This is a genomic window from Paraburkholderia sp. BR13444, assembly GCF_040948755.1.
Lineage (GTDB): Bacteria > Pseudomonadota > Gammaproteobacteria > Burkholderiales > Burkholderiaceae > Paraburkholderia > Paraburkholderia youngii.
The window spans coordinates 283,365-514,050 of sequence record NZ_JBFPKM010000004.1; the positions used below are offsets into that span (position 1 = coordinate 283,365).

General features: G+C 63.4%; 196 protein-coding genes and 6 pseudogenes (2 of these 202 only partly in view). 103 read left to right on the forward strand and 99 right to left on the reverse strand.

Annotated elements, in window-relative coordinates; genetic code table 11:
* The 3 genes from AB3X95_RS13935 to AB3X95_RS13945 form a co-directional block, all read right to left on the reverse strand.
* On the reverse strand, window positions 1-572 hold the beginning of the coding sequence (locus AB3X95_RS13935) for a hypothetical protein (RefSeq protein ID WP_368621611.1). It extends 1,741 nt beyond the left edge of the window; the window shows 572 of its 2,313 coding nt (coding positions 1-572); its start codon is at window positions 570-572; its stop codon lies off the left edge, out of view.
* Window positions 573-835: 263 nt separating this feature from the next.
* The gene (pdeM, locus tag AB3X95_RS13940; RefSeq protein WP_368621612.1) at window positions 836-1,498 is read right to left on the reverse strand and encodes a ligase-associated DNA damage response endonuclease PdeM; all 663 of its coding nucleotides are present in this window, start codon (window positions 1,496-1,498) and stop codon (window positions 836-838) included.
* The gene (locus tag AB3X95_RS13945; protein WP_368621613.1) at window positions 1,495-4,137 is read right to left on the reverse strand and encodes a ligase-associated DNA damage response DEXH box helicase; all 2,643 of its coding nucleotides are present in this window, start codon (window positions 4,135-4,137) and stop codon (window positions 1,495-1,497) included. The genes pdeM and AB3X95_RS13945 overlap by 4 nt, the downstream gene beginning before the upstream one ends.
* A gap of 200 nt (window positions 4,138-4,337) precedes the next feature.
* Between AB3X95_RS13945 and AB3X95_RS13950 the strand changes: the two genes are divergently transcribed.
* The 3 genes from AB3X95_RS13950 to AB3X95_RS13960 all read left to right on the forward strand — a co-directional run bounded on the left by AB3X95_RS13950 (window position 4,338) and on the right by AB3X95_RS13960 (window position 6,664).
* Complete coding sequence (locus AB3X95_RS13950) at window positions 4,338-4,739, forward strand: FKBP-type peptidyl-prolyl cis-trans isomerase (protein ID WP_013092241.1); 402 nt, start codon at window positions 4,338-4,340, stop codon at window positions 4,737-4,739.
* A 103-nt stretch (window positions 4,740-4,842) separates the two neighbouring features.
* Complete coding sequence (locus tag AB3X95_RS13955; RefSeq protein WP_368621614.1) at window positions 4,843-5,304, forward strand: DUF488 family protein; 462 nt, start codon at window positions 4,843-4,845, stop codon at window positions 5,302-5,304.
* A gap of 286 nt (window positions 5,305-5,590) precedes the next feature.
* Window positions 5,591-6,664 carry a DUF6765 family protein gene (locus tag AB3X95_RS13960; RefSeq protein ID WP_176120147.1) on the forward strand — a complete coding sequence of 358 codons (1,074 nt, stop codon included), beginning with the start codon at window positions 5,591-5,593 and terminating at the stop codon, window positions 6,662-6,664.
* Between the two features lie 21 nt (window positions 6,665-6,685).
* On the opposite strand, the gene AB3X95_RS13965 is transcribed toward AB3X95_RS13960, so the two are convergent.
* Window positions 6,686-6,937 carry a hypothetical protein gene (locus AB3X95_RS13965; protein ID WP_176120148.1) on the reverse strand — a complete coding sequence of 84 codons (252 nt, stop codon included), beginning with the start codon at window positions 6,935-6,937 and terminating at the stop codon, window positions 6,686-6,688.
* Window positions 6,938-7,302: 365 nt separating this feature from the next.
* On the opposite strand from AB3X95_RS13965, the gene AB3X95_RS13970 reads away from it, so the two are divergent.
* From AB3X95_RS13970 to cls, 4 genes are all read left to right on the forward strand, one after another.
* Window positions 7,303-7,641 carry a hypothetical protein gene (locus AB3X95_RS13970; protein ID WP_176120149.1) on the forward strand — a complete coding sequence of 113 codons (339 nt, stop codon included), beginning with the start codon at window positions 7,303-7,305 and terminating at the stop codon, window positions 7,639-7,641.
* A gap of 208 nt (window positions 7,642-7,849) precedes the next feature.
* On the forward strand, window positions 7,850-8,701 hold the full coding sequence (locus AB3X95_RS13975; RefSeq protein WP_368621615.1) for an H-NS histone family protein: 852 nt from the start codon (window positions 7,850-7,852) through the stop codon (window positions 8,699-8,701).
* A 22-nt stretch (window positions 8,702-8,723) separates the two neighbouring features.
* Window positions 8,724-9,230 carry a hypothetical protein gene (locus AB3X95_RS13980; RefSeq protein WP_368621616.1) on the forward strand — a complete coding sequence of 169 codons (507 nt, stop codon included), beginning with the start codon at window positions 8,724-8,726 and terminating at the stop codon, window positions 9,228-9,230.
* Between the two features lie 151 nt (window positions 9,231-9,381).
* Window positions 9,382-10,656: a cardiolipin synthase gene (gene cls / locus AB3X95_RS13985; protein ID WP_184225145.1), complete on the forward strand. Its 1,275-nt coding sequence runs from the start codon at window positions 9,382-9,384 to the stop codon at window positions 10,654-10,656.
* A gap of 34 nt (window positions 10,657-10,690) precedes the next feature.
* Here cls and AB3X95_RS13990 read toward each other — a convergent pair whose 3' ends face one another.
* From AB3X95_RS13990 to AB3X95_RS14020, 7 genes are all read right to left on the reverse strand, one after another.
* Window positions 10,691-11,581, reverse strand: coding sequence for a hypothetical protein (locus tag AB3X95_RS13990; RefSeq protein WP_368621617.1), 891 nt, complete (start codon window positions 11,579-11,581; stop codon window positions 10,691-10,693).
* A 56-nt stretch (window positions 11,582-11,637) separates the two neighbouring features.
* Complete coding sequence (locus tag AB3X95_RS13995; RefSeq protein ID WP_368621618.1) at window positions 11,638-12,432, reverse strand: MetQ/NlpA family lipoprotein; 795 nt, start codon at window positions 12,430-12,432, stop codon at window positions 11,638-11,640.
* Window positions 12,429-13,520, reverse strand: coding sequence for a formylglycine-generating enzyme family protein (locus AB3X95_RS14000; protein ID WP_176366010.1), 1,092 nt, complete (start codon window positions 13,518-13,520; stop codon window positions 12,429-12,431). The genes AB3X95_RS13995 and AB3X95_RS14000 overlap by 4 nt, the downstream gene beginning before the upstream one ends.
* 7 nt (window positions 13,521-13,527) lie before the next feature.
* Window positions 13,528-15,498: an arylsulfatase gene (locus tag AB3X95_RS14005; RefSeq protein WP_368621619.1), complete on the reverse strand. Its 1,971-nt coding sequence runs from the start codon at window positions 15,496-15,498 to the stop codon at window positions 13,528-13,530.
* A 143-nt stretch (window positions 15,499-15,641) separates the two neighbouring features.
* On the reverse strand, window positions 15,642-16,184 hold the full coding sequence (locus AB3X95_RS14010) for a hypothetical protein (protein WP_368621620.1): 543 nt from the start codon (window positions 16,182-16,184) through the stop codon (window positions 15,642-15,644).
* A 51-nt stretch (window positions 16,185-16,235) separates the two neighbouring features.
* A complete protein-coding gene (locus AB3X95_RS14015; RefSeq protein ID WP_176120158.1) occupies window positions 16,236-16,889 on the reverse strand; it encodes a response regulator transcription factor in 654 nt (217 codons plus the stop codon).
* Window positions 16,886-18,301 (reverse strand): cache domain-containing protein, encoded by a 1,416-nt coding sequence (locus AB3X95_RS14020; protein WP_368621621.1) that lies wholly within the window; start codon window positions 18,299-18,301, stop codon window positions 16,886-16,888. The genes AB3X95_RS14015 and AB3X95_RS14020 overlap by 4 nt, the downstream gene beginning before the upstream one ends.
* Before the next feature lie 205 nt (window positions 18,302-18,506).
* Here AB3X95_RS14020 and AB3X95_RS14025 point away from each other — a divergent pair, with 205 nt between their 5' ends.
* Complete coding sequence (locus AB3X95_RS14025; RefSeq protein ID WP_018434172.1) at window positions 18,507-18,704, forward strand: DUF3311 domain-containing protein; 198 nt, start codon at window positions 18,507-18,509, stop codon at window positions 18,702-18,704.
* Window positions 18,701-20,182 carry a monocarboxylate uptake permease MctP gene (gene mctP / locus AB3X95_RS14030; protein ID WP_176366006.1) on the forward strand — a complete coding sequence of 494 codons (1,482 nt, stop codon included), beginning with the start codon at window positions 18,701-18,703 and terminating at the stop codon, window positions 20,180-20,182. The genes AB3X95_RS14025 and mctP overlap by 4 nt, the downstream gene beginning before the upstream one ends.
* A 90-nt stretch (window positions 20,183-20,272) precedes the next feature.
* On the opposite strand, the gene AB3X95_RS14035 is transcribed toward mctP, so the two are convergent.
* From AB3X95_RS14035 to AB3X95_RS14050, 4 genes are all read right to left on the reverse strand, one after another.
* On the reverse strand, window positions 20,273-20,956 hold the full coding sequence (locus AB3X95_RS14035; RefSeq protein WP_368621622.1) for a Fe2+-dependent dioxygenase: 684 nt from the start codon (window positions 20,954-20,956) through the stop codon (window positions 20,273-20,275).
* The gene (locus AB3X95_RS14040) at window positions 20,953-21,789 is read right to left on the reverse strand and encodes a tetratricopeptide repeat protein (protein WP_368621623.1); all 837 of its coding nucleotides are present in this window, start codon (window positions 21,787-21,789) and stop codon (window positions 20,953-20,955) included. Before AB3X95_RS14040 ends, AB3X95_RS14035 begins: the two co-directional genes overlap by 4 nt.
* Window positions 21,789-24,035, reverse strand: a complete 2,247-nt coding sequence (locus AB3X95_RS14045; RefSeq protein WP_368621624.1) for a TonB-dependent receptor — start codon at window positions 24,033-24,035, stop codon at window positions 21,789-21,791. The genes AB3X95_RS14040 and AB3X95_RS14045 overlap by 1 nt, the downstream gene beginning before the upstream one ends.
* Before the next feature lie 432 nt (window positions 24,036-24,467).
* Entirely contained in the window at window positions 24,468-25,700 is a 1,233-nt protein-coding gene (locus AB3X95_RS14050; RefSeq protein WP_368621625.1) for an NAD(P)/FAD-dependent oxidoreductase, read from the reverse strand.
* Between the two features lie 252 nt (window positions 25,701-25,952).
* On the opposite strand from AB3X95_RS14050, the gene AB3X95_RS14055 reads away from it, so the two are divergent.
* From AB3X95_RS14055 to AB3X95_RS14070, 4 genes are read left to right on the forward strand one after another with little or no spacing between them, the layout of a single operon-like run.
* Entirely contained in the window at window positions 25,953-26,717 is a 765-nt protein-coding gene (locus AB3X95_RS14055; protein WP_368621626.1) for a DUF3348 domain-containing protein, read from the forward strand.
* 10 nt (window positions 26,718-26,727) lie between these two features.
* Entirely contained in the window at window positions 26,728-29,346 is a 2,619-nt protein-coding gene (locus AB3X95_RS14060; protein WP_368621627.1) for a DUF802 domain-containing protein, read from the forward strand.
* Window positions 29,343-29,996: an OmpA family protein gene (locus AB3X95_RS14065; protein ID WP_176106590.1), complete on the forward strand. Its 654-nt coding sequence runs from the start codon at window positions 29,343-29,345 to the stop codon at window positions 29,994-29,996. Before AB3X95_RS14060 ends, AB3X95_RS14065 begins: the two co-directional genes overlap by 4 nt.
* Window positions 29,989-30,621, forward strand: coding sequence for a DUF2894 domain-containing protein (locus AB3X95_RS14070; RefSeq protein WP_184225134.1), 633 nt, complete (start codon window positions 29,989-29,991; stop codon window positions 30,619-30,621). The genes AB3X95_RS14065 and AB3X95_RS14070 overlap by 8 nt, the downstream gene beginning before the upstream one ends.
* A 58-nt stretch (window positions 30,622-30,679) precedes the next feature.
* Here the strand turns inward: AB3X95_RS14070 and AB3X95_RS14075 are convergent, their stop codons facing one another.
* Window positions 30,680-31,432: a TerC family protein gene (locus AB3X95_RS14075; protein WP_184225133.1), complete on the reverse strand. Its 753-nt coding sequence runs from the start codon at window positions 31,430-31,432 to the stop codon at window positions 30,680-30,682.
* A 121-nt stretch (window positions 31,433-31,553) separates the two neighbouring features.
* Between AB3X95_RS14075 and AB3X95_RS14080 the strand changes: the two genes are divergently transcribed.
* Window positions 31,554-32,435: a LysR family transcriptional regulator gene (locus AB3X95_RS14080; protein WP_184225132.1), complete on the forward strand. Its 882-nt coding sequence runs from the start codon at window positions 31,554-31,556 to the stop codon at window positions 32,433-32,435.
* Window positions 32,436-32,869: 434 nt separating this feature from the next.
* Window positions 32,870-33,544: an HAD family hydrolase gene (locus AB3X95_RS14085; protein ID WP_176106585.1), complete on the forward strand. Its 675-nt coding sequence runs from the start codon at window positions 32,870-32,872 to the stop codon at window positions 33,542-33,544.
* Window positions 33,545-33,556: 12 nt separating this feature from the next.
* On the opposite strand, the gene AB3X95_RS14090 is transcribed toward AB3X95_RS14085, so the two are convergent.
* Window positions 33,557-34,420: a hypothetical protein gene (locus tag AB3X95_RS14090; RefSeq protein ID WP_260331957.1), complete on the reverse strand. Its 864-nt coding sequence runs from the start codon at window positions 34,418-34,420 to the stop codon at window positions 33,557-33,559.
* A 619-nt stretch (window positions 34,421-35,039) separates the two neighbouring features.
* On the opposite strand from AB3X95_RS14090, the gene AB3X95_RS14095 reads away from it, so the two are divergent.
* On the forward strand, window positions 35,040-36,002 hold the full coding sequence (locus AB3X95_RS14095; RefSeq protein ID WP_176365993.1) for a response regulator: 963 nt from the start codon (window positions 35,040-35,042) through the stop codon (window positions 36,000-36,002).
* A gap of 43 nt (window positions 36,003-36,045) precedes the next feature.
* On the opposite strand, the gene AB3X95_RS14100 is transcribed toward AB3X95_RS14095, so the two are convergent.
* Window positions 36,046-37,038, reverse strand: coding sequence for an alpha/beta hydrolase (locus AB3X95_RS14100; RefSeq protein ID WP_368621628.1), 993 nt, complete (start codon window positions 37,036-37,038; stop codon window positions 36,046-36,048).
* The gene (locus AB3X95_RS14105; protein ID WP_368621629.1) at window positions 37,031-37,567 is read right to left on the reverse strand and encodes a thioesterase family protein; all 537 of its coding nucleotides are present in this window, start codon (window positions 37,565-37,567) and stop codon (window positions 37,031-37,033) included. Before AB3X95_RS14105 ends, AB3X95_RS14100 begins: the two co-directional genes overlap by 8 nt.
* Window positions 37,568-37,803: 236 nt before the next feature.
* Here AB3X95_RS14105 and AB3X95_RS14110 point away from each other — a divergent pair, with 236 nt between their 5' ends.
* On the forward strand, window positions 37,804-38,115 hold the full coding sequence (locus AB3X95_RS14110) for a hypothetical protein (RefSeq protein ID WP_176365990.1): 312 nt from the start codon (window positions 37,804-37,806) through the stop codon (window positions 38,113-38,115).
* 30 nt (window positions 38,116-38,145) lie between these two features.
* Here the strand turns inward: AB3X95_RS14110 and AB3X95_RS14115 are convergent.
* The 11 genes and pseudogenes from AB3X95_RS14115 to AB3X95_RS14165 form a co-directional block, all read right to left on the reverse strand.
* Window positions 38,146-38,262: pseudogene (locus AB3X95_RS14115) on the reverse strand (EamA family transporter); the annotation flags it as partial.
* Between the two features lie 111 nt (window positions 38,263-38,373).
* Window positions 38,374-39,954 carry a TolC family protein gene (locus tag AB3X95_RS14120; protein ID WP_368621630.1) on the reverse strand — a complete coding sequence of 527 codons (1,581 nt, stop codon included), beginning with the start codon at window positions 39,952-39,954 and terminating at the stop codon, window positions 38,374-38,376.
* A gap of 7 nt (window positions 39,955-39,961) precedes the next feature.
* Entirely contained in the window at window positions 39,962-41,971 is a 2,010-nt protein-coding gene (locus AB3X95_RS14125; protein ID WP_368621818.1) for an FUSC family protein, read from the reverse strand.
* A gap of 1 nt (window position 41,972) precedes the next feature.
* Window positions 41,973-43,022 (reverse strand): multidrug transporter subunit MdtN, encoded by a 1,050-nt coding sequence (mdtN, locus tag AB3X95_RS14130; protein WP_368621631.1) that lies wholly within the window; start codon window positions 43,020-43,022, stop codon window positions 41,973-41,975.
* Complete coding sequence (locus AB3X95_RS14135) at window positions 43,019-43,297, reverse strand: hypothetical protein (protein ID WP_368621819.1); 279 nt, start codon at window positions 43,295-43,297, stop codon at window positions 43,019-43,021. The genes mdtN and AB3X95_RS14135 overlap by 4 nt, the downstream gene beginning before the upstream one ends.
* Before the next feature lie 337 nt (window positions 43,298-43,634).
* The gene (gene phnE / locus AB3X95_RS14140) at window positions 43,635-44,474 is read right to left on the reverse strand and encodes a phosphonate ABC transporter, permease protein PhnE (protein ID WP_176120177.1); all 840 of its coding nucleotides are present in this window, start codon (window positions 44,472-44,474) and stop codon (window positions 43,635-43,637) included.
* The gene (phnD, locus tag AB3X95_RS14145) at window positions 44,471-45,448 is read right to left on the reverse strand and encodes a phosphonate ABC transporter substrate-binding protein (protein WP_368621632.1); all 978 of its coding nucleotides are present in this window, start codon (window positions 45,446-45,448) and stop codon (window positions 44,471-44,473) included. Before phnD ends, phnE begins: the two co-directional genes overlap by 4 nt.
* Before the next feature lie 59 nt (window positions 45,449-45,507).
* The gene (gene phnC / locus AB3X95_RS14150) at window positions 45,508-46,416 is read right to left on the reverse strand and encodes a phosphonate ABC transporter ATP-binding protein (protein ID WP_368621633.1); all 909 of its coding nucleotides are present in this window, start codon (window positions 46,414-46,416) and stop codon (window positions 45,508-45,510) included.
* 544 nt (window positions 46,417-46,960) lie between these two features.
* A complete protein-coding gene (locus AB3X95_RS14155; protein ID WP_176106573.1) occupies window positions 46,961-47,395 on the reverse strand; it encodes a hypothetical protein in 435 nt (144 codons plus the stop codon).
* The gene (locus tag AB3X95_RS14160; RefSeq protein WP_176106572.1) at window positions 47,385-47,969 is read right to left on the reverse strand and encodes a lysozyme; all 585 of its coding nucleotides are present in this window, start codon (window positions 47,967-47,969) and stop codon (window positions 47,385-47,387) included. Before AB3X95_RS14160 ends, AB3X95_RS14155 begins: the two co-directional genes overlap by 11 nt.
* Entirely contained in the window at window positions 47,962-48,432 is a 471-nt protein-coding gene (locus tag AB3X95_RS14165) for a hypothetical protein (protein ID WP_176120180.1), read from the reverse strand. Before AB3X95_RS14165 ends, AB3X95_RS14160 begins: the two co-directional genes overlap by 8 nt.
* Window positions 48,433-49,091: 659 nt before the next feature.
* On the opposite strand from AB3X95_RS14165, the gene AB3X95_RS14170 reads away from it, so the two are divergent.
* Complete coding sequence (locus tag AB3X95_RS14170) at window positions 49,092-49,805, forward strand: hypothetical protein (RefSeq protein ID WP_176365985.1); 714 nt, start codon at window positions 49,092-49,094, stop codon at window positions 49,803-49,805.
* Between the two features lie 59 nt (window positions 49,806-49,864).
* Here AB3X95_RS14170 and AB3X95_RS14175 read toward each other — a convergent pair.
* Window positions 49,865-50,038 (reverse strand): annotated as a pseudogene (locus AB3X95_RS14175) (integrase core domain-containing protein); the annotation flags it as partial.
* 313 nt (window positions 50,039-50,351) lie between these two features.
* Here AB3X95_RS14175 and AB3X95_RS14180 point away from each other — a divergent pair.
* From AB3X95_RS14180 to AB3X95_RS14195, 4 genes are all read left to right on the forward strand, one after another.
* Complete coding sequence (locus tag AB3X95_RS14180) at window positions 50,352-51,389, forward strand: M14 family zinc carboxypeptidase (RefSeq protein WP_176106569.1); 1,038 nt, start codon at window positions 50,352-50,354, stop codon at window positions 51,387-51,389.
* On the forward strand, window positions 51,386-52,234 hold the full coding sequence (locus tag AB3X95_RS14185; RefSeq protein ID WP_184225124.1) for an alpha/beta fold hydrolase: 849 nt from the start codon (window positions 51,386-51,388) through the stop codon (window positions 52,232-52,234). The genes AB3X95_RS14180 and AB3X95_RS14185 overlap by 4 nt, the downstream gene beginning before the upstream one ends.
* Before the next feature lie 198 nt (window positions 52,235-52,432).
* On the forward strand, window positions 52,433-57,271 hold the full coding sequence (locus AB3X95_RS14190; RefSeq protein ID WP_184225123.1) for an NAD-glutamate dehydrogenase: 4,839 nt from the start codon (window positions 52,433-52,435) through the stop codon (window positions 57,269-57,271).
* 171 nt (window positions 57,272-57,442) lie between these two features.
* The gene (locus tag AB3X95_RS14195) at window positions 57,443-58,348 is read left to right on the forward strand and encodes a cation diffusion facilitator family transporter (protein ID WP_176120184.1); all 906 of its coding nucleotides are present in this window, start codon (window positions 57,443-57,445) and stop codon (window positions 58,346-58,348) included.
* An 82-nt stretch (window positions 58,349-58,430) separates the two neighbouring features.
* Here the strand turns inward: AB3X95_RS14195 and AB3X95_RS14200 are convergent, their stop codons facing one another.
* Window positions 58,431-59,411, reverse strand: coding sequence for an aldo/keto reductase (locus AB3X95_RS14200; RefSeq protein WP_184225122.1), 981 nt, complete (start codon window positions 59,409-59,411; stop codon window positions 58,431-58,433).
* A 483-nt stretch (window positions 59,412-59,894) separates the two neighbouring features.
* On the opposite strand from AB3X95_RS14200, the gene AB3X95_RS14205 reads away from it, so the two are divergent.
* From AB3X95_RS14205 to AB3X95_RS14255, 11 genes and pseudogenes are all read left to right on the forward strand, one after another.
* Entirely contained in the window at window positions 59,895-60,128 is a 234-nt protein-coding gene (locus tag AB3X95_RS14205) for a polymorphic toxin type 22 domain-containing protein (protein ID WP_368621634.1), read from the forward strand.
* A 188-nt stretch (window positions 60,129-60,316) separates the two neighbouring features.
* Window positions 60,317-60,526: a hypothetical protein gene (locus AB3X95_RS14210; protein WP_368621635.1), complete on the forward strand. Its 210-nt coding sequence runs from the start codon at window positions 60,317-60,319 to the stop codon at window positions 60,524-60,526.
* 251 nt (window positions 60,527-60,777) lie between these two features.
* Entirely contained in the window at window positions 60,778-61,554 is a 777-nt protein-coding gene (locus tag AB3X95_RS14215) for a class I SAM-dependent methyltransferase (protein ID WP_368621636.1), read from the forward strand.
* A pseudogene (locus tag AB3X95_RS14220) lies at window positions 61,551-62,499 on the forward strand (POTRA domain-containing protein). Before AB3X95_RS14215 ends, AB3X95_RS14220 begins: the two are co-directional and overlap by 4 nt.
* Window positions 62,500-62,521: 22 nt before the next feature.
* Complete coding sequence (locus AB3X95_RS14225; protein WP_368621637.1) at window positions 62,522-64,231, forward strand: O-antigen ligase family protein; 1,710 nt, start codon at window positions 62,522-62,524, stop codon at window positions 64,229-64,231.
* Between the two features lie 747 nt (window positions 64,232-64,978).
* Window positions 64,979-73,714: a hemagglutinin repeat-containing protein gene (locus AB3X95_RS14230; RefSeq protein WP_368621638.1), complete on the forward strand. Its 8,736-nt coding sequence runs from the start codon at window positions 64,979-64,981 to the stop codon at window positions 73,712-73,714.
* Window positions 73,704-74,336 (forward strand): hypothetical protein, encoded by a 633-nt coding sequence (locus AB3X95_RS14235; protein ID WP_368621639.1) that lies wholly within the window; start codon window positions 73,704-73,706, stop codon window positions 74,334-74,336. Before AB3X95_RS14230 ends, AB3X95_RS14235 begins: the two co-directional genes overlap by 11 nt.
* Before the next feature lie 417 nt (window positions 74,337-74,753).
* Window positions 74,754-76,502 (forward strand): ShlB/FhaC/HecB family hemolysin secretion/activation protein, encoded by a 1,749-nt coding sequence (locus AB3X95_RS14240; RefSeq protein WP_368621640.1) that lies wholly within the window; start codon window positions 74,754-74,756, stop codon window positions 76,500-76,502.
* A 58-nt stretch (window positions 76,503-76,560) separates the two neighbouring features.
* The gene (locus AB3X95_RS14245) at window positions 76,561-77,241 is read left to right on the forward strand and encodes a CsgG/HfaB family protein (protein ID WP_368621820.1); all 681 of its coding nucleotides are present in this window, start codon (window positions 76,561-76,563) and stop codon (window positions 77,239-77,241) included.
* A gap of 86 nt (window positions 77,242-77,327) precedes the next feature.
* A complete protein-coding gene (locus AB3X95_RS14250; protein WP_184225464.1) occupies window positions 77,328-77,681 on the forward strand; it encodes a DUF4810 domain-containing protein in 354 nt (117 codons plus the stop codon).
* Window positions 77,682-77,691: 10 nt separating this feature from the next.
* Window positions 77,692-78,357, forward strand: coding sequence for a DUF799 domain-containing protein (locus AB3X95_RS14255; protein ID WP_368621641.1), 666 nt, complete (start codon window positions 77,692-77,694; stop codon window positions 78,355-78,357).
* Between the two features lie 269 nt (window positions 78,358-78,626).
* Here the strand turns inward: AB3X95_RS14255 and AB3X95_RS14260 are convergent, their stop codons facing one another.
* Both AB3X95_RS14260 and AB3X95_RS14265 read right to left on the reverse strand, forming a co-directional pair.
* Window positions 78,627-78,932: a DUF4148 domain-containing protein gene (locus tag AB3X95_RS14260; RefSeq protein ID WP_176120193.1), complete on the reverse strand. Its 306-nt coding sequence runs from the start codon at window positions 78,930-78,932 to the stop codon at window positions 78,627-78,629.
* A gap of 210 nt (window positions 78,933-79,142) precedes the next feature.
* Window positions 79,143-80,147, reverse strand: coding sequence for a LysR family transcriptional regulator (locus tag AB3X95_RS14265; RefSeq protein WP_176365981.1), 1,005 nt, complete (start codon window positions 80,145-80,147; stop codon window positions 79,143-79,145).
* A gap of 176 nt (window positions 80,148-80,323) precedes the next feature.
* On the opposite strand from AB3X95_RS14265, the gene AB3X95_RS14270 reads away from it, so the two are divergent.
* The 6 genes from AB3X95_RS14270 (at window position 80,324) to AB3X95_RS14295 (ending at window position 90,097) form a co-directional block, all read left to right on the forward strand.
* Complete coding sequence (locus AB3X95_RS14270) at window positions 80,324-81,190, forward strand: alpha/beta hydrolase (RefSeq protein ID WP_184225118.1); 867 nt, start codon at window positions 80,324-80,326, stop codon at window positions 81,188-81,190.
* 34 nt (window positions 81,191-81,224) lie between these two features.
* A complete protein-coding gene (locus AB3X95_RS14275; protein WP_368621642.1) occupies window positions 81,225-82,448 on the forward strand; it encodes an efflux RND transporter periplasmic adaptor subunit in 1,224 nt (407 codons plus the stop codon).
* Window positions 82,449-82,491: 43 nt separating this feature from the next.
* Window positions 82,492-85,677: an efflux RND transporter permease subunit gene (locus AB3X95_RS14280; RefSeq protein ID WP_368621643.1), complete on the forward strand. Its 3,186-nt coding sequence runs from the start codon at window positions 82,492-82,494 to the stop codon at window positions 85,675-85,677.
* Window positions 85,678-85,690: 13 nt separating this feature from the next.
* Entirely contained in the window at window positions 85,691-87,325 is a 1,635-nt protein-coding gene (locus tag AB3X95_RS14285) for an efflux transporter outer membrane subunit (RefSeq protein WP_368621644.1), read from the forward strand.
* Between the two features lie 206 nt (window positions 87,326-87,531).
* Complete coding sequence (locus AB3X95_RS14290; protein WP_368621821.1) at window positions 87,532-88,710, forward strand: acyl-CoA dehydrogenase family protein; 1,179 nt, start codon at window positions 87,532-87,534, stop codon at window positions 88,708-88,710.
* Between the two features lie 58 nt (window positions 88,711-88,768).
* On the forward strand, window positions 88,769-90,097 hold the full coding sequence (locus tag AB3X95_RS14295) for an Nramp family divalent metal transporter (protein ID WP_368621645.1): 1,329 nt from the start codon (window positions 88,769-88,771) through the stop codon (window positions 90,095-90,097).
* A gap of 153 nt (window positions 90,098-90,250) precedes the next feature.
* Here AB3X95_RS14295 and flhC read toward each other — a convergent pair whose 3' ends face one another.
* The 6 genes from flhC to AB3X95_RS14325 all read right to left on the reverse strand — a co-directional run bounded on the left by flhC (window position 90,251) and on the right by AB3X95_RS14325 (window position 94,189).
* A complete protein-coding gene (flhC, locus tag AB3X95_RS14300) occupies window positions 90,251-90,820 on the reverse strand; it encodes a flagellar transcriptional regulator FlhC (protein WP_176106550.1) in 570 nt (189 codons plus the stop codon).
* Between the two features lie 14 nt (window positions 90,821-90,834).
* Window positions 90,835-91,155, reverse strand: coding sequence for a flagellar transcriptional regulator FlhD (gene flhD / locus AB3X95_RS14305; protein ID WP_018434215.1), 321 nt, complete (start codon window positions 91,153-91,155; stop codon window positions 90,835-90,837).
* Window positions 91,156-91,899: 744 nt separating this feature from the next.
* On the reverse strand, window positions 91,900-92,436 hold the full coding sequence (locus AB3X95_RS14310) for a GNAT family N-acetyltransferase (protein WP_368621646.1): 537 nt from the start codon (window positions 92,434-92,436) through the stop codon (window positions 91,900-91,902).
* 43 nt (window positions 92,437-92,479) lie between these two features.
* On the reverse strand, window positions 92,480-93,328 hold the full coding sequence (locus AB3X95_RS14315) for a helix-turn-helix domain-containing protein (protein WP_176120201.1): 849 nt from the start codon (window positions 93,326-93,328) through the stop codon (window positions 92,480-92,482).
* A gap of 172 nt (window positions 93,329-93,500) precedes the next feature.
* Complete coding sequence (locus AB3X95_RS14320) at window positions 93,501-93,803, reverse strand: addiction module antidote protein (protein WP_176120202.1); 303 nt, start codon at window positions 93,801-93,803, stop codon at window positions 93,501-93,503.
* On the reverse strand, window positions 93,800-94,189 hold the full coding sequence (locus AB3X95_RS14325) for a type II toxin-antitoxin system RelE/ParE family toxin (protein WP_368621647.1): 390 nt from the start codon (window positions 94,187-94,189) through the stop codon (window positions 93,800-93,802). Before AB3X95_RS14325 ends, AB3X95_RS14320 begins: the two co-directional genes overlap by 4 nt.
* 258 nt (window positions 94,190-94,447) lie before the next feature.
* Between AB3X95_RS14325 and AB3X95_RS14330 the strand changes: the two genes are divergently transcribed.
* The 6 genes from AB3X95_RS14330 to AB3X95_RS14355 all read left to right on the forward strand — a co-directional run bounded on the left by AB3X95_RS14330 (window position 94,448) and on the right by AB3X95_RS14355 (window position 96,930).
* Window positions 94,448-94,816, forward strand: a complete 369-nt coding sequence (locus tag AB3X95_RS14330) for a nuclear transport factor 2 family protein (RefSeq protein ID WP_368621648.1) — start codon at window positions 94,448-94,450, stop codon at window positions 94,814-94,816.
* 22 nt (window positions 94,817-94,838) lie between these two features.
* Complete coding sequence (locus AB3X95_RS14335) at window positions 94,839-95,120, forward strand: hypothetical protein (RefSeq protein ID WP_176120204.1); 282 nt, start codon at window positions 94,839-94,841, stop codon at window positions 95,118-95,120.
* A 62-nt stretch (window positions 95,121-95,182) separates the two neighbouring features.
* Window positions 95,183-95,653 carry an RbsD/FucU domain-containing protein gene (locus tag AB3X95_RS14340; protein WP_176106544.1) on the forward strand — a complete coding sequence of 157 codons (471 nt, stop codon included), beginning with the start codon at window positions 95,183-95,185 and terminating at the stop codon, window positions 95,651-95,653.
* Complete coding sequence (locus AB3X95_RS14345) at window positions 95,650-96,057, forward strand: VOC family protein (RefSeq protein ID WP_368621649.1); 408 nt, start codon at window positions 95,650-95,652, stop codon at window positions 96,055-96,057. Before AB3X95_RS14340 ends, AB3X95_RS14345 begins: the two co-directional genes overlap by 4 nt.
* Window positions 96,058-96,160: 103 nt before the next feature.
* A complete protein-coding gene (locus tag AB3X95_RS14350; RefSeq protein ID WP_176120206.1) occupies window positions 96,161-96,595 on the forward strand; it encodes a DoxX family protein in 435 nt (144 codons plus the stop codon).
* Window positions 96,596-96,657: 62 nt separating this feature from the next.
* A complete protein-coding gene (locus AB3X95_RS14355) occupies window positions 96,658-96,930 on the forward strand; it encodes a hypothetical protein (protein WP_176120431.1) in 273 nt (90 codons plus the stop codon).
* 22 nt (window positions 96,931-96,952) lie between these two features.
* Here the strand turns inward: AB3X95_RS14355 and AB3X95_RS14360 are convergent, their stop codons facing one another.
* Entirely contained in the window at window positions 96,953-98,413 is a 1,461-nt protein-coding gene (locus AB3X95_RS14360) for an MFS transporter (protein ID WP_184225110.1), read from the reverse strand.
* A 160-nt stretch (window positions 98,414-98,573) separates the two neighbouring features.
* Window positions 98,574-99,875: an MFS transporter gene (locus tag AB3X95_RS14365; protein WP_368621650.1), complete on the reverse strand. Its 1,302-nt coding sequence runs from the start codon at window positions 99,873-99,875 to the stop codon at window positions 98,574-98,576.
* A 292-nt stretch (window positions 99,876-100,167) separates the two neighbouring features.
* On the opposite strand from AB3X95_RS14365, the gene AB3X95_RS14370 reads away from it, so the two are divergent.
* From AB3X95_RS14370 to AB3X95_RS14400, 7 genes are all read left to right on the forward strand, one after another.
* Window positions 100,168-100,875: a response regulator transcription factor gene (locus tag AB3X95_RS14370; protein WP_368621651.1), complete on the forward strand. Its 708-nt coding sequence runs from the start codon at window positions 100,168-100,170 to the stop codon at window positions 100,873-100,875.
* A 225-nt stretch (window positions 100,876-101,100) separates the two neighbouring features.
* On the forward strand, window positions 101,101-102,057 hold the full coding sequence (locus AB3X95_RS14375; protein WP_368621652.1) for a 4-hydroxyproline epimerase: 957 nt from the start codon (window positions 101,101-101,103) through the stop codon (window positions 102,055-102,057).
* Entirely contained in the window at window positions 102,054-103,205 is a 1,152-nt protein-coding gene (locus AB3X95_RS14380) for an NAD(P)/FAD-dependent oxidoreductase (protein WP_368621653.1), read from the forward strand. Before AB3X95_RS14375 ends, AB3X95_RS14380 begins: the two co-directional genes overlap by 4 nt.
* Window positions 103,198-103,473, forward strand: a complete 276-nt coding sequence (locus AB3X95_RS14385) for a (2Fe-2S)-binding protein (RefSeq protein ID WP_368621654.1) — start codon at window positions 103,198-103,200, stop codon at window positions 103,471-103,473. Before AB3X95_RS14380 ends, AB3X95_RS14385 begins: the two co-directional genes overlap by 8 nt.
* A complete protein-coding gene (locus tag AB3X95_RS14390; RefSeq protein ID WP_368621655.1) occupies window positions 103,470-104,762 on the forward strand; it encodes an FAD-dependent oxidoreductase in 1,293 nt (430 codons plus the stop codon). The genes AB3X95_RS14385 and AB3X95_RS14390 overlap by 4 nt, the downstream gene beginning before the upstream one ends.
* Before the next feature lie 159 nt (window positions 104,763-104,921).
* Window positions 104,922-105,689, forward strand: a complete 768-nt coding sequence (locus AB3X95_RS14395; RefSeq protein WP_176120213.1) for an AraC family transcriptional regulator — start codon at window positions 104,922-104,924, stop codon at window positions 105,687-105,689.
* A 17-nt stretch (window positions 105,690-105,706) separates the two neighbouring features.
* Entirely contained in the window at window positions 105,707-106,036 is a 330-nt protein-coding gene (locus tag AB3X95_RS14400) for a hypothetical protein (protein ID WP_176120214.1), read from the forward strand.
* Window positions 106,037-106,108: 72 nt separating this feature from the next.
* Here AB3X95_RS14400 and AB3X95_RS14405 read toward each other — a convergent pair whose 3' ends face one another.
* From AB3X95_RS14405 to AB3X95_RS14415, 3 genes are all read right to left on the reverse strand, one after another.
* Complete coding sequence (locus AB3X95_RS14405; protein ID WP_176106533.1) at window positions 106,109-106,363, reverse strand: hypothetical protein; 255 nt, start codon at window positions 106,361-106,363, stop codon at window positions 106,109-106,111.
* A gap of 153 nt (window positions 106,364-106,516) precedes the next feature.
* On the reverse strand, window positions 106,517-106,849 hold the full coding sequence (locus tag AB3X95_RS14410; protein ID WP_176106532.1) for a hypothetical protein: 333 nt from the start codon (window positions 106,847-106,849) through the stop codon (window positions 106,517-106,519).
* Window positions 106,850-107,052: 203 nt separating this feature from the next.
* Complete coding sequence (locus AB3X95_RS14415; RefSeq protein ID WP_176120216.1) at window positions 107,053-108,945, reverse strand: bifunctional sugar phosphate isomerase/epimerase/4-hydroxyphenylpyruvate dioxygenase family protein; 1,893 nt, start codon at window positions 108,943-108,945, stop codon at window positions 107,053-107,055.
* Window positions 108,946-109,264: 319 nt separating this feature from the next.
* Here AB3X95_RS14415 and aroQ point away from each other — a divergent pair, with 319 nt between their 5' ends.
* Genes aroQ through AB3X95_RS14430 form a run of 3 tightly spaced genes read left to right on the forward strand, consistent with a single transcriptional unit; the run spans window position 109,265 to window position 112,085 of the window.
* On the forward strand, window positions 109,265-109,720 hold the full coding sequence (gene aroQ, locus AB3X95_RS14420; RefSeq protein ID WP_176106530.1) for a type II 3-dehydroquinate dehydratase: 456 nt from the start codon (window positions 109,265-109,267) through the stop codon (window positions 109,718-109,720).
* A complete protein-coding gene (locus tag AB3X95_RS14425) occupies window positions 109,717-110,667 on the forward strand; it encodes a shikimate dehydrogenase (protein WP_368621656.1) in 951 nt (316 codons plus the stop codon). Before aroQ ends, AB3X95_RS14425 begins: the two co-directional genes overlap by 4 nt.
* A 50-nt stretch (window positions 110,668-110,717) precedes the next feature.
* On the forward strand, window positions 110,718-112,085 hold the full coding sequence (locus tag AB3X95_RS14430; protein WP_176120218.1) for an MFS transporter: 1,368 nt from the start codon (window positions 110,718-110,720) through the stop codon (window positions 112,083-112,085).
* 112 nt (window positions 112,086-112,197) lie between these two features.
* On the opposite strand, the gene AB3X95_RS14435 is transcribed toward AB3X95_RS14430, so the two are convergent.
* The 3 genes from AB3X95_RS14435 to AB3X95_RS14445 all read right to left on the reverse strand — a co-directional run bounded on the left by AB3X95_RS14435 (window position 112,198) and on the right by AB3X95_RS14445 (window position 115,388).
* Window positions 112,198-112,953, reverse strand: coding sequence for a TetR/AcrR family transcriptional regulator (locus AB3X95_RS14435; protein WP_176120219.1), 756 nt, complete (start codon window positions 112,951-112,953; stop codon window positions 112,198-112,200).
* Between the two features lie 105 nt (window positions 112,954-113,058).
* Window positions 113,059-114,348, reverse strand: coding sequence for an NAD(P)/FAD-dependent oxidoreductase (locus AB3X95_RS14440; RefSeq protein ID WP_368621657.1), 1,290 nt, complete (start codon window positions 114,346-114,348; stop codon window positions 113,059-113,061).
* A gap of 107 nt (window positions 114,349-114,455) precedes the next feature.
* Window positions 114,456-115,388 carry a dihydrodipicolinate synthase family protein gene (locus AB3X95_RS14445; protein WP_176120221.1) on the reverse strand — a complete coding sequence of 311 codons (933 nt, stop codon included), beginning with the start codon at window positions 115,386-115,388 and terminating at the stop codon, window positions 114,456-114,458.
* A gap of 159 nt (window positions 115,389-115,547) precedes the next feature.
* Here AB3X95_RS14445 and AB3X95_RS14450 point away from each other — a divergent pair, with 159 nt between their 5' ends.
* Entirely contained in the window at window positions 115,548-116,501 is a 954-nt protein-coding gene (locus tag AB3X95_RS14450; RefSeq protein ID WP_184225102.1) for a LysR family transcriptional regulator, read from the forward strand.
* 308 nt (window positions 116,502-116,809) lie between these two features.
* Complete coding sequence (locus AB3X95_RS14455; protein WP_368621658.1) at window positions 116,810-119,914, forward strand: transglycosylase domain-containing protein; 3,105 nt, start codon at window positions 116,810-116,812, stop codon at window positions 119,912-119,914.
* 5 nt (window positions 119,915-119,919) lie between these two features.
* Here AB3X95_RS14455 and AB3X95_RS14460 read toward each other — a convergent pair whose 3' ends face one another.
* The 5 genes from AB3X95_RS14460 to AB3X95_RS14480 form a co-directional block, all read right to left on the reverse strand.
* Window positions 119,920-121,164 (reverse strand): ROK family transcriptional regulator, encoded by a 1,245-nt coding sequence (locus tag AB3X95_RS14460; RefSeq protein WP_368621659.1) that lies wholly within the window; start codon window positions 121,162-121,164, stop codon window positions 119,920-119,922.
* A 42-nt stretch (window positions 121,165-121,206) separates the two neighbouring features.
* A complete protein-coding gene (locus AB3X95_RS14465; RefSeq protein ID WP_217709874.1) occupies window positions 121,207-122,010 on the reverse strand; it encodes an ATP-binding cassette domain-containing protein in 804 nt (267 codons plus the stop codon).
* A gap of 20 nt (window positions 122,011-122,030) precedes the next feature.
* Window positions 122,031-123,020 carry an ABC transporter permease gene (locus AB3X95_RS14470; RefSeq protein ID WP_176106521.1) on the reverse strand — a complete coding sequence of 330 codons (990 nt, stop codon included), beginning with the start codon at window positions 123,018-123,020 and terminating at the stop codon, window positions 122,031-122,033.
* A gap of 99 nt (window positions 123,021-123,119) precedes the next feature.
* Window positions 123,120-124,121: a sugar ABC transporter substrate-binding protein gene (locus AB3X95_RS14475; protein WP_176365958.1), complete on the reverse strand. Its 1,002-nt coding sequence runs from the start codon at window positions 124,119-124,121 to the stop codon at window positions 123,120-123,122.
* A gap of 125 nt (window positions 124,122-124,246) precedes the next feature.
* Complete coding sequence (locus tag AB3X95_RS14480; RefSeq protein ID WP_368621660.1) at window positions 124,247-124,462, reverse strand: hypothetical protein; 216 nt, start codon at window positions 124,460-124,462, stop codon at window positions 124,247-124,249.
* A 108-nt stretch (window positions 124,463-124,570) separates the two neighbouring features.
* On the opposite strand from AB3X95_RS14480, the gene AB3X95_RS14485 reads away from it, so the two are divergent.
* Window positions 124,571-125,779, forward strand: coding sequence for an MFS transporter (locus tag AB3X95_RS14485; RefSeq protein WP_176365957.1), 1,209 nt, complete (start codon window positions 124,571-124,573; stop codon window positions 125,777-125,779).
* Between the two features lie 61 nt (window positions 125,780-125,840).
* On the opposite strand, the gene AB3X95_RS14490 is transcribed toward AB3X95_RS14485, so the two are convergent.
* Window positions 125,841-126,884 (reverse strand): LacI family DNA-binding transcriptional regulator, encoded by a 1,044-nt coding sequence (locus AB3X95_RS14490; protein WP_368621661.1) that lies wholly within the window; start codon window positions 126,882-126,884, stop codon window positions 125,841-125,843.
* 194 nt (window positions 126,885-127,078) lie between these two features.
* Here AB3X95_RS14490 and AB3X95_RS14495 point away from each other — a divergent pair, with 194 nt between their 5' ends.
* The 11 genes from AB3X95_RS14495 to AB3X95_RS14545 all read left to right on the forward strand — a co-directional run bounded on the left by AB3X95_RS14495 (window position 127,079) and on the right by AB3X95_RS14545 (window position 137,086).
* Window positions 127,079-128,230, forward strand: a complete 1,152-nt coding sequence (locus AB3X95_RS14495) for an ABC transporter ATP-binding protein (protein ID WP_368621662.1) — start codon at window positions 127,079-127,081, stop codon at window positions 128,228-128,230.
* Window positions 128,231-128,250: 20 nt separating this feature from the next.
* Complete coding sequence (locus AB3X95_RS14500) at window positions 128,251-130,227, forward strand: beta-galactosidase (protein ID WP_368621663.1); 1,977 nt, start codon at window positions 128,251-128,253, stop codon at window positions 130,225-130,227.
* Between the two features lie 88 nt (window positions 130,228-130,315).
* Window positions 130,316-131,569, forward strand: a complete 1,254-nt coding sequence (locus AB3X95_RS14505; protein WP_176120231.1) for an ABC transporter substrate-binding protein — start codon at window positions 130,316-130,318, stop codon at window positions 131,567-131,569.
* A gap of 67 nt (window positions 131,570-131,636) precedes the next feature.
* Window positions 131,637-132,611 carry a carbohydrate ABC transporter permease gene (locus AB3X95_RS14510; protein ID WP_176120232.1) on the forward strand — a complete coding sequence of 325 codons (975 nt, stop codon included), beginning with the start codon at window positions 131,637-131,639 and terminating at the stop codon, window positions 132,609-132,611.
* A 10-nt stretch (window positions 132,612-132,621) separates the two neighbouring features.
* Window positions 132,622-133,473 carry a carbohydrate ABC transporter permease gene (locus tag AB3X95_RS14515; RefSeq protein ID WP_176120233.1) on the forward strand — a complete coding sequence of 284 codons (852 nt, stop codon included), beginning with the start codon at window positions 132,622-132,624 and terminating at the stop codon, window positions 133,471-133,473.
* Between the two features lie 383 nt (window positions 133,474-133,856).
* Window positions 133,857-134,189 (forward strand): DUF2322 family protein, encoded by a 333-nt coding sequence (locus tag AB3X95_RS14520; protein WP_368621664.1) that lies wholly within the window; start codon window positions 133,857-133,859, stop codon window positions 134,187-134,189.
* A gap of 246 nt (window positions 134,190-134,435) precedes the next feature.
* The gene (locus AB3X95_RS14525; RefSeq protein ID WP_176120235.1) at window positions 134,436-134,726 is read left to right on the forward strand and encodes a hypothetical protein; all 291 of its coding nucleotides are present in this window, start codon (window positions 134,436-134,438) and stop codon (window positions 134,724-134,726) included.
* 59 nt (window positions 134,727-134,785) lie between these two features.
* Window positions 134,786-134,929: a hypothetical protein gene (locus AB3X95_RS14530; protein WP_176120236.1), complete on the forward strand. Its 144-nt coding sequence runs from the start codon at window positions 134,786-134,788 to the stop codon at window positions 134,927-134,929.
* A 97-nt stretch (window positions 134,930-135,026) separates the two neighbouring features.
* Window positions 135,027-135,254 (forward strand): hypothetical protein, encoded by a 228-nt coding sequence (locus tag AB3X95_RS14535; protein WP_176106509.1) that lies wholly within the window; start codon window positions 135,027-135,029, stop codon window positions 135,252-135,254.
* A 42-nt stretch (window positions 135,255-135,296) separates the two neighbouring features.
* Window positions 135,297-135,554, forward strand: a complete 258-nt coding sequence (locus tag AB3X95_RS14540; RefSeq protein WP_254905737.1) for a hypothetical protein — start codon at window positions 135,297-135,299, stop codon at window positions 135,552-135,554.
* A gap of 665 nt (window positions 135,555-136,219) precedes the next feature.
* Entirely contained in the window at window positions 136,220-137,086 is an 867-nt protein-coding gene (locus AB3X95_RS14545; protein ID WP_368621665.1) for a sterol desaturase family protein, read from the forward strand.
* Between the two features lie 6 nt (window positions 137,087-137,092).
* On the opposite strand, the gene AB3X95_RS14550 is transcribed toward AB3X95_RS14545, so the two are convergent.
* The 8 genes and pseudogenes from AB3X95_RS14550 to AB3X95_RS14585 all read right to left on the reverse strand — a co-directional run bounded on the left by AB3X95_RS14550 (window position 137,093) and on the right by AB3X95_RS14585 (window position 145,414).
* Complete coding sequence (locus tag AB3X95_RS14550) at window positions 137,093-138,238, reverse strand: MFS transporter (RefSeq protein ID WP_368621666.1); 1,146 nt, start codon at window positions 138,236-138,238, stop codon at window positions 137,093-137,095.
* Window positions 138,235-139,029, reverse strand: coding sequence for a DeoR/GlpR family DNA-binding transcription regulator (locus tag AB3X95_RS14555; protein ID WP_368621667.1), 795 nt, complete (start codon window positions 139,027-139,029; stop codon window positions 138,235-138,237). The genes AB3X95_RS14550 and AB3X95_RS14555 overlap by 4 nt, the downstream gene beginning before the upstream one ends.
* A 101-nt stretch (window positions 139,030-139,130) precedes the next feature.
* Window positions 139,131-140,636, reverse strand: coding sequence for a PepSY-associated TM helix domain-containing protein (locus AB3X95_RS14560; RefSeq protein ID WP_368621668.1), 1,506 nt, complete (start codon window positions 140,634-140,636; stop codon window positions 139,131-139,133).
* A gap of 35 nt (window positions 140,637-140,671) precedes the next feature.
* Window positions 140,672-141,562: pseudogene (locus AB3X95_RS14565) on the reverse strand (TonB-dependent receptor); the annotation flags it as partial.
* Between the two features lie 220 nt (window positions 141,563-141,782).
* Window positions 141,783-142,193, reverse strand: a complete 411-nt coding sequence (locus tag AB3X95_RS14570) for a DUF2946 domain-containing protein (RefSeq protein ID WP_368621669.1) — start codon at window positions 142,191-142,193, stop codon at window positions 141,783-141,785.
* Window positions 142,194-142,375: 182 nt separating this feature from the next.
* A complete protein-coding gene (locus AB3X95_RS14575) occupies window positions 142,376-142,972 on the reverse strand; it encodes a molybdopterin-dependent oxidoreductase (protein WP_176106505.1) in 597 nt (198 codons plus the stop codon).
* Window positions 142,973-143,408: 436 nt separating this feature from the next.
* Complete coding sequence (locus tag AB3X95_RS14580) at window positions 143,409-144,716, reverse strand: LysR family transcriptional regulator (RefSeq protein WP_176120243.1); 1,308 nt, start codon at window positions 144,714-144,716, stop codon at window positions 143,409-143,411.
* A complete protein-coding gene (locus AB3X95_RS14585; RefSeq protein ID WP_368621670.1) occupies window positions 144,713-145,414 on the reverse strand; it encodes a GntR family transcriptional regulator in 702 nt (233 codons plus the stop codon). The genes AB3X95_RS14580 and AB3X95_RS14585 overlap by 4 nt, the downstream gene beginning before the upstream one ends.
* Window positions 145,415-145,805: 391 nt before the next feature.
* On the opposite strand from AB3X95_RS14585, the gene AB3X95_RS14590 reads away from it, so the two are divergent.
* The 4 genes from AB3X95_RS14590 to AB3X95_RS14605 all read left to right on the forward strand — a co-directional run bounded on the left by AB3X95_RS14590 (window position 145,806) and on the right by AB3X95_RS14605 (window position 148,770).
* On the forward strand, window positions 145,806-146,648 hold the full coding sequence (locus tag AB3X95_RS14590) for a gallate dioxygenase (RefSeq protein WP_176106501.1): 843 nt from the start codon (window positions 145,806-145,808) through the stop codon (window positions 146,646-146,648).
* Entirely contained in the window at window positions 146,648-147,007 is a 360-nt protein-coding gene (locus AB3X95_RS14595) for a protocatechuate 3,4-dioxygenase (RefSeq protein ID WP_368621671.1), read from the forward strand. The genes AB3X95_RS14590 and AB3X95_RS14595 overlap by 1 nt, the downstream gene beginning before the upstream one ends.
* Window positions 147,008-147,102: 95 nt before the next feature.
* Window positions 147,103-147,645, forward strand: a complete 543-nt coding sequence (locus AB3X95_RS14600) for a hypothetical protein (RefSeq protein WP_368621672.1) — start codon at window positions 147,103-147,105, stop codon at window positions 147,643-147,645.
* 132 nt (window positions 147,646-147,777) lie between these two features.
* On the forward strand, window positions 147,778-148,770 hold the full coding sequence (locus AB3X95_RS14605; RefSeq protein ID WP_368621673.1) for a GNAT family N-acetyltransferase: 993 nt from the start codon (window positions 147,778-147,780) through the stop codon (window positions 148,768-148,770).
* A 30-nt stretch (window positions 148,771-148,800) separates the two neighbouring features.
* Here AB3X95_RS14605 and AB3X95_RS14610 read toward each other — a convergent pair whose 3' ends face one another.
* From AB3X95_RS14610 to AB3X95_RS14625, 4 genes are all read right to left on the reverse strand, one after another.
* Entirely contained in the window at window positions 148,801-149,436 is a 636-nt protein-coding gene (locus tag AB3X95_RS14610; protein ID WP_368621674.1) for a membrane integrity-associated transporter subunit PqiC, read from the reverse strand.
* Window positions 149,433-150,728 (reverse strand): MlaD family protein, encoded by a 1,296-nt coding sequence (locus AB3X95_RS14615; protein WP_176106496.1) that lies wholly within the window; start codon window positions 150,726-150,728, stop codon window positions 149,433-149,435. Before AB3X95_RS14615 ends, AB3X95_RS14610 begins: the two co-directional genes overlap by 4 nt.
* Window positions 150,725-151,930: a paraquat-inducible protein A gene (locus tag AB3X95_RS14620; RefSeq protein ID WP_176120250.1), complete on the reverse strand. Its 1,206-nt coding sequence runs from the start codon at window positions 151,928-151,930 to the stop codon at window positions 150,725-150,727. Before AB3X95_RS14620 ends, AB3X95_RS14615 begins: the two co-directional genes overlap by 4 nt.
* Before the next feature lie 175 nt (window positions 151,931-152,105).
* On the reverse strand, window positions 152,106-153,227 hold the full coding sequence (locus AB3X95_RS14625; RefSeq protein WP_368621675.1) for an L-dopachrome tautomerase-related protein: 1,122 nt from the start codon (window positions 153,225-153,227) through the stop codon (window positions 152,106-152,108).
* 521 nt (window positions 153,228-153,748) lie between these two features.
* On the opposite strand from AB3X95_RS14625, the gene AB3X95_RS14630 reads away from it, so the two are divergent.
* The gene (locus tag AB3X95_RS14630) at window positions 153,749-154,531 is read left to right on the forward strand and encodes a hypothetical protein (RefSeq protein ID WP_368621676.1); all 783 of its coding nucleotides are present in this window, start codon (window positions 153,749-153,751) and stop codon (window positions 154,529-154,531) included.
* Between the two features lie 101 nt (window positions 154,532-154,632).
* Here AB3X95_RS14630 and AB3X95_RS14635 read toward each other — a convergent pair whose 3' ends face one another.
* Together AB3X95_RS14635 and AB3X95_RS14640 are read right to left on the reverse strand one after the other, a co-directional pair.
* On the reverse strand, window positions 154,633-155,019 hold the full coding sequence (locus tag AB3X95_RS14635) for a BON domain-containing protein (protein ID WP_176120253.1): 387 nt from the start codon (window positions 155,017-155,019) through the stop codon (window positions 154,633-154,635).
* A gap of 41 nt (window positions 155,020-155,060) precedes the next feature.
* Entirely contained in the window at window positions 155,061-155,636 is a 576-nt protein-coding gene (locus tag AB3X95_RS14640) for a cysteine hydrolase family protein (RefSeq protein WP_368621677.1), read from the reverse strand.
* Window positions 155,637-155,832: 196 nt separating this feature from the next.
* On the opposite strand from AB3X95_RS14640, the gene AB3X95_RS14645 reads away from it, so the two are divergent.
* Window positions 155,833-156,153: a pyrimidine/purine nucleoside phosphorylase gene (locus AB3X95_RS14645; RefSeq protein ID WP_008917257.1), complete on the forward strand. Its 321-nt coding sequence runs from the start codon at window positions 155,833-155,835 to the stop codon at window positions 156,151-156,153.
* A gap of 52 nt (window positions 156,154-156,205) precedes the next feature.
* Here the strand turns inward: AB3X95_RS14645 and AB3X95_RS14650 are convergent, their stop codons facing one another.
* Window positions 156,206-156,688 carry a CPBP family glutamic-type intramembrane protease gene (locus AB3X95_RS14650; protein ID WP_255214983.1) on the reverse strand — a complete coding sequence of 161 codons (483 nt, stop codon included), beginning with the start codon at window positions 156,686-156,688 and terminating at the stop codon, window positions 156,206-156,208.
* 29 nt (window positions 156,689-156,717) lie between these two features.
* On the reverse strand, window positions 156,718-157,365 hold the full coding sequence (locus AB3X95_RS14655; protein WP_368621678.1) for a DsbA family oxidoreductase: 648 nt from the start codon (window positions 157,363-157,365) through the stop codon (window positions 156,718-156,720).
* A gap of 213 nt (window positions 157,366-157,578) precedes the next feature.
* On the opposite strand from AB3X95_RS14655, the gene AB3X95_RS14660 reads away from it, so the two are divergent.
* The 4 genes from AB3X95_RS14660 to AB3X95_RS14675 all read left to right on the forward strand — a co-directional run bounded on the left by AB3X95_RS14660 (window position 157,579) and on the right by AB3X95_RS14675 (window position 163,027).
* Window positions 157,579-158,307, forward strand: a complete 729-nt coding sequence (locus tag AB3X95_RS14660) for a 2OG-Fe(II) oxygenase (RefSeq protein ID WP_368621679.1) — start codon at window positions 157,579-157,581, stop codon at window positions 158,305-158,307.
* A 104-nt stretch (window positions 158,308-158,411) separates the two neighbouring features.
* A complete protein-coding gene (locus tag AB3X95_RS14665; protein ID WP_368621680.1) occupies window positions 158,412-159,314 on the forward strand; it encodes a LysR family transcriptional regulator in 903 nt (300 codons plus the stop codon).
* 132 nt (window positions 159,315-159,446) lie between these two features.
* On the forward strand, window positions 159,447-161,402 hold the full coding sequence (locus AB3X95_RS14670) for an aconitase family protein (protein WP_368621681.1): 1,956 nt from the start codon (window positions 159,447-159,449) through the stop codon (window positions 161,400-161,402).
* Between the two features lie 134 nt (window positions 161,403-161,536).
* On the forward strand, window positions 161,537-163,027 hold the full coding sequence (locus AB3X95_RS14675; RefSeq protein ID WP_368621682.1) for an MFS transporter: 1,491 nt from the start codon (window positions 161,537-161,539) through the stop codon (window positions 163,025-163,027).
* A 102-nt stretch (window positions 163,028-163,129) separates the two neighbouring features.
* Here AB3X95_RS14675 and AB3X95_RS14680 read toward each other — a convergent pair whose 3' ends face one another.
* Window positions 163,130-163,444 (reverse strand): plastocyanin/azurin family copper-binding protein, encoded by a 315-nt coding sequence (locus AB3X95_RS14680; protein ID WP_368621683.1) that lies wholly within the window; start codon window positions 163,442-163,444, stop codon window positions 163,130-163,132.
* A gap of 447 nt (window positions 163,445-163,891) precedes the next feature.
* On the opposite strand from AB3X95_RS14680, the gene AB3X95_RS14685 reads away from it, so the two are divergent.
* Window positions 163,892-166,228, forward strand: a complete 2,337-nt coding sequence (locus AB3X95_RS14685) for a heavy metal translocating P-type ATPase (protein ID WP_368621684.1) — start codon at window positions 163,892-163,894, stop codon at window positions 166,226-166,228.
* Between the two features lie 248 nt (window positions 166,229-166,476).
* On the opposite strand, the gene AB3X95_RS14690 is transcribed toward AB3X95_RS14685, so the two are convergent.
* The 4 genes from AB3X95_RS14690 to AB3X95_RS14705 form a co-directional block, all read right to left on the reverse strand.
* The gene (locus AB3X95_RS14690) at window positions 166,477-166,848 is read right to left on the reverse strand and encodes a BON domain-containing protein (RefSeq protein ID WP_176120261.1); all 372 of its coding nucleotides are present in this window, start codon (window positions 166,846-166,848) and stop codon (window positions 166,477-166,479) included.
* Window positions 166,849-167,255: 407 nt separating this feature from the next.
* Complete coding sequence (locus tag AB3X95_RS14695; RefSeq protein ID WP_368621685.1) at window positions 167,256-169,625, reverse strand: DNA polymerase II; 2,370 nt, start codon at window positions 169,623-169,625, stop codon at window positions 167,256-167,258.
* A gap of 153 nt (window positions 169,626-169,778) precedes the next feature.
* Complete coding sequence (locus tag AB3X95_RS14700; protein WP_176120263.1) at window positions 169,779-170,789, reverse strand: DUF2891 domain-containing protein; 1,011 nt, start codon at window positions 170,787-170,789, stop codon at window positions 169,779-169,781.
* A gap of 163 nt (window positions 170,790-170,952) precedes the next feature.
* Window positions 170,953-171,870 carry a LysR family transcriptional regulator gene (locus AB3X95_RS14705; protein ID WP_176120264.1) on the reverse strand — a complete coding sequence of 306 codons (918 nt, stop codon included), beginning with the start codon at window positions 171,868-171,870 and terminating at the stop codon, window positions 170,953-170,955.
* Between the two features lie 104 nt (window positions 171,871-171,974).
* On the opposite strand from AB3X95_RS14705, the gene mdlC reads away from it, so the two are divergent.
* From mdlC to AB3X95_RS14720, 3 genes are read left to right on the forward strand one after another with little or no spacing between them, the layout of a single operon-like run.
* The gene (gene mdlC / locus AB3X95_RS14710; protein WP_368621686.1) at window positions 171,975-173,618 is read left to right on the forward strand and encodes a benzoylformate decarboxylase; all 1,644 of its coding nucleotides are present in this window, start codon (window positions 171,975-171,977) and stop codon (window positions 173,616-173,618) included.
* 37 nt (window positions 173,619-173,655) lie between these two features.
* Window positions 173,656-175,107 carry an aldehyde dehydrogenase gene (locus AB3X95_RS14715; protein WP_368621687.1) on the forward strand — a complete coding sequence of 484 codons (1,452 nt, stop codon included), beginning with the start codon at window positions 173,656-173,658 and terminating at the stop codon, window positions 175,105-175,107.
* A 58-nt stretch (window positions 175,108-175,165) separates the two neighbouring features.
* Window positions 175,166-176,590: an MFS transporter gene (locus AB3X95_RS14720; RefSeq protein WP_368621688.1), complete on the forward strand. Its 1,425-nt coding sequence runs from the start codon at window positions 175,166-175,168 to the stop codon at window positions 176,588-176,590.
* A 47-nt stretch (window positions 176,591-176,637) separates the two neighbouring features.
* On the opposite strand, the gene AB3X95_RS14725 is transcribed toward AB3X95_RS14720, so the two are convergent.
* The 8 genes and pseudogenes from AB3X95_RS14725 to AB3X95_RS14760 all read right to left on the reverse strand — a co-directional run bounded on the left by AB3X95_RS14725 (window position 176,638) and on the right by AB3X95_RS14760 (window position 183,790).
* Window positions 176,638-177,369, reverse strand: coding sequence for a DUF2278 family protein (locus tag AB3X95_RS14725; protein WP_368621689.1), 732 nt, complete (start codon window positions 177,367-177,369; stop codon window positions 176,638-176,640).
* Window positions 177,370-177,480: 111 nt separating this feature from the next.
* A complete protein-coding gene (locus AB3X95_RS14730) occupies window positions 177,481-178,215 on the reverse strand; it encodes an alpha/beta fold hydrolase (protein ID WP_368621690.1) in 735 nt (244 codons plus the stop codon).
* A gap of 80 nt (window positions 178,216-178,295) precedes the next feature.
* Complete coding sequence (locus AB3X95_RS14735) at window positions 178,296-179,753, reverse strand: aspartate aminotransferase family protein (protein WP_368621691.1); 1,458 nt, start codon at window positions 179,751-179,753, stop codon at window positions 178,296-178,298.
* A 49-nt stretch (window positions 179,754-179,802) separates the two neighbouring features.
* A complete protein-coding gene (locus AB3X95_RS14740; protein WP_176106475.1) occupies window positions 179,803-181,137 on the reverse strand; it encodes a glutamine synthetase family protein in 1,335 nt (444 codons plus the stop codon).
* An 83-nt stretch (window positions 181,138-181,220) separates the two neighbouring features.
* A pseudogene (locus AB3X95_RS14745) lies at window positions 181,221-181,346 on the reverse strand (gamma-glutamyl-gamma-aminobutyrate hydrolase family protein); the annotation flags it as partial.
* Between the two features lie 267 nt (window positions 181,347-181,613).
* Window positions 181,614-181,835 carry a hypothetical protein gene (locus tag AB3X95_RS14750; RefSeq protein WP_233853204.1) on the reverse strand — a complete coding sequence of 74 codons (222 nt, stop codon included), beginning with the start codon at window positions 181,833-181,835 and terminating at the stop codon, window positions 181,614-181,616.
* 247 nt (window positions 181,836-182,082) lie between these two features.
* Window positions 182,083-183,102 (reverse strand): rhodanese-like domain-containing protein, encoded by a 1,020-nt coding sequence (locus tag AB3X95_RS14755; RefSeq protein WP_176365922.1) that lies wholly within the window; start codon window positions 183,100-183,102, stop codon window positions 182,083-182,085.
* Between the two features lie 271 nt (window positions 183,103-183,373).
* The gene (locus AB3X95_RS14760; RefSeq protein ID WP_176365921.1) at window positions 183,374-183,790 is read right to left on the reverse strand and encodes a cupin domain-containing protein; all 417 of its coding nucleotides are present in this window, start codon (window positions 183,788-183,790) and stop codon (window positions 183,374-183,376) included.
* 164 nt (window positions 183,791-183,954) lie between these two features.
* Here AB3X95_RS14760 and AB3X95_RS14765 point away from each other — a divergent pair, with 164 nt between their 5' ends.
* Window positions 183,955-184,560: a peroxidase-related enzyme gene (locus tag AB3X95_RS14765; RefSeq protein ID WP_368621692.1), complete on the forward strand. Its 606-nt coding sequence runs from the start codon at window positions 183,955-183,957 to the stop codon at window positions 184,558-184,560.
* A gap of 42 nt (window positions 184,561-184,602) precedes the next feature.
* Here the strand turns inward: AB3X95_RS14765 and AB3X95_RS14770 are convergent, their stop codons facing one another.
* Both AB3X95_RS14770 and AB3X95_RS14775 read right to left on the reverse strand, forming a co-directional pair.
* Window positions 184,603-185,883, reverse strand: coding sequence for an MFS transporter (locus AB3X95_RS14770; protein WP_368621693.1), 1,281 nt, complete (start codon window positions 185,881-185,883; stop codon window positions 184,603-184,605).
* A gap of 82 nt (window positions 185,884-185,965) precedes the next feature.
* A complete protein-coding gene (locus tag AB3X95_RS14775) occupies window positions 185,966-186,913 on the reverse strand; it encodes a LysR substrate-binding domain-containing protein (protein WP_368621694.1) in 948 nt (315 codons plus the stop codon).
* Between the two features lie 288 nt (window positions 186,914-187,201).
* Here AB3X95_RS14775 and AB3X95_RS14780 point away from each other — a divergent pair, with 288 nt between their 5' ends.
* Window positions 187,202-187,915 carry a DUF899 domain-containing protein gene (locus tag AB3X95_RS14780; RefSeq protein WP_368621695.1) on the forward strand — a complete coding sequence of 238 codons (714 nt, stop codon included), beginning with the start codon at window positions 187,202-187,204 and terminating at the stop codon, window positions 187,913-187,915.
* A gap of 27 nt (window positions 187,916-187,942) precedes the next feature.
* Here the strand turns inward: AB3X95_RS14780 and AB3X95_RS14785 are convergent, their stop codons facing one another.
* Complete coding sequence (locus AB3X95_RS14785; RefSeq protein WP_176120278.1) at window positions 187,943-189,916, reverse strand: bifunctional diguanylate cyclase/phosphodiesterase; 1,974 nt, start codon at window positions 189,914-189,916, stop codon at window positions 187,943-187,945.
* A gap of 215 nt (window positions 189,917-190,131) precedes the next feature.
* Window positions 190,132-190,485, reverse strand: coding sequence for a hypothetical protein (locus AB3X95_RS14790; protein ID WP_368621822.1), 354 nt, complete (start codon window positions 190,483-190,485; stop codon window positions 190,132-190,134).
* A 392-nt stretch (window positions 190,486-190,877) separates the two neighbouring features.
* On the opposite strand from AB3X95_RS14790, the gene AB3X95_RS14795 reads away from it, so the two are divergent.
* Window positions 190,878-191,156 carry an HU family DNA-binding protein gene (locus AB3X95_RS14795; RefSeq protein ID WP_167039836.1) on the forward strand — a complete coding sequence of 93 codons (279 nt, stop codon included), beginning with the start codon at window positions 190,878-190,880 and terminating at the stop codon, window positions 191,154-191,156.
* A 246-nt stretch (window positions 191,157-191,402) separates the two neighbouring features.
* Here AB3X95_RS14795 and AB3X95_RS14800 read toward each other — a convergent pair whose 3' ends face one another.
* The 3 genes from AB3X95_RS14800 to AB3X95_RS14810 all read right to left on the reverse strand — a co-directional run bounded on the left by AB3X95_RS14800 (window position 191,403) and on the right by AB3X95_RS14810 (window position 194,455).
* Window positions 191,403-192,521, reverse strand: a complete 1,119-nt coding sequence (locus AB3X95_RS14800; RefSeq protein WP_368621696.1) for a 3-deoxy-7-phosphoheptulonate synthase — start codon at window positions 192,519-192,521, stop codon at window positions 191,403-191,405.
* 239 nt (window positions 192,522-192,760) lie between these two features.
* The gene (locus AB3X95_RS14805) at window positions 192,761-193,684 is read right to left on the reverse strand and encodes a DUF72 domain-containing protein (protein ID WP_368621697.1); all 924 of its coding nucleotides are present in this window, start codon (window positions 193,682-193,684) and stop codon (window positions 192,761-192,763) included.
* Window positions 193,685-193,723: 39 nt separating this feature from the next.
* On the reverse strand, window positions 193,724-194,455 hold the full coding sequence (locus AB3X95_RS14810; RefSeq protein WP_368621698.1) for a TetR/AcrR family transcriptional regulator: 732 nt from the start codon (window positions 194,453-194,455) through the stop codon (window positions 193,724-193,726).
* Window positions 194,456-194,703: 248 nt separating this feature from the next.
* Here AB3X95_RS14810 and AB3X95_RS14815 point away from each other — a divergent pair, with 248 nt between their 5' ends.
* The 4 genes from AB3X95_RS14815 to AB3X95_RS14830 are packed head-to-tail and all read left to right on the forward strand — an operon-like array spanning window position 194,704 to window position 200,502.
* Window positions 194,704-195,885, forward strand: a complete 1,182-nt coding sequence (locus tag AB3X95_RS14815) for an isovaleryl-CoA dehydrogenase (RefSeq protein ID WP_176379419.1) — start codon at window positions 194,704-194,706, stop codon at window positions 195,883-195,885.
* Between the two features lie 34 nt (window positions 195,886-195,919).
* Complete coding sequence (locus AB3X95_RS14820; protein ID WP_368621699.1) at window positions 195,920-197,527, forward strand: carboxyl transferase domain-containing protein; 1,608 nt, start codon at window positions 195,920-195,922, stop codon at window positions 197,525-197,527.
* 49 nt (window positions 197,528-197,576) lie between these two features.
* Window positions 197,577-198,365, forward strand: coding sequence for an enoyl-CoA hydratase/isomerase family protein (locus AB3X95_RS14825; RefSeq protein WP_368621700.1), 789 nt, complete (start codon window positions 197,577-197,579; stop codon window positions 198,363-198,365).
* 52 nt (window positions 198,366-198,417) lie between these two features.
* Entirely contained in the window at window positions 198,418-200,502 is a 2,085-nt protein-coding gene (locus AB3X95_RS14830) for a biotin carboxylase N-terminal domain-containing protein (RefSeq protein ID WP_368621701.1), read from the forward strand.
* Between the two features lie 32 nt (window positions 200,503-200,534).
* Here AB3X95_RS14830 and AB3X95_RS14835 read toward each other — a convergent pair whose 3' ends face one another.
* From AB3X95_RS14835 to tssK, 9 genes are all read right to left on the reverse strand, one after another.
* Window positions 200,535-201,326: a phosphate/phosphite/phosphonate ABC transporter substrate-binding protein gene (locus tag AB3X95_RS14835; RefSeq protein WP_368621702.1), complete on the reverse strand. Its 792-nt coding sequence runs from the start codon at window positions 201,324-201,326 to the stop codon at window positions 200,535-200,537.
* Window positions 201,327-201,346: 20 nt separating this feature from the next.
* Window positions 201,347-201,625, reverse strand: a complete 279-nt coding sequence (locus tag AB3X95_RS14840) for a DUF1488 family protein (protein WP_176365910.1) — start codon at window positions 201,623-201,625, stop codon at window positions 201,347-201,349.
* 413 nt (window positions 201,626-202,038) lie between these two features.
* A complete protein-coding gene (locus AB3X95_RS14845) occupies window positions 202,039-203,331 on the reverse strand; it encodes a sodium:proton antiporter (protein WP_176365909.1) in 1,293 nt (430 codons plus the stop codon).
* 888 nt (window positions 203,332-204,219) lie between these two features.
* Window positions 204,220-204,645 (reverse strand): type VI secretion system baseplate subunit TssE, encoded by a 426-nt coding sequence (gene tssE, locus AB3X95_RS14850; protein WP_176120435.1) that lies wholly within the window; start codon window positions 204,643-204,645, stop codon window positions 204,220-204,222.
* Window positions 204,646-204,659: 14 nt separating this feature from the next.
* Window positions 204,660-207,383 (reverse strand): type VI secretion system ATPase TssH, encoded by a 2,724-nt coding sequence (gene tssH / locus AB3X95_RS14855; RefSeq protein ID WP_368621703.1) that lies wholly within the window; start codon window positions 207,381-207,383, stop codon window positions 204,660-204,662.
* A gap of 125 nt (window positions 207,384-207,508) precedes the next feature.
* The gene (locus AB3X95_RS14860; RefSeq protein ID WP_176120289.1) at window positions 207,509-207,994 is read right to left on the reverse strand and encodes an Hcp family type VI secretion system effector; all 486 of its coding nucleotides are present in this window, start codon (window positions 207,992-207,994) and stop codon (window positions 207,509-207,511) included.
* 102 nt (window positions 207,995-208,096) lie between these two features.
* Window positions 208,097-209,851, reverse strand: a complete 1,755-nt coding sequence (locus AB3X95_RS14865) for an OmpA family protein (protein WP_368621704.1) — start codon at window positions 209,849-209,851, stop codon at window positions 208,097-208,099.
* The gene (locus AB3X95_RS14870; RefSeq protein WP_368621705.1) at window positions 209,848-210,579 is read right to left on the reverse strand and encodes a DotU family type IV/VI secretion system protein; all 732 of its coding nucleotides are present in this window, start codon (window positions 210,577-210,579) and stop codon (window positions 209,848-209,850) included. Before AB3X95_RS14870 ends, AB3X95_RS14865 begins: the two co-directional genes overlap by 4 nt.
* The gene (gene tssK / locus AB3X95_RS14875; RefSeq protein ID WP_368621706.1) at window positions 210,579-211,928 is read right to left on the reverse strand and encodes a type VI secretion system baseplate subunit TssK; all 1,350 of its coding nucleotides are present in this window, start codon (window positions 211,926-211,928) and stop codon (window positions 210,579-210,581) included. Before tssK ends, AB3X95_RS14870 begins: the two co-directional genes overlap by 1 nt.
* A gap of 499 nt (window positions 211,929-212,427) precedes the next feature.
* Between tssK and tssB the strand changes: the two genes are divergently transcribed.
* From tssB to tssG, 13 genes and pseudogenes are all read left to right on the forward strand, one after another.
* A complete protein-coding gene (tssB, locus tag AB3X95_RS14880; protein ID WP_176120293.1) occupies window positions 212,428-212,940 on the forward strand; it encodes a type VI secretion system contractile sheath small subunit in 513 nt (170 codons plus the stop codon).
* Window positions 212,941-213,013: 73 nt separating this feature from the next.
* Window positions 213,014-214,571: pseudogene (gene tssC, locus AB3X95_RS14885) on the forward strand (type VI secretion system contractile sheath large subunit).
* A 101-nt stretch (window positions 214,572-214,672) separates the two neighbouring features.
* The gene (locus AB3X95_RS14890; RefSeq protein WP_368621707.1) at window positions 214,673-217,009 is read left to right on the forward strand and encodes a type VI secretion system Vgr family protein; all 2,337 of its coding nucleotides are present in this window, start codon (window positions 214,673-214,675) and stop codon (window positions 217,007-217,009) included.
* Window positions 217,010-217,017: 8 nt separating this feature from the next.
* Window positions 217,018-219,564 carry a glycoside hydrolase family 19 protein gene (locus AB3X95_RS14895; RefSeq protein WP_368621708.1) on the forward strand — a complete coding sequence of 849 codons (2,547 nt, stop codon included), beginning with the start codon at window positions 217,018-217,020 and terminating at the stop codon, window positions 219,562-219,564.
* Window positions 219,565-219,617: 53 nt separating this feature from the next.
* Window positions 219,618-220,064, forward strand: a complete 447-nt coding sequence (locus AB3X95_RS14900) for a hypothetical protein (RefSeq protein WP_368621709.1) — start codon at window positions 219,618-219,620, stop codon at window positions 220,062-220,064.
* Between the two features lie 641 nt (window positions 220,065-220,705).
* On the forward strand, window positions 220,706-221,017 hold the full coding sequence (locus tag AB3X95_RS14905; RefSeq protein ID WP_368621710.1) for a hypothetical protein: 312 nt from the start codon (window positions 220,706-220,708) through the stop codon (window positions 221,015-221,017).
* Window positions 221,014-221,295: a hypothetical protein gene (locus AB3X95_RS14910; RefSeq protein ID WP_368621711.1), complete on the forward strand. Its 282-nt coding sequence runs from the start codon at window positions 221,014-221,016 to the stop codon at window positions 221,293-221,295. Before AB3X95_RS14905 ends, AB3X95_RS14910 begins: the two co-directional genes overlap by 4 nt.
* A 94-nt stretch (window positions 221,296-221,389) precedes the next feature.
* The gene (locus AB3X95_RS14915; protein WP_368621712.1) at window positions 221,390-221,647 is read left to right on the forward strand and encodes a PAAR domain-containing protein; all 258 of its coding nucleotides are present in this window, start codon (window positions 221,390-221,392) and stop codon (window positions 221,645-221,647) included.
* Between the two features lie 274 nt (window positions 221,648-221,921).
* Window positions 221,922-222,893: a hypothetical protein gene (locus AB3X95_RS14920; protein WP_368621713.1), complete on the forward strand. Its 972-nt coding sequence runs from the start codon at window positions 221,922-221,924 to the stop codon at window positions 222,891-222,893.
* A complete protein-coding gene (locus AB3X95_RS14925; protein WP_368621714.1) occupies window positions 222,890-226,474 on the forward strand; it encodes an ImcF-related family protein in 3,585 nt (1,194 codons plus the stop codon). Before AB3X95_RS14920 ends, AB3X95_RS14925 begins: the two co-directional genes overlap by 4 nt.
* Window positions 226,475-228,061: a type VI secretion system protein TssA gene (tssA, locus tag AB3X95_RS14930; RefSeq protein ID WP_368621715.1), complete on the forward strand. Its 1,587-nt coding sequence runs from the start codon at window positions 226,475-226,477 to the stop codon at window positions 228,059-228,061. It abuts the gene before it with no gap.
* Window positions 228,062-228,075: 14 nt separating this feature from the next.
* On the forward strand, window positions 228,076-229,890 hold the full coding sequence (gene tssF / locus AB3X95_RS14935; RefSeq protein ID WP_368621716.1) for a type VI secretion system baseplate subunit TssF: 1,815 nt from the start codon (window positions 228,076-228,078) through the stop codon (window positions 229,888-229,890).
* Window positions 229,887-230,686, forward strand: the 5' portion of a protein-coding gene (gene tssG / locus AB3X95_RS14940) for a type VI secretion system baseplate subunit TssG (protein WP_368621717.1). It continues 334 nt past the right edge of the window; only the first 800 of its 1,134 coding nucleotides appear in the window; it begins with the start codon at window positions 229,887-229,889; its stop codon lies beyond the right edge, outside the window. The genes tssF and tssG overlap by 4 nt, the downstream gene beginning before the upstream one ends.

Genomic DNA, 230,686 nt, shown 5'->3' on the forward strand with positions numbered 1-230,686 from the left:
AGAGCGGCGGCGGTTCCGGACACGGCGGCCATGGCGGTGAAAGCGGTGGCGGCCAAGGCGGCGGCGGTTCCGGACCCGGTGGCCATGGTGGTGAAGGCGGTGGCGGCCAAGGCGGCGGCGGTTCCGGACACGGTGGCCATGGTGGTGAAGGCAGTGGCGGCCAGGGCAACGGCGGCTCGGGCAACGGTGGTCATGGCGGTGAAGGCGGTGGCCAGGGCAACGGCGGTTCTGGACACGGCGGCCATGGTGGTGACGGCGGCGGCCAAGGTAACGGCGGCTCGGGCAACGGTGGCCATGGCGGTGAAGGCGGTGGCGGCCAGGGCAACGGAGGCTCCGGACACGGTGGTCATGGCGGCGAAGGCGGCGGCCAGGGCGGAAATGGCGGCAACGGTGGCGGCCAAGGCAGCGGTGGTTCCGGCAACGGAGGTCACGGTGGCCATGGCGGTAACGGCGGCGGCCAGGGCAACAGTGGCAACGGCGGCGACGGCGGCAACGGCGGCGGCCAAGGCAACGGTGGCAACGGTGGCGGCTTCGGCAACGGCGGCTTCGGCAACGGTGGCCACGGAGGCCATGGCGGCTACGGCGGCGGTGGCTCCGGCAGTGGCGGCCACGGCGGCAGCAACCATTAAGCAGTGGCAAGGGTCCCGCGAACCTTGCGGGGCTCCCTCCAGGAAGGGAGGCCGGCGCCGCCCGGCCTCCAAACCGAAACCGCGCTCGAGCACCGCGGGGAATTTGCAGCGAAAAAGCCAGCAAAAAACCACGCTAGCGAATCAGCAAACCAACCCGCAAACAAAAACGCAATCAGGCAACAAAGTGGACGGCCCCCGCCGTCCGCTCAACACCTCAACTCGATCACCCTCTCCTGCACGACCAGAAAAACCCTCTCCCCCAAAACGCGCCCCGTCTCACGCGCCCCTCCAGTAAAACTCCCGAACGCCGGCAGCACCCCCCGATCGATCCCGAAGCGAAAGCACGGCACGCGCACTGAATCGAACCCCGTCGCAATCCGATAGACCGGATGCACATGCCCCGCGAGCACATACGCGTGATCGACCGCATGCGGGTGATGACACAGCGCCCACGCCCCGAAATGCCACGGCTCGCGCACAGACTCGACATCCAACGAAGGCGGCAACGCACCGGCATGCCGATCGTGATTGCCTTCGACTAGCACCACGCGCATCGACGCATGCCGCGCGCGCCACACATGCAACGCATCGAGCGTGAGCGTCGACAGCGACTCGCGCGCATGCAGCAGATCGCCAAGAAACACCAGCGTCGCCGGCTGGAACTCGGTGATCAGCCGATCGATCCGCAGCAGATTCTCCGCGGTCGAACCAGTCGGCACCGGAATGCCACGCGCGCGAAACACCGCATCCTTGCCGAAATGCGCATCGGCGATAAAAAGCGCGCGGAGCACCGGATCGAAACACGCGCGCAAACTCGATAGCACGAGAGGCCGTCCGCCGACGTCGATCGCAAGCGAGGTCGCCGTCATCGTTGCGCCGCCCTTTCGAGTTCGGCCAGCATTCGCTCGACGCGATCGGCGAGCTTCTCGGTGCTGACTTTTTCGCGCAGGCGTCCGACGATCAACGGAAACGCGAACGGCGTCGGCTTGCTGGGCCGCGTGAGCACGACGCGGCTCGCGTTCATTCGTTCGAGCGCAATACGGATGCGCTGCACGTCGAGTTCGTGTAGCAGTACTTCGGTATCGGCCTGGCCCAACAGCAGATTGCCGCGATCGTGCTGACGAAAGATCTCGTAGAAAAGCCCGCTCGAGGCCTGTAATTGCCGCGCGCTTTTCTGCTGTCCAGGATGCGCCTGAAACACGAGGCCCGACACCCGCGCAATCTCACGAAAACGTCGCAAAGAGAGTTCGGACGAATTGAGGCTTGCAAGAATGTCGTGATCGAGTTCGTCAGGTGAAAGCAGGTCATTGCGCAAGTGCGCGTCCCAATCGAACGCCTGCGCGCACAGCAATTCGAAACCGTAGTCGTTCATCGAAATGGAAAACGTGCCGGGCTCGTCGCGCGCGACCCGCCACGCGAGCAGAGCGCCAAGCCCGATATGCGCGGTGCGCCCGGCGAACGGATAGCAGAAGAAGTGGTAACCCTCGCGCGATTTCAGCAGCTCGACGACCAGCACGCCCGGCTCGGGCAATGCCGACCACTTCTGCTGCAATTCGAGCAGCGGCCGTACCGCGCGCATTTCCGGCTCGTCGTAGATGCCGTCGGCGGCGCGCGCGAGCATCGTCAGTGTCGCGTCGGCGAGCTCGGACGATAGCGGCATGCGGCTGCCGGCCCATTGCGGCATTGCCCCACGCGATGAGCTCGCACGCCGCACCCACGCCGTCATATCCTGCACGCGGATCAATTCCAGTGCGCGGCCGCCGAACGTGAATACATCGCCGGGTCTGAGCCGTGAGATGAACGATTCCTCGATTGCGCCAATGCGACCGCCCGATAGATACGCCACGTTCAACGTCCCGTTCGCGACGATCGTGCCGATGTTGTTGCGATGCCGGCGCGCGAGATCGTCGCGCGGCACGCGGTACAGACCGTCGCTATCGCGCGCGACGCGATGGTAGTCGGGATACGCGCGCAGCGTCGCGCCGCCGCCTTCGACGAAACCCAGAGCCCAGTCGAACTCCTGCTGCGTCAGATCGCGATATGCATAGGTATGCAGAAGTTCATCGTACAACTCGCGCGCGTCGAAACCGCCGCCGATCGCGACGGTGACGAGATGTTGCACCAGCACGTCGAACGGCTTTTGCGGCGTATCGCGGCTTTCGATCTGCCGTTTATCGACGGCTTCACGCGCGGCCGCCGCTTCGATCAATTCGAGCGCATGCGTCGGCACGATCGTCACCCGCGACGGCAAACCGGGTGCGTGTCCCGAGCGGCCCGCGCGCTGCATCAAACGCGCGACGCCTTTTGGCGAGCCGATCTGGAACACGCGCTCCACCGGCAGAAAATCGACGCCGAGATCGAGACTCGACGTACACACCACGGCCTTTAGCAAGCCGTCCTTCAATCCGCGTTCGACCCACTCGCGTACCTGCTGATCGAGCGAGCCGTGATGCAGCGCGATCACGCCGGCCCATTCGGGGCGCGCGTCGAGCAGCGCCTGATACCACACCTCGCATTGCGAGCGCGTGTTCGTGAATACGAGCGACGTGCGCGCTTCGTCGATCGCGCGCGCGACCGCATCGACCTGACGCATGCCCATGTGACCGCCCCACGGAAAGCGCTCGATCGTGTTGGGAATAATCGTGTCGACGATCAGTGCCTTCGGCAGCGCGCCGTGCACACTGACGCGCGGCGTCGCGACCGGCGCGAGCAGTACCTCGGTCGCGAACGACAGATTGCCCAGCGTCGCCGACAGCCCCCACACCTGCAAGCCGGGCCGCCAATGCGTGAGACGCGCGAGCGCGAGTTGCGTCTGTGTGCCGCGTTTGTTGCCGAGCAGTTCGTGCCATTCATCGACGATCACGAGCCGCACCTGAGACAGTACTTCGCGCGCATCGGCGCGCGTCAGGATCAGCGTCAGACTCTCGGGCGTCGTGACGAGCGCGGACGGCATGCGCCGGTTCTGGCGCTCGCGTTCGGCGGCCGACGTATCGCCGGTGCGCAGACCGACGCTCCAGGGTACCGCGAGTTCGGCCGCGGAGCTTTGCAACGCGCGCGCGGTATCGGCCGCGAGCGCGCGCATTGGTGTAATCCAGAGCACCGTCAGCGGTTCGGGGTGCTTGCGCGGCGTCGACGCCGCACTCGCGAACGCGGCGAGCGCGCCGAACCACACGGCCCAGGTTTTGCCGGCCCCGGTGCTTGCGTGCAGTACGCCGCTCGCGCCAGCGGCGATGTTGCGCCAAACCTCGCGCTGAAAATCGAACGGCTGCCAACGGCGCGCGGCGAACCATGCGTCGAGTTTGTCCGCGAACGGGCGACGCGCGTCGTCGGGTGAATACGAGGGGAACGGCAGCGGCTCGAAAGCGGATTCGCGCGCATCGAGCCGCGCCTGTTGGGCACGGCTGCGCGGAATCCGGCGCGGCCTTGGCGCGCGAACGCGCTCGTCGGCCGGCGCTGGCGCGGCGGTCGGGTCGTCAGCGGGGTTGTCGGAAGGGGCCGGCTCGGTCATCGGAAGCGCTCTCAACGGGTGCGGCGGATTCGCGTGCCGGCGACTCGCGCCGGATGTTCATGTGGACCGCGGGCTCGCGCGGCGGTTCAGCGAAGTTCGTGACAGGCGCGCAACGACCCGCGGCATCCGGCAGTATTTGGGAGCCTCGGCCGACACCCGATCCGTTACAATCAAACGGACTACCCCACTGGAGATTTGCTTTGAAATCACTCGTTGCTTTGCTGGCCGCAGCCGTGCTGTCCTCGACCGCGATGGCTGCCGCGCCGACCACGGAGAAGCTGCCGTCCGGCGTCATCGTCGAACATCTGACGCAAGGCACGGGCCCGCAGCCGTCCGCGACCGACGTGGTAAAAGTCAACTACCGCGGCACGCTGCCCAACGGCACCGAATTCGATAGCTCGGCCAAGCATGGCGGCCCGGCCACGTTCCCGCTCAATCGCGTGATTCCGTGCTGGACGCAAGGCGTGCAGAAGATGAAAGTCGGCGGCAAGGCGCGACTCACTTGCCCGGCGGCGACCGCATATGGCGATCGTGGGGTCGGCCCGATTCCGCCGAATACCGATCTGACCTTCGAAGTCGAACTGGTCGACATCGTCAAGTAAAGCGCGCGAGCGGCGCTAAAGATGCACTGCCACCGAGCCTCGCTGCGCCAATCGCAGCGAGGCTTTTTTATGGGCGCCGAATGGCCCGCCAAAGGGATTCACGATGAAACGTGACAAAGGTACCGTACAGGTGGCGAGCATTGGTTTTACCGGCAAGAGCGCCCAGAAGTTCTTCGGTTTGTTGAAAGAGGCCCAAGTGCGCACGGTGCTCGACATTCGCCTCAACAACACGTCGCAGCTGGCGGGTTTTGCGAAAAGGCAGGATCTGCCTTTCTTTCTCGAGCAGTTGTGCAATGCGGCGTACGTGGAAATTCCGGAGTTGGCTCCCGAGCCGGAACTGCTCAAGCGCTACCAGGGCAAGCAGTTGAGCTGGGAGAACTTTCGCGAGGAATATCTCGACCTCATCGCGCGCCGCCGTGTGGAAAGCAATCTGGATATCGCGCTATTTGAATCGGGCTGTCTGCTTTGCAGTGAACATTTACCACATCATTGTCACCGGATGTTCGCGCTCGAGTATCTGAACCAGCACTGGAACAATCGTCTTTCCGTTACACATCTGACCTGACCTGACCTGACCGGCGCCGGTCGGGCCGGGTTACGCTTTCCGTCTCGTTGCCCGGCGGCTTGCTGTGCCGGCGGGTTGCATCTCGCTGGCGCCGCCGGCGTTTTCCTTCAGTAGCCCGAATAGTAGCGTGGCGCGAAACGTGGAAGAACACGCCCAATACGCATGTTATTTCAAGGCGAGTGCTGCTCGCTCGTCTACTATCTACTCACGCGCAGCTCCCTGTATTCGTCTCGCCCTATCGCCGGCCACAGACCGGCCGTGACTATGCGCGCCAGGAGCGCCTGCCATGAACATCGACTTCCATTACGGCGTGGTCTACATTGCCGCGCGCGTCGGCGGCATGACGGCCGGCGATGCGCAAACCGTCGCGCATGCCTGCCAATACGTCGACGACGCAACGACGAGCGGAATACTGCGGTTCAAAGGCGGCGAGACATTCGAGCGATTCGCGACCGCGCACAAGTTATTCGATTACGCCAATACCGAGAACGACCAGAATCGGCTCGTGTGGGCGCCGTTCCATTTTCTGCCGGCTGGGGTGGGTGACAGTCTCGAGGAAAAGGCGGTTTGCCGGCCCGACAGTGAAGTCGCGCGCGAAGTCGTGCGGCGCGCGATCCGGCAGCGCGATTCGGAGACCGCGTTGCACCGGCTCGGCGTGACGCTCCATACGTATGTCGATACCTGGGCGCACCAGGGATTCGCGGGCATCGAAAGTCCGTGGAATCGCGTGCATCTTCTCGAAGCGCAGGATTGCACGCGCAAAGGCTGGCTCGCGAGCCTGGAACTGGCGGTTGCGCATCTGATCGATCGCGTCGAGACGGACGTTCTGACCATCGCGTTGCCGGTCGGCCACGGCGCCGCGTTGCATTATCCCGACCAGCCGTGGGCACGCTGGCATTACATCGACGGCTGCAATCACTTCATCTCACGACACAATTTGCCGGATTTCGTGCAAGCGGCGGACATGAGTTGTCGTGTCGTGCGAGCTTATCTGGCCGGACGCGAAGATTTCGAAAACCAGCCCGGCATGCCGGACGACGTCAAAGACGCACTGACCCGACTGCTCGATACGAACCGCGAACCCGACGACAACCTGCGTCTGAGAACCGTTTGCGAATGGGTGAATGCCGGCCGTATTCCGGGTTTGAAAGAACCCGTGCCCGGCTATATCGCGAAAGGACACGGTTCGTGGAAGTACCAGGCCACCGGTTTGTTGTGCGATGACGACACCGGGGACAGACCGGAGTGGACGACCGCCTTCGAGAAGAGCGACTACCGCCTCTTTCACGACGCGGTCAAACAGCATCGTTTCGTGACCACCCAGGAGATCTTGCCCGCGCGCGGATTACGCATTGCCTGAGTGAATGGAGCGGGGCGCCAGTTACTGCATTTTGGCTTGCTGATGTGGTGCGGCCTGAGCCGCCGCCTGCTGTTCTTCGGCGTGCTTTTTGGCCACATGCCGTCCGACGATACAGCCGCCGACCGCGCCGACCACCGCATGATGTCCCGCATAATGTCCGGCGACGCCGCCCACTACCGCTCCTTTCAGGCAACCGGCCGCGTTCGCGGTGCTTGCCATTACCAACGAGACTGCCAGTGCCCCGAGGGCGGTCCGAATAAAGTCAGCTTTCATTGTAAGTACCTTCGTGTTTGAGTGGATCGAAGTTAGGGTGGCCCGGCGTCTTTTTCAATAGCCGCCGCGAGCATGGGCACGGATACGAAGTGTAAATGGACCTGCGCAGAGCAGGAGCAACAAGTGCTGCAAGATCGGTAACGGCAAGTTACCGGAACCGGGGGCTTTGCAGGCATCGTCACTGATGTTTCGCACACGTTTGAATCGGTTCGCTATAGCGGTTCACCAAAAAAAAGACCGTTTTCAAATAAAAAGTGGGCTACTCTCCTTTGAATATCCAAATGCCGGGCTATAGTAGAAGCGACTAAAGCCAGAAAGCATGACGGCGCGCTTTTGCCGTCGATGCCGACGACGGGGAAACTCAAATGACGCCCTCGAATGCAGCGATCTATCAGACCAGGACTTGCACACCAGAGTCGTTGCGTACGCTCGCGAGCTTTCTCGAATTAGCGCTCGACGAGGGAAAAAGCGTGGTCGTCATGCGGATCGGCAAGCAGGCGCGCAGCGTTTATGTCGGAAATCCATCTGGTGCATTGGAGGATTTAACGGATTCCGGTGTCGTCGATGCTTTCCAGGCAGATGAAATGCTGCTACTGACCCGCGTGGGCCTGAACCGGATAACGGCGGACGGTCAACACTACCGCTTTATACGGAGTGTGAGGTACATTGCCGATCGCCAGGTCGTCGTTTTTACACCTATCTGAGCGGTGGAACCGAAACGAAAAAGAAGAATCACGAGGGAAGGAAAAGGAAGAAAGCTTCGATGACCCGCTAGAAAACCTGAAAGCTTTGTTATTTGAAAGCTGCATCGGCGCTGGTATCGATGTATTGAAGCTCAGGATAGGTCAATAGACTGCCTTTCTTCCGTCATTCATGGCATAGTTCGACGATTACCACATAAGGAGCAATCAAATGCCTTCGTTAGAGCAAATCCAAGCAAAGCTTAAGAAGCTCCAGGCGCAAGCTGACGTTCTCATTGCCAGAAAAGCACAGGCCGCGGTCGATCAGATTCGCGAGTTGATGCTCAAGCACGGTCTGACGACTGCCGATATCGAAGCACAGGCAAAGGCACGACGCTCCGCGCGAGGTCTGAATGGCAATACGGGTACGGGCCGGGGAAGACCTGCTGGCGTGAGCAAAGCCGCCAGGTCGGCAACGCCGGCGAAGTACCGCGACCCTAAAACCGGCGCGACCTGGACGGGTCACGGCCGCGCGCCTGGCTGGATCGCCGGCGCGAAGGACCGCACGGTGTTCCTGATCGACGCTGCGAGCGCAAGCCAAGCCGCGGCTACTCCCGCCGCGAAGCGCGGCAAAGGTCAGCCAAAAGGCGCCCAGCCGCCGAAGTACCTGGATCCGAAAACCGGCGCGACGTGGAGCGGACGCGGCCCGGCGCCGGCATGGCTTGCTTCCGTTAAGGATCGCAGCAAATTCCTGATCGATGGCGCGAGCGCGGCTGCCGCTCCGAAAGCGGCGAAAACGGCGGCAAAGAGCGGCCAGGCGAAAGCGACCGCAAGCGCGGTAGGCAAGAAGACCACGGCGAAAAAAGCAGTGGCGAAAAAAGCCACGCGCAAGACGGCCGTGAAAAAGACCGCAGCCAGAAAGGCAACCCCGGCAAGCCGGAAAGCCGCGGTGAAGAAAACCGCTGGCCGCCAAAGCGCTGTGAAGATGGCAAGAAAAGCACCGGCCCGCAAGGCTGCCGCAAAGAGCACGGCCGCGCCCGTCGCGGCGGCTCCGCAAACGCCCGAAACGCAAGCAGGCGCGTAATAGCCGCGGAGTCGTGAAGTAGATGGTTAGCACGTTCGATGCATCCCGGCAGGAAGATCAGGTCTTCCTGCTGGACTCCGTTCCTCATCCGGCAGCCGATGCCGCCGAACCATTCATCGTCGCCAGCGATCGCCGTGTAATCCTCACTTATCCGATCGCGGAGTCGGACTTTGAACGGTTCGGGCCATTCGATCCCGACGACGATCCTTTTTGCGCGGTATTGTTCGCCGACGCCGTATTTCATCGTCTCGGGCCACCGGGCGATGACGCTCTCGCCATTCATCCGCTCGCGGCGCATGGTCTCACTGGCTACGCGGTGCATGAAATCTTCAATTCGTCGTTGTGCGCGGAGATTGCCGCCGTGACGACTGACCCGATCGCCATTGCTGCCGAGTCACCGGCGCGGCGGCATTTCGTCATTACGTTTCAGGCATCGACGTTCGAATGCGTGGCTTCGGACTATACGGTCATCGGCGTATTCGGCGCGGGCGAAATAGCCAGTCGCGAGGCATTTGCTTTGGTCAGATAACGCGTTGGAACCGGAAAGCAAGGCGCGGTCCCGATGCGGGCACGCGCCGTGCATGACCTGAGGCTCGTGAGAGCCGGACCGGAGTCCGGCTCTTTCCCGTCGGACGAGGGATGCGCATGCCGTGTCCCGCCGCCTGCCATCGAGGCCATGCATGCTGACCATTGCTATTACCGCGTTCGTCACGCTGGTGATCGTTCTCGTGATCGCCAATCTGTCGAGCGGCGAGAAGAAAATAGAACATAAGATCGAGCGGCTCTATAAGAGCGAAGATCCGCAATTCCTCCGCTCGATGGGTCTATTGCTCGGTCCGCCCGTGGTGCCGGGTAATCGCTTCGAGATGCTGCTCAACGGCGACCAGATCTTTCCGTCGATGCTCGAAGGCATTCGGTCGGCGCGCGAAACCATCACATTTGAAACGTTCATTTACTGGTCTGGCGAGATCGGCGAGCAGATTGCGCGTGCGCTTGCCGATAAGGCGCGTGAAGGCATCGCCGTGCATGTCCTGCTCGACTGGGTCGGTTGTTCGAAAATGGATCGGCGCTATCTGCAACTGCTGCGCGAGGCCGGCGCCGAAGTGGTCAAGTTTCACAAACCGCATTGGACCGGACTCGGTCGCATGAACGATCGTACGCACCGGAAACTATTGGTGATCGACGGCCGGATCGGTTTTACGGGCGGGGTCGGTATTGCACCGGAGTGGACCGGCCATGCGCAGGACGAAAAGCATTGGCGCGATACGCATTTCCGCTTGACCGGTCCGGCGGTCGCCCATATGCAGGCCGTCTTCATGGATAACTGGATCAAGGCGACCGGCAACGTCTTGCACGGTCCCAGGTATTTCCCACACATCGACGCCGAGCCGAAAGGAGAGGGCGAGGGTTTTGCGCATATGTTCAGCAGTTCGCCGTCGGGCGGCAGCGACGACATGCAGCTGATGTATCTGATGGCCATCACTGCCGCGACGCGCAGTTTGCAGCTTGCGAGCGCGTACTTCGTGCCCGACAAGCTCACCATCAACGCGATCGTCGAAGCGGCGAAACGCGGCGTCAAAGTACAGATCGTCACGCCGGGCAAACGCATCGATACGCACACGGTGCGCGAAGCGTCGCGGGCATGCTGGGGCGATCTATTGAAAGCGGGCGTCGAGATCTACGAGTACCAGCCGACCATGTTCCATTGCAAGTTGCTGGTGGTCGACGAGTACCTGGTGTCGGTCGGCTCGACGAACTTCGATAACCGCTCGTTCAAGCTGAACGACGAAGCAAACCTGAATATCTACGACCGCGCTTTCGCCAGACAGCAGACCGCCGCGTTCAACGACGATATCGCGAAGTCGAAGCGCATCACACTCGAAGCATGGACGCGACGTTCGTTTACCGAGAAGGTCGTCGAAAAGTTCGTACGGCTGCTGGACACGCAGCTTTGAATAACTGAATAGAAAGTGTCGACGCGCCGACGGATCAGTGAACGGCGCCGCTCAGATACGCTTCGATGTCGGGGCGCAAAGCCTGCGTGCCATTGTGTTGCTCGATGGCGGCCGCATCGACGAGGCGCGCTTTCGCATGTCGATACGCATTGGCAAAGCCGCGCAGTTGCTGCGTGACCGGACGATCGTCGAGCCGGCGTCGTGTGAGCGCTTGCACGATGCTGCGTTCGATCAACGCCAACTGGCTGTCGATGTAGTCGATGCACAGTTCGCGGCAGCGCGACGATGCCGCCGCGACGCTTAGCAGTGCCGGCACGAGCGAGATCGTCAGAAAACCGCCCGCGGGGATGCGTGCGAGCGCGGCGGGTGAATCGAACAGGTCGGAGCGCAACGCTTCGAATACGGCTTGCGTCCAGATTGCGCGCTCCTGTTCTAACGCGCGACGCCGCCGCGCGAGCGCATCTTTAGCGTGCGGATCGGCAATGCGGCCTTCGTCGACCAGCAACGCCGCATCGTCGCGTTTGCCTTCCTGTATGCAGGCGCTGCCGACATAGATGGCGCTGGAGCCGCGTTCGGTCAGCACCAGATGTTGCAGGCTGTCCGGCACGAGCGGGTCGAGCGGCACCACTTCGCAGGTCAGCGGCTTGCCTTTCAGATGAATCGCGCAACGTCCGTCGTCCGCGAGAGCAGGGCAGCGCGCGAGCGACGGATAGTCGAAGCCCTGCGCGACGATGCTGAAGGTATCGCCCGCGCGATACAGCAGCGTATCGGCGAGCACTTCGAACGCCGCGCAGTCGGCTTCGTCGAGCACGGCTTCATGCCGGCCGACATGCAGCCGTTGGCCGGGCCGCCTGCGCGCCACGCGTCCAATCGCGATGCAGCCGATAAACCGGTCGGGATGGCGAAACAACTCCGCCAGCGTCATCGACGGTGGACTGTTGCAGCATCGACCGCACGCGGAGCAGGAAAACGAAAACGTATTCACCACGGCCGACGCACCGAGTCCTGATAACGCGTGAGGATGAAATGCGCGACGTCGTTCGAATGATAGGCGGCGACCAGTTGCGCGACCCATGGGTGCTGGCGATCGCTGTCGCGCACGGTCAGTACGTTCGCATACGGCGAGCGCGCGTCTTCGAGACTGAGGCCGTCGCGAGCGGGGCGAAGACCCGAGCGCGCCGCTGTGTCGCTGTCGATCACGGCGAACGCGACGCTGTCCAACGAGTCGTACAGGCGCGCGCGCGGCACCTGGCGAATCTTCAGATGGAGGCGGTTGCTCGTGAGGTCGGCGAGCGTCGCGTGCAGGCCCGCGCTGTCGCGGAACGTCAGCAGCGTTTCGTTTTGCAGAAGGATCAGCGCGCGTGCGGTGCCGGCGGGATCGTCGGGAATCGCGATCGTCGCGCCGCGCTGCAATTGCACGAGATTCGTCAGCTTGCGCGAGTAGAGCGCGACCGGAAACGTGACGGTCGTGGCCACGCTCGTCAGTGCGTAGCCATGCTGTTTGCGCTGCGCGTCGAGCGCGGGTTCGTCTTCGAAGCTCGCGACGTCGATCTGTTTCGCGACGAGCGCCGCGTCGATCCGCGACGGCTGATCGAACACCACGATGTCGAGCGCCAGGCCCTCGGTCGCCGCGACGCGGCGCACTTCGTTCATGATCTCCGCTTGCGCGCCCGAACTCACCCCGACTTTGATGGTCTGCGCGGCGGCGTGCGCGGGTTCGGGCAGCCAGGCAGTCAACACCGCGAACGCAAGCGCGGCAATCGCATATCGCTTCATGACCGATCCCTCGACACCGTGCGAAAGCCGATATGCGAAGCCGGCAAATCGGCTTCCTGCTGCTCGCGCGACGCCGCGCGATACCTGACGCAATAGTCGCGCGAGCACAGGAACGAGCCGCCCTTGATGACCATCGGCGTATCGTGTCGGCGACTGAGCGGCGCCACGGCCGCGGTATCGCCGTTCGTATGCGATTGGTGCGGACCGCTGTACACGTCCTTGGTCCATTCCCACGCATTGCCGATCATGTCGTAAAGCATGAAGTCGTTCGCCGCATAGCAGCCGACCGGTGACAGGCCGGCATGACCATCCTCGCTGGTGTTGAGCACCGGAAACACGCCTTGCCAGTAGTTTGCGCTCGGCTTGCCGTGCGCGTCGCGCGGCGCGGTGTCGAGATCCGCGCCTTCATGGCCGGCTTTGCCCGCGTATTCCCATTCGGCTTCGGTCGGCAGATCGCGGCCGAGCCAGTGTGCGTAGGCGAGCGCATCGGCCTGCGTGACCATCGTCACCGGTTGATTCATGAGGCCGTCGAGATTGCTGCCGGGGCCGCTCGGATGATTCCACGCGGCCCCTTTGACCCAACTCCACCACGCGAGATCGCGCGCGTTCATTTCCTCGCGTGTCGGCGTGTGAAAAACGACCGCACCGCCCTGGCGCTCCGCATCGCTGACGTAGCCGGTCGCGCGCACGAACGCGGCGAACTGCGCATTCGTGACGTCGGTCTGGTCGATCCAGAAGCCGGCAACGTGCGTCTTGCCGTTGCCGGCCGGGCGCTCGTCTTCGTAACCGAGCTTGCTGCCGAACACGAAGTCGCCACCATGCAGATGCACCATGCCGGCTTGCGGGTCGTCGCGCCAGCGCGCAGGCAGGCCAGAGTATCGCTCGCATTGCTGCTCGGAGCCGAGCGCGGCGAGCGGGCGCGAGCGGTTGAGGCTGTCGAATCCGCTGGACGGGCCGCCGCCGAATACCGCCGCGCTCGCCACACCGATGGACGGCGCGGCAAACGCGGCGGCGAATGCGGCCGCCGCGATCGCGGCGTATGCGCCATACAGCGCCACGCCGCCTTTGAGCTTGAATGAAAACGCCATCGTGGGCTCAGTAGTAGCCGCGCGGACGCAACGGCTCGACGCCGCCGACGCTAGTCATATAGTCGTTCCACTGCTGCACGAGACCATCGATGATCGACGGGTTCTGCGCGGACACGTCCTGCGTTTCGCCGCGATCGGCGCTCATGTCGTACAGCTGCCAGTGACCGTCGACGGGGCCGAGCGGCGGTTCGGTCCACAGAGCTTTCCAGCGGCCGTCGGCGCTGCGCAGATAACCGCGGCCGTAGGCCTCGTCGCCGAACGACGCGCTATGCACGGGCGCCGTGCTCTGATCCTCGAGCTGCGGCAGCAGCGATTTTCCGATGATCGGATACACATAGCGGTTGTTGTAGACCACCTTGCCCTTGTTCTGATCGACGCCGGTCAGCGTATTGATCAGCGCGGGCGCGGGCGTGGTCGGCGGCGCGATCTGCGCGACCGCGAGGAACGTCGCTGTGTTGTCCGTCACGTGAGTGAATTCGCGCAGCGTCGGCTTTTGCGAAGTCTGGCCCGGCAGATGCACGATCAACGGTGTCGACACGCCGCCTTCACCCGAATAACCCTTGGTCAGGCGGAACGGCGTCGCGCTGACTTCGGCCCAACGCAAGCCGTATTGCAGACGTTGCGCGTTCTGCTTGCCGTTGTCGGTGCCGAGTTGCGAGTAGGTCGGATCGGCCGCGTTCGCGGTGTCGGTGGCGGTCGGGTCCGCGCCGGAATCGATCGGCCAACCCTCCGCGCCGTTATCCGACTGGAACACGATGAACGTGTTGTCGTATTCGCCGATGTCCTTCAGATGCTGGATCAAGAGGCCGATGTTGTGATCGAGGTTCTCGACCATGCCCGCGTAGATTTCCATGTACCGTGCCTGCGCTTTCTTCTCGGCCGGCGACAGGCTGTCCCACTTCTTGTTCACATAGCCGGGGCCGTAGTCGGTGTAGCCCTGCACGGCGCTGTGCACGGCGCTCACGTATTTCGCGTTCGTGGTGCCGTTGTTGGCGGTGGCCGGGCTCGCGGCCAGCGTCTCCGATGCGCCGCCGTACGGCACGAAGTCCTGCGGAATGATGCCGAGCGCTTTCTGCCGGGCGATCCGTGCATCGCGGATCGCGTCATAACCGGCATCGTATTTGCCGACATAGTTGTGCAGATAAGGATCGGGCACCTGCAGCGGCCAGTGTGGTGACGTATAGGCCGCGTACGCGAAGAACGGCTTGCCGTCGCCCTTGTTCGAATCGATATAGGAGATCAGCCGCTGCGTGTAGAAGTCGGTCGAGTAGAACACGGCTGGGCTGCCGCCCGCGCCGCCCGGTTGCCCAGGCTGGCCCGGCTGCACGTACTTGCCGTCTTCGGTGTAGTTCTTCGAGCCGGCCAGTTCGTGCGCGAAGTGATTGGACGCGGCGCCGCCGAGCAGCGCGTAGCTGTGCTCGAAGCCCCATTGGTCCGGCGTCTGCCCGCTGCCCGTCGCGCTGCCGACGATGCCCGAGCCGATGTGCCACTTGCCGGCCATGTACGTGTGATAGCCGCCGTCCTTCAGCAACTGCGCAACCGATAGCGCGCGATCGTTCAGATAGCCTTCGTATCCCGGCAGTCCTTTGCGCTCGTCGGTCGGCACGCCCATCGTGCCCTCGCCGACCAGATGGTGATCGGTGCCCGAGATCAGCATCGAACGCGTGATCGCGCAGACGGTGCCCGTGTGGTGATTCGTCAGGATGCGGCCGCTTTGCACCAGCGCATCGAGATTGGGTGTGTTGATTTCGCCGCCGAACGCGTGAATGTCGGAGTAGCCGAGGTCATCGGCCATGATGTACAGGATGTTCGGCCGCTTCTGCGTGGACGCAGGCGCGGCATTCGACGCGGCGGACGCGGCCGGCAGGTTGTCTTCGCCGCACGAGGCGAGCGTGACGAGGCTCGCGACAGCGGCGCCGATCACGCCGAGACGCAATGAAGTGCGATAGCTGGTACGGCGAAATCGAGGAGTTGTCATTGTTATTGCGGACCGTAGGGTAGGGCCGCTGATGTTAGCAATGACGTTACAAAGGCCAAACGAACGATTTCTGCGTTGCTATCGACGTTTGCCGATATAGCAGACGACAGATGCCAGAGGCGAAAAAATCGCCAGTTGCCGAGTTAATTGCCCGGATTGAGCACGGGCTTATCCGGGTCCGCCTGCGTGCGGTACGGCAACTGAGTGGCGTGAGGATCGGTGATCGTATTGTCGATTACGCGCTCGACGTCCGCCGTTTTGGCCAGTTCGTTCAGGAAGGTCTTTTTGTCGAAGCCCGGCGCGACGCAACCTTCGACGTAGATGAAGCGGCGTTGCAGCGTCAGCCATAGCGTCGATTGCTCGCGCCAGTGCGTCGCGACGTTCAGATTCGCGAGACGCCGTTGCACGCTGTCCGCGATTTCCGCGTCGTACAGATACGCGTTCGGCAAACGGCAACGGCCTTCGATCCAGCAGCTATTGCCGCGTTCGATCCGGTAATGGCTATCGTCGAGCCATTCCTTTTCGGTTTCGAACGGGCCGAGCGGCGTGGGGCAATCGGCGACAGCTTTGGAGATCTGCAGAAATGGATCGTGGCCGCGATTGACGCGCGCCGGTTCGCCATAAACGCGAGCCGCGGCCACGCAAAGCATCAGGCTGGCGAGACTCAGTTCGAACGCGCGTTTCATGCTGTGGTCGCTCCAGGTGTGGGCCGGCTCATTATCGCGCGCCAGCGAACCTCAACGCTTGTTGCGCCGATTCTCGACCGCGAACTTGATCAACTCCGCCTGCCCTTCGATATCGAGCTTGCGCTTCAGATTCAGCCGGTGCGTCTCCACGGTTCGCACCGACAGATCGTTGCGCTGCGCGATCTGCTTGCTCGACAGTCCCTCGGCAAGCGCATCGAGAATATCGCGCTCGCGCGGCGTCAAACGTTCGACTGGCGATTGCGTCGCCGACGCCTGGATCAGTCGGGCGCTAATCTCCGCGCTGAAGAACGTCTTGCCGTCGAGTACCGCGCCAATTGCCTGAATGATCTCGAGCGCCGGCGAATCCTTCAGCACATAGCCGCTCGCGCCCGCGCGCACCGCCTGGGTCACGTATTCGAGGTTGTCGTGCATCGACAGCATCAGCACGCGAATCGCCGGAAAGCGCTCGTGAAACAGGCCTGCCAACGCAATGCCGTTCATGCCGCTTTTCATGCCGACATCCATCAGCGCCAGATGCGGCGCCTGTCGTTCGGCCAGCGCGAGCGCTTCCTGCGCGTCGCCCGCTTCGCCGACCACTTCGAAGTGGCGCACTGCTTCGAGCCGTGCGCGCAGACCGTCGCGCACGAGCGGATGATCGTCGACGAGCAGCAGACGCGCGATGGAAGGAGAGGTCGTGTCGTTCATGACGAGAATTCCTGCAGGGGCGGCATCGTGGCGTGCGTCGTTGGCAGCGGCACGCGCGCGGTAACGACGGTGTGTCCCGGCTGCGAGTTCAGCGACAGCGTGCCGCCGAGCGCTTCGAGCCGTTCGCGCATGTTGCGCAGACCGACGCCTTCGAGTCCGCCGACGAATGCGTCGGCCACGTCGAAGCCGCGGCCGTTGTCGGAGATCGTCAGCGTGACCGTATCGCGCGACACTTCGAGCGCAAGCGCGGCGCTCGACGCCTGCGCGTGCCGCACGATGTTCGTCAGCGCTTCCTGAGCGATACGAAACAGCACGGTGTTGACCGTATCGGGCAGCGTGGCCGCATGCGTGTGCGCGATCTGCGTGAAGCCGATCGCGATGCCTGACTCGTCGCCGAGTTCGCGCGTCAGTTGTTCGAGCGCGGCGGCGACGCCGAGATCGTCGAGCATCGACGGACGCAGCGCATGAGAAATGCGCCGGACTTCGCGCAGCGTATCGCCGAGCCGCGTGAGTCCGGTGGACAACGCGGCCTCGGCGGCGGGCACGCGCGCGTCGCCGCGTTCGAGCCGCGCGAGTGCCGATTCGAGCAGCAGCTTCACGGACACCATCATCTGGCTGATGCCGTCGTGCAGTTCGCGCGACAGGCGTGCACGCTCGTTTTCCTGCGACTCGACGACCTGCTGCGCGAGCCGCTTCAGCTTCGCGTCGGCGCTGCGATATTCGGTCACGTTCAGCACGAGGGCGCACAACGCAATGACCGCGAGGCCGGCCACGGCGATCGCGTCGATCCACTTCATCGTGCGATCGATATTGGCCGCGGCCTCCTCGTCGATATGCGCGAGCGCCGTGTCGACGTCGTCGAGATAGATGCCGGTGCCGAGCATCCAGCCCCAGCGTTCGAGCGGCACCACGTAGCCGAGTTTCGACTCCTCTTTGCCGGTCGACGGCCGGTGCCACAGATAGCGCACGTAGCCGCCGCCGCGCGCGGCCGCGGCGAGTAGCTGCTGGATCGTCGGCGCGCCGTGGCTATCGCGCAACGACCACAGATCCCGGCCCACCAGATCCGGCTCGCGCGGATGCATCAGCGTGCGGCCGTGCAGGTCGTACACGAAGAAGTAGCCGTCCTCGCCGAAATTCATCTTCTCGAGCACCGCGAGCGCGCGCGTGCGCAGCAGCGCGTCGTCGCGCGCGTCGGCGCCGCCGGCTTCGTAGAGCGGCGCGATCGCGGTGGTCGCGAGCTCGACATAGTGCTTGAGCTCGACCTCCTTGCTGGCCATGTAGGCGGACTGGGTAGTCGCGTGCTGCCGCTCGGCGAGCGCCGTCGCTTCGCGGCGCACGCCGGTCTCGATGCTCGCGATCGCCGCCAGAAAGGGCACGATCGCAAGCAGCACAATCTTTGCTTTGAGTTTCATCGTTGAAAAAAGCCGGTCAACGGGCTACGTATTATTACGTAGACGGCTTACGTAGTTGCGCGCTTGTAAGGAAAGGCGCGAAGGCGAATACTACATGCCCGTCGCATCCTGCGCTGCGCCAGACCTGGCAGGCGAGTGTGCGGCGTTCCCGATTTCCCCGCACGAGCCATCGCGCGTGCTGTCGATAATACTCAAGGAGACGTTCGTGGAGACCTCCCCGCCGGCCGGCCGTTCATGGCTCTGGCTCATTTTGCTGATCCCTTATATCGCGCTGCTGTGGCTGCCGTTCTATAACGACACGCATCCGTCGCTCGCGGGCTTTCCGTTCTTCTACTGGTATCAGTTTCTGTGGGTGCCGTTGACCTCGCTGCTGATTTACATCGTGTATCGAGGTCTCAAATGAGCGATCTGAATCCTGTGAACCCGGTTGCGATGACGGTATTCATCGCATTCTTCGTGCTCGTCACGGTGATCGGCTTTTTCGCGGCGCGCTGGAAGCGTGGCGATCTGACGCAGTTGCACGAGTGGGGCCTCGGCGGCCGGCAGTTCGGCACGATCATTTCGTGGTTCCTCGTCGGCGGCGATTTCTACACCGCTTATACGGTGATCGCAGTGCCCGCGCTCGTTTTTTCGGTGGGCGCGTACGGCTTCTTCGCATTGCCGTACACGATCATCGTTTATCCGTTCGTGTTCGCGGTGATGCCGAAGCTGTGGAGGGTTGCGCACGCGAAGAACCACATCACCGCGGCCGACTACGTGCACGGCGAATACGGCGGCAAGTGGTTCCCGGCAGCCATCGCGCTGACCGGCATCGTCGCGACGATGCCGTATATCGCGCTGCAACTGGTCGGCATGCAGGTCGTGATCAAGGGTCTCGGCGTCAGCGGCGAATTGCCGTTGATCGTCGCGTTCGTGATCCTCGCGCTCTATACGTATGCGAGCGGCCTGCGCGCGCCGGCGATGATCGCGTTCGTCAAGGACATCATGATCTATATCGTCGTGATCGCGGCGATATGGCTGATCCCGGTGAAGCTCGGCGGCTATGGGCACGTGTTCGAACTGGCCGATGCGCACTTCCAGGCGAAGGGCGGCGCGACCGGCATTCTGCTGAAGCCGAACCAGTACACCGCGTTCGCATCGCTCGCACTCGGCTCGGCGCTCGCCGCGTTCATGTATCCGCATACGATGACGGCGGTGCTGTCGTCGTCGTCGGCAAAGACGGTTCGCAAGAACGCAATCTTCCTGCCGGCCTACACGGTGCTGCTCGGCCTGATCGCGCTGCTCGGCTATATGGCGATCGCCGCGGGCGTGAACGTGAAGTCGGCGAGCGACGTGGTACCGGCGCTGTTCGGTACGCTGTTCCCGTCGTGGTTCGTCGGCTTCGCGGCCGCCGCGATTGCGATCAGCGCGCTGGTGCCGGCCGCGATCATGTCGATCGGCGCGGCGAATCTGTTCACGCGTAATCTGTGGCGTCCGCTGGTGTCGCCGAACCTCTCGCCTCAAGCGGAAGCGGCCAACGCGAAGATCGTCTCGCTGGTCGTCAAGTTCGGCGCGCTGCTGTTCATCGTGTTCCTGCCGACGCAGTACGCGATCGATCTGCAACTGCTCGGCGGTGTGTGGATTCTGCAGATTTTCCCGGCCATCGTGTTCACGCTGTACACGCGCCGTCTGAACACGCCTGGTCTGTTCCTCGGCTGGCTGGTAGGTATCCTGCTCGGCACCGGCCTCGCGATTTCGCAAGGGCTCAAGCCGGTGTACGGCCTGCATTTCGGCCACGAGAACTATCCGCTGTATATCGGCCTGATCGCGCTGGTCGCGAACATCGTCGTGAGCTTCGTGGTGTCGGCAGTGTCGCCGCGTCGGGCTGCCGTGACGGCCTGATCGACGTTTGTCCGGCTCGATGAAAAACGCCGCGGGGCAGTTGGCCCGCGGCGTTTTTTATTGCATCGACGGCCGGTGACCTGGCGCCGATCAGGCGTCGGCCCAGCGACGTAGCAGATTGTGATAGATGCCCGTGAGGCTCACGACGGTCGCGTCGTTCGAGCCTCGTTCAGCCGCGAGCGTCTGCACGTCGTTGTCGAGCTGGAACAGTGTCGCGCGCTGGCCGTCGTCGCGCACCATGCTCTGAATCCAGAAGAATGACGCGACGCGCACGCCGCGCGTGACCGGGCTCACGTGATGCAGGCTCGAAGCGGGGTAGAGCACCATGTCGCCGGCCGGCAGTTTCGCGCGATGCACGCCGTAGGTGTCCTCGACGCAAAGCTCGCCGCCGTCGTAGGTGTCCGGTTCGGCGAGGAACAGCGTAGCCGACAGGTCGCTGCGAATGCGGAAGTCAGTGCCGCGCAACTGGCGGATCGCATTGTCGACGTGCGTGCCGAAGCCGTCGCCCCCGGTATAACGATTGAAGAGTGGCGGAAAGACTTTCAGCGGCAGCGCGGCGGAAAAGAAGCGCGCGTTGCGGCCGAGCGCGTCCTGAATCGCATCGCCGATCGCACGCGCGGCGGGTGAGCCTTCGGGCAACTGCTGGTTGCGCTTGGCTTGCGCCGATTGCTGGCCTGAAGTCGCATTACCGTCGATCCATTGCGCCGCGTCGAGCATTTCGCGGCATTGCGCGACCTGCTGTTTGCCGAGTACGGCGGGTAAATGCAGCATCATGTGCGCGGCTCCTGCGTCAGGTTTGGCGTAGCGCTGATTTGCGTGTTCATGTTGAGACTCGCATTCGCATTGGCATTCGCATTGGCGTTTGCGCCAAGGCTGCGTTCGAGTGCGCGAAACGCACTAACGGGAGAAGCGGCCAGCCATGCGCGCATCTTCGCGACGAAAGCGCCGGTCGCAGTGTGCGGCACACGTTGCAACCATTGCAATGCTTCGGCGATTTCGCCACGCTCGGCGAGCAGCCGCGCGTAATTGAACTGCCCGCGAAAATCGCCGCCTTGCGCGGCGCGTCGATAGTAGTCCAGCGCGATATCCGCATCGGCATCGACGCTCCAGCCGTCCTCGTAAAAGCTGCCGACGAAGTTCAACGACTTCGCATGCCCGAGTTCGGCAGCACGCAAGAGCCACTGCAATGCCTGCGCGCGATCGCATTCGATGCCATGACCGAGCGCCAACGCCGACGCATAGTTGTACATGCCCCAGTCGAGCCCGGCTTGTGCCGCGAGCCGATACCAGTACACGGCGACCGGCGCGCAGGCGGCCGTGCCCCAGCCATGTTCGTAGCAGCGGCCCAACATGTTCATCGCCATCGGATGATCGCGCCGGGCCGCGTGCCGGAACCAGACGAACGCTTCGTCGACGTCGCGCTCGACGCCGTGACCGTCGAGCAGGTACTGCCCGTACACGGCCTGCGCGTCGACGATGCCGTTGCGCGCGGCCGCCGCGACCCACGCGGCGGCACGCTCGGGCGGCCCCGCGAGGATCGAGGCGAGTTCATCGCGCGACACGCTCGCGAGCGCCCGCACCGAGACCTCGTTCGTCGCGCGCGGCATCAGTAGTGCGCGTTGAGCGTCAGGAACGCGGAGCGTCCCGGCGCGATCGACGCATAGTGCGAGGCGTACGCCTGGTCGTAATACGTGCGGTTGAAGATGTTCTGCACGTTCAGTTGCAGATCGACGTGCTTGTTCACGCGATACGTTGCCATGCCGTCGAAGCGCCAGTACGAGGGCACCGCCCGCAGATTCGCGGTATCGCCATACACCTGCGACATATAGAACGCGCCTCCGCCGATCGTGAACTTCGGCAGCACGTCGTAGTTGGTCCACAGGCTGATGCTGTTCTTCGGCGTGTTCGGGAACTGATGACCGTTATCCGACGTGGTCTTGCCGTTGTTGCGCAGCTCGCTCTTCAGATACGTGTAGCCGCCGAACACCTGCCACTTGTTGGTCAGTTGGCCCGCCACGCCGAACTCGAACCCCTGCACGCGCTTGTTGCCGACCATCGCGTAGGTGTTGTCCGGCAGCGTGACGCGCGCATTGGTCGTGTCGATCTGGAACAGCGCGCCGGTCAGCGACAGCTTGTTGTCGAGCACGTTCCACTTGCTGCCCACTTCGACGCTGCGGTTCTTTTCCGGCGACAACAGCGCCGCGTTCGGACCGACGCCGCGGGATGGAATCAGCGACTGCGTTTCGCTGCCCTGGCCGAGCAGCGCGCCAGCCGGCGTCGACGACGTCGAGATCGACGCATAGATGCTGCCGTTCGAGGCCGGCTTGAACACGAGGCCGAACTGGTAGTTGAACAGCGTGTCGTCGCGCGACACACGCGTCGCGCCGTTGGCGACGGTATTGCGCAGTTCGGTCGAGTAATCGTCGACGCGCAGGCCGACGTTGGCCTGCCAGCGCCTGGTCAACTCGATCGTATCGAACGCGTAGATCGATTTGGTGGTGGTGCGTTGCTGGCTCGGGTCGTTGGTTTGCCTGATCGATCCGGCCCACGGATCGTTCGGATTCGGCGTCCAAAGACTCGTGCAGTTATAGCCCGACGCCGCGCCAATGCCTTGGGTTGCGCAGATCGCGCCGGTCGCGGCCGCCACCGTGTACGAATCGTTGACGCTGGTTTCGCGCGACAACTCGATACCGGTCGTGAAGCTGTGCTTCAGGAAGCCCGTCTTGAACTCGCCGAACAGTTCGGTCTGGTTCGCGAGGCTGTACACGTTGCTCGCGCGTGTATTCGCGCGGCGCCACACCTTGCCGTTGACGACGTTGCCCTGGCTGTCGTCGGGCTGGGTCCAGATGTAGTCCTGGGTCGACTTCGTGTAGCGCGTCGTGTTGCGGATCGTCAGGTCGCCGTTGATGTCGTGTTCGATGCGCACGGTGCCGATATCCGAACTCATCTTGCGGAAGTCGCGGTCGATCAGGCCGTAAAAGTTGTGGCGGTCCACCGGCGCCGGGAAGATCGTGCTGACGTTCGCCGGCTTGTTGGTTGTCGTGTAGAAGTACGGGATGCCGCTGTCGGGCAGATCGTCGGTGGTGAGGTGATAGTAGCTTGCAGTCACGCGGGTCGGCGTGCCGAGACCGTACGTGAACGACGGCGCGATGCCCCAGCGCTCGTTGTTGACCGCATCGCGGCCGGCCACGTCGATGTTGTGGCTCATCACGTTCAGGCGGAACGCCGCGTGGTCGGCCATCTGCCAGTTGCCGTCGGCGGTGAAGCGGCGATAGCGGTCGGTGCCGAGGCCGACGCTGCCGTCGGCGGTCGTGCCCAGATGCGGCGTCTTCGTGATCAGGTTGATGCTGCCACCCGCGCCGCCGCGGCCGCCGAACGCGCCGTCCGAACCCTTCGTCACTTCGATGCTTTCGATGTTGAACACTTCGCGCGTGGTTGCGCCGATATCGCGCATGCCGTCTACGAACGTGCTGCCCTGCGCGTCGTAGCCGCGAATGAACGGCCGGTCGCCGAGCGGGTTGCCGCCTTCGCCGGCGCCGAACGTGATGCCGGGCACGGTGCGCAGCGCTTCAGTTAGCGTCGATGCGCCGGTGCTTCGAATCAGCTCCTCGGGAATCACCGTGACCGACTTCGGCGTATCGACGAGCGGTGCAGTGAATTTGACCGACGCGGAGCGATCGGTCTTGAAGCCATCGTCCGACTGGCCTTGCACGGAAATCGGCGCGAGCTGGGCCTCGCGCTCGGGGGGCGCGGCGGCCGTGGTGCCCTGTGCGAGGGCGGGGCCGGCGGCCAGTACGCCGCATAGTGTCGTGCTGATTTTGCCGAGCTTCGGATCGTCGGACCGCAACTTCATGTTTATCCCCGTCGAGTTCGGGAAGCCGGGGCCGGTGCTAGTTTCCTTACCCGGGCATTCCATGTTTATTACAAAGTGATTTCGTGGCGGATTGTATTCAACTGCCACGTAATTGAGAAGCGTTCTCAATAGAAATTTTGGCGGGAGCTGCCTGGGAAGATGTGCGGCGAATGGGAGTTGAGAGTGAGATCGGTGAGAATTGCTGTATGAAGGCGGGTGTTTGGCGGCTATACCGCGCATAGCCTATCTGTGGGAGGGATGGCACGAAGGGCGTGGCGAGGAGCGGTTTTGAGAATCGTTGTCCTCGCCCTGGTTGCGGAAGAGGGCAAAAACCGGTCGTTCAAGAGGCCCATTGCGGGCACTCTTGTCCGTCGTTTCTTTCATGCAAGTGACAAAATCAGGCGCTCGATCGAGCCGCCTTGGACCATCCGGCTAAAACCGCTCGACGCGAAACGGCCGCGGATCGACCAGCGTCTGCTCGCCGGTCATCATCTCGGCGATCAGCCGCCCCGTCACCGGTCCGAGCGTCAGACCATGATGCGCATGGCCAAACGCGAACCACAGCCCCTGATGTTTCGTCGCGGGCCCGATGATCGGCATCATGTCCGGCGTGCACGGGCGCCGTCCCATCCACGGTTCCGGGTCCAGACGTTCGCCGAGCGGAAACAGCGTGCGCGCGATGGGTTCGGCCGCATCGAGCTGCACCGGCGTCTTGACCGCTTCGGGGCGCGCGATTTCGACGCCCGTCGTCAATCGGATGCCGCGCGCCATCGGTGCGAGCACATAGCCGTGGTCGACGTCGAGAATCGGATGGTTGAGGTGCGCGGTCCGACGCGCTGCGTAGTGCATGTGATAGCCACGCTTGACCGCGAGCGGCAGCCGATACCCGAGCCGCGTGCTCGCGCGATCCGACCACGGCCCGAGCGCGATCACCGCCGCTGCGGCCGAGATCGGCCCGTCCCGCGTATCGACCTGCCAGCCTTCGCGCAGCGTATCGGCATCGCCGATGAAGAACCGGCCGCCGAGCGCTTCGAAGTACCGCGCGTACGCGGTGACGAGCGCGTTCGGATCGCTGACCGAATCGGATTGCGGATAGCGCAGCCCGCCTTGCAGGCGCTTGTCGAGATCGGGTTCGAGCTGTTGCAGGCGCGGGGCGTCGAGCGTTTCGAACTCGACGCCGTATTCGCGATGCCACCGTTCGGCAAGCGTGATTTCGGCATCGCGCGCGGCGGTGTGGCGAAACACCTTGATCCAGCCGATGGGCCGCAGCAGCGAGCTCGCACCGGCGTCCGCGGCGAGCGCGCGATGTTCGCTGACGCAATGCTCGATCAACGTCGCGTACGACTTCGCGATTTCCGCGTGCTTCGCCGGATGTGAGTTGCGCCAGTAGCGCCATAGAAACGGTGCAACCTGGAGCATTGCGTCGGCGTGATAGCGCACGTCAGGCGACTGGTTGCGCGCGTAGCGCAGCAGCGTGCCGAGCCCGCGCGGAAACGCGTACGGATAGACGCCTTCGCGCTGGATCAGCCCGGCGTTGCCGAACGACGTCTCGTTGCCCGGCTGCTTGCGGTCGATCAGTGCAACCGCGCGCCCGCGCTTCTGCAGATGCACGGCGACGCATACCCCGACAATGCCGGCGCCGAGCACCACGGTATCGAATTTCATGCTGCCTGTCCGCCTTGCGTGTGTTCTGTGTGTTGTCGACGCTCCGCAGTGTTCAGTGCGAGGCGATGCGCCAGCTTTCATCTTATACAGGGATAGGCTCGCTTCGCTATTGGCAAAAAACCGCGCTCGAGAAAACGCGCGAATGCCAGGTTCGATCGGGCAAAACCGGGTCTTTCGACGCACGATCGAGTAAGCGACTTCGGACTCGTTGGCCCCAGCGTGTAAACTGCTGACTTTTTTGCGTCCGGTGGTATGTTGCAAGCCCCTCAGCGCAGCGCCCTCAGCGGGCCCGCGCTCGTTCGCTTACTGGCCCGTCTCGCCGAGGCCGACGTCGCCGAATCGCGCCAATCGCTGGCGGATCGGCTGAGCCAGTGGCTCGGCTGGACCGACGCTATCGCGTTGTCATCGGCGCTCGACGGCAAGCCGCCGGCCGTCGCTGGTGGCGCGCGCGCGTTCGGTCGCGCGGAAGAGGAAGAGTGCACGCGTGTGCGCCGCTCGCTGGTGAGCGCAATCGCCAGCGATAGCGTGCTCGCGGGCTCACGGCGGCGTGGCTCGTCGTCTTTGTCTGCCCGGATGTCTGCACCGCGCGTGGCCGTCGACACGCAGACCGACTACGCGGTCTTCAGGCAGCGCTATCTCGCGCTTCAGCAGTCGATGGAAACTGCGATCGGCACGTTACGCGGGCGGCTGCGCGCGCTGCTGGCGACGCAAGCGCCGGCGCTTGCGCGGCTCGCGGTCGTCGATGCGGTGATGGAGCGTGCGCTCGGCGAGCGCGAGCGGACTTTGCTCGGCGCGGTGCCCGGCCTGCTCGGCGGGCACTTCGAGCGCTTGAAAGAGGGGGAGGCCCGGAGGGTCGCGGAGGCGGAAGCGACCGACGCCAGCAACGCTGCCGCGCCGCTCGCGTCCGACGCATGGCTCGACGCCTTCCGCAAGGACATGCAAAGCGTTTTGCTGGCCGAGCTGGACGTTCGTTTTCAACCGGTCGAAGGGCTGCTCGCGGCTCTTCGCGCCTGCTAACTGGGACCCCATGTCCAGATATCGTATCGATCTCGTTGTATTTCTCGCGGGGCTCGCCGCGGCGTGCTGGATCGCCGTCGGTTACGCCGTCTCCAATGCGCTCGCGTTCGCCGTCACGCTGCTGATCGGCGTGTTCTATGTGCTGGGCGCGCTCGAATTGCGCCGCTATAGTCAGGCGACCACTACGCTGACGGGCGCGCTTGCTGCGCTGTCCGGACCACCGCCGAGCCTTGCCGCGTTTCTCGAACCCGTCCATCCGAGTCTGCGCAATAGCGTGCGGCTGCGCGTCGAAGGCGAGCGCGTCGCGTTGCCGGGACCCGCGTTGACGCCGTATCTGGTCGGCCTGCTGGTGTTGCTCGGCATGCTCGGCACGCTGCTCGGCATGGTGATGACGCTGCGCGGCACCGGCCTCGCGCTGGAGAGCGCAAGCGACCTGCAGGCGATCCGCGCATCGCTGGCCGCGCCGGTCAAGGGGCTGAGCTTCGCGTTCGGCACCTCGATCGCGGGTGTCGCGACCTCGGCGATGCTCGGGCTGCTGTCGGCGCTATGCCGCCGCGAGCGGCTCGAAGCGGCGCAACAGCTCGACGTGAAGATCGCGACGACTTTGCGCGTGTACTCGCTGAGCCATCAGCGCGACGAAAGCTTCCGACTGCTGCAACGGCAGGCCGAAGCGACGCCGTTGCTGGTCGAACGTCTGCAGACGATGATGAGCGCGCTCGAACAGCAAAGCGCCGCGTCGAACGAGCGGCAGATCGCGAGCCTCGACGCCTTTTACGGCCGCACCGAAGCCGCTTATCTGCGTCTGGCCGGTGTGATCGAGCAGTCGCTGAAAGACAGCGTGGCCGGCAGCGCGCAGGCTGCGGGCCGGGCCCTGCAGCCGGTCGTCGAAGCGACGATGGCCGGTCTTTCGCGCGAAACCGCCGCGTTGCACGACGCGGTGACCCAGGCCGTGCAGCGCCAGCTCGACGGCATGTCGAGCGGTTTCGCGGCGACCAGCGCGAACCTCGCCGAGATTTGCAGCAGCGCGCTCGCCGGGCATCGGCAGGCGAGCGACGAGTTGGCCGCACAACAGCGCGCTTCGGTCGAACGCGTTGCCAAAGCGTTCGAACAACGCTCGGCCGCGTTGCTCGACGGCGTGTCCGCGCGGCTCGAAGCGACGGCCAGCGGCATCTCGCAGGCGTGGGGTGACGCGTTGGCAAAGCAGCAAAGCGCGGGCGAAAAGCTCGCCGCCAACAACGAGCAGGCGTTGGCGCGCGCCGCCGCGACGTTCGAACAGCATGCCGCGGCGTTGCTGAGTGCCGTCGGTAGCTCGCATACGAACTTGCAGACGGAACTGACCGCGCGCGACGAGCAGCGTTTGAGCGCATGGGCGGAGGCGCTCGACGCCATGGGCGCGAAGCTCGGCGAACAATGGCGGCAGACGGGTGCGCAGGCCGCCAGCCATCAGCAGCAAATCTGCGACGCGCTTGCACAGACGGCGCGCGAAATCTCTGCGCAGACGCAAACGCACGCCAGCGCGACGATCGCCGAAATCGATCGACTGGTGCAAGCAGCGGCTGAAGCACCGAAGGCGGCAGCAAATCTGCAAGCCGAACTTGCCGCGCGCGACGAACAGCGCTTCGCCGCGTGGACCGAAGCGCTCGGTGCGATGACGGCGAAACTCAACGAGCAATGGCAGCAAACGGGTTCGCAAGCTGCCAGCCATCAGCAGCAAATCTGCGACGCACTCGCGCAAACCGCACGCGATATCTCCGCGCAGACGCAAACGCATGCGAGCGCGACGATCGCCGAAATCGATCGACTGGTGCAGGCCGCGGCCGAAGCACCGAAGGCCGCAGCAAATCTGCAAGCCGAACTCGCCGCGCGCGACGAACAGCGCTTCGCCGCATGGACCGAAGCGCTCGGTGCGATGACCGCAAAGCTCAGCGAACAATGGCAGCAGACGGGTTCGCAAACGGCGACCCGTCAGCAGCAGATCTGCGACGCACTCGCGCAAACCGCGCGCGAAATCTCCGCGCAGACGCAAACCCACACCAGCGCGACGATCGCCGAGATCGAACGCCTCGTGCAGGCGGCATCGGAAGCGCCGAAGGCCGCCGCCGAAGTCGTCGCGGAGCTGCGCCAGAAGCTCTCCGACAGCATGGTCCGCGACACCGCGATGCTGGAAGAGCGCAGCCGTCTGCTCGCCACGCTGGAAACGCTGCTGGACGCGGTCAACCACGCGTCGACCGAACAGCGCAGCGCCGTCGATGCCTTGGTCTCGACGTCGGCGGATCTGCTCGAACGCGTCGGCAATCGCTTCACCGAGCACCTCGAGCACGAAACCGGCAAGCTCGGCACGGTCGCCGCGCAGGTCACCGGCAGCGCGGCCGAAGTCGCGAGTCTCGGCGAAGCGTTCGGCGCGGCCGTCGGAATGTTCGGCGAAGCGAACGACAAGCTCGTCGCGCATCTCGAACGCATCGAAGCGGCGCTCGACAAATCGCTTGCCCGTAGCGACGAACAGCTCGCCTACTACGTCGCACAGGCGCGCGATGTGGTCGATCTCAGCGTGATGTCGCAGAAGCAGATCGTCGAAGACCTGCAGTTGCTGGCCGCGCAGCGCGCGACCGCCGGAGCCGACGCGGTATGAGCGAGGACATCGACGGCGGCGTGGAAACGGCCGCGCCGGTCTGGGCTTCGTTCGGCGATCTGATGTCGGTGCTGGTCGGCGCGTTCGTGCTGATTCTGGTGAGCGTGATCGGCATGCAGCTCGTGCTATCGAACAAGCTCGAGCAGGAGGTCAAGCAGCGCCAGGCCGAAACGCAGCGGCGCAAGACGCTCGAGCAGGCGCTCGCGGGACCGCTCGCGGCGGGGCGCGTGACGCTCGTCAATGGCCGCATCGGCATTAGCGGCAACGTGCTGTTCGCGCTGAACTCCGCGCAGCTGCAGCCCGAGGGCCGCGCGCTGCTGAAGAGCCTCGCCGGTCCGCTGTCCGCGTATCTGCGCGCGAGCGATCAGATCCTGATGGTCAGCGGCTTCACCGACGATCAACGCCTGCGCGAAGGCAATCGACGCTTCGCCGATAACTGGGAGCTGTCGGCACAACGCGCGTTGACGGTCACGCGCACGCTGATCGACGAGGGCGTGCCGGCGTCGTCGGTGTTTGCGGCGGCGTTCGGCGCCGAGCAGCCGGTCAGTTCGAATGCCGACGAATCCGGCCGCGCGAAAAACCGCCGCGTCGAAATCGCGCCGGTGCCGCGGCCGTCGAGCGCGGCGACGGCGGAGAAGTCCGGTGCCTGACGACGCAATCGACGCGGCTCGCGCGACGCTCGATGCATGGCGCGCGAGCGGTGCGGATCGGCTCGATCCGCTGCGCTTTCATCTGCTCGACGCGCTTGCGCGGCGCGCGGCGCGGCACAGCGGCGAGACGCGACGTGTGATCGGGCAACGGTTGGCAGCGTTACTGGCCGAATATACGGCCGAGGTCGAGCGTGCGGCCGCGGCCGGGAGCGCGTTGCAAGCCACTCCGGTTGAAGCCGACGCGGCCAGCGACGCCACGCTCGCGGCGCTGATCGAACGGCTTGCCCGCCACCACGCGCGGGCCGACGCTCCGCACGCCGCCGCCTATCCCGAACTCCCCGCGCTCGACTACTTCCGCGAAGTCTGGTCGAAAGTCCGCACCGAAAAGCAGTTGCGCCAGTCGCTCGCGCAGGTACCCGGCAACGCGGGGCCGCTCAATTCGAGCAGCCTCGTGCATCGTGCGCTGTCGTTGATGCGCGAGCTGTCGCCGGGGTATCTGAAGCAGTTTCTGTCGTATGTCGATACGCTGTCGTGGCTCGAGCAGATGAACGGCGGCGCACCGGTCGAGAAGGAAGCGCCGCGCGCCGCGACGACCGCCAAGGGCGCTCGCAGGAAGGCGCGCTAACGCGCCAACGGCGGCTGGAAGCTGCTTGCGCCAAGCCGCCGGGCATTTCATCACGGCATTACTCCTCGTTGCTTGCCAGCCGTTTCGTCTTCGCGCGCCGCGCGAGCATGTTCATCCCCTCGACGAACGCGGAGAACGCCATCGCCGCGTAGATATAGGCCTTTGGCACGTGCGAGCCGAAACCATCGGCGATCAGCGTCATGCCGATCACGAGCAGGAAGCTCAGCGCCAGCATCACGATGGTCGGATTGCGATCGATGAAACGCGCGAGCGGCTGCGCCGCGAACAGCATCACCATGATCGATACGATCACCGCGACGAACATGATCGGCAGGTGCTCGGTCATGCCGACCGCGGTGATGATGCTGTCGACCGAAAACACGATGTCGAGCAGGATGATCTGACCGATCGCGGCGGCCACGGTCAGCTGTACGGTCGAGTTCGATTTCGCGGTGACTTCGTCATCGGGGGTCATGTGCTGACGGATTTCGGTGGTCGCTTTCCACACGAGAAACAGGCCGCCAGCGACGAGGATCAGATCGCGCCACGAAAAACCATGATCGAACAGCGTGAACGCGACCGCGGTCAGCTTCGCGATCCAAGCGACGGTGCTGAGCAGAATCAGCCGCATCACCAGCGCGAGCAGCAGCCCGGTGCGCTGTGTGCGTGCGCGTTGCGCTTCCGGCAAGCGGTTGCTGAGGATCGAAATGAAGATCAGGTTATCGATGCCGAGCACGATTTCCATCACGATCAGCGTAATCAGTGCGGCCCAGGCGGCGGGATCGGCAACGAGTGCAAACAGGGAGTCCATGAGGTGGGGCCAAGCGAGTGCGCCGCGAGCGGCGGAACCGCCATCATCGGCCTGTTCACGGTTCGAATGAACCAGTGCTAATCTGAACGATATTTCGGTTTTTTCGAAGTATCGGATCACCATGTTCAACTATCGTCACCTGTACTACTTCTGGATCGTCGTGAAGGAGGGCGGCTTCGCGCGAGCGGCCGCCCGCCTCGACATGGCCGTGCAGACGATCAGCGCGCAGGTTCGCGAACTCGAGAAAGCGCTCGGGCGCCAGCTATTGAAGCCCGCCGGGCGCGGCGTCGCGATGACGGAAACCGGTGAGCAGGCGTTCAACCGCGCGGAGCAGATATTTCAGCTGGGCGAGGCGTTGCTCGACGACATGCGCGAGACGAGCGGTGCGGAGTCGGTGCGGCTCGCGGTCGGTTTGTCGGATGGGATTTCGAAGCTCGCAGCGCATGCGTTGCTCGCGCCGGTGCTAGCCACGCCGTCGCTAAGGCTGCTGTGTCACGAGGGGGAGCCCGCGCAATTGTTGTCGGAGCTCGCGCTGCATCGGCTCGATCTGGTGCTCGCCTGTCAGCCGGCGCCGCACGGCGCGGACCTGCGCGTGCTGAGCCAGCGCGTCGCGGGCTCGCCGGTCGACTGGTACGGGCCCGCGCAGATCGTGCGCAAGCCGGCGCGCGACGGCTTTCCGCACTGTCTCGCGGACCTGCCCGTGCTGCTGCCGACCCGCCACGGCGCACTGCGCGCGCGGCTCGACCGCTGGTTCGAGGCGGAGGGAATCAGGCCGCGCGTCGTCGGCGAATTCGAGGACAGCGCGTTGATGGCGGTGTTCGCGGCGCGCGGGCTCGGCGTGTTTCCACTGGCGGAGCTCGGCGCCGACGATCTGACGTTATTGCGGGGCTTGCGCTGGCTCGGCCGCGCGGACGGCGTAATCGAGGAGATTCACGCGATCCGCTCGCGACGCGGCCAGCATCATGCGCTCGCGTCGCAGGTGATCGCGGCGGCGCAGTCGTGAGGGCATCTCACCGTCGCGGCGCGCCATGCGCCACGCGCGCGGCGCGCGCATCAGAACGCGTGGCGCATGCTCACCGTGACCGCGACCTGTGAATTCGTTGACCTCGTAGTTGTCGAGGCGCAGCGAGCCGCTGAGCGAGCCGGTGGCGTCGCCGGCTGCGCCGAGATAGCCGCCGGTGCCGAACGCGTCCAGCGGAGAAATAAAGCGGGGATTTTTCGAAAAACGGTGACGGCGCAAACAACGAAGGGGCGAAGCTTACCGTGTTCGGGTGTGCGCCGGGCGAGGGCACGGCGAAATCGGGGGAAATACGCGCGAATCCGTGGTAATTCGCGCAAATCAGTTAGTGCCGGAACGTGCTGAAAGGCGGCGGGCAGCCCTGGCCGCTTCATCGACACATGGCATAGTGACTGAACCCATCATCACCGGAGGCCGGCATGCGTATCCAGACATCCTTTCTTTTCGACCTCGACGGCACGCTCGTCGACAGCGTCTATCAGCACGTGCTGGCGTGGAAAGAGGCGCTCGACAGCGAGGGTATCCCGCTGTCCGTCTGGCGTATCCATCGCAAGATCGGCATGAGCGGTGGGCTGTTCACCGACCAGTTGCTGCGTGAGACCCACGGCGAGATCAGCGTCGAACGCGCCGAACGCCTGCGGCATGCGCATGCGGCCGCCTATCAGCGGATGCGCGCGCAGGTCTGCCCGCTGCCGGGCGCGCGCGAATTGCTCGCCGCGCTGACGCAAGCCGGCACGCCGTGGGCCGTCGCGACGAGCGGGCGGATGGAAACCGCGTCGCTGAATCTGGCGGCGCTCGGCGTCGATCCGGCCAAGGCGGTCGTCGTCACGCGCGACGACGTCAAATACGCGAAGCCCGATCCCGACCTGTTCCTCGCCGCGGCCGAGCGGCTCGGCGTCCCGATCGAGCACACGGTCGTGGTGGGCGACAGCATCTGGGACATGCTCGCCGCGCGCCGCTGCCGCTCGCTAGGCGTCGGCGTACTGTCGGGTGGCTACGGCACCGAGGAACTGGAGCGCGCTGGCGCGCTGCGCGTCTACGACGATCCGGCCGATCTGCTCGCGCATCTCGACGAGGTGGCGTCGCGGCCGTGAGCCCGGCGTCGCTCAGGGTTTGTTGAGGATCGGCGGCTCAGCCGGGGGCTGAGTGGGCCCCTGAGTGGGCCCCTGAGTGGGTCCCACTTTCGACGATTCGCGCACAAGCTTATCGGTCATCGCCGACGCGACCGGATTCGTGCTGCCGCGGCCGACACCCGGGCCAGGTCCGGGGCCATTGTCAGACGGCATCGGCACGGTGACGCCAGACGGCATCGGCAGCGACGGGTCGGGTTTCGACGATTCCTTGACCAGCTGATCCGTCAGCATCGCGGCGACGGGGTTGGCGCCGTTCGGGTGCGTGTCGTCGCGCCGGCGGCCTTGGGTCGTCTGGTCGATGCGCGGCCCGTACTGTGGCCTCGATTGGGCTCTTTGCTGTGCGTACGACTGCGGTTTCGAGCGCTCGCGCGCGACCGCGGCCGGATTGCCCGCAGCCGGCGCTGCGTTGTCGATGCGGCCGCTGGCGGTCTGGCCGGCATCGGGCGTGACGCTCGGCGCGGGGGCGGCCGCTGTTGCGGGGAGGGACTGGGCGGGAGCGAGTGCCGGAGCTTGCGCCTGAGCTGGAGGCGGTGCCGGGGCGAGTGCCTGAGTCTGGGCCGGAGCGGGTGGTGCCGGAGCAGCCGACTCCGCCCGCGGGGCCGCCGACTGCGGCGCGATCGGGGCGTTGTTCGCGAGGTCCGCTGGCGGGCTCACCGGTTGCGCCGGCCTCATGCTGCCGCCAATGGCACGCGTCGTATCCGTCTGCGGTTGCGATTCCACCGTGCCGGTGACGCTGCGAGTCACCGAGCCGGTCACGGCCGGCACCTGATCGTCCCTGGGGTACAGCAGATAACCGGCGACGCCCGCATCGATCACGAGCAGCCCAACTATCATCATCTTCCCGGTATTCGTCATATCTAAGCAACAACCATTAAGCAACTGCGATTGACTGATGATAAACGACCATTTCGCCATCGACGCTTCTCGTCGGCATATTGCGACGCGTCATGATGTAGATGTCTGATCGGACCTGGCACCGGAACGGTGCACGCCTGCCGCGATAGGCTTGGCCGACGCGAGCGAAGCGGGCATTTTTTCCGTGTTCCGCGGTTTTCTTTTCGATCGATCAGTCGCGCCGCATTTGCGCGATAGGCGCCTGCAGGAAAGCGATTTAAGTTGTGCCGCCAATGCCCGGAGCCTGTACTATACGAACCATTGCAGACGACCGGCTGCCATAGTTCGATTATCCGGCGTGTAAATGTGACTTGCAGCGACTGGCTCGCAGTGCACATGCCGGCAGGCCCGCCAGACTGAGCCATCCGAGATGCACGAACAGCGTCGATAGCGGCGACGGCAGGCGGTGACCGGAAGTAGCGACAAGAACCCATTGATCATGCGGACCCGCGGGCGAGACATTGCCCGGCATACCTTGGGCAGTCGCTTTGTGAAACGCCACATCGACCAGCCGACCGGTTGGTCTGGCGCGTTCGCGGCGGCGTGGGAAACACGTGAAGATATGAACAACTTTATTCGACCTCCCGTTTTTTATCCGTCCACGGTGGTTTTCGTCGACGACAACGACAGCTACCTCGACGCGCTTCGCCGGTTTTTTCCGGGCACCTACACGAACCTGTTTTTCACGCGGCCGCAAGCGGCCCTCAACTATATCCGCCAGCACGCGCGCGAGAATTCGCTCGAATTCGCAGCGGCGTCGGCGTGTCTGAGCGAGCCGGGTGTCGAGCGCTTCGTCGAGACCTCGGCTGAACGCGACATCGTCGCGCGGCCGTCGCGCTTCGAGGAAGTGGCGGCGGTCGTCGTCGACTACGACATGCCGGGCATCGGCGGCGTCGAATTCCTGTCGTCGATCTCGCATCTGCGTTGCGCGAAGGTGTTGCTCACCGGCGTCGCCGATGAAACCGTGGCGGTGAAAGCCTTCAACGCCGGCATCGTCGATCTGTACTTGCGCAAGACCGATGCGGATTCGGCCAATCGCCTCACCCATTTCCTGAAGGACGCAAAGAGCCGCCATTGCGGGGAGTCGGGCTGGCTCGCGCTCGGTGAAAACGGCATGACCTACTGCGATCCGCGCACCCGCAAGGTGATCGACGAAGTGGTGGCCGCGCAGGGCATCGTCGAGTATTACTGGCGGCCCGAGCAGAACGTGATCCTGATGTTCGACGCCGCGGGCAACCCGAGCGTATTCGTCGCGTGGGCCGAGAACGACTGGATCTCGCAGGGCGAAATCGTCGCCGACGAGGGTGGCCCGTCCGACCTGCTGCGCCAGCTCGCCACCCGCGAGGTGATGCCGCTGTTCTGGCCGGACCTCGCGTATCGTTCCGGCATGAAGTTCCGGTCGCTGACGCCGCAAAGCATTCCCGGCTGGGACGACGCGTTCTTCGGCTGGACCCGCATCGAGCCGGGCGAGGTCGGCCTCGATCTGGTCACGTTCGCGCAGTGGCGCGCTGAGCGCAATCGCTGACCCGCGCGGTAGCGCACTGGGCGCGGCGGTCAGTGTCGCCGCGCTAATGGCCCGCGTGTTCGCGGAGAAAATCGCATACAGCCCTGTGCATGGCCTGCACGCCTGGGCTCGTTTCGAGCGCGCGCCAGCATCCATGCACGAGCCCCGTGCCGATCAGCAGCCGGGCATCTCCACCAGCCTCGCGAATCCGCTCGACGAACACGCGCGCGTCGTCGCGTAGCGGGTCGTGCTCGGCGCCGATGGCCAGCGTCGGCGGCAGTCCGTCGAAGCGGCTTGCGGCGAGCGGAATCGTCCATGCGGGGCCGGGCGTGCGGTCGCCTTTCTCTTCGTCTCTTCCTCCGCTGTTTCCCCCGCTTGTCCCCCAGTACGCGTTGCGAAACTTATGCACGTCCGCGAGCGTCAGCATCGGCGCATTGGCCTCGGTGTCGCGCGCGGGTAGTTGCGGCTCGGTGCCGAGCATCGGATAAACCAGCGCGATGCCGCGCACCCCGCTCACGCCGTTATCGCGCAAGCGCAGCGCGACGCTTGCCGCGAGCGTGCCGCCGGCGCTATCGCCGGCGAGTTGCAATCCGGCGTGGTCAGGCAGATCGAATGGCAGGCGGTTGTTCAACGCGGCACGCGTGATCTCGAGGCAGTCGTCGTGCGCGGCCGGCGCGCGATGCTCAGGCGCGAGCCGGTAGCCGACCGCGATCACGTCGAGGCCGGTGTCCGCGGCGAGGCGCGCGGTCATCATCTGATGACTGTTCAGCGAGCCGAGCACGAATCCGCCGCCATGAAAATACAGCACCGTGCCGCGGATCGTGCCGTGTTCGCTTGCCTTCGCTCGATACCGGTAGAGCCGAAGCGGGATCGCATGGCCCGCGTCGGTGCGAAAGCTTGCGTCCTGCGTAGTGAGTTCGCTGGGCAGCGGCGGCGTCAGCGTGGCAGCGTAACGGTCGTACAGTTCGCGCTGCTCGCGCGTCGTCATCGCCGCGTGATGCGACGGATAGAGCGCACTGGCTCGTTCGATAAACGCGGCGATTTCCGGCTCAAGCATGGTCACTCCGTTCGGGTGGCGTTTCCCGTTGCGTTGCGCAGGGCAATGCGATCACACGTCCCGCGAAACGCGCCGGCGGCAATGCCGCATGAGATTGCGCGAGTTCGTGAACGCGCGCTTTGACGTCCGGATCGAAAGCGGCGCCGCGCGGTCCGCTGGTATCGACGTGCAGCAGCATCTGCTCGCCAGCGGCGACGGGGCCGGTGCGTTGGCTTTGCGTCGCGTCCAGCGCAAACATTTCGAAGTACACATGCAGACGTTTCGCGTCGTAGCCGAGCACGCGCATGTCGACACGCACCGGCGTGCCACGTTTGATTTCATGCAGATAGTTGACATGCGCTTCGAGCGTGTAGATCGATCGATGCCGTTCTTTGCGCACCGCATCGGGCAGGCCGATCAGATCGATCAGTTCGTCGGTCGCGAGACTGAAGATCAGCAGGTAGAACGCGTCGCGCATGTGGCCGTTGTAATCGACCCATTCGGCGCGCACGCTGTCGCGGTAAGACGGCAGGGCTACCGGATGCGACATGAGCGTCTATCTCCTCGATCGAATGCGATGGCTGTGGCGCGTCGTTTGGCGTTATCAGTGTAGTTCATCGCGTTGACGCCGCGCCGGAACGTGGTGACTTCGAATTGTGGTCGCTATGGCAACAGTGAATTCATGGTTCAGGGCTTACTGCGCGGCCTGACCGGCTCCTAAACTGGCTTTGCTGCCGCGCGAGCTCCGCGGCAATCGGATGAAGCCATCTCTGGAGGTTGGAAATCATGAAGTCCATCAGGTCGCTGATCGAAGCAGGGGTTATCGCCGCTCTGATTGCCGCGCCAATCGCGGCGTTTGCGCAGTCGAATCAGGCCAATCAGCCGCTCTCGCGCGCGCAGGTGCACGATCCGTCCAACGCGAATCCGATGGACTATCCGGCCAATATCCAGGCGGACGAAGCAAAGGTCGCGGGGCAAAACCAGGCTGCGCAGAACAGTGGCTACGGTGCGCCGTCGAATGGTTCGTCGCAGCGCGGCGGCCGGACCGATTTCGCTCCGACTTCTTATTCCGTGCCGGTGGTGAATTACACGCGTTGACTACACATCGTGAAATGCCCGAATTCGCGACGGCATCGCCATCATGCCGAGCAGCCAGACGCGGTATTCGGACACCTGCAAGAACGCGTTCCAGGTTGCGTGAAGCAGTGCGGAGAACAGCACCAGCAGGACGACAAAGGGTTCCATCCACAGCGGGATCGACGAAGAGGGCAAGGAAAGACCGCAGGGCGGTCGGAAGCCCGTGATTATTCCAGCAGATGCACGGCGGCAGGAAGGGGACGACGCAGCAGCGCGGCGTCAGTTGACAGGCGCGTCCAGCGGCGAGTCCGGGCCCGCACCGGCCGGAGCATCGATCGAACCCGTCGCGAGCGCAAGCGCCGCCGCCGCCGACAGCGCGCCGCTATAGCTGTCCGCGTAGGCATTCTTCGCGGCCAGCAACTGGTTCTGCGCGAGCAGCGCATCGGTGATCGAACCTACGCCGTGGCGATAGGCGTCGAACGCGGCGTCGTAGGTCGTTTGCGCGGCGGCGAGCAGTTCCTTCGCGGCGGTGTGCGCGCTCAGGCTCGTTTGCAGCGCGTTCTGCGCGCCGACGATCTGCCGCACTGCCTCTTCGCGACTGTGCGCGAGACGGGTCGATGCGCTGTCGGCGTCGTTGCGTGCCTGTGCGAGCACGGCCGAGCGGAAGCCACCGTCATACAGCGGAATCGACACGCCGACCACCACGGTGCCGCCATAACGATTGCCGCTCAGATTGACGGTCGGCAATTGCTGGCCGATCCCTGGCACCGCCGAAATCGACGAACTGTTCGTGTTGTACGCCGCCGACGCCGACAGGAACACTTTCGGCTTGAAGTCGGACTCGGCCGCCTTGATCTTCGCAAGGTTCGCGCGTTCCGCCGCGTAGGCGCTCAGCACGTCCGGACGCCGCGCGATCGCCGTGGCCACGATCCGGTCGATCGGCTCGCTCATCGCCGGCGATAGTGTGTGGGTAGGCATGTCGGCGATCGCGGGTTTGGCGAGTGGAGAGATGCCCATCGCGGAGATTAATGCGAGGTAACCGTTGCTTTCGGCCCCCTCGGCTTGCACGAGGCCGAGTTTTGCCTGCGCGAAGTTCTGACGAGCCTGGGCCACTTCGATCACGGTGCCCACCCCACGCTGATAGCGCGATTGCGCGGCGGACAGAATCGCGTCGGCGTTCGCGACACTTTGCTTTGCGGTGCCGAGGCGAGCGCGGGCGCTCTGGTACGCGTAGAACGCGACGCTGACGTCGTAGATCACCTGCTGATGGATTGCGGTGAAGCCGATGTTGGCGACCACCGACGCCTGCGATGCGGCCTCGACGCGTGCGGCCCGCCCGCCGAAATCGAACAGCAGCCACTCCAGCGACAGCACCGAGGTCACGCCGTGCGTCTCGCCGCTGATCGACGCTTGACCGAGCTGTGACGTGTCCGAACTTTTGCCGCCCGTGTAGTGAGCCATCGCCGCGACCGACAATTGCGGCAGATGAGCACTCTTCGCGATGCCGGCCGCGAGCGCCACGTTGCGCGCATCGTTCCACGCGATGCGGGTCAACGGATTGGCCGACTCCGCGATGTCGATCAACTCGGGCAGTTCGTACGCGTGCGTGGGATCGAGCGCGGGTGGCGGCGGCACGGCGGCGAGCGCCGGATTGGCGGGCAGCTGATAGCGGGGCGTGGTCGACGCCGACGGCGCACCCGGCGCGTGTGCGCCCGGCACGATGGCGCCGGCTGCATCGGTCTGTGGCTGCCACGGCGTCGCGGAGCTGTCGGGCGCCATGTCGAGCGATGAAGTCGCGCACCCGCTCAAGCCTGCCGCGACGAATATCGCCAGCGCGATGGGCGGGTTGAGTCGACGCATGATTCGACTACTCCTTTGCCGCGTCGGCGGACGCCGCGAGTTCGAATTCGTCAAGGCGTGCGTCGCCGAGACTTTGCAGCGCGGCGCTTGGCGGGTCGGTGACGTCAGGCGCCGGCCGATGCGTCGTGGTCGTTGCATCGACGCGGGTCGTTTGCCCATGCGCGACGGCCGCGAGCCGTTGCAGCCAGCCTTCGATCGTCGGGGCGGCGTGCCGCCGTTCGACGAGCAGCAGCATCGGCGCTTCGAGCGCGGCGAGGCCGGCCAATTCGCGGTGGTGCGCGGTGAGCCACTGTGGTCCGGGCCGCACCCACGACGGCTCGTAATGCATCAGCGCAACATCCTCGCGCAGCGCGCGGCCGCGGGCCAGCGCAGCCGCCACGTCGGCGCGTCGCGTGCCGGCGTACCCGGGCGAGGCAAGGCGTGCCCATTGCTCGCGCAGTGCGGCCAGCGCCTGTTCGACGCGCGCGGCGATGCTGACCGGCCACACCCGTGTGAACACCAGATAGACGACCACGTTGCCGATCAGGATGCCGATCGTGCGATCCCGCGCGATCGTCAGATCGAAGGCGGGCTCCGCGCCCTGGATCACGCAGAGGAAGAATGCGAACGCGATCTGAAAGCCCGCATACGCAATGCGCGGCGAGCCGAACGCAACCCACGCCGACAAGCCTGCGCCGATGGCCACGACCGCCATCAACTGGCCGATCGAGGTCAGCGCGGGCATCAGGAACACGATCGCTGCGGTGCCCGCGAGCGCGCCGGCGATACAGCCGGCGATGCGCAGCGCCAGTTTCTCGACGGTCTCGGCGGTGCTGCCGAGCGACACGACGTAGACAGTGATGAAGCAGGTGTGGATGCCGGGCCAGTCGAGCTGCGAGTACAGCAGATAGCAGAACATCGCCGCGACGGTGGTCTTCAGCGCGTAGCGGACGTGGTCGAGATTCGTGAAAGCGTCGGCGGCGAAGAAGCCGGCGTGCGGCGCGGGCGGCGCCGGTTGCGAGGGCGCGTCGTGCGCGGCTTCGGATTCGACAGTGGGCTCGGCAAACCGCGTGATCGTGTCGTGCAGCGTGTCGGCTACCGCACGTGCGAGCGGAGTGAGCGGCGCCGACGAGGGCAACGTCAGTTCGATGTCGACCGGGTAGCCGCCAGCGTCGAGCATGCGCGCCATCTCCTCCAGCGTAGTCGCGATCGGTTCGAGGAACGAAGCCGGCAGGCGCGCCGACGCTTCGCCGCACGCGAGGTCGACCGCGGCTAGCAGCATGACGCTCGACACCGCGGCACGTTGGAGCGCAACGACATCGGCTCGCAGCGACGTTCCTTCCAGAGCGGACATCTTCAGCCACGAGCCGATCTCCGCGTTGCCCTTGCGCAGCACCGCGCCGAGCGCATCGCGCGTGGCGGCGGGCTCGCGCAGGCCACGCGCGGCGAGGCGCAGACGTTCGGCCAGTTCGCGCGACGCGAGCCGACGCGGCGACGGCGCGCACACGAGACTGACCGCGACCGACATACCGGCCGGAATCGCGACGAACAGCCACGCATACAGCAGCGCGCGAGTCGCCAGTTCGCCGACCGGTACGCGGCCCAGTTGGTCGAGCGCAAAGCCGACGATCATCGCGACGATGGCGCCCACCGGCCGTAGCTTGCTTGCCGACGTGACGAACAGCAGACTCGCCGACAGCAAGGCCATGGCCGCGACGCGCAACGGCGGATAGTCGACCACGACGATGGCCACGGCCAGCACGAGGCCGATTACGATGCTGACGAGCACCAGAAGCGCCACGCCGGTCACGAAGCTGGTGGTACGGTCGGGCCGGATCATGAAGAACACGATGTAGGCCGACAGTGCCGCTTCGGGCGTGCCGTACGCGCTCGTGACCCATACCGTCAGTGCGCAGATCAGCGCGACGCGTGCCGCGGTCGCGGCGCGTCCGGGAAAAGGCGCAAGGAGTTTCAACAGGTCGGCGACACCGGGCCGCAGCGGACGCTCGACGTAACCGGCGGCGGCCGCGCTGTCCATGTCAACGGCACGCCGCGCCATGCCTCACCTCGACGATCGCACTCGCGCCGACGCGCACCAGTCGCTCGGCCGGTTCGTCGAGAAGCACGCGCACCGGGAAGCGCTGCGCGACCCGCACCCAGTTCACCGACGACTGCACCAGCGGCAGCGAGCGCGGCAGGTTGAGCCGATCCGTATCGGAGACCCCTGCGCTGATGCCGACGACCTTGCCGTGAATCGGCTGGCTGCGGTCGATCATCGAATACACGGTCGCGCAATCGCCAGGCGCGATCCGTGAGAGTGCGCCTTCGCGAAAGTTCGCGACAGCGAACCATTCGTCCGCGTGGACGAGGGTGAAGATCGACTGATTCGGTGCGACCGTTTCACCGGCCAGCACGAAAAGGCCGGTGACGTAGCCGTTGTGCGGCGCGCGCACCACGGTTTCATCGAGATTGTGCTGGGCGAGCGCGAGCGCGGCTTCGCGCGCGTGCACGGCGGCGATCGCATCGGCATCGTCGCCGATCGTCTGGGCGCTCGCCTGCTTCTGCTCGCGCGCCTGACTGAGCGACAGCCCGGCTTCGTGCTGCGCAACCTGCGCCTGATCGAGTTGCTGGGTCGGTACATAGCCTTTCGCCGCCAGCGGCGTGAGGCGCTCCACGTTGCGCGTCGCGAGCGCGTAGGTGTGCGCCGCCTTGCTGGCCTGATCGCCGGCGACCGCCGCGTTGGCGCGCTCGCCCGTGATCGTCCTGCGACGAGTTTCGAGCGCTGCGCGCGCGAGCTCGAGATCGGCCCGCGCCTGCGCGACGATGAGGCGGTACGGCACGGGATCGATTTCGAACAGCAGGTCGCCTTGTGCGACCCGCTGGTTTTCCTGCACCGCAAGCCTGACGATGCGTCCGCCGACCGGCGTCGCGATATGCACGACGTCGGCGTCGATCGTCGCGTCGTCGGTGGAGGGGAAGCGCGTCGTGCGGTCGTAGGCGAAATACGCGGCCGCGAGGCCGATCAGGATGATCGCGCCCGCGATCAGGCGGCCTTTGAGCGGAGCCCTCGATGTGCCGGCCATTTTCATAGCAGGTGTCCTGTGCCCGAAAGCCAGACGAGCACCGCGACCGTGAGTCCGATCGCGAGGCAGACGGAAAGCTGAAGCGGGACGATCGATGCCCAGCCGGTCGCAACGAACAGGCGATGGGCGAGCAGCGCGGCGAGCAGGCCTATTACGCCGCCGAGCAGCCAGATAGGGAAGTACGCGCCGAAGATCTCGAACGATGGCGCGCCGCGCAGCACGCACCCGGCCAGCAACAGGCTCGGGGCGGCGATGACCGCCAGACGCAGGGTGCCGCGCATAGCTACGTTTGTCATACGTTCCAAGGCCGAGCAGGGCATCGCCGCAGCGACACGATCGTCGCGCGTTGCGAGAATCGGAATATCTGAAGAGGACTTTACCAGTAGCCGACGGTCGATTGGATAGTCCTAAGTACTTTCTCGCCTCCATAAATACACCAGGAGCCCGGCGCGGAAAAGGCGACAAGGCGTTGCTGGCCGGCGGAAGACTTTCCAGGGGAGTGTGCTGTCGGCAAGTCGAAGGCAAATGTGAACCGGGGAGACAATGAAAAACGGGCAAAGCGCCGTACGCTTTGCCCGTTGTCTTTCAGAACTGAAGCGCGGTGCGCTCCAACGATGTTCAGATCACCCGCTCACGCAACCACGCCGAGCCGAGGTCGATCACCGTCACGACGACGATCACCATGATCATCACGGCGGCCGTCTGCGCATAGTTGAACGAGCGGATCGCCTCGTACAGCACGACCCCGATGCCGCCCGCGCCGACCATGCCGACCACCATCGCCGAGCGCACGTTCGACTCGAAACGATACAGCGCGTACGAGATCCACAGCGGCAGCACTTGCGGCAGCACCGCGTAGACGATTTCGTCGAGACGCGTCGCACCGGTGGCGCGCACGCCTTCGGCCGGGCGCGGATCGATGGCCTCGACCGCTTCGGCGAACAGCTTGGCGAGCACGCCCGTCGTATGCACCCATAGCGCGAGCACGCCGGCGAACGGCCCGAGGCCGACCGCGACGATGAACAGCATCGCGAAGACCATTTCATTGATCGCGCGGCACGCGTCCATCAGGCGGCGCACCGGTTGCAGTAGCCATTGCGGCGCGAGATTGTGGGAGGACATCAGTCCAAAAGGCACCGCGCAGACGAGCGAAAGCGCGGTACCCCAGATCGCGACCGCCAGCGTCACGTACATCTCGTGCAAGTAGGTGCGCCAGTCGGTGAAGTCGGGCGGAAAGAAGTCCGCCGCGAACGCGCCCATGTTGGCGGAGTCGCTGAGCAGATCGAGCGGACGCATGTCGGCGCCGTGCCACGCGCCGCCGAGCACTACAAGCACCGCGATCCAACCGAGCAACGACCACCAGCTGCGCTTGCCGGCACGATCTTTCGATTGCGCCGCCTGAGCGGCGGCCGCTTCGCTCGCGCGCGCCGGCGACACGATCAGATCGGTCGTGTTCATTGCTTCTGCTGTGCGGCGCCGAGCGCGCTCAGCTTCGCGTCGAGCGCGGCCAATTGCGTCTTGCGCTCGCTATCGGACAGATGCGTATCGTTCTCGATCTTCTGCTTCTGCTGGAACAGCACGATCTGGCGGATCGGCAGCAGTTGCTGATCCGACGATGCCGAGAAGCCGCTGTAACCGGTGATGGCGGCCATCACTGCTTTTTCGTGCGGATCGGTCTTCGCGTAGTTCAGGAAGAATGTGCGCAGCTTGTCCTTCGTCGCTTGAGGCAGATCCTTGCGCCACACGAGCGGGTCCGACGGAATCAGCGGCGAGGTCCACAGCACACGCACCTGCGCGTACTTGTCCGGATGCTGTTGCTTGAGCGTGTCCATCATCTCGCTGTTGTTGGTCGCGATGTCGATCTTGTTGTTGACGACCGCCAGAAGATTCGCCTCATGGCTCGACGGCAGCACGCTCTTGAACGACGTATTGACCGGTGCGTTGTGCTTCGCGAACAGGTAGTAGCCCGGCACCAGAGTACCCGAGGTCGAGTTCGGATCGCCGAAGCCGAGCGTCACGCTCTTGGTGTCCTTGAACACGTCGTCGAGCGTCTTGAAGCGGCTGTTCACATTGGTGATCAGCAGCGAGTAGTAGCCACTTTGGCCGTCCGCGTGCTCGACTTTCGCAAATACTTCGCCATTCGAACGATCGACGGCTTCGATCGCCGACGCATTGCCGAAATAGCCGACCTGCACCTTGTTGAAGCGCATGCCTTCGATGATGCCCGCGTAATCGGTCGCGAAGAATGCCTTCACGTCCAGGCCGGTCTGTTTCCTCATGTCATCGATCAGCGGTTCCCAGCGTTGCTTGAGCACCGCCGACGAATCGGTCGAGATGATGCCGAGGTTGATGTCCTCGGCGTGGGCCGTGGCGACACAGGTGAAAGCGGCAGCGCCGGCCGCGAGCGTGATCAGGGAGCGCAGGAGTTTCATCGGTTGAGGTCCGGTTGAGTGGATGGAGAGAATCAAAAGGTCGCGACGGCGTGCGCGATTTAGTTCGACGGCGCGGCGTTCAGCGCGAACGCGTAGCGCGCGGCGGCGGGGCCGGTGTCCGGCCGCGCGGGGGTGCCGGGGGCGTCGGGGGTGTCGCGAGTGTCGTCGGCGTCGTGCGTCGCGTCGTCGAACAGTTCGCGCGCATCGTCGCCGTAGAGTTTCTTTAGCAGCGCCGGCGTCAGCGCATTGGATGGGCCGTCGTAGACCACCTTGCCGCGACGCAGTGCGACCGTGCGCGGGCAGTACTGCATCGCGATGTCGACCTGGTGCAGCGACACCAGCACCGTGATCCGATGCTCGACGTTCAGCGCTTGCAGCATGTCCATCACGCGACGCGACGACTCGGGATCGAGCGACGCGATCGGCTCGTCGGCGAGCACGATTTGCGCGCGCTGCACGAGCGCCCGCGCGAGCGCGGCCCGTTGCTGCTGACCACCCGACAGGTTCGCGGCCCGCTCGCGCGCATGCTCGCCGATGCCGACCTCGTGCAGCGCGGCCAGCGACAACGCGCGCTCCGCCCGCGGGAAGCGGCCGGAGAGACGCCGCCACCACGGCAGGCGTGCGAGCGCGCCGATCAGCACGTTGGTTTCGACCGACAGCCGGTTCACCAGATTGAACTGCTGGAACACGAAGCCGATGTCGCGGCGAATGCTGCGCACTTCACGCACGATGCGGCCGTTCTGCTGGATCGGCCGGCCGAGAATCTCGATCTGCGACGGCTGCGCGTCCGACGCGGTAAAGCCCGCGATATGCCGCAGCAACGTCGATTTTCCCGAGCCCGACGCGCCGATCAGCGCGACCATTTCACCGGGCGCGACGCGCAGATCGATTTCGTCGAGCGCTTTACGGCCGTTGCCGAACGTTTTGCTCAAACGTTCGATTCGAATAGCTTCCCGGATCGCTTCCATCTGTATTCCCTCGATGCATCCGGACACTGCCGGCATGTGTGGGGCTCATTCTAGAAAGCGACTGTGACGGTTGAGTGAAGGCATCGCAACGTCTAGACGACTATATCTTCCTGTGTCGAATTTTCCCGCGGTGTCATGTGTCGTCGGGATGGCAGAACGAAGTCAGCTTGAAGTCAATGATTTGAACGGAGAGTGACATACGGATGACATGATTTGCGATTCTCGCTGACGCTACGAAAGGCGTGAACGCGAAACTGGCGGCGATGGATGCTTCGTGGACGCAACACTAACCAGTTTCGATCCCTGTCGATAAAGGCGGCGCAATGCCGCCTTTTTTTCGCCCTGCGCCAGCAGGAATATGCAATAGAAATCGAGATACCCGACACAGTCGTTAATAGTTGTATCGAGTTCATCGGCGACATGGCCTATGCGAAGTGGCGGTGCCGGTTCGTCGCGTGACACGGCGCGCGATCTGCCACGACGCACCGCCCAAATGAAAGCCCCGCCGAAGCGGGGGCATGGTTGACGTGCGTCTATATGATCTTCAATCCGTTTTGATCGAATCGAGGTCGCGCAGGAACTCGTTTTGCTGCTTCCGAATTGAATAGTGGCAACGGGCCGCCATCACATCATATAGTTCTATGTGATTTCTTTTTGCTCTTTCCTTTGCTGACGGATATTCAATTTTAATCGCAAGATCGCAAGCTTTCACAGCGTCATCTTGCACTCGCATATAACGGATCAACTCGATCTTGTTCGTTCTGGAAACGCCGTGCGCGACTAAAATTGCATTAGAAACCTTCTTGTTATCAGCCTCCAGGCTCCTGGCATGATCTTCGTAACAATCGAAGTCTCCGAATCCACCACCGCCTAGATATTGTAGACAGTTCGAATCATCTATAGCTTCGTCGGCATATATTGAATGAAAGCCGCCCAAAGCCACTACTAATACAAAACATTTGATAAGTCTATATGACAATGCCTTTCCCGTGCTGTGCATCATAATTCCCTGTTTCAAAAAGTCGTGCCTCAAGTGCGCGCCTCCATTCAATTCCTCGCGCGCGATACGCGCGAATATAGGCCGGTAATTTACCGTATTCTGCGGTGTTGACCTTGTCAACCAGCTCTGCAATTCCATGTCCCGGTCCGGCGTTAAAAGCCATGCTTACTAGTGCATCATATTCATACTGGAGCAACGGAACCCGTATCCGGCGATTAATGGCAGACTCACATTCTTCAAAATTTGTTTTTGCGAGTTGTCGCGCACGCTCCACTGAAATCACATCGCCAACGTGCAGATGATCTGAGGGAAGAACCTTATGCCCGAATCCAACTGTAGGATATCCCTTGCTATCAACATAGACTTTAAGGATCATCCCATCAACAACGGGCAAGCCCTTATAAGTTCCGTTCAAAACGCCACTTTCACACACGGCCATAAACGCCAATCCATCATTCGAAAGACGCCAGGGTTTGCCGTGCCTACTGCAATGCACGTCAACACACGAATTCGGGTCTGTATTTGTTAGTACTGTTGCAAGCGCATCAGGCATTGCGCCCCCTGTGACCGATGTAAATGTCGATGGATTGCGCGCCGCGTGTCCTGTACCGGGCTGTACGCCCCGCGTGATCGGTAACGCCGTGCGTCAGTTCGCCCGATGGCAAACGGACCGTATAAAGGGTGTCGGGTAGCGCGCGCCCGTTGTGGTCTTTTAGCGTGAACTGTTCATCGAACGGGCCCGCAGATCGATTGCGACAGCGGCATTCGTCGTCTTGCCCTAAAGCCCGCGTCATGTCGTAACCAGTTGGGAGAGCCCTGATCGCATTAATCGAAATCCACTCTCCGGTTTTCTTGTTCGTCGTCATTGCGTGAGGCAAATCAGTAAATCCTTTGTATATCTTGAATGTAATACGACAACCAAGACATTCCCGGCCATCTGATCCCTCGAACATATCCGAAAAGCCAGCCTTCATTTCTTCAATGATCTCCTTTGCGGAGCGCATTCTTTCGTACATTGGACATCCATAGGTTAATTGTCGATCTCAGACCATCAGACTTCGACCATGCGTAACAATGGCACCAGTGTCCCACGCGCTATGGTTCAGGTTGAAGCACACCCGCGAATAAACCATCCAAGATGCTTAGCCGTCAACCGCCTTAAATCGGGATAAGGGCGTTTTGACAACTATTTACGACTGTGTCCGGTATCTCGATTTCTATTGCATATTCCTGCTGGCGCAGGATGAAAGAACGGCGACATTGAGTCGCCCTATCGTCATGGATCGAACCCGGTCAGTGCTTCGTTGAGGAAGGATTCGTAACGGCCACTCTGTCCAAAACGGGCTTATCCCGATTTAAAGCGGTTGACCGTGGTCCGTTTCGATGATTAATTCGCGAGGCGGCTCGACTTCAAGACCAGATACGCGAGCCGTCCCAAGGTGCTAGACGGGTTCAAATGGGGCTCCCCATCTGACAACATTTTCTGCGTGCCAGAGAAGCGGCGCGAAGTCATCAAGTATTGGAGAGTCCGTAATAAGAAGACTGGGCAAATCGTCGACGGCGGCGAACGCGGCCGCTACGATTCGGTATGGGTTTCGACGGCCGCTCACGGTGGCACCGTATTTTGGCGGCACAACCCAGATTACCTGAACGCTAACGGAGCAAAGGCATACCGATGAAATCCACCGTGATGCTGATGGCGGCTCTGGCCGCCATGTCGAGCAATGCACACGCGGTCCGATCTTACGACAGTTACGATGCGCTCTATTCCGCCCAGCCAGGCGTGGTGTTCGGTGCCCCGCTCAAGCAACCTGCCGGGCCTCTCCACCTTTATTCAGATCTCGGGGGGCAGGGTAGTTACACGGAACTGAGAACCACTCTGGACGGAAAGCCTGTGCGAATCGAGGTTGCAGAGAATCGCATAACGGTCAATGGCAAAAGCTATCGCTTTGCGCGCGCGACGACGTTTCCGGATGAGTATGCAATAGACATTTATCCGGGCAACGCTCAGGTGTTCTTGGCGGGAGGGACGAGCAATCGTCCTCCGCTTCTGTGTATGGAAGGGTACGGCAGTGGTTCAGGCGAAGCCGACCGGCACCAGCAGATATTCCTTTTGGTGAACCCTCTAGCTCGCAAGCCGACATTGTTGCATCTGCCAAGTCTGCTTTCGTCATGTCTGGCTGTAGTGGCGACGAAGGACGGCAAGCTTGCCTTTCCGAAGAACAGTTACCTGTTCGATGATGCACAAGAATCCCGCGTTGGGTTGTTAGTGACGTACTACGCGTTTGAGAATCAGCGCTTTGTCCCGGTCCCGGCTCTAAGCCAACTTCGGCTCAGATTTGCGCAGCCAGAGATACCGTTTCAATTTTCGGTCCAAGACAAGAACTAAGCGACCGACCATCTCCCCTCGCGCCGGCTTACTTACAGAGCCGGTATCGGGTTGCCGATCGCCAGAGATTCGAACCAGTGCAGGTTCAGGCATTCATCCCGGGATGGGCCGTTGAACGTTTGGATGAAGCTGTTATCCGTCGGTTTGGCTGGACGGCTGAAGTCGATCTGTACCTTGTAGTGGTACGCCCACATGTCCAGCAGACGACCAGAGAACTCGCTGCCGTTGTCGGCGCTTTCCGGGAAGTCCAGTCAATTCCATGCTTCCGAGCCTGGCTAACTGTGCGTTCGTCCAACGAGTTTCGTTTCCCGGCACGCCCGAATCGATGTTTACGAATTTACGCGGTGCGTCAGCTGCGTCAAGCGTTTGCATCTGCTTATCTCCTTGTCTCTAATCGCGGCACGGCCCACGCATCGACGCGGCGCTGCACCTCGATCCTACGCAACTGCCGATCGGCTGGACGCTCCCGCCTACTGACACACAGCCAGGCTATAGTGCGTCTTTTCCGGCCGCCCTTAAAAATCCTGACACCCCGGTCACGCCGTCATGCCGACACCTTTGAGCTTCCTTCCGGACAGTTTTGCCGAATATGAAGATCTCAAGTCAATCCTCGACCAGGGCAGGGCGAGCTTCGAAATCCGCGCGATCTGCGAGACCGAGGTACGCAGCCGGCGCTTTTCCATCTACACCGCGAGCATCGGTTCATCCGATCCGCTCGCGCCGGCCATTGGCTTTTTCGGCGGCATTCACGGGCTCGAGCGAATCGGCTCGCAACTCGTGCTCGACTATATGCGCTCGCTGCTCGCGCGGCTCGAATGGGACGAACTGCTGGTGCGTGAATTGCAGTCCATCCGGCTGATCTTTTTACCGATCGCGAATCCCGGCGGCATGTGGGCTGCGACGCGCGCCAATCCGCGCGGTGTCGACCTGATGCGCAACGCTCCGCAAGACGCCGACGCGCGCGTGCCTCTGCTTGCGGGCGGCCAACGCGTCGGCGCGTGGCTACCGTGGTATCGCGGCCGCGCGGGCGAGCCGATGGAGGTCGAGGCGGCCGCACTGCTGCACGTGGTCGAAACGCAACTCGCCGCGCGGCCGCTGAGCATCGCGCTCGATTGCCATTCCGGCTACGGCTGGAGCGACAGCATCTGGTTTCCGTACGCGCGAACCCGTCAGCAGATGCCGCATCTTCCCGAAATGTACATGCTGAAGAGCATGTTCGAACACGCGCATCCGCATCACGGCTACACGTTCGAGCCGCAAAGCCATCAGTATCTGCTGCACGGCGATCTGTGGGACTACGCGTACGACCGCACGCCGGTGCCGAACATCTTCCTGCCGATGACGCTCGAACTCGGCTCGTGGCTGTGGATCAAGAAGAATCCGCGCCAGCTGTTTTCGCGGCAGGGCATGTTCAATCCGGTCATGGAGCATCGCACCGCGCGGGTGCTGCGGCGCCATGCGAACCTGTTCGACTTCCTCGCGCGCGCGGCGTTTTCGTCGCGGCGCTGGCTGCCGCAAGGCAACCATCGCGAGCAGTTGCTGCAAAGCGCGCTCGACCACTGGTACCGGCCGGATCGCGAATGAGCACATGGATCCTGCTGCGCGGACTGACGCGCGAAACGCGGCATTGGGGGCGCTTGCCGGCGGCGTTGCGCGAAACCCTGGGCCAGAGCCCGGACGCCGCCACCCGCAACGCAACGACCGCGACCGGCGTCCGTTTGCTGCTGCTCGATCTGCCCGGCAACGGTGAATATGTGCGGCGGCGCGCGCCCGCGAGCGTCACGGGCATCGTCGCCTTCGTGCGGCAGGCGGCGCGCGAAACGGGCGTGCCGGGCCCTTACAACGTGATCGCGATGTCGCTGGGCGGCATGGTCGCGACCGACTGGGCACAGCGTCATCCCGGCGAAATCGAACGGCTCGTGCTGATCAATACGAGCATGCGGCCATTCAGCCGCATGCACGAGCGGCTGCGGCCGTCGGCGTGGCCGGCTCTGCTCGGCGTCGCCGCGCATTGGGGTGATGTAACCGATGCCGAGAGCGGTATCCATCGCCTCACGTGCAACAACCTCGACACCTTGGGCGCGGATCTCGCCGCTTGGACCACGATCCGCCGCAGCGCACCGGTGAGCCGCGCGAATGCGCTGCGGCAATTGTGGGCGGCCGCCCGCTTTAGCGCGGCGCCCGCCGCGCCGGGGTGTGCACTGCTGATTTTGTCGTCGGCGGCAGATGGGCTCGTCAACCCGGTCTGTTCGGCGAAGCTCGCGTCGGCGTGGGGCGCGCCGCATCGCGAGCATCCGTGGGCCGGCCACGATCTGCCGCACGACGATCCCGCGTGGACCGCCGCGCAGATTCGCGCATGGCTCACTCAGCGCGCCGAAGACAGCGATGCGGCGGCGCCGGGACCCGCACCGGCCAAGCCCGAACGTTGAGCCGCGCACGGCATTGCCGCGCCGCAGCGACGCGGCCCTTTCCAACCCAACTGTGACAATCCTTCGACGACCCGTCAGCGGGTATTACCTGACTTCGCGAAACGGACGCATCGCACACTGCAGGCGCATAATTCCAAGTCAGACGTTGCCTGCGAATCACGCGATACTCACCATTGCCGCCAGCCAGGGGAGTCGATCATGCAAGCAAAGAACGAAGAAGCCGTCACGCACCTGCTGAACGATGTCGTCGAATTTGCGCGGGGGCGGTTGCCGGAACCGACCTTCAATATCGTCGAACCCTTCCTGCGGCATTACTACGATTTCGTCGACACAGGCGATCTGCAAAGCCGCTCGATCGCCGATCTGTACGGCGCGGCGCTCGCCCACTGGCAGACCGCGCAGCGCTTCGTGCCGGGCCAGCAGCGGCTGCGCGTATATAACCCGATCCTCGAACAGCATGGCTGGCATTCCGATCACACAGTGATCGAGATCGTCAACGACGACATGCCGTTCCTCGTCGATTCGGTCTCGATGACGGTCAACCGCCATCGGCTCGCGCTGCATTCGGTCGTGCATCCGGTGTTTCGGATCTGGCGCGCGGCGGACGGCAGCATCGCACGCGTGAGCCAGGGCGCCGAAGAAGCCGGCGATACGCGCTCGCATCTGACCTCGTGCATCCATTTCGAAGTCGATCGTTGTGGCGATGCCGCAAAACTCGACGCGTTGCGCGACGATATCGCCCGCGTGCTCGGCGACGTGCGGGCGGCGGTCGAGGACTGGCCGAAGATTATCGAACGCGCGAAGCAGACGATTCAGGATATGAAGGCGCGCGAGACCGGTCCCGAGGGCGTCGAAGCGCGCGCGTTCGTCGAATGGATGGTCGCCGATCATTTCACGTTCCTCGGCCAGCGCGATTACGAACTGGTGCAGCTCGATGGCGGCTATGGTTTGCGGGCGGTGGCGGGCTCCGGTCTCGGCATTCTGCGCGATGCGCAGGGTGCGGGCGGCGCGCCGGAAGTCACGCCGTTGCCGCCGGCGGCTGCGGAGATCATCTCCGGCTCGTCGCCGATCTTCCTGACCAAGGCCAATTCTCGCGCCACGGTGCACCGGCCCGGCTATCTCGACTATGTCGGCATCAAGCTGAGCGGCGCCGATGGCAAAGTGACGGGCGAACGGCGCTTCATCGGCCTGTATACGTCGACCGCTTATTTCGTGTCGGCCGCGGAGATTCCGATCGTGCGGCGCAAATGCGCGAATATCGTCAGACGCGCTGCATTCCTGCCGAAAGGTCATCTGGCGAAATCGCTGGTCACGGTGCTCGAAACCTATCCGCGCGACGAACTGTTCCAGGCCGACGAAGACCAGCTGTACGACACCACCCTCGGCGTGCTGCGTTTGCAGGAGCATCAGCGCACGCGGCTGTTCGTGCGGCGCGATCGCTTCGATCGCTTCGTGTCGTGCCTCGTGTTCGTGTCGCGCGACAAGTACAACACCGATCTGCGGCAACGCATTGCGAACCTGCTCGCCGACGCATTCAATGGTGAGAACGTCGAATTCACGCCGCTGCTGTCGGAGTCGACGCTCGCGCGAATTCATTTCGTCGTCCATGCCAAAGCTGGGGTCATGCCGAGCGTCGATACCCGCGAGCTCGAAGCGCGCCTCGTGCAGGTCGCGCGACGCTGGCAGGACGATCTGGCCGACGCATTGCTCGACGCGTACGGCGAAGAGCAGGGCAACCGTTTGCTGCAGCACTACACCGACTCGTTTCCGGCCGGCTATCGCGACGACTATCCGGCGCGCACGGCGGTGCGCGATATCGAACTGATCGAGCGCGTGCAAGGCAGCGAGCGGCTCGCAATGAACCTGTACCGGCCGATCGAATCGGGACCGCGGGCGTTCCGCTTCAAGGTGTATCGCGCGGGCATGCCGATCGCGCTGTCGCGCAGCTTGCCGATGCTCGAACATCTGGGCGTGCGCGTCGACGAAGAGCGGCCTTATCTGATCGAGGCGCCGGGCGCGATGCCCGCGTGGATCCACGACTTCGGCCTCGAACTTGCGGACGATGCCGAGTTCGACATCGAGCGGGTCAAGGATCTGTTCGAGCAGGCGTTCGAGCAGGTGTGGACCGGCACGATCGAAAGCGACGACTTCAACCGCCTCGTGTTGCGCGCGCAGCTCAATGCGCGCGAGGTGACGATTCTGCGCGCGTACGCGAAGTACTTGCGCCAGGTCGGTTCGACGTTCAGCGACGCGTATATCGAACGCGCGGTGACCGGCAATCCGGCGATTGCGCGCATGCTCGTAGACCTGTTCGTCGCGCGCTTCGATCCGGCGCTCGGCGCGGTACGCGAAGCCCGCGTCAACGCCTGTCTGGAGTCGATCGACAGCGCGCTCGACCAGGTGCCGAATCTCGACGAAGACCGCATCCTGCGGCAGTTCCTCGGCGTGATCAAGGCGACCAAGCGCACCAACTACTACCGCCACGACGCTCAGGGGCAACCGAAGCCGTACCTGTCGTTCAAGTTCGATCCCGCGCAGGTGCCCGGCCTGCCCGAACCGAAGCCGATGTTCGAGATATGGGTCTATTCGCCGCGCGTCGAGGGCGTGCATCTGCGAGGCGGGCGCGTCGCGCGCGGCGGCCTGCGCTGGTCGGATCGGCGCGAGGATTTCCGCACGGAAGTGCTTGGCCTGATGAAGGCGCAGATGGTGAAAAACGTCGTGATCGTGCCGGTCGGCTCGAAGGGCGGCTTCGTCGTCAAGAATCCGCCGCCGCAGAGCGAGCGCGATGCGTGGATGCGCGAAGGCGTCACGTGCTATCAGACCTTCCTGCGCGGCTTGCTCGACGTAACCGACAATCTGGCGGGCACCGACGTCGTGCCACCGCCTGACGTGGTGCGCCACGATCCCGATGACCCTTATCTGGTCGTCGCCGCCGACAAGGGCACGGCCACGTTCTCCGACTACGCGAATGCAATCTCGCATGAATACGGATTCTGGCTCGACGACGCGTTCGCGTCGGGCGGCTCGGTCGGCTATGACCACAAGAAGATGGGCATCACCGCGCGCGGCGCGTGGGAGTCGGTCAAGCGGCACTTCCGCGAAATGGGCATCGACACGCAGAGCCAGGACTTCACGGTGGTCGGTGTCGGCGACATGTCGGGCGACGTGTTCGGCAACGGCATGCTGCTGTCTCCGCATATCAAGCTGCTCGCCGCGTTCGATCACCGCCATATCTTCCTCGATCCGAATCCCGATCCCGCCGCGAGCATGGCGGAGCGTGCGCGGCTCTTCATGCTCGACCGCTCCAGCTGGGCGGATTACGATCCGTCGCTGATCTCGGCGGGCGGCGGCGTGTTCCCTCGCAGCGCGAAGACGATTCCGCTGTCGCCGGCGGTGCAGGCGGCGCTCGGGACCAGCGCGGCGGCGCTCTCGCCGGCCGAGCTGATGCGGGTGATTCTGCAGGCGCCGGTCGATCTGCTTTATAACGGCGGCATTGGCACCTACGTGAAGGCGAGCCGCGAAACCAACCAGCAGGCGGGCGATCGTGCGAACGACGCGATCCGCGTGAACGGTGCCGACCTGCGCTGCAAGGTCGTGGCCGAGGGCGGCAATCTCGGCTTGACGCAACTGGGCCGCATCGAGTTCGCGCAGCACGGCGGCCGCATAAATACCGATGCGATCGATAATTCGGCCGGTGTCGATTGCTCGGATCACGAGGTCAACATCAAGATTCTGCTGGGTCTCGTCGTCGCCGACGGCGAGATGACGGAGAAGCAGCGCAATGCGCTGCTTGCAGAAATGACCGATGAAGTCGGTCTGCTCGTGCTGACCGACAACTACTACCAGACGCAGGCCTTGTCGATCGCGGGCCGCTTCGGCGTCGAGCTGCTCGATGCCGAAACGCGTTTGATGCGCTATCTGGAGAAGGCGGGGCGGCTCAATCGCGTGATCGAGTTTCTGCCTAGCGACGAAGACGTCGCCGAGCGCGCGGCCGCGAAGCAGGGACTGACGACACCCGAGCGCGCGGTGCTGCTCGCGTACAGCAAGATGTGGCTCTATGACGCGCTGCTCGAATCGTCGATGCCGGAGGACCCGCTCGTCAGCGACATGCTGATCGAGTACTTTCCGAAGCCGCTGCGGCAGCGTTTCCGCGAACCGATGCAGCGCCATCCGCTGCGCCGTGAAATCCTCGCGACGCATCTGACCAATGCGCTCGTGAATCGCGTCGGCTGCGAGTTCGTGCATCGGCTGATGGAGGAGACCGATGCGCAGCCCGGCGACATCGTGCGTGCGTGCATCATGGCGCGCGACGTGTTCGATCTCGATCAGATCTGGCGCAGCATCGACGCGCTCGACAACCGCGTCGCCGACGACGTGCAGGCGCGCATGTTCGCGGAGGTCGCGCGGCTTGTCGAACGTTCGGCGCTGTGGTTCCTGCGGCATCTGCAAACGGGCGCAGCCAACGGCGACGTGACCGGCCTGCTCGCACGCTGTCGCGATGCCGCGCAGCGTCTCGCGCCGCAATGGCCGGCGCTGTTGCCGGCCGCTGATCTCGAAGCGTTGTCGGAGCGGCAGCGGGCGTTCGTCGATGCGGGTGTCGATAGCGATCTCGCGGTGCGGATCGCGAGCGGCGAGGTGTCGGCCGCGCTGCTCGATATCGCCGAAGTCGCTTCGACGTGCGAGCGCAATCTCGAACAGGTCGCGGGCGTCTACTTCGCGCTCGGCACGCTCCTGAACTACAGCTGGATCAGCGAGCGCGCCGCTTCGTTGCCGGCGCCGACGCATTGGGACATGCTCGCGCGCGCATCGGCGCTCGCCGAACTCGCACGCCTCAAGCGCGCGCTGACCACGAGCGCATTGGCTGGCGCGACCGATGCGTCGGCGCCCGATTCGCTGGTGCAAACGTGGCGCGAGAAACGCGCGGCGCAGCTCGAGCGTTATACGCGTCTGCTGACCGATTTGCGTGCGACGGGTGGCGCGAGTCTTTCGGTGCTGCTGGTGGTCGTGCGGGAGATGGCGGCGCTCGAGCGGGCGTGAGCCGCGCGAAGGTGGAAAGGGCGCTTGGGGTGCTGGCGGCACGGCGACACGTCGGGTCTGATTCCTGCGGCCTGGTGTGTCGTTGTCATCCATAATACCGAGTGCTTGCCGATCGCTTCGGTCGTGCAATCGCCAACAATACCCAGCCCACTCACGGACGCCCGCCCGCAGATGAAAGAAGAATCGCCGAAAGCCATTTTCTACGCACTCGCCGCCAACCTCGGCATCGCGGTCTGCAAGTTCGCCGCGGCGGCGTTCACCGGCTCCGGCTCGATGTTCGCCGAAGCGATTCACTCCACCGCCGACTGCGGCAATCAACTGCTGCTGCTTTTCGGGCTGCGCGAAGCGCGCAAGCCGGTGAGTCCTTTGCATCCGATGGGCAGCGGCCGCGAAATCAACTTCTATTCGCTGCTGGTTGCGTTGCTGCTGTTTTTCGTCGGCGGCGCGTTTTCGGTGTATGAGGGCGTGCATCGGCTGATTGCGCGCGAGCCATTGCAGTATGCGTTCGTTGCGTTGGCGGTGCTCGGTGTGTCGGTGGTGCTCGAAGCGCTGTCGCTGTGGGGTGCGATCAAGGAGATTCGCAAGACGTATCCGGACAAGAACCTGTGGCAGTGGTTTCGCGAGACGCGCGAATCGGACCTGCTGGTCGTGGCCGGCGAAGATATCGCCGCGCTATTCGGTCTCGCGATCGCCTTCGTCGCTGTGCTATTGACGATGATGACCGGCAACCCCGTGTATGACGCGCTCGGTTCGGTCGGAGTGGGTCTCTTGCTGATGACGATCGCGTGGCTCGTCGCGCGTGAAGTGAAGTCGATGATCGTCGGTGAATCGGCGAGCCCGGAAGTGCGCGGCGCCATCGACGCTCATCTGCGCGCGCGTCCCGAGATTCGCAGCATCATCAACATGATCACGCTGCAGTGGGGACGTCACGTGGTGGTGGCGGTGCAGGCGGAAATGATCGACTATGCGAGCGGCCGCGCGATGGTCGATGCGATCAATGTTATCGAGGCCGACTTGCAGGCCACGTTTCCTCAGGTGCGCTGGGTGTTCTTCGAACCGGATGTGCCGCGTAGTTAGCGAAGAGGAGGCGAAACGCCCCGCACTGAAATCGCGGGCCATTCCGCCTGAGCCAACTGGACTCCTGTACGCGCCAAAGCGCTTATTTGAACCCTGCCACCGCATGCGGCACATACAGTTCTTCGAGCCGGTGAATCTCTTCACCGCTGAGCCTCAACGACAGCGCCGCGACCGCATCGTCGAGATGATGCAGCTTGGTTGCACCGACGATCGGCGCGGTAATCGGCTTCTTCTGCAGCACCCACGCTAGCGCAACCTGCGCGCGCGGCACGCCGCGCTCTTTCGCGATCTCGCTGACCCGCTCGACGATACGCCGATCCGCTTCCTGCGTCTGCGCGTACAGCGTGCGGCCGAATTCATCGGTTTCCGAGCGCGCGCTCTCGGTGTCCCAGTCACGCGTCAAGCGTCCGCGTGCAAGCGGACTCCACGGAATCACGCCGATGCCTTCGCTCTCGCACAGCGGCAGCATTTCGCGCTCTTCCTCGCGATACAGCAGATTCACGTAGTTCTGCATCGTCACGAAACGGGTCCAGCCATTGCGTTCGGCCACCTGCAGCGCCTTGGCAAACTGCCATGCGTACATCGACGACGCGCCGATATAGCGCGCCTTGCCGGCCTTTACGACGTCGTGCAGCGCTTCCATCGTTTCTTCGATCGGCGTGCCGTAGTCCCAGCGATGGATCTGATACAGATCGACATAGTCGGTACCGAGCCGCCGCAGGCTGTGATCGATTTCCGCCATGATCGCCTTGCGTGACAGCCCCGCGCCGTTCGGACCCGGATGCATGCGGCTATTGACCTTGGTAGCGAGCACGATCTCATCGCGTTTCGCAAAGTCCTTCAGCGCACGGCCGACGATTTCCTCGCTGGTGCCGTCCGAATAGACGTTGGCGGTATCGAAGAAGTTGATGCCGTGATCGAGTGCCTGCTTGATGAATGGCCGCGCGGCTTCGTCGTCGAGCGTCCAGGTATGCGTGCCGCGCGAGGGCACGCCATAACTCATGCAGCCGAGACAGAGACGCGATACATCGAGGCCGGTGCGGCCGAGTTTCACATAATCCATCGTGTTGCTCTCCTATGATGAAGCGCACAAACCCGCTGCGAGGGAAAGACCTTCGATTATAGGGAAACGACGGCAAGCGCGTCGTCGCGAGCCGCGGCCGCTTTCGATCGCTTCAATGCGAATGGCGAGTGCCGTGAACGACAGTTAAGAAAAGTCTGCAAAAGGCGTGGATTTGATGAAGCGTTGGACTTTCTGAAAAAGCGATGGATAACTACGATCGTTAAATATCGACAAATTCAGAATAATTCAGAATTGTCTCGTAGTCGCCATTTGCACTCCTTGATAGCCTTTTGATGCCGTTGCATTGCGCAGGGCTTCATCGGGCATCACAGGTATAAGCAATGAATAACCGTTGTTATCGGCTTGTTTTCAGCACGCTTCGAGGTATGCTACTGCCGTTGCAGAAACTGCGATCGGTCACGGGAACTCCAGTCGCGGTGAAACCGGCTTATCGGTTGCGTTACAGTCTTTCACACTCTTACATTGGGCTGGATTTTTGGAGCGTCAGGTGCTCGAGCTACGAATAACTTCATGAACGGGGATGGAAATCAGTTTGTGCGTTCAGTTCCGACCCCCGTGGGCCCCAATGCAGTTTTTGCCATCACTCATGCCTATGGCGGTCCCGCGGCGCTTGAGCTCGGCGTGGCAAATCCTGGCCCGATGTCAGTTCCAGTGACTCCTTGTAGTTACTCCGCTCGTATTCTTAACTCAAAGTGAGAGGTTATGACCGTTCCAGGTCCGACAGACGATGAATGGAAAAGATGATGCCCCGAGCAAAAGGGTTCTTACGAAACGTTTGTTGACGTCGTTTTCGTGCTTATCGCAATCGCAATTACTGTGAAAATTATCGTAGGGTGAAGATTAAGGCGTTCTCGGTAACAGCGTTTGATTTTCGCTAGGTGGAAATGAACAACAAGAAAAGGCTTTTGCCGGTACCGCTCGTGGTTCTCGTTCCTCTCGCAGTCCACGCGCAGACCCCACCCGACTTCGCAGCAGGGGCTCGCACGAACGCCGAACAGCAACAACAGGTCGAGCAGCAGCGCGATGCAGGGGGCGAGTGGCAATTGGCGCTGCACCGGTTGTGCGGAATGAAATTAGTGGCGAAATTGATTTAAAAATCTCTTCGGCGTTCAAATGAACAATTCAAGTTTACGCGTATGTCGTGCCGTTGCCGGTTACATAACGTATTCCATAGTCCACGCCCAGACACCGTCCTTTGCCTTTTGGAGGCGCATGCGAGAACGCGTGATTTTTCATCGGTGGACAGTTTCGCGGGTTGTACCTCCATGCACAATCAACAATGAGTAGGCCACAAATGAGTAGACCGCGTTTCAGCCACGTGTCAGGGTACACGGCGTACATGCGTATGATTCACGACGATATCGTGAAGCGCGCTGCGTCAGGCTCGAGCATTCTCGACCTTCCAGCAGGAAACGGGCTTTTTGGGGAGCGCCTGCGCATTCTCGGATACGACGTCACCTGTGCAGACCTGAACGAGGCGCACCCCGAGTTCGTGAAGGTCAACATGGAGGAACCCCTTCCCTTCCCGAGTGAAACATTTGATGTCACGGTATGCATGGAAGGCATCGAGCACGTGCTTCGGCAGCGGCAACTGCTTTCCGAGCTGGTACGTGTGACAAAAGCCGGCGGCCTGATCTATATCAGCACCCCAAATGTTTCGTGCCTGTGGTCCCGCATCGTTCTGTTGATGTGCGGGTACTTCTATCAATTCAAGCCCTCGGCGCAACTGATCGGCGATGAAAAATCGACTTTCGACAAGGGCCATATATCACCCATCGACGTTTACACCCTTGGCTATGTGATGGCAGCGCGCGGAGCGGGGCTAGTCTTTGCTACCGCGGACCGGGTCAAGAAGGCGGTCGTCGTGTGTCCGCTGGCGGTAGTTCTTTATCCGTTCGCGCGCTGGAGCGCCAAATACATCCACCAGCGACTGCACTTACGCTTCTTCGAGCGCAAGGAGGCGCATCCGGCGTACTTCAACTTCAGGGTCTTTACCGGTCGATCCCTCATCGCCGCGTTTCGAAAAACGAGCCACGACTTGCCAGGACCGGCTATCCAGACGGCCGCAGCGCCATTGCGTTGCGGTAGCGTAGACCAGCCTATCTTGCGCACCTCCCAATGACCCTGCGCACAAATTCTCTGCTGTTCTTCGCATCCGTAGTGGCCTTTGACGCGGCAGCGCAGACGTCTATCCCCGCCGAACAGGCGACCGCGGGCCGGGCGAACGCCGAACAGCAACAACAAGTCCAGCAGCGGTACGACGCCGGGCAGCGGGCGGCAACTGTCGGCGAACCGGTTGTGCGTTCGTCGGTACCTGCGAACGAAGGCTGGCCTGAACTGCCAGCCGAAAGCGCTGTTTCCGCATTGAGACGTTCGCGCTCGACGTGCCGGCCACGCCGCCGGAAGCCGTCCGCTCGCAGGCCGCATCCGCGCTGCCGCAGGACCGCTTCGCGTTCGCGCGCGAATGGCTCGATTACTACCAGGGCCAATGCGTCGGCCAGAAAGGTCTAGACGTGATCACGAAGGGGCTACAGGCAGAGATTCCGAGCCGTGGCTACATGACGACGCGCGTAATGCTGCCCACGCAGGACCCTGTCCACCGGTACGCTCAAGATCGCGCTCTTTCCCGGCGTGACGCGTCATTTGAAGTTCGCCGACGAGACGGCGCGTAGTACATGGAAAACGGCGTTCCCGGCGCTCGATGGCGATGTACTCCAGCTTCGTGATCTCGAACAGGGTCTGGAACAGATGAAGCGCGTGCGCACTCAGGATACGACCATGCAGATCGTCTCAGGCGACGTGCCGGGCGAAAGCGATGTAGTAATTGCCGTCAAGCGCGGGACAGGTGCTCTACGCTGGCCTCGACTATGGCCATCTGTGGGGGCCATCGGCAACGTATCTCGCGGGTAAGCAACTCGCCGGCGCTGTCATCGGCGTGAAAGGTACTGTGCCGTCGCGCTTCGGTGCGTACAGCTATGACGTTTTTGCGGGTACGCCGGTCTATGCCCCGTCCGGCTTTCCCGCACCGAGCATCACGCTGGGCTTCCAACTGACTGCGCAATTCTGAAGTGGATCATCAGAGTACGAGCATGAATGATGACTTGGCTACGGAGCCCACTACCGATATGTCCGAACTCGAAGAAAATTCCCTGCGCCACCCGCCCGGTTTTGAAGTGCTGAAAGACGTCGAGGGGCAATATACGCTATATGTAGATCCCTATCGGACGTACGTGCTGGCATTCGTGGTTCACCGCCCCTTTGGTAGATGGACGAGCTATCAGAGATGGGTAGAACTACCCAGATCTCAAAAGATCCTGATCAAGCTGTTTCCGGCCGCATTAGGGTATCTGGCTAAAAGCTTGATGCACGACGAAAAAGAAAACTCCCGGTCAGCCCAGCCGTCAGACGGTTGTCGGCATTCACCCGGGATAGCCTCGAACAGGAATCGTGAAAGAGGTGGCTTCAGGCACTCTGACGTGAATTTCATGACTTCATTCTTTCCACGCCTGACGCTAGATCGGTGGACGCTCGCGCGCTTGTGCGCCGTCTGCATACTATTCGCGATCCCGATATCCACCGCCGCAGTGAATATCCTCGCACCGCTCATGGCGCTTCTGATGCTAACCTGTCGGCGGTTCTGGACGACCGTTGGGGAACTGCGTCGCAACCGGGTTGTGCTAACTGCATTACTATTGTTTCTTCTTCTAAGTATCAGCTTTACATGGGACGTTGCAGGATTTTCCGATTCGGTGTCCATGCTGTCGAAGTACCGGAAGATCTTATATTTCCCGTTTCTTTTTCTTCTGTTTGACAGCGTTGAATGGCGCCGATTAGCAGTACTCGCGCTATGCGCTTCGCTTACGCTAGTCCTGATGCTTTCATGTAGCAACTGGCTTGGATTGACACACGTTGGCCCGCTGTACGCGCCCGACCCAATTCGTGTCAGTTGGGTATTCAAGCATCACATTACTCAAGGGCTATTTAGTGCTTTCCTTGCGTACATGACACTCACTCTGGCGACAATGCCTCGGAATTCGAATCTCTCGAAAACTTTGAGTATTCCGATTTTCGCAAGGGTGATATGCGGCACTATCGCGATGGTCGCTGTTATAAACCTGTTGGTGATGCAAGAAGGACGAACCGGGCCGGCAGTACTTCCGCCGCTGCTGATGTTGTGGAGCTGGCAAGTCTTTTTGCGCGAGCAACGATCTGCTATTAGTAAGGCTATTCTGGTGCTCGCGATCGCACTAGCGGTGGGAGCACTGGGTATTACCTATGTCGTTCATAACAAGACATCACGTATGGCGAGCGTCGGTAGCGAAATACTCGAGTACGAAAAGCACGGCGCATCGACGTCAGCTGGGTTGCGACTTGAATTCTACCGGCGTTCCATTTTACTGATTTCCAGGCGACCTGTTTTGGGATCTGGTGTGGGAAGTATTGGTCCCTTGTTTCAAGACCTGGCCGTCGGACGGCAAGGTGCACAAGGAATGGTGTCGTCGAATCCTCATAACGAATATTTCATGATCTCCGTCCAGCTAGGATTGGTCGGCTTAGCCGTCTTTGTTTCGCTACTTTGGCAACTTTGGCTTGGGGGACTGCGAAAGGCAGGGTTCGAAGGTGCCTTTGCATGTGGCTATGTCCTGATGTTTGCGGTCGCTTGCCTGGCTAATTCACTTTTGCTCGATTTTCCAGAAGGCCACATGCTGGTTTTTCTCTGCGGAATCCTGCTTGCTCCCTCCAGGAAGGGCGGGACGGCGAATTCATGCAGGTCAGTCAGTGGAACGGTCGCAGCCTGAACCTGTTGTTGTTCCCGATCCGGGTGAGAGTTTGCGGTGCTGTTACGATTCCGTAGGCGCAGGGCCGGCACGCTGTCAAAACGGACGTGGTGGTGATGAGGCAATGTAATCGCAAGTCACTGATCAAAGAGATGCTGTTGCCGCCGCTGTCGACCGATCAGGTGCGGTCGTTGTCGCTGGAGAATCACCTAGCGTTCGCAACGGTTCGGGCCGGAAAGGGGGGCTCAGCAGATTGTCAATCTGTTGCGGCTCGTCTCGGCACGAACTGTGCGAACCCGGAGCGTTCGAAGAAAGTAGGCTGCGCGTCTGAGACACGATTTGGACGGTTGAGCGCGGCGCACTCGCCCGCGTTCATCAATTGCTTCAGACGTACGAACCGCCCCGCCTGGTCAATATTGACCCGTCCCGGTTCCGGATGGTTGACACGCTGGTCCGGATGTTCGCGCACGAGTCCTCCGCCTTTGCAAGGTTCGGGAGGACGGTCTCGCATGGAGGTTAGCTCGGTCGCTTTCGATCGCTTCAATGCAAATGGCGAGTGCCGTGAACGACAGTTAAGAAAAGTCTATAACGTCGTGGATTTGATGAAGCGTTGGTTTTCCTGAAATATCGGTAGATAACTACGATCGTTAAATATCGACAAATTCAGAATAATTGAGAACTGTCTCGTAGTCTTCATTTGCCATCCTTGATAACCTTTTGATGCCGTTGCATTGCGCAGGGCTTCATCGGGAATCACAGGTATAAGCAATGAATAATCGCTGTTATCGGCTTGTGTTCAGCAAGCTTCGGGGTATGCTCACTGCCGTTGCAGAGACTGCGATCGGACGCGCAAACTCCGTTCGCGGTGAAACCGGCTTATCGGTCGCGTTGCAGTCTTTCACACTCTTTGCGATGCGTGATGCGGCCTTTGCCGTGCTGGTGCTGTGCGGATTCGCGCCCGCGCTTTCGGACGCGCAAATTGTCCCATCAGGTACCCGTGCGCCTGGCGTAATCAGCACCGCAAACGGCCTGCCGCAGGTTAATATCAATATACCGTCCGGTGCAGGTGTTTCTCTTAACACTTATTCACAGTTCGACGTCCAGAAGAACGGCGCGATTCTCAACAATTCTCCCGTTATAACGGGTACGCAATTGGCGGGGCAGATTAACGGTAATCCGAATTTCGGGCCGAACGACGCCGCGAAAATTATCGTCAATCAGGTCAATAGCAATAATCCGTCGCTGCTGCGCGGTTATGTCGAGGTCGCGGGCCAGAAAGCGGCGGCTGTCGTGATCGCCAATTCTTCGGGGCTGGTCGTGGACGGTGGCGGTTTCATCAATACCTCGCGCGGCATCCTCACGACCGGCAATCCGCTGATCGACGGCAATGGCAACCTCACCGGGTTCAACGTTACGGGCGGCACGATCACGGTTCAGGGCGCGGGTCTGAACGCCTCGAATATCGATCAGGTGGACCTCATCGCACGCGCGGTGCAGGCGAACGCGGCGATTTACGCGAATACGCTGAACGTCGTCACGGGTGCGAACAGCGTCGATTACGCGAGCCTGAATGCGACGCCCATCACCGGAAGCGGAGCCGCGCCGGGCGTGTCCATCGACGTAGCGCAGCTCGGCGGCATGTACGCGAACCGTATCACGCTGGTCGGTACGGAGAAGGGTGTCGGTGTGGCCAATGCAGGCACGATTGCCGCGCAGGCGGGCGACCTCACGCTGACGAGTTCAGGCCAGCTCGTGCAGTCCGGCACGATGAACGCGAGCGGCAGCATCGGCATCCGTGCGACGAGTGTCGCGAATAGCGGCACGATCTACGGGCAGCGGAATACCACGATCGGCGCGACAGGCGCGCTGACGAACTCCGGAACACTTGCGGCGCAGCAGGACCTCAATGCGACGGCGGGCAGCGTCGCGTCGACGGGATGGCTCGGCGCGGGCGTCAATCCTGACGGCAGTCTGGGCAGCAGTGGCAATCTGTCGGTGACCTCGGCGGGGCTGCTGTCCGCTACGGGCCAGAACGTCGCTCCGGGTAACGTGACGCTTTATGGGGCGTCGCTCGATCTGGCCAATGCGCAGACGTGGGCAGGTACGGGGCTCGCATTGACAGCCAGGGACGGTAACCTTAGCCTCGTCAACGCAATCACCGGTGCAGGCGCGTCCATTACGGCAAATGCGGCGGCCACGCTCGACAACAGCGGTGGCACCTTCAACGCGCCGCAACTCGTGATCCGTGCAGGCAACCTCACGAACCGCAGCGGCACGATCACGCAGACCGGCACCGGGCCGATTACAGTTGCCGTCTCCGGCACACTGGACAACACCCGCGGCTCATTGCAGACGAACAGCGCCGATCTGGTGCTGAGCCCTGCCACGATCCTCAACGACGACGGCACGATCACCAGTTCGGGCGCCGGCACGCTGTCCGTGCAGACAGGCTCGCTGTCGAACAATGGCGGCACGCTTGCCACCAATGGCTCGCTCGACGTGCAGGCAGGAGCGGTATCGAACCGGGGCGGCACGCTGGCGGCGCAGTCGTCGGCGGCATTCAGGGTTGGCTCGCTGGACAACAGTGCGGGTGGGCAGATCAGCGCGCGCGACGTATCGATTGCGGACACCGGGGCGTTCAGCAACGCCGGCGGCACCGTGCAGGCGAACGACACGTTAGGCATCAACGCACAGACGGTAGCGAACGACGGCGGCGGCATTTCCAACGCTGGTACGGGTACGACTACCGTCAGTGCGTCGGGTGCACTGTCGAACACAGCGGGCGGCCTGATTGGTGGCAACGGCGACGTGTCGGTGTCGGGCGGCAGCATCGACAATGGCGGCGGGTCGCTGGTCGCGGGTGGCGCGCTCGCCGCGCAGTCGGGCGGCACGCTAAACAGCGCGGCCGGCCTTATCCAGTCGAATGCCGACCTATCTGTCTCCGCACAAGGCGCGCTCACAAATGTGGGTGGGCAGATCGGCACGAACGGCAGGTCGGCTGCCCTGGAGATTGCCGGCGCATCCCTCGACAATTCTTCGGGCCGCATCGCCAATACCGGTACGGGCGCAACGACGGTCAGCGCTGGATCGATCAGGAACAGCAATGAGAGCGGCGTAGCGGGCGCAGGTGTCATCGGCGGGAACGGCGATGTCATGGTCTCAGGCGCGTCGCTGTCGAATACCCAGGGTGGCCAGATCGTCGCGGGCAACAACCTGACCGTTTACGAATCGCAGTCCGTGGACAATTCGGACGGTACGCTATCGGGCGCGAACGACCTGACGCTCAACGGCGTAGGCGCGGCGGTTTTCAATGTGAACGGCTCGATCCATGGCAACGGCGTGGTCAGTCTCGATACCGCGTCGCTGGACAACACCTCGGGCAGGATCGGCAACGACCAGGGCAGCGGTGGCAGCGTCGCCATCACGACCGGCACCCTCACGAATCAGAACGGCGCGATCGGCAGCGATCAGAACCTGACGCTCACGACGAACCGGCTGGCGGGCGACGGCACGATCATCGCGGGTCGGGATGGCGCGGTGACGGTCAATGGCGACTACGTGAACCATGCTGCCAACCAGATGCAGGCCAACCGCAATCTGAGCTTCACTGTCGCGGGCAAGCTCACAAACCAGGGCACGCTGGGCGCGGTGAACGTGCTGACGGTGAATGCGGCGAACGTCGACAACCAGGCGGGCGCAGACCTGAACTCGGCCAGCACGACCGTCAATGCAACGAACGCAATCACCAACGAAGGCCGCATCGAGGGCGATACGGTCACGACGAATAGCGCGACGCTGACCAATACGGCGACCATCATTGGCAACACGGTGACGCTGACCGGCAGCCAGTCCATCGCGAATACCGGCGCCGCCGCGATCATTGCCGCGGCGGCGCAAGTGAATCTCTATTCGCCCGGCGATATTTCCAACACGGGCGGCGCGAATATCTTCAGCCTCGGCGACGTGAACCTCGCCGCGGACGGTACGCGCGATGCAAGCGGCTTGCTGTCCCACCGCTCGAACTCGGTCACGAACGACCAGTCGACGATCCAGGCACAAGGCAACCTCGAAATCGCCACGCAGACGCTGACCAACTCGCGGCCCGCGCCGACGGTTCAGACCGTGACTACCGACGTCGAGACGGTCCACCAGACCAAGCGCGGCAAATACATGGCCTGTGCAACAGGCAATGCGGTGAGCGGTTACTGCTCGCAGTCGATGTGGGATAACGGCTACATTGCGCCGATCGACACGACGTTCTCCGCTTCGCAGATCGTTTCACAAACGGCGGGCCCCAATCCGACGGACAAGGTGCTCGTTGTGAGCGTCAATGGCACGCAACAGACGATCTGGTACAACTCGATCACGACCAACGGCGACGGCACGATCACCGTCAACTACTGGGACGACTACAACCCGAATATCAACTACCTGCCGTCGACCGAGTACGCAACCCGCAGCGACGGACACAAGGGCTACCAGCGCGTCGAGTACGCGCGCGATACGACCACCACTACGCAGCAGGATCAGGTAACGGGCGTGCAGGCACAGCAGGGTCAGCTGCTTGCGGGCGGCGACATGACGCTCGCGGACATCGGCACGCTGAACAACAGCTACAGCGCGATTGCGGCGGGTGGCTCGATCCGGATCGGCAGCACCACGCAGGATGGCTCGCTCGCTCCGTCGGGCAGCGGCAACTACGGCGGCACCCAGGTGAACAACACCGGGCAGACGCTGTACCAGTACCAGCAGCAGGACATCGTATCGACGTACGCATGGAACCAGAACATCACGCAGGACGTGGGCCAGGTGGTGGAACCGTCGGTCGTGCTCGCGCCGGTGGCGATCGGCGGAACGGGCGGCACGATCATCGCGAACAGGGCGGTGGTCATCAGTGGCACCGACATCAACAATACCAACGTCGCGGCAGCGAACTCGGCAACCGGAGCGATGGGCGGCACGCTCGGCGCCAACCAGGTGCTGACGGGCCAGAAAGCGAACGCGCCACAGACGGTCGCGGACAGTTCCGGGTCGCTACATGTCACGCTGCCGACGAGCGGCCTGTATTCGCTACGTACGGCACCGAACGCCCCCTACCTCGTCGAGACCGATTCGCGCTTTACGAGCTACACGAAGTTCATCAGTAGCGACTACATGCTTGGGGCGTTGGGCCTGAATCCTCAGAGGGTGGAAAAGCGCCTCGGCGACGGACTCTACGAGGCACAGCTGGTACAAAACCAGATTACGCAACTCACCGGTCGCGTCTACCTGCAAGGCTACAGCAGCAATCTCGACGAATACACGGCGCTGATGACGGCGGGCGTGAATGTCGCGCAGCAGTTTGGCCTGGCCGTTGGCGTCGCGCTGAGCGCGGCACAGATGGATGCGTTGACGAGCGATATCGTGTGGTTGGTCAGCCAGACAGTCACGCTGCCGGATGGCACGACGCAGTCGGTGCTGGTTCCGCAGGTCTATCTGGCGCAAACGCATGCCGACGATCTGCAGCCTGCGGGCGCGCTCATTGCCGCTGACGATGTCGAATTGCACGCGACGGGCAGCGTGAACAACAGCGGCACGATCAGGGGCGGTACGCAGACGGTCGTCACGGGCACCAATATCGTGAACCGGGCGGGCACGATCGCGAGCAGCGGCATGGACGGTACGACGGTCGTGTCGGCGACCAACGACGTGGTCAATGCATCGGGTCTGATCAGCGGCAACCGCGTCGCGGTGCTGGCGGGCCACGACATCGTCAACACGACGCTGGTCGACGCGACCGGAATCAATTCGGCCGCCGGTGACAGCAAGGTCGGCCAGACGCTGCTCGGCGCGCTGGGTTCCATCGCCTCGACCGGCGACATGGTCATTGCCGCAGGCAATGACCTGACGGTGCACGGCGCGAACATCAACGCGGGCGGCAATGCGTCGATCAGCGCCGGTCACGACATCGAAGTCGATGCCGTGCAGTCCACGACCACGCAATCGGTGGCGCTAAACGACCAGCATCACTGGGAGGCGAGCGGCACAACGAACCAGACGAGCGCGATATCGGCCGGTGGCGACCTCGCGATGCAGAGCGGCAACGATGCAACGTTCAGGGGTGCAACCGTGACGGCGGGCGGTGACATGGCGGTCGTCGCGGGTGGCAATCTGACAGCGACCACGGTCACGAACACCGCAACATTCGACAACGTCGCGACCGACGACAAGACCCGCAAGGAAGTCGACCATACGTACGACGAACACGCGGCCGGCACGACCTTCACGGCGGGCGGCAATGCGACGCTCGGCGCGGTCAGTACGGATGCTGGCAAGGGCAATGTGACGCTGACCGGGTCGAGTCTGACCGCTGGCATGACAAACGGGGTGGATAACGGTACGGGTACGGCCACGATTGCGGCATCCGGCAACGTCGCCATCAACGAAGCCCGCGAAGAACACGACAGCTATCAGGCCGTCGAGTCAAAGCGCGGCAGTTTCGTCAGCGGATCGACCACGGATACGATGCAGGCCACGCAGGCCAATATCGGTGTGGCGAGTACGGTCTCGGGCGATACCGTCACTGTGCAGGCGGGTCGCGATCTGACCATCCAGGGCAGTAACGTGGTCGGTACCAATGATGTGAAGCTGGGCGCCGTCGGCAACGTCAGCATCACGACGTCGCAGGACACGCAGCAGTCGCAGAGTAGTTATCAGAAGAAGGAATATGGCTTCCTGTCGGGCCTCAATCCGCTGAACCAGCTCGATGGCGGCCTGCAGGGCTACACGATCGGCACGCGCACCACGACCGACGTGCAGCAAGCCACCCAGGTCGCGAACGCCGGCAGCATGATCGGTTCGCTGAACGGCAGCGTAGCGATCTCGGCCGGTAATGATGTGCATGTGACGGGCAGTACACTACACGCCGCGAACGATCTGAATCTCGCGGGCAAGCGCGTGACGATCGATGCCGCGTACGACACCTCGACGCAGACCGAGCAGCAGTCGTTCAAACAGACCGCGATTTCCGCGGGCGTCAGCAACCCGGTCATTGCGGCAGTACAGACCGCGAACCAGATGCGCGAGGACGTCAAGCAAACTAACGGCGACGCGCGCCTGGATGCGCTCGCCGCCGCAACGACGGGACTCGCCGCGAAGAACGCCTACGATGCGGTCATGAGCGACCCGACGGCTGTCGGGGGCGTGGGCATCAACGTGTCGCTGGGCACGAGCCACAGCAACAGCAACTCGACGGCGTCGTCGACTACGGCCGTGGGCAGCACCGTGTCGGCGGGCCATAACCTGACGATCGCGGCAGGCGGCGCGGGAGCGGCCAGCAACATCAATGTCATTGGCAGCAACATCAAGGCAGGCAATGACGCCACGCTCAATGCCGAAGGCGACCTCAATCTTCAGGCAGCGCGGAACACCGATAGCCAGCAGAGCACGAACAGCGGATCGAGCGCAAGTATCGGCGTGACGTTTGGCGTCGGAAAGTCGAATGGTATCTCGTTCCAGGCGGGCGTGTCGGGCACGAAGGGCAATGGCAACGGCAGTGATGCGACGTGGACCAGTACGCATGTCGGGGCAGGCAACACGCTGACGCTGCAATCAGGCGGCGATACGAACCTGAAGGGTGCGGTCGCGGACGGTCAGCAGGTCATCGCCAATGTCGGCGGCAATCTGAATATCGAAAGTCTGCAGGACACGAGCACCTACAACTCGAAGCAGCAGAGCGGCGGCGTGTCGGTGAGCGTGTGCGTGCCGCCGCTCTGCTACGGCGCATCCAGCGTGGCGGGCAGCATCAGCCAGCAGAAGCTGAACAGCAACTATGCGAGCGTGACGGAGCAGTCGGGGATCAGTGCGGGCGACGGCGGCTTCAATATCGATGTCAAGGGCAATACCGACCTCAAGGGGGCCGTGATTTCCAGCAGTGATGCGGCGGTGCAGAGCGGCGTCAACAGCCTGACGACCGCGACGCTTACGCATAGCGACATCGAGAATACGGCCGAATACAGCGGGCAATCGGTCGGTATCAGCGGCGGCTATGGCGGTGACATTGGCAAGAGCCAGAGCGGTACGGCGAGCAATACCAATCCGGTGCCGGGTACGACGCTGCGGAAGAGCGGCGGGCTTTCGATGGCGCCGCCGATCGTCATGGGCGCGTCGGGCGATGCCAGCGGGACGACAAAGAGCGCGATCAGCGGCGGGACGATCACGATTACCGATGGCGCCGCACAGCAGCAACTGACCGGACAGACTGCCGATGAAGCAGTGGCAAGCATCAGCCGCGACACGTCAGATACGCTGGGGTCGATCGAACCGATCTTCGACAAAGACAAGATCGAGGCCGGGTTCGATATCACGAGCCAGTTCATCAATCAGGTCGGGACGTTCGTCAGCAACCGGGCGAAGGAAGAGGATGCGGCGGAGGCTGCGGCGAATGATCCGAACCTGACGCCGGAACAGCGCGCGGCGGCGCAGCGGCAGGCTGATCAACTGAATGCCGAGTGGGGGCCTGGGGGCTCGTATCGGCAGGTGCTGACTGCGTTGAGCGTGGCGGCGGGCGGGAACGTGACCGGCAGCATGGGGCAGTTCGCGCAGAGTGCGACGGTGGCCTACTTGCAGGAATTGGGCGCGAGCGGGGTCAAGCAGATTGCCGACAGTCTCGACAGTGAGACTGCGCGCGCGGCGTTGCATGCGATCGTCGGTTGCGCGGGTGCGGCGGCGAGCAGCCAGAGTTGTGGCGCGGGGGCGATGGGGGCGGCTACCAGTTCGGTGCTGGGCAGCCTGCTCGCACCAACCGATGGGATGTCGGCAGAGGACCGTCAGGCACGGGAGAATCTGGTGACGAGCCTGGTGGCGGGGATTGCCACGGCGTCAGGGGCCAATGCGGCGACCGCAACGGGTGCCGGACAGATCGAAGGGGAAAACAACCAGTTCTCCGTGGCGGTCCCGTCGACTTCGTTATTGCCCGGCTGGCTGGAGGCACTTGGCAAGCTGCCGGGCTTCAAGGGGGAAACGGCCAGCAAGGGCGATGGTGCGATCGCTGATCCGGCCACTGAGCTCGATCCGACCATCAAGGCAGGCACGCCGATGACGACGCCTTTGGGATCGGGTGTGATCGACGACATCTTTAAAGCGCCTCCGGTTGTGGATGTGGCTAAGGGATTGGTTGACTATGTCATCACATCAATAAGCGGCAATCAAGGTACGGATTCAACCGGCGCTGCGCCGCCAAACTTGAGTCCGGACGGTGCCGGACGTAGCGGTGCCTTCAATGAGGCCAAGCGAGCTTCTGGCGTGCCTGTTAGTCAACAGCCGTCTGCTGTTCTCCCAAATACAGACAAACGAGGGAATCCACAACCGGGCTATATTTACGTATATGAAATTCCGCTTGAGGGCGGAGGCACTAAAATAGTTAAGATCCGAGACGACGCTTCTGGCCACTTCTTCGGCGAAGGAGATGCGCAAAACCGAGGCCCTCACTTTAATGATCCTGCGGGAAATCACTATGACTATTGAGATCAAAGCTCTGTCAACCCAAGACGTATTTCAGAAAAATGATGTTTTTCGACTTGAGCGTAATGCATTTTCTGAGAATATTTGCTTTGGTGCCATATGCTGGGAGATTTCGCGCGTTTCTTCAAAGGACCCGTTGGCGGAGGTGCTGAGTTTTGTCACGGAGCACACTCTAGGTCGACTAGCCGAGTACGAATTTTGGTTGCTCATAGGCAACTCTGCATGGCAACCCGACACGAGGGTTGTGCGCTACAGAAAACTGTTCAATGCTCTCGGTGTTCGCGGAGTGGATTTGTCGGCATTGGACGACCGATCCGAATTTGTGATTGAGAAAGACGGTAAGCTCAAATTTTTTGGCTCTGGTAGATTCGATGCAACTCAGACGAGCACAATAGCTTCAGCGATAAAAGAAGAGGATTGCTCATATTTGATCGCACTGCCGAAGCACGCCGAATTGGTATTTGATATCTTGACAGGATGGTCTGGGGACCTGAATAAAGATCGATCGTTAATTGAATCTGTGATTGGAAAAAGAGGGATTGTTTTTCGACGCAGTGGCTATTTCGACGATCCCGAAATCGGCCTGTTAGCTTTGGGGAGCCCAACTGTCTTGCGAAGATTGTGAACTACAGCGAAGGCCAGTGAGTGTCGAAGACGAAACAATGAATGACATCGCTGTAGCACTTCAGTCGGGGCTGTTTGGACCGAACTTGGCGCGCTGGCTAGCAAGATTCCGATACCGTGTTTTTTGTCGCAACGATCTTCGCGATTTACCTGGTGGTGTTCGCTTCACTCTGTACGACGGCGGACTGCGGTACGCGCTGACCGTGTTCCTATCGAAGACATTTTCGTTGGTCGGCGCTTTGGTGCCCGTCGGAATCGCATCGATGGTCCTACGCGAGTATTCATGGCATCCCACGGGTCACACGACGAGTAGATCCAGGGCGACGACCGCCCGAGCCCTAGAACCAGTTCGATATGCCTATGCGGCCGAGCGGTCCACCGCAGTTGAGTGCCGATTGGCATCAGGATTTGAAGAACAATGAGAATCAAGAAAAGGCTGGCGGCGTTGCCGCTTACAGCCGTAATATCACTCGCCCACGCGCAGCAGACCATCACCGCCGCCGACGAAGCCGCAGCAGGCCGCGTCAACGCCGAGCAGAACCGCCAGGTGCAGCAGCAACGGGATGTCAAGCAACGCGAGGCAACCGTTGCTGCGCCCTCGGTGCGCTCGACGGTACCTGCGAGGGAAGGCTGGCCTCCATTGCCAACCGAAACGCCCTGTTTCCGCATTGATACATTGGCGCTCGACGCGCCGGCAACTCTGCCGGAAGCCGTTCGCTCGCAGGGCGCATCCGCGCTGCCGCAGGACCGCTTCGCGTTCGCTCGCGAGTGGCTCGATCACTACCAGCGCCAATGCGTCGGCCAGAAAGGGCTCGACGTGCTCACAAAGGGCCTGCAGGCAGAGATTCTGAGCCGCGGATACATCACCACGCGCGTGATGCTGCCAACGCAGGATCTTTCAACGGGCACGCTAAAATTCGCCCTCGTCCCCGGCGTCGTCCATCGTCTTAAGTTCGCCGACGAGTCCACACACGGCACCTGGAAGACAGCCTTCCCCGCGCGCGACGGCGACGTGCTCCAGCTTCGTGATCTCGAACAGGGACTTGAGCAGATGAAGCGCGTGCCCAATCAGGACACGACCATGCAGATCGTCCCCGGCGACGCACCCGGAGAAAGCGACGTGGCAATTGCCGTAGAGCGTTCCAAGCCATGGTCGCTTGCCGTGTCGGCCGACAACTCGGGCACGAACGAAACGGGCCGATATATCGGCAATGTGACGCTTGGACTGTATAACCTGCTCGGCCTGAACGACATTCTCTCGGCCGGTTACAACCAGGACTTGCAGTTCGGCAATCACGACCTCGGTACACACGGCTGGAACGCTTCGTATTCGGTGCCGTGGGGCTACTGGACCGGCACGCTGTCTGGCTACACGAACACCTACTACCAGCAGATCGCGGCGGTCAACGGCACGTTCGTGGCAAGCGGCAATGCGCAGACGGCCGGTCTGAAGCTCGAACGCATCTTTCACCGCAGCCAGAACGATGTGTCGGGTGTCGAATTCCAGCTGATCAAGCGCTTCGGGGCAAGCTTTATCGAGGGCACCGAAATTCCGCAGCAGCAGCGCAACAACACCTTCATCGAGGCGGGTCTCACTAACCGGCATTACTTCGGCGCGGCGCAGTTCGATGGAACACTGGCCTACCGCCAAGGTACCGGCGGGTTCGGCGCACAGTCCGACACGCCGGGCGGCCCAACCTACCGCTTCCACATGGCGACGCTCGACGCCAATCTCTCAGTGCCGTTCCGGGCGGCAGGCCAGTCGCTGCGCTACGTGGGAACCGTACACGGGCAATTCACCAATGACGAGTTGAACTACATCGACGACCTGACGATCGGCAGCCGCTACACGGTGCGAGGCTTCAGCGGCCAGACGATGCTCGCGGCGGAAAAGGGCTTCTACTGGCGCAACGAGCTTCAGTATCCGCTTGGGGCTTCGGGACAGGTGTTGTATGCCGGTCTCGACTATGGCCACCTATGGGGACCGTGGGCGGCGAACCTCGCGGGCACGCAGCTCGCGGGCGCGGCGTTTGGCGTGAAAGGCTCCGTGCCGTCCCGTCTCGGCGCATACAGCTATGACGTGTTCGCGGGCACGCCGATCTACAAGCCGGCCGGATTCGATGCCGCACGCGTCGTATTGGGCTTCCAGGCAACCGCGCAATTCTGAAAATTTCCCCGCCGACGCTATCGGGGTTTCTGTCGTTTCAACAAAGAGGAAAAACAAAATGAAGTCATCAAAATCATATGCGCTTGGAACCGTGGCTGTTGCCGTCGTGGTGGCGTTTGGCGGATGTGCAACCGAGTCCTCACGCTCACTGCCGGTGCCGCCCGTCGCCAGCGCCCAGAAACCGGCCGTGGGCCAACCCATCGGCGTTTCAGTCGGCAAGTTCGACAACCGCTCGAGCTATATGCGCGGGATCTTCTCGGACGGCGTTGACCGTCTCGGTGGTCAGGCCAAAACGATCCTGATGACGTCTCTCCAGCAGAGCGGCCGCTTCAATGTGCTCGATCGCGACAACCTCGACGAAATCCGCCAGGAAGCGGGCTTCCTCAAAAAGGCGCAGTCGATCAAGGGTGCCCGCTTCGTCGTCACCGGCGATGTCACGGAATTCGGTCGCAAGGAGGTCGGCGACCGGCAGCTGTTCGGCATCCTCGGTCGCGGCAAGAGTCAGGTGGCCTATGCAAAGGTCAGCCTCAACGTCGTCGATACGACGACATCCGAAGTCGTGGCGTCGAGCCAGGGCGCGGGTGAGTTCAGCCTTTCGAACCGTGAAGTCATCGGTTTCGGCGGCACCGCCGGCTACGACTCCACACTGAACGGCAAGGTGCTCGATCTGGCGATCCAGGAGGCCGTCAATCACCTCGTCGAGCAGGTCGATGCAGGCACGCTCAAGGCCGCACAGTAAATGCGTGCTGGTCTATTGCGTTCGATCCACGTCCAACGGCACCAGCACTCAACATGATGACGCGATTCACGATGAAACATAACCGCATGATGCGGAGAATCCATTTGCCAGTGGTGATGGCAGCCGTACTCCTCTCGGGATGCGCGGCCAAGAGCCCCCCGCCGCTTTACCAGTGGACCGGCTACCAGCCGGCCGTGTACGACTATCTCAAGGGTGAAAAGGCACCGCAGGAGCAGATCGAGGCGCTCGAAAAGTCCCTCCAGGACATCCGGGGCAAGGGGCACACGCCGCCGCCCGGATTTCATGCGCAACTGGGCATGCTGTACGCGAGTGTCGGCAACGACACCCAGGCCATGCAGGGATTCGAGTCCGAGAAGCAGCTGTTTCCGGAATCCTCGACCTACATGGACTTCCTGATGAAGAAACCGAAACAGCCCTGAGCGAGTCACCATGTCCAAGATCCTTTCCCTCAAACTCTGGTTTGCTCTGTCGACTGTCGCACTGCTGGCCGCGTGCGCGCAACCCGCTAAGCACGCCGACTACACGGACTTCAGGAACAGTCGGCCACGCTCGATCCTCGTGCTGCCGCCGATCAACGAAACGACTGATGTTCAGGCGACCAACAGCATGCTCTCGCAGATGACGATGCCGCTCGGCGAATCCGGCTACTACGTGATACCGGTGGCGGTGATGGATGAAACGTTCAGGCAGAACGGCCTGACCATGGCGGCGGAGATCGAAGCGACCTCGCCCGCGAAGCTGCGCGAAATCTTCGGTGCCGACGCGGCCCTGTATTCGAAGATCACGCAGTACGGCACCGTATATCACGTGCTCGACAGTGCGACGGTCGTCACGGCATCCGCCAAACTGGTCGATCTCAAGACCGGTCACGTGCTATGGCAGGGTAGTGCCAGCGCCAACAGCAACGAGGGCAACAACTATGCTGGAGGTGGCCTGATCGGCATGTTCGTCACGGCTGCAGTCAAGCAGATTGCGAATTCGCTGACGGACAGGGGACACGATATCGCCGGCGTGACGAGCTATCGGCTTCTGCATGCCGGGCCGCCGAACGGACTGTTGTACGGGCCACGGTCACCCAAATACGGCACCGATTGAACGCTCCTAGGTCAGCAAAAAACGGCTTGCGCTTTCGATCGCTTCAATGCAAATGCGCCCGCAAAGCCACTTCGCAGGCGCATAACGGCGAGTGCCGTGAACGACAGAAAGCCAACACTCAATGCTGTACCGGGCGATACGGTGTCCACACCGGCGTATCAGTATCCCAGTTATCGAGTTCCGATGGTGTCATGATGTGCTCCTTGATGAAGAGGCGCGCTTCTCGTGCAGCAGGCGCGCTGGTTTCCGAATCAACCTCTGCCAACTCGTTACTGGCCCTTCGCGACGCGCGTCACTTCGCCGTTGATCCCTTCCTGCAACGCGATGCGCGCGGCCTGCGTCTGGCCGATCAGGCCTTTGTTCGGATACGAGGTGCGATTCAACGAGGGCAGCGAGCCGTCGCGATACGCGGCGACCAGTTCGGCCTTGACCTCGGCGCGCGTCTTCGTGCTCGCGCTCGGCGCCGGTTGCGTGTCATAGGTTCCTGCACGGCCGATACCGCCGCCGCCTTCCGCAAATGCCGGAACGCTGACGAGCAGCGACAGGGCGAGGCCTGCCAACAGATTACGTTTCATGATTCACTCCTGTCGATTCATTGGCAGCGTGATGGCGCTGCGACAGGGTGAAATGTAGACGTTGACGCGTTGCGGATAAATCGCGGTTTTGCGAAATGAATTGTCGCGATTCAGGAACAATCGCGAGCGAGCCTTGCAGAAGCAGTGCAATTGCACGGTTGCCGCGGCATTGGCGCCGCGGCTGGAATTCACTGTTTCAATTAACGTACTTCAGGCGACCCATTCGGACATCACCGGCGTGTCGAGCGCCGGCGCGGACTCGCGTTGCTCGAACGTGCGCTTCGTGCAGGTGGCGTCGAGACTGCCGCGTCCGCTGAGCAATGGGCAACGATCGAACAGCTCCGCAATCCAGTCTACGAAAACGCGGACTTTCGGCGACAGATGACGACTGTGCGGATAGACTGCCGAAATCGGCATCGGCAAAGGTTTCAGTTCCGGCAGTACTTCGACGAGCTGGCCCGAGCGCAGATGTGGCAGCACCATGAAGAGCGCCGGCTGAATCAGGCCGAAGCCTTCGAGTCCGCAGGTCACGTAAGCATCGGCGTCGTTGACCGACACGATGCTCTTCATCTTCACCTCCACCTCGTCGCCGTTCACCAGGAACGCCCAATCGAGCGTGCGTCCCGTGCGGCTCGAGAAGTAATTGACGGCTTTGTGATTTTCGAGATCTTCGAGCGAAGTGGGAATCCCCGCGCGCTTGATGTATTCGGGTGCCGCGCACGTCACGCCCTCGAACAGACCGATGCGGCGTGCGACCAGTGACGAATCCTGCAGCGCGCCGACGCGTACCACGCAATCGACGCCTTCCTGCAGCAGATCGACGGGCCGGTCGGTCAGGCCCAGTTGCAGATCGATGTCCGGATAGCGCGTGTGGAATTCGCACAACGCTGGAATCACGAGCAGACGGCCAATCGAGCCCGGCATGTCGATGCGCAGCTTGCCGTGCGGCTTTTTGTTGCCGCTCTGGAAACTCGCCTCGGTCTCTTCGACGTCAGCGAGGATGCGCACGCAGCGCTCGTAGTACGCGGCGCCATCGGGCGTCAGCGACAGACGGCGGGTGGTCCGGTGCATCAGCCGCGTGCCGAGAAACGCTTCGAGGTTCTGAATAATCGTAGTAACCGATGCGCGCGGCAGGTCGAGCGTCTCCGCTGCGCGGGTAAAGCTGTTGGTGTCGACGACACGTGTGAACACTTGCATGGCCTGAAGCCGGTCCATTGCAAACCTCCAGTAGGGGCAGGTGCGCAGGCGGGAATGGAGTCCGCAAAAACAATCGCAACCGGATTGTTCAAAGGCACCGAATTGTGTTGCCGGATTATAGGCATTTATTTGCGAGTCTGCTGAACCCACAATTCGCACCATTGAAGTTCTATGCGCATTTTGCGCGGCTCGACATGGATGCATTCAAATCGCCGTACCCGTCCGTTTCCATCGGCGTTTCCGCCGAAGACACTGACGCTGGGGCCAATGACGCAATACTTGAAGTCACCGACGTGGGTATCGATGGGTACGCTCAGCCCATTACGTTACGCCTGTATCGGCTGACGAAAAAAACCGCATTGCCGGTGTTGCTTTATTTTCACGGCGGCGGCTTTACGAAAGGTTCGATCGAATGCGCGGACTTCGCCGCGCGGTATTTCGCAGAACACTTACCGGCGCTCGTGGTGTCGGTGGGCTATTCGCTCGCGCCGCGGTTTCCGTTTCCAGCCGCGCCGGAAGATGCGCATCGCGCGGCGCTGTGGGTGCAGACGCGGGCGCGAGCGTTTGGTGGCAATAGCAGAAAGATCGGTGTGGCGGGGCATGACGCGGGCGGCCAACTCGCCAATTGTCTCGCGTTCATTGCGCGCGATCGTGGCGACGTGCAGATCAACGCGCAGGCGCTGTTCGGTCCGATGCTCGACCCGAGCCTGACGCGGCTTGGCGACGAGAAGCGGCTCGGTTCGGACATCACCGCGCGCGAGTGCGCCGCGTGTTATCGCGCGTATCTGCCGCAAGCGTCGCAGCGCATGCACCCGTATGCGGCGCCGCTCGAATCGTCGCGGCTCGCCGGGTTGCCGGCCACGCTGATCGCGACCGCACAGAACGACGTACTGCATGTCGAGGCCGAAAAGTATGCAAGCAATCTGATCGACGCGGGCGTGCAGACCCAGGTGGTGCGCTTTCCGAGCGTGTCGCACGCGGCGCTCGCCGATCATCCGCCCGCTTTGCAGGAAGCGGTGCGCTTTTTCCAGTGGCGCTTCGATGCGCGCGCTCATCGATAAACAGAAATTCAACCAACGATACCGGGAGCTACACATGACTATCCTTCCTCTTTCCCGCCGCCGCGTGGCGCTTGCCGCGCTAGTGGTCGTCGTTCTTGCCGGGCTCGGCACGTTCGGCGCGATCCGCGTGGATGCAAGCTCGCCGGCCGCGCCGACCATCGTGCCGGAAGTCGACGTGGCGACCGTCGTGCAGAAGACGATCACCGACTGGCAATCCTATTCGGGCCGTCTCGAAGCCGTCCAGAAAGTGGACGTGCGTTCGCAGGTGCCAGGCACGATCGTGTCGGTCAACTTCAAGGACGGCGCGCTGGTCAAGCAGGGCGACACGCTGTTCGTCATCGATCCGCGTCCGTACGCGGCCGAAGTCGATCGCGCGGAAGCCCAGCTCGCGGCCGCGCAGGCGCGTACCGGTTACACGCAAAGCGACTGGGAACGCGCGCAACGGCTGATCGTCGACAACGCGATCGCCAAGCGCGACTACGACGAGAAGCAGAACGCCGCGCGCGAGGCGAGCGCGAACCTGAAGGCCGCGCAAGCCGCGCTCGAAACGGCGCGCATCAATCTCGGCTACACGAAGATCGTCGCGCCGGTATCGGGCCGCGTGTCGCGCGCGGAGATCACGGTCGGCAACGTCGTGTCGGCCGGCGCCAGCTCGGCGCCGCTGACCACGCTTGTGTCGGTGTCGCCGATCTACGCATCGTTCGACGCGGACGAACAGACCTATCTGCAATACCTGAGCCGCGCGAAGGACGGCGGCAAGGTGCCGGTGGAACTCGGTCTCGCCGATGAATCTGGCTATTCGCGCAGCGGCACGATCGAGTCGGTCGACAACCGGCTCGACACGTCGTCGGGCACGATCCGCGTGCGCGCGAAGTTCGACAACGCGGACGGGGCGCTGATTCCGGGCCTCTACGCGCGCGTCAAGGTGGGCGGTAGCGCCCCGCATCCGGCGCTACTGATCGACGATGCCGCGGTCGGCACCGACCAGGACAAGAAGTTCGTGCTGGTCGTCGATCAGGGCAACCACGTGATTTATCGCGAGATCACGACGGGTTCGATGCAGGGCAATCTGCGCGTCGTCAAGGACGGTTTGAAGGCGGGCGAGCGCATCGTCGTCAACGGCGTTCAGCGTGTGCGCCCCGGCGACGCGGTGCGCGCACACATGGTGCCGATGACGACCGACGATGACCCGAACAGCGCCGCGCTCGCACAGTCGCACGGCAAGGCGGCGGACACCGGCGCGAAAGGCAATTCGTGAGCCGCGTGTTCCAACGCGCATGTTCCAAAGTTAAGAGCTTCCAATGAACATATCCAAATTCTTCATCGATCGCCCGATCTTTGCAGGCGTGCTATCGGTATTGATCCTGCTTGGGGGCATCATCTCGCTGTTCAAGCTGCCCATCTCCGAGTACCCGGAAGTCGTGCCGCCTTCGGTGGTGGTGCACGCGCAGTATCCGGGCGCGAATCCGAAGGTGATTGCCGAGGCGGTCGCAGCTCCGCTCGAAGAACAGATCAATGGCGTCGAGAATATGCTGTACATGCAGTCGCAGGCGAATAGCGACGGCAATCTGACGCTGACGGTCACCTTCAAGCTCGGCACCGATCCCGACCTCGCGACGCAGCTCGTGCAGAACCGCGTCAATCAGGCGCTGCCGCGTCTGCCTGAAGACGTGCAGCGACTCGGCGTGACGACGATCAAGAGTTCGCCGACGCTGACGATGGTCGTGCACCTGATCTCGCCGAACGATCGCTACGACATGACGTATCTGCGCAATTACGCGCTGCTGAACGTGAAGGATCGGCTCGCGCGGATTCAAGGTGTCGGCGAAGTGCAACTGTGGGGCTCGGGCGACTACGCGATGCGGATCTGGCTCGATCCGCAGAAGGTCGCGCAGCGCGGTCTCACCGCGACTGAAGTCGTCAACGCGATTCGCGAGCAGAACATCCAGGTGGCGGCCGGTGTGATCGGTGCATCGCCGTCGGTGCCCGGCACGCAGTTGCAGTTGTCGGTGAATGCGCGCGGCCGATTGAAGACCGAGAGCGAATTCGGCGACATCATCGTGAAGACCGCGCCCGATGGCGGCGTGACCTATCTGCGCGATATCGCGCGGATCGAACTCGCGGCGTCGGAATACGGCCTGCGTTCGCTGCTCGACAACAAGCCCGCGGTGGCGCTCGCGATCAATCAGGCGCCGGGCGCGAACTCGCTCGCGATTTCGGAGCAAGTGCGTGCGGCGATGAAGGAACTCGCCGTAGACATGCCGGCCGGCGTCGAATACCGGATCGTCTACGACCCGACGCAGTTCGTGCGTTCGAGCATCGAGGCGGTGATCCACACGCTGCTCGAAGCGATCGCGCTGGTCGTGATCGTCGTGATCGTGTTCCTGCAGACGTGGCGCGCGTCGATCATTCCGTTGATCGCGGTGCCGGTGTCGATCGTCGGTACGTTCTCGCTGCTGCTGGCATTCGGCTTTTCGATCAATGCGCTGTCCTTGTTCGGCATGGTGCTCGCGATCGGTATCGTCGTCGACGATGCGATCGTCGTGGTGGAGAACGTCGAGCGCAACATTGAAAGCGGGCTCAGTGCGCGCGATGCGACCTACAAGGCGATGCGCGAAGTGAGCGGGCCGATCATCGCGATTGCGCTGACGCTCGTCGCCGTGTTCGTGCCGCTCGCGTTCATGACGGGTCTCACGGGCCAGTTCTATAAGCAATTCGCGATGACCATCGCGATCTCGACGGTGATCTCGGCGTTCAATTCGCTGACGCTGTCGCCGGCGTTGTCCGCGCTGCTGTTGCGCAGTCACGGCGAGAAGGAGGACTGGCTGACGCGTGTGATGAACCGTGTGCTCGGCGGCTTCTTCAAGCAGTTCAACAAGGTCTTTCATCGTGGGTCGGAAGCCTATGGCCGCGGCGTGACCGGCGTGCTGCGTCGCAAGGGCGCGATGCTCGCGGTGTACGCGATTCTCGTCGGTGCAACCGTATTGATGGCGCGGATCGTGCCGGGCGGCTTCGTGCCCGCGCAGGACAAGGAGTATCTGATCGCGTTCGCGCAGTTGCCGAACGGTGCGTCGCTCGATCGCACGGAGAAGGTGATCCGCGATATGAGTTCGATCGCACTGAAGCAACAGGGCGTCGAAAGCGCGGTGGCGTTCCCGGGTCTGTCGGTGAATGGCTTCACGAATAGTTCGAGCGCGGGCATCGTGTTCGTCACGCTGAAGCCGTTCAAGGAGCGCGGCGACAAGAAGCTGTCGGCGGGCGCGATTGCCGGTGCATTGAACCAGCAGTACGGCGCGATCAAGGACTCGTTCGTCGCGGTGTTCCCGCCGCCGCCGGTGCTCGGGCTCGGCACACTCGGTGGCTTCAAGTTGCAGCTCGAGGATCACGGCGCGGTCGGCTACGCCGAACTGAACAAGGCAGCCGAAGCCTTCGTGAAGCGCGCGGCGCAAACGCCCGAACTCGGGCCGACCTTCTCCAGCTATCAGATCAACGTGCCGCAACTGAATGTCGATCTCGATCGCGTGAAGGCGAAGCAGCTCGGCGTGCCGGTCACGGACGTGTTCGACACGATGCAGATTTACCTGGGCTCGCTGTACGTGAACGACTTCAACCGCTTCGGCCGCGTGTATCAGGTGCGCGTGCAGGCGGATGCGCCGTTCCGTCAACGCGCCGACGACATTCTGCAACTGAAGACGCGCAACGCGGCGGGCGAGATGGTGCCGTTGTCGTCGCTCGTCACGGTGACGCCGACCTACGGGCCGGAGATGGTGGTGCGCTACAACGGCTACACGGCGGCCGACATCAACGGCGGCCCGGCGCCCGGCTTCTCGTCGGGACAGGCCCAGGCCGCGGCCGAACGCGTGGCTGCCGAAGTGCTGCCGCGCGGCGTGAAGCTCGAGTGGACCGACCTCACCTATCAGCAGATCCTCGCCGGCAACGCGGGCCTGTGGGTGTTCCCGATCAGCGTGCTGCTCGTGTTCCTCGTGCTCGCGGCGTTGTACGAAAGCCTGACGCTGCCGCTCGCGGTGATCCTGATCGTGCCGATGAGCGTGCTGTCGGCGCTGACCGGCGTATGGCTCACCGGTGGCGACAACAACATCTTCACGCAGATCGGTTTGATGGTGCTGGTGGGCTTGTCGGCGAAGAACGCGATTCTGATCGTCGAGTTCGCGCGTGAGCTCGAACACGATGGACGCAGTCCGCTGCAGGCGGCAATCGAAGCGAGCCGTCTGCGTCTGCGGCCGATTCTGATGACGTCGATCGCCTTCATCATGGGCGTGGTGCCGCTGGTGCTGTCGAGCGGCGCGGGCTCGGAGATGCGTCACGCGATGGGCGTCGCGGTGTTCTTCGGCATGCTGGGCGTCACGCTGTTCGGCCTGATGTTGACGCCGGTGTTCTATGTGGTGCTGCGTTCGCTCGCGGGCGGGACGGTACACGTCGCGCAGAAGGATGCGCCGCGCTATGGCGCGCCCGTTACGGACGCCTGAGGAGAAAACAACAATGAAACGCTTTGAATCTCGCTTTGTATCCTTGCGCGGATGGGGCCGCGCCGCCGCGAGCGGTTTGCTGATTGCGCTGCTGGCCGCTTGCTCGGTGGAGCCGACGTATAAGCGTCCCGAGGTCGATACGCCGGCGGCGTTCAAGGAAGCGCCCGCGGTGAAGACGTCGGCTGCGGCGGCGTCGGGCGCGGCGGCTGCTTCGGCCGGGGCGGCACAAAACAACGGCACGTGGAAGCCGGCCGAGCCCGCCGACAACGCGCTGCGCGGCGAATGGTGGAAGGTGTTCGGCGACCCGCAACTCGACGCGCTCGAAGAGCAGGCCGCCGCTGCGAACCAGGACCTGAAGGCCGCGGCCGCGCGCGTGCAGCAGGCACGCGCGGTCACGCAGGCCGCGAAGTCAGACTGGTTCCCGAAGCTCGACGCGGGCTTCGGCCCGACGCGCGAACGCGCGTCGGCGGCATCGCAATTCCAGCCGGACAGCGCGGGCGGCACGACCGGCACGATCTGGCGCGCGCAGGTCGGCGCGTCGTATGAAGCGGATCTGTTCGGGCGCGTCAGCTCGAACGTGAACGCGGCGCGCTCGGACGAGCAGCAGAGCGAAGCGCTGTTCCGTTCAGTGCAGCTGTCGTTGCAGGCCGACGTCGCGCAGAACTACTTCCAGTTGCGCGAGCTCGACACGGACCAGGATCTGTACCGTCGCACTGTCGAGTTGCGCGAGGACACGCTGAAGCTCGTCCAGCGGCGCTTCAAGGAAGGCGATATCAGCGAGCTGGATCTGTCGCGTGCGCGTAACGAGCTCGCCAGCGCGCGTGCCGATGCGGTCGGCGTCGCGCGGCAGCGGGCGGCCTCCGAGCATAGCCTCGCGATTCTGCTCGGCAAGCCGCCCGCGGATTTCACGTTCGCGGAACAGCCGCTCGCGCTGGTGACGGTGCGCGTGCCGGCCGGTTTGCCGTCGGCGCTGCTCGAACGCAGGCCTGACATCGCGGCAGCCGAGCGCGCGATGCAGGCAGCGAATGCGCGCGTCGGGCTCGCGAAGTCGGCGTTCTTCCCGAAGCTCGATATCACCGGTGCGTTCGGCTTTGAATCGGCGACACTCGGCGATCTGTTCATGTGGTCGAGCCGCGCGTTCATCCTCGGTCCGGCCGTGGGTACCGCGCTGACGATGCCGATCTTCGACGGCGGCCGTCGCAAGGCCAATCTCGCGCAGGCGCGTTCGAAGTACGACGAGGACGTCGCGCAATATCGCCAGCAGGTGCTCGTGGCGTTCCGTGAAGTCGAAGACAATCTCGCCGATCTGCGTTTGCTCGACGATCAGATGCGCGAGCAGAACGACGCGGTCGATGCGTCGCAGCGCGCCGCGCATCTGTCGCGCACGCAGTACACGGAGGGCGCGGTCAGCTATCTCGACGTGATCGATGGCGAGCGGCAGGTGCTGCAGTCGCAATTGCAGGCGAGCCATTTGGCGGGCACGCAGGCGGTCGCGACCGTGAATCTGATTCGCGCGCTCGGCGGCGGTTGGGGCGACGTGACGGCGGGGGGTACGGCGGTGGGGGCGGTGCCGGTGCCGATTGGTGCTTCCGGTACCGCGGCTGAAGCTGCAGCCGTTTCGGCGCAACAGCAAGTGGCGAAGCGCTGAATACCTAACCCTGTAGCAAGCGCTTCTTCAGCCTCATCAACCACGCCGGGCCGCGCAAGCGCCGCCCGGCGTTTTTCATGCAAATCGTTTTTCGCGCTTTCCTTGTGCAAATCGCTTCGTAGACCACGTGCGCGCGGCTCCCTATCATCATCCGATCCAGCCAATGACGACCCTAGGGCAAACCAGTGACTTTCGTGCATGACGGCATCGAGCAGATTAGCGAGCAGCAGCATACGGATTGCGCGCGCGACCTCACCACACTGCTAGCCGCTCTGCGCGCGAGCGCCGCGCAGCGCGATCGCGAAGGCGGTCATGCCGCGCAGCAAAAGCAGTGGATCGCCGACGCGGGCCTGCTGACGCTCGCCGTGCCGCGCGAATTCGGCGGTGCTGGCGCGCGCTGGTCCGCGATTTACGACGTGGTGCGTGAACTGGCGCGCGTCGATAGCGCGCTCGCGCATCTGGTCGGCTTCACCTGTCTGCAGGTGGTCAGCATCGACCTGTGGGGCAATTCACGGCAGCGCGAGAAATATTTGCGCGGCACCGTCGAGCATCGCTGGTGGTGGGGCAATGCGGTGAATCCGCTGGATACGCGCCTCATCGCTACTTCGACGCACGACGGCGGCTACCTGCTCGACGGCCAGAAAGGCTTCTGTTCCGGTACGCGCGGCTCTCAGATGATGACCGTGTCCGCTCACGATCCATCGACCGGCAAACCCCTATTCGCGGCGGTGCCGACCACGCGCGAAGGCATCACCGTTCACGACGACTGGGACCCGATCGGCCAGCGGCAGACCGACAGCGGCAGCGTGTCGTTCGCGCGCGTCAGGGTCGAGCCGCACGAGGTGCTCGAACGACCCGACACGCCGTACGCGAGCTTGCGCACACTGATCTCGCAACAGGTGCTGACCAATCTGTTCGTCGGGATCGCACAGGGTGCGCTGGAAGAGGCGCGAGCCTACGTGCACGAACATGGCCGGCCGTGGATCGCGTCCGGCGTCGCCAAAGCGACCGACGACCCCTACCTGATCCAGCGCTTCGGCGAGATGCATATCCAGACGGTCAGCGCCGGGGCGCTGGCCGCGCGCGCCGCGAACGCGCTCGACGAAGCGTGGCAGCAACGCGCAACGCTCGATGCGGAGAGCCGTGCGCGGGTCGCGCTCGCGACCTCGGAAGCGAAGATCGTCGCGCATCGGGCGGCGCTCGACATCGGCGAAAAACTCTTCGACGCCTGCGGCGCGCGCGCGACTCATGCGCCGCTGGCGCTCGATCGATTCTGGCGCAACGCGCGCGTGCACACGCTGCACGATCCGCTCGACTACCGCGTGCGCGACGTCGGCCGCTACGCGCTTAGCGGGACATTGCCGGAAGTTTCTCTGTACACTTGAGGCCGTTTGCGACGCCCGCCCGAGGCGTCGCGTCGATTCCTCCCGCGAGATTTCCGGCTTGCTGTTCAAACTACCGACAACCGCCACAGCGCCGTTCTGCCCGTCCGAGGTACAGGGTTCGGTGGCCGTCTCCGCAGGCGCGCCGTTCTGGAAGAAGATCCTGCAATTCGCGGGGCCCGGCCTGCTGGTATCGATCGGCTATATGGACCCGGGCAACTGGGCCACCGCGATCGAAGCCGGTTCGCGCTTCGGCTACAGTCTGCTGTTCGTCGTGCTGCTGTCGAGCCTCGCGGCGATGGCGCTGCAATGCCTGAGCATGCGGCTCGGCATCGCGACCGGGCGCGACCTCGCGCAACTGTCGAGCACGCGCTATTCGCCGGGCGTCGCGCGTGCGCAGTGGCTGCTCGCGGAGCTGTCGATCATCGCCTGCGATCTCGCCGAAGTGCTCGGCGGCGCGCTTGCGTTTCATCTGCTGTTCAACTGCTCGCTGACCACCGGCGTGCTGCTCACCGCGTTCGACACGCTGATCGTGCTCGGCCTGAAGGGCAAAAATTTTCGCGACCTCGAAGCGATCATGCTGGGCCTGATCGCGACGATCGGCGTCGGCTACATCATCGAGCTTGCGCTCGTCAGGCCGCATTGGCCGTCGGTCGCGCAGGGGCTGATTCCGTCGTGGCAGGCGTTGAATTCGCGCGAGCCGATGTACCTCGCGATCGGCATTCTCGGCGCCACGGTGATGCCGCATAACCTGTATCTACACTCGTCGATTGTGCAGACCCGCGCGGTGAAGCGCGATTCGGCCAGCATCCGCTCCGCGATCGGCATGTCGCGTATTGACACGATCGCATCGCTCGTGCTCGCGGCGCTGATCAACATGGCGATCCTGATTCTCGCGGCTGCCGCGTTTCATGCGACAGGCCACGACCAGGTCACGCAGATCGAGGACGCCTACCGGCTGCTAGCGCCGATCGTCGGCACCGGCTTTGCCGCGTTCCTGTTCGCGATCACGCTGCTCGCGTCGGGACAAAGCTCGACGTTCACCGGCACGGTGGCGGGGCAGGTCATCATGGAAGGCTTCCTGAAGATGAAGATTCCGTGCTGGCAGCGGCGCTTCATCACCCGAGCGCTCGCGCTGATTCCGGCGCTGATCGGCGTGCGGATGCTCGGCAATGGCGCTGTCGGCCAACTGCTCGTCGCGAGTCAGGTCGTGCTGAGCCTGCAACTGCCGTTCGCACTTTATCCGCTGATCCGCATGACGAGCGACCGTTCGCTGATGGGCGAGTTCGCCAACACGCTGCCGACGCGTCTGCTCGTGTGGACGCTGTTTGTTGTGATTAGTGCCGCGAATCTGTGGCTCGTGGTACAGACGGTGGGACTGGTCGGTTGATCTGACCGGCGGCGAGGACTTATTCGCAACGCCGGTTGGCCCGGCGCGCAGGCAAAAAAAATCCGCGCAGTTCAATCACTGCGCGGATCCACGTGAGCTTCGGTTTGAATCGGAATCGGCTGGGCCGCGTCTCGCGACGGGCGCCTCGAACGGTCAGGCGGCCTGCGCGGCCTGCGCCGCACCGAGCGCTTCCCGGCGCGCGGCGGCTGCCTTCTTCGTCTTGCCGGCACGCGACGGTGGCTGGCACGCGCCGCATACGACGTTGTGCTGCAGGTCGTGCTTGTGCGCGACGAACTTGCCGGTGCAGCGGCAGCACCGGGTCAGCTGCAGGATGTCCGCGTCGAAGAAACGCACGAGCGTCCACGCGCGCGTCAGATCGAGCACCGGCTCGGTTTCGCTGTGCTGACAATGTTCGAGATACAACCGATATCCCTTGGTCAGCGCATCGAGATGCGAGCAACGCGCTTCGTTCTTCAGGAACAGGTACGTGTTGTAGAACAGCGACGCGTGAATGTTCGCGAGCCACGTCATATACCAGTCCGCCGAAAACGGTAGCATGCCCTTGGGCGGCGATACGCCCTTGACCTCGCGATACAGGCGGATCATACGGTCGCGCGACAGCGTCAGCTCGCTCTCGAGCACCTGCATGCGGGCGCCGAGCTCGATCAGTGCGATCGCGCGAAATACTTCCTGTGCGTCTTCGGTCAGGCTTCGCTTGAGCATTGCAGTCATCTCGATCAGGCAAATTGCTCGGCGGGCTGGCCTGCAAGCAGGATCGCCGTGTGGGTCGGTGCAACTGCGGCGTGCTTCGTCGTTTGCGTCAACGCCGACAGCATCGCGTGGTCGTTGAAACGGAAGAAGCACAAAAGCTGGTCGGAAGAGGCCAGTTTGACGATTTGCGCGAGCGACAGCCCGGCAAGCAAATCAGCCAGTTCCGACGACAGTCCCAGCCGGAACATTCCGACCGGTTTGTCCTCGCGCAACATGCGTTGCGCGAGCATGATGTAAGACAAATTGATCTCGCGGATTGAATCCAGCGTCTCGCTGCTACGGTCCATTTTCTCTGTTTCCGAAGCCCCGAATTTCTATGTCGGCTTTGCGCCGTTATGTCTTTTCTGCCTCGCCGGAAACGCTGCCTCCGGCTACATGTTGCTACCTGCTACAGACAGCGAACATTTGATACAAGACGTTACATTTCGTAACAGCTCGGGACGAATTGTATGAAGGGTAAAACCAGAAATCAATCCCTCCATAAAAAAATATCTCAAAAAACCACATCATTTTTCGGTAACTTTTTCACGCCGTTGTAATGAATGATGCCAAGTGGATTTTTAGCCTTTCGAGAGTCGCCTCTAATCCATGAAAACCCTTGCTGGGTGGGCGCCGAGCGTACTTGTTCGCGCCACGCATCTGCCTCCGTGCGGCGATCGGTAAATTCGTTTTGAATTGGAAAGGAAATGGAAAGCGATGGAATAGACGGTAATAAATACTCGTCTTGCACCTCGGGCGAGGGACGGATGAGGGGTGTAACAGCAAGATGCGCCCCCAGTTACAACTGCGCAAACCAGGGCGGGATTTGTAACGGCTCGGTGCGGTCGGCAGGCGGACGGGCGGATTCGTTCGGCGCCGAGACCGAAAAGCGGTCGCAAACGTGTGCCGATTTCGTTGCCGACGAAGACGGCGAGGAGCCAGGGCCGTGCAGGATGCCTGACAGATGTTGCTGCAATGGGCGCCGATAATTTACAACCTTGCCGAGGCACCGGAATCGGCCGCAGGGGGGCGCTGTCAGTGCTTCCGGGGCGCTATGCGAGGAATCTCGCCATCAGATCCTCGTCATGCAATTCGCCGTCGACGTCCAACGCGCCGACTTCGCAACCATATTTGCGAAAGCCGAGCGATTCATACAGCTTGCGCGCCGCGTCGTTGCGGCTACCTACGGTCAGTTGCACCTGCCGCAAACCGTCGACGCGTGCGGCGCGCGTCAACAACTCGCTGAGCAGCGCACGCCCGACCCCACGACCAGCCGCTTCCTGTGCGACATACATGCCGACGACGTTCGCCTTGTGCCGTTCCTTGTGGGCCTGGTTGCGCAGCAGACCGACGACGCCGATCAGCGGAGCATCCGCTGATGCATACGCGCCGAGTAGGAACGAGCCTTCCGCCTCCGAGCCCAGCAACGTCGCGTCATGCTGCGCGGGGCCTTTCGCGAGCGCTTCGTCGTAGCTTTGTCCGAACGAAGCCGGGTGCGCCTTCAGCCCGCGCAGACGAAACTGGAAATAGGCGTCCCGGTCGGTGGGTCCGAGTTGGCGGATGAGCAGGGTATCGGCGTTGACGGACATATCACTTGTTCGTGGTGAGTCGGGGGACCGGGTACGCGGCGGACTAGTCGCGCTGGTGTTCGGCAAACTCGCGCAGCGCGGCCGCGGTTTGCTGATCCGCCGGAAAGAACGCCTCGATAGCGAGTTCCGACAGCGTAACGTCAACCGGCGTGCCGAACACCGTGGTAGTGCTGAAAAACGACAACACGCCAAGCGGCGTGCGCAGCCGCAATGGCACGGCGATCTGGTTGAGGACTGCGTCGTCCGGCATCGACGCGTCTGCATCAGGCGGCGCGGGATAGCCGGCCAGTTCGTCGCGCAGAGCGCTCAGCGTGTCGTCGCCGCTGACGTCGATCTGCCGTTGCAGCCGGGCCAGCACATGCTCGCGCCATGCATGCCAGTTGACGATCGACGCCGCGATGCCTTGCGGATGCAGGCTCAGTCGCAGCGCGTTGACCGGCGGCTTCAGCAGTTCGGGACTCGCGCCGCTCAACAACGGCGCAAGCGCATTGTTGGTCGCGACGATGGTCCAATGCCGGTCGATCGCGAGGGCCGGGTAGGGCTCGTGTCCCTTGAGCACCAGTTCGACGGCTTCGCGCGCGGCGGAGAGCTGCGGGTCGGAGAGCGGACGTTCGCGAAACAGCGGCGCGTAGCCGGCCGCTACGAGCAGGGCATTGCGCGCACGCAACGGCACGTCGAGACGCTCGGCGAGATGCATGACCATTTCCCGGCTCGGTAGCGCGCGCCCCGATTCGACAAAGCTCAGATGGCGCGTCGAAATGTCAGCCTCCGTGGCGAGCAGCAGCTGACTCATGCGCCGCCGTTGCCGCCATTCGCGGAGAAGTTCGCCGACCGCCCGAGTGCCTCTCGACGGGGATGACGGAGCCGTTTGTGCGATAGAGAGTGTGTTCATGCCACCGATGATAGCCAAAGCGTGCAAGCAATCGATTACCTAAGAGGTAATGCCCCGCCAGTTTCAACCAACGCGATGCGCGGCCGATACCGTCGATTCGCGCCAACTATTGCACCTGCCTCGGCCGCCACGCGCGAATTCGGGCGACACCGTGGCCGGCGCGGCGCCCCGCTCAGGCGGCGGCCATGCGCAGCGGCACGGCGGTGAATTTGACGCCGATCGCACTCGCCAGCTTGAGGACCGTGTCCATGCGTGGCTTGGAGCCGGGCGCGAGTGTCTTGTACAGGCTTTCGCGGCCCAGGCCCGCTGCCGCGGCGATCTTCGTGATGCCGCGTGCCTTGGCGATGTCCGCAATGGCGGCGAGCAGCAGATCGGAGTCGCCCTGGTCGAGCGCGGCGTTCAGATAGGCCGCGACCATTTCGTCGTTGTCGAGGTACTTCGATGCGTCGAAGCGTGCCGTTTTGATCTTGCTCATGACCGTTCCTTTCTGATGGTTGCCCACATTGTTCCGGCATGCCTGATATCGGCCTGCTGCGTGGACTTGTGACCCCCGCACAGCAGCAGATACATCATGCGCCCCTCGCGCGCGTAGTAGACCCGGTAACCCGGGCCGCAATCGATGCGCATCTCGAACACGCCGTTTTCCAGCAACTTCGCGTCGCCGAAAAGCCCGCGCTCCGCGCGCCGGATTCGCACGAGAATTTGCGCCTTCGCCTTGAGGTCGGTGAGGCCGTGAAGCCAACGATCGAACTCTTCGGTGCAGTTGATCGTGCATACGCGCGGTGTTTCGATCTGCGGATGATTGTATCCCCGAGGATACGGTCGTGCAAGCGAAAAAAGTGTCTCGATAAAGCGGTCCAAGCCGTCCTCCTCTTCATTGCATTGCCCGCCTCGCGGTGTCATCGGCAGGCTTCGTGAGGTTAGCGATGCGAAGGGTTCTTGACGACTCGGCCGAATGGCCTATTTGGCGTGAAGGACAGTGAAAGACGCTGCATCCGCTTGATTACCTCTCACGTAATCGACGCAATGCACGCGAACCGTCAATCTTCACTCCGAGCCCGCCGCATGCGATGCGTATGACGCGCGAAGTGCTCAGTCCTGCCAATCGAGGAGTTTGAGATGAATGCACATACCGATCTGATCGACCGTTATTTCGATACCTGGAACGAGACCGATGGCGCGCGTCGTCGCGAGTTGATCGCGGCCACGTGGAGCGCCGACGCCGAATATCGCGACCCGCTGCTGGCGGGGGCGGGCCACGATGGCATCGACGCGATGATCCGCGCGGTGCACGAGCGTTTTCCGCATCACACGTTTCGCCGCACGACCGACGTCGACGGCTTCGCGAATCGTCTGCGCTTCTCGTGGGCACTGACGACGCCCGCCGGCGAGGCGATCGTGAAGGGCTCGGACTTCGGCGTGGTGGACGCGCATGGACGCTTGCAAGCGGTCACCGGATTCCTCGACGAAACCCCCGGCGCCGCCTGAGGCGCTTTTCACGGAGACGATCATGCACGACCCCGCCGCCGCCAGGCCCGCACAAGTCCATCTCGCGTTGCTGCGCGTCGCGGCCGCGCTCCATGCGGTATCGAGCGCGATCGCCGGTTTTGCGCTGCTCGGCGGCGCGCGGGCGTTCATGTTCATCGCACTGTTCGGTTGGCGCGAGCCGGTGCTCGGCGGCGCGGGGCTCGTGCTGCTCGCCGTGGTCGGATGGCTACGCTGGCAATGCGGTGCGAGCGCAGCGCCGCAAGACCCGCGACGCGCTTGCTACAATCGATCGTCGTGCGGATGATTGCGTGACACGCACGACTTCACCGCCGCGGCATGTTCCCAACCGAACGACCAGGAGACCTCGTGCTGAAAAATCTGGACCCGCTGCTGAACGCCGATATCCTGCACGCGCTGCGCTCAATGGGCCACGGCGACGAGCTCGTGATCTGCGACGCCAACTTCCCGGCCGACGCGGTCGCGCGCGAGACCGTGCTCGGCAGGCCGCTGCGCCTCGACGGCGTCAGTTCGCCGCGCGCGATCCGCGCGGTGCTGTCGGTGCTGCCGCTCGACACCTTCATCGAGCATCCCGCCTCGCGCATGGAAGTCGTGGGCGAGCCGCACGCGATTCCCGCGGTGCAGCGCGAAGCGCAAGCCGAAGTCAATGCGGGCGAGGGGCGCGAGGTGCCCTTCGTGTCGATCGAGCGCTTCGCGTTTTACGAGCGTGCGCGCCGCGCATACTGCGTGATCGCGACAGGCGAAGAGCGCGGCTATGGTTGCTTCGTGTTCACGAAGGGCGTGTTGCTCGCGCCGGACGCGCCGCACGCACAACCATGAGCTTCCAGCTAGACAGTCTCGATCATCTCGTTCTGAACGTCGCGGACGTCGAAGTGAGCGCGGCGTGGTACGCGCGGATGCTCGGCATGCGACGCACCGAGTTCATGTCGCGCAGCGGCATGCGCGTGGCGATGACCTACGGCAACCAGAAGATCAATCTGCGTCCCGCGTCGGCCGACAGCGTCGTCTGGTTCACGTCGCGCGAGGCGGTGCCGGGCACGGCGGACCTGTGCTTCGTGACCACCGCGAGCCCGGACGAGGTCAAGGCGCACTGGCTCGCACAAGGCGTAGCGATCGAGGAGGGGCCGGTGGAGCGCGACGGCGCGCGCGGCAAGATGACCTCGGTGTATTGCCGCGATCCGGACGGCAACCTGATCGAGGTCGCCACCTATCCACCGGGCTGAGCGGGCTTGGAAATCGTCGCCATTGCACATATGCTCAGGGGCGAGGCGGGGAACTGAGCCCGTCTATTCGGGTCTGCTGCTTATTCATTACAGGAGTCCCCCCATGTCGCGTCCCGTCGATTTCGGCATTATTTTCATCGCCCGTCTTGCGCTTTCCGTGCTGTTCCTGTGGAGCGGGGTGATGAAGCTGCTGGGCTATGCGGGCTTCGTCGGCTACCTGCATTCGAAGGGCGTGCCGTTCGTGCAGATCGCCGCGCCGATCGCAACCGCGGTCGAGGTGCTCGGCGGCCTGCTGCTCGTGGTCGGCTTCAAGGTGCGACCGCTCGCGCTGATCATGGCGGTGTATACGGTCGCGACGGCGGTGCTCGGCCACGACTTCTGGAATATCACCGACCCTGCGTTGCAGCACGACATGGTGATTCATTTCTGGAAGAACATCGGAATCGCGGGCGGTTTTCTGCTGCTGTTCGTCACCGGCGCGGGGCGTCTGAGTATCGACAACGCGCGCGCGCCGCGCAGCGGACTCAGCGGCCTGTAGGGCGCGGCCCGCATCCTGCTACCAGCAGGGTTTCCAATCGGCGCCAATCAAGGGAGCAGATGATGATTCAGAACTTCGAGCAAATGATCGGCGGCAAGATGACACAACTGTGCGCGAGTCTCGGCGAAGGGGCGACGCCGCATCGCGTGATCATCAGCCTCGCCGATTCTGCGAAGACGCTGGTGGTTCTGGATGCGTCCGGATTCATCGGCACGCTGAAGGCGGAGATCGGGGACCCGGAGAAACTGGTCGCCGATGCGATCGCCAAGGCGCGCGACGAAGGCCTGATCGAGCGCGCAATCGATACCGGCACGATTCAGGAGGCGTCGCTGTAGGCGCCTGCGTTACACACACCGTTTACTTACTCGCGGCTCTCGCCCCGCGCCCAGACGATGCCGTCGCGTGCGGCTCAGGATGCACGAAACACGCAAGCACGAGACCCAGCACCAGCAATCCCACCGAAATCGCCGTCGCCGCCTGCATCCCCGGCACGATCTGGGTCGCGGCGGCGCCGCCCGCGAGCGCACCGAACGCCGCCACGCCCACTGCGCCGCCGGCCTGGCGCGCCGTGTTCAATACCGCCGACGCCGTGCCCGCGCGCCGCGCTTCGGTCGATGCGAGCACCGCCGTGGTCATCGCGGGCACCGCGAGTCCCATGCCCGACGGAATCAGCAAAAACGGCAGCAGCAGGCCAATCAGCGGCGTGTCGGCATCGACCAGATGCAGCAGGCCGTAGCCGAGACCGGCCGTGATCGCACCGAGGATCATCGGCACGCGCACCCCGAGGCGGCCGATCACCCAGCCGCTCGCGACGTTCGAGATCAGGAAGCCGCCCGTCAGCGGCAGGAACGCGAGGCCCGCCTGCAGCGGCGTGTAGCCGCGCACACGCTGCAGGTAGAGGCTCAGCACGAACACCATGCCGTAATACGTCAGGTTCACGCAGATGCCGAATAGCACCGCGGCGCTGAACGTGCGCGTGCCGAACAGCGACAGCGGCAGCATCGGGCTCGCGACACGCGCTTCGACGAACACGAACGCGACCGCCGCCAGCAGCGCCAGCACGAAGCCGCCGGCGACCAGCGGATGCGCAAGCCCGAGCGGCCGCCATTCGATCACCGCGGCGACGAACGCGGTCAGCGCGACGATCGCGAGACACTGGCCGCCGAGATCGATGCCGCGCGGTATCGCGCCGGTGTTGCCGCGAGCGGCGGCGGGCGCGCCGCGCTGCGCGGTTTGCGGACGCGGAATCCACAGCAGCGTCGCGAGCAGGCCCGCCGCACAGATCGGCAGATTGACGAGGAAGATGCTGCGCCAGCCGAACGCGGCGATCAGCAGACCGCCGGCCACCGGCCCGGCGGCGATCGAAATCGCGCCGGACGCGGTCCACAGGCCGACCGCGCGCGCCCGCAGCTTCGGTTCGTGGCCGAACGACTGATTGAGCAGCGCGAGCGAATTCGGCAGCATCGCGGCCGCGCCGATGCCTTGCACCGCGCGTGCGGCGACGAGCATCGGGGCGTCGAGCGCGAGTCCGCAGGCCAGCGACGCGAGCGCGAACAGCACGATTCCGCACGCATACATGCGCCGCGCGCCGAAGCGGTCGCCGAGCGCGCCGGCCGATAGCATCAGCACGGCGAACGCGAGCGTGTACGCATCGACGACCCATTGCAGTCCCGCGACGTTCGCGTGCAGATCCGCGCCGATTCGTGGCAGCGCGATATTGACGATGGTCACGTCGAGTTGCGTGACCACGAAGCCGACGCTGACGGTCGCGAGAACGCGGCCGAGGGCGGGCGAAAAGGAGGGTGTGGATGAGTTCATGACTGCATCGTATGCCCGATGCAGCGTGCCACGTTTCGGTGTGGCGTGAAGTATGGATGTCGCCCGTGCGAGCGACGGCGCGTCGAAGGCCGCGCCGTCGCGCAGCGCCTCGTCGACGCGCTGGATGCGGATCGACGAAGCGAGCTCCGGCGTCGGCTCCTCAACGCCCCTGCGGCGCGTCCTTGATGAACAGCGTAGTCAGCGCGCCCAGCACGCAGATCGCCGCGACATACAGCGGCGCGGCCAGCGGGTTCGACTTCATCATCAGCGACACGGCGATCGGCGTCAGACCGCCGAACACCGCGTACGCGACGTTGTACGAGAACGAAATGCCCGAGAAGCGCACCACCGGCGGGAATCCGCGGACCATCACGAGCGGAATCGCGCCGATCACGCCGACGAACAGCCCGGCCAGTGCATACAGCGGCACGAGCAGGGACGTGTCGACGGCCAACTGGCGAAACATCACGTAGTACGTGATTGCAAGCGCAACGCCGCCGACGAAAATCGTGCGACCCGCGCCAATGCGGCCGGCGATCGAACCCGCCATCACGCAGCCGATCGTCAGGCACAGCGTCGCGACACAGTTCGCGAGCAGGGCGGTGGCCGGCTCGATGTGGAATTGTTTTTGCAGCAGCGTCGGCGTCATCAGGATCACGACGACGATCGCCGCCGACAGCATCCACGTGAGCAGCATCGACACGACCACCGCGCGGCCGTGATCGCGCAGTACGGCCTTCAGCGGCACTTCCGCGGCGATCGCCTTGCGCTGTTTCAGCTCGGCGAACACCGGCGTCTCGTGCAGCCAGCGGCGCAGATACACCGAGAACATGCCGAACACGCCGCCGATGAGGAACGGAATGCGCCAAGCAAACTCGGAAATATCGGCGGGCGTGAAATGGCGATTGACCGCGGACGCGATCAGCGAGCCGAGCAGAATGCCGGCCGTGAGGCCGGCCGTCAGCGTGCCGCACGCATAGCCGACGTGCCGCCCGGGCACATGCTCGGACACGAACACCCATGCGCCCGGCACTTCGCCGCCGACCGCCGCGCCCTGCATCACCCGGAACAGCAGCAGCAGCACCGGCGCGAGCACGCCGATGCTCGCGTAAGTGGGCATCAGGCCCATCAGCAGCGTCGGCACCGACATCAGCAGCACGCTCAGCGTGAACATCCGCTTGCGGCCGAACAGGTCGCCGAAGTGCGCCATGATGATGCCGCCGAGCGGCCGCGCCAGATAACCGGCCGCGAAGATGCCGAAGGTCTGCACCTGACGCAGCCAGTCCGGCATCGCCGCCGGGAAGAACAGCTGGCCGATCGCGGGCGCGAAGAAGACGAAGATGATGAAGTCGTAGAACTCGAGCGCTCCGCCGAGCGCGGCGAGACCGAGTGTCTTGTAGTCGCTGTGCCCAAGCGGGCGTGGGGTGACAGCCTGCGCTCCACCCAGATTTGTTGCTTGCATTGCCATATCTTTCGTTGAATTGGGAGCCACGCGGGTCACGCGTGGACATATGGCGGTCGTCGGGCGAGAAGTGTGGCAAGCGCTGGGTAGAGCACGGAACACGGGCGCGCCGTCCGGATAGGGCGGGCGCGCTGACGACGGAGGCCGGCGCGGATTTTACAGGATGAAAGCGGAAGTGCCGCGGAAGCGCCCAATTGAGCGAAGAAAGCGCGGAAATTAGGAATGCTCCGAAGGGAGGGATCGGGGTGCGTCCCGGAGAATGACCCGCTAGTCCTTATCGAGAGTCCATTCCATGCGCGTAGCTGTCCTTCAGCGTGACCCGGTCATGCGTCGGTCCATTGAATCAATGCTGGTGAGAGCCGGCCATTTCTGCGCGGCGTATGACGACGGCCGCGCGATGTCGAAATCGCTCGTGCACTCCACGATGGATCTGCTGGTACTCGACTGGCAGGATACGCGGCCCGCCGGCGCGGACCTGTTGCGCTCGATGCGCGTCGTGGCAGGCGAGCACGTGCCGATCATGTTCGTGTCGAACGACAGATCGGAGGAAAGCATGGTGCGCGCGCTCGCTGGCGGTGCCGACGAATACCTCGCGTTGCCGTTGCGGGACGCCGAGTTTCGCGCGCGAGTCGCGGCGCTGCTGCGGCGCGCTTACCCGGTGAGCTTCAGCGCCGCGACCTGCTTCGAGATCGGCCCTTACCGCTTCGACACGGTCCGCCGGGCCGTCGCGCTGCGCGGCAAGCCGGTGCCGTTGTCACCCACGCAGTACCGGATCGCGGTGCTGCTCTTTTCCAACATCGATCGCGTGATGTCGCGCGATCATATCTTCGCGATGGTGTGGGGCCGCGAGCTGCGCGAATACACGCGGACCATCGACAGTCACGTGTCGCGGCTGCGTCTGTCGCTCGCGATCGAGCCGCGTAATGGTTTCCGGCTGCAGCCTATATACAGGAGTGGCTACCGCTTGCTGCGGGTCGGCGACCCTGTGCTCGGGGGGTGAAGATTTGCAGTCGGCCGGGTATATGCTGAAATCCGCGTTATAGGCTGTTGGGCTGGCCAGTGGCGTTCGGTGCCGTGTCCGGAGTGATGTTTGTCGACGCCGATACCCAATAGCGGGACGTTCCGCGCGCCGCGCGCGCGGCGGATCAAGCATCGTCCCGGTATGCCGAAATCGTCTCAATCCGCGCGCACGCGCACCAAGACCCACCCGCCCGCGATTCCTACCATGGGCGACATGAAAACCCTCAACATCATCGACTCGCACACCGGCGGTGAGCCTACCCGCCTCGTGGTGTCGGGTGGCCCGGACCTGGGCGGCGGCACGCTCGCGCAACGGCTCGACGTTTTCCGCGCCCGCTTCGACGACTGGCGCGCCGGCATCGTCACCGAACCGCGCGGCTCGGACGTGGTGGTCGGCGCGCTGCTCTGCGAGCCCGACGATCCGGGCTGCGCGGCCGGCGTGATCTTCTTCAACAACGTCGGCTATCTCGGCATGTGCGGGCACGGCACGATCGGGCTCGTCGTGTCGCTCGCGCACATGGGGCGGATCGGGCCGGGACGGCACCGGATCGAAACGCCAGTCGGCGTGGTCGAGGCGGCGCTGAACGAAGACGGCGGCGTCGCAGTGCGCAACGTGCCCGCGTATCGCCACCGCAAGGCCGTGCAGGTCGACGTGCCTGGCTATGGCGTGCTGACCGGCGACATCGGCTGGGGCGGCAACTGGTTTTTCCTCGTCGCCGAGCATGGCCAAGAGCTGGAAGCCGCGAACATCGCGAGCCTGACCGCTTTCAGCTCGGCGATTCGCGACGCGCTGATCGCACAGAACATCACCGGCGCGAACGGCGCGCTGATCGACCATATCGAGCTGTTCGGACCCGGCTCGCGCGAGGGCCTCGACAGCCGCAGCTTCGTGCTGTGTCCGGGCAATGCGTACGACCGCTCGCCGTGTGGCACCGGCACCAGCGCGAAGGTCGCGTGTCTCGCGGCCGACGGCAAGCTCGCCGAAGGCGCGGTGTGGCGCCAGGAGAGCATCATCGGCAGCGTGTTCGAGGCGAGCTATCGCGCCGCGGGCGACGGCGTCCATGTGATTCCGACCATCACCGGTCACGCGCACGTCATGGCCGAGGGGCGTCTGTGTTTCGATGAGCGCGATCCGTTCGCGTGGGGTATCCGGACCGCATGAGCCCGGACGCGCTGATCATCGGAGCGGGTATCGTCGGTGCCGCGTGCGCGGCGGAACTGGCCGCGCTCGGCATGCGCGTCGACGTGCTCGACGCGCAGCGCATCGGCGGCGGCGCGACGGCGGCCGGCATGGGCCACATCGTCGTGATGAACGACTCGCCCGCCGAATTCGCACTGAGCCGCTATTCGCGCGAGCTGTGGCTCGAACTCGCGCCGCAGCTGCGCGCGCGTGACGCGTTCGCGCGCTGCGGCACACTGTGGGTCGCAGCCGACGACGAAGAATGGCAAGCCGCGCGCGCAATGCATGCGGCGTTTGGAAGCCAAGGCGTCGCCGCGCAACTGGTGGACTCGGCCGGGTTGCGCGCCTGCGAACCGGCGCTCGCACCATCGATGGCCGGCGGCTTGCGCATCGAGCACGACAGCATCGTGTATGCGCCGACCACTGCCGAATGGCTGCTCACCCAATCGCCGCACGCGGCGAATATCAGCGTGCGGCTCGGCGCGCAGGTCATGTCGATCGATGCAGGCGGTGTGACGCTGGCGAGCGGCGAGTGCATCAGCGCGGCGCACGTGGTCGTCGCGAACGGCCTCGGCGCGGCCCAACTGCTACCGTCGCTGCCGATGCAGCCGAAGAAAGGCCATCTGCTCATCACCGACCGCTACCCGGGGCTGATCCGTCATCAACTGCTGGAGCTCGGCTACATCAAGAGCGCACATCACGCGACCGGCACGTCGGTCGCGTTCAACGCGCAGCCGCGTCCGACCGGGCAATTGCTGATCGGCTCGTCGCGCCAATTCGAAACGACCGATCCCGCCGTCGAGATGCCCGTGCTCGCGCAGATGCTGCAACGCGCAGCGCTGTATCTGCCGGCGTTGCCGACGCTCAGCGGCATCCGCGCGTGGACGGGCTTTCGTGCGGCGTCGCCGGACGGCCTGCCGCTGATCGGACCGGCCGGCGAGTTTGCGCCCGAACTTGGCTCTGATTCCACGTCCCGCGTGTGGCTTGCGGTCGGTCACGAAGGGCTTGGCGTGACGACCTCGCTCGCGACCGCGAAACTGCTCGCCGCGCAGATCGCGGGCCACGCCGCGCCGATTCCGTTCGAACCTTATCTGCCGGTCCGTTTTGCTGAACAGGTGGCCCATGACTAACCCTGACGCGGCTAGCATCCGATTGACGGTCGACGGTTGCAGCATCGAAGTGAAGCCCGGCACGATCGTGGCCGCAGCGCTCGCTATTGCGGGTATCCGCGGCTCGCGTCTGTCGGTCAAAGGCGAGCCGCGCGCCGCGCTGTGCGGGATGGGCGTGTGCCAGGAGTGCCGCGTGACGATCGACGGTCGCTCGCACGTGCTCGCGTGCCAGACGCAGTGCCGCGACGGCCAGCGCGTGCAGACACGAAACGGGACAGTACACGCATGACGCGGCACTTCGACATCGTGGTGATCGGCGGTGGTCCGGCCGGGCTCAATGCCGCGCGAGCGGCGGCGCAGGCAGGCGCGACGGTCGCGCAGATCGATGACAACCCGCGCGCCGGCGGCCAGATCTGGCGCCAGGGGCCCGGCTATCCGCCGCAAGCGCCGCTGCATGCATTGCTCGCGGCGTTGCTATCGCAGCGAAACGTCACTTACTGGCCAGCGACGCGCGTGATCGCGCCGCTCGGCGCTCAAGCTTTGTTGCTCGAATCCGCCGAACAAGGCGGCGTGTCGATCACCTACGACAGGCTGATTCTTGCGACCGGCGCGCGCGAGCGTCTTCTGCCGTTTCGCGGCTGGACCTTGCCCGGCGTGACCGGCGCGGGCGCATTGCAGGCGCTGATCAAAGGCGGCATGCCGGTGCGCGGCGAACGCATCGTAATCGCCGGTAGCGGCCCGCTGCTGATGGCGGCGCTCGCCACCGCGCGAGAGGCCGGCGCGCATGTGATCGCGGTGGTCGAGCAGGCATCGGCGGCGAAGGTCGCGCGGTTCGGCGTGTCGCTGCTGCGCGAGCCTGCGAAGCTGCGTCAGGCGATCAGTCTCACGCGCGGCTTCGCGGGACTGCGCTACTGGAGCGGCAGCATCGTGCGCGAAGCCCGCGGCGCCGAGCGCGTTGAGCAGGTGACGATCCGGCGCGGCGAGCGCGACGTGACGCTCGATTGCGAGCGCGTCGCGTGCGGCTACGGACTGCTGCCGAACGTCACGCTTGCCCAAGCGCTCGGCTGCACGATCAACGACGCGGGCGAAATCGCCGTCGACGCTGGACAGCGCACCTCGCTCGAGCGCGTTTATGCGGCGGGCGAGTGCACGGGCGTGGGCGGCGCGGAACTCGCTTGCGCGGAAGGCGAGATCGCCGGTCTCGTGGCGAGCGGCGCGGTGGCTACCCAACGCGCCGCACTGGCGGCGCTCGTTACGCAGCGCGCGCGCTGGCGGGGCTTTGGCGCGCGCGTCGCGGCGTCGTTCGCATTGGGCGAGGCGGCTCGCACGCCGCCTGCCGATGCGACGCTGCTGTGCCGTTGCGAGGACGTGAGCGTCGGCGAGGTGCGCCGCTGCGCCGACTGGCGTGACGCGAAGCTGCAGACGCGCTGCGGCATGGGCCCTTGCCAGGGGCGCATCTGCGGCGCGGCCGCGAGCCTGTACTTCGGCTGGCCGGCCGCCGCGCCGCGTCCGCCATTCAGCCCGGCGCAAATTGGCACGCTGATGAGCGCCGCCGAGCCGCCGACAGCGGCGCTGTGACGGCTGCGCGCTTACCCTCGACAGATATTGGCAGGCGGCGCGCGGCTCTATAATCGATCGCTATCGACTGCACGATCAGGCTGCGCGGCCGCACCGGCGCAGTAATCCGCGAAGGCAACCCAACGCAATCAACCAGGCACGCACCAACGGAACCGCACGATGAACACGCTGGCTCATCCGCTCGAACCGGACGATACGACGCTGTCCGGCATGCTGTCGCATTTCAGGTTGCTCGAGCCGGTATTCGATGCAATGCCGGATGTCGTGTTCTTCGTGAAGGACGCGGACGCGCGCTACGCGCTCGTCAATCGCACGCTCGCTTCGCGTTGCGGCTTCAAGGAAAAGGCGGCGCTGCTCGGCAAGACCGCGGAAGACGTGTTTCCGCGCCGCTTCGGGCGCATCTATACCGCGCAGGACAAGGCGATCATCGGCGTCGGCAACCAGATGCTCGATCAGCTCGAATTGCATCTGTATCCGGGCCGTCAACCGGGCTGGTGCCTGACCTGCAAACAGCCGTTGCGCGATGCGAGCGGCAAGGTGGTTGGCCTTGCCGGCATCTCCCGCGATCTGAAAGCCGACGAAAGCAGCCACCCGGCCTACAGCCGGCTTGCGGCCGTCGTGCGGTCGATCCAGGAGAATTACGTGCAGCCGCTGAACCTGAAGCAGCTTGCGGCGATGGCGGACATGTCGGTCGCGCAGCTGGAGCGCTACTTTCACAAGGTGTTTCATCTGACGCCGCGCCAGGTGCTCCTGAAAACGCGACTCGATGCGGCGACCGCGCTGCTGGTTTCGCATGACAAGGTCACCGACGTCGCCGCGCGTTGCGGCTACACCGATCACAGTGCGTTCACGCGGCAATTCAAGGCGACCGTCGGCGTCACACCAACCGAATACCGGATGTTGCTGCACGGCACGCTGCGCGGCTGAGCGGCGTCGGGCGTGTCATGGCCGGTCGCGGACATCACTATTACGTGTACGTCGTCGCGCTCGACGACAAGGTGTGGAGCGAGGCGCGCTTTCGTCGCGCGAATCCCGATTACCATTTCGACAAGCCGTGCGTGTACGTCGGTATGACCGGGCTCGACCCGGACCTGCGCTTCGATCGGCACAAGGCAGGCGTTCAGGCGAATCGATATGTGCGCGACTACGGCTTGCGTCTGATGCCCGAACTATACGAAGTGTTCAACCCGATGCCTTACCGCGGCGCGCAGGATATGGAAGTGGAGCTGGCGATCGGGTTGCGCGAGGCGGGATATGGGGTGTGGCAGGCTTGAGAGGCCGGAATGAAAAAGGCCGCGGTAACGTCGATCGTCGCCGCGGCCTCAAATCGTTACGATGGTCGTGCTTTACTTCACCCCAAGCCCCCGCAACACCGCATTACCCTCGGACGTCAGGCGGATATGCTGCGTGCCCGCGTCGTTCGAAACGGTCTCGACGAGACCTGCTTCGTAAAGCTGCGGAATTTCGGGTTTTGCGGATGCATCGATCGGTGCGTGCAACAGCAGCAGCAGCGTCGCGAGTTCGTGATGGCTCAACAGACGGCGCAGGATAGTGGGCCGCTTGGCCGGCGTTTCGTTGGTATTCGGTTCGGGCTGGTTCATGGAGCGCACCTCGTGCGGGGACATGTCCGGGGATGTTGCGGACGAAGTCTTAAACGATTCTTAAGACTCCATTGTCCTGTAACACCGTGACATGAACGTTGCAATGGGTCAGGTTCCGGCCCCCGCAACTTCTCCTTTATGCGCCACCAAGCCTTATGGCGCGCAGGTCTTGGCTGCCGATTCGATCCACAGATTGCTTACATGACGCTTGCCCGCATAGAAACGGTAAGTTGTCGCGCCATTGTCGCTTCGAACCTTGATGATGTTCGAGTCGCCGAAATCGAGCATCTGGCCTTGCGGGATGCCGGTCGACTTGAACGCGGCGTTGTGGTGATTGGCCAACTGCGTCAGACAGGCGACCACGTCGTCGACGGAGCGCTGCGTCGTCGTGTCCGTGACGGGTTCGCCGGAATCGGGGTCTTTCTGGAAATACGCGCAAGCGTTGAGAAGCAGCGAAAGGGACAGGACTGCAGCGAACTTCTTCATATCTCTCCTGGCGTTGATTCGGCGATTCGGCCGCGGGTCCAAGCGTCGAGCGGGCTGGACCCCAAAACAGCCGCCATTATATCGAGACGGCGAACCTGACCGACCTGGGCCGCAAATCGCGTGCCTGAAACACCAAATCCGTATCGTCGCGGCGACTTTCCAATGACGAAGCCGCCGCCGTGCCTGGGGTGTCTGCCTGCCCGTTACTTGCGCCGCTGCGCCTGCGCCGCGAGCCGCACCGCCGCATTGGCCGCGCCGTAGCCGTCATAACCACCGCGCCGCTCGACGATTTCGAGGAAGAAGCGCTGGTCGAGTTGCTCCGTATAAGCGTGGAAGAACTCGCCGCCGCGTTCGTCGCGGTCGTACAGGATATTGTTCGCGCGCATCGCTTCGAGCAGCGTGTCGGAAAGCGCGTAGCGGGCCGCGAGGTCGTCGTAGTAATTGCGCGGAATGCGCAGGATCGGCACGCCGTCGGCGACGAATTCGGGGATCGCGCTGAAGATGTCGCCGGTACTGAAAGCGACGTGGTTCAGTCCCGAGCCGTGATAAGTGTGCAGCGCCTCGGCCACCGCCGTGTGGCGATCCACCGACGCATTCAGCGCGATACGCACCGAGCCGTCGGCGCTGCGCAGCGCGCGGCTGCGCACGAGGCCGTACGGATCGGGCACGAGCACCCCCGGCTCGGCCTGGAAGCCGAACGCGGTGCGCAAAAACAGCACCCACGTGTCGAGCGCACTCGCCGGCACGGACAGGCATACGTGATCGATGCGCTCGAGCGGTCCCACCTCGGTCGGCCCGTTGATGTCAGTCAGCACGAAATCGGCTTCGAACAGCGTGGGCTGATCCGGCGTTTCGTCGACGAAATAGTTGAGGCTGCCGTCCGGTGCCTGCACGGCCGGCAGCACGCGCTCGTTCGGCCCGATCTGGCCGGAGAACGGCGAGTAGCCAAAGCCGGCGGCGCGCTCGAACGCCTGGCTCGCGTCGTCGACGCGAAACGCCGATGCGCACAGCGATAAGCCGTGCTGCTGAAAAAACGCGTTCGCGAACGAATCGGGCTCTGCGTTCAGCACGATCGATGCCGCGCCGTGCTGATACAGCGTTACGTCCTTCGAACGATGCTGGCCGGCCTGGCGAAAGCGCAGCTTGCCGAGCCAGTCGGCGAGTTGCGCGCGGGTAGTGTGATCGACCGCGAATTCGAGGAACTGATAGCCGACGTGCGCGGGTGCGGCGGCCGAGCGGTACAGCTCGCCCGTCGTTTTCTGCGGTTGCTGCTGCTCTTCGAGCAGCGCGCGAGTTTGCTCTTCGAGGAACAACAGCGAGCGATGGCCATCGGCGGCCGTAATCGTGGTGGGGGCGGCGCGAAAGCCGTCGTTGAAGATTTCCAGCGAGAGCGGGCCCTTGTAGCCGGCTTTGACGACCTGCGCGGTGAAGTTCGCGAGGTCGAAGTCGCCCTGGCCGGGGAAGCAGCGGTAGTGGCGGCTCCATTCGAGCACGTCCATCGCGAGCTTCGGCGCGTCCGCGATCTGCACGAACGCGATGCGCTCGCCGGGAATGTCGGCGATCGCATCGGGCGTGTCGTTCAGCGAAAGCGTATGAAAGCTGTCGAGCACGAGCCCGAGACTCGGATGGTTCACGGCGTCGACGAGTTTCCACGCGTGGCGGTAGGTCTTCACGTGCTTGCCCCAGGCGAGCGCCTCGTAACCGGCGATCACGCCGGCCGCTTCGGCCGCGCGCGCCAGCGAGCCCAACTGGTCGATCATCAGCGAGTCGTCGCAGATCGTCTCGGGCGACACGTTGCTGCACACGAGGATGCGGTCCGTGCCGAGCTCATGCATCACGTCGAACTTGCGCTTCGCACGGTCGAGATTGCGCTCGAGCCGTTCAGGACTGACGCCGTCGAAATCGCGAAACGGCTGGAACAGCATGATCTTCAGGCCGAGGTCGTCGGCGATGCGGCGCACGTCGGCCGGCGAGCCGTCGAAATACAGCAGGTCGTTCTCGAAGATTTCGACACCTTCGAAGCCCGCCGCGCGGATCGCGCTCAGCTTCTCGACTAGGGTGCCGCTAATCGACACGGTGGCTATCGAACGTTGCATGAACGGCTCCTGCAAAGACGGACAAACGAAGGGGAAACAAGGAGACAAACCGCTGCGGCGCGCCTATGGGCGCTGCCTGTCGGGCTTGCTGCAGTGCGCAAAATGAGCGAGTTCGTTACGCACTGCAGCAAGACGCAGACCAGAATACCCCACACTAGCCGGCGAGTTTCGACAGTCTATACAAACTAACTAGATGGTACAAATTCGTAGAAACCCCGAATGACGGTGACGGCCGATGAGCGCACACTTCGCCATGCGTCGAAGAACCGTCGCGAGTGCCGCGGTTCGAGTCGCGCTTTATTTTGTGGGAGTCGTTGTCATGAGCTTTGCCTCCGTACTGGTCCTGAACGGACCGAACCTCAATCTGCTGGGCACGCGCGAGCCGGCCATCTATGGCTCGGAAACGCTCGACGACGTCGCGAAGCTGTGCCGCGACGCGGGCGAGCGCCTCGACCTCGCGATCGACTTCTGCCAGTCGAACGCCGAGCATCAACTGATCGACTGGCTGCACGCGGCGCGCACCAAGGTCGACGGCATCGTGATCAATCCGGCCGCGTACACGCACACGTCAGTCGCGATCGCCGACGCGCTGACGGCGATCGAAAAGCCCGTCGTCGAGGTGCATATTTCGAACGTGCATCGGCGCGAAGCGTTCCGGCATCACTCATACGTGTCGGCGGTGGCGGACGCGATCATCGTCGGCTGCGGCACGCAGGGCTATGTGCTCGCGCTGGAACGGATGGCGACGATTCTTAAGAATAGGGCGGCCAAATGAACACTCAAGCGAACACTCAAGCGAACACTCAGGAAAAGCCCCGGACCGACGCGCAGATCGCCGCGTTGGCCAATGCGCAGGCGAGTTTGCGGGCCACGCCCCAGTCCTTTCTGGTCGGACTGATCGGCTCGGGCATCAGCGGTTCGCTCACGCCCGCAATGCACGAGGAAGAGGGCAGCAAACTTGGTCTGCATTACGTGTACCGACGCATCGATCTGGATGCGCAGAAGCTCGATACCGCCGCGCTGCCGGAGCTGCTGACCGCGGCCGAACGGATGGGTTACAACGGCCTGAACATCACCTATCCGTGCAAGCAGGCGGTGATTCCGCTGCTCGATGAACTGTCCGACGACGCCCGCGCGCTCGGCGCGGTCAACACCGTGCTGTTCAAGGACGGCAAGCGTATCGGTCACAACACCGACTGGTCCGGTTTCGCGCGCGCGTTTCAGCGCGGCCTGCCGGACGTGTCGCTGGAACGCGTCGTGCAACTGGGCGCCGGCGGCGCCGGCGCGGCGGTCGCGCACGCGGCGCTGAACATGGGCGCGCAGTCGCTGACGCTGTTCGACGTCGATGCCGCCCGCGCGCAATCGCTCGCCGACGAATTGCAGGCGCGTTTCCCGAAAGCCAAGGTCAGCGCGGGCACCTCGCTCGAAGAATCGCTCGCCGCCGCCCAAGGGCTGATTCACGCGACGCCGACCGGCATGGCCAAAATGCCCGGCCTGCCGCTGCCGGCCGAATTGCTGCACCGCGACCTATGGGTTGCCGACATCGTCTATTTCCCGATTCGCACGGCGCTGCTGCAGGCAGCCGAGGCGCTCGGCTGCCGCACGCTGAGCGGCGGCGGCATGGCGGTCTACCAGGCGGTCGACGCGATGCGCATTTTTACGGGGCTCGAGCCGGACGCCGAGCGCGTCTACACCCATTTTCAATCGCTGTTGCAACGCTAACCGGCCGCGTAGAGACCGGCATCCAAGCTGATCGAGGAGACCAGTACGACATGACGCAATCGTTCCAATCCAGTTCCGCGGGCTCGCCCGCGCAGAGCAAGTCGGCCAGCCCCGCGCGCCGTTCGAAAGCCCGTTATCAGATCCTCGGACTGCTCGCAGTCGGCACGATGATCAACTATCTCGACCGCACCATTCTGGGCATCGCCGCGCCGCAGTTGACGAAGGAGCTTGGCATCAACGCCGCGCTGATGGGCCTGCTGTTCTCCGTGTTTTCATGGAGCTACGTGGCTTCGCAGATTCCGGGCGGCCTGTTTCTCGACCGCTTCGGCAGCAAGCTCACGTACTTCCTGTCGATGACGTTCTGGTCCCTGTGCACGCTCGCGCAGGGGCTCGTGGGTGGCATCGCCGGCCTGTTCGCGTTCCGTCTCGGCCTTGGCGTTTCGGAAGCACCGTGCTTCCCGACCAATAGCCGCGTGGTCGCCACGTGGTTTCCCCAAAGCGAACGCGCGATGGCGACCGGCACCTACACGGTCGGCGAATATATCGGCCTCGCGTTTTTCAGCCCGTTCCTGTTCATGCTGATGGGCGCGTTTGGGTGGCGCTCGCTGTTTCTCGTGGTCGGCGGCGTCGGTATCGCGTTTGGCGTGGTGTGGTGGCTGATGTATCGCGAGCCGCGCGATCATCCGTCGGCGAATCAGGAAGAGCTCGACTATATCGAGGCGGGCGGCGGTCTCACGCAACGCCACAAGGACGTCGCGGGTGCGGCCGATACGGCGGCATCGAAGACGAGCGGCTTTCAATGGCGCACGATCGGCCAACTGCTCAAGCATCGTCAGCTGACCGGCATCTGCCTCGGCCAGTTCGCGGGCAATTCGACGCTGGTATTTTTCCTTACGTGGTTCCCGACGTATCTCGCCACCGAGCGTCACATGGCGTGGCTGAAGATCGGCTTCTTCGCGATCATGCCGTTCATTGCCGCGTCGATCGGCGTGATGTTCGGCGGCGTGTTCTCCGACTGGCTGCTGCGTCGTGGCAAGTCCCCGAACGTCGCGCGCAAACTGCCGATCATCGCCGGTCTGCTGCTCGCGTCGACGATCATTCTCGCCAACTATGTCGAGAGCAACGTGGTCGTGATCGCGATTCTGTCGGTGGCATTCTTTGCGCAAGGTATGGCCGCGCTCGGCTGGACGCTGGTGTCGGATATCGCGCCCGAGGGCCTGCTTGGCGTGACCGGCGGCATCTTCAACTTCGCCGCGAATCTGGCGGGTATCGTGACCCCGCTGGTGGTGGGCCTGATCGTCGCGGCGACCGGTTCGTTCGTCGGTGCGCTGGTGTTCATCGGTGTCATCGCGTTGATCGGCGCGCTGTCGTATATCTTCATCGTCGGCGATATCAAGCGGATCGTGCTGGCGGATTGAGGCTTCCTGTTGAGACGTCGCTTCAGGTGACGGGTGTCGAAGCGAAAAAAACGGGATGTGGTGAAAGCCACATCCCGTTTTTCATTTTCAGCCGGTCGCTACGCAAGCGGCCTCAATCGTCCTTCTTCACGAACCGCAAGATCGCATCGACGATCATCGCCCGATGCCTCGCGCGCAATCGAGGATGCGACGGATCGCGCCCGAACGCGGTGCCGAACGTATGCCGGTTGCCCACGCGATGAAAGCACAGCGAACTGATCATCAGATGCAGATCGATCGGATCGATGTCGCTGCGGAACTGGCCGGACGCGATGCCGCGCGCGAGCAGATCCTCGATCGTGTGAATCACAGTGACGTTGCGTCCTTTGAACGTCTTGACCTGCTCGACGTACTTCGCGCCGTGAATGTTTTCGATGGTCACGAGGCGCACGAAGTCGCGCTGCCGGTCGTGGTAGTCGAACGTGAATTCGACCAGCGCGCGCATGCCCTCGACCGGATCGAGTTCGCTGATGTGCAGATCCTGTTCGAGCGCGCGAATGTCTCCATACACCTTTTCGAGCACCGCCTGGTACAACCCTTCCTTGCTGCCGAAGTAGTAGTACAGCATGCGCTTGGTGGTGTTCGTGCGTTCCGCGATCGCGTCGACGCGTGCGCCCGTCAGTCCCATCGCGGAGAACTCCTGGGTCGCGACGTCGAGGATGTTGCGCTTCGTCTGCTCGGGATCGTATTTGCGTGGGGCGTCCGCACGCCGGGCTTCGACACGCCGGGCGTCGGCTCGCTTGGTGTCGGTACGTCGCGCGTCGGCGTGCGGTGCGCCGGACACGATGCCGTTGGTATCAGGCTCGGCGGCCTTGCTTCCCTTTTTCATTGTGGTTTCGAGCGGCAGTGACGGCGCATTCTAGCATGGCGAAATGGGCCTCTGGCGCGGGTCTCGGGCATCGGTGCAGGTATTTCGGAGGGGCCTGGGTGGCGCTTACGCGACCGGTCGCGCGGGCCGGCGGCGCGCGGCGAGGGCGTCGCGTGTTTGCATCGCGGTGTACGTGAGCTGGGCGGCCGCGAGACCGAGCGCGCCGTATGTGCGCGTGAGGCCGAAGCTCGCGAATGCATCGGGTACCGGCCGTTCACCGCAGATCGCCGCGGCCAGCAGTTCACCTGACACCGTGGTCGGCGCCATGCCGTGTCCGCCGAAACCGACCGCGTACCAGACGCCGTCCGTGCTTTGGCCGATCTGCGGCATCTTGTGCCGCGCGTAGCTCATCAGCCCGCCCCACGCATGCCCGATGCGTACGTCGCGCAGCTGCGGATAGACCTTCAGCAGGTCCTGCCGCAACAGACGCACGATCGCCTCGGGCTCGCGATCGCGCACCGAGATGCGGCCGCCCCACAGGATGCGGGTGTCGGGCAGCGGCCGGTAGTAGTCGAATGCGAAGCGGGTGTCGTAGACCGCGGCGCGCGTCGCGATCGCGTCGTGCAAGCGTTCGCCGAGCGGCTCGGTCGCCATCACATAGGTGGCGATGGGCAGCACCGCGCGCTCGACGCGCGCGTACACGTTGCGCGCATAGCCGCCGCCCGCCATCACGACATGACGCGCGTCGAGCGCGCCTTGCGGTGTTTCTACGACGAAGCCCGCGCCGTCGCGCCGCAAGCCGACGACAGCCGAGCGCTCGTGGATCGTCACGCCCGCTTGCGCGGCCGCCGCGGCGACGCCGACGACGTACTTGAGCGGATGAAAATGGAACGCGTTGCGCTCGAACAGTCCGCCGTGATAGCGGTTCGTTTTCAGTTGCGCGGCGAGTTCGTCGGCAGCGATGGGTTCCCAGTCGACGCCGAACGAATCGCGCATCAGACGCCGTTGCGCTTCGAGACGTGCCGGTTCGTCGAACCAGTTCGCGAGGATCACCCCGGCATCGGTTGCGTCGCAATCGATCCGATAGCGCGTAATGCGTTTGCGCATCAGCTCGACCGCGTCGGTGGTCAGCGCATAGAGTTCACGCGCGCGTGTCGGGCCGAGCGTCTTCAGCAGGTCGGCGCAATCGAGGCTATAGCCGCCGAACACGAAGCCGCCGTTGCGTCCCGATGCGCCGAAGCCAACCTGCTGCGCCTCGAGCACGACGACGTCTTCGACGCCGCGCTCGGCGAGTCCCAACGCGGTGGAGAGTCCCGCGAGCCCGCCGCCGATGATGCAGACGTGCGCGCTGCGTCGACCGTTGAGCGGCGCATAGGCCGAGGAGCGGGTGACGGTGGCTTCGTAGAAACTTTGCATGGGGCGCGAGCTCGTGGACACGCCCTAGGTTAGCGGCAATCGCGTGTCGGCGTCCAGCCCGCGGAAGCCCGCACGTCGGCGGGCGCCCCGCTGCATTTAAACGTGTGTTATCGACCCCAGCGCAACACCAGCGGATCGAGCCGGCGCGCGATCTTCAACAGCCCTTCGCGCGTCGCCGGATGCATCTGCGGCAGCGGATGACGCACCGCGTCCGAAGCGATCACGCCGCCTTCCTTCATCAGCGCCTTGCACGATGCGAGGCCGCCCTGGCGGTTCTCGTAGTTGATCAGCGGCAGCCACTGCTGATAGTGCGCGGCGGCGGCCTCGGTATCGCCGGCCGCATACGCATCGATGATCAGGCGGATGCCATCGGCATAACCGCCGCCCGTCATCGAGCCGGTCGCGCCAGCATCGAGATCGGCCATCAGCGTGATCGCTTCCTCGCCGTCCCACGGACCGACGATCGCGTCGCCGCCCAGTTCGATCAGCTCGCGCAGCTTGTTGGCGGCCTGCGGCGTTTCGATCTTGAAGTACGACACGTTGTCGATCTCGCGCGCCATGCGGGCGAGGAACGGCGCGGACAACGGCGTGCCGCTGACCGGCGCATCCTGGATCATGATCGGAATCTGGATCGCATCGGACACCGTGCGATAGAACTCGTAGATGCCGCGTTCGCCGATGCGGATCGTCGCGCCGTGATACGGCGGCATCACCATCACCATCGCGGCGCCCGCGGCCTGCGCGGCGCGGCTGCGCTCTGCGCACTGGTACGAGCTGAAGTGCGTGGTAGTGACGATCACCGGCACGCGGCCCGCGACGTGTTCGAGCGCGACATGCATCAATGTGCTGCGCTCGTCGTCGGACAGCGCGAACTGCTCGGAGAAGTTCGCGAGAATGCACAGGCCGTTCGAGCCGGCATCGATCATGAAATCGAGGCAGCGCTTCTGGCCTTCGAGATCGAGGCGGCCGGCGTCGTCGAAGATCGTCGGCACGACGGGGAAGACGCCGCGCAGGGCAGGGGAGTGTGACGCTTGGCTCATGGCGATGTGGTCCGTGCTGGGATGGAAGGATTGCGCTCGAGCCCGCGAACGAGCGGCGCAACTGGATGAATGTCTCCTGCGCCGACTATACGGCGCCGGGCCTCGCAGGTATATTGAATTGTTTCCATATCGTGATCGCTTTTGCGACTCACCCGCACAATGAAAGACACGCTCAACGTCCTGCTGTCGAAGCTGCGCATGAAGCAGCTGCATCTGCTGATCGCGCTCGACGATCACAAATCGCTGCACAAAGCGGCCGGCGTGATGTCGATGACGCAATCGGCGGCGAGCAAGGCGCTGCAGGAGCTCGAATCGATGCTCGACGCGCCGCTTTTCGAGCGCTCGAAAAGCGGCATGATCCCGAACCAGCTCGGCCATTGCGTGATCCGCTATGCGCGCGTCGTGACGTCGGACCTCACCGCGCTGTGTCAGGACGTCGCGGAAATACGTTCGGGGCGTGGCGGGCGGCTCGCGCTCGGCGCGATCATGGGCGCGATTCCCGACTGCGTGGTGCCCGCGCTGAACCAGTTGCATGCGGCGCAACCGGGTCTGTCGATCGAGGTGGTCGAAGACACCAGCGCGCGGATGCTCGCGCAGCTCGACGACGGCCGGCTCGATCTGGTGGTCGGCCGCGCGGCGGTCGCGGCCGATCCGTCGAAGTATCAGTATCGTCCGCTCGGCGACGAGCCGTTGGCGGTGGTGGTCGGGTATCAGCATGCGCCGTTGCCGCGTCGCGAGATGACGTTGAGCGAGCTCGGCGGGCATCGCTGGGTCATGTATCCGTCACATATGCCGCTGCATGCGCTGCTCGAACGCGAGTTGGATCTCGCCGGCCTCGACATGCCCGACAATCCGATTTCGACGGCTTCCACTTTCGTGACAGTCGCGCTGCTGCAAAGCAGCGCCGAACTCGTTTCGCTGCTGCCGAGCGCGATTGCCGGGCCGTTCGTGCGGCACAAGATGCTGCGCGTCGTGCCGGTCAGGCTCAAATCGCCATCGCAGACATTCGGCATCGTCACGCGCAAGGGCGGCGTGCTGTCGCCGCCGGCGGAGCGGTTCATCGCGCTATTGCGCGCGCAGACACAACCGACGCAGACGAAAACACGAGCTTAGCCGCAGCGCCACCGGCTGCTCGGCCGTTCGCCCGGTTGCCGGTAAGAATGCCAGCCAAAAAGCGACTTTATTTCGGCAAGGGCCGCCAGAGACGGCAAAACCGCCCGAAAAGGCGGTTTGGTATTCGGGTGAAAAGACCTTCAATATCTCATGCCGGTTCGCGTTTTGTCATTCGACGCCAGCGGGTGTTGTAGCCGCGACACTGTCGCGTCAATCTGAGCCGATGACGGTTTCTCGTTCCGAGCTACACTGGTTTATATGAACTGAGCCAGGCTGGACATCCTGGCCATCGCTCGGGGAGAGCAGCCATGAATCGGCCACCGCTTCGGTTTCCGCTTCGCGCGACCAGCACCGTGACCGTGCGGAGTTGGCGTTGGCTCAAATGGGGCCTGGCCGCGTTTTTCCTGCTCGCGATGGCGCTGATTGCGCGGCTCGCGCAGATCGAGATTGAGACCTCGCGGCTGCAGGCGCGCTACCTTTCCGAGCTGACCCGCGACGTCGGTTTCTCGGTCGCCGATGGTCCCAGTCATTCCATCCGCTTTCCGCAAGCCGACAAGGGCCCGTACGACGCGCGCCTCGGCTACGCGCTGTTGCCTGCCATTCAGCAGCGCCTGTTGCAGCATGGCTTCGAAATCAGCTCGCAGGCGCGCGATTCAGAACGCATGCTGTCGCTGGCCGATGACGGCCTGTTCCTGCCTTACGACGAAAAAGACACGGCAGGCCTGCAATTGTTCGACGGCACTGGCGTGCCGCTATACAGCGCTCAGTTTCCGGGCCGCGTGTACGACAGCTTCGACGCGATTCCGCCGCTCGTCGTGAACTCGCTGCTGTTCATCGAAGACCGCTATCTGCTCGATCCGGGTCAGCCGAACCGCAATCCAGCGATCGACTGGGGGCGCTTCAGCCGCGCGCTCGTCGACCAGGGCGCGCGCGTTTTCAATCGTCATCAGCAGACGCCGGGCGGCAGCACGCTCGCGACGCAGATCGAGAAATTCCGTCACTCGGCGGGCGGCCGCACCGCGACGCCGCCGGAAAAGCTGCGGCAAATCGCGTCTGCGTCGGTGCGCGCTTATCTGAACGGACCGCAAACGCTGCCCGCGCGCGAACAGATCGTCGTGCACTATTTGAACTCGGTGCCGCTCGCCGCGCAGCCCGGCGTCGGCGAAATCAACGGGATCGGCGATGGTCTCGCCGCCTGGTACGGGCGCGATTTCCGGGAGACCAACCGTCTGCTGAAGGCGCCGTCGACCGACGCGAATCTGCCCGACCAGGGCCTGGCGTTTCGGGAAGTGCTGTCGCTGATGATCGCGCAGCGCGCGCCGTCGTTTTTCCTGCAGCGCGGCTATCCGGAGCTCGAACGGCTGACCGACAGCTATCTGCGGCTGCTCGCGAGTGGCGGCGTGATCACCGCGCAGTTGCGCGACGCGGCGTTGGCGGCGCATGTCGAACTGCACCGCGCGCCGCGCAGCACGCCGGATCTCGGTTCGTTCGTGTCGCGCAAGGCCGTGACGTCGATGCGCTCGCATCTGCTCGCCGCGCTCGGCGTGCGCAGCTTCTATGAACTGGACCGCCTCGACGTGCAGGCGACGGGCACGCTGAACAATGACGTGCAACAGGCCGTCGCCGAGCGCCTCGCCGCCGCCGCGACCAAAGACGGCGCGAAGGCCGCGGGGCTCGTCGGCTACGAAATGCTGCGCGGGTCCGACGATCCGACGCATATCGCCTACAGCTTCACGCTTTTCGAACGGCACGGCGACGCGAACCTCGTGCGCGTGCAGACCGATAGCGTGAACCAGCCGTTCGACATCAATTCGGGCGCGCGCCTGAACCTGGGTTCGACCGCGAAACTGCGCACCGTCATCACGTATCTGCAGATCGTCACCGACCTGCACGCCCGTTACGCCTCGCTGAGCAATGCCGAGCTGAAAGCAGTCACGCCCGATCCGAACGATCGGCTGACGCACTGGGCGATCGACTATCTGCTGCACACGCGCGATCACTCGCTGCAGCCGATGCTCGACGCCGCCGTCGAGCGTAAATACTCGGCGAGCCCCGGCGAAACGTTCTTTACGGGCGGCGGCGCGCAGACCTTCACGAACTTCGAGTCCGACGACAACAGCCGCATCCTGACCGTGCATCGTGCGTTCCAGCATTCGGTGAACCTCGTGTTCGTGCGGCTGATGCGCGATATCGTGCACTATGAAATGGTGCAGACCACCGGGCCGTCGTCGGAATGGCTCGGCGATACAGCGACCCGCAAGATGTATTTGACGCGTTTCGCCGATCAGGAAAGCCGCGTGTATATGAAGCGTTTCTACACGAAGTATCACGGCAAGACGCCCGATCAGCAGATCACGCTCTTGCTTCTCGGCGTACGCAAATCGCCGCCGAAAGTGGCAACCGCTCTGCGCAGCGTCGCGCCGGATCAATCGAACGCCTGGTTCAACAAGATGATGTACGCGGCGCTGAAGAACACCCCGTCGGCTTCGATGCTCGACGACGAAGACCTCGCGAATCTGTACGACAAGTACGGCATCAACCGTTTCAATCTGAACGACCGCGGCTATATCTCCAGCGTGCATCCGCTCGAACTGTGGACGCTGAATTATCTGCGCAAGCATCCCGATGCGACGCTCGCGCAGATCGAAACCGCAAGCCAGGACGTGCGACTGTCCACCTACTCGTGGCTCTTCAAGACGCGCTATCACGCGACTCAGGATCGCCGCATCAAGCGCATGGTCGAACTGCGCGCGTTCGACGCGATCGGCAAATCGTGGCAGGCGCTCGGCTATCCGTTTGCGTCGCTGACGCCGTCGTATGCTGCGGCGATCGGCGCGTCGGGCGATCGTCCGGCGGCGCTCGCGCAACTGATCGGCGTGATCGCGAACGGCGGCAACAAGGTGCCGACCGAAACGCTGACGCAAATCGACTTCGCGAAGGATACGCCGTACGAAACGCATTTCAGGCGCGCGGTGATCGCGCCGCAGCAGCAGGTGTCGCCGGAGATCGCGAGCGAGGTACGGATGCTGCTGCGTGATGTCGTGACGGGGGGTACCGCGAGGCGCCTCGCGCAAGGTATGACGTTCCCGAACGGCGAAACGCTCGAAGTCTATGGCAAGACCGGCACCGGCGATCAGCGCTTGAACGTGTATGCGAAGGGCGCGCGCTTGATCGAGTCGCGCAAGGTGAATCGCAGCGCGACCTTCGTGTTCGCGCTCGGCGACCGCTTCTATGGCACGCTGACAGCGTGGGTGCACGAGCCCTACGCCGCGCGTTACGACTTCACGAGTGCGCTGGCGGTGCAGTTGCTGAAGTCGATGGCTCCGGCGTTGCAGCCGTTGCTCGATAAGCCGGTTCAGAAAACCGTGACGACGGTGCCGGCGCAAGCAGCGACGAAAGTTGCCGCGCACTGAACCGCTTAGCGCTCGTCAAAACCCGCCTCCGACGCCGCCGGCTTCAGAAACAGCTCATGGACCGGTGCGAAATGCCCATAGAGCGGCAGAATCGCACCGCCCATCGCGCGGGCGTCGGCGCCGATCGCGCCTTCCAGCAATTGCGGCCGCACCATCCCTTCCCATTCGAAACGATCGAGCACGCGCTCGGTGCGGCGAATGATCTCGCGCAGCAATAGCCGGTCGAACTCGCCGTCGATCACGACGGCTTCGAGATCGAGCAGCGCGGCCGCGTTGGTCAGCGCGTTTGCGATCGCCGGGCACGCGCTATCGAGCCATTGCTCGGTATGCCGCCACAACTCGGGCAACAGTGCGCGATGATCGTGCGCCGCGGCGGCCGGCGCGCCCGCATCGCTGAACAGTTGTTCGAGCACGAAGCCCGATGCCGCGTGCAGCAACTGCCGCGCGGGTTTGCGTGCGCTGCCTTCGCGCAGCGGGATCGAACCGACCGCGCCGGCGTTGTCGTGCGGACCGCCATGCAGACGGCCGTCGATCACGAGTCCGCCGCCGATGAACGTGCCGACGAACAGATACAGGAAGTTGTGGATGCCGCGGCCCTGGCCCATCACGAGTTCGGCCGCGCACGCGGCCGTGGTGTCTTTGGCGAACTCGACGGGCAGGCCGGTTATCGTCGCGATGCGCGCGCGCAGATCGATGTCGTTCCAGGCTTCGAGCGCGCCGGGCGGCGCGCCGAGAAAGTCGCGCCAGCCGCCGAGCCACAACGGCGCCGCGACGCCGACGCCAACCACTTTGCCGGCCTTCGCACCGAGCGTCTGGTTCACGCGCGCGAGTTTGCTTTCGAGCGCGGGGAACAGCGTTCGCGGGTCGGGATACGCATACTCGAACACGTCGCGGCACACGATGCGCCCGGCGAAGTCCATCGCGAGCACATCGAGACTGCGGCGTCCGACCTTGATGCCGATCGTGTACGCGCCGTCCGCGCGCAACGCGATCGGCACCGACGGCTGGCCGATCTTGCCGCGCACGCGCGCCTGTTTTTCGAGCAGGCCGTCGGCGATCAGCCGATCGACGATCATCGACACCGTCTGCATCGAAAGACGCGTGAGGCGGCCGACCTCGGCCTTCGGCAAGGGTCCATGCAAGCGGATCGTTTGCAGCACGATCCGCTCGTTGAATTGCCGCATGCCGACCTGGTTCGAGCCGACTGTGCGCTTGACCGGCGAACGCGGGCTGGTGCTGGAGGTGTCCATCGTCGTGTATCGGCCTCGTGGCTCAGCGGGTTGAGCGGCGCGTCACGCGATTGCCTTCACGTCGGCTTTCTTCGCGCCGGTCATGATCGCGACCGCTTCCGACATGTGCACGTCCTTCGTATTGACGAGCGCCGCGCGCCGGCCGAGCCGCTGAATATGGATGCGGTCGGCGATCTCGAACACGTGCGGCATGTTGTGGCTGATCAGGATCACCGGCAAACCACGATCGCGCACGCGCCGGATCAGTTCGAGCACCATGTTGCCTTCCTTCACGCCGAGCGCGGCGGTGGGCTCGTCCAGAATCACGACGTGGCGCGCGAACGCCGCGCTGCGTGCCACCGCGACGCCCTGGCGCTGACCGCCGGACAGCGTTTCGACCGCCTGGCGCATCGAGCGGATGCCGATCTGCAAGTCTTTCATGGCCGCGGTCGCTTCGTCGAGCATGCGGCGCTTGTCGATCATCTTGAACAGCGAGCCGCGCCAGCCTGGCTTCAGCAATTCGCGGGCGAGAAACAGGTTTTCGGCGATGCTCATCGCCGGCGCGACCGCGAGTTCCTGGTACACGGTCTCGATGCCTTGCGCGCGCGCGTCGAGCGGACTGCGGAACTTGACTGGTTTGCCGTCGAGCAGAATCTCGCCTTCGTCGGGCACCGTCGCACCGGAAAGCGCCTTGATCAGCGACGATTTGCCGGCGCCGTTGTCGCCGATCACCGCGAGGATCTCGCCGGGCAGCACTTCAAAATCGCAACCGTCGAGCGCGGTCACGTTGCCATAACGTTTGACGAGCCCGCGTGCTTGCAGAACCGGCATCGCGGCGGACGTGGAAGGGGAGGTGGAGGTCAGCATGACAAGGCTCCTGTGCGGGATCAACGGCCGCGGTGCGAGAGTTTATCGGCGGCGACCGCGAGAATCACGAGGATGCCGGTGATCAAGACCTGGTACACCGAGGACACACCGATCAGCGTCAGGCCGTTACGGAACACGCCGACGATCAGCGCTCCGAGCAAGGTGCCGACGATCGACCCGCGTCCGCCGAACAGACTCGTGCCGCCGAGCACGACCGCGGTGATGCTGTCGAGGTTCTCGGTTTGCCCGGCCTGCGGGTCGCCGACGCCGGTGCGCGCTACCGACAGCAGCGCGGCGATGCCATAGATCGCGCCGGCGAGCGTGTAGACGATCAGCAGAATCCGCTGCGACGACAGGCCCATCAGCCGCGCGGCCTCGGCGTTGTTGCCGAGCGCGTACAGATGCCTGCCGGGCACCGTGTCGCGCAGCACGAACCACGTGGCCAGATACATCAGCAGCGTCAGCACGGTGCCGTACGTGACTTCCGCCGGTCCGAGCCTGAACGTGCTGCCGAAGAACATGATCGCGTCGGGCAGGTTCGACACGCTTTCCGCGTTCGAGTAGATCTGCGTGAGCGCAAACGCGATGTTCAGCGTACCCAGCGTGACGATGAACGCGGGAAGCTTGATGCGTGTGATCAACAGACCGTTCAGTAAGCCGAACAATGTGCTGGCGCCGATGCCGCATAGGATTGCGAGAATGGGTGGCACGCCGAGCACGACCGCGAACTTGGTCATGATGATCGAGCCGAAGGCCATCACCATGCCGCAGGACAGATCGATGCCACCGGTCAGCACGATCAGCGTCTGGCCGATCGCGATGACCGCGACGACCATCGTCTGTTGCAGGATCAGCGACAGGTTCTGGAACGATAGAAAGCGGCTGCTCTGCGAAATAAAGAATGCACAGGCCAGCACCAGCGCGATCAACGGTCCGATTTCGGTCAGCGATGGCAGATGCTCGGAGAAAGACGGGCGCGGGCGGCCGGCGGGCGCGGAAGGGGTCGACATGATGGCAGTCCTCGGTACATGAGCGTGACGTGGAAGGTCACGCGGCGAATCAGATGGCGGCCCGCTTACGACGCGCAACGGGCCGCTGTGCAATGCGTGTTACTTGCCCCAGCAGTTATCGAGGCCGAACTTCGTGTCCTTGCTATCGACACCGGACATCGGTTTGTCGGTGATCAGCGTGACGCCGGTGTCCTGATACCCGGAGACCTTCTTGCCGGTCTTCGCGTAATCGACGCCGGCGCTGACGCCGAGCGAGGCCATCTTCAGCGGATACTGCTGCGAGGTCGCCGCGATCGCGCCGGCCTTCACATTGCGCACGCCTTCGCAGCCGCCGTCGATCGACACGATCATCACGCCCTTGTCCTTGCCCGCTGCCTTCAGCGCGCGATACGCGCCGGCCGCGGCCGGTTCGTTGATCGTGTAGACCACGTTGATATCGGGTGCCTTCTGCAGGCAGTTTTCCATCGCGGTCTGGCCTTTCGCCTGATCGCCGCGCGTGTCCTGGCTGCAGACGATCGACGCATCGCCTTCCTTGACACCGAAGCCTTCGAGGAAGCCGTTGTGACGCAGCACGCCGACCGACACGCCCGGTGCGAGATCGAGCGTGGCGATCTTCGCGGGTTTGCCGTTCAGCGCGGCCTTCGCATATTTGCCGATCAGCACGCCGGCCTTGAAGTTGTCGGTCGCGAAGAGGGCGTCGGTCGCGTCTTGCGGATCGGTCGGCGTATCGAGCGCGACGACCATCACGCCGGCCGCGCGCGCCTTCTTGATGCTCGGCACGATCGCCTTGGTGTCGCTCGGCGTGATCAGGATCGCTTTCGCGCCGGCCGTCATCATGTTTTCGATCGCGGTGACCTGGCTCGCGTTGTCGCCGTCGAACTTGCCGGCGGCCGTGATCAGTTTCGCGCCGTCTTTCGACGCGGTCGCGTCCGCGCCCTGGCGCATCTTGACGAAGAACGGGTTCGTATCGGTCTTCGTGATCAGGCCGATGACGGGCTGGTCGGCGGCCTGACTCGCGCTCGCGCACCACAGCGCCGCTGCCGCGGCACACATCGACACGATTGTCCTGACGACAGGACGCCTGTGGGAATTCAGATTCATGAGACGCTCCTCCAGTTATTGGCAACGACGTGTGAGACTGCTGATAGATCGAAACTGCAAAGTTGCTGGGTCGACGTTCGGCGATGACGCTTCGATTCGACGTGGTCCGAACGAAATCACCTAAATCACTTTGGTTGATTTAGTACAGCAGGCGCGCAGCCGATCGTCAAGGAAATGTGAAAGCGGAAATTTGCCGCGCGGCGCACCGCGTGCAGGCTGTAAGCCTTGCGTGGCAAGGCTTTGAAGGCGTGTTGCGGTGCGAAGCAGCGCGTTTGGGCTTCGGGAAAGTCCTGGATCGACTGAAAGCTATTTGAAGCCTGAGCGATGGCTTTTAAACACATTTCGCGGCACGTAACGCGCATTTTCGGGGTTCGCTGAATCCAGAGGCGAGGTCGCGGCGGAACGGCACTTGCTCGCGTCGACAGAACGTGAACCTGTCGGAGAGACCCATGCCTTCGCATTGGTGGCAGCGACGACTCGGCTCCCGCGCATCGCTGAGCGCCGCCGCGCTCGTGATCGGCGTTCTGTACGCGGGCAGCACGATGGTCACGCCGCTTTATCCGCTCTATCAACGCCGGTTCGGCTTGTCCGAGCTGACGATCACGCTCGTGTACGCGACCTACGTGATCGGCAACCTCGGCGCGTTGTTTTTATTCGGTCGCGTATCCGACCAGGCCGGCCGTCGATCGGTCACTTTGCTGGTGCTCGCAGCCGCGATCGCGAGCACGATGTGCTTTCTATTCGCCACGCATGCGACGTGGCTCTTCGTCGCCCGAGCGGCAAGCGGACTTGCGATCGGCGTCGGTGCCGCCACGGCGACCGCGTGGATCGCGGAATTGCACGCCGGCGCCGACAAGGCGCCCGCCAGCCGTCTTGCTGCGGCGGTCAATCTGGCCGGGCTCGGAGTGGGACCGCTGCTGACCGGACTGCTCGCGCAGTTCGCGCCCTGGCCGTTGCACACGGTGTTCGTCGTTTATCTGTTGACGCTTCTGGTCACCGCGGCGTTGGCGGCGCTCGCATGCGAAACCGTGCAGGAGCGCGCCCGGACGTTTGCACAGGTGTCGTTCGCGCCACGCATCGGCGTACCCGCGCGCTTGCGCGTGGCATTCGTCGTGCCTGCCGTCACCGCATTCGCGACCTTCGCGCTGCTCGGCTTTTTCGCGGCGCTGCTGCCCAATCTGATCGCGAACAGCATGCATCTGCACAGCCCCGCACTGAGCGGGGCGCTCGTCGCCGAACTGTTCGCCGCGAGCACGATCACCGTGATGGTCACGTCGAAACTCGCCGCCCGCACCGCGATGTTCAACGGTCTGTGGCTGTTGCCGCCGAGTCTGGCGTTGCTGCTGTGGGCGCAGGTCGCCGCGTCGATCGTGGTGCTGAGCGCGGCGACGGCGTTGTGTGGCATCGCAGCCGCGCTCGGGTTTCGCGGCAGCTTGCAGGAGGTCAACCGGATCGCGCCTGCGGACCAACGCGCCGAATTGCTATCGGCGTATCTGCTGTGCTGTTACACCGGCAACTCGTTGCCGGCGGTCGGCATAGCGCTGCTGTCGACCCGGGTCGGGCATTTGTGGGCCAACGTCGCGTTCGCGGCGGTGTCCGCGGGCTTGGCCTGCATTGCGTTGGCGGTCGGTGCGCGTGTGCCTCGTCACGCGAGTTGATGCGCGGCAAGCCGGCTGAGCGTCGGCGACTACACGTTGCGTCGTGGCTGCTACTGCCACATCAACGCGAGCGGGGCGCGGCCGTCGATGCGCGCACGACCAGTTTCGGCTCGGACGAAATCCGCATCGGCACGTGCGCTGGCACGTCCCCCACGGCGCGTCCAGCTTGTCCGTACGACGTCTCGATCAGCTCGCGCAGCAGTTCCACCGCAAGTCCCGCTACCTCGACCGTCGGTACTGCCACCGTCGTCAGCGCGGGACGCGACTCGCGCGCGAGCTGGATGTCGGTGATGCCGATCACAGACAGATCGTGCGGCACGCGCAGGCCGAGGTCCGCCGCCGCGTGCATCGCGCCGAGCGCGGGCAGGTCGTTGGTCGCGAAGATCGCACTCAGCTGCGGATCGGCTTCGAGCAGCGCGCGCGTCGCAAGGTAGCCGCCGTGGATCGTGTCGACCGCGTGCCGCACGCGATTCCTCGTCACGCCGACCGCACGCAACGCGTCGACGAAACCCTCGTAGCGCGCCGCGTGAATGCCCGACGCCTTGCTGCCGACGATCGCACCAAAGCGCCGATGCCCGAGTTCGAGCAGATGCTCGCCGGCCAGCTTGCCGGCCAGCCGGAAATCGACCGCGACGCACGGCAACCCGGGCGGCTCGCTGGGCCGCTCCCACATGCACAGCACGACTGGTGTGCCGCGCGCTTCGGTCTTGTGCAGATCGGCGAAATCCAGGTTCGCGTTGGTCACGAGCACACCTTCGGAAAGCGTGCCGGCGATCTGGTCGAGGTACGCGCGGCCACTCAGCGGATCCTCGTTCGTATTGCAGATGATCACGAAGTGGCCGCTCGCGCGCGCGGCGCGTTCGACCGCGAGCGCAAACTCCGGATAGAACGGATTCGCGATGCTCGACACCATCAGCGCAAGCGTCGGCGCGCGCCCTTCGGCGAGCGCGCGCGCGGCGAGATGCGGGCGATAGCCGAGCGCCGCGACCGCGTCGAGCACGCGTTGCCGCGTCGCTGCGCCGACGCGGCCGCGATTGCGCAGCACGTTGGACACCGTGGCAGGCGTGACGCCGGCATGACGCGCGACTTCGCTGAGTGTAGGCATGGTAAGGTCAGTATTTGGGATGGCTGTCCGGCATTTGCATCGCGGCGCGAGGCGCGGCAACATCTGCCCTCGAACCAAGTACAAAACGATATCGGAGACAGACCCAACGACCGCCTTGCGGTCGATTTTTTCGGTCACGCTGATTAAGCGCTTAATCTCCGACTTCGCGCCGATTAAATCACGGAGTCGATGCAATGGCGAGCATTTCGTTACGAGGCGTGCAGAAGGCGTATGGCGACGGTGCGCCAGTGATTCGCAACGTCGATCTGGACATCGGTGAAAACGAGTTCTGCGTGTTTCTCGGCCCGTCGGGCTGCGGGAAATCCACGCTGCTGCGCATGATCGCCGGACTCGAAGACGTGACCGACGGCGACCTGTCGATCGGCGGGAAGATCGTCAACGACGTGCCGGCCGCGCAACGCGGCGTCGCAATGGTGTTCCAGAGCTATGCGCTGTTTCCGCACATGAGCGTGTTCGAGAACATGGCGTTCGGCCTGAAACTCGCGAAGACCCCGAAGGATGAAATCGAGCGCAAGGTGCGTGAAGCCGCGCGCATCCTGCAACTCGAGGCACTGCTCGAGCGCAAGCCGAAGGCGCTGTCGGGCGGGCAGCGGCAGCGCGTCGCGATCGGCCGCGCGATCGTGCGCGAGCCCGGCGTGTTTCTCTTCGACGAACCGCTGTCCAATCTCGATGCAACCTTGCGCGGACAAACGCGCGTCGAGATCGCACGCCTGCATAAGCAGTTCGCGAAGGCGAGCGTGGTCTACGTGACGCACGATCAGATCGAAGCGATGACGCTCGCCGACAAAATCGTGCTGCTGCATTCGGGCAAGGACACCGAGCGCTACGGCAGCATCGCGCAGATCGGCGCGCCGCTCGAGTTGTATCACCGCCCGAAAAGCCGCTTCGTGGCCGGCTTTATCGGCTCGCCGCGAATGAATTTCCTGCCGGGCAAGGTGGCCTCGCTCGATGTGCAAGGCGTGCTCATCACGCTCGATCACACCGGCGAGGACGTGCGCGTGCCGGTCAGCAGCGCGGGCTTGCAGCCAGCGCAGCCGGTCACGCTCGGCGTGCGTCCCGAGCATCTGGAGTTCGTCGATGCATCGGCCGCGTCGCAAGACGGCGTGCTCGCGCGCACCGTATCGCTCGTCGAGCAGCTTGGCGAACACAGCTACGTGCACCTCGATCAACCCGGCGGGGCCGTGCTGATCGCGAAGGCGCCGGGCAACACGCGCCTGGCTCCAGGCGATCGCGCGAACTTGCGGGTGCCGCGTACCGCCTGTCATCTGTTTACCGAGGACGGCTTCGCGGCCGCGTCGCTCGAATCCGTCGAACACTACGCTTGAAGAACATTGGGGACACAGGGATGCGTTTAGGAGTCTGTTATTACCCGGAGCACTGGCCCGAGTCGATGTGGGAAGACGACGCGCGCCGGATGAAAGCGCTCGGCATCGAGCAGGTGCGAATTGCAGAATTCGCGTGGAGCCGCATCGAGCCGACGCCCGGCGAATACGATTGGGGCTGGCTCGATCGAGCCGTCGACGTGCTCGGCGCGGCTGGCCTGAAAGTCGTCATGTGTACGCCAACCGCGACACCGCCGAAGTGGCTGATCGATCGTCATCCGGATATCCTGCCGGTCGGCGCCGATGGACGCCCACGCGCGTTCGGCTCGCGGCGTCATTACGACTTCTCGTCGCCCGCGTATTTCGAGGCGTCGCGCCGTATCTGCACGGCGGTGGCCGAGCGCTACGGCAAGCATCCGGCGGTCGCTTTCTGGCAGACCGATAACGAATTCGGCTGTCATTACACGGTGGTCAGCTATTCGCCGGCCGCGGTCACACGCTTTCGCGAGTGGCTGAAGGCGCGTTATCAGACGATCGAGGCGTTGAACGAAGCATGGGGCACGGTGTTCTGGAGCATGGAGTACCGCGGCTTCGAAGAAATCGACGCGCCGGTTGGCACCGTGACCGAGGCGCATCCGTCGCATCGGCTCGACTACCGGCGCTTCGCATCCGACGAAGTGGCGCGCTACAACCGCATGCAGGTCGAGATCATCCGCGCGCATTCGCCGGGCCGGCCGGTCGCGCACAACTTCATGCAGCTTTTCGCCGAGTTCGATCACTACAAGGTCGCGGCCGATCTCGACGTCGCGACGTGGGACAGCTATCCGCTCGGCGCGCTCGAAGAACAGTGGTTCGCGCCGGACATCAAGGCGCGCTGGTTGCGTACCGGTCATCCGGATTTCGCGTCGTTCAATCACGACGTGTATCGCGGCATGTCGAAGCTGCCGCTGTGGGTGATGGAGCAGCAGCCGGGGCCGGTGAACTGGGCGCAGTGGAACCCGGCGCCGCTGCCGGGCATGGTGCGGCTGTGGAGCTGGGAAGCGTTCGCGCACGGCGCGGGCTGCGTGTCGTATTTCCGCTGGCGTCAGGCGCCGTTCGCGCAGGAGCAGATGCATGCGGGGCTCAATACGCCCGATAACCGGCTCGACGTCGGCGGCAATGAAGCCTCGCAGGTGGCATCGGAAATTCACAAGGTGCTCGCGGCGAATGCCGATGCGAATGCGTCGATTCGCTCGAAAGTCGCGCTCGTCTACGACTACGAAGCGAAGTGGCTGTTCGAGATTCATCCGCAGGGCGCGGATTTTCACTATCCGCGCTTCGCGTTCGAGTACTACTCGGCTTTGCGCGCGCTCGGACTCGACGTCGATGTCGTGCCGGCCGATGCATCGTTCGATGGCTATAGCCTCGTCGTCGTGCCGCCGCTGCCGGTGGTGCCCGACGATTTCGCCGAACGTCTCGCGCGCTCGGGCGCGCAAGTCGTGCTCGGCCCGCGCACCGGATCGAAGACGCGCGACCTGCGGATTCCGGCGAATCTGCCGCCTGGCGCATTGACGTCGGTGTTGCCGCTGCGGGTGTGGCGTGTCGAATCGATGCGACCGAACGTGACCGAAGCGGTAGTGCTCGAACAGCAGGGCGGTGCCGCCGATGGCTTCGCGCGACACTGGCGCGATTTCATCGACAGCGATGCATCGTCCTCATTCGACGTGCGCGCGCATTTCACGGACGGTCATCCCGCGTACGTGCGAAGCGGCGCGTTCCACTACCTCGCGAGCCTGTTCGACGACGCGTTGACCGTGCGCCTGTTCGCACGGATCGCGCAGGAAGCGGGCCTCGAAACCCAGGCACTCGGCGACAGCGTGCGCGTCAGCCGTCGCGGCGGACTGACCTATGTGTTCAACTATGGCGATCGAAGCCACACGCTCGACAATATTTCCGACGACGCATTCGTGATCGGCTCCCGGGAGGTGGCGCCGCAAGGGGTAGCGATCTACCGCTCGTGATAGAAGTCTGGCCTAGGCAATTCCACGCAGTCATTCGAAACAGAAGCGACAACGACGTAAAAACCATGGAATGAAGGAGACAGTCAGGATGAAACTGAAACCACGCAAGATTCTGGTGGCGCTCGCGCTGGCCGCGGTTGCCGCGGGGACCACGGTCGTCAGCACCGCTCAGGCGAGCACGCTCGCGATGAACATCGCTTTCAAGGGCGCGAGCCAGCGCGCGGTGTGGCAGCAGGTGGTCGACGAGTTCAAGAAGGCGCATCCCGGGATCGACGTGAAGGTGTCGTTCATCGACGAGGAGGCTTACAAGGTTCAGTTGCCGGGTTGGCTTTCGACTGTCGCGCCCGATATCGTCAACTGGCACGACGGCGAGCGTATGGCGTATTACGCGCAGCGCGGCCTGTTCGAGGATCTGACCGGCGACTGGCAGAAGAACGGCTGGAACGAGATGTATGCGTCGACGAAGGAAGCATCGTCGTACAAGGGCAAGCAGTATGCCGCGCCGACCGTGTACTACTCGTGGGGGATGTTCTATCGCAAGGACCTGTTCGACAAGGCCGGCATCAAGGGCGAGCCGAAAACGTGGGACGAGTTTCTCGACGCCGCGAAAAAGCTGAAAGCCGCCGGCATTACGCCGATCGCGGTAGCGGGCCGCGATGCGTGGACGCTGGCGGGCTGGTTCGATTACCTCGATCTGCGTCTGAACGGCAATGCGTTCCATCAGAAGCTGATGGCCGGCGAGATTCCGTACACCGATCCGCGCGTGAAGAAGGTCTATACGACGTGGAAGCAGCTGATCGACGACGGCTACTTCATCAACAATTCACTGTCCTACGATCTCGACGCGGTGCAGCCGTTCCTGTTCCAGGGCAAGGCCGGCATGATGCTGATGGGGACGTTCATTGCGGCGGGTTTCCCGGACAACGTGAAGCCGCAAATGGGGTACTTCCAGTTCCCGATCATCGACTCCAAGGTGCCGACCGCCGAGGATGGGCCGGTCGAATCGCTGCATATTCCGTCGAAAGCGAAGAACAAGGCCGATGCGCACACGTTCCTTGCATTCGTCGAGACGCCCGAGATCGGCGCGCAAATCGCAAAGGGACTCGGCTCGTTGTCGGCGAACAGCAAGTCGCCGGAGCCGGAAGATCCGATTTCGAAGATCGGCTTCCAGATCCTGTCGAATACGAAGGGCGGTATCGCGCAGTTCTACGATCGCGACATGACGAAGGAAATGGCCGACGAAGGGATGAAGGGGATGCAGCAGTTCGTCTCCGATCCGTCGAAACTCGACGACATCCTCGCGCAGCTCGAGCAGACGCGTCAGCGTATCTACAAGAAGTGAGCGGCGGCGGCCGCAAGGCCGCTGTCCGACGCATTGCGTTGTATCAGATCGGATCGGGAGATTGATCGTGTCGCATTCCGTCAGCCGTCATAGCGTCGACGGTCCTGTTGAATCCGGTGGGCCGAGCTTGCCGGCGCCGGGCGGGGCGCTGGGCGGCGCACCCGTCGCGTCGCGCCGGCGCGGCCCGACGCCGACCGCGCGGCGGCAGCGCCGCGCCGCGTTCCTGTTTCTCGCGCCGGCCTGTTTCATGGTGGCCGTGTACGTGGTGTGGCCGATTCTCTCGACGATCCGCCTGAGCTTCTTCAACTGGGACGGGATGACCGAGCCGACCTTCATCGGTCTCGCGAACTATATCGAGCTGGTCCATACGCCGACGTTCTACACGGCACTGAGAAACAACCTGATCTGGCTCGTACTGTTTCTGCTCGCACCGCCAATGGGGCTCGCCGTCGCGCTGTATCTGAACCAGGCGGTGGCCGGTATCCGCATCGTCAAGTCGCTGTTTTTCGCGCCGTTCGTGTTGTCGGGCGTGGTGGTCGGACTGATCTTTTCGTGGTTCTACGATCCGACCTTCGGCCTGCTCGCGATGATGCTCGGCCGCGGCGTGCCGGTGCTCGGCGATCCGCGCTATGCGACCTTCGGCATCGTGTTCGCGGCACTGTGGCCGCAAACCGCGTATTGCATGATTCTTTATCTGACCGGCTTGACCACGTTGAACGCCGAGCAGATCGAAGCCGCGCGAATGGAAGGCGCGCAGGGGTGGTCGATGCTGTGGCATGTGATCCTGCCGCAGTTGCGGCCCACGACGTTCATGGCGATCGTCGTGACGATCATCGGCGCGCTGCGCAGCTTCGATCTGATTTCGGTGATGACGGGCGGCGGTCCGTTCGAAAGCTCGACGGTGCTTGCCTACTTCATGTACGACCAGGCAATCAAGTATTACCGCATCGGCTATTCGGCGGCGATCGCGGTGGTGCTGTTCGGCATCATGCTCGTGTACATCGTCTATCACCTGCGGCGGATGCTGCGCGCCGAGCAATAAGGAGCCGCTGATGTTTCCGATTCCGATCGACAAATGGAAGCCGGCCACGCGCCGTGCATACAAACTGACGTTGCCGATCGCACTCCTGATCTGGCTGCTGCCGATGATCGCGGTGCTGATCACGTCCGTGCGTTCGACCGAAGAACTGAGCGAGGGCAACTACTGGGGATGGCCGAAGCACTTCGCGATGTTCGACAACTATCGCGAGGCGTTGACGACGTCGCCGATGCTGCATTACTTCTGTAACAGCGTGCTGATCACGGTGCCTTCGGTAGTGGGCTCGATCGCACTCGCGGCGATGGCGGGCTTTGCATTGGCAATCTATCGCTTTCGTGGCAATTCGACGTTGTTCGCGACGTTCGTCGCGGGCAACTTCGTGCCGATCCAGGTGTTGATGATTCCGGTGCGCGATCTGTCGTTGCAACTCGGGCTGTTCAATACCGTGAGCGCGCTGATTCTGTTTCATGTGTCGTTCCAAACCGGCTTTTGCGCGCTGTTTCTGCGCAACTTCATCAAGCAGCTGCCGTTCGAACTGGTCGAGGCGGCGCGCATCGAAGGGGCGAACGAATGGACCGTGTTCTTCAGGATCGTGCTGCCGCTGATTCGTCCTGCGCTCGCGGCGTTGGCGATCCTCGTGTTCACGTTCGTGTGGAACGACTATTTCTGGGCCCTCTGTCTGACGCAAGGCGATGACGCCGCGCCGATCACGGTCGGCGTGGCCGCGCTGAAAGGGCAGTGGACGACCGCGTGGAATCTCGTTTCGGCGGGATCGATTCTGGCGGCGCTGCCATCGGTGATGATGTTCTTTGCGATGCAGAAGCATTTTGTCGCGGGACTGACGTTCGGCGCGACGAAGGGGTGAAGATGTTGGCGCGTGGCGATGCTGCGCAGAGAAGGGTTGCCCGCGCAAGCGGGCTTTTTTTCGTGCTCGATTGCTGCCCGCCCGCTGGCTTATCCATCAACACGTGAACGATTTCCACTGACGCGGAACGTTCTACCGCATATTGCTTGAAGAGTTTCCGATTGGATTCGAGCGCGGATTCGGCCGCGCACAATACCGCACCTTAACAACGCAACTTCTGCTACCGGTATTGCTGCTACCCCTATCTCTGGTTTGTCGAGGTCATGGCCCGTGCGAAACATTCGCTGGGAAAACCAGGTCACGGCCGCAAATTCACCCGCTCGCCGTCCATCGGATAAGATACGGCCCGCCATGCATTTTTAGAACGGAAGGAGTGGTTTCAAATGATCGAACCGAGCAACGCTTTCAAGGAAAATCTCGCCAGAATGCCGGCAATCGACGGCATCGCACGCATCGATCTGGTCAACGGCAGCGGTGCCGTGGTCGCTAGCATCGAGAACAAACCGGGCAAGCAGGGCTCGCTCGCGGTGTACAACTACCTGCGCGGCGCGTTCGGCACGCTCGACGCGAAGGCGGCCGAACACGGCCTCGCGCTGTTCGCCGAGCATACGGCCGACGCGCGCAACCGTCCGGGCGCCCATCCGAACGTCGATCACCTGCTGGCGATTGCCGCCGGCGGCGAGGCATTGCGCATCGACGTGGTTCCGGCAGCTTAAGGCCGCTCGAGTCTTTTCCGCTTCCACAAGCTAGACGTTTTCCTACCGCTGTCGCAAATTCCGACGCCCCGGCGACGGGATTTGCGGCCTGCCAGCGCTGATTGCCCGGTAAAAACCCTCGTTTTTCTCGAACCCCCCGGATTAGCTTCAGATTCGGCTTCTGTTCGGCGAATTGAAACGCCGGGGGGCGGCGCACACTGAGTTCGTCCCGTCGCGTATACCGCGCTTTTCCGTCAGGAGCCCCGGATGTCTTCCCGTCACAACAAACCCCGCCGGTTCGACGCCGACCTGCCTGAACTCACCACCTCGGAATGGGATCAGCCGACGCTGGGTCCTGACGACCTCGCAATGCGCGAACTGCAACGCGGTTCCGAAGCTATCCTGCGTCTCGCCACCCAGGCACACGCGGCCGTCGCCCGAAGCGACGAAGCGGGTGCGCAAGCCGCGCGCCAATCGCTCGAAACGCAGCTGACGTTCACCACCGCCCTGATCGATGAGCTGCTGTTCGGTGCGCCCGAGCGCTCCACGCTGCATTGACGGCGAACGCGGCAGCAAACACAGTACTAACCCGCAGTCCCGAAGTTCCGGAAGCTGACATGAGCGCTTTGACCGTCTTTCTTTGCATCTGGGCCATGGTCGCGTTTTGCGCGGTCCTGTTCATCCGCGGCGCGAGTCCGCGCGTCGAGCGTGAGGTACAACAGCCGCGCGCCCGCCCGTCGCGCTATGCGATCGCCGAGTGACGCGCACGTCCGACGACGCCGAATCAACGGGGTAACATGAAGAGCACCGGCGCCACTGCCGGCCGGCACCGACGATGTTCCCCCCGGAGGTTCTCGTATGGACACACATTCGATTCTCGGCATGCTGCATGCCGAAGAGGCTTTGCTGGTCTCCATCGTGCGGTCGCTGCCTGACGACATCAAGCGCAAAATCGCCAACGATTTTCACGAGCAGGCGGAACTCGCCGAAAGCTCGCATCTGAATCCCACCACGAACCGCGAAACGAGCGACGCATTCAAGGCCCATGTCCGGCGTCTGTCGAACATGCTTGCTTCGTTGTCTTGACTCGGCCGCGATCTGTCGCGCGATCTGAAAGCTGGCGACCGCGTGAGCGCCGTCTTCGACACCAGTAGCGGCAACGGCAAAGACGCAGCGCGCGAACCGCTCGCGGTGCGCATCGTACGAGGCTCGACCGCGCACGACGTGTTCCTTCACAAGAATCCGCAAGGTCAACCGCTCTACTACTCGAAAGACGGCGTCAGCACGGGCCCGCGTTCGAGCGACCTGCCGCAGAAGAAGGCGCTTGCCGCCGATGAATTGCGGCAGTTCGAGTTGCGGGTCGCGCAATTGACCGCGCTGCTGTAAGCCATTTGTCGTCTCAACTTTGCGACAGACCGGTCCGCGTGACCCAGGTACTCTTTCGTCGCATCGCGCTCCGGCGATCGTGGCCGATACGTGTCGCAAACCTTGACCTGTCAATCCGCGTTCGGGTATTCCCGCGCGCGTCGAACGACGTGTGCGCACAAGCACGAACTCGTCGGAACATTCGCGCGGCGTTTCATTTCCGATGCATTGCGTGCGATCAGGGCCGCCTCAAAGTGCATCGGTACGCATCCGTCCATACGTGGCAACGCTTTGTCCCAGCATGGCATAGCCGTTGCAATAAGTCCGGCACAAGAACTACACATGTTGCAGCCGGAATTTCACGCAGTGAATAAATGCCGACGGCAGCAAACGTCTTCGCGATTCGCGCTCGGGGAGCTTGGCGCAACATGCGAAGTACGGCGGGGCCACCACCAAACGGATGTCGACAAACAACGACGACGCAAGCGGACGATACGGCTGTATTTAACGTCCGCTCGCGATCGTGACGGCGTGAAGCGATGACCCCGCCATTTTTTCCGTGCTTGCGGGTGCAGCCGAATGCGCGGCGGCCCGAGCGAAAGGGCGCTTGCGCGCGGACCAGCGGACTGCGAAGATCATGCTAACGCTCCTCTACACGGTATGCAGCCGCTGCATCAGGGAATGCCATGTTAGCGTCGAGTCCGTTTCCGGCATTGCTGCACCACGCGAGCCTGTGGCTGCAAGGCTATGCGCTCGTGCTGGTCATGATGGGACTCGGCGCGTTGCTCGAGCGCCGCTGGCCGGCCGCATTGCTGCAATCGCGCGCGGGGCAGCGTCTGAACATGGCGTACGCGGGCCTGTATCTGGCGTTGGTTGAAGCCACGAAGCCGCTGACCGCGGCCGCCAGCGTCGCGATCGTGAATGCATTCGGCGGCGGCATGGTGGTGCTGGTGTCGCACGGGTGGGGCGCGCTCGCTTCGTTCGTGATCGTACTGTTGACGATCGATTGCCTCGAATACGCGTTTCATCGCTTGCAGCACACGTGGCCCATCTTGTGGAAGCTGCATTCGCTGCACCATAGCGCGGTGGATTTCAACGTGACGATCACGTTGCGGCATCACTGGATCGAAGTGCTCATCAAGGGCTGCCTGCTTTATCCGCTCGTCGGCGTACTGTTCAAGGTCGAGCCGTGGATCGTCGGTGCGACTTCGATCGTGTTCATGTTCGGCAACTACTTCGCGCATCTAAATTTGCGTGTGGACCTCGGCCGCTACGTCACGTGGGTCAACAATCCGCAGTATCACCGTTTGCATCACTCGATTCGCGCCGAGCATCTCAATCACAACTTCACGCAGCTATTGCCGATGTGGGATCACGTGTTCGGCACGCGCTGGGTGCCAGCGAAACACGAGTGGCCCGCCACCGGTCTCGACGATGGCACGCAGCCGAGCTCACTGCTCGGCGCGTTCAGCTGGCCATTGGGTCAGCATGCGGGACGCGATGCGTTACGCGTTCGCAAGCCGCTTGCCGTGCTCGACAAGAAAGCGAAATAGCACTGGCTAAGCGGGTTGCGCGCCGCGCACCGCCTTGCCGCCCAGCAGCGACACGATCAGCGTGGCCATGACGAGCACACCCAACGCCGCGCGCAAGCCGAGCACGCCGGCGCCGAAACCGATCAGCGGCGGCCCGACCAGAAAGCCCGCATAGCCGAACGTGGCCGCCATCGACACGCCGATCGCCGGCGTTGCGCTCGAACGGCCCGCCGCGCTGAAAATCACCGGAACGATATTCGCGAGACCGATGCCGACCATCGCGAAGCCGACGCAGGCGGTCAGCACCGTCGGCAGGCTCAGCACCAGCGCGAGTCCGGCGAACGCGATCAGACCGCCGAGCGCGACGACCTTGCTCGAGCCGAAGCGTCGCACCGACGCATCGCCTGCGATCCGGCACGCCGCCATCGAAAACGCGAACGCGGAGTAGCCGATCGCGGCAATGCTCGCTTCCTGGTTCAACGCGGAGCGCAGGTACACCGCGCTCCAGTCGGCTACCGCGCCTTCCACGAGCATGCACATGAACGCGAGCAGCGCCAGTTTCATCACGCCGCTGTCGGGCCATGCGAAGCCGCTCGACGCGGCGGCCGCGCGCGGACCGATATCGCGTAGCGCAAACCATGCAGCGAAAATGATCAGGGCCGCGATGAACAGATCGGGGACGAGCAGCCCGCCCAGGACGCCGACGCCGCCTTTCTGCAGCATCGCGCCGCTCGCCGCGCCAAGCAGGCCGCCCGCGCTCCACGCGGCATGAAACGACGACATGATCGGCGCGCGCCAGCGTGTTTCGATCGCGCTCGCATGTCCGTTCATCGACACGTCGAGCGCGCCGTTCGACGCGCCGAGCGCAAACAGCACCACGCACAACGTCAGCATGCCGGGCGCGACCGCGGGCAACGGCAGCGCGATCGCGAATGCCGCGCCGAGCAGCGCGGTGGCGCGGCCGCTGCCGACGCGCGGCGCGAGCTGTCCCGCGAGCGGCATCGCAACGATGGCGCCGAGTGCGAAGCAGAACAGCGCGATGCCGAGCGAGGTGTCGCTGAGCGCCAGGCTTTCCTTGATGCGCGGCACCTCGACAGCCCATGCGCCGATGCCGAAACCGTTGGCGAGAAAGACGGCGAGCGTCGCGATGCGTTCCCTGGCGAGTGAGTTCATGGGCGTGCCACCATCACGTTATCGCAGACGGCCTTGAGGCTCGCGATACGCGCGCCCGGTACGTCCGCTTCGACGAACAGATAATCGACCGACGAAGCCGGCGCTACCGCGAACGGCGCCGCCGTGATCAGCTTTTCCGAGGTCAGCGCGATGGCGATCTGGCCGCTCGCTTTGACCATCGCGCGTTTCAGTTCTGCATCTTCAGCGTGGAATGCGGCGACGCCTTCGTCGGGATCGAAGGCGCAGGCGCCGAGAAAACAGAGATCCGCGCGGATCTGCTGGACCTGCAGCAGCGCGGTCGCGCCGAGCGAGCCCGCTGCGCCCCCGGCGATGCGGCCGCCGATCAGTATCACGTCGATCCCGGGTCGGTTCAGCAGCCGCGCGCACGCGTCGGGCGAATTGGTGACGACGGTCAGGCCGGCGTTGTCGGGCAGCGCCGCCGCGATCGCGACGTTCGTCGAACCCGCGTCGAGCAGCACGATCTGCTTCGGACGAACGATCGACACGGCCGCCGCGGCAAGGCGTGCCTTGCGATCGACGGCCTCGTGCATGCGCAGCGCCGCGGGTTTGTCTGCTGGCGACATCAGCAGCGCACCGCCATACACCCGCTTGCAGTGGCCTTGATCCGCGAGATCGCGCAGATGGCGACGCACCGTGTGCTCGGAGATCTGCAACTCGGCGGCAAGCTCGGCCGCGAGCACGCGACCATGCGTGCGCAATCGCTCCAGAATCAGCGCTTCGCGCTGCTCGGGCAGTAGCCCGTTGATCGCTTCTTCCCGGGTTCGCTGCATGGGTCTCGTCTCCGTTTCGGTGCAAACCGATCATAAACGAGCAAAATGTATCGTAAACGCTTGTGAAGCGCAAGCGGAGCCTGACGCGGCTTGCCTTGGCTTCAGGCGACTTCGTTCAATTCCGGTCGCGAGCCACGGCCGAAAACCAGCCGGTCGAGCAGCCACACCGCGACGAGCGTCGCGCCCATCAGCGGGAACACGACGCCGAGCAGCACGAGGCCGGCTTTCCAGCCACGCATCGGCGGCGCGGCGCGCTCGCGCGACGGCGCGCCGAGCGAGCGTTGCGGCCGGCGTTTCCACCACATCACGAAGCCGCTCACAGCGAGCGCGGCAAGGCCGAGCGAAATGGCCGCGCACAGTATCTGATTCGCGACGCCGAAGTAGCGCCCCATATGCAGCGACGTGCCGTACGACACGGCCTTCGCGATCGCCCCGTAATCGCCGTAGCGAATGTCCTTCAGGATCGCGCCGCTGTATTGGTCGACGTACAGCGTGCGTTCGTCTCGCGGATTCGCGGGGAACCAGGAAAGTGTGTAGACGCCGGTTGCGGAATTCGGCAGCACGATGCTGTAGCCGTCCGAGATGCCGAGCGACGCGGCGAGCGCAACGATATGACCGATTGACAGAGGCTGTGCCGCGTCGCTGTTCGAGGAAGAGGGCACGCTGGAGTTGCCCGCGGCCCACGGCGTCAGCGGCAACGGCAGATCGTCCATCACCATGCCGGGCATCGAGTCCATGTCGGCATGCGTGGCATGCGCGCTCGTGCCGCTCGCGTGGTCGGCCTGGTCTGATTGGGCTCCTGGCACGATGGAGCGCAATGGCAAACCGCCCCACGCGCCCGGCGGCGCGCCCAGCTTCGTCGCGGTCGCAAACGCCTTGAACTGCTTGCCCCATGAGCCGGTCCACGGCAGACCGGTACATACGAACGCCAGCGCGCCCAGCGCGAGCCAGATGCCGATCACCGCGTGAAGACTTTTCCATAGCGGACGTCCTTTCAGCGCGAGGCGCGGCAGCAGCACAGCGCGCGCGGTCGTTTTGCCGCGCGGCCACCATAGCGCGATGCCGGTGCCGATCATCACGAGCGTCCAGCATGCGGCCAGTTCCATCAGCAGCTCGCCGGGCTTGCCCAGCAGCAGCTTGCGATGAATCATGCGATCCACCTGCATCAAGCGACGCTCGACGCTCAGCGTGCCCAGCACATCGCCGTTGTATGGATTCAGATAGACGCTCTGCTGCGTGCCGTCCGCGAGCCGGAACACGAATTCGGCGCTGCGTTGCGGATCGCGTGTGATCACGGCGGTCGTCGCGACCGAGCCGGGCGGCATCGCCGCGCGCGCTCGCGCGAGCAGCACGCTGTCGGGCAGTCTCGGCACCGCTTGCGGTGCGACGACCATGTGCTGCCGATACAGCAGCGGTTCGATTTGCGGCTGGAAGCAATACAGCGTGCCGGTGATGGCGAGCACGAGCGGAAACGGCATCACGAAGAGGCCCGCATAAAAATGCCAGCGCCACAGTGTTCTATAGCCTTGATGTGCGGGGCCGCTGGCGGCGGCAGCGGCCGTACTGTTCTGCGCGCGTACGGGTTCGGCGGTTGGAGTCGTGGACATGAAATCCTCGTCGGGCAAATGGGGCGATGGGTTACTCAGAGATGCAGCTTCGCTTCCACATAAAACGTGCGGCCCGGATACGGGTGGTAGACGAAGTAGCGCGCGTCGAACAGGTTGTCGACGCCGATGCCGAGTTCGCTGAGCTTCGTCGGCTTGAACGTGAACTTCGCGTCGGCGACCGTGTAGGTGCTGGTGCCGCCGAACACGTTCGGGTTCGTGTCGGTATTCGTCAGCGTGTTGTACTGACGGCCCGAGTAACGCGCGGCGAGCGTCAGCGCCGCTCGCGCGTCGAAGCGATACGTCGCGGCAAGATTCGCGCGCCACAGCGGAATGCGGTAAAAGTACTTGCCGACCGAGGCCGGATTCTGAGCGTTTTCGAGGATCTTCGACTGCGTGTACGCGACGCTCGCGAGCAGATCGAGTCCGCGCACGAACACGTCTTCGCCCGAGTAGCTCGTTTCGACGCCGCGCGAGCGAACCTTGCCGATGTTCTGGAAGTTCGTCACGTTCGGGATCACGGTGGTGTCGGTCTGACTGAAGATCGTGTTCTTCACGTCGTCCTGAAACAGCGACAAGCGGAACACGCCATTCCAGTGCGCCCATTCGGCGCTCAGTTCTTTCGACAGATCGTCCTCGGGCTGCAGATGCGGATTGCTGTTCACGATCGCGGAGCCATTGATTTGCCCCTGGAACAGTTCGCTCGCGGTCGGAAAGCGCAAAGCGCGACCGATCGACGCGCGTAAAGTCAAATCGTCGCTGGCATCGAACGACAGCGACGCCTTCGGCGAAAAGTGACGCTGGCTGGCGTCGCTGTACGCGATCGTCGCGCCGGGCAGCGACTGCGCGCCGTCGTAGGCTTGCCAGTCTTCATAGCGCACGCCGTAGACGAGCTTCCAGCGCGGCAGAAAGCGCCATGCGTCCTGCGCGGGTGTTGCAACCAAAGCCGGCACGAAAGCAGGCACGAGCGCGGGCCAACGAACGGAACGGCGAGCCGCGCGATGAGCGGAACAGACAGCGTCACGACGGACGCAAAAAGACAGCCTTCGCAGCGCGAAGTTGAACATGAGCGTTTCCTCGATGCATTGAACAGGCAGTCGCAGGCTTCGTCGACATGAGCGACGAAGGCGCGATCAGAACCGGCAGCGATCAGGAAACGACAGGTGGCGCGCGCGGACGTCCCGACGGGAACGCGCCCAGCGGCGTGAAGCGGGTGGACAGCGTGGGCGGCGCGGTGCCGGCCAGCGGCAGCGCGGCCGGCGGCTCGGCGGCGGCGAGCGTCGGCATCGCGACGTGATGTTCGAGCAGATGACAGTAGCCGCAGGCACCGAATGCATCGTCGTGGCTCAGATGCACGGAGGCGGGACTGGTTTGAGCGACGACGCTCGCATCGCTGATATCGCTCGCGCCGCTCGGATGAAGCGCCGAACACAGCACGGCAATCGGCTCGTGGCCGCGGCTCGATTCGAGCAACTGACTGATGAGCGGCGCGAACACGCCGAGCCACATGGCGACGAGGCCAAGCCATGCGGTCAGGCGGTTGCGGGAGCGTCGAGTCATGAGCGTCGAAGAAAAGACGGGGGCGATTCTAGCATCACCACGCGATCCTCTCATTCGTAGTGTCAGGTATAGCGCCGTGGTATCCGCACACGCTGCGTCTGTTCCGGCGCGCGCCAGGGGAAGACTGGGCGAGCTCGGTCCAGCGCGTGCGGCAGGCGTGCGTCGAGCGATTCGGCGGCGCGCTATGACGCCTCGGTGAGCTGCATGTGATACAGGCCCCACGGCGAGAGTTCGAAGCGGTCCTTCAGCGGCTTGGCCGCGAGTTCGGGAATCTGATCCGCGTCGTAGATCGCCCATAACGGCCCCACGCCACCGAGCGCCAGCGGCTTGCCGTCCATTTGCGTCGCGACGATGAAGTGATACTCACGCACCTTGTCGAGCGTCGTCTGCACCGCGTAGCCGTCGACCGCGTGCATGACGATTTGCGTGCTGCCTGCATCCGGTGCGCCGATATGCGCGAGCACGTCGGTCAGCAGCGGGCCGCTGAACGTATGCAGGTGCGCATCGTATTCGATCGTCGGATGGATCGTCACGGATTTCATGCTGGCGAGCAACGGCAGATCGACGCCATACGCTTGCGAAAACTTCACCTGGTGCTTCGCCAGCAGTTGATCGAAAGCCGGATTGAGCGCGCCGCGATTGCTGTTCCTGATCGCACCGGAGATCGTCAGGAGAACTGGAGACGGCGCGCATTCGGCATGCTCGCGCTTTGCGCCGAATGCGGGCGCGACCGCCGCGCCCAGCACCGTGGCGCTGGTCAGGAACTGGCGTTTGTTCATTACGTTTTCTCCGGGTGTCGATGAGGCTTGGCGTGGTGACTTGAGCGCTCTTTTATTGTCGGAGAATTGCCGCCGAAGATGATACGGCGATGCTTCATTTACACGTCGTTCGCTATGCTCTTTCCGCATGCGATTCACGGCGGAACTGGCACGCTTCGTTGCGCGGTGATCCAGCACGGTGCATGTCTTCGCAGGTTTGTGAAGAAGTGCTACTCACGCGCATCTCATTCATCGGCTTCGAAGAAGCGGGCGGCATACTAAGTGCGGCATTGGCCGCGAAGGGCGCGCAGGTGTCGATGTTCGACCTGCGGCGCGATGCACTGCGAGATAAGGCGTGCGCGGCGAAGATCCGCGTCGCCGACACGCTGTGGCGCGTTTTTCGACAGCCTGCCGGACCTGGACAGAAACAGTTGAGCAAACTGATCGATGGCAACGCTCAGGTCGCGCCGATGCTGACCGTGCGCGTCACATCGACGACCGACAGTCGGATCGCGTCGATCAATGCCCGCGCGGCCGGCGATGGCGTACCCGCCGCGCGCATCGTCAGGCCGATCTCGCGCCGCGTGTTGTGCAGCGGTACGTCGAGCACCACCAGTTGCCCGGATTGAACCTCGTGATGCAGCTGCTGCGCCGACAACGCCGCCGCCATGTCGGTGCCGAGCAGCAGCCCGCGAATCACCGCGAGGTCGGCGGTCTCGACGGTCGGCAAAGGCGGCTTCACTTTCATCCGCCTGAATTGCGTTTCGAACAGCGCACGCGCCGGCGCGTTGCTGCGCGGCAGAATCCATTGCGCGTCGCGCAGACCCATGATGGTCAGATTGTGCACTTGAGTCAGCGGGTGAGCGCGGCGCACCAGCACCACCATGTTTTCCGACATCAGCCGCTCGTTTTTCAGGCCGCTCGTCGCGTCGTTGTCGCGCAGCGCGCCGAGAATGAAGTCGATGTCGCCGGCGCGCAGACCGGCCACCAGCGTCTCGTACGCGCTTTCGTCGGTGACCACCCGCACGCCGGGATTTTCCGAGGTCATTCGCGCGATCGCCTTCGGCAGGATCAGCGTGCGTCCGAGCGGCAACGCGCCGACCGTCACCGAGCCCTGAATCTTGCCGTGCAATGCGGCGATATCGTCGGGGATGTGCCGTAGTTCGTTCAATGCGCGGCGTACGTGCAGCAGGAACGTTTCGCCCTCGGCCGTCAGCAGGATGCCGCGCGGGCTGCGATGGAACAGGCTCAGTCCCGAGCCGCTTTCGAGTACGCGGATCGCGGTGCTCACCGCGGGCTGACTGATGCCGAAGGTTTTTGCCGCGCTCGGCATATGCCGATGCCGCGCGAGCGCCGCGAACAGTTGCAGCCGCCGCGTATTGAGCAGGTACGCGGGCAATGCGCCCTCCGATACGGGCCGGCGGCGCGTCTGTCGCGCGGCGCACCATTGCGCGAGCTCTTCGAGTTCGGCGAAGATCCGCTCGCAGCGGTGCAGCACCGCGCGGCCGACCGGCGTGGGCAGCATGCCCGAAGGACCACGATCGAACAGCGGCACGCCGAGCGCCGACTCGAGTTCCTGCACGGAGCGCGTGACCGCCGACTGTGCGCGAAACAGCGCGGCCGCCGCGCGTGTCGCGCTGCCCATGTCCGCGACGAGCCGGAAGGCGCGCAATTGCGCGAGATTGAGCAGGTCCTTGCTGCTGACCGACAGCGGCGCTTTGGCGGCCGCCTGGCTGGCTTCGGCGGAAAGTGCGTCGTTGCTCATGCCGCGCCCGCGATCAGATGCAACGATGGCAGCGACAAATTCAGACTTTCCTTCGAGATATGCGTGTGCTCCTTCATCAACGCATCGACGCGCGCGCCTTCGCCTTGCTTCAGCGCGTCGACGATCGCGTGATGCTGGCGATGCGCGTACATCAGCATCATGAACTGACGCTCGCGCGCGGCTTCGTCGAACGCGATCGTGGACGGCGACACGAACGGCACCTTGTCGTTCAGGCTGAGCGCGGCCGTGATCGCCTGGTTCTGCGCCGCTTCGACGATCAGCGCATGAAAGCGGCCGTTCATATGCGCGTAGCGCACGTCGTCTCCTGGCTTCAGATGCTTTTGCTCGAAGATTTCGTCGCCTTCGCGCAGGCATTCGTCGAGCGCGGCGGCGAGCGCCGGGCTCACGCCGTTTTCGGCGACCGAGCGCGCGGCGAGTCCTTCGAGCACGCCGCGCACGTCGATCGCATCGAGGACGTCACGCACGCTGAAGCGGCGCACCACATAGCCGCGCGAGCCCGAACGATCGAGCAGGCCTTCCGACGACAGCACGCTCAACGCATAGCGCAGCGGCGTGCGCGACACGCCGAGCCATTGCGCAAGCTGCGCTTCGACGAGCCGCTGCCCGGGCGACAATTCGCCCGACAGGATCTTCTCGCGTAAGGTCTGCACAATCGCTTGCTGGGTCGTCTCGTTCATCGTTTCGTCGCTCGTCGGAAGCACCGCAGTATAGCCACGCGTGCAGCACCGCTCCAAGCCTTGAAAAAGTGCGTTGCGAGTTGTTTTCCGGGTCATCTGTTTTATTTATCGCGTGCCGGAGCGAGAGGAGGCCGCGGAAGGCACGCCGCACGGGCTTGGGATACCGAGGGAGCCCTGCGCGGCGTGGGTCGCGGCGGGGTTCATCGGCTCGCCGGGCGCCCGCATGCCGGGTTTTTACCCATCATTCCGGCACAACTCGAGGTATACCCGTACTTCACGTATCGAGGCACAATTTCTATCTTTGTATCCCAAGACGGTCGCGGTGACTAGCGCGGTAACCCAGGCGACCTATCCGATTGGCAGCAGCACGAAGTGACGGAAGAGAACGAATATGGCAAGGATCATTGGTGGTATCGGCACGTCCCATGTACCCACGATCGGGTTGGCGTACGACAAGGGCAAGCAGAATGAACCGGCATGGGCGCCGATGTTCAAGGGTTATGAACCGGTGGCGCAGTGGCTGGCCGAGCAGAAGCCCGACGTGATGGTGATGTTCTACAACGATCACGCGAACAGCTTTTTCTTCGATTGCTATCCGACCTTCGCGCTCGGCGTGTCGCCCAATCACGAATTCGCCGATGAAGGCGCGGGCAAGCGTCCGCTGCCGGACATCGCCGGCCACCCGGATCTGGCGATTCATATCGTCGAGCAACTGGTTGCCGACGAGTTCGATCTGACCGTCTTCCAGGACCGCGCGCTCGATCACGGCGTCAATTCGCCGCTCTCGCTGATGCTGCCGCATCAGGGCGGCTGGCCGTTGTCGCTGGTGCCGCTCGAAGTCAACGTGCTGCAGTATCCGCTACCCACCGCGAATCGCTGCTACCGGCTCGGCCAGGCGCTGCGTCGCGCGATCGAATCGTTCGAACAGGATCTGAAGGTCGTGGTGGTCGGCACGGGCGGGCTGTCGCACCAGGTGCATGGCGAGCGCAGCGGCTTCAACAACACCGAATGGGACATGGAGTTCCTCGACCTGATCGTCAACGATCCGGAGCGTCTTGCCAGGATGAAGCACGTCGACTACGTGCGCCTCGGCGGCGCGGAAAGCGTCGAGACGATCATGTGGCTCGCGATGCGCGGCGCGCTCGGCCAGAAGGTCCGCGAGTTGCATCGCAGCTACTACCTTGCGACCAGCACCGCGATGGCCGTGACGATCTACGAAGGAGAGGTGGCGTAATGAATCCGCAACTGGTTGGCGTCGAAGAATTGACCGGCACGTATCCGTTCGATATCCGCCAGAGCATGAAGGCGATGCGCCTGAACCGCTTTTTCTGGCAGATGCGCGAAGCGTCGGCGCGCTCGCTGTGGCTCGAAAATCGCACCGCCGCTTACGATGCGGCCGGCCTGACGCCGGAAGAGCGCGCGCTGGTCGACAATACCGACTGGATCGGTCTGATCCGCTATGGGGTGTCTTTCTTCGTGCTCGAGAAGTTCGCGCGCGTGGTGAAGATCACCAATCTCGGCGTGTACGCGAGCATGCGTGGTGAAACGCTCGAAGAGTTTCTGAAGACCCGCCAGGTACCCGACGCCGTTTAAAGGCCGGGCATCGAAGGCGCGCAACGAAGCAGCACTGTCCGCTGGGCATTCCGATTTGAAGTTCCGATGTGTAGTCCATTTCGAGGAGAGTAGAGATGGTCGGCAAGTTCGGCGTCAGCGAAGGGGATTTGGACCGGCGGCTAAGACTCGCGGAGTCCGGTGCACTGGAACGCGGGGCGATGTTGCGCGCGGGCGTGATCGGCGGCCTGGTCGGCGCCGTGGTGATCTGGATTTACGAAGCGCTCGTCTGGGTCGGCGCTCAGCATTTGATGCCGCTTGCCGGCATTCCGCGCAATGCGACGGGGCTCGTGTTCGGCAAAGACGTGCAGGCCTCGCTCGGCATCTGGGCGTATATCGTCGGCACCGGCATTCATTTTTTCTTCGCGATCGCGTGGGGCGTGCTGTTCGCCGCGATCTGGCCGTACTTCCGGCGGCGCGGCTATGAAGCGACGCTGGTCGCGCTGTTCTACGCGGTATTTGCGTGGATCGTCATGCATGCCGCGATCATGATCGCGTCGGATAACCATCCGGATTATTTCGACCCGGCCTTGATTATCGGCGGGTTCATGTCGCACATCTTCTTCACCGTGCCGTTGGCGTTGACCGTCAAGCGGATGATGGAAGAGCGGCGCTATTGATGAGGTTGTACGCAAAAGCAAGCCGGGTTCGATGCTGCGTTGCAACGCTTCCGATTGCAACTTAGCGTTTGCTTAAGTTGCGGGCTCGCAACTATATTGATTGCGCAACGCAACTGATATGTGAGCGCCATCATGGATCTGATCGAAGCCCCCGCCAAGCCTCGCGACACGACGATTCTCGAACTGCGCGAGTTTTCCCGCCGCCTGGTTCGCGAACTCGGATTCATGCGTACGACGCTCGCCGACAGCGACCTGGCGCCCTCGGCCGTGCATGCGGTAATCGAGATCGGCATGTCGCCGGGCATCAGCGCCAAAGATCTCGCGACCATCCTGCGGCTCGACAAATCGAATACGAGCCGGCAGATCGCAAAGCTCGAAGCGAGCGGACTGGTCGAGCGTACGGTCTGCGCCGACGATGCCCGTTCTTCCGAGTTGTACCTGACGGCCGAAGGTCAGAAGCTGCGCAAGAAGATCGACCGGTTCGCGACCGATCGCGTGTCCGGCGCGCTGCGGCGCATGGTTCCCGCCGACCAGCAGGCGCTGGTCCGTTCTCTCGCGCTTTATGCGGACGCCCTCGCGCATGGCGAGGTCAGCAAGCTTCCTGCGACGGAAGCGGCGTCCGCGGGAATCGTGGAAGGCTACCAACCCGGCTGTATCGGCGATATCGCGAGTCTGCATGGGCGCTATTACGCGCAGCACTGGGGTTTCGGCGCATTCTTCGAAAAGAAGGTCGCGACGGAACTGGCGGAGTTCGCGGGCGCATTGCCGGCAGAAGGGCAAGGGCTTTGGCTTTACGTCGAAAACGGCCGCACGCTCGCGTCTGTCGTGATCGATGGGGATGGCGGCACCCGTGTCGCGCATTTGCGCTGGTTCATCGTCGACGATTGCTTGCGCGGCTCCGGGATCGGGCGGCAATTGCTGGCGCATGCGATGCGTTTCGTCGACGAGCGCTTTGACGAAACCTATTTATGGACTTTCCAGGGGCTCGACGCGGCCCGTCATCTGTACGAGTCGTTCGGCTTTCGGCTGAGCGACGAATCGGAAGGGGAGCAATGGGGAACACGCGTCGTCGAGCAGCGTTTCAACCGGTTTTCCGCAAAGCAGGGCGGTAGCGGCACCGCGTGATCGACGCAGCAGCGAGCTCGAACCCTTCGGTCAATGCGCGACGACCGACGCCGCGATCCGGTCGGCCAGGTCGGCGAGAATGCGACTCAACGCGGCCGCCTGCGCGAGCGCATCGTGTCCGTCGATCGCAGAATCGAGCGTCACTTGCTGCCGCAGCGGCGCCTGATCCGAATGCCCGTTCAACAGGGTCCATTCCGCCTGCAAAGTCAGCGTGCCGCTCGCCTTGGCCGTCGCATTCAACACGGTGACGACCAGCCTGCGCGTGCCTGGTGGCGGGGGCGCATCCGGCACGACGAACGACCCGGCGGGCAGCCGCGTGAGCAAGTCCTCGGCAAGCGTTTTGCGCATCATTTGAGCGAGCGGTGCGCCCCACCGGTCGGTATCGTCGATCGTGAGACGGTTCTGCGAAGCCAGCGTGACGACTTCGAGCCGATCGAGCACCGCGGGAATGTGCACGGCGGTCAGTTGAATCGGCGGCATCGGCGCCGTGGCTGGCGGCGCGTCGGCGGGCATCGGGTTCAACGTCACATAGCGCGTCGGCATGCTGTGCCCGCATCCGGCGAGCGTCATCGCGGCGACGCAGACGACAAGCGCCGCCGTCCAGACGCTCGTCGTGAGCGATGCCCCGACGGCGCGTCCGATGCGAAGCGTGGACCTCGTCATCATTGAATCTCCTGCTGCCTGCCATGGATCAGCGCCTCGGGATGGCGGTCCAGATAGTCGGCCAGTGCCCGAATCGAGCGCGCGGTGTCCGTTAGCTCCTGCATCGCGGCAGGCAGGTCGTTCTGGCTCGACGCATCGCCGCCTAGCGTACGGTTCGCCGCGGCAACGGTGCGATCCGCCGCGTTCGCTGTGTCGCGCAGTTGCGCGACGAGCGGACCGATCTGCGGCGAGACCTGCTGCAATGTGTGATCGATCTGCGCGACGGAGTGATCGATGTGCGTCAGGCTGTCCTTGATTTGCGGCGAGGAACTGAGCGCGTTGATATGCGCGGCGATACTGCGCACCTGTTCGCCGGTTTGCCGGATCGGAAGATCGTCGATTTTCTGGATCACCTCGTTGGCCTTCGCCATCGTCGTGTCGAGATTCGCGGCGGCGACACTCGGAATGACGGGCAGGCCGTCCTCGCTGGCGAGCGTCGCGACCGGCGCGCCTTGCACGAAGTCGAGGGTGATCTTGTCCGCGCCGACGACCGGCGGATCCTGCGACAAGCGCGCGCGCAAGCCCGTGGCGACGAGACGGCCGAGCATGCCGTCGACGAGCGGGCGCCAGTCGCCGTTGGCCGGCGGAGGTGCGCCGACGATGCCGAGCTGCGACGGGTTCAGCGCGATCTGCACCGGGGTGCTCAGCGCGCCCGTGCGTGCGTCGTAGTTCAGGCGCACGCTGGTGACGGTGCCCACGTCGAAGCCGCGCAATTGCACGTCGGCACCACTCTTCAGGTCGCCCACCGCACCGTCGAAGCGCACCAGGTAAGTGACGACCGGGCCGTGTCCCGGTGCGAGCGCTGGGCGGCGATCGACTCCGTCGAACCGCGACGCCGGTTTACCGGGTCCGGGCTCCATCACGATCTCGGGGCCGGACAGCATGCCTTTGAGCGACGCTGGGTCGTTGAGGTCCACGTGGGCTCCGCGCAGAAAAAACTTCGTCTCGCTGCGCAGATACTTTTTTTCGGCGCGATCTATCTTGAGCTCGGCTTGCACGTGCTGGCCATCGGGCGCGAGCGTGATCTCCGAGACGGCGCCGACCTTCACGCCGCGCAGCGTGACGATCGTATCGTCGGGCTTCATGCCGTATGCGTTGTCGAAGGTGACCGTGACCGTCTCGTCCTGATGCGTCAGCGCGCGAACGCCGAGCCATCCGGCCATCGCGAAGGCTGCGATCGGCACCGCCCAGATCCAGCCGGGCCACGGGCTGCGCCGCACCTGCGCTTGCGAACGACGGGGACGCGTGCCGCTCATCGCTTGCTCCGCGGGTGGACGTCCCACATCAGACGCGGGTCGAATGCGCGCGAAGCGGCCATCGTCAGGAACACGACCAGCGCGAACGCGGTGGCGCCGATGGCCGGTCTGGCCGACGCGATGCCGTCGAACTGGATCAGCGGCACGAACGCGGCGATCGTGAACACGTCGACGAACGACCAACGTCCGAGTTCGTCGATCAGGCGGTACAGATGCGCCTTGACCCGCAGATGTCGGCGCGAACGGCGCCGCACGGAGACGATGAACCAGCCCATGCCGACGATCTTCGCCACCGGAATGACGATGCTCGTGCAGATGATCAGGATGCCGAGCGGCCACAGGCCCACGTGGAACAGCTGGTAGACGCCGTCGATGATCCTGGTTGACTCGATGTGTCCGAGTTGCATCGAACTGGTCATCGGAAAGACGTTGGCCGGGATCGTCAGTACGAGCGCGGCGAGCGACAGCGCGGCCGCGCGCACGACGGCGTCGGTTTTGCGAGCGCGCAACGTCAGCGCGCAACGAGGGCAGGGACGCCCCTCCTGCGACATCGGCACGACCAGATCGCAAACCGTGCAGGACAGCGGCGCTTCGTGTTCCGGCAACTCGTTGTCCGTGGCAATCGCGCGCCACACGGTTCTTCGATCGAGCGCCGCGCGCGTGAGCATCGACAATAGCGCCGCGGCGATGAAACAGTAGCCGCCTGGGGCGATCGTGCCGGTCAGATTCTGCGTCACGCGCGCGTAACCGACGAAGCAGCCGACCAGATAGACGTCGGGCATGGCCCAGATATCGAGCGAGGTGGTCCAGCGAAACAGCGCGCCGATTGCCCTGCTACGCCAGCCCAGCCGTAGCGCGACGAGGACGGCCACGAGGCCGCCAAAGCGTACGAATGGCAGCACGATGCCGAAGGTGCCGAGCAGTACCGCGAGAATGAACCAGCCGTCGTTCCACATCTGCACGATGCCCGACGACAGCACTGACGAGTGCTCCGCGCCGAGCATGTGCACGTACATCAGCGGCGCGAGATTGGCCGGAAACAGCAGCACGAAGGTTGCGCTCGCGCAGGCGAGCGCCGCGGTCTGGCTTCGGCCGTTACGCCGTTCGAGCGGAAAGTGACAGGCGCGGCAACGCGCGTAGGTATGTGCGGCGAGCGGCGGGATGTCTTCGAGCGCGCCGCATTCGGGGCAGCCGATCGTCATGCGACGTTCTCCATCGGCTGTCCGATTTCAGGCGGGCAGTGCGTTGCGAATGAGGTTTCGCCGATCATCCCTCGACCCCCGGCGCCAGTTGGCGCGTGAATGCACGGCAGGCGCGCTGGCACGCGCCAGCTCCATTTCCTCCACTAGCATTGCGCGTGCCCGGTTTGGCGTCCGGCTACGCTGAGGGAGCGGCGTCGGCGATGATCAGCAACCTCGAAGGCAGCGCGTCCGGATGGCCCGGCTTGAACCAGTTCATCTCGGGAATGCGCGAATCGGTCAGGTAGATCGTGCCGTCCGGCCCTTCGGCGAACGTATCCGGCCAGCGCAGGCCGCGCTCGTGCAGCAGCGTCGTCAAGGTCGTGCCGTCCCATACCTTCACCGCGTGTTCCTCCACCGCGGTAATCAGCAGGCGTCCCGCGCGGTCGATATGCAGCCCGTCGGCGGGGCGATGCTCGAGCACTTTCTCGACGCGGTTGCCGACTTCGTCGGCGGCCAGTGCGGTATCGCGAAGCGCTTCGGTGGGCACGCGGTAAAGCGTTTTGCCCTTCAAGGCCTGCCAGTACAGATACAGTCCATCGCGAGTCAGCGCGATGCCGTCGGCCGAAAATTCGACGCCGCGTCCATCGGGACGCCGCAATGGTGCGCCGCCTGCATGCACGGTGACGCTCGGGTCCATTTGCGTCGATGGATGCCCGTCGAGCACGCGGCGCGCTTGACCGGTGCCGAGATCGACCACCACGATCGCGCCGCGTGTTCCGGAGTCCGTGATGTAGGCGAACCGGCCGTCGGGACTGATGCGCACGTCATTCAGATAACTGCCCTGCGGCGCGACATCGAGCGTGAATGCGATGCAGCCGACGACGCTATCGGTCGCAAGATCGATGCGGACCAGTTTGGGGGCGCCCGGCACGACGAAGGACTGGGCCGGCGCGCCGGGGTCGAGCACCCACAGGTTGTTTTGCGAATCGCACAGCATTGCCTGCACGCAGACCCAGCGATCCTGCGGGTTCAACTCGTCACGCCTGGCATTGCGCCAGCCGTTCCAGCGATCGTCGGGGTAAGGACGAACGTCGCCATCGGGCGTGAGTACGCCGACGGAGATCGGCGCGTCTTCTGTCCAGCGCGGGAAGTTGACGAAGATGCGTCCGTCCGCGGCGACGGCCACCCCGGTCACCTGATGCCCGAACGACGCAATCTCGCGCAGATGCGGCCGCGAGCCCTCGTCACCGGTGCTCGATGCAGGCGCGGCGGTCAGCGGAACCCGATCCGCGGCGGGTGGCGTGACGGAGTCTTTCATGGGCGGCCTCCGGGGCAGAGTGGAATCGTCCGTACTCAGCAAAGCGAATGCCGCGTGCAACGATAAAGTAGATCGTAATCCGCGAATCTTTCGGAAGGTATTCAACTTGAATTTGCGGATCGTTCTTTATGCATATTGTTTGAGTTTCGCGCGAGCAGAGAACGGCAGGTCGCGCAATAGGGAAAGCCGAGTTGTCGCGCAGTGCTCGATGCCGGCTGGCGCGTTAAAAGGCCGTGTAGGTGCCACGTGATTCATGGCAAAAAGAATTGCTTCGCGGCAGCATGCGGAGTCGCCGTAGCAGGCCGTCCATTTCGGCAACTTTGACTCTCAGGGTTTGTCCTGCCTCGCATTGGGACCCGCCGTGTCAGTGGTGCGCTACACCGCTCATTTGCAAAGAAAAAATAATGCCGGCGTCAAAGGAATGTGCTAGAAAATAACAATTGCACGCGCAGAGAAATAGCCACGCCTGCAAGTAAAAAATTCGGCTTTCAATACACTCTTAATCGGCCGCGAGGTGGATCATGAGAACAAGTGCGCTTTGGGGGCTCGGGGTGACGACGGTCGCTTCGGTGCTAACGCTGCAGTGTTATCCAGCGTGGGCCGACGGACCCGAAGCGGCGTATGCGTCCGACGATGCGGTGCCGGCCGGCTCGCTCAGTCCGAACGAGTACAAGGTCAATGCGGACGGCATGAAAGAAGATCCGAATGCGAAGATGTCTGACGTGGCCCGCGCATATCGCAACGGTTATATCAATCGCGGCAAGCAGGATCAGGCCGACTACGAGGCAATGATCGATTCGCACAATCATGGTCAGCGGCAACCCGCGAAGACCGACGTCGCGCGGGTCGACGTGCCGCCGCTGCCGCCGGGCGTCCCCGAAGACGACAACTCGAAGTACACGAGCATTCCGCCGCAGCCTCAGAAGCCGCAGCCGGTCCAGTACGCGCAGCGTCAGGTGCCGCAACCGCCGCCGCCGCAACAGCAATATCAGCAGGTCTACCAGCAGCCGCAATACGCGCCGCCGCCAATGCAATACCAGCAGGCGCCGGCCTACGCGCAGATGCAACCGGTCTACGACAACCAGCCGGTGTATGTGCGGCAGGACTATCCGCAGCCACCCGTGCAGTACGTGCCGGTTTATCCGCAGGCGCAATACGAAGAAATGCCGCAGGTCGTGGAAACGGTGATTCAACCGGTCGCGCCAGTCGCTTATCAGGTTTATCATCCGCCGGTCTATTGGGCGCAGCCGCGCGTTTATGCGTATCGCGCGCCGCCGGTGTATGGCTATCGTATGTGGCGTTGAGTATTGCCGCGAATACTCGCGCATCGATTGAATGGTCGATACAAAGTACTCGGCCCGGCGCATTCGTGCCGGGCTGAGTACTTTCTTTTATTCGCTTTGTGCTAGTGACCGCTGGCTCCTCGGGTGCGCACATTCAGATGGTTGATCACCTGCCGGACTCCGCGCACCGATCTCGCGACGCTGCCCGCGCGTTGCACCTGGGCGCGCTGCGGCACCCAACCGGTCAGCGTCACGATACCGCGGCGGGCTTGCACGTGAATCGCCGTCGCATGCAGGTTCGGTGTGCGTGCGAGAGCGCGCCGCACGTCGCGCGCGAGTTCGCTATCGGGCCTGTTGCGAGCCGGCGACGCCGCGATGGATTGGCTTTGCGCGGAAGCATCGTTCGGCATGCCGCCACCGGTTTGTGCATTCGCACAGGTCGCAGTGCCGATCGCAATCGCTGCCGCGGCAATTGCGCCCATTATGCTGTTCACGCTGACTTTACTCACATCTCCTCCTGTACCGGAAATTGGCCGTATATGGGTTCCGGCTAATGCGGTTGCCGGTTGTCCAATAGCGCGTCCGTGGTGACGACCGTGCAGTACTCTTGATCGAGATTCGCCAGCGACATCGCATGGACGTCGTCGGCACTGCGCGGCGTTCCGTTCCAGTCGGCCCGTGCAAAAGTGAAACAGCCGTCGGCCACGAGATAGGTATCGAAGCCGAGATTGCCGGCCATCCGCACCGTGGCCTCGACCGAGTTGTTGGTGATGACACTCGCCACGACCAGGGTCGTGTGGCCGGCGGCGCGCAGGCGGTCTTCCAATCCGGTGCCGATGAACGCGTTGTTGGTGCGTTTCGCGATCACCGGCTCGCCGGGCAACGGCACGTTCGACGCCTTGAATTCGTGTCCCGGCTGACCCGGCCGATAGTGCGACCCAGGCTCCGTCGAGTCGTGCCGCACATGCCACACCGGCCAACTCCGGCTGCGCCAATGCGCGAGCAGGCGGCTCACCTGCTTCTCGGCTGCGGGATTGTTGCGTTCGCCCCAACTCGGATGATCGATCGCGCGTTGCAGATCGATCAGCAGCAGTACGGCGCCGGCGGAAGGAGCGGAAGAGCGCATGGGTCGAATGAGTCGGTGTAGGTGTCGATATGCTTGTGGCAGACTTTACCGTATTGGCGCCATCAATAGCCTGTATGATGGCGGGCTCGCGCCCGGACCGGAGCCCCGCGCGGGCGGCTTGCGCGGACCGCGCGCCGTCTGCCGCCCCCAGCCGGCCGCAACGCATCCATTCACGATGAACCAGAGGAAGACCGCCATGACGGCTGCAACGCAATTCGACCAGGTTTCTGTTGTCAAACGAGCCAATGTGTACTTCGACGGCAAGTGCGTGTCGCACACCGTGCTGTTCGCCGACGGCACGCGCAAGACGCTCGGGGTGATCCTGCCCGGCACGCTCAACTTCGGCACCGACGCGCCTGAACTGATGGAAGTGCAGGCGGGCAAGTGCCGTATCCGTCTCGACGGCAGCGACGAGTGGAAGACCTATGGCGCGGGCGAATCGTTCTCGGTGCCGGGCAAGAGCCGCTTCGATATCGATGTGGTCGAAACGCTCGACTACGTTTGCAGCTATCTGTAAACGGTTTTAGGCGCGCGTGATGGCTTGGGCAATGGGCCCGAGCCATCCCTGCTCAAATGTGTTGAAGCGACAACACGCAAGCATTCGCGAGTGCATGCGTGAGCCAGGTGCACAGAACGGGCCGTCCCTTACGCTGCGCTTCGACGATGAACACCGCCGCCAGCACCACCGCACCCAATAGAATCGAAACGACCGCACGATCGACGTAACCGTGCATCAGCGTGAACAACGCAATCGACCCCACCGCGGCAACCCGCCACGACAAACGAAAAACGCCGTTAATGAGCCGAATGGGCAGCCATTGTCCGACGATCGTCTCCAGCAACGGCATCAGGATGACGATAAAGAACAGCTGAACCAGGATCGGTTTATCGGCGAGCGGGATTTTATGCGGCGCCGGCGCGCCCCACAGCGCGTATTGAGCGAATACCAGCGCGATCTGCCCGAAAAACATGATTGCCGCGCCGCCGATTATCAGCCCCCATCGGGGCACCTCGTTCCAGTTTCTTTTTGTTAAAGCCGTCAGCGCGTGCAATGTGGGCTCCATTCGCAATTGGCAGGATCTCAGGCCGTCTCTTTTGCCAGAATCTCCTCGATCACCTGCACGAATTGCTCGACCGGTTGGCCGCCCGTCACCAGATAGCGGCGGTTGAAAATGATCGACGGCACCGATTGAATGCCCATTTCCTGATTGTTCTTTTCCGCTTCTCGCACTTCAGTGGCATACGCGCCGCTCGTCAGCACTTCGCGCGCTTCACTGGCGTCGAGTCCGACCGACTGTGCCGCCTCGACCAGCACGTCATGATTGCTCGGATTCTTGCCGTCGGCGTGATACGCGCGCAATAGCGCGAGCTTCAGCGGCAACTGTTGGCCCTTCAGGCCGGCCCAATGCAGCAGGCGGTGCGCATCGAACGTGTTGTAGGTACGGGTGCGCGGACCGAAATCGAAGCCGACGCTCGCGCCGCGTTCGCGGATCATCGCTTGCGTTTCGGCGATCTGCGCGGCCGTGCGGCCGTATTTCTTGCCGAGATACTCGACGATATCTTCGCCGTCCGGTCCCATCTGCGGATTCAGTTCGAACGGATGCACGATGATGCGCGCATCGATCTTGTCCTGAAGCCGCGCGAGCGCGAGCTGCAGCGACGACAGGCCGATCGCGCACCACGGGCAGGCGATGTCGGAAACAAAATCGATGGTGAGCTGCTGTTTCATGGTTGTCCCTGGAGATAAAGAATCGTGTTGCGGCCGTGCGAATGCGGCTGCAACGATACCGACAGCGTAGCGTGAATCGTGCACCCGTGCAGTGCCGCCGAATTTGACCGCAAGACCCGGAGTGTTTTCCCGCCGCCACGCTCGTACACTAAGCTCATCGAGCTATCTACTTTCACGGCGCGGGTAACGAGCCCCGCCGCGCACTCATCGACGATGAACGCAATCGCTCCTACCCAAACGATCGACCAACGCGTCGACGCCCTCGACTGGCCGCGGATCGAACACGATCTGGATCAGTACGGCTGCGCCGCCGTGCCGCAACTGTTGACTCCGCACGAATGCGACGCGCTGAGCGCGCTTTATCCACGCGATGCGCTGTTTCGCAGCCGCATCGTAATGGCGCGCCACGGCTTCGGCCGCGGCGAATACAAGTACTTCGCATATCCGCTGCCGCCGCCCGTCGACGGCTTGCGCGGTGCGCTGTATCCGCACCTCGTGCCGGTCGCGAACCGCTGGAATAGGGCGATGGGCATCGACGTGCGCTATCCGCCGAAGCATGCGGAATTCATTCGACGCTGCCATGACGCCGGCCAGGTGCGCCCGACGCCGCTGATCCTGCAATACGGCGAGGGCGATTACAACTGCCTGCATCAGGATTTGTACGGCGAACACGTGTTCCCGCTACAGGTCGCGGTGCTGCTGTCGGAGCCGGGGCGCGACTTCACGGGCGGCGAGTTCGTGATGACCGAGCAGCGTCCGCGCATGCAGTCGCGCGCCGAAGTCGTGCCGCTCGCGAAGGGCGACGCGGTCGTGTTCACCGTGAACAGCCGGCCGGTGCAGGGCACGCGCGGGCCGTATCGCGTGAATCTGCGGCATGGCGTGAGCCGCCTGCGTTCGGGGCATCGGCATACGGTCGGCATCATCTTTCATGATGCGCTGTGAGGTTCGAGGCCGGCGCAATGGCGCAACACTGTGCCCCGTGAGACGATAAGGTCCACGATTCCAGCGATCCGCCGCCATTGTCGTAAGACCCGTCACCTCGTCCCATGGAAAACCTGCTCAAGAAACTCGATCTCACTTCGCTGCGTCTGTTCGTCGCCGTTTGCCAGGAGCGCAATATCGCGCGCGCGGCGGAGCGCGAGTTCATCGCGTCGTCGGCGGTGAGCCGGCGCATCGCCGAGATCGAGGCGCTGATCGGCCTGCCGGTGATTCAGCGGCAGTCGCGCGGCATTACCGTGACGCCGGTCGGCGAGACCGTGCTGCGCTACGCGCTCGCGATCATTGGCAATATCGAGCAGATGAGCGCGGAGTTGTCGCGCTTTTCGACGGGTGTCAAAGGGCGCGTAAGGGTGGTCGCGAATCTGTCGTCGATCGTGCAGTTTCTGCCCGAAGACGTCGCCGCGTTCGGCCGCGCGTTCCCGGATGTATCGATCGAACTCGAAGAAGAAAACAGCGCGGACGTGCTGCGTATCGTCGACGAACATGGCGCGGACTTCGGCATCTGCAATCCGGTCGCGGGCAGCGAGGCGTTCGAGCAGGTGCCGTACCGGCAGGACCGGCTCGCGGTGCTCGTGCCGGGCGGGCATCGGCTCGCTAGCGCCGCACGGGTGAGCTTCGACGATCTGTTGCACGACAGCTTCGTCGGCTTGCGCAGCGAAAGCGCGCTCACGCGCCTGCTCGCGCAGCAGGCGGCGAGCGCGGGGCGGCAGCTCGACGTGCGGATGCGCGTGAGCAGTCTCGATGCGCTGTGCCGGATGGTGCATGCGGGGCTCGGCATCGCGATCGTGCCCGAGCCAGTCGGGCTGCTCTACGTGAACACGCTCGACGTGCGGCTGCTGCCGCTTGCCGATGCGTGGGCGGAGCGTCATCTGATCATCATCTTCAAGGCGCGGGAGCAGTTGAGCGCGAGCGCGGCCGCGCTGGTGTCGTTCCTCGGCAATCAGCCTTAGACAATCCCTCACACGCACGCCGCGCCGCGGCTCCACAGTCGAGCATTCGCGAAACGAGACGGCAGCGTTGCCGCACCGGCACTTCGGCATCGGCCTTGCGCGCCGTATAGTGGGCGCAAGGAGAATGCAGCGATGAGCGATACGATTCGTTTGGACGGCCGCGTGCTGTACCTGTCGCAAGACCCGGCCGTGATCGAGGCGCAACTGGCCGGCGAAAACTTCACGCGCGAGACGGCGGGGCCGTTGCGCGACAACGTGTCCACCGACGAGATCACACCGGTCACCGTGATGCTCACCTATGACGAGCGCCTTGGGCGGTACCCGTACGTCGGCTTCAAGGCGGGCGAACTTCTGCCGATCGGCCGCAATGCGGTGAAGGACGGCGGCTTTCGCGTGACGGTGGCGGGCAGGCGCTACGGCAAGGGCTCGTCGCGCGAATCGAGCCCGCTCGCGGAATTGTCCGCAGGTATTCGACTTATCGTTGCCGAAAGCTTCGAGCGTATCTATCAGCAGAACTGCGACAACATCGGCATTCTGACCACGACGGATTTTTCCGTGCTGGATCGCCTGCTAGCGGGCGAAGCGGTGCCGATCGACGAATTCCTGAAGGGCCGCGACGCGCTCACCCAGCAGATTATCCGCAGCGGCGGCTTGCTCGCGTATAGCAAGTTCGCGGACTGGCCCGCGCCGGGCGAGCGTGCGAGCGCTGCCCCGAACGACGCGCCGTGCGCCGAGCCGAAAACGCTGGTCGAGAAAATCATCGACCGTCATCTGCACCCCGGCACCGCCAGCGCGCAGCGCGGCGACGGCGTGTTCATCGCAGCCGACTGGCGCTTCAGCCACGACTATTTCACCGGCATGTGCGCGCATCTGATGCATCGCGCGTTCGGCAAGCCCGCGCCGCTGCATGCGCCCGATCACATCATCGCGTTCCAGGATCATCTGGTGCTCGCGCCGCAGAGCATCCCGCACGTGCGCGACGGTCTGCTGCCGGGCGTCGCGAATCTGATGCAAGGCCATGCGTCGTTTTCGCGCGACTACCCGGTGCGCTCGCACGGCGCGCTCGATGGCGTGCCCGGCTCCGAGGGCATCTGTCATGCGTTGATGGCCGAGCAATACGCGCTGCCGGGGCAGGTCGCGTGCGGCACCGATTCGCACACGCCGCATTCGGGCGCGCTCGGCTGCCTCGCGTTCGGCGCGGGCGCGACCGAAATCGCCAATAGCTGGGTCAACGGCTACGTGCGCTGCAAGGTGCCGGAGACGCTGCGCATCGAAATCGACGGCCGGTTGCGCGACGGCGTGACCGCGAAGGACGTCGTGCTGCATCTGCTGCGGATGGACGCGATCCGCTCGGGCGGCGCGATCGGCCTCGTATTCGAATACGGCGGCGCGGCGGTGCGCGCGATGTCGATCGACGAGCGCGCGACGCTGACCAACATGGTCGCGGAGCTCGGCGGCTTCACCGGCATCGTCGAGCCGGACGAGCGCACGGTCGCGTTCCTGAAGGAGCGGCGCGGCGTCGATTTCGTGCTGGAAGACTGGATGAAAAGCGATGCCGGCGCGACCTATCGCGACACGATCCATATCGATGCGAACGCGATCGAACCGATGCTCGCGCGGCCGGGCGACCCCGGCAACGGCGTGCCGGCGCCGCGGCTCGAACAGGACGTCGCGATCGATATCGCGTACGGCGGCTCGTGCACCGCGGGCAAGCGCGAGGACTTCGATTTCTATCACGAGGTGCTGCGCTGGGGCGTCGAGCACGGCCTGCGCGTGCCCGAGCGCACGCGTCTGTATCTGCAATTCGGCACGATGGCGGTGCGCGCGTATTGCGAGGAGCAGGGCTACCTGCCGGTGTTCGAGCGAGCGGGCGTGACGCTCGTGATGCCTGGCTGCGGCTCGTGTGCGAACTGCGGACCGGGACAATCGGCCAACGCGAACGATGTGACGATCAGCGCGATCAACCGTAATTTCCCCGGCCGTTCGGGCCCGGGCGACGTGTGGCTCGCGAGCCCGTATACGGTCGCGGCGAGCGCGCTGGCCGGGAAAATCACCACGTTCGAACAATTGCAGCACGCGCACGGCTAGAATGCTGGCCCAACTCCGGCCGGGGCATCGTGGCGCGTGCGATGCGCGACCAAACGCAAGGCCGGCATCGGACCGGCCGCGGCGAGCGATCAGCGTTGCCGCAAAAGCAGTCGCAACAGAAGGAGACAGACAACATGGCATCCCCCGATCACGCGGGGTCCGTCGCGCCCAGCGGCGGCACCGCGGCGCACTCCACCGACGCGGCCCGCAGCGCCGCCCGCAGCACTGCCGCTCAGGCGGCGGGCCATGCAGCGCTCGATGCCGGCAGCATTTTGGCGCGCCTCGACCGCTTGCCCGCCACGCGCTCCATCTGGAAGCTCGTGGTACTGCTGAGCCTCGGCTTCTTCTTCGAACTCTACGATCTGCTGTACTCCGGCTATGTCGCGCCGGGCCTCGTGAAAAGCGGCCTGCTGAGCGCGACCACGCGCGGCCTGTTCGGCTCGACCGGCGTCGCGAGTTTCATCGCCGCGCTGTTTAGCGGCCTGTTTATCGGCACCATCGCGTGCGGTTTCCTCGCGGATCGCTTCGGGCGGCGCGCGGTGTTCACCTGGTCGCTGCTTTGGTATACCGCGGCGAACGTGGTGATGGCTTTCCAGGAGACCGCGGCGGGCCTCAATTTCTGGCGCTTCGTCGCCGGCGTCGGCATCGGCGTCGAGCTGGTGACGATCGGCACTTACATCTCCGAGCTGGTGCCCAAGCAGATTCGCGGCCGCGCGTTCGCGTGCGAGCAGGCGGTCGGCTTCACGGCGGTGCCGGTGGTTGCGTTTCTGTCGTTTCTGCTGGTGCCGCGCACGCTGTTCGGTCTGGACGGCTGGCGCTGGGTCGTGCTGATCGGCGCGCACGGCGCGCTATTCGTCTGGTGGATTCGCCGCGCGTTGCCGGAAAGCCCGCGTTGGCTCGCGCAGCAAGGACGTCTCGCCGAAGCCGACCGCGTGATGAACGCGCTCGAGGCGAAGGTACGCCACGAATACGGCCGCGAGTTGCCGCCGCCGGCGCCGCCGGTGGCGATCGCACCGCGCGGCAGCTTCCGCGACATGTGGGTGCCGCCGTACCGCAGCCGCACGCTGATGATGACGATCTTCAATGTCTTCCAGACGGTCGGTTTCTATGGCTTCGCGAACTGGGTGCCGACGCTGCTGATCAAGCAGGGCATCACGATCACGACGAGCCTGATGTATTCGAGCGTGATCGCGTTGGCTGCGCCGACCGGTCCGGTCATCGGGCTCTTTATCGGCGATCGCTTCGAGCGCAAGACGGTGATCGTCGTGATGGCCGGCGTCAATATCGTGTGCGGGTTGTGGTTCAGTCAAGCATCGGGTGCGGTGCTGCTGGTGAGCTTGGGGGTGTGCCTGACACTGGCCGGCAACATCATTTCGTACAGTTATCACGCGTATCAGACGGAACTGTTTCCGACCAGCATCCGGGCGCGCGCGGTCGGCTTCGTCTACTCGTGGAGCCGTTTTTCCGCGATTTTCACGGCCTTTCTGATCGCGGCTGTGTTGCGCTACTTCGGGACGACCGGCGTGTTCGTGTTCATCGCGGGTGCGATGTTGATCGTGATGCTGGCGATCGGTTTGATGGGACCGCGTACAAAAGGGCTTGAGCTGGAAAAAATCTCGAGATAGAGGGGCAAGAACATCTCTCAGCACAGGGTCGCTCAGCGGCATAGCCGAGCGACCGCACCGGATACTTCCGCTTTTCAGACGACGCTCTTTCCGCCGGTTGCGTCACTTGACGGTGACCGTCCCCTTCATCCCCGCCTCGAAATGCCCGGGTTGCAGGCAGGCAAAATCGACGACGCCAGCGTGGGAAAATCGCCACGTCAGATCACCGGTTTGCCCGGGTTCGACCGTCACGCTATTGGCGTCGTGATCCATCATGTCCGGCATCGCACGCATCATGTCGGCGTGCTCCTTCAGTTCCTGTTTCGAGCCCAGCGTCATCTCGTGACGCACGTTGCCGGCGTTCCTGACAACGAAGCGGATCGTCTCGTCTTTCTTCACAGCGATCGTCGGCGGCTCGAAGCGCATGGAGTCGAGCATCGTGACGGTGATCGTGCGCGTAGCGTCCTTCGCGTGGGCAGGTTTGCCGACGGATAAGGCTTCATCATTTCCGTGGGCCAGCAGTGGAAGTCACCAGGGCAAGCAACAGACCGGCAGCGGCAAGCGTTGACTCGAACATCATCGAATCCACCTTTCCGGCTTGCCCGCACGCGGAGGGAAGCCCGCCTCGCGCAGCGCGGAACCGATCTGTTCTTGCGGCGCGGAGGTTTGGACATGCACGAGCCGGGTTGACGGATCCGCCGTGATGATCGCGCTCGGATCGATCGACTGAATCGCGCGACACGAACATCCAGGCCCGCGCGTTCAGGTGCCAATTCGGCGGCGAGCACGCGCGCGGCGGGTGCGCAAACTGGTGTACGGGACTATCATAAAATCCGTTCCCTTATTCTCAATGCACGGTGCGACGTAAGAATTGGAGGATTGAAAATGAGCGACCAGGGCAGTAAGGACGCGGACTCGCACCAATGTTCCCATGATCACGACACTGCGACGCAATTGAAGGATCCGGTGTGCGGCATGACGATTACAGGAGCATCGCGATTCCACAGCGAACACGATGGAGTCCAGTACTTCTTTTGCAGTGAGTCGTGCCGGAGTAAGTTTCAGGCTGAGCCTCAGAAGTACGTTGCGCCCGCACCCGTGAAAGTGGCAGCCGCCCCAGAAGGCACTATTTACACCTGCCCGATGCACCCCGAAATTCGCCAGGACCACCCGGGCAATTGCCCAAAGTGCGGCATGGCTCTGGAGCCCGTCATTCCAGGGTTGGACGAGCAAGAGAATCCTGAACTCGTTGACTTCCGCCATCGCTTCTGGTGGACGTTGCCACTGACAGCGGTAGTGTTCTTTTTGGCCATGTTTGGGCATCTCTTTGGCTGGATGGAAGCGTCTACCCAGAGTTGGGTGGAATTGGTTCTCTCCACTCCCGTTGTTCTCTGGGCTGGCCTGCCGTTCTTTCAGCGCTGCGTGCAGTCATTCATCAATCGCAGCCCGAACATGTGGACGTTGATTGGACTGGGTACGGGCGCAGCCTATCTCTACAGCGTCATCGCAACGGTTGCGCCTGATCTCTTTCCGGCAACCTTCACGGCCCACGGGCGAATCGGGGTGTACTTCGAAGCTGCGGCGGTCATCATCTCGTTGACGCTGGTCGGACAGCTACTGGAATTGAAAGCGCGCTCGCAGACTTCGGCTGCTATCAAGTCGCTCCTCGGCCTGGCACCGAAGACGGCCCGACGTATCAACCAGGACGGCAGCGAGGAAGATGTGCCACTCGTCCACGTACAGGTTGGCGACATGCTGCGAGTCAGGCCTGGCGAAAAGGTGCCGGTCGACGGCGTTGTGACCGAAGGTTCGAGCGCGCTGGATGAGTCGATGATTACCGGCGAGCCGATTCCAGTGACCAGGCGTGTGGGCGACCACGTCATCGGCGCCACGATGAACACCTCGGGCAGCCTCGTCATCAAATCAGAGAAAGTCGGCTCTCAAACGGTTCTGTCCCAAATCGTTCAGATGGTCGCGCAGGCACAACGCTCCAGGGCACCGATGCAGAGGATGGCCGACAAGGTTGCGGGAGTCTTTGTCCTGGCGGTGATTGGTATTTCACTACTCACGTTCTTCGTCTGGGGCTTCTTCGGCCCTGAGCCGAGCTGGGTGTATGGTCTTGTCAACGCGGTGGCCGTCCTCATCATTGCTTGTCCGTGCGCTCTTGGACTTGCAACCCCAATGTCCGTCATGGTGGCGAGTGGCAAAGGCGCATCGAACGGTGTCCTGTTTCGCGATGCTGAGGCGATCGAGCATCTGCGCAAAGTCGATACGCTAATCGTTGACAAGACTGGCACCCTGACTGAGGGGCGACCGACGTTCGAGCGCGGTATCGGCACAGACGGTTTCGCGGAAGACGAAGTGCTCCGGTTGGCGGCAAGCCTGGACCAGGGCAGCGAGCATCCTCTTGCGGCAACTATCGTCGAGGCGGCTCGTCGGCGAGGCCTTGCACTCGAGAAGGCGGAGCAATTCGAGTCCGGAAGCGGCATTGGGGTGCGAGGCATTGTTGGAGGCAGGAAACTCGCCCTTGGCAACACGGCATTGATGCAAGCGGAGGGGATTGAAACCGCCGCTCTGGCCAGCGACGGTGACGCGTTACGCGCCGAGGGCGCCAGCGTAATGTATCTGGCCGTTGACGGAGAGCTCGCAGGGATTCTCGCGTTATCAGATCCAGTGAAGGCGACCACGCCGGAAGCGGTTGCCAGGCTTAAGGAAGAAGGCATCCAGGTCGTGATGGCCACAGGCGACGGCGTTGCGACGGCGATGGCCGTGGCCGCCAAACTGGGCATCGAGGAATTCCATGGGGAGGTAAAGCCCGCCGACAAGCTGGCCATGGTGTCGAAGCTCCAACAGGACGGCAAGGTCGTCGCGATGGCCGGCGACGGAATCAATGATGCGCCGGCACTCGCCAAGGCCGATGTGGGCATTGCGATGGGAACAGGTACGGATGTCGCCATGAGCAGCGCTCAGGTTACCCTGGTGAAGGGCGACCTGCGCGGCATTGCTCGCGCGCGGCGATTGTCCGAGGCAACCATCCGGAACATGAAGCAAAACCTCGGCTTTGCCTTCGTCTACAACGCGTTCGGCGTTCCCCTGGCCGCGGGGGTACTGTACGCCCCGACGGGTATGTTGCTGTCGCCCATGGTCGCCGCATTAGCGATGAGCCTCAGTTCCGCATCGGTGGTCGCGAACGCATTGCGCCTCCGGAAGGTCGAGATTTGATGCTTCGTCTGCCAAAGACCAGGCTTGTTGCGCCGCAACACTCAAAAGTCCGGGCGCGAGGCTGATCGTGATGCTGGCGATCGGGTTGACGGGGGCTGAAGACGAAAGGGCTCGAACCCGGGCAGATACGACATGGCGACGGCCGGCTTTTGAGCCGGCCCGCCGCCATGTGCCGCGTTGGCTTATACGATCGATGGAATGCGCAGTCAGACCGTCGGTCTTCCTGCAAGGTGCGGTCCAGGGCCGCTTCAGGTCCCGACCGGACGGATCGACAGCGCGTTCTTGACCGAAGTTACGCCGGGTACCCCTTTCGCCACCTCGGTTGCCCGGTCGCTCTGTGCCTGGAGCGGTACGCTGCCTTGCAGCGTGACAGCACCATCGCGGGCGCGAACCGTAATATTGGCCGTCGAGATGCTCCTATCTTTCACCAGCGCATTTCGAACCTGACGTTGTAGCGCCCGGTTCGCTGCTTTCATCGACTTGTAATGCGATCGGGCTTCAGGCGTCGTGGTCGGTGCAGACTCAGGGGCGTTAGCGTTGCTCGCCTGCGCATAGGCGTGAATCGAACCCGAAATCAGAAGGGCGGTACTGACCAGTCTGACGGCTTGGATTGCTTTCATGCATCTTCTCCTGTCGTTGCAGATCGTTGGGCTACAGACTCCGGTATATCGCACAACGCCACCATAATTTCCGGGGCGGATCAAATGGCACTATAGGACAATAAAGGGTTAGGTCAAGAAACAATGCAAATCCGGCCAATTGCGCGGACAAGCGACGATTTGGAATACTTCAAATTACGATGGCGCTCTAATTCCGCTGATAGGATTACAAATCAAAACTAAGGATTAGTTTTTTTCCGCCTTCAATCATGGATTACCAATGCCTGATTGACATATTTAGCCATTCCGGAGGTGGCGTCACAGTTACAATTCCGGCACGAAACGCCTTCCGATGAAGAGGCTCGGCCGCTGTCCGTGGTGAAGTAGGCAATTCGTCCATGGCCGCGGCCGCACGCTCGCCGCCACCATCAGAACAACTGTTTCTGTCCCGACATCAGCGTCGTGAAATCGTCGCGCAGCAACGGCAGAATCGCGTCGGCGACCGGCTGTAATTGCCGCGTCACATAGTGCTCGTAGTCGATCGCCGAGCACAGCGTTTCGAGCGGCTCGGGGCCGGCCACCGTAATCACGTAGCTGATCCAGCCGCCGTTCTGATATTGCAGCGGACGTCCCTGCTGGCGATTGAACTCATCGGCGACGCGTGCCGCGCGCACATGAGGCGGCACGTTGCGCTCGTAGGCGTCGATCGGTCTGCGCAGCTGCTTGCGATAAACCAGCTGATCGTCGAGCCGGCCCGCGAGCGTATCGCGCACGTAGTCGCGCACGTAATCCTGATACGGCTGCTGCTTGAAGATGCGCCGATACAGTTCCTGCTGAAACTGCTGCGCAAGCGGCGTCCAATCGGTGCGCACGGTTTCGAGACCTTTGTAGACCACGTCCTCGCGCCCGTCAGGCAATACCGTAAGGCCTGCGTAGCGTTTCTTGCTGCCTTCCTCGGCACCGCGCACCGTCGGCATGAAAAAGCGCCGGTAGTGCCGCTCGAATTGCAGTTCCAACGCACTGTCGATACCGAAGCGCGCCTGCAGCTTCTGCCGCCACGCCGCGTTGATATGTTCGACGAGCGCGCGGCCGATGCGCGCGGCGTCTTCCTCGTCGTGCGCGTGCCTGAGCCAGACGAAGGTCGAGTCGGTGTCGCCGTAGATCACTTCGTAGCCTTGCGCCTCGATCAGCTCGCGCGTCGTATGCATGATCTCGTGGCCGCGCATCGTGATCGACGACGCCAGCCGCGGATCGAAGAAGCGGCAGCCGGTCGAGCCGAGCACGCCGTAGAACGCGTTCATGATGATCTTCAGCGCCTGCGACAGCGGCTTGTTGTGCTCGCGCTTGGCCGCTTCGCGTGCCTGCCAGACCTGCGCGACGATCGACGGCAGGCAGTGACGCGTGCGTGAGAAGCGCGCGCCGAGAAAGCCCGGCACCGAGTGCGCGTCGTCGGGATGCAGCATGCCTTCGACGAGGCCGAGCGGGTCGATCAGAAACGTGCGAATGATCGACGGGTACAGGCTCTTGTAGTCGAGCACGAGCACCGAGTCGTAGAGGCCGGGCCGCGAATCCATCACGAAGCCGCCGGGGCTCGCGGCGCCGGCCACGTCGCCGAGATTCGGCGCGACATAGCCCTGCCGATGCATGCGCGGCATGTACAGATGCGTGAATGCCGCGACCGAGCCGCCGCTGCGATCGGCGGGCAGGCCGGTCACGGTTGCGCGTTCGAGCAGGAACGGCAGCAGCTCGGTCTTCGCGAAGATGCGCGTGACGAGCTCGCAGTCCTTCAGGTTGTAGCGCGCGAGCGCGGGCTTGTCTTCGTCGAAGCGGCGCTGGATTTCGTCCATGCGCTGATACGGGTTGTCGATTGCCTTGCCTTCGCCCAGCACCGAACGCGACACGTATTCGAGGCTGAACGACGGAAAGCTCCACGTTGCCGAACGCAATGCCTCGATGCCGTCGATGACCCAACGGCCCGCCACACCCGCGAAAAAATGATTGCGTGTCACGCCATGTTCGCGCCACTCCATCACCGCGCCGCCGCGGCCGATGCGCAGCGGCACGCGATACTGCTCGGCATGCTGTTGCAGCACCTTCAGATCGAACTGCACCAGGTTCCAGCCGATGATCGCATCGGGATCGTGCCGCTCCATCCACTCGATCAGCTTTTCGAGCAGTTGCGCGCGGGTTTCGCAATATTCGAGCTTGAAGTCTAGGGGGGCGGCGGGGTTGCCATTGGGCGGCCCAAGCATATACACCTGCCGCTCGCCGCAGCCTTCGAGCGCGATCGAATAAAGCTCGGCATGTGCGCTCGTTTCGATGTCGAGCGATACGAGCTTCAACGGCGGACGATATCCGTTGGCCGGTTTGAGCTCGCCATCGAGCCAGGGGCCCTGGTTCCGCGGCACGCCGCTGAACCACACCGGCGCGGTGATGAAGCGCTCCATCATGTAGCGCTCGGGCGGCTGGATATCGGCCTCGTAGACATCGACGCCGCCTTCTCGGAGGCGCTTTTCGAAGCCCTTCAATTGCCGGTATTGCGCACAGTAAAGCCCGCTGACCGGCCGATGCTGGAAGTCGTGCAATTCGAGCGGACGCAGATCGAGCGGCGCGTCGCGGCGCAGGATCGTTTCGGCGCGTTCGCGATGTTCGGCCGGAATGAAGGCAACGGACGGCTGAGGGCGCAGACGGATGTGGCGCGGCCCGCTGTTCGTCGCCAGCCAGAACTCGATTTCCGTGCCGGCGGGCGTGTCCCGCCAATGCCGGGTCAAAATGAAACCCTGCTCGAACTCAGTCAAACTTCCACCTTTTACGCGGCGCAATTGCCTTGCGCGATTTTACCGCCGCGGGCAACGACTTTGAGCGGGCAAAGAAAAGGGCGCTTCGCATTGAAGCGCCCCAAGCAGCACGGCTTTATTTCTTTAAAGCCGGTTCAGTTCAGTTCCGGTCGCTCAGGCTTCGAGCGCGAGTGTCGCGAACGTGGCGAGCCAGTGCTCGCCCATGTAGTCGCCCGCCACATGCGGCAGCGCGCAGCGCAGATGACGCTCGGCCGCATCGAACAACAGGGTGCGCCGCACGTCGCCGGCGGGCAGCGCACGCGCGAGCGCACGCTGGCACCACGCGCGGCTCAGATTGAGGCCGTCCAGATGCGCAATCTTGCCGTCGCTGCGATCGGTGACGGTGACGGGTTCTAACAGCGTCGCCGGCTTTTTCGCGCCGAGGTCCGGCAGGAATCGTCCGAACCAGTCGGCGAACTGCGCGGACGGCAACACGCGCCGCATCAACTCCGCTTCCATTAGCGACGGCGACAGGAACTCGTCGCCGGCCGGCTCCCACGCCTGACAAGCGACGTCATCCAGATACCAGCGCTCCGCGGTGCTGACGATCAGCGCCTCGAGCGATTCGCGCGAGGTGTGCCGTGCGAAATCGAGTGTCAGTGCGAGTGCGAACGCCATGTTGAAGTGCGTGCCGACGCGCAGCGGATAGGTCGCTTTCGGCAGGAACTCCTCGAAACGTTCGACGAACGTCTCGGTGAGCGGCACGAACGTCTTCGACCAGCGCGCGGCTTCGGAGATTTTCATCGACTGCAACTGCGTGCTGAGCGCGAGCAGCCATGCCCAGCCATACGGCCGCTCGAAGCCGCGGTTGTGCGGCAGGCCCAGATACGCGAGTTCGCCGGCGACGTTCGCCTCGGTGAAATGATCGTCGACCACCGCGACGATGCGCGCGGCCTCGGGCAGATCGGGGAAGCGTTCGAGCAGATGCAGGATCAACCAGTAGCCGTGCACACACGAATGCCAGTCGTAGCTGCCGTAGAAGATCGGATGCAGGGCGCGCGGACCCTGCACGTCCTGCGGCCCTGCGAGCGAGTGCGTGAGCTTGTTCGGGTATTCGCGCGTGAGGTGAGCGAGCGCGACATTGGCGAATTTCGACGCGAATTCGCGGGTGAGCTGGGTGGTCATCGGCGGCTCCTCAGAAGCGCAATACGAACAGGTACGACAGTATGGTGTTGACGATCGGCAATAGTAAAGCGGTCGGCCATTCGGCTTGATCGCGCCGATCGCGCCGAGAATCGCCGGGTTGCCGTTGAACTGATGCACGATCGGCGGCGCGTGCCGGAAGCGCTCAGCCCGCGTTGATTCCTTCCGACGTCAACTGCCGCAACTGCTCCAGCAGCTTGACCGCCGGACTCGGCAGGATGCCCTGGCGCCGCCGGAACGCGGTCAACGTGCGCCGCCCGACCACGCCCGGCACGCCGAGCGTATCGAACACGCCGGCCTTGCTCTCGGTCACGTACATGGTCGACGCCATCCAGCTCAGAAAGCCCGAACGCGCAACCAGACTCTTCAGCGCCGTGACCGAGCGCGTTTCGACGACGACGTTCGGTAGTCCCAGCCCGCGCTCCGCAAACACGCTCTGCATGTGCTCGAACGGCCCGGTGCCGCGCGGCGGAATAGCCCAGCGCTCGCCCAGCGTGTCGGCGAGCTTGAGGTCGGGCTTACCCCGCAGCGGATGATCGAGCGCGGCGACCACGTAGCTCGCATCTTCCCAGCGGCAATCGGCGATCGCGGTGATCTCGTCGGTATCGGGCACGGCCATGCTGAGCGCGAGATCGATCTGACGTTTGACGAGTGCATCCGCGAGCCGGTCCCACACCCCCTCGATGATCTCCACGCGCAGGTTCGGCCACTTCGTCAACACGCCGCTGACCGCGAGCGGCAACAGCAGGCTCGCGATGCTGCCCACCGCGCCGACGCGGATCGTGCCGCGTGCGAGGCCGCGCATCGCGTCGATTTCCTCGCGCGCCTGTTCGGCTTCGCGTTGCAACAGGATCGCGTGCGGCAGCAGTGCTTCGCCGACCGCGGTCAGATGCATGCCGCGCGAGTGCCGCTCGAACAGCGGCGCGCCGACCTGTTCCTCGAGACGGCGGATGGTCCGACTAAGCGCCGGCTGAGTGATGTGCAGCGCTTCGGCGGCGCGTCCGAGGCTGCCGCTCTCGACGATCACCGCGAATGCCTGCAGTTGTTGAAGGTTGTAAGTCATGCCAAAAGGTAATGCCTTTTAGCGAATTAGGCAATTTTCGGTTACCCCGGCGGCCGTGATAATGGCCTGTCGATTTTTCGCGCTCATCACACAGGAGGCCTCGCATGACAGGCAGCGCGCCGCAGCACAAGCCAGCACACACGAAAGAGCAGGGCACCCAATGGACCGTTCGCGACGCGGTCATCGACTTTGCGCGCCGCGTCGGCATGACGTCGATCTTCGCGAACCCCGGCTCGACCGAACTGCCGATGTTCCGCGATTTCCCCGCGGATTTCCGCTACGTGCTCGGTCTTCAGGAAGCGGTCGTGGTCGGCATGGCCGACGGCTACGCGCAGGCGACCGGCAACGCGGCGCTCGTGAACCTGCATTCGGCGGCGGGCGTCGGCAACGCGATGGGCAATATCTTCACCGCGTTTCGCAACCGCACGCCGCTCGTCGTCACCGCGGGTCAGCAGGCCCGCTCGATCCTGCCGTTCGACCCGTTCCTTGCCGCGATCCAGGCGACCGAATTGCCAAAGCCCTACGTGAAATGGAGCATCGAGCCGGCCCGCGCGCAGGACGTGCCGCTCGCGATCGCGCGTGCGTACGCGATCGCGATGCAGGAGCCGCGCGGCCCGGTGTTCGTGTCGATCCCCGCCGACGACTGGGATCAGCCGGCCGAACGGGTGGCCGATCGCGAGGTCGCGCACATCATGCGTCCCGATCCGGCGATGCTGGAGCGCATCGGCGCGGTGCTAGACGCGTGCGAACGGCCCGCATTCGTGGTGGGCGGCGCGGTCGATCGTGCGAATGCAGCGACAGACGTGGTACGGCTCGCGGAGCGGCATGCGGCGCGCGTCTACGTCGCGCCGATGACCGGGCGTTGCAGCTTCCCCGAAACGCATCGGCTGTTCGCGGGCTTTTTGCCGGCGATGCGCGAGCGCATCGTCGAACTGCTCGGCGCGCACGACGCGATCTTCGTGCTCGGCGCGCCCGCGTTCACGTATCACGTCGAAGGCAGCGGCCCGCATGTGCCGCCGGGCGCGCGGCTGTGTCAGTTGACCGACGATCCGGGCGTCGCGGCATGGACGCCGCAAGGCATCGCCGCGGTCGGCAATCTGCGGCTCGGTGTGCAGGACCTGCTTGCGCGCGCCGCGCCCAAAGCGCGCGAGTTGCCCGCGCCGCGCGCCGTGGCGCCGCGCGCGCTGCCGCCGGCGCAAGGCGAGCGGATGTCGGTCGCATTCGCGCTGCAGACACTCGCCGAAGTGCGCGATCCCGATGGCATCGTCGTCGAGGAAGCGCCGAGCTCGCGGCCCGTCATGCAGACCTATCTGCCGATCGCGCGCCCCGGCACTTTCATGACGATGGACAGCGGAGGCCTCGGCTACGGCATGCCGGCGGCGGTCGGCGTCGCGCTCGCGCGGCCCGGCGAGCGCGTGATCGCGCTGATCGGCGACGGTTCGAGCATGTACTCGATCCAGGCGATCTGGAGCGCGGTGCAGATGCAGCTGCCGATCACGTTCGTGATTCTGAACAACACGCGCTACGCGGCGTTGCAGGAATTCGCGCCGGTGTTCGGTTTCGCGCCGAACGAGACCGTGCAGGGCACGGATTTGCCGGGGCTCGACTTCGTGACGATCGCGGCGGGCATGGGTTGCCCTGGCGTGCGCGTCAGCGAGGCCGCTGAGCTTGCCGGCGTGTTGCGTCGCGCGCTGAGCGACGCTGACGGCAAAAGCGGTCCCACGCTCGTCGAAGCGATCGTCGCGTAACGGTGCTTCCCATTCACGAAAAGAAGAGAGTCCTACGATGAAAAACGTATCGATGCTGATCGGCGGCGAACAGGCACAGGCGCGCAACGGCGCGACCTTCGAGCGCCGCAATCCGCTCGACGGCGAAGTCGCGTCGCGCGCGCCGGCCGCGACCGTTGAAGATGCCGTCGCCGCCGTCGATGCCGCCGCGGCCGCCTTTCCGGTGTGGTCCGCGCTCGGACCGAGCGAGCGCCGCGCGTTGCTGACGAAGGCCGCGCACGCCCTCGAAGCGAAGGCCGACGCGTTCGCCGCCGCAATGGCCGCCGAGACCGGCGCGTCGGGCATCTGGGCCGGCTTCAACGTCCATCTCGCGGCGGCCGGGCTGATCGAAGCGGCCGCGCTGACCACGCAGATCGCCGGCGAACTGATTCCGTCCGACGTGCCCGGCAGTCTCGCGATGGGCGTGCGCCAGCCCGCGGGCGTCGTGCTCGGCATCGCGCCGTGGAACGCGCCGGTGATTCTCGCGGTGCGCGCGATCGCGTTGCCGCTCGCATGCGGCAACACGGTCGTGCTGAAGGGCTCGGAGATCTGCCCGGCGACACATGGTCTGATCATCGAGGCGATGCAGCAGGCGGGTCTGCCGCGCGGCACGGTGAACTTCGTGACCAATGCGCCGGCCGACGCCGCACGCATCGTCGACTCGATGATCGAACACCCGGCCGTGCGGCGCGTCAACTTCACGGGCTCGACGCGCGTGGGGCGTCTTATCGCCGAAACCTGCGCGCGCAATCTGAAGCCCTCGGTGCTCGAACTCGGCGGCAAAGCGCCGCTCGTCGTGCTCGACGACGCCGATATCGGCGCCGCCGTCGATGCGGCCGTGTTCGGCGCGTTCGCCAATTCCGGGCAAATCTGCATGTCGACCGAGCGGATCATCGTCGACGACAGCATCGCCGATGCGTTCGTCGAGCGGCTCGCCGCGCGTGCGCGCGCGTTGCCGCTCGGCGACCCGCGCAATGGGCCGGTCGTGCTCGGCTCGGTGGTCGATATGAGCACCGTCGAGCGCTGCAACGCGCTGATCGACGACGCGCTCGCCAAAGGCGCGACGCTCGTGTGCGGCGGCAAGAGCGAAACCACATTGATGCCCGCGACGCTGCTCGATCGCGTGACGCCGGACATGCGCATCTATCACGACGAATCGTTCGGACCGGCCAAGCCGATCGTGCGCGTGCGCGGCGAAGAAGCCGCGATAGCGTGCGCGAACGACAACGAATACGGCCTGTCGGCGGCGGTATTCGGCCGCGACACGGCGCGTGCGCTGAACGTCGCGAAGCGCATCGAGTCGGGCATTTGTCACGTGAACGGTCCGACCGTGCACGACGAAGCGCAGATGCCGTTCGGCGGCGTGAAGGCGAGTGGCTTCGGCCGCTTCGGCGGAAAGGCGGGGATCGCGGAATTCACCGATCTGCGCTGGGTCACGGTGCAAACCACGCCGCGTCACTATCCGTTCTAATTGCCGACACCAAAAAATCGAACAACGCGCGCGCAGCGCAAACAACGGAGACATGTCGATGAACTACGTTCCTCCCGCTTCGGCCGCGCCCTCGCCCTCGACCTCGACCGCGCGCGACGACGCGGCGCTCGCCGGCATTGCGCGCGGCGGCAACACGGTCGACATCGGTCATGCGCTCGACGACGGCCCCTATACGTTGCTGCAGAAAATCGCGGTGGTGCTCGCGGCGCTGTCGATCGTCGTCGATGGTTTCGACAGCCAGCTAATCGGCTTTGCGATTCCGATGCTGATCAAGGAGTGGGGCATCACGCGCAATGCGTTTGCGCCGGTGGTCGCGTCGGGGCTCATCGGCATGGGCATCGGCAGTGCGTTCGCGGGGCTGTTCGCCGATCGCTTCGGCCGCCGCTGGGCCGTGATCGGCAGCGTATTCGTGTTCGGTCTCGCGACCTGCGCGATCAGTCTGGCGCCGAACGTCGCGGCCATCGCGGCGCTGCGTTTTATCGCGGGGCTCGGCATCGGCGGCGCGCTGCCGACGTCTACGACGCTGACCGCCGAGTTCACGCCCGCGCGTTTTCGTACCTTCGCGGTGACGGCGACCATTCTGTGCGTGCCTCTCGGTGGCATGGTCGCGGGACTGTTCGCCGGGCAGGTGTTGCCGATTTATGGCTGGCGCGGTCTGTTCGTCGCGGGTGGGGTGCTGCCGCTCGTGCTCGGCATCGTCCTCGTCGCCGCGCTGCCGGAATCGCCGCGCTTTATGGCGCGCCGTCCGCATCGCTGGCCAGAACTCGCGAAGCTGCTGCGGCGCATGGCCCGCGACGTGTCGGCCGATGCGAGCTTTACCGACGTGCGCGAACAAAGCGCCGAGAAACACGTGGGCTTCACCGCGCTGTTTCGCGATGGCCGGTCGCGCGATACCGTCGCGATCTGGGGCGCGTTCTTCATGTGCCTGCTCGCGGTGTACGCGGCATTCAGCTGGCTGCCGTCGATGCTGACGAGCGAGGGTTTGAGCGTGTCGCTCGCGGGCTATGGCCTGAGCGCGTACAACCTTGGCGGCGTAATCGGCGCGGTGCTGTGGGCGCTGGCGATCGGGCGCTACGGCTCGCGCTGGCCGCTGCTGCTGTGCTGCGCGGGCGGCGTCGCGAGCGCATGGATGCTGCTCGGCGTCAGCGCGACACAGCATACGGCGTTGATGATCGTCGGCCTCGGCTTGCATGGGCTGTTCGTCAATGCGGTGCAATCGACGATGTACGCGCTGTGCGCCTACGTCTATCCGACCGGCGTGCGGGCCACTGGCACCGCGTCGGCACTCGCGGTCGGCCGCGTCGGCGCGATTCTGAGCGCGTTCGCGGGCGCCGCGGTGATCACGGCCGGCGGCGCATCGGGCTATCTGCTGATGCTCGGTATCGCGATGGTCATCGTGCTGATCGCGCTGGCGGTGGTGCGGCGGCATATTCCGCGGCGAGGCGCCGCGACCGTGCGCTGAGCGATGCGAAAGGCCGTCGCGATGCCCCGGCTCACGTAGCGACGCTATCAACCTCGTTGAATATAAACGGGCAATGCCACCGCATTTGCGGCCGGATCGCCGGCTGCATCGGTCGGCAAATATTGCGTCTGAAACGCGGTAAACATCGCGGCAAACCCATCGGCGCGCTGCACGATCACCGCGCCGTCCTGGAACGCGCCGTTTTCGTTGTAGTGCGGACCGCGCGGATTGCCCTGATTCATGTGGGTTTCGTGAAGACCGTCCTTCTTCGGCAGAAACAGAAAGCCGAACCCGTAGACGACGATGCCTGCGGTCGTCGGTGTCCAGAAATCGCGGTTATGCAACTGGCCGCTGCCGTTGTCGTAGGGCAGGCTTTGCGACGGCTTGCTTTCGTCGATGGTCAGGATTTCGTCGATGATGTCGTTGACGTCGGCGCGATTGCCGTTTTTATCCTCGTAGGGGACCGGCCGCATGCGGTGAATGTCGAGCAGGCTGCTGTCCTGGAAGTAGTCGAGCCGCGGAAAGCCGCTGGTGTAGAGGCCGACGTTCAGGGCCTGCAGTTTCGTGGTGAGCGGATCGGCGAAGTTCAGATCGGCATAGAAGTACACGTCGTCGTTACCGCTTGCGCCCGGTTGCGTCGATGCCGAATTGACGACGATATTGAATGGCGTGTTGTCGTTGCCAGTAACCGTAATCACATAGTGCGGACTGCCCACATACGAATCTTTGAAAGGCGCCGCGCGCAGCAGTTTTCCCTTGAACATGCAGTATTCGTTCATGACTGAATGACCCTGTCGAAGTTGATGAACGGAGAGCGACTCGCACCCAGCATATGATGCGACGCGTCGATAAACAAGGTCGTGCGGACGGCGCGGCGAACGTCGAACAGATCAAAGAGCCGTTTCGTACCCGGCCGCACACCGGGCCCATTCGACCAGCACGTCGGTCACATCGGCGGGCCGCTCCATCGTGCACATATGACCGCTTCGTTCGATCACGCGAAGCTTCGAGCCGCGAATCTGCGCGTGCATCTCCTCGTGACGCGCCAACGGACTCCATTTGTCATCGCGTCCGCACACGATCATCGTCGGGCACGCGATGTCGCGAAGCAGCGCCGTCGCATCGGGGCGATCCAGCAATGCGCGGATCTGCGCCGCGAATTTATCTGGCGTGCTTCGCTCGATCATGTCGAGCACCGCCTCGTAGACGGCGGAATCGTGGCGATCGGCGTTGACCATGCCGGGCGCCCACTCGTTGCCCATCGCGCGCATGCCTTTCGCGCGCGCGAGTTCGAGTAGTCGCAGCCGCTGCGCGCGCTCGCTTTCGCCGGCCTCGCCGGCGGCACGCGGCGTGCAACCGGTGTCGAGCAACGCGAGCCCGGCGATGCGTTGCGGTGCGCGCCGGAACACTTCGAGCGCGACCCGTCCCCCCATCGAATGACCCGCAACTAGCAGGCGGTCTCCCGAAACCGACTCGAGCACGAGTTCGGCCATCGCGCCGAGCGAGTCGCGCATGCCGTAGTCGGGCACGAAGCAGTCGCCGATCGCGCCAAGCGCGCCGCGCTGATCGGCCCACACTGCGCCGTCGCAGAGCAGTCCAGGGAGCAAAACGATTTGGTGGGTCATGGGGGGTCCTGTGATGCGTTGAACGGATAAAAGAAATGACACTCTGTACGACGTCATCGTCGAATGGTCATTCATCCGCCTTACCATAGCATGCCCATCTGCCGCGCGGTCGCATCGATCGCCGCTTTTGCCTTCGCGACGATTTCGTCGATTTCCGGCCGGCTGATCACGAGCGGCGGCGACAGCAACATCCGGTCGCCGCTCGCGCGCATGATCAGATTGCCGTTGAAGCAGAAGTCGCGGCACAGCGCGCCGACATCGCCGCCGTTCGCAAAGCGCTTGCGCGCGAGCGGCTCCTCGGCGAGTTGCACACCCGCCACGAGGCCCGCGCCGCTGATCTCGCCAACGACAGGATGAGCGGCGAACGTCTCACGCAGTCTCTTCTGAAAGTACGGACCGGTATCCGCTTTGACACGCTCGACGATCTTCTCGTCGCGCAGCAGTTTCAGATTGGCAAGCGCGACGGCCGCCGCGACCGGATGCCCGGAGTAGGTGAGGCCATGATTGAAGTCGCCATTGTCGATCAGTGCGCGGGCGACGCGATCATGCAGGCCGACCGCTCCCATCGGCACGTAACCGCTGGTGAGTCCCTTCGCGAGCGTGATCAGGTCCGGCTCGAAGCCGAAGTGCTGATGCGCGAACCATTCGCCGGTTCGGCCGAAGCCGCCGATCACTTCGTCCGCGACGAGCAGCACGTCGTACTTGCGGCAAATTCGCTCGATTTCCGGCCAGTAAGTGTCGGCCGGAAAGATCACGCCGCCGGCTCCGTGGAAAGGCTCACCGATAAACGCGGCGACATGGTCCGCACCGAGTTCGAGAATCTTCGCTTCGAGCTGCCGCGCGCGAGCCAGCGCGAATTCTTCCGGCGTCTGACCGCTCGCCGCTTCGCCGAAGAAATAAGGTTGATCGATATGCACGATGTTCTCGACTTTCGACGGCATCTGTTCATGCATATAAGCCATGCCGCCGAGCGTGCCGCCCGCGATCGTCGACCCGTGATAAGCGTTCTTGCGCGCGATGACGAACTTCTTCGCGCTCTGGCGTTGCGTCGCCCAGTATTGGTGAACGATGCGCAGCACGGTGTCGTTGCCTTCCGAGCCGCTGTTGCAGTAGAAGAAGTGATTGAACGGCGCGGGCGTCAGCTCGGCGAGTAGGGCCGACAGTTCGATCACCGGCGGATGAGTCGTCTTGAAGAAGGTGTTGTAGTACGGCAGTTCTTGCATCTGCCGGAAGGCGGCGTCGGCGAGTTCATGGCGTCCGTAGCCGACGTTCACACACCACAGTCCAGCCATGCCGTCGATGATCTTGTTGCCGTCCGAGTCCCACAGGTACACGCCTTGCGCCTTGACGATCACGCGCGAACCCGCGCGATTGAGCGAGCCCATATCCGAGAACGGGTGAATGTGATGCGCGGCATCGAGCGCGCGGTATTCGGCGGTGCTGCGCGACGGGGCTTGCGAGGTCGGCGCGTCTATCGTTCCGCCAAGCTCGGGCGTCTCCTTCTCCGCATACATCAAATCGTCAGTCTTATAGCTCATACTGCCTCCGTCTTTTCAAAGTTCTCATTGACCGGTTGACCCGCGGCATTCACACGTGCAGCAGCAAATGCCGGCGCTCCCACGAACTGATCACGCGGAAAAACGCTTCGTATTCGGTCTCTTTCAGCGCGAGATACGCGCGGACGAACTGCTCGCCGAGTACGTCGGCGATTGGCTCGCACGCACTCATCAACGTCAGGCCTTCTTCGAGATTGCGCGGTAATTGGTAGGGCAATGCATAGCCGTCGCTCGCCAGCGGTTCGGTTGGGGCGAGCCGCTGCGTGATGCCGAGATAGCCGGCGGCCAAGGTCGCGGCAATCGCCAGATATGGATTGCAATCGACACCCGGAATGCGGTTCTCGATGCGGCGCGCGACCGGCGTCGAATGCGGAATGCGAAAGCCCACCGTGCGATTGTCGTAACCCCACGCGACGTTGATCGGCGCAGCCATGAAACGCGACAGGCGCCGATACGAGTTGATGTACGGCGCGAAGATCGGCATCAGCGCCGGCGTGTACTTTTGCAAGCCGGCGATATAGCCGGTGAAAAGCGATGTCGGTTCGCCATCCGCGGCGGTAAACAGGTTGCGGCCGGTTTCCATATCGACGAGGCTCTGATGCATGTGCATCGCCGAGCCCGGCTCGCCTTCCATCGGCTTCGCCATGAAGGTCGCGTACATCTTGTGGCGCAACGCCGCTTCGCGCACGGTGCGCTTGAATAGAAACACGCTGTCCGCGAGTTTGAGCGGATCGCCATGCATGAAGTTGATTTCCATCTGCGCGGCGCCGACCTCATGTATCAGTGTGTCGACTTCGAGTTCCTGCACGTCGCAGTACTCGTAGATGTCTTCGAACAGCGGATCGAATTCATTGACCGCTTCGATCGAATACGCCTGGCGTCCGGTTTCCGCGCGACCCGTACGTCCAACCGGCGGTTGCAGCGGCAGGTCGGGATCGCGGTTCATATCGACCAAATAGAACTCGAGTTCCGGCGCGATCACCGGTTTCCAGCCGCGCGCCTTGTATAGATCGAGCACGCGGCGCAACACGCAGCGCGGCGAGATTTCGACCGGCGTGCCGTCGAAATGAACGCAGTCGTGAATCACTTGGGCGGTCGGGTCGACTGCCCACGGAATCATCCGGATCGTGCTCGCGTCGGGTACGCACACCATGTCGGGGTCGGTGACGCCGGTCAGCGAATCGCTTTGGGGATAATCGCCGGTCACGGTCTGAATCATCACCGCCTGCGGCAGACGCATCGATTCGCCCGATTCGAACTTGCTGCGCGGAATGATCTTGCCGCGCGCGATGCCGGCCATGTCCGGAATAATCGCTTCGATTTCGGTGACGTGATGCTTTTTCAGAAAATCGTCGATGTCATACATGATTGTTCTCTCTGTTTTGATCCGCGACCTAGGACATGCGTGCAGGGTTGCGTGTATTCATGCGCTGGCGGCACGCGTCGCCGAAGGCGCGAAATATCGCGGTCGCCCTCGACGATCGCGGCGATGTACTTTTCACCGGCCACGTGCGATGGATGAGCGCCGAGCATCGTTCTATCGGCGGTGATGCCTACTATTGGTTGGTTTCGCATAATGAATAGGCGTTTCGATCCCACGCCGCACACCACGTGAAAGGCGTTAAATAGCGCGCGCGACGAAATGGGAAAACGCGAAGGCGAGGCGAAGCCAAAGCGAATCCGCGCAATAACGCGCAGCGCTAATCAGATTAGAAGCGGTTCGATTGAATCCGTCGTAATGCGCGGCAATCAGTCAGCGCCGCGCGGACGCAAGCAGACAGCTCGCGAAACGCGTGCGAACGGACGAATCGAGCAGCGAAAATAGACTAGAAAAGAGAGGCGCTACGGCAGCAGCGAGGCGACTTCGTCTGTGCGCACCGCGATGAACGCGCGTGCGGAGAGAACGTTGCGGCGTCGAACGGAGCGACGCGACAGGACTGTGATGACGGACAGAAAGCGGCGAAACGCAAGGCTGCCGTTGCTGCCGTCGGCGCTGGCGCCGTCAGCGCAAATACAACGCGCCTGACTGCGATTCCAATTCACCAAAGGGCCTCGGACTCTCACGATGACACTCGACTGGCGTAGTTGAGGGTATTGAACGCTCTGTTTCGAATCCACAGCGGATATTGAAGAAACAGGACGCGGGTCGATCGAGAAGAAACGGTACTAAACGGTAAAGGCTTAATTCGCAGCGCCGCTCAAGCAATCTCCCAATAGCTAGGATATACGAGCTAAAAATCCCGTCAATTTATTTTTGTTTTTTGGCAGAACGGCATCAAGCGTGATGCCGTGTGCCTGGTCTGCAATTCGTTCACTCCGCGAGACGGGCGCGCACTGTGTATTCGCCTTCATTGCCCTTGTCTTCGAGCATGTGCGCCATCGCCGTATTGAAGTCGGGTGGGAGTGGTTCGACTGGATAGCCTCGCTTTTCCCATGCGTCGAGTCCGCCCTTAAGGGCGCGCACATGATGAATGTTCTTGCGATGCAATTGCCTGACGATGCGCTTCGCGGTCGCTTCGTTCGGACACACGCAATAGACGACGATCGGCCGCTTCAGATACTCCGGATGAATCGGATCGGGCGATTCCAGATCGAGCGGCCGTGCGCCTGCAATGCGATGCGATTCCTTTTCGCGCACGGTGTGCGGGCGCGCGTCGAGAATCAGCGGCGGTTCGTTCGACTTCATCATCGCGTCGAGCTGATCGGGCGAAATGCGTGCATGCGCGAGCCAGCGGCGAAACTGCAAACGGCGCAGCCAGCGATACAGCAGAACCGCCGCGAAGATCACCGCGAACGTATCGAAGATCGTGCCGCCGTTGTGCCGCACGAACAGCATCAATTGGACGATCTCATCGTGCAAGGCGGCGCCGCCGATGATCCAGACGCTCGCCCACAGCGTCGCACCGACCATGTCCCACAACAAGAACACGCCGACGCCGATCGCGGTCGTGCCGAGCAGCGGCGCGGAAATCAGGCCGAGACCGGGCAGGAACTTCGCGACCGTCAGAATCGGCGCGCCATAGCGCTCATAGGTATTGCGCGCGACGCGCACCGTGGTGTCCAGCGACAGCGAGAAGCGCACGAGGTAATTGAGCAGACGGCGGCCATACGCGCGTGCGGTGAAAAACCACAGCGAGTCGGCGATCAGCGTCGCACCGACCGCCGCGCAGATCATGTTGATGTACGAGGCTTCGCCCACCGCGGCCATCGTTCCCGCGAGAATCAGCATCGGCGCGGCTGGAATCGGCATGCCGAGCTGCGTGACGAGCACGCTCATGAAGACGGCCCACACGCCCGCAGACGGTGGAATAGCGACCGGGAAATGCCACACAACCGCGCTCCTGATTAAGGCAAAGAAAGGGAAAAGAATCGTCTGCGCCGAGGCCGATACGGGCCTCTGGCGACGCGAAAGACGGATTTAAGCACAGGTGGCGAGTCGGCGTTATGAAAGTGCGCCGACAAAGTGGCGCGCGAGCGACGAATGCGCATGGCGCACCGCGCCATGCTGCGTGCATGCGCCGCGCGGCAAGTGGATCAACGCGGACTGAGCAGCGGGATTTGCCTCGCTTCAGGCGAGGCGGTCCAAAAAGCGGCCTGTCGCCTTACGCATCCTCGGAGGGATCATAGGGCACCACGCGCTCATGCTCGTCCGCGTGATTGCGCGCGACGATCGCGCGCGCCGCGGCATTCGCATCGAGATTGAACGGCTGATGCGGCACGCCGGGCGGAATGAACAGGAAGTCGCCCGGCTCGGTGATGACCGACTCGCGCAGGCCCGGGCCATAGCGCGTCTCGATCTTGCCTTCGAGCATATAGATCGCGGTTTCGTAGTCGGCGTGATAGTGCGGCTGCGCATGGCCGCCGGGCGGGACCACGACCATATACATCGACAGTCCGGTGGCACCCGCGGTGCCCGCCGAAATGCCGACGAAATAGGGCAACCGCTGCATCGTCGCCATTTCCCGTTCCGGGCGCACCTTGATCACAGGGGCCCGCGCGTCGTGCGTCACGTTTGACATGGTCGCTCCTTTCGTCGCCGCCGTGCCGGGCGGCTTCATGCATGCCGAACTGAAAGTCTAGACGATACGGGCGGCAATATCGGACCTTGTGAAGCGCGCGCGACCGCGAAAACGCGTTGCTACAATGATCGGCATACCCCCGACCAAGATCACGGAGACAGCGCATGGCCACGCTTCAGCCCATCAGCCGCTACCCGGTCCCCGAGCCGAGCGAGTGGCCCGAAGACATCAGCGCCCGCATTCTCGAAGTGCAGGACAAAGCCGGTTTCGTGCCGAACGTGTTTCTGACGCTCGCGCATCGGCCCGATGAATTTCGCGCGTTCTTCGCTTATCACGATGCGTTGATGCTGAAAGAGGGCGGTCTCACCAAGGGCGAGCGCGAGATGATCGTGGTCGCGACGAGCGCGGTCAACGATTGTCTTTACTGCGTGGTCGCGCACGGCGCGATTCTGCGCATCTACGAGAAAGCGCCGCTGCTCGCCGATCAGCTTGCGGTCAATCATCGCAAGGCCGACATCACCGAGCGGCAGAAGGCGATGCTCGATTTCGCGCTGAAGGTGTGCCGCGCGTCCGGCACGGTCGACGAAGAAGACTTCCAGACGCTGCGCGGTCACGGCTTCACCGATGAAGACATCTGGGATATCGCGGCAATCACCGCGTTTTTCGGCCTATCGAACCGGATGGCGAACGTGATCTCGATGCGTCCGAACGACGAGTTCTATCTGATGGGGCGCGTGCCGAAAGCCGCCGCGGAGGCGCCGAAGAAATAGCCGCGACTGGCATTGCTTCAGCGTCTCTACCGGCATTGCGCATCACGCCTGCGCGGGACGCGGCGCATGCCGCGCGGGCGTCGTCACCGCCGTGTCGTCGATCGGGAAATGCAGCAGCGCCGCGAGCAATCCCGCCGCGACCGTCGCTACCCAGATCAGCGAGTACGAGCCCGTCAGATCGAACACGAGGCCACCGAGCCACGCGCCGAGAAACGAGCCGATCTGATGGCTCAGAAAGCACACGCCGAACAGGCTGCCGAGGTGACGCGTGCCGAACACCTTGGCGACCAGCCCGCTCGTCAGCGGTACGGTACCGAGCCACGTCAGGCCCATCACGGCCGCGAAAATCACCACGGACACCGCGCTTTTCGGCAGCGCGAAGAACGTGGCGATCGTCGCGCTGCGAATCAGATAAAGCCAGCCGAGCACATGATGCTGGCGGAACCGGCCGCCGAGCCAGCCGCACGCCCAACTGCCCGCCATATTGAACAGGCCGATCAGCGCAAGCGCGGTGGCGCCCAGCCCGATCGGCATATGACAGAGCGTCAGATACGCGGGCAGATGCGTCGCGATGAACGCGAGCTGGAAGCCGCAGGTGAAGAAGCCGAGCGTCAGCAGGCGGTAGCCGCGATGGCGCGTCGCTTGTGACAGTACTTCGCGCAGCGGAGTCGCGGGCGCATCGTCGAACCGGGCCTCGCCCGCCGCATGCATCCGCGCGCGACGGTCGAGCACGATGCCGAGCGGCGCGATCAGCAGCATCACGAACGCGAGCACGAACAGCGAGGTCGCGACGCCCGCGTGCAGCCGGATGCCTTGCACGAGCGGCACCATCAGCACCTGTCCGGCGGAGCCGCCGGCGCTGACGAGGCCCATCGCGACGCTGCGCTTCTCCGGCGACGCCATGCGGCCGACTGCCGGCAACACCACGCCGAAGGTCGTGCAACTGACGCCGATGCCGACCAGCAGCCCCATGCCGATCACCAGCAGCGCGCCGCTCGGCGCGACCGCCGACAGCGCGAGGCCGGCCGCGAATGTCGAAGCGCCGAACGCGACGACCGGCGCCGAGCCATAGCGATCAGCAGCCGCGCCCGCGAACGGCTGCGCGAAGCCCCACACGAGGTTGTGCAGCGCGATCGCGAAGGCGATCAGCGTGACCGGCAGACCGCGGTCGAACGAGAACGGGCCGATGAACAGGCCGAAAGTCTGGCGGATGCCCATCGCGGCGCTCAGGATCAGTGCGGCGGCGACGATTACGATCGTGGTGGTGACGGTCGTCGTCGGAGCGACGGCGGGGGTGGGTTGCCCGGTGCGGGTGGTCGACATGGCGGCTTCTCCTTGGCCACCATCGTCGCAGCCCGCCGCGTGGCCGGCAAAGGAAAAGATTTCGACGACAGGTGAGCGCCGCTCACCTGTGCGCCGCCAGGTCGCCGTCCGCGGCCGCGTCGGTTTGCGCGTCGAAAGCCGCCGCCTCGTCCACTAGCCAGCGCCTGAAATCGGCGAGCTCGGGCCGCCGGATCGCGCTGTCCGCATTCTCCGCGCTGACCAGCCAGTAGGCGGTGGCGGATGCGATGGTGGGCGCGCAAGCCTCGACCAGCGCGCCACTCGCCAGATCGCCATCGACCAGCGGCTTGCGGCCGAGCGCGACGCCGAGGCCCATGCTGGCCGCTTCGAAGGCGAGCTGGATCGTGTCGACGTGCAAGCCGGCGTCCATATCGATGCCGCCGGTGCCGGTTGCATCGAGCCACGCCTGCCAGTCTTCACTCGCGGCGTTCACGTGAATCAGCGTCGCGCGTCGCAGGCTCGGGACGCCGTGCTCGTCGCGCAGCGTCGCCAGGTGAGCGGGGCTGCACACCGGCACGAAACGCTCGCCGAACAGGCGCGTCCATGCGGTGCCGGCGACCGGCGCGCGGCTCATGCGGATCGCGAAATCGAAGCCGTCGACCGGGAAACCCACCTGGCGACGCGATGTATCCACGCTCACGTTGATATTCGGCCAGCGCGCGCGAAAGCCCGCGAGGCGCGGCAGCAGCCAGCGCGACGCGAAGGTCGGCGCGCAGCTGAGCGTGATCGACCGATCCGCGCGGTGATTGGGCAGACGCTGCGTGCCGATCGCGATCAGCGAAAAGGCCTCGGACACGTACGACAGATAATCCGCGCCAACCGCCGTCAGCGAGATGCCGCGCGGCTCGCGCACGAACAGCTCGACGCCGAGCGCTTCCTCGAGCCCGACGATGCCATGACTGATCGCGCTCGGCGTGACGTTCAGCTCGGCGGCGGCGAGCTTGAAACTTTGATGCCTGCCGGCCGCTTCGAAAAAACGGAGCGCTGGCAGGGGTGGTAGACGAAGCGGCATGTGCATTCCCCAGGGCGGCCGCGTCGCGTGGCGCGCGTGCCGCGCGGTGTTGGCGGGTGTGATGGGCGTGCTGTTTGGCGCAAGCATACCTCGCGGTGGCGCCTCGCGAGTGTGTTGCCGAACCGTGGGCAAAAGCGGCTGCAAAAAGGCTGCCGCTTAAAAATCATTGGCGGCCGTGTCGATTTTTCGCGGTCTCATCCGTCGTCGCTTGTAGGAAGGGCGGCAAAGCACAGGCAGCCGCCCGTCTTCCGTCCGTTTTTCGCACGACTTCTCACAAGGAGATGGCTGATGAACGACGCAAACACATCGATGCATACGCTAAAACCGGCCCGCGAACTGGCCGACCTGCCTCAACGCTTTCCCGGCGAGAGCGCCGAATATCGACGCGCGCGCAACGCGTTGCTCGCCGAAGAGATCGAGCTGCGCCGCCAGATCGAGCGCGTCGCCGCGCAGCGCCGCGCGCTGCCGGCGGGCGGCATCGTGCCGAAGGATTACCGCTTCGACGGCGAAGCCGGCCCGGTCACGCTATCGCAGATGTTCGGCGCGCACGACACACTGGTGACCTACAACTGGATGTTCGGACCGCAACGCGCGCGGCCGTGCCCGATGTGCACGTCGCTGCTGAGTGCGTGGGACGGCGAAATGCCCGATATCCTGCAGCGCGTCGCGTTCGTGGTGATCGGCCGCTCGCCGATCGACAGGCTCGTCGCGTTCAAGCAGGAGCGCGGCTGGCGGCGTCTGCGGCTCTATTCGTCGGGCGGCAATACGTTCAATCGCGATTACGCAGCCGAAGATCCTGCCGGCGACGACGTTCCGGCGCTCAACGTATTCACGCGCACGGGCGGTGTCGTGCGGCACTTCTGGGCCGAGGAGATGGGGCCATCGACGTCGGACCCCGGGCAGGACCCGCGCGGCGCGCCCGATCTGATGCCGCTATGGACGATCCTCGACATGACCCCCGGCGGCCGCGGCACCGACTGGTATCCGAAGCTGGCGTACTGAGCGGCACGGCCGCAAAGCGATCGAGCGCTACGAATGCGTCTCCGCCGCATGGCTTTGCGCGAGCGCGGTCCATAGGAACGTGCCGACCGCGCTTGCCCGCATCGGCAGGCTGAACAGATAGCCTTGCACCGCGCGCGCGCCGAGCGCCTTCACGACCTGGGCCTGCAATGGCGTTTCGAGTCCTTCCACCACGCATTCGAGTCCGAGGTTGCGGCACAGGTCGATCACGGATTTGATGATCTTCTTCGATGCGCTGTTGGTATCGACGTCGGAGACGAAGCTGCGATCGATCTTGATCGCGTCGAATGGCAAGCGGTGCACGTAGCTGAGGCTCGAATAGCCGGTGCCGAAATCGTCGAGCGACATCCGGCAGCCGGCCTGCTTCAGCATTGTCATCGCACTGCGCGCCTGCTCGAAATCGCGCGTCAACGCCGTTTCGGTGATTTCGAACGTCACGCGATGCGGCGACACACCGCTTGCGGCGACGATGTCGATCAGGCGGCGGGCGCGTGCCGACGTCGAGATATCGATCGCGGACAGGTTGAACGACAGATACAGATCGGCGGGCCAGTGTGCGACTTCGGCGAGCGCCTGGCGCAGCAGCACATCGGTGATGCCGAGAATCAGCTCGGTACGCTCTGCGATCCGAATGAATTCCTCGGGCCTGACCATGCCGAGCCGCGCGTTGTGCCATCGCCCGAGCGCTTCGAGGCCGATCGGCCGGTGGGTGAGCAGATCGTAGATCGGCTGGAATTCGAGGAACAGTTCCGCTTCGAGATCCGCGTGGCGCAACTCCTGGGTGACGAGGCTTAGCCGCCGCATCTGCGTCTCGTGTTCGGTCGAGAAAATCACCGGCATGCCGCGGCGGTTTTCCTTGCCGACATAGAGGGCGGCGTCGGCGCGTTCGAACACTTGCGCGACCGTCGAGCCCGCGTCGGGAAACGCGGCCCAGCCGATCGTGCCCGACAGCTCCGCGACATTGTCGGCGACCTGGTAAGGCCGACTGAGCGCGTCGCAGATCCGCTGCCCCAACTGAACCAGCGCTTCGTTCGACATCTTGTGACGCACGAGCACGCCGAATTCATCGCCGCCCAGACGCGCGAACATCAGGCCTGTCTCGCTGATCGACACGAGCCGCGTGCCGACTTCCTGCAGCACGAGATCGCCGCTCGCGTGACCATATATGTCGTTGACCTGCTTGAAGCCGTCCAGATCGATGAGCCCGACGTTGAAGCCGCCGCCGGTTTCGAGCGCCTGCTCGAGTATTGCGCTCAGCGCCGCGAAATAGCTGCGCCGGTTCGGCAGGCCGGTCAGACTGTCGATGTTGGCGAGCCGGTAGTTGTCGTCGCTGAGCCGTTGGGTGTTTTGATGGCTTGCCTGTAGTTCGCGTTGCGCTCGCACGGCGTCCGCAAACGTGCGGCAGTAAAGCTGGATGACCACCGCGAGCGCGACGCCGACCAGCGTCATATCGACGGCCATCGCGAAGAACACCGGCGAGCCGCTGGACACGAGGAACCCGGAGAAACTCAGGAGGACGATGCAAAGCAGCAGAAGCGCGGCCTTGCGCAGGTGGATCAGGCAGAACATGCTGCCGACCAGCGTCGTCGCCATGTAGAACGCGACCTGCGCCTGCTGATACGCACCGCCGTACGGGAACAACAGCAGCGACCAGCCGCTGAACGCGACGCCGAACAGGCCGACGATCCACGTCACGCCCCGCAATTCGCGGACCACCTGGGCGTCCGTCATCGGCCGGTTGCGTTTGCGCCACCAGCGCACGCAGCGAAGTACACACAGCGCGGCGAGCGCGCCGGGCATATATATCGACAGCCAGGCCGGCGCGCTGTCCAGATGCGTCGCCGCGACCGCCGCCGTGTTGACGAGCAGGATGAAGTAGAGAAGCGGTACCTGGCGGCTGAACGCTTGCAAGCGCGCACGCGTCAGCGCACGGTCACCATCGGCGACCGACAGTACCTTCTTCAGTCTTGCGAGCCAAACCATCACCGTCCTTTTAACGTTTGCGTGCTAAACGCAGCTGTTTATATCGGCGCAAAGCTGATTAACTTGAGCGTTCCGGGAGGTAAATAGCATCGCAGCCAAGGGTCCGTGAACCCGACGGCATGCTTACGAATCGTCGTGCGGTAAGTAGTACCTGGCGGCAGTGCAAGCAGGCGTTTGTGCCGGATGCCGATGGCGGGACTTTCGACGAAAGCTGGCTATCGCGCATGCTCGAAGTTGGGGCACGACAGCACCCGCTGCGGCCGCATCGCAGTGCCGGGCTGGCCGGCTGGAGCAGGGGCGCCTTGCGGCGCTGACGAGACGAGCCGGACCGCGTCGGCGCCCGCATTCGCGAGCACGTATTTTTCCGGGCTATCGTCCGGCTGCCAGTACGCGCGAAACACGTCGCCGTCGCTGAACACGAGCAGCTTGCCGTGCACCGTTGTTCCGCCGCCGACGAAGTCGACCGGTTCGCCGTCGCGTAGCGAAAAGCCCTGCGCGGCACTGGAATTGGTTGCGCCGACGAGGGTCGCGCACGGGTTGTCGCTGGCAGCCGCAGCCACCGATGACAACGCGCAGAGCAGCGCGCATGTTGCAAAGTGGCGAATTCTCACTTTTTTATGTCTTGCAGAAAGTTTTCTTGTGATGTGTTTCGCAAATAGCGCGCCCGCGCTTCACGAAAAGGGCTATCGTCATCGGGAAGGCCGCGCGGGCTCGCATAACGCGACCTAAAGTACTGAAATTGCAACGGATTGTGATGCGCGGCAAACGCTCATGAGATGGCGCGCGCACATAAGCCCGCGATTCTTATGGCAGTTTGCGACGGAAAAACGTCAAACCGGCGCTCCGGCCTTGATACAAGCCTTACACCAAGGGTTTGCGCGAAGGTGCGCCTATGCGTTAGTGTGTCGGTCCCGGCGCCTCAGAGTGGCGCCGGTTCCATGATTACCATACGGGAAGTGCTATGAACAAACAGGAACTGATTGATGCAGTCGCCGCAGCGACGGGCGAAAGCAAAGCGGCAACCGGCCAGACCATCGACGCGATCGTCGAGGCAGTGACCAAGGCCGTGGTGGGCGGCGATACGGTGCAACTGGTCGGTTTCGGTTCGTTCTCGACCGGCGCGCGCGCAGCACGCGTGGGCCGCAATCCGTCGACGGGCGAAGAAATCCAGATCGCCGCGGCCAAGACGGTGAAGTTCACCGCGGGCAAGGCGTTCAAGGAAGCCGTCAACGCGTCGTAAGCAACGCGCTTCACGCCGGAGCATTCGCGGTGCGCTTTGCAGCTTCCTGTGAGGCGCACGCGTGAATGATGCGATAGGCGTGAGGTTCACGCGCTGCCCAACCCGGCCAGGCGGTTTGCCCTGGCAACTGGCGCGGCGCGTGTGCCTGGCTCCTTGGGCCAGGCGTTCTCCTCCTCGATCGGCCCCGAGCGGGTCGCGAGTGGAGCCATCGCCGAACCGCGCTCGCGCGGTTCGTGCGTTGCGCTGTCAGCCAGCGCGGCGCTTGCGGGTTGCCTCGGCGAGGGTGGCGAGCACCGGCTCGGTCTGCGCCCAGCTCACGCAGGCATCCGTGATCGACACGCCGTAGCGCAACGGCACACCGGCCTTCAGATCCTGACGGCCTTCTTCCAGATGACTTTCGAGCATCACACCGATGATGCGGCCTTCGCGCGCCGACAGTTGCCGCGCGATATCGTCCGCGACCTCAATTTGCCGCAGATGCGACTTGTTCGAATTCGCATGCGAGCAGTCGATCATCACCTGTTCGCGCAGACCCGCTGAACGCAGCGCTTCACAGGTCGCCTGCACCGACGCGCTGTCGTAGTTCGGTCCTTTCTTGCCGCCGCGCAGGATCACGTGCGCGTCGTCGTTGCCGCGCGTTTCGAAGATCGCGGCCATGCCCATTTTCGTCATGCCCATGAACGCGTGGCTCGCACGCGCCGCGACGATCGCGTCGGCGGCGATCTGCACGCCGCCGTCGGTGCCGTTCTTGAAACCGATCGGGCAGCTCAGTCCCGACGCGAGCTGACGATGACTCTGGCTCTCGGTCGTACGCGCGCCGATCGCACCCCACGCGATCAGATCGGCGATGTATTGCGGGCTCAGCAGATCGAGGAATTCGGTCGCGGTGGCGAGACCCAGACCGTTGATATCGAGCAGCAACTGCCGCGCGCGACGCAGCCCTTCGTTGATGCGGAAGCTGCCGTCCAGACGCGGATCGTTGATATAGCCTTTCCAGCCCACGGTCGTGCGCGGCTTCTCGAAGTACACGCGCATCACGATCAGCAGATCGTCGCGGTGGTGATCGGCGGCGGCCTTCAGCTTGCGCGCGTATTCGATCCCCTGGTCGTGGTCGTGAATCGAACAGGGCCCGACGATCATCACGAGCCGGTCGTCGCGGCCGTGCAGAATGTCGGCGATTTCGACGCGAGTCTTCTCGACCAGCGTCTGCACCGCGGGCGGCACCGGCAGTTCGTCCTGCAGCAGCGCCGGCGAAATCAGCGGACGGACCGCGCCGATGCGCACATCGTCGATGCGCGTGGTGTCCTGGGTGGCGTCGGCCGAACCGACTTCCTGATCATGCAGGGGATTGTCGAGGGCGCTCAAGATGTTCTCCGCAATCGGTTGATGAGGCGGTCTTGCCGCCTGACTATGCGAGCGCCGCCGCGACGTGGGCGCGCGGGCGCTGCGTGGGTTTGACGTGGACCGTGCGGGCGGGCTGGCTGCGTGCCTCGGGCGAGGTTCGGCGCAAGGTGTTGCGTCCGGCTTGACGCGACGCCGCCGCGACCGCGCACGGATGCGCTGGCGCGATTATGACACTCGTGCCGGCCTGGCGGCAGGCGGATTCAGAGCTTCTTTATCAACGCCATCGCGGCGGCCGGATTGCGCTCCTTGAAGCCGCTGATCACATACAGATAGACGTCGCGCTTCGCTGCTTTCGCGGGCGGCTCGGCGCAGGTTTCCAGATCGTCCGGTGTAGTGCCCGCGGCGAGTTGGCGCACGCGTTCGGCCCATGCGTCGAGCTCCTTCGTCGAATAACCCTTGGCTTGCTTGTCGCTCGTGCCCATGATGCGCGCGTACACGAATGGCGCGGTGATGTCGGCGATCTGCGGATACTCGCTGTCGGCCGCGAGCACGACCGCGACCTTGTACTTGCGCGCCAGCGTGATGAACTCCGGGGTCCTGAACGAATCGTGACGAACCTCGACCGCATGCCGCAGCTTCTGTCCTTCGATGCTCGCGGGCAGCAGCTTCAGAAAGGACTCGAAATCGTCGGCGTCGAATTTCTTGGTCGGCGCGAACTGCCAGTTGATCGGTCCGAGCTTCTGTTTGAGCAACAGCACGCCGCTTGCGAAGAAGCGCTCGATCGTGTCGCCGGCATCGGCCAACACCTTGCGGTTGGTCGCGTAGCGCGGCGCCTTCAGGGAGAAGACGAAATCGTCGGGGGTTTCCTGAAACCACTTTTCGTAGCTGGCCGGTTTCTGCAAACCATAGAACGTGCCGTTGATTTCGATCGAGGTCAGATGCCGGCTCGCATATTCGAGTTCGCGGCTTTGCGCGAGGTCTTCCGGATAAAACGGGCCGCGCCACGGCGCGTACGTCCAGCCGCCGATGCCGATGCGAATGCGTGCGGCGGACGCGGACTTTGACGGCGCTTCGGTTGATTTTTTCGTTGGCGCTTTCTTTGTGGCTTTCGGCTTGTCGCCGAGTTCTTCGCCGGACTTGTCGCTTTGCTTGCTGCTTTCCTTCGCGCTTTTCGCTGCGGGCACTTGGGCTCTCCTTCGGGCTGCGGCGGGAAAGCTCGTAGATTAGCCGCTTTTTTCGCGGCGCGCGGCGCTGGCTTCGTCAAAGCGCCGGCTCGCCGCCGCCACTTCCACGCGAAAACGCTGCAATGCACTAAGCGCAAGATCGGGGGGCGTCAGCGCGGCCCACAGCACGTCGATCAGCTGATCGGCGGTGGCCTCGATATCGATCTGCCGGTTCGCGAGCGTCGCGTCCCACAGCACGTGTTCCATCGGGCCGAACACCATCGAGCGCAACAGTCGCAGCGGCATGTCGGCGCGGATTTCGCCGCTTTGCTGGCCTTGCGCGAGCACGCGCATCAACGGCGCGGTGTAGCGGCGCTGCAACTCGGTCAGCGCTTCGCTGAGTTCGTGATGCCGCGCGCGACCTTCGGACAGCACGAGTGCGCACAGGTCGGTGCCGTTCACGAGCATCAGCCGCAGATGCATGCGCACGATGAACGCGAACTGCTGCCGCACGTCGCCGTCGCGCGGCAGGCCCGCTTCGATCGCGTCGATGATCTCGTCGTACCAGTCGCCGATGACCCGGGCGCATAGCTCGCGCTTGCCGCGAAAGTAGCTGAACACCGTCGCCTCGGAAATGCCGAGGCGCTGCGCGATTTCCGCGGTCGTCGCGCGCTCGTAGCCCTTTTCGGAAAACACGTCGCGCCCCGCCTGAAGGATCTCCTTCACGCGCTGCTGCGACTTGCGCCCGGCCGGCTGGCGACGCGAGAATGCGGCCTTCTCGGCAACCGTCATATGAGTCAGATTCAGATTATCGATGCAGATTGGGAGAAAAACTGGCGTTTGAGTGCCGCGTATTTGCCCGATGACTGCGATCCTATCACCGAATCGACTGTCTGGAGCGGCCTTGCGAATTTTCTGAGTAACACTCAAAAATACCTATTGACGCTTACGTCAATCTGGCGTGAAATGCGCGATGACATGCTCTCGCGTGCCGCTTCGCGTTCCGTCAGCGGCCGCCCACGAACTCAGGAGACACCGCAATGCCCAATCTGCCCGGTTTGCAGTTCCCGCTCGGCGAAGAGATCGAAATGCTGCGCGACAGCATTGCGTCGTTCGCCGCCAAAGAAATCGCGCCGCGCGCCGGAGAAATCGATCGCACCGATCAATTTCCGATGGACTTGTGGCGCAAGTTCGGCGACCTCGGCGTGCTCGGCATGACGGTTTCCGAAGAGTACGGCGGCGCGAACATGGGCTACACCGCGCACATGGTCGCGATGGAGGAAATCTCGCGTGCGTCGGCCTCGGTCGGCCTGTCGTACGGCGCGCATTCGAACCTGTGCGTGAACCAGATTCATCGCAACGGCACCGAAGCGCAGAAGCGCAAGTATCTACCGAAGCTCGTATCGGGCGAGCACGTCGGCGCGCTCGCGATGAGCGAGCCGAACGCAGGCTCGGACGTGGTCAGCATGAAGCTGCGCGCCGAGAAGAAGGGTGATCGCTACGTGCTGAACGGCACCAAGATGTGGATCACCAACGGCCCCGACTGCGACACGCTAGTCGTCTATGCGAAGACCGATCCCGAAGCGAATTCGCGCGGCATTACCGCGTTCATCGTCGAGAAGGGCATGAAGGGTTTCTCGGTCGCGCAGAAGCTCGACAAGCTCGGCATGCGCGGCTCGCACACCGGCGAGCTGGTGTTCCAGGACGTCGAAGTGCCGGAGGAAAACATCCTCGGCGAGCTGAACGGCGGCGTCAAAGTGCTGATGAGCGGTCTCGACTACGAACGCGCGGTGCTCGCGGGCGGCCCGACCGGCATCATGGTCGCGGTAATGGACGCGGTGGTGCCGTATATCCACGACCGCAAGCAGTTCGGCCAGTCGATCGGCGAGTTCCAGCTGATCCAGGGCAAGGTCGCCGATCTGTACACGACCTTGCAGGCATGCCGCGCGTATCTGTACGCGGTGGGCCGCCAACTCGACACGCTCGGCAACGACCACGTGCGCCAGGTACGCAAGGACTGCGCGGGCGTGATCCTGTACACGGCGGAGAAAGCCACGTGGATGGCTGGCGAGGCGATTCAGATTCTCGGCGGCAATGGCTATATCAACGAGTATCCGGTCGGGCGCCTGTGGCGCGATGCGAAGCTCTATGAAATCGGCGCGGGCACGAGCGAGATCCGCCGCATGCTGATCGGCCGGGAGCTGTTCGCCGAAACGCTGTGATGCAAAACGAACGGCCCTCTGGAGAAGCCACGTCATGCCGATCATCGAATCAAAACTGAACCCCCGCTCGGACGACTTCCGCGCGAACGCGGCGGCGCTCGAAGCGCTGGTCGCCGATCTGCGCGCGAAGATCGAGCAGCTCGCGCAGGGCGGCGGCCAGGCCGCGCGCGACAAGCACACGGGCCGAGGCAAGCTGCTGCCGCGCGACCGGATCGCATACCTGCTCGATCCGGGCACGCCGTTTCTCGAACTGTCGCAACTGGCCGCGTACGGCATGTACAACGACGACGCGCCGGGCGCGGGCCTGATCACCGGCATCGGCCGCATCGCGGGGCAGGAGTGCATGATCGTCTGCAACGACGCGACCGTGAAGGGCGGCACCTACTATCCGGTCACGGTCAAGAAGCACGTGCGCGCGCAGGAAATCGCCGGCGAGAACCGCTTGCCGTGCGTGTACCTCGTCGACTCGGGCGGCGCGAATCTGCCGAATCAGGACGACGTGTTTCCCGATCGCGACCACTTCGGCCGCATCTTCTACAACCAGGCGAATCTGTCGGCGGCGGGCATTCCGCAGATCGCGGTCGTGATGGGCTCGTGCACCGCGGGCGGCGCGTATGTGCCGGCGATGAGCGACGAGTCGATCATCGTGAAGAACCAGGGGACGATTTTTCTCGGCGGACCGCCGCTCGTCAAAGCCGCGACCGGCGAAGTGGTCAGCGCCGAAGATCTCGGCGGCGGCGACGTGCATACGCGTCTGTCGGGCGTCGTCGATCATCTCGCGCAGAACGATGCGCATGCGCTCGGGATCGCGCGCAGCATCGTCGGCAATCTGAACCGCGTTAAACCGACGCCGCTCGCGTTGCAGGAGCCGAAGCCGCCGCGCTACGACACGCACAGCATCTACGGCGTGATTCCGGTCGATACCCGCAAGCCGTTCGATATCCGCGAGGTGATCGCGCGCATCGTCGACGATTCCGCGTTCGACGAATTCAAGGCGCGCTACGGCACGACGCTCGTGACGGGCTTCGCGCATATCTGGGGGCATCCGGTCGGCATCGTCGCGAACAACGGCATTCTGTTTTCGGAGTCGGCGTTAAAGGGCACGCACTTCATCGAGCTGTGCTGCCAGCGCAAGATTCCGCTCGTGTTCCTGCAGAACATCACCGGCTTCATGGTTGGCCGCAAGTACGAAAACGAAGGCATCGCGCGAAACGGCGCGAAGATGGTGACGGCCGTCGCGACCGCTAAGGTGCCGAAGTTCACGGTGATCATCGGCGGCTCGTTCGGCGCGGGCAACTATGGCATGTGCGGCCGCGCGTATTCGCCGCGCTTTCTGTGGATGTGGCCGAACGCCCGCATTTCGGTTATGGGCGGCGAGCAGGCGGCGTCGGTGCTCGCCACGGTCAAGCGCGACGGCATCGAAGCGAAGGGCGGCAGCTGGAGCGCGGAGGAAGAAGAGGCGTTCAAGCAGCCGATCCGCGAGCAATACGAGCATCAGGGCCATCCGTACTATGCGAGCGCGCGGCTGTGGGACGACGGCGTGATCGACCCGGCGCAAACCCGCGACGTGCTCGGCCTCGGCCTGTCGGCGGCGATGAATGCGCCGATCGAAGACACGCGCTTCGGCGTGTTCAGAATGTGATGGCGCGCGGCGCCGCGCTGCGAGAAAGCCAGCCAAAGGAGTGCTACGCATGCAATACGAAACGCTGAAGGTCGAGGTTGCCGGCCAGATCGCGACGGTCACGCTCAATCGTCCGGACGTGCGCAACGCGTTCAACGAAACGATGATCGCCGAGCTGACCGCCGCATTCACCGCGCTCGACACGCGCGACGACGTGCGCGCGGTCGTGCTCGCCGCGAACGGCAAGGCGTTCTGCGCGGGCGCCGACCTGAACTGGATGAAGAAAATGTCCGGGTACTCGGACGACGAGAATCGCGCCGACGCGATGCGTCTCGCGGGCATGCTGTCGGCGGTATATCGCTGCAACAAGCCGGTGATCGCGCGCGTGAATGGCGACGCGTACGCGGGCGGCATGGGCCTGATAGCCGCATGCGACGTCGTCGTCGCGGTGGACAGCGCGCACTTCTGCCTGTCCGAAGCGCGGCTCGGGCTGATTCCCGCGACGATCGCGCCGTATGTGATTCGCGCGCTCGGCGAGCAGGCGTCGCGGCGCTACTTCGTCACCGCCGAAGCGTTCGACTGCGCGACCGCGTTGCGGCTGGGTCTCGTCAGCGAAGCGGTCTCCAGTGCCGAGCAGCTCGACGCAACGGTCGCGCAGCTCGCGCAGACGCTGTGCGCGAACGGCCCGCAAGCGGTGCGCGCCTGCAAGCGGCTCGTGCAGGACATCGCAGGCCGCGAATTGAGCGACGCGCTGATCGAAGACACGGCAGTGCGGATTGCGAAGACGCGAGCCGGCGCCGAAGGCCGCGAGGGCGTCGCGTCGTTCCTCGAAAAGCGCACGCCGGGCTGGCGCAACTGACGTGCCCCGCTGACAACAACCGCCCCGTACCGCCTATTTCATCGAGACACTCATGTTCAACAAGATCCTGATCGCCAACCGGGGTGAGATTGCATGCCGCGTCGCGGCGAGCTGCAAGCGGCTCGGCATCGCGAGCGTGGCCGTCTATTCGGACGCCGATGCCAACGCGAAACACGTCGCCGCCTGCGACGAAGCGGTGCACATTGGCGGCTCGACGGCGGCGCAAAGCTATCTGCGCATCGAACGCATCATCGAAGCCGCGCGCGCGACCGGCGCGCAGGCCATACACCCGGGCTACGGCTTCCTTTCCGAAAACGAAGACTTCGCGCATGCGTGCGAGGAAGCCGGCATCGTCTTTATCGGACCGCCGGTCGAAGCGATTGCCGCGATGGGCTCGAAGGCCGCCGCGAAGGCGCTGATGCACGCGGCCGCGGTGCCGCTCGTGCCCGGCTATCACGGCGATGACCAGCAGCCGCAGTTGTTGCAGGGCGAGGCCGATGCGATCGGTTACCCGGTGCTGCTGAAAGCGAGCGCGGGCGGCGGCGGCAAGGGCATGCGCGTGGTCGAGCGCAGCGCGGACTTCGCGGCCGCGCTGCTGTCGTGCAAGCGCGAGGCGGCCAGCAGCTTCGGCAACGATCGCGTGCTGATCGAGAAGTATCTGACCAGGCCGCGGCACGTCGAAGTCCAGGTGTTCGCCGATCGGCACGGCGGCGCCGTTTATCTGTTCGACCGCGACTGCTCGGTGCAGCGGCGGCATCAGAAAGTGCTCGAGGAAGCGCCGGCGCCGGGGCTGTCGGCCGAGGTCAAACGCGCGATGGGCGAAGCGGCCGTGGCCGCCGCGCGCGCGGTGAATTACGTCGGCGCGGGTACGGTCGAGTTCATCATGACGCCGACCGGCGAGTTCTATTTCATGGAGATGAACACGCGGCTGCAGGTCGAGCATCCGGTTACCGAGATGGTGACGGGGCAGGACCTCGTCGAATGGCAACTGCGCGTTGCCGCGGGCGAGGCACTGCCGCTCACGCAGCAGCAGTTGAAGCTCGACGGCCACGCAATCGAGGCGCGCATCTACGCCGAGCATCCGGCCCGCGGTTTCCTGCCGTCCACCGGCATGCTCAAGCATCTGCGCATGCCCGAAGGCGTCGAGTTCGCGATCGACGCGGCCGGCTTAGGCGCGGCCGGACTCGGCGAGCCGGGACGCAAGGCGCCGGTGCGCATCGACAGCGGCGTGCGCGAGGGCGACACGATCACGCCGTTCTACGATCCGATGATCGCCAAGCTGATCGTTCACGGTGCGACGCGCGAGGAGGCGTTGGCGCGGCTCGCACGCGCGCTGCATGCGTGCGAGGTGGTCGGGCCGCATACGAACGTCGAGTTTCTGCGGCGCATCGTTGCGAGCGAACCGTTCGCGAGCGGCGATCTCGACACCGGTTTGATCGAGCGTCATCACGAGGCGCTGTTCGCGCCGGCACAGAAGCCGTTCAAGGAAGCGCTCGCGCTCGCGTGCGCCGCGCTGCTGACGCGCGAGGGCGGCACCGCGCACGGCGCATCGCCGTGGGACGCGCTGTCGCACTGGCGGCTCAATAGCGGTTACACGCAAACGCTCGGCTGGCGCGTGATCGACGACCGCGCCAACGACGACAGCCCCGAGTCGTTCACGGTCGTTTTCGCGCGCAACGGGGACCCGCAAGCGCTCGTGCAAACCCTCGAACACGACGGCGTGCGCGAGGACTTCAGCTGGTCGGTCGGCGCGGGCGCCCACGAATTCCGCGCGACGATCGGCGATGCGCGCGTGACGGGGCGCGTATTTGTCGACGGCGACAGGTTCCACGTGTTCTGCCACGGCGAGACGCTCGCATTCGAATGGCAGAACCTGCTCGCGCATGCTGCGGATGCCGAGCACGGCGAAGGCCGTCTGACCGCGCCGATGCCGGGCAAGGTGATCGCGGTGCTGGTCGAACCGGGCGCGGTGGTCGAGAAGGGCGCGCCGCTGATCGTGATGGAAGCGATGAAGATGGAGCATACGATCGGCGCGCCGGCGGCCGGCACCGTCGCCGAGGTGCTGTATGCGGTCGGTGATCAGGTCACCGACGGCGCGCAGCTGCTGGTGCTGGATGTGCAGCAGGCGGGTGGATGAGCGCGCCGAGTGGAGGATGAGGACGGCGTGAATCAGGCGAGCCGCGCGTAGCCCGCGGCGCGCGCCTCGCTTTCGAGCTCGCCGATGCGCGCGTAGTCGGTTAGCGGCAGCGCCGAAAAACCTCTCAAACGCAGGCGTCTCGCTCGCTCGGGGCGGATGCTCAGCGTCTCGTTCAATGCGTCGCGCAGCGCGGCGATCGTGGCCGGCGGCACATTGGCCGCGGCGATCAGCGGCAAGCCCGGCGACGCGGCGGTCATGCCGATCGCGCGCACGCGCCGCGCCAGTTCGGGCAGCACATCGCCAACGAAGGCGAAGGTCACGCAGTCGATCGCGGCGACGTCCGCGCGATCGTCCGCGACCGCGCGCAGCGAGCCAAGATGCGAGCCCGTACGCAGCACGGAGCCGAAGAACATGCCGGCGCGAGCGAGCGGCGCGACCGCGTGGCGAAACGCGTTCATGCCGCTGTTCGAATCGTCCTGGTTGTAGGCGGCGCGCGCGCCGCGGCACGAGGCGAGTGAGTCGAAGCGCGCGTCGGCGCGCGTGACCAGTACGCTCGAGTAATGCGCGCCGTCGCAGCCCGGCGCATCGAAGCAGGGTGTCGCGACCAATTGCACCTGCGCGTGAAGCCCGTGCATCAGCGGATAACCGCAGGTCTGCGAGATCAGCAGGTTCGGGCGCCGCCAGAAGCCGTGCAATTCCTCGTCCGGTTCGACGATGCGGCACGCGGGCTTGACCCGGTGCAGCACGTCGTCGAGCCACTCGCGCCATTCGAGGTCGAGCGCGGGCGTCACGTTGTACATCGGCAGGGCGGCGATCCAGCTCATGAAGGGCGTTTCTCGCACGCCTAATGTCTGACCAATTTGAAATCGTCCAGACCGAGCCGCACCGGCTCGCTCGGCGTGTACTGCCAGCGCTGCGCGGCGACCGAGAGGATCTCGTCCTGCGCATCCTCGAACGCGGCCAGCAGGTCCTCCTTGCGACGGCTCTCGGCGCCGCAGAACTCGACCAGCGCGTCGGCGCTGACTTCAAAAACCTGCGCGCGATCGTCGCAGCACACCCGGAACGCGACCGTCGCGCATTCCGTCACACAGGGCCGAAACCCCTCATCGACATAGACCGACATGGCGAACTCCTTCCAACGCCTGAATCGACAGGATGACAAACCGCGCCTGCCAGGTATGTGGGAGAACCGGCATTGACGGCCAAATGCCCGGCGCCGCGGCAGGCGCGACGGTCCGGAAACTGGCGGAAAGTAAGCCAGAAACTGGCGGCGGACTCGTTCAAGCCCGAGCCAGGGCCGCGGCGCGAACCGTGGCCGGAGGGAAGGCCGCGGCGATTCGCTCGCCATCGGTCCTGCCTCGTGGTGGGCCGCCGCGAGTCGGAATCACGGCGGGCACTGCTCAAAAGACGCTTAAATCGGGCGCTCCAATCCAACGTTGAAATCGGCGCGCGAACTGCTCGCGCCGGTCTCGGACTGTCTTTGGGATTTTCCCACCAACCTCGCGGTGTAGATCCGCGTAGGTATCCACTTTACGATTAGCGCGCGTTTTGTGCAGGCGATGAGTCCGGCGCGGCCCGCTGGGTTACGTGAGCGCCTGAGAAATTGAGCCGGCGGATCAGCGGACCCAAGGTCGTCGCTTGAATCAGCAGGCTGAACACGACGACCAGATACGTGACGCCGATGAACATTTCGCGTCCGTGAAACTCGGGCAGCGACAGCGCGAGCGCAATCGAGATGCCGCCGCGCAGTCCGCCCCACGTCAGCACGACAGCCGAATGCGGACTGAGCCGCCGGAACTTCTGCAGTGCGAGCAGCGGAATCGCGACGCTGACGCCGCGCGCGAACAGCACGACCGGAATCGCCGCGAGCCCAAGCCAAACGATCTCGAAGCGCAGCGACAGCGCAATGATTTCGAGTCCGATCAGCCCGAACAGCACGAGATTGAGCAACTCGTCGAGCAGGTCCCAGAAGTTGAACAGATGCTCGCGCGTCTTCTCCGACATCGATGTCGACGCGCCGTGATTGCCGATCACGAGCCCCATGATCACGACCGCCAGAGGCGCCGACACGTGCAGTGCTTCAGCGAGACTATAGCCGCCGGTCGCGAGCGCGAGCGTGATCAGGATCTCGACTGGATAGCTGTCGATGCCTCGCAGCAGCAGCGACGCGCCGAAGCCGAGCGCCGCGCCGAGCACGAGCGCGCCGGCGACTTCGCGCAGCAGATCGAACGCGATCGCGCCCGCGGAAAACTCGTTCGCGCCGGTCGCGAGTCCGACTAGCGTGACGAACGCGACCACGGCCGTGCCGTCGTTGAACAGCGATTCGCCGGTGATCTTGGTTTCGAGGCTTTCGGGCGCCGCCGCCCGCTTGAGCACGCTGAGCACCGCGATCGGATCGGTCGGCGAGATCAGCGCGCCGAACGCGAGGCACCACAGCAGGCTGACCGGTTGGCCGAGCCATTGCGCCGCGTAGTAAAAGCCGAAGCCGACCACCGCGATCGAAATCAATACGCCGATCGTCGCGAGCATCAGCACTGCGCGCCGCTGCGTGCGCATCTTCGACAGATCGACGTGCAGTGCGCCGGCGAACAGCAGCAGGCTTAGCAGGCCGTGAAACACGATGTCGGCGAAATCGATCTGCACGACGATCTTGCGCGCGGCGATCGCCATCGCCGGATAGTAGAAGCCGAGCGCCGAAATGCCGACGCAGACGACGAGCCCGACTGCGGTGATGCCGAGGGTGTCGGGTAACCTGATGAACCGATAGTTGAGGACGCCGAACAGCGCGACGATGGCCAACAGCGCGCCGGCAATCTGGAAGACGCTCATCGTGCATGCTCCCACGTTTCGCGGCGGCGCGAACGCGTGATCATCGTGGCAGCGAGGTAACTTGCGCGAAGAGGCATAAAACCGGCAGGCAGAGAAAGCCGCCACGATTGCGATATTGAAGCAGCGAGATGTTTCACCAGCAATTCCTTATTCAGGCTCATTCAATCCGATAAACGATCTACGGTTTGCAATGACACGATCGTTGCCGCTGGCGATAAAGCGACGTACCGCTACAGACGCCTTATTCAAACTCGACGGACGATGCGATCAGACGCAAAGTACTTTATCGGACCACAAGCGGATGACGGCGAGCCTGTTGGAGCCAGGCTCGCCAGAAGGTGCCGCGATGGGCAATGATAGTGTTCGGACCACTGAAGCGCCGGGCGAGTTCCGGTCTTTATTTTGGGATATAGCTTTTTTATTTCGAGATCTTCCGCACGGCTTGATTCGTCACGATCTATTCAATTTGATCTGAATTGGCATTATCAATTTGTAGTTCGCTTTGTCGTCCGATGACACCCACTATTGGCTATGTGCGACGCCGGAATTGGCATGCCGAAAACAGGGAAAGCCCTAACCGAAAATCGCCGCCAGACAGGGCGTGCCCGTCTCCTCAGCGTCCTGTTGTTTTAATCCCGCTTCCCTGTGCGGGATTTTTTTTGCCTGATTGAATTCGCGGGCGCTCGATAACGCACTGTCACATCGGCACGACAACAGAAAACACAAGAAAAAAGCCTCGAACGCGAAGCGCGATCGAGGCTGCCGAAGGACAGACTCAATGTCTGTCTGGGAAGGTCGATCGGACCCGTGATCGACCTTCCCCAACTATGCGAGTTGTCGGTCGAGCAATTGTGAACAAATGTCTCAGTCGGATGCGCGTAGCATTGATTACCCGCGCTCCTGCATCCGGCGTCGTACATGCAGCCGCCCGGGCGGCTCGAAATATGTGCCGAAGCGCACGAGCCCGGCCCTCTTCAAATGACACGTCATTTCGAAACTGACCAGCACGCCGGGATCATCGTCCTCGAGGATGTCGATGTCGATAGCGCGAATACGTGGTTCGTATTTCAACAGCGTCGCTTCCATCTGCTGCTTCAGCGCGTGCGCCGACGACGGCAATGCCTTGTAGATGTTCGTCATGTCCGGCAGACCGTAGTCGGGCAGGTGCTTCAACGCGCCCGCGCGCGTGTTCAGAATGCGCTGCACGTTCTGCTGCACGCTCAGGCATTCGAGCGTGCGGTCGTCGTAGGCGCCGAGCGGCTCGCCGCCGATCTGGCCGAGCAGCATGTCGTAGAGGGACGGTCCCGCCGGCATCGGGTGGCGCACCGTCAACCGTGCGCTGAATGTTCAGCGACGGCTTCGTCGCGATCGACAATTTCGATCGTCAGATTGCCTTCGGGGGAACTGGTCAGCAAGATCCTGGAGGGCGCTATTCCGCATGCCATGCGCGCGAGCAGTTCGCGCGACACCGTCGGCAGAATGCGCTGATTCAGAAACGCATCGATATTGCGCGCGCCCGATTCGCGCGTGAGACACAGCTCGGCCATCGCATCGATCAGCGCTTCGTCGCAGTTCAGTTCGACGCCGTGCTGGCGGTGTAGACGCTGCGCGATTTTAGTGAGCTTCAGACGCACGATCGAGGCCAGCGCGCTCGCATCGAGAGGGCGATACACGAGCGTCTGGAAGCGCGCGAGCAGCGCCGGTTGAAAGTGGCCGACGAGTTGCGGATGAATCGCGTCGAGCAGCTCGTGGTGCGAGACGCCGGGATTTTCCGCGGTCGTTTCATCGATTTGCGCGCTGCCGAGATTGGACGTCATCAGGACCACGCAGTTGCGAAAGTCGATCTCGCGGCCCTCGCCGTCGCGCATCATGCCGCGATCGAACACCTGATAAAACATATCGAGCACGTCGCCGTGCGCTTTTTCGACTTCGTCCAGCAGCACGACGCAATACGGACGCTGCCGCACCGCCTCGGTCAGAATGCCGCCGCGTCCATAGCCGACGTAGCCGGGCGGCGAGCCCTTCAATTGCGAGACCGTGTGCGACTCCTGATACTCGGACATATTGATCGTCACCAGCGCGGCTTCGCCGCCGAACAGCAGGTCGGCGAGCGCGAGCGCAGTTTCGGTCTTGCCGACGCCCGATGGTCCAGCAAGCAGAAACACGCCGAGCGGCGCATGTTCATTCTTGAGCCCCGCCTTGGCGGTGCGCAGGCTTTCGGACAGGGCGGCGAGCGCATCGTGCTGCGCGACGACGCGTGTAGCGAGCTGCGTTTCCAGCGTCAGCAGGCTTTGCAGTTCGTCTTCGACGAGGCTGCCAACGGGCACGCCGGTCCACTCGGCGACGACGCGTGCGATCGCCTGGGCGTCGACGTCCGCGAAGATCAACGGGGCCTTGCCTTGGGCGGTCGTCAGTGCGCGACGTGCTTGCGCGAACGCGGTGGGATCGCGCGTGACAGCGTCGCTGTCGCGTTGGCGGTGCAGCGCCTGGACGAGTTCGAGTTCCTGTTCGTAACGTGTTTGCAGCGCCGCGAGTTCGGTCTTCGCGTTCGCGAGCGCGGCGTCCAGCGCGCCGCGGCGTGCTTCGCCGTCGTCGATGCCGGCGCGCTCGTCGTCTGCGAGCGTCGCGTGTTCGAGCGCCAGCGCGGCGACCACGGCACGCGCGCGTTGCCACTCGGCCGGCGGTGCGTCGAGGCCCATGCGCACGCGTGCGGCGGCGGTGTCGATCAGATCGACGGCCTTGTCCGGCAACCGCCGTGCTGGTATGTAGCGACGCGACAGCTTGACTGCGGCGACCAGTGCTTCGTCGCGAATGTGCACTTGATGGAACTGCGCGTAGCGGGCTTTCAGGCCGCGTAGCATCAGGCAGGCCGCGTCGTCGTCGGGTTCGTCGACTTTGATGATCTGGAAGCGGCGTTCCAGTGCGGCGTCGCGCTCGAAGAACTGCTTGTATTCGGACCACGTGGTCGCCGCGATCATGCGCAATTCGCCGCGCGCGAGCGCGGGCTTCAGCAGGTTCGCGGCGTCGGCGCCGCCCGCGGCGTTGCCGGCGCCGATCAGCGTGTGAGCTTCGTCGATGAACAGCAGGATCGGCACGGGCGAAGCCTGCACCTCGTCGATCACGTTCTTCAGGCGTTGCTCGAATTCGCCTTTCACGCCGGCGCCCGCTTGCAGCAAGCCGAGATCGAGCGTGAGGATGCGCACGTCGCGGATCACGTTCGGCACGCTTCCTTCGACGACTCGCAACGCGAGCCCTTCGACGAGCGCGGTCTTGCCGACACCCGGCTCGCCGACGAGGATCGGATTGTTCTTGCGACGGCGCGCGAGCACGTCGACCATCTGCTGGATCTCGCGGTCGCGCCCGAATACCGGATCGATGTCGCCGCGACGCGCCTTGTCGGTCAGGTCGAGCGCGAAGCGGGCGAGGGCGTCGGCGCTGGCGGGCGTGGTCTCCTTTGTGCGAGAGACGATGTTCGGCGCCGAGGCGGTCGCCGAAGGTTGCGGCCGTTCGGGTTGCCGTTCGTCGTCTTCGCTTTCGCTTCCGATTTCGAAGCCACTTTCACACGACCGATGCGCAATTCGCGGCAGCAAACGCTCGATCTGCGCGCTGCTGACGGCAAGCAATGGCCACGCACGCTGCGCGCGCAGTATATGGGGCCCATCGACGATCGCCTGCAGCAGATTCCCGGAGCGGATTCGCGCGTCTTCGCTTCCCGACGACGCGTGAAGCCATGCATCCGCAAGCAGTGCCGCAAGTTGCGGCGACAGCGCGGGCTTGCCGCGCAGATTGCGCGGCAGACGATCGATGGCGCCGAGCAGCGCATCCCATAGCGCGTCGATATCGATCGTGCAATGCCGCAGGACAGCGGGGATGTCGCCGTCGCCCGCTTCGATCAGCTTCAGCAGCCAGTGCTCGACCGTGATCTCGTCAGCCAGCCGCGTCTGGCAAAGGCTCGCGGCCGCTTCGAGCGCCTGCGCGCAGTGTGGGTTCAGTCGGCGCAGCAGTTGAGTGGTGTCCCAAAAGGCGCTTCTTCGGTCGTCGCACAAGGTCATGTCGGCAGTCCGGTCAAGGATGCAGGCGGCAAGCGCGCTATGCACTCGCCGATGAAAAAGGACCAGCCCGGCACGCGAACCGGTAACGGCGCGTCGACGCGCTGGTTTCGCGAATTACGCGCAAATCAGGAACGCTCGTTCCAGGTATCCTTGTGGATGATGTTGCCGTCCTTGTACGACCACGTGATCGTCTCGTAGCGCAGTTCGACGTCTTCGAGGTGGTTGTGCTTCTCGTAGTCGGGGTTCTTGATGTCGAACATCCTGGGCTTGACTGCGACGATCTTCACGTTGTCGAGCTTCGTGTTGAAGTATTCCTTTTCCTTGCCGGCGTCGTCGATCTTGTACCACCTGATCTCGACGGACTTCAGCGTCTGACCGCTCGTGACCGCCTTGTACAAGTACGGCGTCGACGAGTCGGTTTCCTTGGTCAGCGTGATGGGTTTGTGCACGCGGGTGCCGGTAAGCTTGCCGGTGTTGCCGTCGGTCGGGATATGCACGCCGTGATCGAACGCGACGAGTTCGACGCTGCCTTCGCGGCCTTGCACCGTCACCGAACCCTTGATATCAGCGCCGCCGTCGTCCTTGAGCCACATGTAGGCCGGAATTGCCATACCTTCCACTCCTTGATTTTTCTACTGCGAAAATCGCCCGGAGCAGCCCCCGAGCTTCTGAATCCCGAAGCGCGATGCTTCGGGGGCGAAAGACTGTAGTTGTTATTGGGTGGTGCGAGCGTCCGGCACGAGCGTGATTTCGACACGCCGGTTCTTCGCGCGTCCGTCGTCCGACGCGTTGCTCGCGATCGGCCGCGTATCCCCGTAGCCCTGAATCGCAAACTGCGTCGGCGCGGTGCCCGACACGTCGATCAGCCAGTCGCGCACGGCTTGCGCGCGTGCCGTGGACAACTTCAGATTGCTCTGCGGATTGCCGACGTTGTCGGTGTGCCCGGCGACCAGAATCCGCTTGTCCGGATGCGCCTTGATCATTTCGAGCGCACCGACCATGGCCCGAGTCGAGCCAGGCTTCAGCTCAGCGCGGCCGCTGTCGAATAGCGACATGCTGTCGAGCGTGACGACCGCCGGCGGCGGAGGCGGCGGCACGTACGATGCGATCGCGGTGTCGAGCGCCGACAGCAACCGCGCACCGCGATACATGCCGAACGCCAGTCGCAACGGCACACCGATGCGCGCGTAACGGTCGAGCTGATCGCGATCGACGACGAGCGCGTGCAGTGCGTCGCGTTTCGCGTTATCGTGCGCGGCCGGAATCCTCGAATAACGGCCGAGATCGGCGCCGATGCGATCGAGCAGCGCTTCGTTGTTTTTCGCGGCGGACCACGTTGCGACGGCCGCCGCGCAGGCGAGCAGCGTGAGCGCATGCGCGCCGGCGATGCGGCGCGGCGACATCCAGTAGCGCCGCGGGGTTGCTTCGATCAGCGGTTGCGGTAGTGGCCACGGCAGCGGCGATGCGCCGACGGTGGCGCGTGTCACACAGGTTTGCCTCTGCACGTCGCGTTCCCATGGATCGGTCGAATCGCTTGCCGGACCGCAATCGATCCAACCGGCTCCGAACAATTCCCACGGCGCGGCGGGCTGCATCCGGTCGGTCAACGTGCCGATCACGACGCGCTGCGTCCAGCCGACGAGCGACGCGAGCGCCGCCGCGCGAGCGGCACCTGTGGCAGTGGTGTCAGCCGCGCTAATGCCCGCGTCGCCAGGCAGGCGCCGAGTCTCGGCTTCGGCCGCGCGGACCATGAGTTCGAAACGCTCGGCATCGACGATTCGCTTCGCCGACGACACCCCGTGCCACGCAGGCACCGACAGACCGGGCGGGCTCGTGGTCAGCCGCTGATAGACCGCGACATAGCCGGGCAGGCTCGTGCCTAGCGTGCGGGCGGCATCGGCGACGCAATGGCGCGCGACGCGCAGCTTCTGGGTGAGCATGTCGGTTCCGACATGCAGCGCGGGCGCCACCGACAGCACGACGCCATCGGGCGCGCGTCCGTCGCGCCACTGCCTGAGCGCGACCGCCAAACGCGGCAACTGCTGCGGATCATCGACGCGCAACCAGATAGCGCCGTCGCCCACGTACGCGAAGCGCTCTTCGTCGTTGCGATCGAACAGAGCCGGCAGACCGTCGCCGGTGAGGAGCACGAGCGGCATACAGATTCGCAGCTTCGGCGGAATCTCGGCGGTCGCGGCGCCGAGCGCGGCCAACACTTGCGCACTGCATTCGTGCGCGCGGGACAGCCACAGCGTGCGCCGTCCGACGAGTACGCCCACGAGCAAGGCGACGACCGTCGTCAGCGCCGGAGCAACGCCACGTCCGCCCGGCAGCACTAGCCAGATCACCCCGAGTGCCAGCACGGCCGCGAACGCGAGCATCGCGCGCAATGGATAACCAAGCCCCTCGTACGCACGCTTGGGCGTACGCGCCGGCGTCGCGGGCAGGATGCGCAGATCGGACGTCACGGCCGCGTGACCTTCGTTTGCACGAGTTGCGCTAGCTGTACGTCGAGCGCGGTCGACCACACCAGCCAGACGATGGCGGCGGCACCGCATGCGAGCCCCGCGATTGCCCATGGCGAGAGCCGGTAGAACCAGTCGGACAAGCGGCGACCGGGGCGATCGGCAATGAAGGTACTTGCGGGCGCCGGGCGAAGTTTCTCCAACTGCGCATGCAGCGAGGTCGTCAACGCCGTGCGCTCCGCTTCGCCGTCGCGCGCAAACCGGCCGATGAAGCCGAGGCTCAGAATCGCCGCGTAGCATTCGAGCAGGTCGACGTGCGGCGACGCTTCGCGCATGCGAGCCTCGAGCCGTTCGAACACGCGCTCGCCCGCGTCGTGCAGGTTGAACAGCTCGACTTGCAGCGGTTTGAGTTCCCACGCCGCTCGGCTCTCTGCCGGCAGACAGCGCAGCGCGACTTCATCGAGCAGCCCGCATTGCGCGAGCAACGCTTCGCGGCGTACTTCGTCCGCATAGCCGCGCCGCTCGAGGGCAGTCGAGAAGTTCGCGATCAGCGATCCGCAACGATTGCGGAAGTCGGTTGCGTGTTCCACGTGGCCGCCGGGTGTGAGCGTCGTGACGAGCAGCGCGGTGTCTCGCAGCAGATCGCGAATGCCTTCACGCGTGACCCGGGGCGCGCCGGCAATGCTATCGAGCAACGCCGCTTCGGTGGCGTTTCGGGGCAGGGCGTTCATCAGCGCAGTACCGCGTAAAGTTCGAGCGATGCGTCGGGCACCGACGCCGGCAGATAGATCTGGCAAGCGCGCGCGGCGAGCATTTTCGCGTGCGCCGCGTTCGCTGCATCGAGCGCGAAGTATTGATTGTCGAGGCGCACCGGAATCGCGGACGGCACGCGTGCTACCGCCTTGAGTGGAATGCCGGGCAGCGCCGAATTGATGATGTGCTCGACGTCGTCGGGCGCGCCGATCTTGCACAGGCGCGGGAACTGCTCGGCGAGCTCGAACGCCGGCATCGGCGCGCGGACCGACAGATACCAGTCGACCGCGCCTTCGACGATGCGCTCTTCGAGGAACTGTCCCGCCCACGTGGTCGCACTCTTGCGCGTGAGGTCGATCGACACGACGCGCGACGGAATGATCGTGTCGAGCAATTCGCGGATCGTGGCCTCGAGCTTCGTGAACACCTCGTCGGCGCGCGCGTGGTCGTAGGCGGGAATGTCGGTGAGCTGCGCGCGCGTCGAGAACGTGATCAATGCGCCGACGAGTTGCGCGAGCGTCGTATACAGCTGCTCGGGCGAGCGGCGCGGATGCGTCGCATAGAGCCGCAACTGTGGCCACGCCGCGTGAATGCAGTGCAAAAGCCAGAACAGCTGCACGTCGGCGACGCCATATTCGGCGACCTGCTCGAGCCGTTCGTTGCGACGCGCTCCGAGCGCGGCGCTCTTCGCCTGCAGGATATCGGCCAGACGATTGATGCGCTCGAGGTGCAGCGGGTGGCTACCGAGCGTCAGGCACGGCGGCACGAAACGGTGATCGACCTGGAACTGGCCGCTGGTAGTGCGCGTGAGCCGTGCGATCGCGCAGACCGTGTCGTCGGCATGCGATTCGAAGTCGAACAGCAAGCGCACTGCGTGGCGCTCGGACGCTATCTCGGTTTCGCTGCCGCCGTTCAGGTCCACGACCTTGACGAACTCGCGATACGCGCGGCGTGGACGCGCAAGCGACGTTTCGTCGAACCGGCAGTTATTGCCGTTCGCATCCGGCAACGCGAGCGCCGCGAGCACGACGACACTTTGCAGGTTGGCGGGCATGCCTTTTGTCAGATCGCGCGCGGCGGGCAGAGTGTCGCTAAGCGCGGTGTCGATCGGTGTGCCGTCCGCGAAGCGCAACTTGAGCCTCGTGAGCTTCAGACGGCCCGTCGCCAATGCTTCTTCGTCGACCTCGACGCCAAGTGTGCCCCACGGCTCGGCGAGCGCGCAGATAGCGAACTGCTGTAGCGCGAAACCGGCCCAGCGTTCCTGCTGCTGGAAGTGCTGCTGCGTGAGGATGAGGCCCTCGTGCCAGAGCGGTTTGTCGATCCGCATAGCTGTTTTGGTCTCTCGCGTGTTGGTCATTTAATCCGGATTACTCCGGGACTGCGGATTCTATACGTCGTATTTGGAAGTCGTATACCTTTATTTCGAGGGAAATTAAAAATATCACAAAAGTTCAAGCATTTTTATATTGAGATATGGGATGCATTTATCCTGGGGAAGCGATATTTAATTGAGACGGTGTTAAAAACTATGCGAGATAAATTAACAAATTCGGGCAAATGTTCGATCGCGCTGAATCCGCTGAGTCGCGCTCAGGTCAACGGTTCTTCGCGGAAAGTGGACAACGAAGTATATGGGCTGACAGCGGAACCGTAGTCAGATAACTCCGAATTTGCATTGCTTCACTATTTTTCACATTTTGTCGGTTTTTGAGTTATCAATAGGATTTGACGCCGCGACAATAAAACTGCTTTAATATCGGTGCAGTTAAAAGCCGCGCACGTCGAAGCCTTGAAGAAGGGTAAATCGGACTACATGGGGAATACGTATGGACAGCTTTCAGCGCGAAATACCGAAGAGTCGCGTCTCAATCACGTTGGACCTGCACACGGGCGGCGCCCAGAAGAAGGTCGAGCTGCCTCTGAAGCTGCTGGTCGCCGGTGATTTCAGCGCGGGACGCGAGCAGGCGCCGCTGGCCGAGCGCAAGAAGGTCAACATCGACAAGAACAACTTCGACGCCGTGTTGGCCGATTACGCGCCGGACCTGAAGATCGCCGCCGAGAACACGCTCGCCGGTGACGGTTCCGAGCTGCCGGTCCAGCTCGCGTTCCGCTCGATGAAGGACTTCGAGCCGGAGCAGGTGGCGCGTCAGATTCCCGAATTGCAGGTGCTGCTGGCGATGCGCAATCTGCTGCGCGACCTGAAGTCGAATCTGCTCGACAACGGCATGTTCCGCCGCGAATTCGAAAAGGTCCTGAAGGACAAGCGTCTGTCGGACAGGCTGCGCGGCGAGCTCGCGCAGATCGCGACGGCCGCGACCCGGCCGGAAGGCCATGCCTGAGCGGGGAGGGGCGAAGACGGCCTTCACAGCATTGCGCAACTACATCGCTGAAAAAACGCAGACAGGAATACAAATGGAACAGAATGAATCGCGTCAGGGCGCGACCCAGACCGTTGTGCTTGATGCCGCTCAGGACGCGTCCTTCGCCGGCGACAGCGTCTACGCGTCGCTGTGCAACAAGATCAACCTGAAACCCGTTTCCGAGGCGCGCCCGCTCGAGGCGTTCCGCGACAACGACATGCTGTCCGAGGCGTCGGCCGAGGAGCGCATCACGCGCGGCATCGGCGCGTTTCTCGAACTGGTTGCGCAAGCGAGCCAGCCGCTCGAGCGCCTCGACAAATCGCTGCTCGATTTTCATATCGGCCAGCTCGATCGCCAGATCAGCCGCCAGCTCGATGCGGTGCTGCACACACCCGAGTTCCAGGCGCTCGAAGGCCGCTGGCGCGGTCTGAAGATGCTTGCGTCGCGCACGGATTTCCGCAAGAACGCGCGTATCGAGGTGCTCGATGTGTCGAAAGATACACTGCAACGCGACTTCGAAGACACGCCCGAGCTGATCCAGAGCGGTCTGTATCGCCTCACGTACATCGAGGAATACGACACGCCGGGCGGCCAGCCGATCAGCGCGGTGATCAGTGACTTCGAGTTTGCGAATTCGCCGCAGGACGTGGCGTTGTTGCGCAATATCTCGAAGGTCGCGGCGGCGGCGCACATGCCGTTCATCGGCTCGGTCGGCGCAGCGTTCTTCGGCAAGAAGTCGATGGAAGAAGTTGCGGCGATCCAGGACATCGGCAACTACTTCGAGCGTGCCGAGTTCATCAAGTGGAAGAACTTCCGCGAGACCGACGACGCACGCTACGTCGGCTTGACGATGCCGCGCGTGCTCGGTCGTCTGCCCTACGGCAAAGATACAACACCAGTGCGCGCGTTTAACTACGAGGAAGCGGTGAAGGGCCCGGACCACGACCGCTACCTGTGGGTCAACGCGTCGTTCGCGTTTGCGGCGAACATGACTCGCAGTTTCGTGAACAACGGCTGGTGCGTGCAGATTCGTGGTCCGCAGGCGGGCGGCAAAGTCGAGGACCTGCCGGTCCACCTGTATGACCTCGGCACTGGCGTGCAGCCGAAAATCCCGACCGAAGTGCTGATTCCGGAAACGCGCGAGTTCGAGTTTGCGAATCTCGGCTTCATTTCCGTTGTCGTTCTACAAGAACCACGACTTCGCGTGTTTCTTCTCGGCGAATTCGACGCAGAAGCCGGCGCTGTACGAGACCAGGGAAGCGACCGCCAATAGCCGCATCAACGCGCGGTTGCCGTACATCTTCCTGCTATCGCGCATCGCGCACTACCTGAAGCTGATCCAGCGAGAAAACATTGGGACGACCAAGGATCGACGGCTGCTGGAAATCGAGCTGAACAACTGGATCAAGGGTCTCGTGACCGAGATGAAGGACCCGGGCGATGAGTTGCAGGCGTCGCACCCGCTGCGTGAAGCGAAGGTAACGGTCGAAGACATAGACGACAACCCGGGCTTCTTCCGCATCAAGCTCTTCATCATTCCGCACTTCCAGGTCGAGGGCATGGATATCGGTCTGTCACTGGTGTCGCAGATGCCGAAGGCGAAGAACTGAGCGGGAGTTTTCCTGCAAGAGTTTGCGGGGAAGTTGCCGGAGCAGTCGTTAGCGGTTGCCTCCGGCCACGTCTTGACACTTGCGCATTCAAGAGGAATTTCATGTCGATGGTATCGCCGTTGCAGGCTTATGAATTAAAGCTGGCTCCGCACCCGGCGCCATTCTCCGTCTTGAGATTCACTGGTGTCGATCAGGTCAGCCAGTTGTACAAGTACGAGATCGAATTCACAAGCCCGGTAGCGGGTATTCCGATGGATCAGGTGCTGGGACGTCCGGCGCGGTTCGCCATTGAACCGGGGGACCCGCATATCGACTATCTGCGCAAGATGTTTGGCGAGAACGCCGAGCAGTTCAGCGCAAGGCCACCCGCGCACACGATTCACGGCATCGTGACGCAGTTCGACGAGTTCGACGCGTCGGATGATGAAACGCGCTATCGGGTCGTACTGGAACCGAAACTCGCCGATCTCGATCGCGGTGTAACGAGCAGGCTGTTTCAAAAACAGTCGGTCGAGGAAATCATTACCGATGCGTTGCGCCACTACGGGTATCGCAGCGGGGTCGACTTCGTGTTTCAGTTGCGTGGGCAGTACAAGCGGCATGAGTACGTCACGCAGTATCACGAGACGACCTTCAGATTTATTCAGAGGTTGTGCGCGCGGGAAGGGATGTGGTTCCGGTGGGAGCAGAAGAAAGACCGCGCGATGATCGTGTTCGGCGACGATCTCGATGCGTACGCACGCAAGCAGCGAACGGTGTCGTTGCGGCGCGATTCGGGGCTCGAGAGTGTCGGCACGGATGCGATCACCTCGTTCGAACGGCGAACGCGGCGGGTGACCGAATCGGTGCGGCTGCACGACTATAACCATCGCCAGGCGGATGTGTCGTTGCTTGTCGAGGAGAACACAGTACGCGGCGACAGCACCACGAACGCGGTCGACTACCACTGGGGCGAGCACTACGAAACACCTGAAGAGGGGCAGCGAATTGCCCGGTTGCGGCATGAGGCGCATCTGGCCGCTCAGGTTGCTTTTACCGGCACGGGAAATCCGTTCTGGCTCGAGGCGGGTGAGGTCATGTCGATCCATCCGAATCCAGCCGATGCGAGGCACGGAATCTTCGTGACTTCAGTGAAGTCACGGGGCGCTCGGGATCAAGCGTATCAGGTGACATTCGAGGGGATCCCGTCCGATCGCGTGTGGCGAACTTCGATGACGTCGATTTCTCGGCCTGCCATCGATGGGATCTTGCCGGCGCGGGTTACGTCGCCCGGCAACTATAAGTATGCGTATCTGACCGAGCAAGGTTGGTATGTGATCGTGCTGCCGTTCGATCTCGACCAGTGGAGTCCGGGTGGAACGAGCCGGCCGGTGCGGTTTGCGAAGCCGTATAGCGGAGATGATTACGGGCATCACTTTCCGTTGATCGATGGGGCGGAAGTGGCGATCGTGTTTACCGCCGGGGATCCGGATCGGCCGGTGATCATCGGGGCGATGCACGACAGTTTGCATCCGGACCTCGTCAATAACCTCAACAACACTCGCAATATCGTCCGGACGGCTGCGCAGAATGAGTTGCGGATGGAGGATAAGGAAGGGGTTGAGCATGTCCATCTGGCTACGCCGTTTCAGGCTAGTGAACTCAATCTGGGGCATATGGTTGATGGGGAGAGGAGGGAGCGGGGTCACGGCGCCGAGCTGAGGACAGATGGGTATCTGTCAGCCCGGGCGGCGAAAGGCGTGTTGCTTAGCGCCGAAGCACAGCCCGGTGCTACGGGCGAGCAGCTCACGATGCCTAACGCCGACGCAACGCTCCAGCAAGCGGAGCAAGTCCTGCGCTCTCTCAATCGTTCCGCAAGAGCCGCGCAGGCGTTTCTGGCCGAAGTCGATCAGCAACGTTCGCTCGTCGAGCAGAAACTCGCAAAACTGCGGAAGCCGGTGATCGTGGCGAGCGCACCTGAAGGTATCGGTCTAGTGAGTGGCGAGCACATGCAGTTGGCCGCGGCTAAGCAAATGTTCGTTACAGCAGGTGAAGGAATCGACCTTGGCGTGCTCAAGAGGATCACTGCGGCGGCGGGGGAGGCGATTTCGTTGTTTGCCGCGAAGCTCGGCATCCGGCTGTTCGCGGCAAAGGGAAAAGTCCAGATTCAAGCTCAGGGTGATGCGCTGGAATTGATGGCGCTTACCAACGTGGCTGTCAGCTCGTCAACAGGCGAAGTGATCATTACTGGGTCGAAGGGCATCACGCTGGGTGATGGGGCAGGCGCGTATCTAAAGATCGCAAACGGGAAGATCGAGATCGCGAGCCCAGGCGAAGTCCAGGTCAAGGGCGGTCTAGATGTCGAAGGCCCCGCGCAGGGCAATTTCACCTTTCCGCGCTGGCCTGGTGCTCCTCTTCAAGACGTCGAAGGAAACATGAAATTCGGGTTTTCTGAATAAGCACAATCATGGCAAATATGACTCCGCCGTCGAATCCACCCAGCACGCCCGTGAAACTGCTTGCTTTTGCGTATCCGTTTCGCAAGAAGGCCCAAGGCACGGATGGGCCGCCTGCAGACTTTATAGATGAGCATGAGTTTCACCAACTGTTGAGGCGGGAGCCTTCGGGCGCCTACGCGGTCAGTGGCACAGGCATGTGGCACGGCGGAATACATGTGACCGAGACGGGCGCCGGCGCGTCGCTGGATCTGAAGGGCGGAGTGCGTTGTATTGCGGATGGCGAAGTGGTGGCATGGCGTATCGATCGTGTCTACCCGGTAAATGAAATTCCTGCGCGAAACGGGCAGCCTGCGATCAGTGCACCGTACAGCACGGGTTTCGCGTTGGTGCGTCATTCAATGGAGTTTCCCAAAGACAGGAAACTGACCTTTTACAGCCTGTACGCACATCTGCAGGACTTCGCGGACTACGAGAACGACGCGCATCTTCCCAGGCCGAAGTACTGGGCGACGCGCTTCGAGGTGACCACCTACGCGCAGGACCGTCCCCCAATCGGTTCAGGTGGCCAGTCGGCGCCCGCCGATCAGCGGGGGCTGCGAGTCCGGGCATCAAAGCCGCATGGCGAGGTGCTCTGCATCCTCCCGCACGGGGCGAAGGTTAGCGTTGGAAAACGCGAGGGCGACTGGGGGCAGATTAAAGATGCGAGCGGTGTATCGCCCTATCCGGGGATCGCAGGTGGCGTCGCTCATCCGGCAGTGGACGGATGGATCTTTCTTGGGGCAGAGCACGGAGGTCCGGTCGTCAAGGAGGTGATGCCAGATTCTTCACTGGACCGGGTAGTGGTGTTGTCTAGCCCGTCCGAAGTGGTCCCCGTGAAGGCAGGAGAACTGATCGGCCATCTTGGGCGCTACGATTCGTTATCCCAGCAGACTTCTGGCCGGCGGATGGTGCACATCGAGGTCTTTTGTGACGACAGCGTCAAGCCATTCATCGACGCGGGTCGTGCCTGGATCAGGCAGAACGGCGCTCATGTCAGGGCGTGGCAGCAGTTGGTCCTTCCCAGCGAGCCAACGATTCAGCGGATCGACAGTGGGACGACCTTGTACAAGCAGCACGGTGAGGAAGGGGCGCAAGCCAAACGAACTGGCGTAATCGAAGTCTTTCCGCTAGCTGCGCTTGCGAAGGGAAGTGCGGATCGTCAGTACGTCGAGACAGTGGCTGGGAGCGATGGCGAGAAGCGTCACTGGTGGAAGATTGACAGCGCGGATGTCCGCCACCAGCCGATTGATGGCTGGGTGCGGCAACAGAGCTTTGCGGGCGGGACGGTAACGCGGGAGTTTGCCCAGAAATGGGTGGACTTCAAGACGCTGGCCGACGAGCATGAGCCGACGCATACGATGTTTGCGACGACGAACGGGTTTGTCGACTATTCGATCGGTGCAGACGTGGCGGACGCGGGCTCGCTGGGCAAGCTCAGTCCGCTAATGACATCGATTTATCAGGCGCTGAATCTGGCTGGTGACCGTGCGCAGGCGGCCGATGACCTGCGTAACGCATCGAGCGACCCATGGACGGCGCTGCGCATGTCGAGGCTGATTATTCAGCACGAGAGCGAGTGGGCGAATCCGGACAAGTGGAAGCAGTTGATTGCTGCCATTGAGCAGCGCACGGGGCCGAAGCCGGAGCACGTCGAGGAGCAGAAGCGGATCGAGAAGCTGGTCTGGTGGGATGCGGTCAAGGCCGGGCTTACTGACTTCCCTGCGTCGAATGTGTTTCATATTCATCCGATTGGGTTGGTGGGGAATTTTTTCCGAGGAGGCTTCCAATTCACGCGGGAAATGATGCGTCATATCTTTCCAAGCGCGGACGCCGCAACGTTGGAAGTGGTTATAGATGAATTAAACAATAGTATCGATTTATTCAAACTGGACACCTCGCTGAGGCGGGAGCATTTTTTTGCGCAAATACTGAGAGAAGCCGGTCCGTCATTGTTCGTTCATAACGGTGAAAGTCTAAACTATCCGCCGTCAAGATTATTGCAGAGATTTGGCTACTTCCAGCGTCATCCGGGAGAGGCGGAATGCTACGGGCGAACCAATAGTCATCCAGCCAATCAGGAGGAAATTGCAAACCGAGTCTATGCCAACCGGAATGGAAATAAAGACGTTTCGAGCGGAGATGGTTGGAAATACCGTGGGAGAGGTCTGATACAGATAACGGGCCGAACGCAATATCGAGAATTTACTGAATGGCACGCAAAAAATTCACAGGCTTGGCCTAGTGAGGGCGGTTTTGATTTTCTGGAGGATTTCCAATTGGTTGGGCAGCCGAAATACGCAACAAGATCAGCTGCCGCCTATTGGATAAACAATAGAATGTATGAAATCGCTGATCAAGGCGCATCGGATGATGATGTTGATAATATAACAAAAGTGATAAACCCAGGGCTCTTTAGTCATGTTCGCGGGCATCCAATAAGTGCGGAAAAAATGGAGGATGTTGTGGCTCGTCGAAACAATTTCGACTTAATTCACTCCTGGGGAGGGTTGAAATAATGTTGATGCGAAAAATACTTCTCATAAGTCTATTCATTTTTATGAAAATTTCTGTGGCAAATGAATTGCTTTCCCCTTCGCATGATGAGACTACCCTTTGTGATGAAGGTGAGGATGTATACTTTAGTTGTCCGCTGAATAATGGGAACATAATTTCTGTTTGTGCAAAGAACAATACCAGCCCGAATCGAGGCTACGTAAAATATAGATACGGAAGAAAAGGCGATGTCTTCGTGTATCCAGAAAAAGACGTTTCGCCGAATAGATTATTTGAAATTTCCGACGTCGCGGAGGGGAGTATTCGCGGCTTGCATCTAAAGTTTTCAAATGAGATGTATACCTACGTTGTGTCTTCGGTTTGGCCTGGTGGGGTGTATGTATCGAAGGGCGGGAGGATTATTTTTGATAATAAATGCCAGGATTCAAGATACAAAAGTTTTTCCAACAAGATATTTGATGGAATAAATCAGACCCCTCCTTCAGATGTGGATTTTCATTAGGTGGGCACAACAAATCGCAGGGAAAGATTGCCGTGCAGGTGGATTCCTTGGTCGGTCGGGATTATTGATCTTTATGCCTATAGTTGCGCGGAGCGTATTGTTAATTTCAATAAAATCTGGATATTGGAAATTTCAAATGACGATGCGCTGTAATCTGATTTTTCTGGTGAATGCATTTCTCGTTGCGGGATTAATGTTCTTTGGCATGGATTTGAGGGCTGACGAGGTTGCGCTTTGTTATCCTCATGAGGAGGTGTATTTCAGTTGTCGGGTCATTGGAAAGATAATGTCGGTCTGCGCATCAGGAAATGTCTGCCCGACAACGGATATGTTCAGTATCGATATGGAAGGGCGGATAATATGGAAATGGAATTCCCGAAAAAACCACTTCCTTCTAAACAATGGTTCTCAATAAGTGATATCCACGAAGGAGGCATGAATTTTACGCATCTAAAGTTTAACGCGGGGCGCTATCGGTACGTTCTATACCAGGGCTTTCCACGCGGAATCTATATTAAGAGGGATGGAAAGACGGTTTCCAACCATATTTGCGACGACGGAGCGTACCAGCCGATCCTCGAGCATTCAGAGGGATAAGAACAGTCGAGCCGGTCGACGGAATAGATAACTAGGTGGTGCGAATGGAGTTCGAAGGCCGGGAGAAGGGTGATATCACTTGTCGAGGTTATGTTTTAGCAACGTTTGTCCGCGCGTTCATTCTGGGTCTGTTTCTAGTTTTTCCCTTGCCAGGTATATCGAACGTAGTCGAACAGATGAACTACCCCATTCCATTTTTTAATGATGGAACGCGGATAGGATTTCGTGCAGAGCCGAACCAGGATGGAAACAGAGTGCGGGCATATCTGACAGGTGTTACAGAAACAGGGAGTGTTTTGGTTGATCTGTATGAAGCAGAGGGCGGAGTCAACCGGAAATCAATAGTGTGTTTGTGAGTGAGAAGGAACCGAGGAAGCTTTTCATCATAGTGACATGGGCTGCTGATGGTCCGTCCGTGGGGACCGGCGGAAGCATTTATCAGGTGTTTGTCTACGACGAACAGATCGAAAAGGTCGGCTCATTGCCGAAGTTGAAGCAGGACAGGGTACTGGCGGAACGCTTTGGCGCTGGCTTCGACGGTACCCGTGAAGGGAAACCAGTAAGTTACAAATATAGGAATGCATCAGCGGTAAGGCGTCAGTTCGTCGAATGGGGCTACCGTAAAGCACGATGATCCGGCCCATGTTGTTCACGCGCTTTCTGCACGTGATAGATCGACGATACCAACTCGCAGAATTAACAAGGCATTACTTGAGTAGGAACATCGAATGAAGAAATTAGCATACGAAGGCGACAGCACGACTCATGGAGGAAAAATCCTAACCGGCTCGGACCGAATCAAAGTCAAGGGGCGCCGCGCGGCCTGCGTCGGAGATCTCGTCTCCTGTCCAATTCACGGCGACAACGCAATCGTGGAGGGAAGCGGCAGCATCAAGGATGCTGGCACACCGCTTTCACGTGATGGAGACAAGACTCAGTGCGGAAGCGTCCTCATTGCCCTTTCGGACGGCGCGACAGTCAGATAAACGAATGCCAATCGACTTCGCTCGCGTGCCGCCGCGGATGGCAGTACCTGCGCCTCCGCAACTATCAAAACTGGTTTGGACTGCACTTCTAGTCGTCCTCCTTTGTTTTGGTGCGGCACTAACTCTCCTTCTTTGGCCGCAAGGCGGACCACCCAATCCGATCTGGTTTTGGTTATGTCTAGTCGGCTATCCGATGCTTTCATGGACATTTTTGCTGTGCCTCCGTCTTGGTTATCTACATGCGCGACGCAGCGAAGCACTAGCGGTGAATCACGTGAGCGACTGCGAGATGGAAAGATGCCACGCCCTTGCCAGCCTGCCACTCGCGCTGATAGGTCATACCTGGCGTTTCTCGGCTAATCGCGATGAGAATGATGTCCAGGGCGTTGTCGATGGCAGCCCTAGGTTGAAAACTCGGACAAGCGGAGCCAAGCCGAATACCGATGTTGACGCTCGCTGGATAGAAATCCCGAATCAGGAGGTCCATTCCGGAAACGAACTCACGGAATACTCTCGCCATCGTGTGGTCTGCAACTGGCTTCTGGCCCAGTTGATCGAAGATCTGTCTCCGCAGTTCGCAGCTCTTTCTGCCGGTACAACGCTTCATTTTGAAGCAGTTTCGTACTGCGCCCTCAGCAGCATCGACGTCTCCGACAGACTCGAGAAACTCCTCATCGGCAAGTTCCCAGGTTTGCGAATGATCGCAAAACCGTCGACAGAGCCGTCCTCGGTGTTCCGTATCGATGCGCTACTCGACAGCATGAGGCCAGATGTCGTTCATCTGCTGGTGGCGGTTCAATTGCGCGAAGCTGTAAGCGAGCGCTTGCAGGACGGTGCTGCGGAGGCGGGTGTCGCACTACTGCTGGGACATCCAGACATCGCTGAGAAGAAGTCGGAAGCCAGTGCATTGCTGTTACATCGTCCCGCACGTGGTCAGGTCCATACCATAGGCGAGACGCTCGAAAACGCGATGCGTTGGGGAGAAACCGCGTCGACGAATGTTGGCGCCTTCTGGACTCACGGAATTTCGCCGGAAATGGAGGTCGCAATCAGGTCATCGCCCACATTCGACGGAAAGAAATCCCGGATTGACCTGAGAACCACCGTTGGGGATTGCGGAGAGGCGGGGGGATGGTTAGCCACCGCACTCGCAGCAGAATTCGCCGCGCGAACCGGCGATCCGCAACTCGTTCTTACGCAGGCAGACCGTGACCTGATAACTCTCGTGTGCAGAAAACAAGCATGAATGAACGCAAGTCTGAACCCGTAGCCCTTTTTATAGGCATCGGCATTTGCATTCTATTCGTTGCTCTGGGTCTGACCGTCTGGATAGAAGGGCTGACGCGCGGATGGACGCAAGAGACACGAATCATTATCGAGTTGTGCCTGTTCTCGGGCATGCTCATCGCGCTGATGCTCGTGAAGCACTTCGAGGCAGTCGTGCTCTGGATCGCATCGATGCGCGCGACGCAGTGGTTCGCCCGCTACGACTCGAAAAAGAAGCAAGCACGAGGCAAAAGCGAAGACCCGGCATTAGCGCTTTTCCCGGCCTCGGAAAAAATTGTCGCGTTGCGCGAAGCGCTCCACGACCGCCACGGCCGCCACTGGCGCTACCGCGACCGCTGGCTCCTGCTAACCGGCGACCTCCCCCTGGTAAAACGCCTCGCCCCCGGCTTGGCGGAAACCGGCTACGCCATCACCGGCAACACAGTCCTGCTCTACGCAGCCCACACCAGCACGACCCTCGACACCACCTGGCTCACCCAAATCCGCCGCCTGCGCCGCCGTCGGCCGATCGACGCGATCGTCGCGATAACCCGCAACCGCAGCTCAGCCAACTCCCCCTTTGACGCCGAAGCGCTCGCCCAACGCCTCGCGCGCCACGCGCGTGCACTGCGCTGGTCCGCGCCTGCCTATCTGCTCAACGTAACGGACTTCAGCACCGAACCGAAGAGCGACGACGAAGCGATCGGCCTAACGTGGTCAAACGCCCGCGTGCATGCCCCCCACATCGACGACTCGCTACAAAACCTCACCCGCCAGCTCGCGGACGCCGGCGTCCTTCGCCTCGCCGACGACAAACACGATCGCTATCCCGCGGAGTTATCGCAACATATCGAACGGTTTTCCAACGCGTTGTCGGGACTGGTCGCGCAGACCGCGCATTCACGTTACTGGCGCCAGGCCGTCCACGGCCTTCTGTTCGCGCCGCTCTTCAAGGAGCGCGAACTAGCCCCGCCCGCGACCCCGGACGACGACAAAGAGAACGCACACGAATACCCCGAGGCGGAGCACATCGCCTCCCAACACTGCACCCTCTGGGAAACAATAGCCGACCACAGTCGCAAGCTCCACGGCCACCGCATCGGCTTCTCGCTATCGACCACGGCCGCGTGGACCGCCACCGCGGCGATCGCACTATGGATCACCGGCACGATGATCTCGGGTCTCACGAACCGCGGGACGATCCAAACCGCCGCCGACACTCTAACGAAGCTCGCGGAAGCACACGACCCAAGCCGATCGATGCAAACGCTCGACACACTCGACAAGCAGATCGACACACTCGAATCCCACCAGCTTGACGGCGCCCCACACCTCGCGCGTTTCGGCCTGAACCGCGACACCGCGCTACTAAACGCCCTATGGCCCAGCTATGAAAACGCCGCGGGTCGCATCCTGGTCGGCCCGATCCGCGAGAAGCTGGAGGCGCGTCTGCGTCAGCTTGCCTCACTGACAGACGCCGAGATTGCAAGCGGCGGCAGTGCCGAAGTGCAGGCCGCCTACGAAACGCTGAAGACCTACATGATGCTCGCCAGGCCCGAGCGCGCGGCCGCTGCCTTCCTCGCACCACAGCTCACCGCGACGTCCGCTCCCACGCGTCCCGCCAACTCGCCGCTGTCGGCGGGCGCATGGGAAGACCTGCGTCAGCACATCATCACCTTCTTCGCGAATCATCTAGGCCGTCGTGCATCGACAAGCGGCTCGTCGCTCGCGATCGTCGATAACAACGGACTCATCTCGGCGACGCGCCAAACGATCATCGGCGTGCGCGGCATCCAGAACTCGACCGACGCGGTCTATCAGCAGATCCTCGACGACGCCAAAGCCAAGTATCCGCCCGTGTCACTCGCGACGCTGCTCGGCGACACATCGAGCCACGGTCTGTTCAGCACGACGGCCACGGTCCCCGGCGTCTTCACGCGCCCGGCGTGGGAGGAACGCATCGCAAAAGCGATCGACGACGCGAGCGAGCAGAGCAAGATCGCGGGTGACTGGGTGCTGTCGGACGTCGAGAATAAAACCGAGCCGCCGTCGTCGCTGAAAGCCGGGCTGCGTCAGCGCTATTTCGACGATTACGCGCGCGCCTGGGGGCTGTTCCTGAACAGCCTGCGCTGGCAATCGGCACCGACGCTGTCCGCGACCGCCGATCAGCTGGCGCTGCTCGGCGACCCACAGCGCTCGCCGCTCGTGATGCTGATGAACGCGATCGTCTATCAGGCGGGCACGGGCGCGCGCACGCAATCGCTGTCGGACACGCTGGTCAGCAAAGCGCAGCAACTGGTCCGCGCAGACCAAGAAAATCCGTCGAAGCAAACGCAGCCGCCGCTTGCACCGCTCACGGTCGCGTTCGGGCCGATCCTGCGGCTTGCCGGCAACGATCTCGCGTCCGGCGCCACGCGGGCGAACGCGAACTCCACCGCGCAACTGGCCGCGACCGGTGATCTCAGCGTCGCGCGCTATCTCGAACGCGTGACAGCGATGCGTCTGAAGATCGAACAGATCGTGTCGAGTCCCGACACCGACGCGATGTCGCGCATTGCCGCGCAGGCGGTGCTGCAGGGCAAGACCTCGGACATCGCCGACAGCCGCGATTACGCGAGCCGCCTTGCCGCGAGTCTCGGCGAACGGTGGGCCGGCTTCGGTGGGCTGTTCCAGGCGCCGCTCGATCAAACGTGGCAGGTGCTGGTGCAGCCGGCCGCGGCGAGCCTCAACGAGATCTGGCGCACGGCGATTGTCGCTGACTGGAACGGCGCGTTCGGTGGCCGCTATCCGTTCGCGGACTCCGACAATGACGCGTCGCTGCCGGAAATGGCGCGCTTCATGCGCCCCGACAACGGCGTGATTACGCAGTTCGTGACGACGCAACTGGCGGGTGTGGTCGAACGCCAGAGCGATCGCTGGATCGCCGCGCAGGGCGCGAGCCACGGCCGCGCATTGACGCTCGATCCAACGTTCCTCGACGGACTGAACAAAATGACGCGCGCATCGACGGTGCTGTTCCCGTCCGGCGACGCCCACGTGCGCTACGAATTGCGCGCGGTGCCGACGCCGGGCGTCACCGACACGCGCTTCGTGCTGTCGGGCCGCGAGCTGCATTACTTCAACCAGAAGGAAGAGTGGACGCCATTCCTATGGCCCGGCGATTCGCTCGAAAACCTGTCGCATATCGAATGGCAGACCGAGCACGGCGGCCTGCGCTCGGCACTCGACGCCCACGGCCGCTTCGGCCTGATCCGTCTACTCGAACGCGCGCAGGTGTCGCAACAGGACGCTGCGCGCTATGTGCTGTCGTGGCAGCCCGACCAGAGCGAGGGCATCCCATTGCGCGTGCAGCTGCGCAACGAGACGGGCGCGGGCCCGCTCGAAGTGCTCTCGCTGCGTCACTTCAAGCTACCCGCGCGAATCTTCGTGACCGGCAACCCAAAGAGCGCGCCGAAGCTATCCGAGGCGAACCCGCCGCCACCATTGCCGCCCGCGGCGCTCAACGCGGCGAAGCACGCGACCGTGGGCTTGCCGCAAGGTTCGCTGCCGGAGGTCGAATAAATGCTGTCAAGTTTGTTGAAGACGCTGTTCCCGTCGCGCGACGAGGAACAACGCGTACGCGCGCGTCTCGATGCGTGGAGCGCATGGCTGCAGCCGCTACCCGGCGAGCACGGCTGCGGCCGCGACCCGGGCTATGAAGACCTGTTCTTCGAGTTGCGCGAGGAAACGCAAAAACTCTCCGGTATCGACGACAGCCTGGTCGTCCGTTCGTGCGAGCAGTTGCTGAAGGAGACCGGCAAGGATTTGCGTGTCGCCGGTTACTACGCGTTTGCACGTCTGCGCGCGGACGGTCCTTCCGGCTTCGCGGATGGGCTCGAACTCGCGGCGTCGCTCGTCGAGCGCTTCGGCGAGAATGTGCTGCCCGCGCGCGCCGAGGCAAAGAAGGGCGCGCTCGACATGCTTGCCACCACACGCGTCATCGAACTGCTCGAGAGTCGCGGCGAGTTCGCGGCGGCCGACCTCGAACGCGCGATCGCCGCGCTCGATCTGCTTATCACGCGTACGGCCACATGGACCGACGCAGCTCGGCCGAATTTCGCCGCGCTGATCGCGCGCTTCGAGCAGAACGACGCATCGACGCGTGGCAAGGAGCTCGATTCCGCAACCTCACCCGCGTCGCCGGGCCCAGCTTTTACAGGCAGCCCGAACGTCTCGATCGCATCGACGCGCGACCTGCTCGATCAGGCCCGCTCAATGGCGCTATGGCTACGCGACGAGGAGAACGGTTACCTATCGTCGGTGCGGCTGGTCCGCACGGTTCGCTGGGACACGCTGCACGAAGTGCCGCCCGCCGATGCGGCATCACGCACACGTCTGATGCCACCGCGTGGCGAGCTGCGTCAGCAGATGAAACGGCTCGTGCTGCAAAAGCAGTGGCATGAGCTGCTCGAACGCGTCGAGGGCGCATTCCTGGAGGGCGTCAATCACCTGTGGTTCGATCTGCAGTATTTCCAGCACGTCGCACTCGATCACGTCAGCGCGCCCTACAGCGCATGGCGTGAACAGTTGCGCGCGGATTTCGCGCTGTTTCTCGAACGCTTGCCTGGCATCGAGCGCCTCGCGTTCAACGACGGCACGCCGTTCGCCGACGACGCATCGCTCGAATGGATCGCACGCCACGCGGTAGTGCGCAATCTCGAGGCGGGCGAGAGTATCGCGCCGCTGCCGGTAGCGGCCGGCAACGACCACGAAGCGACCGGCGACTGGCCCGAGATCGAAGCGCAGGCGCGCGATCTCGCGGGGCAGGGTGGCATCGAGGCCGCGTTCGCCTGGCTCGAAGGGTTGCCCGGCCTTCGCACCGATCGGCATCGCTACCTGCAGCGGCTGGTGATGGCGCGCCTCGCCGATCACGCGGGTCGCGCGGACACGGCACTCGCACTGCTCACCGAACTCGACACGAGCGCACGCTCGCTGCCACTCACGCGCTGGGAACCCGCGCTCGTGTTCGAGGTGAAGCAGCAGTTGCTGCGCGCGTTGAACGCGCTGAGCAACCGCAAGGACGCCGATAGGCCCGCGCTCGCGCGCCGCATCGGCGAACTGCAAGCCGAGCTGACCGTGCTGGACCCGGCGCGGGCGTTGACCTTCTGATAAGAACACCAGGCATGAAACACGACGACCCCATCCTGCGCTACTACGAAGTCGAAATGCGCTACCTGCGCGAGGCCGGCAAGGAATTCGCGAATGCGCATCCCGACCGCGCGCGCATGCTGAACCTCGATCGCGTCGGTGATCGCGATCCCTACGTCGAGCGCTTGCACGAAGGTTTTGCGTTTCTGACCGGCCGTCTTCAGCAGAAGCTCGACGATGAATCGCCGGAGTTGACCGAAGGCCTCGTGAGTCTGCTGTGGCCGCACTATCTGCGGATGATTCCGTCGCTGTCGATCGTCGAACTGTTGCCGCTCGCGGAGAAGCTGCAGCGAACCGAGCTGGTGCCGGCCGGCGTGCCGGTGCGCTCGGCACCGATCGCGGTGCCGAACGCGGCAGGCGCCGAGGGGGCGACGCCGAAGACCGTGCAATGTCTGTACCGGACCACGCAGCCGGTCACGCTGCAGCCACTGTCGATCACGCACGCGGGGCCCACCGTGCGCCACGACGGGCGCTCGATCGTCCGGCTCGGCTTCGAGCTCCATCAGTCCGCGCGTCGCAAGGAAATGGACCTGTCGCGCGTGCGGCTGTATCTGAATGCCGATCTGCCGACCGCGTTCGCGATGCATCTGGCACTTACGCGCGAGGTCGATGCGATCCACTGGCGCATTCCGGAAGTGCGCGATGGCGAAGCGCTGCCGCTCGCCAACGTGACGATCGAGCCGGCCGGTTTCTCTGCCGACGAAAGGCTGTGGCCGAAGGCCGATGCGGCGTTCTCCGGATACCAGTTGCTGCTCGAATACTTCACGTTCCGCGAGAAATTCCTGTTCGTCGATCTGTACGGACTCGACGTGACGAAGCTGCCGGACAATTCGACGCGCTTCGAACTGGAGATCGTTCTGAAGCACGCATATCCGCCCGATCAGTGTTTCAGTGCGGAAAACGTGCGGCTTTTCTGCACGCCGGTGATCAACCTGTTCGAACTCGATGCCGAGCCGATCGAGATCGACCATCACGAAACCGAATACCGCGTGTTGCCCGCCGGTCATCAGGGCGAGCACGTCGAGACCTATTCGGTCGATGCGATCGAGGCGTTCGATCACGACACCGCCGAGCGCTACGAGTACGTGCCGTTCGCGACGTTTCGGCATCGCGGCGGCATGCTGCGGCACGAGGCGCCCGAGCGCTACTTCCATGCGCGCATGCGGCCCGGCGTCGCGGGTCTGTACGAGACGTGGGTCGTGCTCGGCGGTCACGCCTGGGAGACGATGCACACGCTGCCCGAGGAAAGCCTGTCGCTGCGTGTAACCGGCACGAACGGCATGTTGCCCCGCAAGGGCCTGCGCGAAGCGCACATCGCCGAGTTGGCGGCGAGCACGCCGAACGTCGTCGGCGTGAACAATCTCGTCGCGCCGACGCTGCCGCTCTATCCGCCGACCGGCGACCGCTTCCAGTGGCGCGTGCTATCGCATCTCGCGCCGAATTTCCTGTCGATGATGAACGCGGAAGTGCTGCGCGGCGCGCTCGCGCTATACGACTGGACCAGCGACGAACTGAACCGCCGGCGGCTCGCGGGCATTCTGTGGGTGTCGCAGGAATTGCTCGAGGAGGTGGCGGGCGGCTCGGTCGAGCGCGGCGTGCATATCGAGGTGACACTCGATTCGCACGCGTTCGCGGGCGAGGGCGACGTGATGCTGTTCGGCGAATTGCTGCAACGGTTTTTCGCGCTGTATGCGGAGATCAATCTGTTCACGAAGCTATCGATCGTGAGCCTGCCGTCGCGGACCCGCACCGATTGGCCGCGCAGCAAGGCGCAACGGGCTCCGCTATGAGCGCATACGCGAACGCCTTCGAGGCGCGCGACGAACCGCCGAATCTCGAACCGCTAGTCGCGGCGCTGCTCGCGCGTGCGCCACGGATGAACTTCATGCAGTTGTGCCGGCTGCTCGAATTGCGGGCGCCGAACCATGCTGGCTTCGGCACGTGCGATACCCCGGCGCACGAGCCGGTGCGCTTCCGGCCACGCGCGCGCACCGGTTTTCCGGCGGGCGAGATCGCCGCGGTCGAATTCGACGATGATCCGGATGCCTTCGTCGGTTACGTGGCGCCGACCGTGCGCACGACCTTCATGGGGCTCTACGGTGTCGACGCGGCGATGCCGTCGCACATGATCGATGAGATCGTGCTGCGCGAGGAAGGGCACGAAGTGGTCGAAGCCTTTCTCGATCAGTTCAATCACCGCTTCGTCACGCTGCTGTATCGCGCGTGGAAGAAGTACCGCTATCCGGAGAGCTTTCGCGCGGGCGGCAGCGATGCGCATTCGCGCAATCTCCTGTGCCTCGCCGGTTTCGGCTGGGGCGATAAGCCGCAACGCGCAGGCTTGCCCGATTCGCGCATGCTCGCGCTGCTCGGCCTGTTAATCCAGCGCACGCGCACGCCCGAGGGGCTCGCGGGCGTGGTCGCGCTCGCGGTTCCGGGCGTCGATGTACGGGTGGACGAGTTCTTTCCCGCGCTCGCGCGCGCCGGCAGGCCGCAACGGCTGACGTCGTTGGCCGCTCGTGCTGGTGCAACCGGCGACGACAACGCGCGCCGCGGCCTCGGCGGCGGCTATGTGCTCGGCAAGCGGCT

Excerpts from the sequence above, each read along its gene's own strand:
- pdeM (WP_368621612.1), bottom strand. The coding sequence starts at position 1,498 with ATGACGGCGACCTCGCTTGCGATCGACGTCGGCGGACGGCCTCTCGTG.
- AB3X95_RS13945 (WP_368621613.1), bottom strand. The coding sequence starts at position 4,137 with ATGACCGAGCCGGCCCCTTCCGACAACCCCGCTGACGACCCGACCGCC.
- AB3X95_RS13955 (WP_368621614.1), top strand. The coding sequence starts at position 4,843 with ATGAAACGTGACAAAGGTACCGTACAGGTGGCGAGCATTGGTTTTACC.
- AB3X95_RS13960 (WP_176120147.1), top strand. The coding sequence starts at position 5,591 with ATGAACATCGACTTCCATTACGGCGTGGTCTACATTGCCGCGCGCGTC.
- AB3X95_RS13965 (WP_176120148.1), bottom strand. The coding sequence starts at position 6,937 with ATGAAAGCTGACTTTATTCGGACCGCCCTCGGGGCACTGGCAGTCTCG.
- AB3X95_RS13970 (WP_176120149.1), top strand. The coding sequence starts at position 7,303 with ATGACGCCCTCGAATGCAGCGATCTATCAGACCAGGACTTGCACACCA.
- AB3X95_RS13975 (WP_368621615.1), top strand. The coding sequence starts at position 7,850 with ATGCCTTCGTTAGAGCAAATCCAAGCAAAGCTTAAGAAGCTCCAGGCG.
- AB3X95_RS13980 (WP_368621616.1), top strand. The coding sequence starts at position 8,724 with ATGGTTAGCACGTTCGATGCATCCCGGCAGGAAGATCAGGTCTTCCTG.
- cls (WP_184225145.1), top strand. The coding sequence starts at position 9,382 with ATGCTGACCATTGCTATTACCGCGTTCGTCACGCTGGTGATCGTTCTC.
- AB3X95_RS13990 (WP_368621617.1), bottom strand. The coding sequence starts at position 11,581 with ATGACGCTGGCGGAGTTGTTTCGCCATCCCGACCGGTTTATCGGCTGC.
- AB3X95_RS13995 (WP_368621618.1), bottom strand. The coding sequence starts at position 12,432 with ATGAAGCGATATGCGATTGCCGCGCTTGCGTTCGCGGTGTTGACTGCC.
- AB3X95_RS14000 (WP_176366010.1), bottom strand. The coding sequence starts at position 13,520 with ATGGCGTTTTCATTCAAGCTCAAAGGCGGCGTGGCGCTGTATGGCGCA.
- AB3X95_RS14005 (WP_368621619.1), bottom strand. The coding sequence starts at position 15,498 with ATGACAACTCCTCGATTTCGCCGTACCAGCTATCGCACTTCATTGCGT.
- AB3X95_RS14010 (WP_368621620.1), bottom strand. The coding sequence starts at position 16,184 with ATGAAACGCGCGTTCGAACTGAGTCTCGCCAGCCTGATGCTTTGCGTG.
- AB3X95_RS14015 (WP_176120158.1), bottom strand. The coding sequence starts at position 16,889 with ATGAACGACACGACCTCTCCTTCCATCGCGCGTCTGCTGCTCGTCGAC.
- AB3X95_RS14020 (WP_368621621.1), bottom strand. The coding sequence starts at position 18,301 with ATGAAACTCAAAGCAAAGATTGTGCTGCTTGCGATCGTGCCCTTTCTG.
- mctP (WP_176366006.1), top strand. The coding sequence starts at position 18,701 with ATGAGCGATCTGAATCCTGTGAACCCGGTTGCGATGACGGTATTCATC.
- AB3X95_RS14035 (WP_368621622.1), bottom strand. The coding sequence starts at position 20,956 with ATGATGCTGCATTTACCCGCCGTACTCGGCAAACAGCAGGTCGCGCAA.
- AB3X95_RS14040 (WP_368621623.1), bottom strand. The coding sequence starts at position 21,789 with ATGCCGCGCGCGACGAACGAGGTCTCGGTGCGGGCGCTCGCGAGCGTG.
- AB3X95_RS14045 (WP_368621624.1), bottom strand. The coding sequence starts at position 24,035 with ATGAAGTTGCGGTCCGACGATCCGAAGCTCGGCAAAATCAGCACGACA.
- AB3X95_RS14050 (WP_368621625.1), bottom strand. The coding sequence starts at position 25,700 with ATGAAATTCGATACCGTGGTGCTCGGCGCCGGCATTGTCGGGGTATGC.
- AB3X95_RS14055 (WP_368621626.1), top strand. The coding sequence starts at position 25,953 with ATGTTGCAAGCCCCTCAGCGCAGCGCCCTCAGCGGGCCCGCGCTCGTT.
- AB3X95_RS14060 (WP_368621627.1), top strand. The coding sequence starts at position 26,728 with ATGTCCAGATATCGTATCGATCTCGTTGTATTTCTCGCGGGGCTCGCC.
- AB3X95_RS14065 (WP_176106590.1), top strand. The coding sequence starts at position 29,343 with ATGAGCGAGGACATCGACGGCGGCGTGGAAACGGCCGCGCCGGTCTGG.
- AB3X95_RS14075 (WP_184225133.1), bottom strand. The coding sequence starts at position 31,432 with ATGGACTCCCTGTTTGCACTCGTTGCCGATCCCGCCGCCTGGGCCGCA.
- AB3X95_RS14080 (WP_184225132.1), top strand. The coding sequence starts at position 31,554 with ATGTTCAACTATCGTCACCTGTACTACTTCTGGATCGTCGTGAAGGAG.
- AB3X95_RS14085 (WP_176106585.1), top strand. The coding sequence starts at position 32,870 with ATGCGTATCCAGACATCCTTTCTTTTCGACCTCGACGGCACGCTCGTC.
- AB3X95_RS14090 (WP_260331957.1), bottom strand. The coding sequence starts at position 34,420 with ATGATGATAGTTGGGCTGCTCGTGATCGATGCGGGCGTCGCCGGTTAT.
- AB3X95_RS14095 (WP_176365993.1), top strand. The coding sequence starts at position 35,040 with ATGAACAACTTTATTCGACCTCCCGTTTTTTATCCGTCCACGGTGGTT.
- AB3X95_RS14100 (WP_368621628.1), bottom strand. The coding sequence starts at position 37,038 with ATGCTTGAGCCGGAAATCGCCGCGTTTATCGAACGAGCCAGTGCGCTC.
- AB3X95_RS14105 (WP_368621629.1), bottom strand. The coding sequence starts at position 37,567 with ATGTCGCATCCGGTAGCCCTGCCGTCTTACCGCGACAGCGTGCGCGCC.
- AB3X95_RS14110 (WP_176365990.1), top strand. The coding sequence starts at position 37,804 with ATGAAGTCCATCAGGTCGCTGATCGAAGCAGGGGTTATCGCCGCTCTG.
- AB3X95_RS14120 (WP_368621630.1), bottom strand. The coding sequence starts at position 39,954 with ATGCGTCGACTCAACCCGCCCATCGCGCTGGCGATATTCGTCGCGGCA.
- AB3X95_RS14125 (WP_368621818.1), bottom strand. The coding sequence starts at position 41,971 with ATGGACAGCGCGGCCGCCGCCGGTTACGTCGAGCGTCCGCTGCGGCCC.
- mdtN (WP_368621631.1), bottom strand. The coding sequence starts at position 43,022 with ATGAAAATGGCCGGCACATCGAGGGCTCCGCTCAAAGGCCGCCTGATC.
- AB3X95_RS14135 (WP_368621819.1), bottom strand. The coding sequence starts at position 43,297 with ATGCGCGGCACCCTGCGTCTGGCGGTCATCGCCGCCCCGAGCCTGTTG.
- phnE (WP_176120177.1), bottom strand. The coding sequence starts at position 44,474 with ATGAACACGACCGATCTGATCGTGTCGCCGGCGCGCGCGAGCGAAGCG.
- phnD (WP_368621632.1), bottom strand. The coding sequence starts at position 45,448 with ATGAAACTCCTGCGCTCCCTGATCACGCTCGCGGCCGGCGCTGCCGCT.
- phnC (WP_368621633.1), bottom strand. The coding sequence starts at position 46,416 with ATGGAAGCGATCCGGGAAGCTATTCGAATCGAACGTTTGAGCAAAACG.
- AB3X95_RS14160 (WP_176106572.1), bottom strand. The coding sequence starts at position 47,969 with ATGCCTGATGCGCTTGCAACAGTACTAACAAATACAGACCCGAATTCG.
- AB3X95_RS14165 (WP_176120180.1), bottom strand. The coding sequence starts at position 48,432 with ATGTACGAAAGAATGCGCTCCGCAAAGGAGATCATTGAAGAAATGAAG.
- AB3X95_RS14170 (WP_176365985.1), top strand. The coding sequence starts at position 49,092 with ATGAAATCCACCGTGATGCTGATGGCGGCTCTGGCCGCCATGTCGAGC.
- AB3X95_RS14180 (WP_176106569.1), top strand. The coding sequence starts at position 50,352 with ATGCCGACACCTTTGAGCTTCCTTCCGGACAGTTTTGCCGAATATGAA.
- AB3X95_RS14185 (WP_184225124.1), top strand. The coding sequence starts at position 51,386 with ATGAGCACATGGATCCTGCTGCGCGGACTGACGCGCGAAACGCGGCAT.
- AB3X95_RS14190 (WP_184225123.1), top strand. The coding sequence starts at position 52,433 with ATGCAAGCAAAGAACGAAGAAGCCGTCACGCACCTGCTGAACGATGTC.
- AB3X95_RS14195 (WP_176120184.1), top strand. The coding sequence starts at position 57,443 with ATGAAAGAAGAATCGCCGAAAGCCATTTTCTACGCACTCGCCGCCAAC.
- AB3X95_RS14200 (WP_184225122.1), bottom strand. The coding sequence starts at position 59,411 with ATGGATTATGTGAAACTCGGCCGCACCGGCCTCGATGTATCGCGTCTC.
- AB3X95_RS14210 (WP_368621635.1), top strand. The coding sequence starts at position 60,317 with ATGAACAACAAGAAAAGGCTTTTGCCGGTACCGCTCGTGGTTCTCGTT.
- AB3X95_RS14215 (WP_368621636.1), top strand. The coding sequence starts at position 60,778 with ATGATTCACGACGATATCGTGAAGCGCGCTGCGTCAGGCTCGAGCATT.
- AB3X95_RS14225 (WP_368621637.1), top strand. The coding sequence starts at position 62,522 with ATGAATGATGACTTGGCTACGGAGCCCACTACCGATATGTCCGAACTC.
- AB3X95_RS14230 (WP_368621638.1), top strand. The coding sequence starts at position 64,979 with ATGAATAATCGCTGTTATCGGCTTGTGTTCAGCAAGCTTCGGGGTATG.
- AB3X95_RS14235 (WP_368621639.1), top strand. The coding sequence starts at position 73,704 with ATGACTATTGAGATCAAAGCTCTGTCAACCCAAGACGTATTTCAGAAA.
- AB3X95_RS14240 (WP_368621640.1), top strand. The coding sequence starts at position 74,754 with ATGAGAATCAAGAAAAGGCTGGCGGCGTTGCCGCTTACAGCCGTAATA.
- AB3X95_RS14245 (WP_368621820.1), top strand. The coding sequence starts at position 76,561 with ATGAAGTCATCAAAATCATATGCGCTTGGAACCGTGGCTGTTGCCGTC.
- AB3X95_RS14250 (WP_184225464.1), top strand. The coding sequence starts at position 77,328 with ATGATGCGGAGAATCCATTTGCCAGTGGTGATGGCAGCCGTACTCCTC.
- AB3X95_RS14255 (WP_368621641.1), top strand. The coding sequence starts at position 77,692 with ATGTCCAAGATCCTTTCCCTCAAACTCTGGTTTGCTCTGTCGACTGTC.
- AB3X95_RS14260 (WP_176120193.1), bottom strand. The coding sequence starts at position 78,932 with ATGAAACGTAATCTGTTGGCAGGCCTCGCCCTGTCGCTGCTCGTCAGC.
- AB3X95_RS14265 (WP_176365981.1), bottom strand. The coding sequence starts at position 80,147 with ATGGACCGGCTTCAGGCCATGCAAGTGTTCACACGTGTCGTCGACACC.
- AB3X95_RS14270 (WP_184225118.1), top strand. The coding sequence starts at position 80,324 with ATGGATGCATTCAAATCGCCGTACCCGTCCGTTTCCATCGGCGTTTCC.
- AB3X95_RS14275 (WP_368621642.1), top strand. The coding sequence starts at position 81,225 with ATGACTATCCTTCCTCTTTCCCGCCGCCGCGTGGCGCTTGCCGCGCTA.
- AB3X95_RS14280 (WP_368621643.1), top strand. The coding sequence starts at position 82,492 with ATGAACATATCCAAATTCTTCATCGATCGCCCGATCTTTGCAGGCGTG.
- AB3X95_RS14285 (WP_368621644.1), top strand. The coding sequence starts at position 85,691 with ATGAAACGCTTTGAATCTCGCTTTGTATCCTTGCGCGGATGGGGCCGC.
- flhC (WP_176106550.1), bottom strand. The coding sequence starts at position 90,820 with ATGCTCAAGCGAAGCCTGACCGAAGACGCACAGGAAGTATTTCGCGCG.
- flhD (WP_018434215.1), bottom strand. The coding sequence starts at position 91,155 with ATGGACCGTAGCAGCGAGACGCTGGATTCAATCCGCGAGATCAATTTG.
- AB3X95_RS14310 (WP_368621646.1), bottom strand. The coding sequence starts at position 92,436 with ATGTCCGTCAACGCCGATACCCTGCTCATCCGCCAACTCGGACCCACC.
- AB3X95_RS14315 (WP_176120201.1), bottom strand. The coding sequence starts at position 93,328 with ATGAACACACTCTCTATCGCACAAACGGCTCCGTCATCCCCGTCGAGA.
- AB3X95_RS14320 (WP_176120202.1), bottom strand. The coding sequence starts at position 93,803 with ATGAGCAAGATCAAAACGGCACGCTTCGACGCATCGAAGTACCTCGAC.
- AB3X95_RS14330 (WP_368621648.1), top strand. The coding sequence starts at position 94,448 with ATGAATGCACATACCGATCTGATCGACCGTTATTTCGATACCTGGAAC.
- AB3X95_RS14335 (WP_176120204.1), top strand. The coding sequence starts at position 94,839 with ATGCACGACCCCGCCGCCGCCAGGCCCGCACAAGTCCATCTCGCGTTG.
- AB3X95_RS14345 (WP_368621649.1), top strand. The coding sequence starts at position 95,650 with ATGAGCTTCCAGCTAGACAGTCTCGATCATCTCGTTCTGAACGTCGCG.
- AB3X95_RS14350 (WP_176120206.1), top strand. The coding sequence starts at position 96,161 with ATGTCGCGTCCCGTCGATTTCGGCATTATTTTCATCGCCCGTCTTGCG.
- AB3X95_RS14355 (WP_176120431.1), top strand. The coding sequence starts at position 96,658 with ATGATTCAGAACTTCGAGCAAATGATCGGCGGCAAGATGACACAACTG.
- AB3X95_RS14360 (WP_184225110.1), bottom strand. The coding sequence starts at position 98,413 with ATGAACTCATCCACACCCTCCTTTTCGCCCGCCCTCGGCCGCGTTCTC.
- AB3X95_RS14365 (WP_368621650.1), bottom strand. The coding sequence starts at position 99,875 with ATGCAAGCAACAAATCTGGGTGGAGCGCAGGCTGTCACCCCACGCCCG.
- AB3X95_RS14370 (WP_368621651.1), top strand. The coding sequence starts at position 100,168 with ATGCGCGTAGCTGTCCTTCAGCGTGACCCGGTCATGCGTCGGTCCATT.
- AB3X95_RS14375 (WP_368621652.1), top strand. The coding sequence starts at position 101,101 with ATGGGCGACATGAAAACCCTCAACATCATCGACTCGCACACCGGCGGT.
- AB3X95_RS14380 (WP_368621653.1), top strand. The coding sequence starts at position 102,054 with ATGAGCCCGGACGCGCTGATCATCGGAGCGGGTATCGTCGGTGCCGCG.
- AB3X95_RS14385 (WP_368621654.1), top strand. The coding sequence starts at position 103,198 with ATGACTAACCCTGACGCGGCTAGCATCCGATTGACGGTCGACGGTTGC.
- AB3X95_RS14390 (WP_368621655.1), top strand. The coding sequence starts at position 103,470 with ATGACGCGGCACTTCGACATCGTGGTGATCGGCGGTGGTCCGGCCGGG.
- AB3X95_RS14395 (WP_176120213.1), top strand. The coding sequence starts at position 104,922 with ATGAACACGCTGGCTCATCCGCTCGAACCGGACGATACGACGCTGTCC.
- AB3X95_RS14400 (WP_176120214.1), top strand. The coding sequence starts at position 105,707 with ATGGCCGGTCGCGGACATCACTATTACGTGTACGTCGTCGCGCTCGAC.
- AB3X95_RS14405 (WP_176106533.1), bottom strand. The coding sequence starts at position 106,363 with ATGAACCAGCCCGAACCGAATACCAACGAAACGCCGGCCAAGCGGCCC.
- AB3X95_RS14410 (WP_176106532.1), bottom strand. The coding sequence starts at position 106,849 with ATGAAGAAGTTCGCTGCAGTCCTGTCCCTTTCGCTGCTTCTCAACGCT.
- AB3X95_RS14415 (WP_176120216.1), bottom strand. The coding sequence starts at position 108,945 with ATGCAACGTTCGATAGCCACCGTGTCGATTAGCGGCACCCTAGTCGAG.
- aroQ (WP_176106530.1), top strand. The coding sequence starts at position 109,265 with ATGAGCTTTGCCTCCGTACTGGTCCTGAACGGACCGAACCTCAATCTG.
- AB3X95_RS14425 (WP_368621656.1), top strand. The coding sequence starts at position 109,717 with ATGAACACTCAAGCGAACACTCAAGCGAACACTCAGGAAAAGCCCCGG.
- AB3X95_RS14430 (WP_176120218.1), top strand. The coding sequence starts at position 110,718 with ATGACGCAATCGTTCCAATCCAGTTCCGCGGGCTCGCCCGCGCAGAGC.
- AB3X95_RS14435 (WP_176120219.1), bottom strand. The coding sequence starts at position 112,953 with ATGAAAAAGGGAAGCAAGGCCGCCGAGCCTGATACCAACGGCATCGTG.
- AB3X95_RS14440 (WP_368621657.1), bottom strand. The coding sequence starts at position 114,348 with ATGCAAAGTTTCTACGAAGCCACCGTCACCCGCTCCTCGGCCTATGCG.
- AB3X95_RS14445 (WP_176120221.1), bottom strand. The coding sequence starts at position 115,388 with ATGAGCCAAGCGTCACACTCCCCTGCCCTGCGCGGCGTCTTCCCCGTC.
- AB3X95_RS14450 (WP_184225102.1), top strand. The coding sequence starts at position 115,548 with ATGAAAGACACGCTCAACGTCCTGCTGTCGAAGCTGCGCATGAAGCAG.
- AB3X95_RS14455 (WP_368621658.1), top strand. The coding sequence starts at position 116,810 with ATGAATCGGCCACCGCTTCGGTTTCCGCTTCGCGCGACCAGCACCGTG.
- AB3X95_RS14460 (WP_368621659.1), bottom strand. The coding sequence starts at position 121,164 with ATGGACACCTCCAGCACCAGCCCGCGTTCGCCGGTCAAGCGCACAGTC.
- AB3X95_RS14465 (WP_217709874.1), bottom strand. The coding sequence starts at position 122,010 with ATGCTGACCTCCACCTCCCCTTCCACGTCCGCCGCGATGCCGGTTCTG.
- AB3X95_RS14470 (WP_176106521.1), bottom strand. The coding sequence starts at position 123,020 with ATGTCGACCCCTTCCGCGCCCGCCGGCCGCCCGCGCCCGTCTTTCTCC.
- AB3X95_RS14475 (WP_176365958.1), bottom strand. The coding sequence starts at position 124,121 with ATGAATCTGAATTCCCACAGGCGTCCTGTCGTCAGGACAATCGTGTCG.
- AB3X95_RS14480 (WP_368621660.1), bottom strand. The coding sequence starts at position 124,462 with ATGTGTTTAAAAGCCATCGCTCAGGCTTCAAATAGCTTTCAGTCGATC.
- AB3X95_RS14485 (WP_176365957.1), top strand. The coding sequence starts at position 124,571 with ATGCCTTCGCATTGGTGGCAGCGACGACTCGGCTCCCGCGCATCGCTG.
- AB3X95_RS14490 (WP_368621661.1), bottom strand. The coding sequence starts at position 126,884 with ATGCCTACACTCAGCGAAGTCGCGCGTCATGCCGGCGTCACGCCTGCC.
- AB3X95_RS14495 (WP_368621662.1), top strand. The coding sequence starts at position 127,079 with ATGGCGAGCATTTCGTTACGAGGCGTGCAGAAGGCGTATGGCGACGGT.
- AB3X95_RS14500 (WP_368621663.1), top strand. The coding sequence starts at position 128,251 with ATGCGTTTAGGAGTCTGTTATTACCCGGAGCACTGGCCCGAGTCGATG.
- AB3X95_RS14505 (WP_176120231.1), top strand. The coding sequence starts at position 130,316 with ATGAAACTGAAACCACGCAAGATTCTGGTGGCGCTCGCGCTGGCCGCG.
- AB3X95_RS14515 (WP_176120233.1), top strand. The coding sequence starts at position 132,622 with ATGTTTCCGATTCCGATCGACAAATGGAAGCCGGCCACGCGCCGTGCA.
- AB3X95_RS14520 (WP_368621664.1), top strand. The coding sequence starts at position 133,857 with ATGATCGAACCGAGCAACGCTTTCAAGGAAAATCTCGCCAGAATGCCG.
- AB3X95_RS14525 (WP_176120235.1), top strand. The coding sequence starts at position 134,436 with ATGTCTTCCCGTCACAACAAACCCCGCCGGTTCGACGCCGACCTGCCT.
- AB3X95_RS14530 (WP_176120236.1), top strand. The coding sequence starts at position 134,786 with ATGAGCGCTTTGACCGTCTTTCTTTGCATCTGGGCCATGGTCGCGTTT.
- AB3X95_RS14535 (WP_176106509.1), top strand. The coding sequence starts at position 135,027 with ATGGACACACATTCGATTCTCGGCATGCTGCATGCCGAAGAGGCTTTG.
- AB3X95_RS14545 (WP_368621665.1), top strand. The coding sequence starts at position 136,220 with ATGTTAGCGTCGAGTCCGTTTCCGGCATTGCTGCACCACGCGAGCCTG.
- AB3X95_RS14550 (WP_368621666.1), bottom strand. The coding sequence starts at position 138,238 with ATGAACTCACTCGCCAGGGAACGCATCGCGACGCTCGCCGTCTTTCTC.
- AB3X95_RS14555 (WP_368621667.1), bottom strand. The coding sequence starts at position 139,029 with ATGCAGCGAACCCGGGAAGAAGCGATCAACGGGCTACTGCCCGAGCAG.
- AB3X95_RS14560 (WP_368621668.1), bottom strand. The coding sequence starts at position 140,636 with ATGTCCACGACTCCAACCGCCGAACCCGTACGCGCGCAGAACAGTACG.
- AB3X95_RS14570 (WP_368621669.1), bottom strand. The coding sequence starts at position 142,193 with ATGACTCGACGCTCCCGCAACCGCCTGACCGCATGGCTTGGCCTCGTC.
- AB3X95_RS14575 (WP_176106505.1), bottom strand. The coding sequence starts at position 142,972 with ATGAACAAACGCCAGTTCCTGACCAGCGCCACGGTGCTGGGCGCGGCG.
- AB3X95_RS14580 (WP_176120243.1), bottom strand. The coding sequence starts at position 144,716 with ATGAGCAACGACGCACTTTCCGCCGAAGCCAGCCAGGCGGCCGCCAAA.
- AB3X95_RS14585 (WP_368621670.1), bottom strand. The coding sequence starts at position 145,414 with ATGAACGAGACGACCCAGCAAGCGATTGTGCAGACCTTACGCGAGAAG.
- AB3X95_RS14590 (WP_176106501.1), top strand. The coding sequence starts at position 145,806 with ATGGCAAGGATCATTGGTGGTATCGGCACGTCCCATGTACCCACGATC.
- AB3X95_RS14595 (WP_368621671.1), top strand. The coding sequence starts at position 146,648 with ATGAATCCGCAACTGGTTGGCGTCGAAGAATTGACCGGCACGTATCCG.
- AB3X95_RS14600 (WP_368621672.1), top strand. The coding sequence starts at position 147,103 with ATGGTCGGCAAGTTCGGCGTCAGCGAAGGGGATTTGGACCGGCGGCTA.
- AB3X95_RS14605 (WP_368621673.1), top strand. The coding sequence starts at position 147,778 with ATGGATCTGATCGAAGCCCCCGCCAAGCCTCGCGACACGACGATTCTC.
- AB3X95_RS14610 (WP_368621674.1), bottom strand. The coding sequence starts at position 149,436 with ATGATGACGAGGTCCACGCTTCGCATCGGACGCGCCGTCGGGGCATCG.
- AB3X95_RS14615 (WP_176106496.1), bottom strand. The coding sequence starts at position 150,728 with ATGAGCGGCACGCGTCCCCGTCGTTCGCAAGCGCAGGTGCGGCGCAGC.
- AB3X95_RS14620 (WP_176120250.1), bottom strand. The coding sequence starts at position 151,930 with ATGACGATCGGCTGCCCCGAATGCGGCGCGCTCGAAGACATCCCGCCG.
- AB3X95_RS14625 (WP_368621675.1), bottom strand. The coding sequence starts at position 153,227 with ATGAAAGACTCCGTCACGCCACCCGCCGCGGATCGGGTTCCGCTGACC.
- AB3X95_RS14630 (WP_368621676.1), top strand. The coding sequence starts at position 153,749 with ATGAGAACAAGTGCGCTTTGGGGGCTCGGGGTGACGACGGTCGCTTCG.
- AB3X95_RS14640 (WP_368621677.1), bottom strand. The coding sequence starts at position 155,636 with ATGCGCTCTTCCGCTCCTTCCGCCGGCGCCGTACTGCTGCTGATCGAT.
- AB3X95_RS14645 (WP_008917257.1), top strand. The coding sequence starts at position 155,833 with ATGACGGCTGCAACGCAATTCGACCAGGTTTCTGTTGTCAAACGAGCC.
- AB3X95_RS14655 (WP_368621678.1), bottom strand. The coding sequence starts at position 157,365 with ATGAAACAGCAGCTCACCATCGATTTTGTTTCCGACATCGCCTGCCCG.
- AB3X95_RS14660 (WP_368621679.1), top strand. The coding sequence starts at position 157,579 with ATGAACGCAATCGCTCCTACCCAAACGATCGACCAACGCGTCGACGCC.
- AB3X95_RS14665 (WP_368621680.1), top strand. The coding sequence starts at position 158,412 with ATGGAAAACCTGCTCAAGAAACTCGATCTCACTTCGCTGCGTCTGTTC.
- AB3X95_RS14670 (WP_368621681.1), top strand. The coding sequence starts at position 159,447 with ATGAGCGATACGATTCGTTTGGACGGCCGCGTGCTGTACCTGTCGCAA.
- AB3X95_RS14675 (WP_368621682.1), top strand. The coding sequence starts at position 161,537 with ATGGCATCCCCCGATCACGCGGGGTCCGTCGCGCCCAGCGGCGGCACC.
- AB3X95_RS14680 (WP_368621683.1), bottom strand. The coding sequence starts at position 163,444 with ATGCTCGACTCCATGCGCTTCGAGCCGCCGACGATCGCTGTGAAGAAA.
- AB3X95_RS14685 (WP_368621684.1), top strand. The coding sequence starts at position 163,892 with ATGAGCGACCAGGGCAGTAAGGACGCGGACTCGCACCAATGTTCCCAT.
- AB3X95_RS14690 (WP_176120261.1), bottom strand. The coding sequence starts at position 166,848 with ATGAAAGCAATCCAAGCCGTCAGACTGGTCAGTACCGCCCTTCTGATT.
- AB3X95_RS14700 (WP_176120263.1), bottom strand. The coding sequence starts at position 170,789 with ATGACCACCCAGCTCACCCGCGAATTCGCGTCGAAATTCGCCAATGTC.
- AB3X95_RS14705 (WP_176120264.1), bottom strand. The coding sequence starts at position 171,870 with ATGACTTACAACCTTCAACAACTGCAGGCATTCGCGGTGATCGTCGAG.
- mdlC (WP_368621686.1), top strand. The coding sequence starts at position 171,975 with ATGACAGGCAGCGCGCCGCAGCACAAGCCAGCACACACGAAAGAGCAG.
- AB3X95_RS14715 (WP_368621687.1), top strand. The coding sequence starts at position 173,656 with ATGAAAAACGTATCGATGCTGATCGGCGGCGAACAGGCACAGGCGCGC.
- AB3X95_RS14720 (WP_368621688.1), top strand. The coding sequence starts at position 175,166 with ATGAACTACGTTCCTCCCGCTTCGGCCGCGCCCTCGCCCTCGACCTCG.
- AB3X95_RS14725 (WP_368621689.1), bottom strand. The coding sequence starts at position 177,369 with ATGAACGAATACTGCATGTTCAAGGGAAAACTGCTGCGCGCGGCGCCT.
- AB3X95_RS14730 (WP_368621690.1), bottom strand. The coding sequence starts at position 178,215 with ATGACCCACCAAATCGTTTTGCTCCCTGGACTGCTCTGCGACGGCGCA.
- AB3X95_RS14735 (WP_368621691.1), bottom strand. The coding sequence starts at position 179,753 with ATGAGCTATAAGACTGACGATTTGATGTATGCGGAGAAGGAGACGCCC.
- AB3X95_RS14740 (WP_176106475.1), bottom strand. The coding sequence starts at position 181,137 with ATGTATGACATCGACGATTTTCTGAAAAAGCATCACGTCACCGAAATC.
- AB3X95_RS14760 (WP_176365921.1), bottom strand. The coding sequence starts at position 183,790 with ATGTCAAACGTGACGCACGACGCGCGGGCCCCTGTGATCAAGGTGCGC.
- AB3X95_RS14765 (WP_368621692.1), top strand. The coding sequence starts at position 183,955 with ATGGCCACGCTTCAGCCCATCAGCCGCTACCCGGTCCCCGAGCCGAGC.
- AB3X95_RS14770 (WP_368621693.1), bottom strand. The coding sequence starts at position 185,883 with ATGTCGACCACCCGCACCGGGCAACCCACCCCCGCCGTCGCTCCGACG.
- AB3X95_RS14775 (WP_368621694.1), bottom strand. The coding sequence starts at position 186,913 with ATGCCGCTTCGTCTACCACCCCTGCCAGCGCTCCGTTTTTTCGAAGCG.
- AB3X95_RS14780 (WP_368621695.1), top strand. The coding sequence starts at position 187,202 with ATGAACGACGCAAACACATCGATGCATACGCTAAAACCGGCCCGCGAA.
- AB3X95_RS14785 (WP_176120278.1), bottom strand. The coding sequence starts at position 189,916 with ATGGTTTGGCTCGCAAGACTGAAGAAGGTACTGTCGGTCGCCGATGGT.
- AB3X95_RS14795 (WP_167039836.1), top strand. The coding sequence starts at position 190,878 with ATGAACAAACAGGAACTGATTGATGCAGTCGCCGCAGCGACGGGCGAA.
- AB3X95_RS14810 (WP_368621698.1), bottom strand. The coding sequence starts at position 194,455 with ATGACGGTTGCCGAGAAGGCCGCATTCTCGCGTCGCCAGCCGGCCGGG.
- AB3X95_RS14815 (WP_176379419.1), top strand. The coding sequence starts at position 194,704 with ATGCCCAATCTGCCCGGTTTGCAGTTCCCGCTCGGCGAAGAGATCGAA.
- AB3X95_RS14820 (WP_368621699.1), top strand. The coding sequence starts at position 195,920 with ATGCCGATCATCGAATCAAAACTGAACCCCCGCTCGGACGACTTCCGC.
- AB3X95_RS14825 (WP_368621700.1), top strand. The coding sequence starts at position 197,577 with ATGCAATACGAAACGCTGAAGGTCGAGGTTGCCGGCCAGATCGCGACG.
- AB3X95_RS14830 (WP_368621701.1), top strand. The coding sequence starts at position 198,418 with ATGTTCAACAAGATCCTGATCGCCAACCGGGGTGAGATTGCATGCCGC.
- AB3X95_RS14835 (WP_368621702.1), bottom strand. The coding sequence starts at position 201,326 with ATGAGCTGGATCGCCGCCCTGCCGATGTACAACGTGACGCCCGCGCTC.
- AB3X95_RS14840 (WP_176365910.1), bottom strand. The coding sequence starts at position 201,625 with ATGTCGGTCTATGTCGATGAGGGGTTTCGGCCCTGTGTGACGGAATGC.
- AB3X95_RS14845 (WP_176365909.1), bottom strand. The coding sequence starts at position 203,331 with ATGAGCGTCTTCCAGATTGCCGGCGCGCTGTTGGCCATCGTCGCGCTG.
- tssE (WP_176120435.1), bottom strand. The coding sequence starts at position 204,645 with ATGCCGGCGGGACCGTCCCTCTACGACATGCTGCTCGGCCAGATCGGC.
- tssH (WP_368621703.1), bottom strand. The coding sequence starts at position 207,383 with ATGACCTTGTGCGACGACCGAAGAAGCGCCTTTTGGGACACCACTCAA.
- AB3X95_RS14860 (WP_176120289.1), bottom strand. The coding sequence starts at position 207,994 with ATGGCAATTCCGGCCTACATGTGGCTCAAGGACGACGGCGGCGCTGAT.
- AB3X95_RS14870 (WP_368621705.1), bottom strand. The coding sequence starts at position 210,579 with ATGAACGCCCTGCCCCGAAACGCCACCGAAGCGGCGTTGCTCGATAGC.
- tssK (WP_368621706.1), bottom strand. The coding sequence starts at position 211,928 with ATGCGGATCGACAAACCGCTCTGGCACGAGGGCCTCATCCTCACGCAG.
- tssB (WP_176120293.1), top strand. The coding sequence starts at position 212,428 with ATGGACAGCTTTCAGCGCGAAATACCGAAGAGTCGCGTCTCAATCACG.
- AB3X95_RS14890 (WP_368621707.1), top strand. The coding sequence starts at position 214,673 with ATGTCGATGGTATCGCCGTTGCAGGCTTATGAATTAAAGCTGGCTCCG.
- AB3X95_RS14895 (WP_368621708.1), top strand. The coding sequence starts at position 217,018 with ATGGCAAATATGACTCCGCCGTCGAATCCACCCAGCACGCCCGTGAAA.
- AB3X95_RS14905 (WP_368621710.1), top strand. The coding sequence starts at position 220,706 with ATGGAGTTCGAAGGCCGGGAGAAGGGTGATATCACTTGTCGAGGTTAT.
- AB3X95_RS14915 (WP_368621712.1), top strand. The coding sequence starts at position 221,390 with ATGAAGAAATTAGCATACGAAGGCGACAGCACGACTCATGGAGGAAAA.
- AB3X95_RS14925 (WP_368621714.1), top strand. The coding sequence starts at position 222,890 with ATGAATGAACGCAAGTCTGAACCCGTAGCCCTTTTTATAGGCATCGGC.
- tssA (WP_368621715.1), top strand. The coding sequence starts at position 226,475 with ATGCTGTCAAGTTTGTTGAAGACGCTGTTCCCGTCGCGCGACGAGGAA.
- tssF (WP_368621716.1), top strand. The coding sequence starts at position 228,076 with ATGAAACACGACGACCCCATCCTGCGCTACTACGAAGTCGAAATGCGC.